The organism is Peribacillus sp. Hz7, from assembly GCF_042136355.1.
In the GTDB taxonomy this organism is placed as follows: Bacteria; Bacillota; Bacilli; order Bacillales; family DSM-1321; genus Peribacillus; species Peribacillus asahii_A.
In genome coordinates this window covers 1-230,686 of record NZ_JBHHJV010000002.1, presented here as the reverse complement: position 1 = coordinate 230,686, position 230,686 = coordinate 1, and the positions used below count along the sequence as shown (strand labels likewise).

At 35.3% G+C, this 230,686-nt stretch carries 213 protein-coding genes, 4 pseudogenes, 4 riboswitches and 1 other annotated feature (1 of these 222 cut by a window edge); of the genes and pseudogenes, 176 read left to right on the top strand and 41 right to left on the bottom strand.

What is annotated here, in order from left to right; translation table 11 throughout:
* The 25 genes from ACE199_RS04690 to ACE199_RS04570 form a co-directional block, all read left to right on the top strand.
* Window positions 1–669: the 3' portion of a THUMP domain-containing class I SAM-dependent RNA methyltransferase gene (locus ACE199_RS04690; protein WP_375348800.1), read on the top strand. The gene continues 471 nt to the left of window position 1, outside the view; the window shows 669 of its 1,140 coding nt (coding positions 472–1,140); its start codon lies beyond the left edge, outside the window; its stop codon occupies window positions 667–669.
* A 102-nt stretch (window positions 670–771) separates the two neighbouring features.
* Window positions 772–1,704 (top strand): tyrosine-type recombinase/integrase, encoded by a 933-nt coding sequence (locus ACE199_RS04685; RefSeq protein ID WP_375348799.1) that lies wholly within the window; start codon window positions 772–774, stop codon window positions 1,702–1,704.
* Between the two features lie 1,050 nt (window positions 1,705–2,754).
* On the top strand, window positions 2,755–4,173 hold the full coding sequence (locus ACE199_RS04680; protein ID WP_375348798.1) for a hypothetical protein: 1,419 nt from the start codon (window positions 2,755–2,757) through the stop codon (window positions 4,171–4,173).
* A gap of 218 nt (window positions 4,174–4,391) precedes the next feature.
* Complete coding sequence (locus ACE199_RS04675) at window positions 4,392–4,604, top strand: BhlA/UviB family holin-like peptide (protein WP_252283173.1); 213 nt, start codon at window positions 4,392–4,394, stop codon at window positions 4,602–4,604.
* A gap of 3 nt (window positions 4,605–4,607) precedes the next feature.
* Window positions 4,608–4,955, top strand: a complete 348-nt coding sequence (locus ACE199_RS04670) for a hypothetical protein (protein ID WP_375348797.1) — start codon at window positions 4,608–4,610, stop codon at window positions 4,953–4,955.
* A 14-nt stretch (window positions 4,956–4,969) separates the two neighbouring features.
* On the top strand, window positions 4,970–6,295 hold the full coding sequence (locus ACE199_RS04665) for a GLUG motif-containing protein (protein ID WP_375348796.1): 1,326 nt from the start codon (window positions 4,970–4,972) through the stop codon (window positions 6,293–6,295).
* The gene (locus ACE199_RS04660) at window positions 6,296–6,571 is read left to right on the top strand and encodes a hypothetical protein (RefSeq protein WP_375348795.1); all 276 of its coding nucleotides are present in this window, start codon (window positions 6,296–6,298) and stop codon (window positions 6,569–6,571) included.
* A gap of 19 nt (window positions 6,572–6,590) precedes the next feature.
* On the top strand, window positions 6,591–6,989 hold the full coding sequence (locus tag ACE199_RS04655) for a hypothetical protein (RefSeq protein ID WP_375348794.1): 399 nt from the start codon (window positions 6,591–6,593) through the stop codon (window positions 6,987–6,989).
* Window positions 6,990–7,073: 84 nt separating this feature from the next.
* Window positions 7,074–7,946 carry an SU10 major capsid protein gene (locus tag ACE199_RS04650; RefSeq protein WP_375348793.1) on the top strand — a complete coding sequence of 291 codons (873 nt, stop codon included), beginning with the start codon at window positions 7,074–7,076 and terminating at the stop codon, window positions 7,944–7,946.
* 74 nt (window positions 7,947–8,020) lie between these two features.
* The gene (locus ACE199_RS04645; RefSeq protein ID WP_252283179.1) at window positions 8,021–8,194 is read left to right on the top strand and encodes a helix-turn-helix domain-containing protein; all 174 of its coding nucleotides are present in this window, start codon (window positions 8,021–8,023) and stop codon (window positions 8,192–8,194) included.
* A 196-nt stretch (window positions 8,195–8,390) separates the two neighbouring features.
* Entirely contained in the window at window positions 8,391–9,170 is a 780-nt protein-coding gene (locus ACE199_RS04640) for a hypothetical protein (protein WP_375348792.1), read from the top strand.
* Between the two features lie 91 nt (window positions 9,171–9,261).
* Window positions 9,262–9,444, top strand: coding sequence for a hypothetical protein (locus tag ACE199_RS04635; protein WP_375348791.1), 183 nt, complete (start codon window positions 9,262–9,264; stop codon window positions 9,442–9,444).
* Between the two features lie 39 nt (window positions 9,445–9,483).
* Entirely contained in the window at window positions 9,484–10,419 is a 936-nt protein-coding gene (locus tag ACE199_RS04630; RefSeq protein ID WP_375348790.1) for a hypothetical protein, read from the top strand.
* A gap of 277 nt (window positions 10,420–10,696) precedes the next feature.
* The gene (locus ACE199_RS04625) at window positions 10,697–10,912 is read left to right on the top strand and encodes a hypothetical protein (protein WP_375348789.1); all 216 of its coding nucleotides are present in this window, start codon (window positions 10,697–10,699) and stop codon (window positions 10,910–10,912) included.
* Complete coding sequence (locus ACE199_RS04620) at window positions 10,909–11,304, top strand: hypothetical protein (RefSeq protein WP_375348788.1); 396 nt, start codon at window positions 10,909–10,911, stop codon at window positions 11,302–11,304. Before ACE199_RS04625 ends, ACE199_RS04620 begins: the two co-directional genes overlap by 4 nt.
* A 125-nt stretch (window positions 11,305–11,429) precedes the next feature.
* Window positions 11,430–11,672, top strand: coding sequence for a hypothetical protein (locus ACE199_RS04615; protein ID WP_375348787.1), 243 nt, complete (start codon window positions 11,430–11,432; stop codon window positions 11,670–11,672).
* Window positions 11,673–11,745: 73 nt separating this feature from the next.
* Window positions 11,746–13,023 (top strand): terminase large subunit, encoded by a 1,278-nt coding sequence (locus ACE199_RS04610; RefSeq protein WP_375348786.1) that lies wholly within the window; start codon window positions 11,746–11,748, stop codon window positions 13,021–13,023.
* An 85-nt stretch (window positions 13,024–13,108) separates the two neighbouring features.
* The gene (locus ACE199_RS04605) at window positions 13,109–14,470 is read left to right on the top strand and encodes a phage portal protein (protein WP_375348785.1); all 1,362 of its coding nucleotides are present in this window, start codon (window positions 13,109–13,111) and stop codon (window positions 14,468–14,470) included.
* Between the two features lie 593 nt (window positions 14,471–15,063).
* Window positions 15,064–15,393, top strand: coding sequence for a hypothetical protein (locus ACE199_RS04600; RefSeq protein WP_375348784.1), 330 nt, complete (start codon window positions 15,064–15,066; stop codon window positions 15,391–15,393).
* A gap of 189 nt (window positions 15,394–15,582) precedes the next feature.
* Complete coding sequence (locus tag ACE199_RS04595) at window positions 15,583–16,287, top strand: hypothetical protein (protein WP_375348783.1); 705 nt, start codon at window positions 15,583–15,585, stop codon at window positions 16,285–16,287.
* A 38-nt stretch (window positions 16,288–16,325) separates the two neighbouring features.
* Complete coding sequence (locus tag ACE199_RS04590) at window positions 16,326–16,697, top strand: hypothetical protein (protein WP_375348782.1); 372 nt, start codon at window positions 16,326–16,328, stop codon at window positions 16,695–16,697.
* Window positions 16,698–16,757: 60 nt separating this feature from the next.
* Complete coding sequence (locus ACE199_RS04585) at window positions 16,758–17,102, top strand: hypothetical protein (RefSeq protein WP_375348781.1); 345 nt, start codon at window positions 16,758–16,760, stop codon at window positions 17,100–17,102.
* A gap of 41 nt (window positions 17,103–17,143) precedes the next feature.
* The gene (locus tag ACE199_RS04580; RefSeq protein WP_375348780.1) at window positions 17,144–17,722 is read left to right on the top strand and encodes a hypothetical protein; all 579 of its coding nucleotides are present in this window, start codon (window positions 17,144–17,146) and stop codon (window positions 17,720–17,722) included.
* 380 nt (window positions 17,723–18,102) lie between these two features.
* Entirely contained in the window at window positions 18,103–18,303 is a 201-nt protein-coding gene (locus ACE199_RS04575; RefSeq protein ID WP_375348779.1) for a cold-shock protein, read from the top strand.
* Window positions 18,304–18,521: 218 nt separating this feature from the next.
* Window positions 18,522–20,441 (top strand): ATP-dependent DNA helicase, encoded by a 1,920-nt coding sequence (locus ACE199_RS04570; RefSeq protein WP_375348778.1) that lies wholly within the window; start codon window positions 18,522–18,524, stop codon window positions 20,439–20,441.
* Window positions 20,442–20,591: 150 nt separating this feature from the next.
* On the opposite strand, the gene bioA is transcribed toward ACE199_RS04570, so the two are convergent.
* From bioA to ACE199_RS04555, 3 genes are read right to left on the bottom strand one after another with little or no spacing between them, the layout of a single operon-like run.
* On the bottom strand, window positions 20,592–21,971 hold the full coding sequence (gene bioA, locus ACE199_RS04565) for an adenosylmethionine--8-amino-7-oxononanoate transaminase (RefSeq protein ID WP_375348777.1): 1,380 nt from the start codon (window positions 21,969–21,971) through the stop codon (window positions 20,592–20,594).
* Entirely contained in the window at window positions 21,955–22,674 is a 720-nt protein-coding gene (gene bioD / locus ACE199_RS04560; RefSeq protein WP_375348776.1) for a dethiobiotin synthase, read from the bottom strand. Before bioD ends, bioA begins: the two co-directional genes overlap by 17 nt.
* A gap of 35 nt (window positions 22,675–22,709) precedes the next feature.
* Window positions 22,710–23,306 (bottom strand): biotin transporter BioY, encoded by a 597-nt coding sequence (locus ACE199_RS04555; protein WP_375348775.1) that lies wholly within the window; start codon window positions 23,304–23,306, stop codon window positions 22,710–22,712.
* A gap of 189 nt (window positions 23,307–23,495) precedes the next feature.
* On the opposite strand from ACE199_RS04555, the gene ACE199_RS04550 reads away from it, so the two are divergent.
* The 3 genes from ACE199_RS04550 (at window position 23,496) to ACE199_RS04540 (ending at window position 27,444) form a co-directional block, all read left to right on the top strand.
* Complete coding sequence (locus ACE199_RS04550) at window positions 23,496–25,016, top strand: carboxypeptidase M32 (protein ID WP_375348774.1); 1,521 nt, start codon at window positions 23,496–23,498, stop codon at window positions 25,014–25,016.
* Window positions 25,017–25,284: 268 nt separating this feature from the next.
* A riboswitch (purine riboswitch) is annotated at window positions 25,285–25,385 on the top strand.
* A gap of 156 nt (window positions 25,386–25,541) precedes the next feature.
* Window positions 25,542–26,141, top strand: coding sequence for a xanthine phosphoribosyltransferase (locus tag ACE199_RS04545; protein WP_375348773.1), 600 nt, complete (start codon window positions 25,542–25,544; stop codon window positions 26,139–26,141).
* Window positions 26,134–27,444: a nucleobase:cation symporter-2 family protein gene (locus ACE199_RS04540; RefSeq protein WP_375348772.1), complete on the top strand. Its 1,311-nt coding sequence runs from the start codon at window positions 26,134–26,136 to the stop codon at window positions 27,442–27,444. The genes ACE199_RS04545 and ACE199_RS04540 overlap by 8 nt, the downstream gene beginning before the upstream one ends.
* 325 nt (window positions 27,445–27,769) lie before the next feature.
* Here ACE199_RS04540 and ACE199_RS04535 read toward each other — a convergent pair whose 3' ends face one another.
* Complete coding sequence (locus ACE199_RS04535) at window positions 27,770–28,222, bottom strand: chemotaxis protein CheX (RefSeq protein WP_375348771.1); 453 nt, start codon at window positions 28,220–28,222, stop codon at window positions 27,770–27,772.
* Between the two features lie 166 nt (window positions 28,223–28,388).
* On the opposite strand from ACE199_RS04535, the gene ACE199_RS04530 reads away from it, so the two are divergent.
* From ACE199_RS04530 to ACE199_RS04515, 4 genes are all read left to right on the top strand, one after another.
* The gene (locus ACE199_RS04530; RefSeq protein WP_375348770.1) at window positions 28,389–29,477 is read left to right on the top strand and encodes a type III polyketide synthase; all 1,089 of its coding nucleotides are present in this window, start codon (window positions 28,389–28,391) and stop codon (window positions 29,475–29,477) included.
* Window positions 29,477–30,007 (top strand): isoprenylcysteine carboxyl methyltransferase family protein, encoded by a 531-nt coding sequence (locus ACE199_RS04525; protein WP_375348769.1) that lies wholly within the window; start codon window positions 29,477–29,479, stop codon window positions 30,005–30,007. Before ACE199_RS04530 ends, ACE199_RS04525 begins: the two co-directional genes overlap by 1 nt.
* 131 nt (window positions 30,008–30,138) lie before the next feature.
* Window positions 30,139–30,300, top strand: coding sequence for a hypothetical protein (locus ACE199_RS04520; protein WP_375348768.1), 162 nt, complete (start codon window positions 30,139–30,141; stop codon window positions 30,298–30,300).
* Between the two features lie 112 nt (window positions 30,301–30,412).
* A complete protein-coding gene (locus ACE199_RS04515; RefSeq protein ID WP_375348767.1) occupies window positions 30,413–34,114 on the top strand; it encodes a dynamin family protein in 3,702 nt (1,233 codons plus the stop codon).
* Window positions 34,115–34,224: 110 nt separating this feature from the next.
* Here the strand turns inward: ACE199_RS04515 and ACE199_RS04510 are convergent, their stop codons facing one another.
* Complete coding sequence (locus ACE199_RS04510) at window positions 34,225–35,058, bottom strand: carbonic anhydrase (protein ID WP_375348766.1); 834 nt, start codon at window positions 35,056–35,058, stop codon at window positions 34,225–34,227.
* Window positions 35,059–35,324: 266 nt separating this feature from the next.
* On the opposite strand from ACE199_RS04510, the gene ACE199_RS04505 reads away from it, so the two are divergent.
* The 3 genes from ACE199_RS04505 (at window position 35,325) to ACE199_RS04495 (ending at window position 39,047) form a co-directional block, all read left to right on the top strand.
* Window positions 35,325–36,206 carry a 5'-3' exonuclease gene (locus ACE199_RS04505; RefSeq protein ID WP_375348765.1) on the top strand — a complete coding sequence of 294 codons (882 nt, stop codon included), beginning with the start codon at window positions 35,325–35,327 and terminating at the stop codon, window positions 36,204–36,206.
* A gap of 212 nt (window positions 36,207–36,418) precedes the next feature.
* Window positions 36,419–36,562, top strand: a riboswitch (cyclic di-AMP (ydaO/yuaA leader).
* Window positions 36,563–36,700: 138 nt separating this feature from the next.
* Window positions 36,701–38,527 carry an APC family permease gene (locus ACE199_RS04500; RefSeq protein WP_375348764.1) on the top strand — a complete coding sequence of 609 codons (1,827 nt, stop codon included), beginning with the start codon at window positions 36,701–36,703 and terminating at the stop codon, window positions 38,525–38,527.
* A 250-nt stretch (window positions 38,528–38,777) separates the two neighbouring features.
* Window positions 38,778–39,047 (top strand): DUF6123 family protein, encoded by a 270-nt coding sequence (locus ACE199_RS04495; RefSeq protein WP_252282548.1) that lies wholly within the window; start codon window positions 38,778–38,780, stop codon window positions 39,045–39,047.
* A 12-nt stretch (window positions 39,048–39,059) separates the two neighbouring features.
* Here the strand turns inward: ACE199_RS04495 and ACE199_RS04490 are convergent, their stop codons facing one another.
* Both ACE199_RS04490 and ACE199_RS04485 read right to left on the bottom strand, forming a co-directional pair.
* Window positions 39,060–39,965 (bottom strand): DMT family transporter, encoded by a 906-nt coding sequence (locus ACE199_RS04490; RefSeq protein ID WP_375348763.1) that lies wholly within the window; start codon window positions 39,963–39,965, stop codon window positions 39,060–39,062.
* Window positions 39,949–40,362 (bottom strand): reverse transcriptase-like protein, encoded by a 414-nt coding sequence (locus tag ACE199_RS04485; RefSeq protein WP_127761108.1) that lies wholly within the window; start codon window positions 40,360–40,362, stop codon window positions 39,949–39,951. The genes ACE199_RS04490 and ACE199_RS04485 overlap by 17 nt, the downstream gene beginning before the upstream one ends.
* Before the next feature lie 225 nt (window positions 40,363–40,587).
* On the opposite strand from ACE199_RS04485, the gene ACE199_RS04480 reads away from it, so the two are divergent.
* From ACE199_RS04480 to ACE199_RS04470, 3 genes are all read left to right on the top strand, one after another.
* Window positions 40,588–41,256 (top strand): ribonuclease H family protein, encoded by a 669-nt coding sequence (locus ACE199_RS04480; protein ID WP_375348762.1) that lies wholly within the window; start codon window positions 40,588–40,590, stop codon window positions 41,254–41,256.
* A 6-nt stretch (window positions 41,257–41,262) separates the two neighbouring features.
* Entirely contained in the window at window positions 41,263–41,451 is a 189-nt protein-coding gene (locus ACE199_RS04475) for a zinc-finger domain-containing protein (RefSeq protein ID WP_119115284.1), read from the top strand.
* A 96-nt stretch (window positions 41,452–41,547) separates the two neighbouring features.
* Complete coding sequence (locus tag ACE199_RS04470; RefSeq protein ID WP_375348761.1) at window positions 41,548–41,796, top strand: hypothetical protein; 249 nt, start codon at window positions 41,548–41,550, stop codon at window positions 41,794–41,796.
* Here the strand turns inward: ACE199_RS04470 and ACE199_RS04465 are convergent.
* The 5 genes from ACE199_RS04465 to ACE199_RS04445 all read right to left on the bottom strand — a co-directional run bounded on the left by ACE199_RS04465 (window position 41,781) and on the right by ACE199_RS04445 (window position 43,826).
* Window positions 41,781–42,227 (bottom strand): RrF2 family transcriptional regulator, encoded by a 447-nt coding sequence (locus tag ACE199_RS04465; RefSeq protein WP_375348969.1) that lies wholly within the window; start codon window positions 42,225–42,227, stop codon window positions 41,781–41,783. The two genes, ACE199_RS04470 and ACE199_RS04465, sit on opposite strands and share 16 nt — an antisense overlap.
* A gap of 234 nt (window positions 42,228–42,461) precedes the next feature.
* Window positions 42,462–42,611, bottom strand: coding sequence for a hypothetical protein (locus ACE199_RS04460; RefSeq protein WP_164853261.1), 150 nt, complete (start codon window positions 42,609–42,611; stop codon window positions 42,462–42,464).
* Window positions 42,612–42,760: 149 nt separating this feature from the next.
* Window positions 42,761–42,922 (bottom strand): hypothetical protein, encoded by a 162-nt coding sequence (locus tag ACE199_RS04455; protein ID WP_375348760.1) that lies wholly within the window; start codon window positions 42,920–42,922, stop codon window positions 42,761–42,763.
* A gap of 40 nt (window positions 42,923–42,962) precedes the next feature.
* Window positions 42,963–43,124, bottom strand: coding sequence for a DUF4021 domain-containing protein (locus ACE199_RS04450; RefSeq protein WP_375348759.1), 162 nt, complete (start codon window positions 43,122–43,124; stop codon window positions 42,963–42,965).
* 189 nt (window positions 43,125–43,313) lie between these two features.
* Window positions 43,314–43,826, bottom strand: a complete 513-nt coding sequence (locus ACE199_RS04445; protein WP_375348968.1) for a DUF3231 family protein — start codon at window positions 43,824–43,826, stop codon at window positions 43,314–43,316.
* 132 nt (window positions 43,827–43,958) lie between these two features.
* Here ACE199_RS04445 and ACE199_RS04440 point away from each other — a divergent pair, with 132 nt between their 5' ends.
* The 10 genes from ACE199_RS04440 (at window position 43,959) to ACE199_RS04395 (ending at window position 54,329) form a co-directional block, all read left to right on the top strand.
* Window positions 43,959–44,120, top strand: a complete 162-nt coding sequence (locus tag ACE199_RS04440) for a hypothetical protein (protein WP_375348758.1) — start codon at window positions 43,959–43,961, stop codon at window positions 44,118–44,120.
* Window positions 44,121–44,176: 56 nt separating this feature from the next.
* On the top strand, window positions 44,177–45,376 hold the full coding sequence (hmpA, locus tag ACE199_RS04435; protein WP_375348757.1) for an NO-inducible flavohemoprotein: 1,200 nt from the start codon (window positions 44,177–44,179) through the stop codon (window positions 45,374–45,376).
* A gap of 70 nt (window positions 45,377–45,446) precedes the next feature.
* Window positions 45,447–45,663 (top strand) — a binding site (T-box leader).
* Window positions 45,664–45,831: 168 nt separating this feature from the next.
* Entirely contained in the window at window positions 45,832–46,920 is a 1,089-nt protein-coding gene (gene proB / locus ACE199_RS04430) for a glutamate 5-kinase (protein WP_375348756.1), read from the top strand.
* A 21-nt stretch (window positions 46,921–46,941) separates the two neighbouring features.
* Entirely contained in the window at window positions 46,942–48,189 is a 1,248-nt protein-coding gene (locus ACE199_RS04425) for a glutamate-5-semialdehyde dehydrogenase (RefSeq protein WP_375348755.1), read from the top strand.
* A 106-nt stretch (window positions 48,190–48,295) separates the two neighbouring features.
* A riboswitch (TPP riboswitch) is annotated at window positions 48,296–48,405 on the top strand.
* 84 nt (window positions 48,406–48,489) lie between these two features.
* Entirely contained in the window at window positions 48,490–49,578 is a 1,089-nt protein-coding gene (locus tag ACE199_RS04420) for a LuxE/PaaK family acyltransferase (RefSeq protein ID WP_375348754.1), read from the top strand.
* Window positions 49,575–51,026 carry an acyl-CoA reductase gene (locus tag ACE199_RS04415; protein ID WP_375348753.1) on the top strand — a complete coding sequence of 484 codons (1,452 nt, stop codon included), beginning with the start codon at window positions 49,575–49,577 and terminating at the stop codon, window positions 51,024–51,026. The genes ACE199_RS04420 and ACE199_RS04415 overlap by 4 nt, the downstream gene beginning before the upstream one ends.
* A gap of 11 nt (window positions 51,027–51,037) precedes the next feature.
* The gene (locus tag ACE199_RS04410) at window positions 51,038–51,784 is read left to right on the top strand and encodes an ABC transporter ATP-binding protein (protein ID WP_375348752.1); all 747 of its coding nucleotides are present in this window, start codon (window positions 51,038–51,040) and stop codon (window positions 51,782–51,784) included.
* On the top strand, window positions 51,781–52,536 hold the full coding sequence (locus tag ACE199_RS04405; protein ID WP_375348751.1) for an ABC transporter permease: 756 nt from the start codon (window positions 51,781–51,783) through the stop codon (window positions 52,534–52,536). The genes ACE199_RS04410 and ACE199_RS04405 overlap by 4 nt, the downstream gene beginning before the upstream one ends.
* Window positions 52,533–53,549, top strand: a complete 1,017-nt coding sequence (locus ACE199_RS04400) for an ABC transporter substrate-binding protein (protein ID WP_375348750.1) — start codon at window positions 52,533–52,535, stop codon at window positions 53,547–53,549. Before ACE199_RS04405 ends, ACE199_RS04400 begins: the two co-directional genes overlap by 4 nt.
* A 12-nt stretch (window positions 53,550–53,561) precedes the next feature.
* Window positions 53,562–54,329 (top strand): SDR family oxidoreductase, encoded by a 768-nt coding sequence (locus ACE199_RS04395; RefSeq protein WP_375348749.1) that lies wholly within the window; start codon window positions 53,562–53,564, stop codon window positions 54,327–54,329.
* 62 nt (window positions 54,330–54,391) lie between these two features.
* Here the strand turns inward: ACE199_RS04395 and ACE199_RS04390 are convergent, their stop codons facing one another.
* Complete coding sequence (locus ACE199_RS04390; protein WP_375348748.1) at window positions 54,392–55,168, bottom strand: glutamine amidotransferase; 777 nt, start codon at window positions 55,166–55,168, stop codon at window positions 54,392–54,394.
* A 420-nt stretch (window positions 55,169–55,588) separates the two neighbouring features.
* Between ACE199_RS04390 and ACE199_RS04385 the strand changes: the two genes are divergently transcribed.
* The 6 genes from ACE199_RS04385 (at window position 55,589) to ACE199_RS04360 (ending at window position 58,993) form a co-directional block, all read left to right on the top strand.
* Window positions 55,589–55,939: a PadR family transcriptional regulator gene (locus tag ACE199_RS04385; RefSeq protein WP_375348747.1), complete on the top strand. Its 351-nt coding sequence runs from the start codon at window positions 55,589–55,591 to the stop codon at window positions 55,937–55,939.
* Window positions 55,926–56,642: a permease prefix domain 1-containing protein gene (locus ACE199_RS04380; RefSeq protein WP_375348746.1), complete on the top strand. Its 717-nt coding sequence runs from the start codon at window positions 55,926–55,928 to the stop codon at window positions 56,640–56,642. The genes ACE199_RS04385 and ACE199_RS04380 overlap by 14 nt, the downstream gene beginning before the upstream one ends.
* Before the next feature lie 356 nt (window positions 56,643–56,998).
* On the top strand, window positions 56,999–57,190 hold the full coding sequence (locus ACE199_RS04375; protein ID WP_375348745.1) for a hypothetical protein: 192 nt from the start codon (window positions 56,999–57,001) through the stop codon (window positions 57,188–57,190).
* Window positions 57,191–57,340: 150 nt separating this feature from the next.
* A complete protein-coding gene (locus ACE199_RS04370; protein WP_375348744.1) occupies window positions 57,341–58,156 on the top strand; it encodes a lipid II flippase Amj family protein in 816 nt (271 codons plus the stop codon).
* Between the two features lie 149 nt (window positions 58,157–58,305).
* Window positions 58,306–58,503 carry a hypothetical protein gene (locus tag ACE199_RS04365; protein ID WP_375348743.1) on the top strand — a complete coding sequence of 66 codons (198 nt, stop codon included), beginning with the start codon at window positions 58,306–58,308 and terminating at the stop codon, window positions 58,501–58,503.
* A 187-nt stretch (window positions 58,504–58,690) separates the two neighbouring features.
* Entirely contained in the window at window positions 58,691–58,993 is a 303-nt protein-coding gene (locus tag ACE199_RS04360; RefSeq protein ID WP_375348742.1) for a hypothetical protein, read from the top strand.
* 628 nt (window positions 58,994–59,621) lie between these two features.
* Here the strand turns inward: ACE199_RS04360 and gmtX are convergent.
* The 4 genes from gmtX to ACE199_RS04340 all read right to left on the bottom strand — a co-directional run bounded on the left by gmtX (window position 59,622) and on the right by ACE199_RS04340 (window position 65,081).
* Window positions 59,622–60,266, bottom strand: coding sequence for a gamma-mobile-trio protein GmtX (gene gmtX, locus ACE199_RS04355; RefSeq protein WP_375348741.1), 645 nt, complete (start codon window positions 60,264–60,266; stop codon window positions 59,622–59,624).
* Window positions 60,267–60,313: 47 nt separating this feature from the next.
* Window positions 60,314–63,031, bottom strand: a complete 2,718-nt coding sequence (gene gmtZ, locus ACE199_RS04350) for a gamma-mobile-trio integrase GmtZ (protein ID WP_375348740.1) — start codon at window positions 63,029–63,031, stop codon at window positions 60,314–60,316.
* On the bottom strand, window positions 63,032–64,519 hold the full coding sequence (gene gmtY / locus ACE199_RS04345) for a gamma-mobile-trio recombinase GmtY (protein WP_375348739.1): 1,488 nt from the start codon (window positions 64,517–64,519) through the stop codon (window positions 63,032–63,034). It abuts the gene before it with no gap.
* A 382-nt stretch (window positions 64,520–64,901) separates the two neighbouring features.
* On the bottom strand, window positions 64,902–65,081 hold the full coding sequence (locus tag ACE199_RS04340) for a small acid-soluble spore protein H (RefSeq protein WP_119115270.1): 180 nt from the start codon (window positions 65,079–65,081) through the stop codon (window positions 64,902–64,904).
* Between the two features lie 696 nt (window positions 65,082–65,777).
* Here ACE199_RS04340 and ACE199_RS04335 point away from each other — a divergent pair.
* From ACE199_RS04335 to ACE199_RS04310, 6 genes and pseudogenes are all read left to right on the top strand, one after another.
* Window positions 65,778–66,098, top strand: coding sequence for a 2Fe-2S iron-sulfur cluster-binding protein (locus ACE199_RS04335; RefSeq protein ID WP_252295495.1), 321 nt, complete (start codon window positions 65,778–65,780; stop codon window positions 66,096–66,098).
* Between the two features lie 36 nt (window positions 66,099–66,134).
* A pseudogene (locus tag ACE199_RS04330) lies at window positions 66,135–66,251 on the top strand (transcriptional regulator); the annotation flags it as partial.
* A gap of 31 nt (window positions 66,252–66,282) precedes the next feature.
* Window positions 66,283–67,224: a ring-cleaving dioxygenase gene (locus tag ACE199_RS04325; RefSeq protein WP_375348738.1), complete on the top strand. Its 942-nt coding sequence runs from the start codon at window positions 66,283–66,285 to the stop codon at window positions 67,222–67,224.
* A gap of 121 nt (window positions 67,225–67,345) precedes the next feature.
* Complete coding sequence (gene cdaS / locus ACE199_RS04320; RefSeq protein ID WP_375348737.1) at window positions 67,346–67,993, top strand: sporulation-specific diadenylate cyclase CdaS; 648 nt, start codon at window positions 67,346–67,348, stop codon at window positions 67,991–67,993.
* Between the two features lie 320 nt (window positions 67,994–68,313).
* A complete protein-coding gene (gene spxA, locus ACE199_RS04315; protein ID WP_375348736.1) occupies window positions 68,314–68,709 on the top strand; it encodes a transcriptional regulator SpxA in 396 nt (131 codons plus the stop codon).
* Between the two features lie 256 nt (window positions 68,710–68,965).
* Complete coding sequence (locus ACE199_RS04310; protein ID WP_375348735.1) at window positions 68,966–69,463, top strand: SAM-dependent methyltransferase; 498 nt, start codon at window positions 68,966–68,968, stop codon at window positions 69,461–69,463.
* A 101-nt stretch (window positions 69,464–69,564) separates the two neighbouring features.
* On the opposite strand, the gene ACE199_RS04305 is transcribed toward ACE199_RS04310, so the two are convergent.
* Window positions 69,565–71,397, bottom strand: coding sequence for a dihydroorotate dehydrogenase (locus ACE199_RS04305; RefSeq protein ID WP_375348734.1), 1,833 nt, complete (start codon window positions 71,395–71,397; stop codon window positions 69,565–69,567).
* A gap of 343 nt (window positions 71,398–71,740) precedes the next feature.
* Here ACE199_RS04305 and ACE199_RS04300 point away from each other — a divergent pair, with 343 nt between their 5' ends.
* The 3 genes from ACE199_RS04300 to bla all read left to right on the top strand — a co-directional run bounded on the left by ACE199_RS04300 (window position 71,741) and on the right by bla (window position 74,206).
* Window positions 71,741–72,208: a hypothetical protein gene (locus ACE199_RS04300; RefSeq protein ID WP_375348733.1), complete on the top strand. Its 468-nt coding sequence runs from the start codon at window positions 71,741–71,743 to the stop codon at window positions 72,206–72,208.
* 384 nt (window positions 72,209–72,592) lie between these two features.
* Window positions 72,593–73,003, top strand: a complete 411-nt coding sequence (locus ACE199_RS04295) for a putative periplasmic lipoprotein (RefSeq protein WP_375348732.1) — start codon at window positions 72,593–72,595, stop codon at window positions 73,001–73,003.
* A gap of 270 nt (window positions 73,004–73,273) precedes the next feature.
* Window positions 73,274–74,206, top strand: coding sequence for a class A beta-lactamase (gene bla / locus ACE199_RS04290; RefSeq protein WP_375348731.1), 933 nt, complete (start codon window positions 73,274–73,276; stop codon window positions 74,204–74,206).
* Between the two features lie 337 nt (window positions 74,207–74,543).
* Here the strand turns inward: bla and ACE199_RS04285 are convergent, their stop codons facing one another.
* Entirely contained in the window at window positions 74,544–74,816 is a 273-nt protein-coding gene (locus ACE199_RS04285; RefSeq protein WP_375348730.1) for a hypothetical protein, read from the bottom strand.
* Window positions 74,817–75,439: 623 nt separating this feature from the next.
* Between ACE199_RS04285 and rsgA the strand changes: the two genes are divergently transcribed.
* Complete coding sequence (gene rsgA / locus ACE199_RS04280) at window positions 75,440–76,525, top strand: ribosome small subunit-dependent GTPase A (protein WP_375348729.1); 1,086 nt, start codon at window positions 75,440–75,442, stop codon at window positions 76,523–76,525.
* 404 nt (window positions 76,526–76,929) lie between these two features.
* Here the strand turns inward: rsgA and ACE199_RS04275 are convergent, their stop codons facing one another.
* Window positions 76,930–78,498, bottom strand: a complete 1,569-nt coding sequence (locus tag ACE199_RS04275; RefSeq protein WP_375348728.1) for a bifunctional metallophosphatase/5'-nucleotidase — start codon at window positions 78,496–78,498, stop codon at window positions 76,930–76,932.
* A 532-nt stretch (window positions 78,499–79,030) separates the two neighbouring features.
* Between ACE199_RS04275 and ACE199_RS04270 the strand changes: the two genes are divergently transcribed.
* The 3 genes from ACE199_RS04270 (at window position 79,031) to ACE199_RS04260 (ending at window position 80,675) form a co-directional block, all read left to right on the top strand.
* Window positions 79,031–79,411 carry a hypothetical protein gene (locus tag ACE199_RS04270; protein ID WP_375348727.1) on the top strand — a complete coding sequence of 127 codons (381 nt, stop codon included), beginning with the start codon at window positions 79,031–79,033 and terminating at the stop codon, window positions 79,409–79,411.
* The gene (locus ACE199_RS04265; RefSeq protein ID WP_375348726.1) at window positions 79,401–79,865 is read left to right on the top strand and encodes a hypothetical protein; all 465 of its coding nucleotides are present in this window, start codon (window positions 79,401–79,403) and stop codon (window positions 79,863–79,865) included. The genes ACE199_RS04270 and ACE199_RS04265 overlap by 11 nt, the downstream gene beginning before the upstream one ends.
* Window positions 79,866–80,000: 135 nt before the next feature.
* On the top strand, window positions 80,001–80,675 hold the full coding sequence (locus tag ACE199_RS04260; protein ID WP_375348725.1) for an NAD(P)H-binding protein: 675 nt from the start codon (window positions 80,001–80,003) through the stop codon (window positions 80,673–80,675).
* Window positions 80,676–80,857: 182 nt separating this feature from the next.
* Here the strand turns inward: ACE199_RS04260 and ACE199_RS04255 are convergent, their stop codons facing one another.
* Window positions 80,858–81,496 (bottom strand): TetR/AcrR family transcriptional regulator, encoded by a 639-nt coding sequence (locus ACE199_RS04255; protein WP_375348724.1) that lies wholly within the window; start codon window positions 81,494–81,496, stop codon window positions 80,858–80,860.
* A 238-nt stretch (window positions 81,497–81,734) separates the two neighbouring features.
* On the opposite strand from ACE199_RS04255, the gene ACE199_RS04250 reads away from it, so the two are divergent.
* The gene (locus ACE199_RS04250) at window positions 81,735–82,724 is read left to right on the top strand and encodes an NADPH:quinone oxidoreductase family protein (RefSeq protein ID WP_375348723.1); all 990 of its coding nucleotides are present in this window, start codon (window positions 81,735–81,737) and stop codon (window positions 82,722–82,724) included.
* 55 nt (window positions 82,725–82,779) lie between these two features.
* Here the strand turns inward: ACE199_RS04250 and ACE199_RS04245 are convergent, their stop codons facing one another.
* Entirely contained in the window at window positions 82,780–84,177 is a 1,398-nt protein-coding gene (locus tag ACE199_RS04245; RefSeq protein ID WP_375348722.1) for an ATP-binding protein, read from the bottom strand.
* 766 nt (window positions 84,178–84,943) lie between these two features.
* Window positions 84,944–85,435: a hypothetical protein gene (locus ACE199_RS04240; RefSeq protein WP_375348721.1), complete on the bottom strand. Its 492-nt coding sequence runs from the start codon at window positions 85,433–85,435 to the stop codon at window positions 84,944–84,946.
* Between the two features lie 219 nt (window positions 85,436–85,654).
* Here ACE199_RS04240 and ACE199_RS04235 point away from each other — a divergent pair, with 219 nt between their 5' ends.
* From ACE199_RS04235 to ACE199_RS04215, 5 genes are all read left to right on the top strand, one after another.
* A complete protein-coding gene (locus ACE199_RS04235) occupies window positions 85,655–86,374 on the top strand; it encodes a VCBS repeat-containing protein (RefSeq protein ID WP_375348720.1) in 720 nt (239 codons plus the stop codon).
* A gap of 558 nt (window positions 86,375–86,932) precedes the next feature.
* Window positions 86,933–87,268 carry a hypothetical protein gene (locus ACE199_RS04230; RefSeq protein WP_375348719.1) on the top strand — a complete coding sequence of 112 codons (336 nt, stop codon included), beginning with the start codon at window positions 86,933–86,935 and terminating at the stop codon, window positions 87,266–87,268.
* Between the two features lie 129 nt (window positions 87,269–87,397).
* A complete protein-coding gene (locus tag ACE199_RS04225; RefSeq protein WP_375348967.1) occupies window positions 87,398–87,898 on the top strand; it encodes a nitroreductase family protein in 501 nt (166 codons plus the stop codon).
* A 790-nt stretch (window positions 87,899–88,688) separates the two neighbouring features.
* Window positions 88,689–88,916, top strand: a complete 228-nt coding sequence (locus ACE199_RS04220; protein WP_127761082.1) for a hypothetical protein — start codon at window positions 88,689–88,691, stop codon at window positions 88,914–88,916.
* A gap of 606 nt (window positions 88,917–89,522) precedes the next feature.
* Window positions 89,523–90,311, top strand: coding sequence for a hypothetical protein (locus ACE199_RS04215; RefSeq protein ID WP_375348718.1), 789 nt, complete (start codon window positions 89,523–89,525; stop codon window positions 90,309–90,311).
* A 101-nt stretch (window positions 90,312–90,412) separates the two neighbouring features.
* Here ACE199_RS04215 and ACE199_RS04210 read toward each other — a convergent pair whose 3' ends face one another.
* On the bottom strand, window positions 90,413–94,108 hold the full coding sequence (locus tag ACE199_RS04210) for a trifunctional glycoside hydrolase family 18/polysaccharide deacetylase/glycosyltransferase family 2 protein (RefSeq protein ID WP_375348966.1): 3,696 nt from the start codon (window positions 94,106–94,108) through the stop codon (window positions 90,413–90,415).
* An 854-nt stretch (window positions 94,109–94,962) separates the two neighbouring features.
* Between ACE199_RS04210 and ACE199_RS04205 the strand changes: the two genes are divergently transcribed.
* Both ACE199_RS04205 and ACE199_RS04200 read left to right on the top strand, forming a co-directional pair.
* Complete coding sequence (locus ACE199_RS04205) at window positions 94,963–95,511, top strand: hypothetical protein (RefSeq protein WP_375348717.1); 549 nt, start codon at window positions 94,963–94,965, stop codon at window positions 95,509–95,511.
* Window positions 95,512–95,607: 96 nt separating this feature from the next.
* Window positions 95,608–96,942 (top strand): RNA-guided endonuclease InsQ/TnpB family protein, encoded by a 1,335-nt coding sequence (locus tag ACE199_RS04200; RefSeq protein WP_375348716.1) that lies wholly within the window; start codon window positions 95,608–95,610, stop codon window positions 96,940–96,942.
* Window positions 96,943–97,508: 566 nt separating this feature from the next.
* On the opposite strand, the gene ACE199_RS04195 is transcribed toward ACE199_RS04200, so the two are convergent.
* Complete coding sequence (locus ACE199_RS04195) at window positions 97,509–98,075, bottom strand: permease (protein ID WP_375348715.1); 567 nt, start codon at window positions 98,073–98,075, stop codon at window positions 97,509–97,511.
* A gap of 284 nt (window positions 98,076–98,359) precedes the next feature.
* Here ACE199_RS04195 and ACE199_RS04190 point away from each other — a divergent pair, with 284 nt between their 5' ends.
* The 9 genes and pseudogenes from ACE199_RS04190 to ACE199_RS04150 all read left to right on the top strand — a co-directional run bounded on the left by ACE199_RS04190 (window position 98,360) and on the right by ACE199_RS04150 (window position 107,984).
* The gene (locus tag ACE199_RS04190) at window positions 98,360–98,515 is read left to right on the top strand and encodes a hypothetical protein (RefSeq protein ID WP_375348975.1); all 156 of its coding nucleotides are present in this window, start codon (window positions 98,360–98,362) and stop codon (window positions 98,513–98,515) included.
* A gap of 280 nt (window positions 98,516–98,795) precedes the next feature.
* Complete coding sequence (locus ACE199_RS04185) at window positions 98,796–99,089, top strand: hypothetical protein (protein ID WP_375348714.1); 294 nt, start codon at window positions 98,796–98,798, stop codon at window positions 99,087–99,089.
* A 19-nt stretch (window positions 99,090–99,108) separates the two neighbouring features.
* Entirely contained in the window at window positions 99,109–99,810 is a 702-nt protein-coding gene (locus tag ACE199_RS04180; protein WP_375348713.1) for a hypothetical protein, read from the top strand.
* A gap of 636 nt (window positions 99,811–100,446) precedes the next feature.
* Window positions 100,447–100,512: pseudogene (locus ACE199_RS04175) on the top strand (SEC-C metal-binding domain-containing protein); the annotation flags it as partial.
* 18 nt (window positions 100,513–100,530) lie between these two features.
* Window positions 100,531–102,180, top strand: coding sequence for a leucine-rich repeat protein (locus tag ACE199_RS04170; protein WP_375348965.1), 1,650 nt, complete (start codon window positions 100,531–100,533; stop codon window positions 102,178–102,180).
* Window positions 102,164–104,590 (top strand): UvrD-helicase domain-containing protein, encoded by a 2,427-nt coding sequence (locus ACE199_RS04165; RefSeq protein WP_375348712.1) that lies wholly within the window; start codon window positions 102,164–102,166, stop codon window positions 104,588–104,590. The genes ACE199_RS04170 and ACE199_RS04165 overlap by 17 nt, the downstream gene beginning before the upstream one ends.
* 691 nt (window positions 104,591–105,281) lie before the next feature.
* Window positions 105,282–105,974, top strand: coding sequence for a hypothetical protein (locus ACE199_RS04160; RefSeq protein ID WP_375348711.1), 693 nt, complete (start codon window positions 105,282–105,284; stop codon window positions 105,972–105,974).
* Entirely contained in the window at window positions 105,943–106,785 is an 843-nt protein-coding gene (locus ACE199_RS04155; protein ID WP_375348710.1) for a serine/threonine protein kinase, read from the top strand. Before ACE199_RS04160 ends, ACE199_RS04155 begins: the two co-directional genes overlap by 32 nt.
* Complete coding sequence (locus tag ACE199_RS04150) at window positions 106,782–107,984, top strand: hypothetical protein (protein WP_375348709.1); 1,203 nt, start codon at window positions 106,782–106,784, stop codon at window positions 107,982–107,984. Before ACE199_RS04155 ends, ACE199_RS04150 begins: the two co-directional genes overlap by 4 nt.
* A 264-nt stretch (window positions 107,985–108,248) precedes the next feature.
* On the opposite strand, the gene ACE199_RS04145 is transcribed toward ACE199_RS04150, so the two are convergent.
* Window positions 108,249–109,370 carry a hypothetical protein gene (locus tag ACE199_RS04145; RefSeq protein WP_375348708.1) on the bottom strand — a complete coding sequence of 374 codons (1,122 nt, stop codon included), beginning with the start codon at window positions 109,368–109,370 and terminating at the stop codon, window positions 108,249–108,251.
* Window positions 109,371–109,519: 149 nt separating this feature from the next.
* On the opposite strand from ACE199_RS04145, the gene ACE199_RS04140 reads away from it, so the two are divergent.
* The 6 genes and pseudogenes from ACE199_RS04140 (at window position 109,520) to ACE199_RS04115 (ending at window position 120,490) form a co-directional block, all read left to right on the top strand.
* Entirely contained in the window at window positions 109,520–111,373 is a 1,854-nt protein-coding gene (locus ACE199_RS04140) for a hypothetical protein (protein ID WP_375348707.1), read from the top strand.
* Between the two features lie 13 nt (window positions 111,374–111,386).
* Window positions 111,387–114,128, top strand: a complete 2,742-nt coding sequence (locus ACE199_RS04135) for a hypothetical protein (RefSeq protein WP_375348706.1) — start codon at window positions 111,387–111,389, stop codon at window positions 114,126–114,128.
* 63 nt (window positions 114,129–114,191) lie between these two features.
* Entirely contained in the window at window positions 114,192–116,669 is a 2,478-nt protein-coding gene (locus ACE199_RS04130; protein WP_375348705.1) for a hypothetical protein, read from the top strand.
* Window positions 116,666–117,478 carry a hypothetical protein gene (locus ACE199_RS04125; RefSeq protein WP_375348704.1) on the top strand — a complete coding sequence of 271 codons (813 nt, stop codon included), beginning with the start codon at window positions 116,666–116,668 and terminating at the stop codon, window positions 117,476–117,478. The genes ACE199_RS04130 and ACE199_RS04125 overlap by 4 nt, the downstream gene beginning before the upstream one ends.
* 398 nt (window positions 117,479–117,876) lie before the next feature.
* Window positions 117,877–118,220 (top strand): annotated as a pseudogene (locus ACE199_RS04120) (tyrosine-type recombinase/integrase); the annotation flags it as partial.
* 71 nt (window positions 118,221–118,291) lie between these two features.
* A complete protein-coding gene (locus tag ACE199_RS04115; RefSeq protein WP_375348703.1) occupies window positions 118,292–120,490 on the top strand; it encodes a type IA DNA topoisomerase in 2,199 nt (732 codons plus the stop codon).
* A gap of 76 nt (window positions 120,491–120,566) precedes the next feature.
* On the opposite strand, the gene ACE199_RS04110 is transcribed toward ACE199_RS04115, so the two are convergent.
* Window positions 120,567–120,875, bottom strand: a complete 309-nt coding sequence (locus ACE199_RS04110; RefSeq protein ID WP_375348702.1) for a helix-turn-helix domain-containing protein — start codon at window positions 120,873–120,875, stop codon at window positions 120,567–120,569.
* 182 nt (window positions 120,876–121,057) lie between these two features.
* Between ACE199_RS04110 and ACE199_RS04105 the strand changes: the two genes are divergently transcribed.
* The 6 genes from ACE199_RS04105 to ACE199_RS04080 all read left to right on the top strand — a co-directional run bounded on the left by ACE199_RS04105 (window position 121,058) and on the right by ACE199_RS04080 (window position 129,539).
* Window positions 121,058–122,719, top strand: coding sequence for a DUF262 domain-containing protein (locus ACE199_RS04105; protein ID WP_375348701.1), 1,662 nt, complete (start codon window positions 121,058–121,060; stop codon window positions 122,717–122,719).
* 92 nt (window positions 122,720–122,811) lie between these two features.
* Window positions 122,812–123,075: a hypothetical protein gene (locus ACE199_RS04100; protein ID WP_375348700.1), complete on the top strand. Its 264-nt coding sequence runs from the start codon at window positions 122,812–122,814 to the stop codon at window positions 123,073–123,075.
* A gap of 106 nt (window positions 123,076–123,181) precedes the next feature.
* Window positions 123,182–123,454 carry a hypothetical protein gene (locus ACE199_RS04095; RefSeq protein ID WP_375348699.1) on the top strand — a complete coding sequence of 91 codons (273 nt, stop codon included), beginning with the start codon at window positions 123,182–123,184 and terminating at the stop codon, window positions 123,452–123,454.
* 291 nt (window positions 123,455–123,745) lie between these two features.
* Window positions 123,746–125,266, top strand: a complete 1,521-nt coding sequence (locus ACE199_RS04090; protein ID WP_375348698.1) for a class I SAM-dependent DNA methyltransferase — start codon at window positions 123,746–123,748, stop codon at window positions 125,264–125,266.
* Complete coding sequence (locus tag ACE199_RS04085) at window positions 125,256–126,440, top strand: restriction endonuclease subunit S (RefSeq protein ID WP_375348697.1); 1,185 nt, start codon at window positions 125,256–125,258, stop codon at window positions 126,438–126,440. The genes ACE199_RS04090 and ACE199_RS04085 overlap by 11 nt, the downstream gene beginning before the upstream one ends.
* Window positions 126,441–129,539, top strand: a complete 3,099-nt coding sequence (locus ACE199_RS04080; protein WP_375348696.1) for a type I restriction endonuclease subunit R — start codon at window positions 126,441–126,443, stop codon at window positions 129,537–129,539.
* Window positions 129,540–130,061: 522 nt separating this feature from the next.
* Here ACE199_RS04080 and ACE199_RS04075 read toward each other — a convergent pair.
* A complete protein-coding gene (locus tag ACE199_RS04075) occupies window positions 130,062–130,232 on the bottom strand; it encodes a hypothetical protein (protein ID WP_375348695.1) in 171 nt (56 codons plus the stop codon).
* Between the two features lie 414 nt (window positions 130,233–130,646).
* Between ACE199_RS04075 and ACE199_RS04070 the strand changes: the two genes are divergently transcribed.
* The 5 genes from ACE199_RS04070 (at window position 130,647) to ACE199_RS04050 (ending at window position 134,452) form a co-directional block, all read left to right on the top strand.
* Window positions 130,647–131,687 (top strand): hypothetical protein, encoded by a 1,041-nt coding sequence (locus tag ACE199_RS04070; RefSeq protein ID WP_375348694.1) that lies wholly within the window; start codon window positions 130,647–130,649, stop codon window positions 131,685–131,687.
* Window positions 131,680–131,838: a hypothetical protein gene (locus ACE199_RS04065; protein ID WP_375348693.1), complete on the top strand. Its 159-nt coding sequence runs from the start codon at window positions 131,680–131,682 to the stop codon at window positions 131,836–131,838. Before ACE199_RS04070 ends, ACE199_RS04065 begins: the two co-directional genes overlap by 8 nt.
* Window positions 131,839–132,089: 251 nt before the next feature.
* Window positions 132,090–132,896: a hypothetical protein gene (locus ACE199_RS04060; protein WP_375348692.1), complete on the top strand. Its 807-nt coding sequence runs from the start codon at window positions 132,090–132,092 to the stop codon at window positions 132,894–132,896.
* Window positions 132,889–133,455, top strand: a complete 567-nt coding sequence (locus ACE199_RS04055; protein ID WP_375348691.1) for a hypothetical protein — start codon at window positions 132,889–132,891, stop codon at window positions 133,453–133,455. The genes ACE199_RS04060 and ACE199_RS04055 overlap by 8 nt, the downstream gene beginning before the upstream one ends.
* A 46-nt stretch (window positions 133,456–133,501) precedes the next feature.
* Window positions 133,502–134,452, top strand: coding sequence for an HNH endonuclease (locus ACE199_RS04050; protein ID WP_375348690.1), 951 nt, complete (start codon window positions 133,502–133,504; stop codon window positions 134,450–134,452).
* 667 nt (window positions 134,453–135,119) lie between these two features.
* Here the strand turns inward: ACE199_RS04050 and ACE199_RS04045 are convergent.
* Window positions 135,120–136,667 carry a caspase family protein gene (locus ACE199_RS04045; RefSeq protein ID WP_375348689.1) on the bottom strand — a complete coding sequence of 516 codons (1,548 nt, stop codon included), beginning with the start codon at window positions 136,665–136,667 and terminating at the stop codon, window positions 135,120–135,122.
* 685 nt (window positions 136,668–137,352) lie between these two features.
* Between ACE199_RS04045 and ACE199_RS04040 the strand changes: the two genes are divergently transcribed.
* From ACE199_RS04040 to ku, 4 genes are all read left to right on the top strand, one after another.
* A complete protein-coding gene (locus ACE199_RS04040) occupies window positions 137,353–139,161 on the top strand; it encodes a hypothetical protein (RefSeq protein ID WP_375348688.1) in 1,809 nt (602 codons plus the stop codon).
* A 1,169-nt stretch (window positions 139,162–140,330) separates the two neighbouring features.
* Window positions 140,331–142,322 (top strand): type IA DNA topoisomerase, encoded by a 1,992-nt coding sequence (locus tag ACE199_RS04035; protein ID WP_375348687.1) that lies wholly within the window; start codon window positions 140,331–140,333, stop codon window positions 142,320–142,322.
* A gap of 228 nt (window positions 142,323–142,550) precedes the next feature.
* Window positions 142,551–144,002 (top strand): UDP-N-acetylmuramoyl-L-alanyl-D-glutamate--2,6-diaminopimelate ligase, encoded by a 1,452-nt coding sequence (locus ACE199_RS04030; protein WP_375348686.1) that lies wholly within the window; start codon window positions 142,551–142,553, stop codon window positions 144,000–144,002.
* A 235-nt stretch (window positions 144,003–144,237) separates the two neighbouring features.
* Complete coding sequence (gene ku, locus ACE199_RS04025) at window positions 144,238–145,077, top strand: non-homologous end joining protein Ku (RefSeq protein ID WP_375348685.1); 840 nt, start codon at window positions 144,238–144,240, stop codon at window positions 145,075–145,077.
* A 49-nt stretch (window positions 145,078–145,126) separates the two neighbouring features.
* On the opposite strand, the gene ACE199_RS04020 is transcribed toward ku, so the two are convergent.
* Complete coding sequence (locus tag ACE199_RS04020) at window positions 145,127–146,152, bottom strand: YeiH family protein (RefSeq protein ID WP_375348684.1); 1,026 nt, start codon at window positions 146,150–146,152, stop codon at window positions 145,127–145,129.
* 136 nt (window positions 146,153–146,288) lie between these two features.
* Between ACE199_RS04020 and ACE199_RS04015 the strand changes: the two genes are divergently transcribed.
* From ACE199_RS04015 to mntR, 3 genes are all read left to right on the top strand, one after another.
* The gene (locus ACE199_RS04015; protein ID WP_375348683.1) at window positions 146,289–147,182 is read left to right on the top strand and encodes a LysR family transcriptional regulator; all 894 of its coding nucleotides are present in this window, start codon (window positions 146,289–146,291) and stop codon (window positions 147,180–147,182) included.
* Window positions 147,183–147,198: 16 nt separating this feature from the next.
* Window positions 147,199–147,525, top strand: coding sequence for a thioredoxin family protein (locus tag ACE199_RS04010; protein ID WP_375348682.1), 327 nt, complete (start codon window positions 147,199–147,201; stop codon window positions 147,523–147,525).
* 198 nt (window positions 147,526–147,723) lie between these two features.
* Window positions 147,724–148,152: a transcriptional regulator MntR gene (gene mntR, locus ACE199_RS04005; RefSeq protein ID WP_127761065.1), complete on the top strand. Its 429-nt coding sequence runs from the start codon at window positions 147,724–147,726 to the stop codon at window positions 148,150–148,152.
* Window positions 148,153–148,385: 233 nt separating this feature from the next.
* Here mntR and metA read toward each other — a convergent pair whose 3' ends face one another.
* Complete coding sequence (gene metA / locus ACE199_RS04000; RefSeq protein ID WP_127761064.1) at window positions 148,386–149,294, bottom strand: homoserine O-acetyltransferase MetA; 909 nt, start codon at window positions 149,292–149,294, stop codon at window positions 148,386–148,388.
* Between the two features lie 165 nt (window positions 149,295–149,459).
* Here metA and ACE199_RS03995 point away from each other — a divergent pair, with 165 nt between their 5' ends.
* From ACE199_RS03995 to ACE199_RS03965, 7 genes are all read left to right on the top strand, one after another.
* Window positions 149,460–150,011, top strand: coding sequence for a hypothetical protein (locus ACE199_RS03995; RefSeq protein ID WP_375348681.1), 552 nt, complete (start codon window positions 149,460–149,462; stop codon window positions 150,009–150,011).
* 30 nt (window positions 150,012–150,041) lie between these two features.
* A complete protein-coding gene (locus ACE199_RS03990) occupies window positions 150,042–150,524 on the top strand; it encodes a glutathione peroxidase (RefSeq protein ID WP_127761062.1) in 483 nt (160 codons plus the stop codon).
* Window positions 150,525–150,585: 61 nt separating this feature from the next.
* Window positions 150,586–152,469 (top strand): ABC-F family ATP-binding cassette domain-containing protein, encoded by a 1,884-nt coding sequence (locus ACE199_RS03985; protein WP_375348680.1) that lies wholly within the window; start codon window positions 150,586–150,588, stop codon window positions 152,467–152,469.
* Between the two features lie 348 nt (window positions 152,470–152,817).
* Complete coding sequence (locus ACE199_RS03980) at window positions 152,818–153,954, top strand: conserved virulence factor C family protein (RefSeq protein ID WP_375348964.1); 1,137 nt, start codon at window positions 152,818–152,820, stop codon at window positions 153,952–153,954.
* A gap of 296 nt (window positions 153,955–154,250) precedes the next feature.
* Complete coding sequence (gene ilvD / locus ACE199_RS03975; protein WP_375348679.1) at window positions 154,251–155,936, top strand: dihydroxy-acid dehydratase; 1,686 nt, start codon at window positions 154,251–154,253, stop codon at window positions 155,934–155,936.
* A 142-nt stretch (window positions 155,937–156,078) separates the two neighbouring features.
* The gene (locus ACE199_RS03970; RefSeq protein ID WP_127761059.1) at window positions 156,079–156,513 is read left to right on the top strand and encodes a BrxA/BrxB family bacilliredoxin; all 435 of its coding nucleotides are present in this window, start codon (window positions 156,079–156,081) and stop codon (window positions 156,511–156,513) included.
* A gap of 65 nt (window positions 156,514–156,578) precedes the next feature.
* On the top strand, window positions 156,579–157,379 hold the full coding sequence (locus ACE199_RS03965; protein ID WP_375348678.1) for a class I SAM-dependent methyltransferase: 801 nt from the start codon (window positions 156,579–156,581) through the stop codon (window positions 157,377–157,379).
* Between the two features lie 35 nt (window positions 157,380–157,414).
* On the opposite strand, the gene ACE199_RS03960 is transcribed toward ACE199_RS03965, so the two are convergent.
* Entirely contained in the window at window positions 157,415–157,792 is a 378-nt protein-coding gene (locus ACE199_RS03960; protein ID WP_375348677.1) for a DnaJ family domain-containing protein, read from the bottom strand.
* Between the two features lie 502 nt (window positions 157,793–158,294).
* On the opposite strand from ACE199_RS03960, the gene ACE199_RS03955 reads away from it, so the two are divergent.
* From ACE199_RS03955 to ACE199_RS03895, 13 genes are all read left to right on the top strand, one after another.
* A complete protein-coding gene (locus ACE199_RS03955; protein WP_375348676.1) occupies window positions 158,295–158,906 on the top strand; it encodes a YpjP family protein in 612 nt (203 codons plus the stop codon).
* Between the two features lie 274 nt (window positions 158,907–159,180).
* Complete coding sequence (locus tag ACE199_RS03950; protein WP_375348675.1) at window positions 159,181–159,942, top strand: TerC family protein; 762 nt, start codon at window positions 159,181–159,183, stop codon at window positions 159,940–159,942.
* A gap of 433 nt (window positions 159,943–160,375) precedes the next feature.
* Entirely contained in the window at window positions 160,376–161,086 is a 711-nt protein-coding gene (locus ACE199_RS03945) for an anthrax toxin lethal factor-related metalloendopeptidase (RefSeq protein WP_375348674.1), read from the top strand.
* A 189-nt stretch (window positions 161,087–161,275) separates the two neighbouring features.
* Window positions 161,276–162,256: a thymidylate synthase gene (locus ACE199_RS03940; protein WP_375348673.1), complete on the top strand. Its 981-nt coding sequence runs from the start codon at window positions 161,276–161,278 to the stop codon at window positions 162,254–162,256.
* 41 nt (window positions 162,257–162,297) lie between these two features.
* A complete protein-coding gene (locus ACE199_RS03935; protein ID WP_375348672.1) occupies window positions 162,298–162,783 on the top strand; it encodes a dihydrofolate reductase in 486 nt (161 codons plus the stop codon).
* 218 nt (window positions 162,784–163,001) lie between these two features.
* Window positions 163,002–164,270 carry a threonine ammonia-lyase IlvA gene (ilvA, locus tag ACE199_RS03930; RefSeq protein WP_375348671.1) on the top strand — a complete coding sequence of 423 codons (1,269 nt, stop codon included), beginning with the start codon at window positions 163,002–163,004 and terminating at the stop codon, window positions 164,268–164,270.
* Window positions 164,271–164,473: 203 nt separating this feature from the next.
* Window positions 164,474–164,656: a twin-arginine translocase TatA/TatE family subunit gene (locus ACE199_RS03925; protein ID WP_119115224.1), complete on the top strand. Its 183-nt coding sequence runs from the start codon at window positions 164,474–164,476 to the stop codon at window positions 164,654–164,656.
* Window positions 164,657–164,746: 90 nt separating this feature from the next.
* Window positions 164,747–165,502 carry a twin-arginine translocase subunit TatC gene (gene tatC / locus ACE199_RS03920; RefSeq protein ID WP_119115615.1) on the top strand — a complete coding sequence of 252 codons (756 nt, stop codon included), beginning with the start codon at window positions 164,747–164,749 and terminating at the stop codon, window positions 165,500–165,502.
* 429 nt (window positions 165,503–165,931) lie between these two features.
* Entirely contained in the window at window positions 165,932–166,297 is a 366-nt protein-coding gene (locus ACE199_RS03915; RefSeq protein WP_375348670.1) for a DUF2535 family protein, read from the top strand.
* Between the two features lie 196 nt (window positions 166,298–166,493).
* Window positions 166,494–167,336 (top strand): DegV family protein, encoded by an 843-nt coding sequence (locus tag ACE199_RS03910; protein ID WP_375348669.1) that lies wholly within the window; start codon window positions 166,494–166,496, stop codon window positions 167,334–167,336.
* A gap of 28 nt (window positions 167,337–167,364) precedes the next feature.
* The gene (locus ACE199_RS03905; RefSeq protein WP_375348668.1) at window positions 167,365–167,949 is read left to right on the top strand and encodes an SCO family protein; all 585 of its coding nucleotides are present in this window, start codon (window positions 167,365–167,367) and stop codon (window positions 167,947–167,949) included.
* Between the two features lie 165 nt (window positions 167,950–168,114).
* On the top strand, window positions 168,115–168,957 hold the full coding sequence (locus ACE199_RS03900; RefSeq protein ID WP_375348667.1) for an SGNH/GDSL hydrolase family protein: 843 nt from the start codon (window positions 168,115–168,117) through the stop codon (window positions 168,955–168,957).
* Window positions 168,957–169,541, top strand: coding sequence for a YpmS family protein (locus ACE199_RS03895; protein ID WP_375348666.1), 585 nt, complete (start codon window positions 168,957–168,959; stop codon window positions 169,539–169,541). The genes ACE199_RS03900 and ACE199_RS03895 overlap by 1 nt, the downstream gene beginning before the upstream one ends.
* 77 nt (window positions 169,542–169,618) lie before the next feature.
* On the opposite strand, the gene ACE199_RS03890 is transcribed toward ACE199_RS03895, so the two are convergent.
* Entirely contained in the window at window positions 169,619–170,368 is a 750-nt protein-coding gene (locus ACE199_RS03890; protein WP_375348665.1) for a DUF4397 domain-containing protein, read from the bottom strand.
* 110 nt (window positions 170,369–170,478) lie between these two features.
* Between ACE199_RS03890 and msrA the strand changes: the two genes are divergently transcribed.
* From msrA to ACE199_RS03775, 23 genes are all read left to right on the top strand, one after another.
* Complete coding sequence (gene msrA, locus ACE199_RS03885; protein WP_375348664.1) at window positions 170,479–171,015, top strand: peptide-methionine (S)-S-oxide reductase MsrA; 537 nt, start codon at window positions 170,479–170,481, stop codon at window positions 171,013–171,015.
* Window positions 171,012–171,437 (top strand): peptide-methionine (R)-S-oxide reductase MsrB, encoded by a 426-nt coding sequence (msrB, locus tag ACE199_RS03880; protein ID WP_127761045.1) that lies wholly within the window; start codon window positions 171,012–171,014, stop codon window positions 171,435–171,437. The genes msrA and msrB overlap by 4 nt, the downstream gene beginning before the upstream one ends.
* Before the next feature lie 319 nt (window positions 171,438–171,756).
* Window positions 171,757–171,912 carry a YjcZ family sporulation protein gene (locus ACE199_RS03875; protein ID WP_375348663.1) on the top strand — a complete coding sequence of 52 codons (156 nt, stop codon included), beginning with the start codon at window positions 171,757–171,759 and terminating at the stop codon, window positions 171,910–171,912.
* Between the two features lie 127 nt (window positions 171,913–172,039).
* Window positions 172,040–173,014, top strand: a complete 975-nt coding sequence (locus ACE199_RS03870; protein WP_375348662.1) for a S66 family peptidase — start codon at window positions 172,040–172,042, stop codon at window positions 173,012–173,014.
* Window positions 173,015–173,110: 96 nt separating this feature from the next.
* On the top strand, window positions 173,111–173,437 hold the full coding sequence (locus ACE199_RS03865; RefSeq protein WP_252286449.1) for a hypothetical protein: 327 nt from the start codon (window positions 173,111–173,113) through the stop codon (window positions 173,435–173,437).
* 565 nt (window positions 173,438–174,002) lie between these two features.
* Window positions 174,003–175,964 (top strand): transporter substrate-binding domain-containing protein, encoded by a 1,962-nt coding sequence (locus tag ACE199_RS03860; protein WP_375348661.1) that lies wholly within the window; start codon window positions 174,003–174,005, stop codon window positions 175,962–175,964.
* The gene (locus ACE199_RS03855; protein ID WP_375348660.1) at window positions 175,965–177,341 is read left to right on the top strand and encodes a sigma-54-dependent transcriptional regulator; all 1,377 of its coding nucleotides are present in this window, start codon (window positions 175,965–175,967) and stop codon (window positions 177,339–177,341) included.
* A gap of 168 nt (window positions 177,342–177,509) precedes the next feature.
* Window positions 177,510–178,610, top strand: a complete 1,101-nt coding sequence (locus ACE199_RS03850) for an ABC transporter ATP-binding protein (protein WP_252290204.1) — start codon at window positions 177,510–177,512, stop codon at window positions 178,608–178,610.
* Complete coding sequence (locus ACE199_RS03845) at window positions 178,574–179,521, top strand: ABC transporter permease (protein ID WP_375348659.1); 948 nt, start codon at window positions 178,574–178,576, stop codon at window positions 179,519–179,521. The genes ACE199_RS03850 and ACE199_RS03845 overlap by 37 nt, the downstream gene beginning before the upstream one ends.
* The gene (locus tag ACE199_RS03840) at window positions 179,521–180,315 is read left to right on the top strand and encodes an ABC transporter permease (protein ID WP_119115208.1); all 795 of its coding nucleotides are present in this window, start codon (window positions 179,521–179,523) and stop codon (window positions 180,313–180,315) included. The genes ACE199_RS03845 and ACE199_RS03840 overlap by 1 nt, the downstream gene beginning before the upstream one ends.
* Before the next feature lie 129 nt (window positions 180,316–180,444).
* Window positions 180,445–181,542, top strand: coding sequence for an ABC transporter substrate-binding protein (locus ACE199_RS03835; RefSeq protein WP_375348658.1), 1,098 nt, complete (start codon window positions 180,445–180,447; stop codon window positions 181,540–181,542).
* A gap of 564 nt (window positions 181,543–182,106) precedes the next feature.
* Window positions 182,107–183,447 carry an aspartate aminotransferase family protein gene (locus ACE199_RS03830; protein WP_375348657.1) on the top strand — a complete coding sequence of 447 codons (1,341 nt, stop codon included), beginning with the start codon at window positions 182,107–182,109 and terminating at the stop codon, window positions 183,445–183,447.
* Between the two features lie 221 nt (window positions 183,448–183,668).
* Complete coding sequence (locus ACE199_RS03825) at window positions 183,669–184,388, top strand: YebC/PmpR family DNA-binding transcriptional regulator (RefSeq protein WP_127761035.1); 720 nt, start codon at window positions 183,669–183,671, stop codon at window positions 184,386–184,388.
* 224 nt (window positions 184,389–184,612) lie between these two features.
* Window positions 184,613–186,673 (top strand): helix-turn-helix domain-containing protein, encoded by a 2,061-nt coding sequence (locus tag ACE199_RS03820; protein ID WP_375348656.1) that lies wholly within the window; start codon window positions 184,613–184,615, stop codon window positions 186,671–186,673.
* A gap of 343 nt (window positions 186,674–187,016) precedes the next feature.
* Window positions 187,017–189,191 carry an acetate--CoA ligase family protein gene (locus ACE199_RS03815; RefSeq protein WP_375348655.1) on the top strand — a complete coding sequence of 725 codons (2,175 nt, stop codon included), beginning with the start codon at window positions 187,017–187,019 and terminating at the stop codon, window positions 189,189–189,191.
* A 4-nt stretch (window positions 189,192–189,195) separates the two neighbouring features.
* Complete coding sequence (locus tag ACE199_RS03810; RefSeq protein ID WP_375348654.1) at window positions 189,196–189,636, top strand: MaoC family dehydratase N-terminal domain-containing protein; 441 nt, start codon at window positions 189,196–189,198, stop codon at window positions 189,634–189,636.
* Window positions 189,637–189,662: 26 nt separating this feature from the next.
* On the top strand, window positions 189,663–190,079 hold the full coding sequence (locus ACE199_RS03805; protein ID WP_375348653.1) for a MaoC/PaaZ C-terminal domain-containing protein: 417 nt from the start codon (window positions 189,663–189,665) through the stop codon (window positions 190,077–190,079).
* Window positions 190,080–190,115: 36 nt separating this feature from the next.
* Window positions 190,116–191,279: a thiolase C-terminal domain-containing protein gene (locus tag ACE199_RS03800; protein ID WP_375348652.1), complete on the top strand. Its 1,164-nt coding sequence runs from the start codon at window positions 190,116–190,118 to the stop codon at window positions 191,277–191,279.
* Window positions 191,280–191,290: 11 nt separating this feature from the next.
* Window positions 191,291–191,707 (top strand): Zn-ribbon domain-containing OB-fold protein, encoded by a 417-nt coding sequence (locus ACE199_RS03795; protein WP_375348651.1) that lies wholly within the window; start codon window positions 191,291–191,293, stop codon window positions 191,705–191,707.
* Window positions 191,708–191,741: 34 nt separating this feature from the next.
* Entirely contained in the window at window positions 191,742–192,938 is a 1,197-nt protein-coding gene (locus ACE199_RS03790; protein ID WP_375348650.1) for an acyl-CoA dehydrogenase family protein, read from the top strand.
* Between the two features lie 22 nt (window positions 192,939–192,960).
* Window positions 192,961–194,097, top strand: a complete 1,137-nt coding sequence (locus tag ACE199_RS03785) for an acyl-CoA dehydrogenase family protein (RefSeq protein ID WP_375348649.1) — start codon at window positions 192,961–192,963, stop codon at window positions 194,095–194,097.
* 78 nt (window positions 194,098–194,175) lie between these two features.
* Window positions 194,176–195,654 carry an aldehyde dehydrogenase family protein gene (locus ACE199_RS03780; protein WP_375348648.1) on the top strand — a complete coding sequence of 493 codons (1,479 nt, stop codon included), beginning with the start codon at window positions 194,176–194,178 and terminating at the stop codon, window positions 195,652–195,654.
* Window positions 195,655–195,797: 143 nt separating this feature from the next.
* Window positions 195,798–197,225: an MFS transporter gene (locus ACE199_RS03775; protein ID WP_375348647.1), complete on the top strand. Its 1,428-nt coding sequence runs from the start codon at window positions 195,798–195,800 to the stop codon at window positions 197,223–197,225.
* A 66-nt stretch (window positions 197,226–197,291) separates the two neighbouring features.
* Here ACE199_RS03775 and thiD read toward each other — a convergent pair whose 3' ends face one another.
* From thiD to thiM, 3 genes are read right to left on the bottom strand one after another with little or no spacing between them, the layout of a single operon-like run.
* The gene (thiD, locus tag ACE199_RS03770) at window positions 197,292–198,080 is read right to left on the bottom strand and encodes a bifunctional hydroxymethylpyrimidine kinase/phosphomethylpyrimidine kinase (protein ID WP_375348646.1); all 789 of its coding nucleotides are present in this window, start codon (window positions 198,078–198,080) and stop codon (window positions 197,292–197,294) included.
* Window positions 198,081–198,096: 16 nt separating this feature from the next.
* Entirely contained in the window at window positions 198,097–198,747 is a 651-nt protein-coding gene (gene thiE / locus ACE199_RS03765; RefSeq protein ID WP_375348645.1) for a thiamine phosphate synthase, read from the bottom strand.
* The gene (gene thiM, locus ACE199_RS03760) at window positions 198,734–199,552 is read right to left on the bottom strand and encodes a hydroxyethylthiazole kinase (RefSeq protein ID WP_375348644.1); all 819 of its coding nucleotides are present in this window, start codon (window positions 199,550–199,552) and stop codon (window positions 198,734–198,736) included. Before thiM ends, thiE begins: the two co-directional genes overlap by 14 nt.
* A 92-nt stretch (window positions 199,553–199,644) precedes the next feature.
* Window positions 199,645–199,755: riboswitch (TPP riboswitch) on the bottom strand.
* A 409-nt stretch (window positions 199,756–200,164) separates the two neighbouring features.
* Here thiM and ACE199_RS03755 point away from each other — a divergent pair.
* The 12 genes from ACE199_RS03755 to ACE199_RS03700 all read left to right on the top strand — a co-directional run bounded on the left by ACE199_RS03755 (window position 200,165) and on the right by ACE199_RS03700 (window position 212,497).
* A complete protein-coding gene (locus ACE199_RS03755; protein ID WP_375348643.1) occupies window positions 200,165–200,878 on the top strand; it encodes a CoA transferase subunit A in 714 nt (237 codons plus the stop codon).
* A complete protein-coding gene (locus ACE199_RS03750) occupies window positions 200,845–201,510 on the top strand; it encodes a 3-oxoacid CoA-transferase subunit B (protein WP_375348642.1) in 666 nt (221 codons plus the stop codon). Before ACE199_RS03755 ends, ACE199_RS03750 begins: the two co-directional genes overlap by 34 nt.
* A 14-nt stretch (window positions 201,511–201,524) precedes the next feature.
* Window positions 201,525–202,799: a peptidase gene (locus ACE199_RS03745; RefSeq protein WP_375348641.1), complete on the top strand. Its 1,275-nt coding sequence runs from the start codon at window positions 201,525–201,527 to the stop codon at window positions 202,797–202,799.
* Between the two features lie 74 nt (window positions 202,800–202,873).
* Window positions 202,874–203,722 carry a putative beta-lysine N-acetyltransferase gene (gene ablB / locus ACE199_RS03740; protein ID WP_375348640.1) on the top strand — a complete coding sequence of 283 codons (849 nt, stop codon included), beginning with the start codon at window positions 202,874–202,876 and terminating at the stop codon, window positions 203,720–203,722.
* Window positions 203,723–203,805: 83 nt separating this feature from the next.
* Window positions 203,806–205,191, top strand: coding sequence for a sigma-54 interaction domain-containing protein (locus ACE199_RS03735; protein ID WP_375348639.1), 1,386 nt, complete (start codon window positions 203,806–203,808; stop codon window positions 205,189–205,191).
* 73 nt (window positions 205,192–205,264) lie between these two features.
* Window positions 205,265–206,662: a lysine 2,3-aminomutase gene (gene kamA, locus ACE199_RS03730; protein ID WP_375348638.1), complete on the top strand. Its 1,398-nt coding sequence runs from the start codon at window positions 205,265–205,267 to the stop codon at window positions 206,660–206,662.
* The gene (locus tag ACE199_RS03725; RefSeq protein WP_375348637.1) at window positions 206,663–206,941 is read left to right on the top strand and encodes a YokU family protein; all 279 of its coding nucleotides are present in this window, start codon (window positions 206,663–206,665) and stop codon (window positions 206,939–206,941) included. It abuts the gene before it with no gap.
* A gap of 1,120 nt (window positions 206,942–208,061) precedes the next feature.
* A complete protein-coding gene (locus ACE199_RS03720; protein ID WP_375348636.1) occupies window positions 208,062–209,018 on the top strand; it encodes a 3-hydroxyacyl-CoA dehydrogenase family protein in 957 nt (318 codons plus the stop codon).
* A 366-nt stretch (window positions 209,019–209,384) separates the two neighbouring features.
* On the top strand, window positions 209,385–209,912 hold the full coding sequence (locus ACE199_RS03715) for a YceI family protein (RefSeq protein ID WP_127761012.1): 528 nt from the start codon (window positions 209,385–209,387) through the stop codon (window positions 209,910–209,912).
* Window positions 209,913–210,071: 159 nt separating this feature from the next.
* Complete coding sequence (locus tag ACE199_RS03710; protein WP_127761011.1) at window positions 210,072–211,055, top strand: ring-cleaving dioxygenase; 984 nt, start codon at window positions 210,072–210,074, stop codon at window positions 211,053–211,055.
* A 17-nt stretch (window positions 211,056–211,072) separates the two neighbouring features.
* A complete protein-coding gene (locus ACE199_RS03705; protein WP_375348635.1) occupies window positions 211,073–211,666 on the top strand; it encodes an NADPH-dependent FMN reductase in 594 nt (197 codons plus the stop codon).
* A gap of 231 nt (window positions 211,667–211,897) precedes the next feature.
* Window positions 211,898–212,497 (top strand): nitroreductase family protein, encoded by a 600-nt coding sequence (locus ACE199_RS03700; protein ID WP_375348634.1) that lies wholly within the window; start codon window positions 211,898–211,900, stop codon window positions 212,495–212,497.
* Between the two features lie 488 nt (window positions 212,498–212,985).
* Here ACE199_RS03700 and ACE199_RS03695 read toward each other — a convergent pair whose 3' ends face one another.
* Entirely contained in the window at window positions 212,986–213,585 is a 600-nt protein-coding gene (locus tag ACE199_RS03695; protein WP_375348633.1) for a TetR/AcrR family transcriptional regulator, read from the bottom strand.
* 601 nt (window positions 213,586–214,186) lie between these two features.
* On the opposite strand from ACE199_RS03695, the gene ACE199_RS03690 reads away from it, so the two are divergent.
* The 6 genes from ACE199_RS03690 to ACE199_RS03665 all read left to right on the top strand — a co-directional run bounded on the left by ACE199_RS03690 (window position 214,187) and on the right by ACE199_RS03665 (window position 219,206).
* Window positions 214,187–214,942, top strand: coding sequence for a 3-hydroxybutyrate dehydrogenase (locus tag ACE199_RS03690; RefSeq protein ID WP_375348632.1), 756 nt, complete (start codon window positions 214,187–214,189; stop codon window positions 214,940–214,942).
* 74 nt (window positions 214,943–215,016) lie between these two features.
* The gene (locus tag ACE199_RS03685; protein ID WP_375348631.1) at window positions 215,017–215,853 is read left to right on the top strand and encodes a beta-keto acid cleavage family enzyme; all 837 of its coding nucleotides are present in this window, start codon (window positions 215,017–215,019) and stop codon (window positions 215,851–215,853) included.
* A 74-nt stretch (window positions 215,854–215,927) separates the two neighbouring features.
* Window positions 215,928–217,238 (top strand): MFS transporter, encoded by a 1,311-nt coding sequence (locus ACE199_RS03680; RefSeq protein WP_252290151.1) that lies wholly within the window; start codon window positions 215,928–215,930, stop codon window positions 217,236–217,238.
* A gap of 165 nt (window positions 217,239–217,403) precedes the next feature.
* A complete protein-coding gene (locus ACE199_RS03675) occupies window positions 217,404–217,826 on the top strand; it encodes an acyl-CoA thioesterase (protein ID WP_375348630.1) in 423 nt (140 codons plus the stop codon).
* 849 nt (window positions 217,827–218,675) lie between these two features.
* A complete protein-coding gene (locus ACE199_RS03670) occupies window positions 218,676–218,984 on the top strand; it encodes a Rieske (2Fe-2S) protein (protein ID WP_375348629.1) in 309 nt (102 codons plus the stop codon).
* A 24-nt stretch (window positions 218,985–219,008) separates the two neighbouring features.
* Window positions 219,009–219,206 (top strand): hypothetical protein, encoded by a 198-nt coding sequence (locus tag ACE199_RS03665; protein ID WP_127761001.1) that lies wholly within the window; start codon window positions 219,009–219,011, stop codon window positions 219,204–219,206.
* 411 nt (window positions 219,207–219,617) lie between these two features.
* On the opposite strand, the pseudogene ACE199_RS03660 reads toward ACE199_RS03665, so the two are convergent.
* A pseudogene (locus ACE199_RS03660) lies at window positions 219,618–220,073 on the bottom strand (FUSC family protein).
* Between the two features lie 384 nt (window positions 220,074–220,457).
* Here ACE199_RS03660 and qoxA point away from each other — a divergent pair.
* The 4 genes from qoxA to qoxD are packed head-to-tail and all read left to right on the top strand — an operon-like array spanning window position 220,458 to window position 224,258.
* Window positions 220,458–221,375, top strand: a complete 918-nt coding sequence (gene qoxA / locus ACE199_RS03655; protein ID WP_375348628.1) for a cytochrome aa3 quinol oxidase subunit II — start codon at window positions 220,458–220,460, stop codon at window positions 221,373–221,375.
* Window positions 221,376–221,425: 50 nt separating this feature from the next.
* Window positions 221,426–223,375 (top strand): cytochrome aa3 quinol oxidase subunit I, encoded by a 1,950-nt coding sequence (qoxB, locus tag ACE199_RS03650; protein WP_375348627.1) that lies wholly within the window; start codon window positions 221,426–221,428, stop codon window positions 223,373–223,375.
* On the top strand, window positions 223,372–223,974 hold the full coding sequence (gene qoxC / locus ACE199_RS03645) for a cytochrome aa3 quinol oxidase subunit III (protein ID WP_375348626.1): 603 nt from the start codon (window positions 223,372–223,374) through the stop codon (window positions 223,972–223,974). Before qoxB ends, qoxC begins: the two co-directional genes overlap by 4 nt.
* A complete protein-coding gene (qoxD, locus tag ACE199_RS03640) occupies window positions 223,971–224,258 on the top strand; it encodes a cytochrome aa3 quinol oxidase subunit IV (RefSeq protein ID WP_375348625.1) in 288 nt (95 codons plus the stop codon). The genes qoxC and qoxD overlap by 4 nt, the downstream gene beginning before the upstream one ends.
* A gap of 145 nt (window positions 224,259–224,403) precedes the next feature.
* Here the strand turns inward: qoxD and ACE199_RS03635 are convergent, their stop codons facing one another.
* Window positions 224,404–225,276, bottom strand: a complete 873-nt coding sequence (locus tag ACE199_RS03635; RefSeq protein ID WP_375348624.1) for a LysR family transcriptional regulator — start codon at window positions 225,274–225,276, stop codon at window positions 224,404–224,406.
* A gap of 121 nt (window positions 225,277–225,397) precedes the next feature.
* Here ACE199_RS03635 and ACE199_RS03630 point away from each other — a divergent pair, with 121 nt between their 5' ends.
* A complete protein-coding gene (locus ACE199_RS03630; protein WP_375348623.1) occupies window positions 225,398–226,612 on the top strand; it encodes an MFS transporter in 1,215 nt (404 codons plus the stop codon).
* A 314-nt stretch (window positions 226,613–226,926) separates the two neighbouring features.
* Here ACE199_RS03630 and ACE199_RS03625 read toward each other — a convergent pair whose 3' ends face one another.
* The gene (locus ACE199_RS03625; RefSeq protein ID WP_375348622.1) at window positions 226,927–227,973 is read right to left on the bottom strand and encodes an FUSC family protein; all 1,047 of its coding nucleotides are present in this window, start codon (window positions 227,971–227,973) and stop codon (window positions 226,927–226,929) included.
* A 268-nt stretch (window positions 227,974–228,241) separates the two neighbouring features.
* On the opposite strand from ACE199_RS03625, the gene ACE199_RS03620 reads away from it, so the two are divergent.
* Window positions 228,242–229,156, top strand: a complete 915-nt coding sequence (locus ACE199_RS03620) for a DMT family transporter (RefSeq protein WP_127760994.1) — start codon at window positions 228,242–228,244, stop codon at window positions 229,154–229,156.
* A gap of 296 nt (window positions 229,157–229,452) precedes the next feature.
* Here ACE199_RS03620 and ACE199_RS03615 read toward each other — a convergent pair whose 3' ends face one another.
* The gene (locus tag ACE199_RS03615; protein ID WP_375348620.1) at window positions 229,453–229,605 is read right to left on the bottom strand and encodes a hypothetical protein; all 153 of its coding nucleotides are present in this window, start codon (window positions 229,603–229,605) and stop codon (window positions 229,453–229,455) included.
* A gap of 197 nt (window positions 229,606–229,802) precedes the next feature.
* Here ACE199_RS03615 and ACE199_RS03610 point away from each other — a divergent pair, with 197 nt between their 5' ends.
* A complete protein-coding gene (locus ACE199_RS03610) occupies window positions 229,803–230,453 on the top strand; it encodes a hypothetical protein (RefSeq protein ID WP_375348619.1) in 651 nt (216 codons plus the stop codon).
* Window positions 230,454–230,686: the final 233 nt, after the last annotated feature.

Genomic DNA, 230,686 nt, shown 5'->3' with positions numbered 1-230,686 from the left:
GCGGGTTTACATAAGCGAGGATATCGCAGCGGACAAGGTGAAGCTCCGCTAAAAGAAACGATGGCTGCGGCTTTAATTATGTTAACAAATTGGCATGCAGATAAACCATTTATCGATCCGTTCTGCGGTTCAGGAACGATTCCAATTGAAGCGGCTTTAATTGGGCAAAATATTGCGCCAGGCTTTAATCGCGAGTTTGTATCAGAAAGCTGGGGCTGGTTTGATGCGAAAATTTGGGATGAAGCACGTACAGAGGCTGAAGATTTAGCAAAGTATGATCAGCCGTTAGATATTTCCGGTTCTGATATTGATCACCGAATGGTTGAGATTGCGAAGGCGAATAGTGTCGAAGCGGGACTTGGTGATCTTATTGATTTTAAACAAATGCAAGTGCGTGATATTTCAACGAAGAAGGAATATGGTGTGATTGTCGGCAATCCTCCGTATGGAGAGCGGATTGGAGAGAAGAAAGCGGTCGAAAAAATGTATCAAGAAATGGGGCAGGCCTTTGCTAAGCTCGATACATGGTCGATCTATATCATCACATCTCATCCAGACTTTGAGCGTTTGTATGGTAAACCGGCTACGAAGAAGCGTAAGCTCTTTAACGGATTTATTCGCACAGATTATTATCAGTACTGGGGGAAACGTCCACCGCGTAAAGGGTGATAGATCAACGTTTGTAAGCAATTTTAATATTCAGTGAAGTGGAAAACAAGATAGTTTTAACTAGACCATATTACTTTTTCAAAAGAAATTTTGGAAAGGTGTGTGGTCTTTTTTGTGTTAATTAAACATGGTATTCAGGAGTTCATTACGGACAGGGAGTTCAAAAATTTATCTCATTATTCCGTTAAAATGTATAAAACAAATTTGAATGAGTTCCATGAGTTTTGTGTAGGAGAATCAGTTGTAATGATTCTTGATGTTACAACTGCATTAGTGAAGAAATACCTTCAATATGTAAAGAATGAAAGAAAGAATAATGAAGGCACTATTAATAATAAAATTCGATCACTTAAAGCATTTTTTAATTTTCTCATTGAAGAAGAAATGATAAATGAGAAAAGTAATCCAATGAAACGAATTAAACAGATAAAAGAAGAAATTAATATTGAAGTTCTGTCAGATGAACAAGTAAAAATGATACTTAAACATCTTGATAGACAAGCCATTTACAATAATCGTTTTATTGCACTTAGGAATAGGACAATTATTATTTTCCTCATTTCAACAGGTGTTAGAAGGGGAGAATTAGTCAATATCAAATGGAGCGATATTAATTTTGAATCCTATTCAATAAAAGTATTCGGCAAAAAACGTCAACTTGCCTCTATTCCGATGTCTACAAAGTTAAAAAGAGAACTATTAGAATATCGAATTTACTGTGAGCAATTTTTTGGAAAACTGGGTGATTATGTTTTTTGTAATAAGCAGAATAAGAAAATAACTGATGAAGCAATTAGTTCAATATTTAAGAAGTTACAAAAAGAATTGAATTTTGAGGGAGTTAGACTATCTTGTCACGATTTTAGGCATTATTTTTCCAGTAAAGCCATTCAAAATGGAATTGATGTAATGACTTTACAGCGCATATTGCGCCATGAAAATATTCAGCAGACACAACGTTACGTGAATCTGTGGGGAACTGCGTTACAGGAACAGAATGAAAAATACAATCCATTAAATAATTTAGATATTTAAGCACAAAAAGAGGGCTAAGTGTTTGCCGACACTCAACCCCGATACATTTTACATTCACAATTCACAACTGAATAAGAAACACCTTATTCCCCTTTATTATAATTTGAAAAAAAATTATGGTCAAGAGGTCTAGTTTCTTGCGGACTTTTTTAGGGTGTTTCAGTCGAGGTTGCCGATAAATCGACTATAAATATCCATCGTCAGGTATTGATCCAGCCAACGCTTAAAAATGGAGATAGTGTACAAAAAAGCAGTTCCCTATTTCTGCTTGTACATGAATGGTGTGAACGACCAATTTAACGGTTCGGAGTGGAAGGATAGGAGTAGATATACTCGCAAGGCATTCACGAGTAATTAGTTGTACCTTTCTGAGTTCTCCATAGTGAGATAGGAATTAAGTATTGGACAAGCCATAGCGTAACAATACGGGCTAATGAAACTCTCAGGGCTATCTGAAAGAGTAGAATGTTGGGATGGATAATCCTCGACAAATAGGGTGTTACGAATACGGATACCATAAGATGATATACAAAAGGAGCAGTCGCTTGTCTATGATTCTTGATTATTTTTTTAATCTTGAATCGTAGGCAACAACTATGCCCAAAGCCGTTGTCCATAGAATCAACCAAAAGTTAAACCCCATCAAAACCTTTGTCAAGCGTAATCATCTAAAATAGTTGTAAGAATTGCTGTTAAGATAGCGGAGGTTAAAGGAAATTAACTACATGACATAATATTCACCATATAAGGATTCATTGCTTAGGGGTTGATGGAGGGCGAAGTCTCGGAGCGAGTAGCGGTAAAGGTTTTGATCTTGGATGTTTGAAGCTTATAACTACTACAATTAAAAGAACCCTTTTATCTGAAAATTAAGAGAAGGAAACACAAAAATATCTAGCATTATATATTTGCTAAATTTAAGGAAAACATCTATAATTAATAGATGATATGTAAATTTTACATAGTTGTAGCATTTTATCGTGTCTACAAAACCTATTATATAGGTGGTGAGTGATAATGTCAAATGAAAAATCGAAAAGGAGAATGTAAATGACAACAAATTACCGTAATGAGCTAAAAGAAATTCAAGGAAAACTAGACAAGGGATTATCTGTAGAGGAAAGAATCAAAATAGTAGATAATTTATTAGAGTATGAAGGATGTAAAGATATTTATGAGTACATAAGTAGTGAATATTTTAGAGGACAAAACGGGAGGAAAAAGAAAACTCATCAAAGATATGAAGAAACATACTTAGCAATTGGTTTATCCAATATCTCTGATTATGAGCTTGCTAAATGGAATGAGTGGCAACATGCAAATGCTATTCTTGATGATTATGAGATTATGTCAAAATACGATATTAATAGAATAGCAAGTGCAGGGGAAAATAAGTGGATTATTGGATTAGACACAAGTGTTGCTGATGACTATTTGGAAAATGGAGTATCTAAAACTGTATTACAAGGTTGGGAACTCCATGTTGATCGACTGGAAAGTAATACGAATCGAAGTAATGAAATTTTTAATTTTAGTGAAGTTTACAAGAGGGGGATTCGTAATAAAGCGATAGTACAAAATTTAGAGAAATATCCAACATTGTTAGAAAGATATACGGCTTGGAATGATATTGGATTGAAATATGGGTTCTCTGCTGATTTAACAAAAGAACAAAAGGGTGATTTGAAAAATAAATGGTTAGAGGTTTTTGGGGAAGAGAATAATCCGATTAAACCAAAAGAAAGATATTATCGTTTACAAAAAATGTACAACAATATTGGGTATGAATTGAGCGTGATTTTGGATGAGTTTCGTAAACCAGTTAAACGACACATTAAGAGTCAATTAAAGGGACATCAACATGTAGAGGATACATCCGGTGATTTTATTCTTGGTATGGTCAATTTGAGTATCCAAGATCATGTAAATGGCTTATTAACTATCCAAAAGGGGAATAAGGTTGGGGAATATTTTCCGTTGTATCAATTGCTGAAGGTTAAACATGAAAATGACATCGAGAGTCCGTTTAATATTATTGCTGCTGAATTAATAGAATTATTACATATTGCAGATTTAACGGAATTGGAAAGAGATATAGTCTATCTGATTACAGAAAATCATGAAAGCTATAACGTATTCAATAAAGCATATGAAAATGCTAATCCTTATGAACTAATTGCTACATACATAAATGAAAAATATGATTTGCATAAAACAAAAACAGATATTAAGAAAATGGTAAGTGGAAGAATCTCTAAGACTTTAGCTAATGCATATCAAGATTTAGAAAATGGTGTTGATGCTAAAGGGTGTACTCAATGCAATATTGGAAAATTAGCAAGTAAACATAATTTTGGTGTTGATAGTAGAAAAAAAGATGGATTGAAGTCCGTTTGTAAAAAATGTGCATCGAAAAATGAGGAAAACAGAAGAAAATTAATTGACATAAATATAAAACAAGTTATATAATTAATATTTATACATAAATTTACACCATAAAATACATATTCTGGATAAGTGGTCTCTAATATATATGAGAGGGTATTTATCTCTAGTGGTTCACCACATCCTTTTCGGTAGGGTATCTCATTAATTGGGATACCTTATTATTTTTTTCTGATAGTCATATTTATTACTGAGTCTAATAAATGATTAATTTGTATTTTAAAAAGCGAGGTGATGACAATATGGACATATCATCTATTCCGTTGGAAACTTTTGCGGGTCAAGGGTTATTTGCTTTATTATTCGTATGGCTTCTATTCGATACTAGGCGAGAAGCTAAAGCACGTGAGGAAACCTTGTTGAATCAAGTTGACCGCCAAAACGAACAAATGGGACGTATCGTTAATTCATTAGAAAGATTAGAGCAACAAATTACAAGTATGAAAGGGGAATAGTAAATGGCTGAAATAAGTACGGTTGCATATCAGGATTTAAGAAATTACATTCAAACAAACTGGAAATACATAGAACTACAAGATGAATCAGGAACACCAATTGTAAGATTATCACCTAGCGATTCACGAGTAACAAGTGTAATTGAGGGTAACGAGGTGAAACTCACTATTGTTCTAAAGGGTTCGGATGCGGATATTGTTGAACCTAAAACATTTGTAAAATCGGTCATCTATAAGGTGGGTACTGGTGGTACTCCATTTAGTACAGAAACATATGAACCATTCACATTAGTTGGAGCAGATGATGAAATTACAGTAAATCATTCTATTCAAATTCCTGTGATTGCGTAAGGAGTTGATTCCGTATGCAAGGTACTGGAACAATAACTGATCCATTTAAAATAAGCACACCACAAGATTTAGATTCCATGAGAAACAATAGGGGAAGAAATGTTTATTATGAACTAACTAATGACATTGATATGTCTAGTTGGGGTAATTGGACTCCTATTGCTTACTATGATAATTCAACTTGGATAAGTGGATTTGAAGGTAATTTGGATGGTAAGGGCTTTAAAATTAAAAACCTTACCATAAATAAATCTACTGGTATCTATCTTGGTTTATTTGGTCAAGCATTTTATGGAACTATTCAAAATGTTGGCTTAGAGAATGTAACTATTAATGGTTCACAATGTCGCTTTATTGGGGCATTAGTTGGGTATGCTTATAACTTAACAGTGAAGAATTGCTATGTTTCAGGTGGGAATATTACTGCACAAGATGAATCAGGTGGGTTACTTGGTAAGATTGATACTTGTACCATAGAGAACTCTTATTCAAACATTCCTATTACCTTATACACTACTTATTATGGTGGGGGATTTGTTGGTTCGGTTGACAGTAATACCAAGTTAACAAACTCATATTCTAATGGAAAAGTAACTTATGTTGGAAATTCATTATGGGATGGTAAAAGTGGATTCGCTGGTTTTATTCGTGATAGTGGAAATATAGTATTTACCAACTGTTTCTTTGATAAAGAATCAAGTAGTCAATCAGGTACTACAGGTGCAGGAAGTCCACCTAATGTTGCAGTTAATGGTGTAACAGGTAAAACCACAAGTGAAATGAAAACTCAATCAACTTATAGTGGTTGGGATTTTACTAACATTTGGTCAATTCAAGGTGATTATCCTACATTATTGGCATTTGGAGTTCCTACAGCCCCACCAGTAACAATAACAATTGATGTTACATCACATATGAATCCTATTGAATCTATTGTAAGTAGGAAAGCGAGAACAGTTAAAGAATTAACTTCCTATGTAAATGCCATTCTAAGCGATTCTAAGCGTTCTGCTAAGACGTTTAGGGATGTTGAGGGTTATCTATCACAAATTGATTCAAACGCCACACAGAGTCACAGAAGCGTTAGAAGTTCAAAACAAGATGTTGTATCTTATATGTCACCAATTTATTCATCTGCCTATAGGACATCTAAAGTAGTTAAGGATTTATCATCTACTGTAAGCCGTTTAGAGGGTGATGTGAGCGTTTATATCCCTGTGAATACCAAAGGTGCTTATGCGTTCGTATCATTCGCTGAGAATGCCTCTATGGCTTCATATGAGGAGAATATGAGTGATGTATCTCGTATTGAGAACCCTTCTGACTCGGAGGTGATTTAGATGTTAAAAGGAGATAGTGTTAGATTAAAAGTTAACTTCAAATCCTTTACAGGAACACCAGTTAACCCAGTTAATCCAACGTTAACAATTTATAAAACAGATCAAACAAAAATTGAGCAATTCACTTTAGATGACACCAACAAATTAAATGTAGGTGTCTATTTTTATGACTATGTTCCTGCCAGTGAATTGAACGAATTTATTTTCGAGTTTGCTGGCACATATAACGACAAACCTATTATTTCTAGGGGGCAGGTCAACGTTAAATTCATTTAATCAAAAAGGAGAGATTCATATGGAAGAAAATCAAATTGAACAACAATCTGAACAAGTAGAAACAGAGGTGCAAGATGCAACTGTGACACAAGATATCACTCTGTCAGATGATATTAAAGAGTTACAAAAGCGAATTGCAGAACAAAAGGAAGCGTTACGCAAAGACAAGATTAGTTTTGCATTTGAACGTGAAGGACTTAAAGACTTCACAGAGTTCATTCACATTGAAGATGATTCTAAATTAGATGAAACAGTTGAAAAGTTAAAAGGTCTAATTGATGGTATTAAAGCACAAGTGAAACAAGAAGCAGGTTATATACCATCAGAACATCGTCAAGAGGATGCTTATTCTAACTTTGAGAAGAAAAAAGACGTACAGGGAATGTTATCTACAAAATTAACAAACTTATTTAAGTAAGCACTTTAACTATTGTTAGGGTGCTTTTTATATTTACTAAAATTTTGGGTAGCGACCAACCAACGCTAGAAGGAGAATGATGATATGTTTAAATCAACTAACTTTACAGCAACAGAACAAATTTCACTTAGCAAGGAAATCGCATTAATTGGAGTGGAAGCAAGTCCTTTTACATCTTTATTAATGAGCAAGGGGCAAATTGAACGTGCATTATCTACTGTTTATACATGGAAAGAAAAAACTTTAAACACACTAGGAGATATTTCAGCCGTTGAAGGTTCTGATGATATTACTTTCTTTGAGAGTGCTAAAGCAGAATTAAGCAACATTTTAGAAATCTTTAAAGTTGGGGTAAGTATTACAGGTACAGCCGAAGCCATGAAATCAACTCAACTTAACTCGGAGATTGCAGATCGTCTATTAGAGTTAAAGGTAAATATGGAGAAAAAGTTTTTACTTGGAACTAAGAATGACGGGTCAACAGCACCATTCAAACGTCAAATGGCAGGGTTACTTGCACAAGCAGATGCTTCAAATGCAGTTCCGGTAACAGGTACTATTGCAGAAGTAGACATTAAAGCAGCCATGCGTAAATTATGGTCAAATAACCTTACAACTGGTACTGTATATGCTTTTGTAAACGCAGATATTAAAGAGGATATTGATAATATTTACAAAGATAAATACGGATATTCTCATGTGACTACTGATTTTGGTTTATTGGTAGATTCAATCAATACTAATTATGGTCGTGTGCATTTCGTATTAAGTCCACATATTCCTGCTGACAAGATTGTATTTTTCAATGATTCATATGTTGATCTTGCTTATTTACGTGAGCCAAGAGTGGAAGCATTAGCGAAAACCGGAGATTCAAATAAGGCACAAATTGTAGCCGAAGCAACTCTTAAAGTTGGTTCTCCAAAAGCAGTTGCAGTTGTAACAGTAACAGCATAATCAAATACATAATTGATGAGAGGGTTCGGAACATTATTCCGAGCCTTCTTTTAATTTAAAAGGAGAAAATCACAATGAATGATCGGGAGATGTGGTTATTAAAACGTAGACGTAAACATATCACGCAAAAGGAAATTGCAGAATATTTACAAGTGACGCAATCAATGATAAGCCACTTTGAAAAAGCTAATCGTGACCTATCGCAAGAAAAAATAGAGCTTTATAAAAAATACATAATTGAAAAATAATCTAAAAAAAGGATGGTGAACCAGTGAAGATAAATACATAGCAAGTCCTCCTTGTGTCCTATTATGGGTTCAAGGAGGTACTTATATAAATAGTATCGTTACTACTTGAAAAGGAGTGAACATATGTACATCTTTCACTCTTATTATGATGAAACAATTTTACAAAGATAACGCTCCGAAATGGACAAATGATACAATGCTAGAACATGATTTAATGTTTGGGGATGACAGTGATAGTGCACTATCCTGTAACTTACTACAAGAAATGACTAATGGATTATGGCAGGTAAACTATTTTTACAACTTTGAAAGTTTCTATCGTATTGAGAAGACAGGAAATCCAATCATAGGGGTTGATATGGCTTTTACAAAGAAGGTTCGCTGCTTTGACAATCACCTTAGCCAACAATATTATAATAGTCCGCATAATCCATATTGTTTTAATTTAAACGTATACAAAGGGATTAACACAGATAAAAATTACTATAAGAAATATCCTTTTAGTACATTAATGCTCCTCATGTCGTACTATGATATTCCACTCCCGAAAACACAAATTGGTAAAGAAATTATTCTAGCAGTGGACTCTAGCTTCATTGGGCATTTTTCAGACAAACCGCATTTCAAAAAAATACATACAGATTGGTTAGAAGATTTAGGCTTTGGTGAATTGGTCGACATTTTAGATCAACGAAACAAGCCTTATTTTTATAATCTACAAGAACATTATGGACTCAATAGCAAAATTCATATTAATGAAGAAGGGTATCTTGAATCTAATATTAATTTCGAGGCGATACGGCCCCATTTAGAATGGAAAATTGGTCTACCTGACGATCAATTCAAATTAATCAAACGGTGTAAACGTGGATATATTGATGTTACTGAAAACCGTTTACCCGAAAATATCATATCACTAGCTTATACGAGTAAGAAAAATGCTTCATTTACATACAATCCAAAAGAGGAATCGTGATTAATTTCACGGTTCTTTTTGTAATCCAATTATAAGAACGCTTGTTCTGTAAAAGGGGATATTGTATGATTAAATATAGGAGGAAATAACTATGAACAAATCAAATTTCTTTTTCTGTTACAATCCAAAACTATTCACATTTTTGCATGATGTGAAGGGGATTGATTATCTCACCGTTGCGAAAAATCCGACTACAGATAAAACGTTCAGCATGTTCTATAAAAATTCTGATTTACAAATTGCCATTGATGAATACAAAGAATTATCTAAATAATCAATATTCTAATATTTTATGAATCTAGGAGGAAATCAAATGAAATATCAAGAAATCACAGACCTATTGAGATTTAATGAAAATGAATCAAACGTATTTATGCCCAATGAAATTTTTGAAGATTTACAGAACAATATGAAAAAGGGTGTACATATTCCAGTAGCCTATTCTTATTATTATCTCATTACTTGGATGTATCGCCATGCTAAGTATGGGGAACTTCAAATTGATAACAAGAAAATAAAGGAGATATTAGGCTATAACGCAGATACTAAAGGTATAGATTACATACTCAAGAAAAACGGATTACTTGATACGATGGGTTATACTGAAACGGTAAAAGATTTTCCTGTTGTTTGGGAGTTATCGGAAGATGAAGGATTAACTTTCACTTTGCTTAGTGAAATGGATGATTATTTTCAAGAGGAAATAAAGGGGAATATCAGTAGAAAATATACAATCAAGTTTCCTGTAAAGGGATTTGAGAGAACATATGATGAAGAAGGAAATGTAGAGCAGTGGGGAACATTCTTTGAGCTAGATAATACACATGGTATTCCATTTGAAGTATTCATGTATTGTATGGATAACGATAAAATAGGTTGCACAGGATTCTATTTATATGCTTTCTTGAAAATGAATAATCAAATATTCAGGGGAGCTTATGACATCCCAATGAAAACACTATCAGAAAAGACAGGTTTACCATATCGTACAATGGCAGATTCATTATCTAATTTAAGACAATATAAGATGGTAGAAGGAATACATAATCAAGAATATTTCTGTTTAGCGATGGAAGATTATAAACGAAAAGCAAACTCATACATAACAAATAAATTTGAATCGTTCACAGATCAACCAGTTGAATATGAAAAAATGAAAGTTTTGGAATCGAAGGAATACTATAAATTATTAGAGGAACAAAAAGAGGAAAAAGAAGAAAGTTTCCCACTGGAATTATTACCATTTTGAATAAGTTACAAATTTGCATTACATATAATATATGGTGAACAACCTGTCAAATTATATTATATGTGAATTATTAAAGTTTAAATTGAATAAGTAATAAATTTACACTACATAGTATATTAAATATAGTGCAAGAATGTAACTTATTCGGTTTAGTAATTATATTTACAAATTTATATTAAGTATAGTGCGAAAATATAACTTATTCGTTTTTACCAAAGGGGGGTTCAATATGAGCCTCCTTTTTCTATTCAAAAATTTAATCAGGAGGGAATCTATTATGAAATTATTTAAAAGTAAACCAAAGAAAATTAAAGAAGTATGTCAGGATATTCGTGTGATTTGTGACAATTCAATTCAAACAATTGACAAATTACAGGATAATGTATCGGAAATGCAAGAGAATGTACAAGAATTTATTAGATTGAATGAGCAACAAATTAAACTTTGCCAAGAAATGATAGATGTACTGGATAAGGCAGGTGATAGACTATGAATATTTATGATGCGTTGGATCACTTACCTGCAAAAAAGAAAGCCTATTTCACATGGAAACATGATATTAGATTTAAACGTGATAATGGGAAGAAATCAAAGGAACAATTTCTTAAAGAAGTCCAAATGAAAACACTCGATAGTTTCATTAAATGGGAACGTACAAGCCAATATAAATCATTAGTCATGTTGCTGATGGAAAGTAGGATTGCAAGTGACTTTGAGGAAATTTATAAAGTTGTGACTGATTCTGCTAAAAAAGGTGAAGAAAAGAGTATTCGTTTATTTTTAACTCTGCAATCTGACATACAGAAAAACGCTAAACTTGCAGCCAAAACTTTCGATACTGTAGAGGATGAACAAGAGGAAGATGATGACTTAGTATTGGATTGATGTCGCTGAGAGCGATTTTAAGCGAATTAACTTTGATTAATTGAATAACTATAAGTTTCATTTGATGTGAGAGGGATACTTTGTGTATCTCTCTTTTTTTAATTATGGAGTTTGGAGGTGGTTACATGCCTATTAGAACAAAATCAGCAAAATTAAATAAGGTACTCAATTCATTTCCTCTTTTTGCGAAGAACATGATTTATATTGTTGACAATAACAATGAGAAGGTAAAGTTTGAACTTAATTCAGCACAATTAGAATTAGAGGACTTGATGGAAAAAAATCGTTTTGTGAATGTTTCTAAAGCACGTCAAAGGCGGAATTTCAACTTATACAGTCGCAAAAGCACTTTGGAGAGCCGTTACTAATGAAAATGAAAATATTCTTATTGTTTCCTATAAATCAGATTCATCTAAGGCATTATTTGAAAAGTTGAAGTCAATGAATGATTGGTTGCCTAGAGATAAATATCCTGATGTATTCCCAACTGTAAAACGTGACAACCGAGATGAGTTAATTTTTTCAAATGGGAGTAAAGTAAGTTGCCTTGTCGGAAGTAACAAAAGTATAGGTCGAGGAAGCAGTTACAGTTGGTTGCACCTATCGGAATATGCTTTTTATGATCGTCAAGAAATGCAATTACTATCAGCCGAACAATCGTTAATGCGTGGAGAACATAGCAGATTGACCATTGAGACAACCTCAAATGGGACTTCAAACAACTTCTATAGATTAACAATGGCAAGTATGAAGGGTAACTCTAAGTATAAAACAATGTTCATTCCCTTTTATCATGACCTTTACAAAAAACAATTCAAATTTGAACATGACGAAGCAGAATCTTGGTACAAAGAAAATAATAAGGGGACTAGATTATCTGTGAAGGATTTAGAACCTGATGAAAAGTTACTGTATGAAAAAGGGTGTAATTTACGTTTCTTGATGTGGAGAAGGTACAAGTTACTTGATATGACCTTACAGGAGTTTCAACAGGAGTATCCGAGCAATATTTTAGAATCCTTTATTTCAACTGGAAGCAGTGTATTTGACCAAACTACAGTATTAGACAGGTTAAATAGTGCGATGCAGCCATACAAGAAAAATGAAATTATCAATGATGTACCTGAATTATTACATAAGTTTATCAACAAAGGATTAGAGATATTTTACCTTCCAAAACGTGGGGTTAAATACTATGGAGGTTGTGATAGTGCAAGCGGTGGAGGGAATGATTATTCAACTATTTCTATATTCAATGAAGAAGGGCAACAAGTATTGAGTTTTTATAATAATAGAGTGCCAGTATATGAGTTTGCAGAGATTATTGATTGTATTGGCAAGTGGTACAACTATTGTTTCTTTGCCATTGAAAGGAATAGTTATGGGCTTCCGGTGTTAGAGCGTTTAAGGAAAGATTATTCTTATCTCAATTTATATAAGCAAAAATTATTCGATCAGCGTACAGGTAAGAAAAAAATGCAACTTGGCTTTACGACAACAGCCAGTTCAAAGAGCGTACTTATTAGTGACCTAAAGGAGAATTTCGAGAAGGGATTAATGTTAGTTGAATGTAGGGAGACATTACAGCAATTCCAATTATTTGTTGAAAATGCTAATGGTTCAATGGGGAATAAAAAAGGTGATAAGAATCATGATGACTTAGTAATTTCTACAGCATTATCAATACAAGCAAGGAAAATTGGTAAGTGGTATGTGTAACCAAGTGACTAGATGTCACATAGTCAGACATTGTGTCTGAGCTTAAAAACAGTGAGAGTATCTCACAGTTAAAGGAGGAATCAGATTGAGTACATTAGAACAGTACATAAAAGAAAAGTATAACGATCCATATTGGTTTGTTGAATTTGTTAATGAAATACATAATCAGCAACGTGTACAAGATGTAGTATCTAAAAAGGAATATTTGAATGGCAGCCATGCTATCTTAAAACGTCAGAGCTATAAATATAACGGTAAGGAGTTTCATCCAAGAAAGATTGTATTGCAATATGCTAAGACTTTATTGAATTTTCAAAAGGCTTATTTGCTACAATATCCAGTTACATTGACAGGTGATAAGAAGGTTATTGAAGAATTTTCAAAAGTAAATAAGAAGGCTAAATTTGACCGCACCAATATAAAGTTACTTGACAAGGTTTTGAAATACGGAATGTGTGCGGAATACTTATATATTGATAATGGTGTGATTAAAAGTAAGATACTTGATCCTAGTGAGTTCTATCCATTGTATGACCATGAACAGAACCTCATTGCGGTTGTGGAAGCTTATATAGTTGATGGTATTAGCTATTACACAGTGTTTACAGATAAGACCGTAGAGAAATATTCAGATGCAGGTGGGCAAATGAAATTAAGGGAGCGATACGCTTCTCTTAGTGGATTACCTATTATATATCATAATGATAATGAAATGGATGAGACACAAGGTAAATCGGAACTAGATGATTGGATTAGTATTCTTGATGGACTTGAAGACCTATTATCAAAATATATGGACGCAACGTACAAGTTTATTGATCCACTATTTATTGTGTCGGGGCAAACATTGAAGGGGCAAAATATTGATAGTTCTGTAGTTGGTAAAGGTATCAATTTAGATGATGGAGCAGATGCAAAGTTTGTAAACAGTCAATTAGATTATAAATCATTTGAAACTATTTATAAGACATTGCTACAAAGTTTATTAGATGTATCAAGTACACCAGCCGTATCAATGAATAAGACAGATATAAGTAACCTGTCAGAAGTTAGTATTAAGCTATTATTCCAGTTGAGTACGATTAAGGCAGGAAGGAATGAACAATTCATGCGTGAAGGCTTGGAGCAGAAATTCAATAAAATCAGACGATTGTTAGAGGGATATAGAAATATATCATTTACGGATGATGAATTTGATTCACTGGACTTGGTATTTACTTATGCGACTCCTTCAAATGATAAAGAGATTATCGACAATATGAAAACGTTACGTGAAATGGGTGCTATTAGTTTGGAAGGAATTTTAGAAGATAGTCCATTTACAACGGATGTACAATATGAGTTGAATCGGATTAAGAGTGAAGGGAAGGGGATAGTACAAGTGGATAATATAAATGATGATTCATTAAGCTATGATAATAAGAAGGATGAAGGACTAGCGGTTTAGTGAAAATGTTGGTATATCAATGGTTTAGTGTAGTAAAGTATATATCACCTCGCACGCACTTGTTATGACGGCAGGGGGACTATAAATAATAAAGTTGTCACAGAGAGTGACTACAAATTCATTTTTAAAAATTTATATCACAGTCAATTAATCGGTTATACGTTAAATTTCCAGTTTAGAGGGATAAATACTCACTCAAATTGACCTTAATTATTTATGCAATATTCATCATCATATAAAGCCTATTATATAGCCCAAAACGTTGATTTATAGGCAATGTATAAAATAATGTATATCGTCTTATCGGACATAATTTGATAACGTCTATAAAATGTTGATATATAAAGGTTTATTGGTGGTGTGTGAAATTTTAACTCAGCATATAATTATGATTATATGACGAATAGAACGAATATAACATACATATTTTTGCATAAAATTTTGTTTTTATTAGATGATTATCGAATGTGAGATACCCCTAAATTGGAAATTGATGACCGCAACATACCATTTTACACACCCGAGAAAAAATGAATATATCCCTTATATTGGTAATATGGTAAAATGTAACCATTGTGATAGGGGGTAGGAAGTTGGAAAATTCAGTTGCTAAGATATTAAGGATAATAGGTATTGTTGAAATTATTTTAGGTGTCATTTTAGGTTTTATATTAGGTAGAGTAGATGTAGGTAGTTTCACTGAGAGATATGTACAGGTATGGTCAACTACATTTATGTGGTGGATTGTAGGTTTTATTTCAGGAATGTTAATCATTGGCTTATCAGAAGTCATTGAATTATTGCATAAGATTAATAAAAAGGTTGGTAAAGATGAAGTAAATGAAACAAATGAAGGAACTGTAAAAGAAATTTATACTCGAAAAGAAGCGGCTAGACTATTGGAACAAAACAAATATAAATAATATTAAATTTTAAAAGGATTAATTCTGAAAAATATTTAACAAGCAAAGTAAATAAGTTAAAATATAGCACTCTTATTCATCTTGGAGTGTCTTTTTATATTTTTAAGATAAAAAATATAAAAACTATAATCCTATAAACAATCCTAATTATGGTACAATTTAACTATTATGTATATAGGAGGATATAGGATGAAAAGGGCATTTATATTATTTGTGGCTATTTTAGTTTTAAGTGGATGTGATTCAAATACATCAAGTAAACCTACTCCTCATAGTAAAGAAGAAACTGTCCAAGAATTGAATGAAATTAAAGATGAAAAACTTATTGAAAGAGAACCTAATGAACAAGATAAAAAATACATAAAATTATTATTAAATAAAGAATACGACACTATAATTGATGAACTTTTTGAATTAGAGAGTAAAAATTCATTGAAAAGTTATTTCTTTCTTGCTAAAGCATTTAAGAAGAAAGAGGATTTTCTCGAATTTAATTACAGTGAGGATTCGGATCCAGAATTTGTAGCTTATGATACAGTTAAATACGCTGAGTACATTTTGGTAGAGCTTGAAAAAGCTAAGTACATTCCTAAAGATATAGAAGATGAAGTTAATGAATTAGAAGCATGGGCAACTGAAAAAAAATCACAGTATGCCCCAATCGTTGAAGAGGAACAAAAGCAAAGAGAACAAGATCAAATTAATGAAACTACGAGGAATCCTCAATCTGTATCTATTGGAATGACTAAAGAAGAAGTATTAACAGAAGGTTGGGGTAGACCGCAGGATGTAAACCGTACGATTACTGCAAACGGTACAAGTGAGCAGTGGGTTTATGCTGGATATAGATATCTTTATTTTGAAGATGGAATTTTAGTTACTATACAGGATTAGAGTACAATGAAAGTAGAATCTTCCATGAGGTGATTTTCGTGCCTAAACAATTCATATTGTTTATTTTAATTTTAATAATGTTAATTGGATGCCAATCTAAAGAAGATACAAACACATTGAGAGCAGATGCAGAAGAAGTATATTTATCCATCAAAGATGAAATTCAAAATGGTGAATCTAGAAGTGATTCTGAATATGATAAAGCAATTGAATTTAAAGAAAAATATCTTTTTAATATGGACGATTATAGAGATGAACAAGAATTACTCTCTTCAATGGAAAAACTAATATTTGGTTATGAATCGTATCAAAGTAGTAAATACCAAGGAAAAGAAGAAAATACGGTTGAATTTAAAAGAAGAGTTGATGAAGCTTTATCAGAATTAGATTTACAATTTAATAATTATTAATATCAAGAAGTGTCAGCAAATTGACACTTCTTTTTTGTGTTTTAAGAAAGGAATGATATTATGAACAACCTACAAAGACTCGAATTAGAGACAAAAGGAATCAAACTGGAACAAGACGAACTATCCATCTATCTACAAGAAAATAACTTGCAGCCATTTGATGAATATAACCCTTCTAGTGCCACTAGCAAGAAACGTATTTATCAATCGGCTTTATCTGTACTTGAATCAATCGCAAATGATGTAACTAGAATGAAAGTTGTTAAAGTAGACGATATGTCGGTATCAGATTTTAGTGACAGTATTCAATCACGTATAGATCAATTAGAACGTAAAATAAGAAATTTAAAAACGGATGAGCAATTACAAAATGAATCTAGTTTCTTCATATTATTTGCTGATTAATTAGTGTCCTATTCTGGGACAGTGTGAAAGGAGGGTAAACATTGTTTACGCATAACATAGATGATTTACAATATATATTTGACTCGGCAGGAAAAAGCGTAATCGTAAATGACACTAAAATGAATGTAATCGTAACTAATCCTGCAATTAGTGAATATGAAGAAAGATATATACATAGCCTACAGAAAGTTTCTAGGGGCGATATAGTTACATTAGAAGGTGAGAAGTATATTTCTATTACTGAATCCATTACAAAACGTGGCAGTAAGTATAAAACTCTTATTAGACATCTAAATGCTACTATTAAGATGAAAGGCGAGCCTACAGAAATTCAAATTGGTGAGAATCCATACACTGGAGAACCTATATATGAATATATAGAAGGGGAAGATTTTTATATTGCTGCAATAGTCGACAATAAATCATTTTCAGTTAATTTTAATCAACCTATTATATTACCCAATAATCAGATTGAGGTTATTGTACAGGATAATGAAATAAATAGAAGTTTATTTGCAAGTGGTAAGGATTTTAGTGTAATTGAGAAAACGTGGACTGTACTTAATCAGGATTTAAGTAAGAGTGGATTGTTGATTTTAACCTGTGATAATAAAATATAGATATTCAGTTATAAATTAGAACATAATACTTGTTATTTTTTACAGATTATTATAAGGTGAAATTAGAAAAAATAATATGGTCAAAAACACTGAAAAACATTGATATATCAATATATACGGTGGTCTCCTTTAACGGATTTATTCGCACAGATTATTATCAGTACTGGGGGAAACGTCCGCCGCGTAAAGGCTGATAGGTCAATTTCTGTAAAAAATATGGTTGTGGGCGTTTGATAATTCGTTCCAACCTTGCTTATCATTCCCTTTTCTGCTATTCTAAAGAAGAATTATTTTTGTTCTAGGTTTAAGGAAAGCCCTTAATATTTCATGAGCAAGGATAGTAATACAATGTGTCGTAAGCGCACTAGGAGGCAACAAAAATGGAACAAGGTAAAGTAAAATGGTTTAACGCAGAAAAAGGTTTTGGATTCATCGAACGTGAAGGTGGAGACGATGTATTCGTACACTTCTCAGCAATCCAAGGCGAAGGATTCAAAACATTAGAAGAAGGACAAGACGTGACTTTTGAAGTAGAACAAGGTCAACGCGGACCTCAAGCTTCTAACGTTAATAAAGCTTAATTCTAAAAACACAGACAGGCTCTCCATTTAGGGAGTCTGTTTTTTTATGTAAAGCTGCTAATCCATCATACTGTTTAGCGTCCAACTATGTAAAAATCTTGACCATTTTAAAAAAATAAAGGATAATATAAATTTGTCTTAGAATATATACTACATAGGAATAATTGACTGTTCCTTTATAAAAAATAGAGAAGATGTTAAACAAAGGGGAGACAAAAATGCTTAAAACACTACCTTTTCCAGTTACTAAAGAAGATTCTTTTTATGATAAACTTTCCGAATGGATCGGTGATGTTTTTTACGATATTCTTCCCGATAAAGGCTTTGAGCTACGTGATGAGCAAGTTTTTATGGCTTTTCAATTAGAAAAAGCATTTAAGGAAAAGAAGATAAGCTTTGCTGAAGCGGGGGTTGGAACAGGGAAAACCCTTGTGTACTTACTTTATGCGCTCTGTTATGCGCGTTATACGAATAAACCGGCGATTATATCTTGTGCAGATGAAACGCTGATTGAACAGCTTGTCAAAAAAGAAGGAGACATTCAAAAGATTAAGGATGCTCTTGGTATTACGATGGATGTACGCTTAGCGAAATATCATGATCAATATGTGTGCTTAAAGAAACTGGATCATGCAATTAATCATATCGATTCAGAAGGGATTGATCGATTGTATGATGAATTACCTAGCTTTGTACATGATCACGGATCTATGACTTCCTATACTCCTTATGGAGATCGAAAGCAATATCCATATTTAGATGATGAAGACTGGGGGCAAGTTGGTTGGGATGCGCTGCAAAACTGCTTTACTTGCGATAAGCGTCATCGTTGTGGACAAACATTATCACGTGACTATTATCGAAAAGCAGCAGATCTTATTATTTGTTCTCATGATTTCTTCATGGAACATGTATGGACAAAGGAGAAGCGTAAACGAGAAGGTCAATTGCCATTGTTGCCGGAGCATAGCTGTGTAGTTTTTGATGAAGGTCACTTACTAGAATTATCTGCTCAAAAAGCACTTACCTATAAAATTGGTGAGCAAACACTAGAAACAGTGCTAGAGCTTTTATCTGCGAATCAAGTACGTGAAGAAACTTTATTTATGATTGAGGACTTAATTGATCTTAATGAAGAATTCTTTTACCTTTTAAAAGAAAAGGCGGTTCATGTTAGCGGTTCAAATCGCTATGAAATTCCTTCATCGACACAATTAACAAGTTTTGCTCTTACATTTCAGCGGCAAATTGAAAAGCTGGAAGAAAGTTTAGTATTTGAAGCAGAAATGTATACGATTAATGAGTATGATTTGAATGTTGTTGAAGAATATTTAGAACAACTCGGGTATTCGTTATCGCTGTTTGCTAGAAACGAACAAGCAATTACGTGGTTTGAAGAAAATGCTGAAACGAAAACGCTCGTTATTATGCCGCGTCTTGTAAAAGATATTTTAGCCGAGCAAGTATTTAATAAACAGCTTCCATATATTTTCTCATCTGCTACGTTATCGGATAATCAATCATTTGAGTATATTGCTGATAGTCTTGGGATTCAAGATTATTTAAGTTTTTCTGTCGAATCTCCATTTGATTACGATGAGGTAATGAGTATTTATATGCCTGCTTTTGAAGAAAATCGAGGGCAAGATAAGCTGCAGTATACGTTGAAAATGATTGAAGAAAATGAAGGAAAGACACTTGTTCTCTTTCAATCGAAGGAAGAATTGCAATGGTTCCGTGAACATTGTTCGGAAAGCAGCTATCCGCTTTATTTTGAGGGAGATGCAGAAATCAGTGAACTTGTGAAAAAATTTCAAGAAGAAGAGCAGTCTGTTCTGCTTTCCTATCATTTATGGGAAGGGTTGGATGTACCGGGATCATCGCTTGAAAATGTCGTCATTTTCTCTTTGCCGTTCCCGCCTCATGACCCCGTTTTCACAGCGCAACGAAAAGCGGTAGATGAGCCGTTTGAAAAAGTAGATATGCCGTACATGTTATTACGATTAAGACAAGGAATTGGTCGTTTAATTCGAACGAGTGAAGATAAAGGTTCTGTCCATATTTTACTTGAAAAAGATGTGCAGCCAGCTGTAGTTGAAAAAATTGTTTCTGTTTTACCGACAAAAGTACAAGCCTAGAAAAAAAGTCAAGGTGGATCATATAAGCCACCTTGACTTTTTTAGGTTTTGTTAAACAATATTGCTGATAAAATGAGTCAAAAATCAACAACGTTCTATAACAAGGCCTTCTTTATAATATAATAAGAGGGTTTTTTATTTTATTTGTATTTATTGGACAGATGTATAGTGACTCATGGCTTCTTCAATGGATTGATAGACAATATCAACCATTTGTTGTAGTTCTTCTTGTTTCATAGCTAATATTGGCATCATCGTAATAACAGGACCTAGTTCGCGAATAATTAATCCTTTTGATCGAGCTATCATAATAATTTGGTTAACAATTGGTTCATGAACAGAAAATGTTTCTTTCGATTTCCGATTCTTCACAATTTCAATTCCGACCATTAATCCACGCTGTCTAATATCGCCGACAATTGGAAGCTCGTAAAGTTTAGATAAATATTGACTAAATGCTTTTGCTTTTATTTGGATATTCTTGACTAGTTCTCTTTGTTCAATTAATTCGATATTTTTTAGGGCAATCGAACAGGCTAATTGGTTTCCTGTATATGTATGGCCATGATAAAACGTTTTCTGTTCTTCAGGATTTCCTAAGAAGGCATTATATACTTTATCGCTTGCAATTGTGGCAGCTAATGGCATATAGCCTCCTGTAATGCCTTTTGCAATACACATAATATCAGGTACTACCTGTTCTTGTTCACAAGCAAAAAGAGTTCCGGTACGACCGAATCCTACGGCTACTTCATCGCAAATTAACAATACATCATACGCTCGGCATAATCTTTCCACTTCTTTCAAAAATCCATGTGGCTGCGTAATCATACCAGCTGCTCCTTGGACTAAAGGCTCGATAATTAACCCGGCAATATGCTCTGATTCTGCCTGTAACAATTCTTCAAGTCTGTGCAGGCAATAGCGTTTTACTTCTTCTTCATTGCCGATTTCATCCATTTGATAGGTATACGGAGAAGGAATCGCAATTCGTTCAAATAAAAGCGGCTGGAAAATTCGATGGAACAAGTCCATTCCTCCAACACTGACTGCTCCAATCGTGTCTCCATGATAAGCCTCGTCAAGAGAAATAAATTTGTTCTTATGTTTATATTTTTCTGAATCGATATTTTGCCAGTATTGATAGGCAATTTTTAAGGCAATCTCAACAGACGCTGACCCTGTATCTGAGTAAAACACTTTAGATAAGTTTCCTGGAGTGATTTCTGCTAGTTTTTTTGCAAGTAAAATAGATGGCACATTTGCTGAACCAAGTAATGTAGAGTGAGAAATTTTTTCGATTTGTTCATGCAGCGCTGAATTGAGCTCAGGATCACTATGACCGTGTACATTGACCCAAAGAGAGGCATATCCATCTAAGTAAGCTTTTCCTTCTACATCAAAGAGGTAGCTGCCTTTTCCTTTTTCAATAATTAAAGGGTTATTTTGAATATACGATTTCATTTGAGTGAATGGATGCCAAACATATTCTTTATCCCATTGTTCTAATTGCTTATTTGTGTAGGACACAATTAAACACCTCCTGAATTTGTGTAACAAAATGATTATTTTGAAGTAGTTTTTCAATGAATGAGTCCATTTCTGTATGTATATTTTCGAAATTTGGCAAACAAACAAGCGGTGAAACAGCTATTAATTTTTCAATTGTTTGCACATTATCTTGATGAATCTCATTCGTATGATTGAACCGATTAAAGATGATAGATTGGATGTTCAATTGACATGCTTGTGCATATGTAAAAGTAGTCAAAGCGTCATGAATAGCACCTAATCCACTAGGGGAGACGGCGATAATCGGGAGCTCTGCATCTATTACTAAATCTTTTGTCATGTAAAAACCTGCTTTTTGTTCAATTAGTGGAACAGCTAATCCTCCAGCTCCTTCTACAAGGACTACATCAAACTCTTTTTGTAATTGTTGAATTCGATTTAAAATCCGTTGTATATCAATTTCTTGCTGAGTTAATCGGATTGCGAGATGAGGAGATGTTTCTGGTTTAAGTTGATAAATTCCTGAATTCTCTACTCCTAATTCCGTTTCAAACCAATGGAGATCTGGATAACCTTGTATATCTTCTCTATATCCAGTTTGAAAAGGTTTACAAATCATTGTTTTAACGCCTAATTGATTCAGTGTTTTATACAAGAAACTCGTTACCACTGTTTTTCCAATATCGGTTCCTGTCCCGGTTATAAAATAAGCTTGTCCCACTCTCTTTATCTCCTTTTCTATCAAGTAATGCACTCTTACAAGTAGTTTATTTTCTGTTTATTCTCTGTAGGCTGAGCTGCCTGTGAATCTAATATAAAACGTTGAATTTGAGGTTTTAGTCGATAAATTAAGACAGAGCATATAACACAAAGTAGTAAATCACCTGGAATTGGTAAAATCATGCCGAAGAATAAAGTGTCTTGAATGGATAAAGGTTTTTCTATAATCCATTTCATAGAACCATAAAGCCATGCACAACCAAATAGGTATACGACCGAAAGTGTGGCTGCATTAGCTAAAAAAATAGAAAATATCTTTTGTAATTGTAGTTTTTGAATGAGATATCCGTTTAATGCAGCGCCGGCAATATAACCTAATAGGTAACCAAATGTAGGTTTGAAAATATAACCGAAACCGCCTCCTTCAGCAAAAACAGGTACTCCAATAAGTCCAATTGTTACGTAACAAATTTGACTTAACATACCGATACGGGGTCCTAATAAAGCACCAGCAAGGTAAACAGGCACAATTTGGAGTGTGAATGGTATGTACGGGATTGGAATTTTAATATAGGCTCCGACAACTGTTAGAGCGGTAAATAAAGAAATATAGGCCAATGTTTTTGCCTTCACATAAAACACCCCCTTTCACTGCATTTTAGTTTGCACTATTCAATTCCTATTGTCAACTTAAAAATTAATAGGTTTACAATAGAAACGGAGGATTTTTTATCATAAACCAATTGAAAGAAAAAAGCATGATTATTTATGGACTTCACATAATATGGTAAGGTTAAAAGGATTGAAGGGGGGAATAGCAAAGTGGCTATTGCAATTGATAAGGTTGAACGAGAATTTTTAGAGTATATCAAAAAAATCGCTGCTTATCATGAGGCACTTTCTGTGATTTATTGGGACTTACGTACAGGAGCTCCAAAAAAAGGGGTCGAACAGCGTTCAGAAGTTATTGGGATGTTGTCATCTGAAGTATTTAAAATGGGTACGAGCAAGGAAATGGCTCACTTTATTGCAACGCTTTCAGCAAAGGATAACCAAGCTCAATTATCAGAAGTAACGAAAAGAATGGTAGAAGAATGTAAAAAAAATTATGAACGTAATAAAAAGATTCCAATGGATGAATATAAGGAATTTGTCATCTTACAATCTAAATCGACAAGCGCTTGGGAAGAGGCTCGTGAAAAAGCGGACTTCTCTTTATTTCAACCGTATTTAGAACAGATTGTTGCTTATACAAGAAAATTCATTGAATATTGGGGATATGAACGCTATAGGTATAATACGTTATTAGATATGTATGAACCAGGTATGACGGTCGACGTATTAGATCAAGTATTTGCTGAGCTGCGTGAACGGATTGTACCGCTGGTTAAACAAATTTCAATGAGCCCGCATCAGCCAGATACATCATTTTTGTATAAATATTTTCCAAAAGAAAAGCAAAAACAATTTAGTTTAGACATTCTAAAGCAATTGGGCTATGACTTTGATGCAGGACGATTAGATGAAACAGTTCATCCATTTGCGACAGGGATTAATCGCGGTGATGTGAGGGTGACGACTCGCTATGATGAATATGATTTTCGTGGAGCCATATTCGGGACGATTCACGAGTGTGGTCATGCGATTTATGAACAAAACATTTCAAGTGCGTTAACAGGAACATTGTTAGACGACGGGACTTCGATGGGAATTCATGAATCGCAATCGCTATTTTTTGAGAATTTTATTGGGCGAAATAAGCATTTTTGGGAGAAGCAATATTCGTTGTTACAAAAATACGCTCCGGAACAATTTACCGGTGTATCACTAGAGAGCTTCTACCGAGCCATTAACGAATCGAAGCCTTCCCTCATTAGAGTAGAGGCGGATGAACTTACATATCCTCTTCATATTATGATTCGTTATGAAATTGAAAAATCGCTATTTGATGGTGAATTAGAAGTAAAAGATTTACCGAAAGTATGGAATGATAAATATGAAGAATATTTAGGGATTGTGCCAGATAATGATGGAGTAGGTGTTTTACAAGATGTGCATTGGTCTGATGGAAGTTTTGGTTATTTCCCATCTTATGCACTAGGGTATATGTATGCAGCTCAAATGAAACAAACCATATTGAGAGACTTGCCTCATTATGACCAGTTATTAACAAGCGGTAATATCGGCCCAATTAAACAATGGTTGAATGAACAGATTCATCAATATGGAAAGATGAAAAAACCATTAGACATTTTGAAGGAAACGACAGGAGAAGGTCTAAATGCACAATACTTGATTTCCTATTTAGAGGATAAATATAGGGATGTCTATAAATTGAATTGAATCATCAACAAAAGCCTTGGACGCCAAGGCTTTTGTTGATGATTAAGCATATTATACAGTCTCTCGATTTTAAGTACATGGCTTCTAACGGACAAATTCAAGTATAATAGTCGAAGTAACTATCGGGAGTATTTTGTAGAATTAAACTATAGAAATAAATTTGTAATTTTCAAAAAACGCGAACGATAAATTCATATTTGGAAAATAAGTTCGTCTTTTTCTTGAAAAATAGCTTTTCAAAAGTGTATAACGTTGCTATAATGCATGTATTGCATCTAATAGTTTCGCTCGTATAATCGTGGGGATTGGCCCACAAGTTTCTACCGGATTACCGTAAATAATCCGACTATGAGTGGGAAATAAATCTTGTGTATCACGAATGATGAATGTATCCACATTCGTAGAAGCCCGAGAACTATTGTCTCACTTAACAGACAATTGTTCTCGGGCTTTTTGCATAGTTCAAAATCGTGATATTTGCCTAGATGGCTAACAGATAAACATCCTAGATTGGGAGGAAGCTTTATGCAGCTTTTAAAGGAAAAGATTTTAAACGAAGGAGAAGCTCTTTCGGAAACAATTTTGAAGGTAGACTCGTTTTTGAATCACCAAATGGACCCGGTGCTTATGAAAAAAATGGGGGAAGAATTTGCAAAGAGATTTGAGGGAAAAGAGATTACAAAAGTGTTAACGATTGAATCGTCAGGAATTGGTCCTGGTGTGATGACAGCATTAACATTAGATGTACCTCTAATCTTTGCTCGTAAACGTAAATCATTGACGTTAACGGAAGATTTAATTACTTCTTCTGTTCATTCGTTCACGAAACAAGAAACAAATACTATTACGGTTTCTAATAAGTATATTGTCCCAGGAGACAAAGTTTTAATTATTGATGATTTTCTCGCGGTAGGTCAAGCGGCAAGAGGCTTAGTGGATATTTGTAACCAAGTCGATGCAGAAGTTGTTGGTATTGGAATTGTCATTGAGAAAGCTTTCCAAGATGGAGGCAAGGAATTACGAGATCAAGGTTTCCAAGTGGAATCGCTTGCTCGAATTCAAGCATTGAAAAAAGGCGAAATTACTTTTGCAGAAGAACTGGAAGGAGCCGCTGCTCATGTCTAAACAGTCACCGATGAAGGTTGGTTCACTCGGATTACAGCATGTTCTTGCGATGTATGCAGGAGCGGCTGTTATTCCTCTAATTGTCGGCGGGGCTTTAAAGTTAACCGCTGAGCAATTAACGTATTTAGTTTCGATTGACCTTTTAATGTGTGGAGTTGCTACCCTGCTTCAAGTTTGGAAAAATAAATTTTTTGGAATTGGTCTTCCTGTTGTATTAGGATGTACATTTACAGCCGTAGGTCCTATGATTGCAATCGGAAGTCAGTATGGGGTTACATCTATCTATGGCTCTATTTTAGTTTCTGGATTGATTGTCCTTTTAATTAGTAATTTTTTTGGAAAATTAGCAAAGTTCTTCCCTCCAGTTGTAACAGGTTCCGTTGTAACGATTATCGGGCTTACGTTAATTCCTGCTGCGATTAATAATATGGGAGGCGGGCAAGGAGCACCTGATTTTGGAGCGTTAGATAATATTGGTTTAGCTTTTGGAACATTAATTTTTATTCTTCTTATGTACAAGTTTTCTACTGGTTTCATTCGTTCTATTTCGATCTTAATTGGATTGATTGGTGGAACAATTGTTGCTTATTTTATGGGGAAAGTAAGTTTTAAAGCAGTAGAGGATGCATCGTGGCTGCACATGCCTGATCTGTTTTACTTTGGTACACCTACTTTTAATGTGACAGCTATTATTATTATGACATTAGTAGCTATTGTTAGTTTAGTAGAATCAACAGGCGTCTATTACGCATTAGGAGAAATTACGGGTAAAGACATTAAAGAAAAAGATTTAGTTGGCGGATATCGTTCAGAAGGTATTGCGACGATTATCGGTGGATTATTTAATTCTTTTCCGTATACAGCTTTTTCGCAAAACGTGGGCTTAATTCAATTATCGGGTGCTAAATCGAAGAATGTTATTTTTACAGCAGCTGGTATTATGATTGTAATTGGATTTATGCCAAAAATCGGTGCGTTTACAACTATCATTCCTTCTGCTGTTCTAGGTGGAGCAATGATTGCTATGTTCGGTATGGTAGTAGCGGCTGGTATCAAAATGCTAAGTAAAGTAGATTTTAATTCACAAGGAAATTTATTAGTTATTGCTTGCTCTGTTGGAATGGGTCTAGGTGTTTCCGTTGTTCCAGGTTTATTTTCTCAAGTTCCAGAGAGTATGAAGGTTTTAACGGATAGTGGAATTGTTGCCGGTAGTTTAACAGCTATTATTCTGAATATTGTGTTCAATATGATTCCATCGAAAAAAGAGAAACAGGTTCCTTTAGAAGTGAAGAAAGCGGCTTAATATAAAAAACTACCTTCTTAACTCGAATTTGAGTTAAGAAGGTAGTTTTTTTGTCAATATCCTTACTTCTCTTGCATATACTGTAAATAATATATAGAGAGAAAGTAAGTGAGCCGAGATGGAGAAGAAATATTGTTTACATTGTCAAACGCTATGCAGTGAAGAAAATGTATGTAAAGTATGTGGTAAGCAAGAATTTTGCAGCCTTATTATTAAAGTTCAATATCAATCTGAAAAAGATTCAAAAACAAACTATTAAAAACCCTGCTAAGTATGATAAAGTATCATACTTAGCAGGGTTTTTAGATAGTATGAAAAATCGCTTTTACATTTTAATCATCAAGATGATATGAATAGTTCCGGTGTTTTCAAGATGGATAGGCAGGCAAATGGCTTTTTCAAATCCATACATTTTTGCTTTGCCGACAAGGACAGTAGGAGGAGTAATATCCATACTGATGTTACTTTGTACCAAGGTAGTAGCTAAGTTCCCTGCAATCATATTACCAAGCTCTGAGGTAAACGATTCTAACATTTCACCTTCAAGAGGCATGCCAAACATCGCTTCTCCAATTTTACTCATGCATGATTCAGAGCCTTCGATAATTAATCTGCCTGGTATATCTCCTGTCATCCCGATTAATACACTAAGAGCTTCTTGTTCGAAAGGTTGGTTAATTAGGTTTGGTTTGTCCGTTTCCATTGTGAGTGGTAATACTGACTTTACAGCTGAAATTGTTCCATTTAAAACAGTTGTAACATGAGTACTAATGGCCATTTTTATTTCCTCCGATTCCATGGATTTCTTTTATCATACCAAAGAAATAGTCTTAAATTACTATTTGTTTTTAAAAATTTATGAACTTTATTTATAAGGGGATGATGCTTTGAATAATCCTTCAATGACTGGAGATATTAACCACTAATTGAAGGGGTGGGAATATATGGCTTATGTATTGTCTTCAGCTCATGCAGAGTTGCCTTATGCGTTAACACAGGACGCAATTATGGAGTTCTCAAGAGAGATTTTTGGAGAATCATTTAAGAATATTGAACGATTATTACAGGCATTTAAAAATGGACAAGTGCAAACGCGTTATTTTTCCAATCATCTAGACTGGTTTAAAGAAGAACGGACCTTTGCGGAAAGAAACGACATGTATATCGATCAAGCTGTTCAATTCGGTACAGAGGCGGTTAAGAAGTGTTTAACCAATGAACGATTTTTAAAAAGGGAAGTAGCAGAGAGAGAAATTGATGCTTTTTTTTACATATCTAGTACAGGACTTGCAACACCAACGATTGAAGCTCGAATTATGAATATTCTCCCATTCCGTCCACATACAAAAAGGATTCCGATTTGGGGGCTTGGGTGTGCAGGAGGTGCGAGCGGACTTGCGCGCGCTTTTGACTATTGTCAAGCTTATCCTAAAGCAAAGGTGCTTGTACTTAGTGTAGAGCTTTGTAGTTTAACATTTCAGAAACGAGATATTTCTAAAAGCAATATCATTGGAACATCGCTTTTCTCCGATGGGGTAAGCTGTATTTTAGTATGCGGAGACGACGTGCCGGCAGCGGAGCTTTCCAGTAGAGGTCAGCAGTTTCATGTGCTTGCGAGTCAATCAACACTTATGCCCGATTCATTAGATGTCATGGGCTGGAATGTGAAAGATGAAGGACTGTATGTTGTGTTTTCAAAAGATATTCCAACAATTGTGAAACAATGGCTAAAACCGAATGTTACAGCCTTTCTTGAAGAATATAACGTGACATTGCAAGATATTCGCTATTTTGTGGCGCATCCAGGTGGAAAGAAAGTTATTGAGGCTTATCAAGAGGCACTAGGATTTCATGAAGAGATGACATCAATTTCTATGGAGGTTTTAAAGGAGTTTGGAAATATGTCTTCTGCGACCGTTTTATATGTATTAGAACGATTTATGGAACGTGGGGGGATCCGTGGAGAATATGGCTTAGCAGCTGCACTTGGACCTGGTTTTTCTTCAGAATTAGTCTTAATGAGGTGGAACTAATGTTATTTCCAATTTTATTTAGTTTTGTTGTTGGACAACGGTTCATCGAACTAATTATTGCGAAACGAAATGAAAAACAGTTAAAAAACAGCGGTGCGATTGAGTTTGGGGCGGACCATTATCCATGGATTGTCTTACTTCATATTGGTTTCTTTACAGTGTTGCTGAGTGAAGTGCTTCTATTAGAACGTGGATTATCTGCTTTATGGCCAATTTGGTTGTTGTTGTTTACACTTGCTCAAATAGGACGAATATGGGTGATAAGCTCTTTAGGGAAACATTGGAATACCAAGATTATTGTCTTACCATCAGCTGATGTCGTTATTAAAGGACCCTATAAATTTATGAAGCATCCGAACTATGTTATTGTGGCTACCGAAATTCTTGTGTTATCGCTGTTGTTTAATGCTTACTTCACAGCCATTATTTTTTCATTATTAAATGTTTGGATGATGAGGGTGCGAATTCCAATAGAGGAGCAAGCTTTGCAGGAACATACAGCATATTTTTCTGTATTTAAGCAAAAATAATAAATAAAAAAGTCAAAAAATTCATTGAAAATGATTATCGTTCATGATAAGATTTAAATGAACATGAAAATTATTCTCAATATACTTACTAATGAATGAAGATATAAATAATTAAAAGGACGGTGCTTTAAATGGTTTGGTTATTTATTTTATTAACGGTAGTTACATATAGCTTTGTGATGAAACATGTATTAAGTCATATTCAAAAGCCGGTTAAAGTAGCGAACAAGCAAAACTATGTGAAAAATGAAAATATGGTAACAGTAGTTTCCGTTCAACCAGTCAGATCATGAATCTGGCTTTTTTTTATGCCTTCATACAATGAGGTCTGAATTTTCCTGTAGGAATAAATGTAGAAATCGTTTACAATAAGGATAAATAAAGAGATATGAGGGGTATGGATTCATGATTCAACAAACATTAGAGCAACAGTCAAAAATGGGAGTTTTGACCGCACTATATGAAAAGTTTCAGTCGGCTGGGGATGTAAGTAATGCCGATAAAATGAAGCAGTTAATAATGAAATGTAATCAAGATGAGTTTGTCCTTGCATTTTGCGGTCACTTTTCAGCCGGAAAATCAAGCATGATTAACTTTTTATTACAAGATCAAGTGTTGCCATCGAGTCCGATTCCAACAAGTGCGAATACAGTTAAGGTGCAAAAAGGGGAGAACTATGCGAAAGTATTCTACCATGATCAGCCGCCTGTCTTATTTCCAGCGCCGTATGATTTTAAGGAAGTAAAGAAATTTGCTAAAGATGGTGACTCTGTCTCAGCCATTACGATTAGTTCAAGTGAATTTCCATTGCCAGAATCTTGTGTCATTATGGACACACCTGGGATTGATTCTACGGATGATGCACACCGGGTTTCAACGGAGTCGGCTCTGCATTTAGCAGATGTTGTGTTTTATGTAATGGATTACAATCATGTTCAATCGGAAGTGAATTTTCTATTTACAAAGGAACTAATTGAAGCAAATAAACCAACGTACTTAATTATTAATATGATTGATAAGCACGATGAGAAAGAACTCAGCTTTGAAGGCTTTCAGCGTTCCGTAACGGAAGCATTCGCAAACTGGAATGTATTCCCAAGTGGTATTTTCTATACATCTGTAAGGGATTTAGACTTGGAAGCGAACCAAATTGAAACGGTACGTCAATTTATTTATGAGATGGCTGAGAAAGGTGAAGCCAGTGGTACAGACACAGTTATGCAGTCTGCCCATGTTTTAATCGAGAAGCATCTTAGTTGGTTAGAGGAACAATTTGAGGAAGAGCATGAGAAGGAGTTTACATTATTAGCGGAATTACCGGATGATGAACGAGTGCAAATGACGGAGCAAGTGGAAAGTCTTCAACAAGAAAAGCGTGACATTCTTGCACGAATCGATCATGTGAAAGAACGATTTACGGATGATTTAGAAGAGATTTTGAAAAATGCTTATCTAATGCCAGCTCCTACGCGTGATTTAGCGACAGCCTTTTTAGAATCCACACAGTCTGACTTCAAAGTAGGCATGCTGTTTGCTAAAAAGAAAACAATGGCTGAGAAAGAGGAGCGATTACGTGCTTTTCTTGCTGATATTCAAGAAAAGGTAAAGATTCAACTGGAATGGCATATTAAAGAAATGGCCGTTAAAGTTCTTGCAGATGCTGAGGTTCATGATGCGAACTTAGAAAGTGAGGCACAATCGCTTTCGATTTCCATTATGGAGGAGTTTTTAAGAGGCTCTTTAAAACCGCAAGCTAGTATGACCGGAGAGTATGTGCTGAATTATACAAATGACTTGGCGAACTCTATCAAGAAAGAAGCACGTGGAGTAGCGGATCAATTTTTAGCAGATTTATTAGCTGCTATGAAGAAGAAAGCGGATAATAAATTACGTCAGCTATCTACTGAACTTGAGCAGTATGCTGATTTTGAAAGAGCATTAAATGCTTCCGCCGCCTTAGGTGATAAAGTAACAAAAGAACAAAAAGAGCTGCAAGATATTGCACATGCAACTTCTGATGTATTCGACAATCTAGCTGTTGACACATTAGTGAATCAATGGCTAGAAGAGGAACGAAATGTGAATGTGAAGATGATGGAAATAGGAAATCACGAAGTACGTGATGGAGCTGGTGCTTCTATTCTTGCAGAAATGGAAGCAAGTGCTGGTACAGACGTGAAGGAAGCATCGGTTGTTAAAGGCGATTTACGCGGAAAAGAAAAACTTCTTGAAACGGCAACAAGTTTACAAGAAGCCGCTGAGCTGATTCAGCCTTTAAAAGGATTCCAATCTTTATACAAAGAATTGACAGACAAAGCCAGTCGCCTAGAGCAGCAAACATTTACCGTTGCTTTATTCGGGGCTTTTAGTGCAGGGAAATCCTCCTTCGCTAATGCGTTAATGGGCGAAAAAGTATTGCCTGTTTCACCGAATCCGACGACAGCTGCTATCAATAAAATTATGGCGTCAAATGCGGAGCATTCACACGGTACTGCAACTGTTCAATTAAAAACAGAAGCGATGTTACTCGAAGACGTATCACTTGCGCTAAATGCTTTTGGAAAGCAAGCAAAAACACTGGATGAAGCGTATCAATTTGCGGGTGAGATTGTTGCGAAAGCAGATGAACAGGAAACAGGTAAAACGTATCTTTCTTTCTTAAGAGCGTTTCATCAAGGGTTACCTCCTTACAAAGAGCAGCTTGGTACAGTTATTACAGTAGATTTAGATGGCTTTAAAAGCTTTGCGGCTGAGGAATCGAAGTCTTGTCTTGTTGATTTAATTGAACTGTATTATGATTGCGCCATGACGAAGCAAGGAATGGTATTAGTTGATACACCGGGAGCCGATTCCATTAATGCTCGTCATACAGGAGCGGCCTTTGAATATATTAAAAATTCGGATGCCATTTTATTTGTGACGTATTATAATCATCCATTCTCGAAAGCGGACCGTGAGTTTTTAATTCAGCTTGGTCGTGTTAAAGATTCCTTTGCGATGGATAAAATGTTCTTTATCGTTAATGCGGTAGATTTGGCGGAAACGACAGAAGAATTAGAGGACGTAATCGAATATGTGAAAGACCAATTAAATGGCTTTGGTATTCGCTTCCCGAAATTATTCCCGTTAACGAGTAAAGGGGCGCTTTCAGAAAAGCTTGAGCCAGGTTCCTTCCATCACGCATTCTTGCCGAATAGTGGAATTAGTACGTTCCAATCACGTTTCGATGACTTTATTGAACATGATTTAACGGACCTTGCGATTGAGTCAGCAGAAGCGGCTGTCATTCGCGCAGAAGAACTATTAGCGGATGTAATTGCTGCTTCTAAACAAGATGAGCAAGCGAAATTGCGTGCATTAGAAACGTTGAACGAGGAAAGCCAAGCGATTGCTGACATACTTGCGGTGATTCCGAGCGAAGCAGAGAAAAAACGATTGAAAAAAGAAGTGGATGAACTAACTTTCTATAGTAAGCAGCGTGTCTTTTTACGTTTTACGGATTTCTTTAAAGAATCCTTTAACCCAGCTGTTATTAAAGACGATGGGCAGGACTTAAAGGTTGTATTGAAGCAAGCGCTACAAAGTTTACTAGAATCATTAGGCTTTGACCTTTCCCAGGAAATGAGAGCGACGGCTTTGCGTTCAGAAGTATTCGTTAATAAGCTATTAAAAGAAAAGCAAGTGTCACTGTTACAGCAAATTCAAGATGTTAGAAAGACCATTTCTTTGCAGTCTTATGAAGCGGCAGGACGGGATATTCCTGAATTCAAGCGGGCTTTTGAAGACCTAACAGAAGCGGAATTCAAAAAAGAGTTAGCTCTTTTTAAGAATCCAAAAGCCTTCTTTGAAAAAAATGAAAAAGTGCATATGAGCAATGGTATTCAAGCGCGTTTAGATCAGCCGGCTCTTGATTATGTACAATTCCAAGGTGGACGTATGTTTGAAGCCTACACAGCGATGCTTGAAGAAGAACTAGCTGCCATTCAACAAGCTTATCAACGAGAAATTGCTGATATCTTTGCTGGTTTACGTTCTGCTTTAGAAGAAAAAGTGGATATTCCGTACTATGAAGAAGTATTGACGAAAATGAAAAGAAAGCATTCTTAATGAAAGAAGCAGACTTACTAAAATAAGTAAGTCTGCTTTTTACTTTTTTGTTTGAAAGGGTGATTCTACCTCTCTTCTCACAATGATACTAAAATAAAAATATCAATAGATTAATTCTTCCTAATTTCACGTTCATTTAATGGTTGGACAGGACGGTGATTATCTGGGAAGATTTGACGAAATGCCTCAATTTGTTCTTTAGACATTTCAATTGGCTGCTCTAATACAATCCAATTAACGTTTTCAGAACAGGGGGGAGTTGTTAATGAGCCATTATATTTAAATGATTGTTGATCCTTTGGAAGAATATCCATTAAGTTTATCGGATTAGCTAGTTTCTTCGCTTCAGTTGTTTTTTCTTGAGGGAGAGCTTTCCAGGCCTGTTCAAGAACCTCATTTGCTTTGCCTTCCTTAATCATTAGCCCTACTACGGCTAATTGATTCTTGGCATCTTTATGTACGAGATGTAATTCCATATCAAAATTTTGTCCATTAAATTGATGTTCGCTTGGTGTATGAAAATGAAATTGAGCTAATGTATACGTATTACCGTTTAGAACAATGAAGTTATCTGATGTTACAGGATTCCCTTGAATAGTATGTCCATTGTTTTCTAGGGAAAATTCAGAGGGGATGTAGTTGATTTCTAGCTTTTCAAGTTGTTTATCTGCTTTAATTTGGGATGTCTCAACATTGATAGGGGATTGTTCCTTCCCATTTATACATGCAGAGTTTAGAGGATCTAACTCACCCCAATGTTCTGGTCCTGTTTCCCCTTTGTAAGACCAATCCGTTTCAGGGTGTATAGTCGTTGACGTTTCTGCGGATTCTTCTCTTCGAAGCTTCTCTTCCTTAGTTGCTTCGGTTACTCCTGAAGAACAACCAGCTAATGATAGATAAATAAAAGTTGTTAACAGGGTGAAGTTTAATTTACGATCTTTCATTTTGAACCTCCTTATTCTATTTTTATGTAATAATTTATAACACTAGTCACTAAATTAATATAATTTATACATATTTTCAACTAATATTTTGAAAAATAGGGATTCTTGACTAGTAGTTTTTTTGAAAGGCTGTGTTAAATAATATTGTTGATCAAACGAGTAGGAGCCAAAAATGAACAGTATCCTATAACAAACTCTTTTTAAAAAGTAACTATACTAATAAAAATCATGATAAAATAAGTACACATCATAGTTGAGGTGGTAGTATGTTAGGAAATGAAAACGAACAGCGTCCAACTTTTCTACTTGTAGACGGGATGGCGCTTTTATTTAGAGCTTTTTATGGAACGGCAGTTACGGGACAGTTTATGATTAATTCAAAAGGTGTACCGACGAATGCAGTGCAAGGATTTTTAAAGCATATGCTAACGGCAACTAATCATTTTAAGCCAAGCCATGTGGCGGTTTGTTGGGATATGGGCAGTCATACGTTTCGAAATGAACTGTTTGATGGGTATAAGGCAAATCGTTCGGATGCACCAGTGGAGATGATTCCACAGTTTGATTTAGCGAAGGAAGCAGTTCAAGCTTTTGATATTCCGAATATTGGACTAGCTGGTTTTGAAGCGGATGATTGTATTGGAACGATTGCGAAAGCGTCAGCGAAGGATAGTCGTGTAGGTATTTTAACGGGAGATCAAGATATGTTGCAATTGTTAGATGAGCATATTTCTGTTGTGTTATTGAAAAAAGGCTTTGGTAATTATGATGTGCATAATCCTCATAGTTTTTATGAATGGAAAGGGATTAAGCCGAGGCAAATGATTGATTTAAAAGCGTTAATGGGCGATACAGCAGATAACTATCCAGGTGTAAAAGGAATTGGGGAAAAAACAGCGTTAAAATTATTAACGGAGTATGAAAGTATCGAAGGCATTTTAGAAAATTTATCTTCATTAACGAAGGGGCAGCGGACGAAAATTGAAGCAGAGCTTGAGATGCTTCATTTATCCCGAAAGCTTGCTGAAATTAAATGTGATGTACCAATTTCTTGCTCGCTTGATGAGGCGTATTTTCAATATGATGACGAAAAGGTACGGTATATGCTAGAGACGCATGAATTTCGATCGGTTTTACGTATGTTATAAGAGGGCAGGAGCTTCGGAACAGAAGCTCCTATTTTTTGTATTATTGATCATATATGTAAAATGATGTAGTAAGAGAAGAATATTATATATTGTTTATCATTAAACATTTAGGAGGGAAGACAATAGTATTATAGAAATATAGGAAGTATAGGTCATAATAAAATTTTTATTTACTTTTCGAATTCACAGCAGTATGCTAATCACAGTTTCATATTTCTAAATCGCTGAAACCGTTTGGTGCGGGGGAACCATTATTAGAATTGTTTAACAATTCAAGGGGTGAATCCTTTCAAGGTAGGGCTACTCAAAGGTCCGAATCCGACAGCTAACCTCGTAAGCGTTATATGAGAAGGAAGGTGGAGCTTGTGAGACAAAAAAATTGATGTCTACAGGTCTATTTAACTTTGACTTGTAGGCATTTTTGCGTTTTTTTCAAGATTTTTTATTTAACGGGGTAATATACAATTACTATTTATGTTTGGTGGTGATTCTTAGTGATGGCTTCTATAAAAAGATTTTTAATTGGTCGGCCTTTAAAATCAACGGCAGCCGGGGAACAAAAGCTTAACAAAACAAAAGCTTTGGCTATATTATCTTCTGATGCTTTGTCTTCTGTTGCATATGGTCCCGAACAAATATTGCTTGTGCTAATTACAGTGGGTGTCACTGCATTTTGGTATTCAATTCCTATCGCTGTAGGAGTATTGCTTCTGTTAACGGCTTTAATTTTGTCTTATCGACAAATTATCTTTGCGTATCCTCATGGAGGGGGAGCGTATGTTGTTTCAAAGAATAATTTAGGTGTGAATGCAGGATTGATAGCTGGAGGTTCCTTATTAGTTGATTATATTTTAACTGTGGCTGTAAGTGTGTCTGCGGGGACGGATGCTATTACATCTGCTTTTCCTAGTTTGCATACACATAATGTAATGATAGCCATCCTTTTTGTAATATTTCTTACTATCCTGAACTTAAGAGGAGTAACAGAGTCGGCTTCCATATTAGCCTATCCGGTGTATTTATTCGTTTTAGCGTTATTCATTCTGATTGGTGTAGGCATATACAAAATCTTGATGGGAGAAGTTTCTTCTGACTTACGTACTTCAATTGGCACACCGGTAGCAGGAATCAGTTTATTTATCCTTCTAAGAGCATTTGCATCAGGTAGTTCTGCGTTGACAGGAGTTGAAGCAATTTCTAATGCGATTCCAAACTTTAAAGATCCAGCTCCTAATAACGCTGCCAAAACGTTAATTTTAATGGGCTCCTTACTTGCTGTGTTATTTACAGGCATTGTATTTTTAGCCTATTATTTAAGCATTGTTCCGAGTGTAGAGGTAACAGTTGTCTCGCAAATTGCTGAAGAGATATTTGGACGAAATTTCATGTATTTCTTTATTCAAGGAACAACAGCCTTAATATTAATCCTTGCTGCCAATACAGGCTATTCTGCTTTTCCTTTGCTGGCTGTCAATCTCGCAAAGGATAAGTTTATACCAAGGATGTTTACAATTAGAGGCGATCGATTAGGATATTCGAATGGAATTATCATATTAGGACTTGCTTCCATCGTCTTAATAATCGCTTTTGAAGGACATACAGAAAACCTTATCCCACTTTATGCAGTAGGAGTATTTATTCCATTTACGTTGTCTCAGACTGGAATGATGGTTAAATGGATTCGTGAAAAGCCAAAAGGATGGGTTTTTAAGTTAATCATTAACTCCATTGGTGCTGTTATTAGTTTGATTGTTACCATCATATTCTTTTTAACTAAATTTACTCAGGTTTGGCCGGTTTTAGTTTTTTTACCTATCATCATTTTCGTTTTTCATCGAATAAGAAAGCATTATGATGCAGTAGGTGAGCAGCTAAAGGTTACGTCTTGTGAACCTGCTGTACCAATCGAAGGGAATGTAATCATTGTACCTGTCGCTGGTATTACTCATGTGGTGGAAAATTCATTGAACTATGCAAAATCCCTTTCAGCAGAACAGATTATAGCTGTTTACGTTTCTTTTGAACGAGAAGATGAAAAAAAGTTTGAGGATAATTGGAAGAAATGGCAACCCGATGTGAGACTTGTAACTTTACACTCCCATTACAGAAGCATCATAGGTCCATTAACTAAATTTATTGATACCATTGAACATAAAGCGAGTGAAGCAAACTATCGGGTTACAGTCGTTATACCACAATTTATTCCAAAGAAAGGCTGGCACAATATTCTTCATAACCAATCAAGTTTACTGATTCGTACATCCTTGCTTTATCGAAGAAATGTCATTATCACGACTGTACCTTATCATTTGAAAAAGTAAAATATGTTCGAGCGGTACAATAATTGTTACTTTGGATAGAGCGAACTTATTGAATGAGTAAAGTGATAAAAAATCTTTTCCATTATAGTAGGTTTATTAAAGCTTTAAATACCACTTCATTCAGAAGTAAAGTTTATTCTGACGAAGTGGTATTTCTCGTGTTTATTATTAATTTTTATTGTATAAACGATAGGAAAAAGTCAAAATTTGCGGTAAGATGAAGGAAAAAGTGTACGGAGAAGGTGGAAGATTGGCTTGGTCGACTGAAGAGTATATTACATATTTAGAAGGAAAAGGTTTTTCTTTTGGTGAAGATATGATTGGTTTTATTTATTTTGGAAAACAGTATACGAAAGCTAGTGATTCTTTAGTTAATATTGCGATTGAACTAACATTAAAGGTGCAAAAAAAGTTCGACGGCAGCTTTTATGTATCTTTGCTTGAAACTTTAACAAAAAATCATATTTCTACAAAACGAGAAGCAGAAAAGTTTGCTCGTGAACAAGGCTTATTTCAATAAAATCGGACTCCCTCAATGGAAGTCCGGTTTTATTTTTCTTTTTTTAGCAGGCAGTTCGGCAATAACCATCCCAAACAAAATACATACACAGCCAGCGATTGAAGCGACTGTTAATTTTTCATCAATCCATAGATAGGATGTGAGAGCGGCAAATACCGGCTCAGTCGCAAAAATTAACGCAACTCGTGTTGGAGATGTGTAGGCTTGGAAATGCGTTTGCGCCAAAAATGCCAATGCTGTAGCAAAAATAGCGGTTACAAATAAGGCGCTCCAAACTTCTGTTTGCAACATGATGGTTGGATTGACTAAGACTGAAATATCTTCACCAAAAATCGGTGCTGATATAAAGGATAAAATCGATACGGTAAACAGCTGCACTAATGTTAATGGTAAAGCTGCATAATCGCCAGCGACTTTAGCTGTCATAATGATTTGCATGGCAAAACTAACCGCACATAATAAGATGAGCAGATCACCAAGACTGAATGAGGCTGTATCGACCACTGTCATTAAATAAAGTCCAATTGTGGCTGCAATAACTCCAATGATTGCATTTTGCGATAATTTCATTTTTAAAAGCAATACGGAGAAAAGCGGAACAAGCACGACGCTTAAGCCGGTAATAAAGCCGGCTTTGGCTGGAGTGGTATGCAGTAAACCTACTGTTTGAAATGCATATCCTAAAAAAAGCCAAATGCCAATTTTAAATCCGGCAATTAATAAATTTCTTGACCAAACACCTTGTTCTTTTCGGATGAAAAGAACATAAATAATAAGTAGACTTATAAAGGCGATCAAAAATCGAATCCCATTAAAGCTATGTGGTTCAAGAAAAGAAGTTGCATTTTGAACCATAACAAAGGTCGCCCCCCAAATAAAGGCGACGAATAATAACGTAAAATCAGCTGTCTTTCTCATCTGGCCGCTCCTTGTTTAAGTGAATAGCTCGTCTAGCTAATTGATCGGCGGACTTATTTTCAATGCTTGGAATCCATTTTATAAAAAAGAGGTCTAATTGTTTTGCTAAAGTTAACGCTTGAGCAAGCAATGGTGCATAGCGTTTATTTTTGGCGAATTCTTTTTCCATTGCTTGGTTAATTGCTTGTGAATCCGTGCGAAAAGAGACAATTTGATAATGATTTTTCACACAAATTTCTAATGCTTTAATCAATGCATAGTATTCTGCTTCATGATTTTCCAGTAAGCCAAGTGGAATCGAATAGCGTTCTACATGACCATTATTATTAATAAAAATGCCTGCACCGCTTGGGCCAGGGTTCCCAGCACTAGCGCCATCAATATATACTTCAATCATTTTACTTCACCTCGAACTTTGGACTTGAATATGCTATGATTATTCTCTGTTGAAAGTCAGGAAGATGTTTAGCTAGACATGCTCAATTCAAATAGATTTTTTAAGATGGGATAAAGGCATGTAAAACGAATGATACTAGATAACAAGCTCCATCCTAATATATAAATTATAGCTGTAAAATGTTGAAATAGGTATAGAAATTGTTAAGTTAAGGAGTTGAGTTGATTGAAAGTATTGATTCGTTGGACATATTTTTTAAATAAAAAAGGAACAGCTTCTTTTCTTTCGGAATGGCTTGAGGCTGAGTCTGCGCTAGCTATTGTAGAAGATTTAGAAAAAACAGGGCGGGTAAAAGCGGTAGAATTTGAAGATGAAGCAGGAACGGTATGGACGAAAAAAGAACTTGTTAAGCTGTTGACTGAGGTTGAAGATGAACCTCAAAATATTACAGTCTTTTTTGACGGCAGCTACCGAAAAAACGAAAGACTGGCAGGGCTTGGTGTTGCTCTTTATTATACGCAAAATAAGAAGAACTGGAGAATTCGGAAAAATGCACTGCTTCATCAATTAGAATCGAATAATGAAGCGGAGTATGCAGCATTTTATGAAGCAGTTAAGCAGCTTGAAGAATTAGGGGTACATCATCAAAGCTGTGTGTTTAAAGGAGATTCACTCGTTGTACTAAATCAGCTCTCGGGAGAATGGCCGTGCTATGAAGAGCAATTAAATCGATGGATCGACCGCATCGAGGAAAAGTTAGCAAAGCTTCACATTCGTCCTATATACACACCAATTTCAAGAAAAGATAATCAAGAAAGTGACCAATTGGCATCACAAGCTATAAACGGAGAAGAAATTTTCGGCAAGATGCAAATAGAAAAGAAGGAGTTATGACCAGAAATGAATCGGAAGAAGATTTATGAAGAAGTCGAAGAAATGCTATCTTTTTGCGAAGGCTGTTTTGTACAAAAACATTTTCGAAAGGAGAAGGGACGTACGTTTGCGCATCAATTTTGTTTATCTCAATGTACGGTAGGAGAAAAATTAAAAAAGCTTGGTCAAGAATTAACGAATTTAAATGAAAAATGAGCCTTTTCTCGTGCCTTTGTTTGGAAAATTGTCATACATGCCCTTTATGAAGAATAGTAAAATAGTTGAAAGGGCACAGGGGCAGGAGGGGACAAAATGAAACGAAACAAGGGGAAGGAAAAGCTTCTTTATATTCCAGAGATGGATGATCTATTATTAGATTTAAATACAGAACTAGAAGCAAATGGAGAGTCTCTGTTTTATTTTAAGAAGAGAATGACTCAAAAGCAAAGGTGTCAGACCCCCAATCGATTTTTTAAGCCATTTACATCATGTATTTCTGATAAGTATAAAACCTTTTATAAGTCATTCTCTTTTTTAAATCTGAGTTATTGTTCTTTTTGAGCAGATTGGAAGTATGCTTTTAGCATTGCTTTATTTTCAACAATATCAGCTAATGTATATTGATCAAGCACTTGTAGAAAGGCATCTAAGGCCGTGTTAAGTATAAACTTCAAAGAGCACACGGGAGAAATGACACAGTTGTTATGATCTTTGTAGCACTCGACTAAATAGAAATCCTCTTCAGTTCGGCGAACGACTTCTCCAATATTGATATCGGTAGGTGCCTTAGCTAGTCTAAAACCGCCGTTTCTTCCTCGAACCGTCTCGATATACCCCGTTTTTCCAAGATTATGAACAATTTTCATTAAATGATTTTTCGATATATCATACACTTCAGAGATTTCTTTTATGTTCGTTAGCTTATCGTTATTTTGGGTCGCTAAATAGATTAATACTCGTATGGAATAATCTGAATAGCTAGTTAACCGCATAATTTTCGCCTCACAATCTACACCCGTTCTGTTGAACAAGTTATCAAACTCCTCAAAAAATATGTAACGAATAGGCAAAACATATTCTTAATTGAGAAAGTTTTTAATTTTATAATAGCATAATTGTAAACATGATGTAATGATATGCTTCAGAACGTAATTAATAGAATGATATCTATGACGGGGGGAGAACTCGTAAGTGAAAATAAAAAAACGCCAAAAAAGGCGTTTCAGTTAGTCATTTTTACTGACTTTCCCATCGTTTCCTTTGTCAATACCTGTAGCATTATTTATTGTTTGTGCTACTAAGTTCAGCCCTTGATCCATCGCATTCATTGAATTAGCTTTTTGACCAATATTTTTAGATTTTTCTTGTTCTTTCATTTCTATCACCTCTTAAATTATAGGGTTTGTAGTACATCAAAAAATATTCGAAAGAAATAAGAAGTGTAGGTTACATAGGGCATTAATGAAGTAAAGGTAAAGGGGGAATTAAAGGGAAAAAACGCCAAAGAAGGCGTTTCAGTTAATCGTTATTGATTAGTTTTATTTGTCATATTATTTAATGCTCTAGCATTAGGATCCGTATCCCCATAACCGAGAGCATTATCTGTATTGTTTTCTTCAAAAACAGACTGCGTATTAACGGATTTCTTTTGTTGTTTCTCATTATTTTGATTTTGTTGGTTTGTCAAACGAATCTACCTCCTACATACGTATTAAGATACGCAATTTTTATTTTTCTACATCATGGAGGCGATCCTCATATTCCGTTTCAGCCATTCCATATAGTCCATTCATCTCTTGTTCATCTGGATCAAGACCTAGGTAATTATCCCTGTTACTTTTCATTGTTTCTTTTGGTTCCTGTATCTCTACATCATTTTTCTTCATCATTTTCATCACCTCCACTTATTATGGTGGCTAAAAAAGAGACAAGTATACGTATTTGAGTATCTGAATGAGGAGCAAGATAGATTAGCATTCATTTATATTGTGGCATCTAAGAAGAATGGAAGCAGGTGAAAATGTAGAACAAAGGGGAGCAATCTTAAAGTAAGATTGCCCTCGATATTTAAATACGAGCTATTCTTGTTCGGGTCTGTGTACATGAAGAGGAGGTGGAACCAACCACCCTTTATTCTTGTTCAGTCTCAAAAATTTTGCACCCAATTGGGCCTTAGCCGCATGGAATTGGCCATACATCATAGCAATATCTTCTCTAATACATTGTCCAATTGCTTGACTGCATGCAACTAACCCCGCTGCAATATCCATAGAAAGAGCAGTGCTAATTTCTGGATCAGTAAATCTTGCTCCAACAGGTATGTCTTCTAATTTGGCAACCGGACGATCAGGTGAGGCAGGAGGAAGTCCAAGGCCGTTTGCTTTTAGTAATTCCTCTAACTGTGGATTTTCATTTTGCATACACTCAATAGCTTCTTCGATAAGTTTTTTTAGATCTTCATCTCCCGCATGCTGAAGAAATGTTTGATATGCAGTGATTAAGCCATTGTTTGTAAAAAGATTTGTCCATGTAGCAAATACTTCACCATAATGCATTGGTTCATCTTTTGGATTGCCGCTTAAGATTCCCATAATTGCACTCCTTATCTCATTTAAATTCATGTTGTTCTCCTTACTGTAAGGAATAAATCACAAAGATTATTATGTGAAGAGATGTGAAAAGTATTCATAATGATGTTTCACAGTCCGTTTTAAGGAAGCGCTATGAAGACTAAAAGAGAGAATATGAAAGACTGTAAAAATAAAGATGCGATAACATTCGAACATGTACGAAATACAGTTAAAAGAAAGATTGTGAACACTTTTCAAACGTTAACGAAATGTTCACAAAAAGATGTATTTGAAATATTGCTTTATGGAAAATGAAGGTCTATTATAAAGATGTATCAAAAATACTTGTTTGAAGAAAGAGGGAGTACGTTATGCTATCTCAAAAAACAATTGATATTGTGAAATCAACAGTACCTGTGTTAGAAATTCATGGGGAAACAATTACAAAAACTTTCTATAAAAACCTTTTTGAAGCTCATCCAGAATTATTAAATATTTTCAACCAAACAAATCAAAAAAGAGGCCGTCAACAAACGGCATTAGCAAATACAGTTTTAGCTGCAGCGAAATATATTGATAACTTAGGAGTAATCGTTCCAGTTGTGAAACAGATTGCTCATAAACATAGAAGCTTAGCTGTTAAGCCAGAGCACTATCCAATCGTTGGTGAAAATTTATTGAAAGCGATTAAAGAAGTACTAGGCGATGCGGCAACAGACGAAATTATTAATGCGTGGGCAGAAGCATATGGTGTGATTGCAGATGCATTCATTGGCATTGAAAAAGACATGTACAAAGAAGCTTCTGAGCAAAATAATGGCTGGGAAGATTATAAAGAATTTAGAGTAACAGATAAAGTACAAGAAAGCGATTTGATTACATCTTTCTATTTAAGACCAACTGATGGAACTAAGGTTCCAGCTTACTTACCAGGACAATACATTACGATTCGTGTAAACATTCCAGAAGAGCAATACTTATGTAATCGTCAATATAGCTTATCCGTTGCACCTGGTCACGATTACTTCCGCATTTCAGTAAAGAAAGAAGCAGAAGGCGGGGAACATGAAGGTAAAGTATCCAACTACTTACACAAATCTGTTCAAATTGGTGACAAAATTGAAGTTACAGCTCCTGCTGGAGACTTCATCTTGGAAGAAAAAGATACACCAATTGTCTTCCTTGCAGGCGGCGTCGGAATTACTCCATTATTAAGCATGGTTCAAACTGTATCAGAGAAACAACCAAATCGTTCGGTTCAATTTATTCAAGCAGCGAATAACGGATCTGTTCAAGCTTTCAGAAATGAACTTTCTGAGATTAAACTAGCAGATTACGAACTTGGCTTTGTTTATACATCTCCAACAGATATCGATAAAAATAATCCGTATTTTGTAAAAGAAGGCTATGTAGATCGCGATGTATTAGCTGAAACAATTAAACCGGATGCTGATTATTATGTATGTGGACCTGTTCCATTCATGAAATCTGTTATTGCGACTTTAAAAGAACTAGGTGTAACAGAAGAAAAAATTCATTTCGAATTTTTCGGCCCAGCAATGGCATTGTAAGCATAAAATTCCACACTGGAATAGGGGATTATCATTGACATCAGCTCGATAATTTTGCATACTATAGAAAATATGAACGTTAAAAGAAGACTAGTATGTGAAATCTTGCTGTAACAGAGAGCGGTGTCCGTGGCTGTAAGACCCGTAACAGAAAAGGCACTGAACCTACTTCTTGAGTCCTATGAAAACATAGGCGCAGTCTCTAGCGTTATGAGGTAAAGTGGGATGTGACATGTTCACATTCAATCAAGGTGGTACCACGGAAAGTAACCCTTTTCGTCCTTAATTAATAAGGATGAGAAGGGTTTTTTTGTACGATTAGAATGTATAAATGATTAGATAAGCGATCTTGAAGTAGCTGTTGATTTTAGGAAGTGTAACTGCGCCTCTAACTAAAAGACAAGTTGGAAGCGAGTTTTCTAATATATTAGAAAATTATATTGGAGGAAGTATGGATGGAAAAGAAGCGCATCGTTGTCAAAATCGGAAGCAGTTCGTTAACGAACTCCAAGGGGGAAATTGATCAATTTAAATTTTTAGATCATATTCAAGCAGTTGCGGCATTGCGAAAAGAAGGGCATGACGTGATTCTTGTATCATCTGGTGCCGTTGCTACCGGATTTCGTAAGCTAGGTTACCCATCACGTCCGGTTACGTTAAAAGGGAAACAAGCAGCTGCAGCTGTCGGTCAAAGTTTATTGATTCAATCGTATATGCAGCAATTAGGGCAGTTTGGCATTAATGCCGCCCAAATTTTATTAACAAGAACCGACTTTTCAAAAAAAGACCGTTATAAAAATGCCCATGCGACTTTATCAGAATTAATTGAACGCGGCATTTTACCAATCATTAACGAAAATGATACAGTGTCTGTTGAAGAATTAACATTTGGGGATAACGATATGCTTTCTGCTCTTGTAAGTGGGCTTATTCATGCCGATCAGCTTATTATTTTAACGGACATTAACGGCTTATATGATTGTAATCCGTTGACGAATCCGGATGCTAAGAGAATCGATTATTTAACAGAGGTAACGGATGATTGGCTGCAAGTAGCGGAAGGAGCCGGCTCAAACGTTGGGACAGGCGGGATGCAATCGAAATTATTAGCTGCGAAAACAGCACTATCTTTAGGTGTAAAAGTCTTTATTGGTAAAGGAGAAGGCCGTGATAAGCTTCTGCGAATTTTAGCGGGTGACGGTGACGGGACGTATATTGAAAATGACGTGCTTACAACCGTAAATAATAATAAGCAGTGGATTTCAATTCATTCGGAAGTGTCAGGGAAAATCTTCGTTGACGATGGCGCAGAAACAGCCTTAATGTTGAATGGCAGCAGTTTATTGCCTGCCGGTATTTATGACATTCAAGGAGATTTTGAAAAAGGGGACGTTGTTGAAGTGTTTGGTTCAAGTGGATTGCTTGGCCGAGGAGAAGTTCTCTATTCTGTCGATGAGCTGAAACTAGCGATGGGAAAACGGACAGACGAGCTTGTGATGTCAGCAATTGAAGTGATTCATCGAGATAAATGGGTGAAAGCCTAAATTAAAAAGGGGGAGTTAGTAATGAGTGAAGTTATTGTAAGAGGAAAAGCGGCTAAAGCGGCAAGTTATAAAATGAATGGGAAGACGACAGAAGAAAAAAATGAAGCATTAGCAAAAATTGCGGATCAATTATTAGTAGATAAAGATTATTTAATAAGTGAAAATGCAAAAGATTTAGAACAAGGAAAGAAAAATGGTCTGCCTGAATCAACGCTAGATCGCATTATGTTAAACGAAAAGCGTATTGAAGATATGTCAGCGGCTATTCGTTTACTGATTGACTTAAAGGATCCAGTCGGTGAAAGCTTAGAGACCATTGAGAAAGAAAACGGCTTGCTTATTAAAAAAAATCGTGTTCCAATCGGTGTGATTGGTATGATTTATGAAGCGAGACCAAATGTAACGATTGATGCGGCTACATTATCATTAAAAACAGGGAATGCGGTTATTTTACGAGGAAGTTCATCTGCAAGCTACTCTAATCAAGCGCTTGTTGGGTCGATTCATAAGGCATTGGCGCAAACATCTTTACCAGTTGATGCGGTTCAATTAATGGAAGATACAAGCCGTGAAACAGCGAAAGAATTATTTCATTTGAATGAATATTTAGATGTGTTGATTCCACGTGGAGGCAAAAATTTAATTGATACCGTTGTTCGTGAATCGACTGTACCTGTTCTTGAAACGGGCGCTGGTAACTGTCATATTTTTATTGATGAATCAGCTGATTATGAGATGACAGAAAATATTGTAATCAATGGAAAGACACAGCGTCCATCTGTATGTAATGCCATTGAAAGTTTGCTCATTCATGAAAGCTGGTTTACTAAAAATGGGACGGACTTATTAGCAGTTCTTCACGGTAAAGGAATTGAACTATACGGAGATCAAACGGTCTGTACTGCTTTTCCAGAGGCGAAGCAAGCAACAGAAGAAGATTGGGCAACGGAATATTTAGCGCTAAAATTGAGTGTGAAAATTGTGAAGGATGTTATAGAAGCTGTTGAGCATATTAATCAATATGGTACGAATCATTCTGAAGCCATTATCACAACAAATGAGGAAAATGCAGCCATTTTCTTAAATGGAGTCGATGCAGCCGCTGTTTATCATAATGCTTCTACCCGTTTTACTGATGGTTTTGAATTCGGTTACGGTGCTGAAATTGGGATTAGTACGCAAAAGCTTCATGCGCGTGGACCAATGGGATTACCTGCTTTAACATCTACTAAATATTTTATTTATGGACAAGGACAAATTCGTGGATAAGTAGATAGTTGATGAACGAGATTGAGTGAAAACCTGTACGCTACTTCTGGTACAGGTTTTTTTGTGATTGCATTTTGCAAAAAGAAAGGGTATTCTTTGTATAAAAATAGATGATATCGGGAGTCTGTGGAATCAGGCTGAGAGTACGGTTAATCTACCGTAGACCGTTTGAACCTGTTGGGTCATGCCAGCGTAGGGAAGTGATAAGGGGATTACTCTGTATTTTTGCACTTTGCGTACGCAAAGTGCTTTTTTGCGTTATTAGAAAATAAATGGCTACATTGAAAGGAATGGGTAAACATGATGACTCAAAAAGAAATGATTGAATCGACAGTTCAATTTATCAATCGTAATGAATCTTCTGAGGAAGATTTTAATCAGCAGGCTTTACAATTATTTCGCTATCACTATCAATATAACATTCCTTATCGAACTTTTTGTTCTCAAAAAGGAAAAACACCGCGTACTGTGAAAACTTGGAGAGACATCCCGCCAGTACCGATTAATGCTTTTAAAGATGTTACTTTGAGCTGCTGTGATCCGGAGCAAGCGGAAGCGGTTTATATGACAAGTGGTACAACACAAGGAATTAGAGGTAAACATTATCATCCAACATTAGACATATTTGATAGGTCGATGATTAAAAATTTTCAAGAAAGATTTATGGGAAATACCGATAAGATTCGGATGGGAATCTTATTTCCAACAGAACAGGAGATGCCTAATTCTTCTTTAGCTCGTTATTTAAAACTCGCAAAAGAAAGATTTGGGACAGAGGATAGCCGTTATTTTATACAAAATCACGAGCTTGATGTGGAAGGCTTACAGAAAGAGCTGAGGAATGCTGAAGCAATTGGAGAACCTTATGCTCTTTTAGGTGCAAGTTATAGCTTTGTTCACCTTTTAGAAGAACTAGAGCGTGGGAATCAAACTTTTACTCTACCAAAAGGAAGTAAAATTCTTGATACGGGCGGCTTTAAAAAACAATCTAAAGAATTAGAGTTGGATGAGTTTTATCAGTTGCTTTCTACATATTTAGGAGTCAATCGTTCAGCGTGTATCAATATGTACGGCATGACCGAGCTGAGTACACAGCTGTATGACGATGGAAATCAATCTGTGCCTGCTGTTAAGTCAGGACCAAGTTGGATTAAAACGCGAGTGGTAAATCCGTTAACAGGTGAAGAAGTAGCAAAAGGAGAACGCGGCGTTATTGTTCATTGCGATCTTGCTAATATGAATTCTGTTTCTACGATTTTAACAGAAGATGTTGGTGTTGAAGTGGAAGGCGGTTTTCTTTTATTAGGAAGAGTGGAAGGAACAGAAGCAAAGGGCTGTTCGCTAGCGATGGCAGAATTTTTAAAGGCTTCAAAGGGACTGGAGAAATGAGAGAAATCGCTGGATATATTCCGAATATAGGAGAAGAATCATTTGAGACAAAGGTGCTTCTATTCGAAAGAAATCAGGAAACAATAGAAGTGGAGATTCCGATTCTTACAAATGAACAAATGAACAGGTTAATTGACAAGATTAAGCATAGCAGTCGTAAGGTGTTAAAATCTTTTTCTGTTAATGAGTTAATGAATATCATTGATGAAGCGATTCATAGACTTCTAGATCGTGATTCATTTTATCGACAAAAAGCTGAGAAAGTATTGCCCATTGTAACAGGCTATGATGAAGAAATGATAAGACTTGGTTTGACTTCTTATTTAAAAACGTTTCGAAAACATGAACTGCAGCGTTTTCTTGTTGAAGATTTAGGAAATCCATTGTTGTTAGATGATTTTCAACCGAGAGTAAAAGGGGGATTTTCGAAGGCTTTTAGTCCTGATTTAATTACGCATATTTGGTCAGGGAATGTGCCTGGTCTTCCTTTATGGAGCTTTATATCTAGTTTGTTAGTGAAAGCAGGGAATATCGGGAAGGTATCGAGTACTGAGCCATTATTTGCCGGCTGGTTCGCTAAGCTTTTAGTGGAAATAGAACCAAGATTAGCAGATTGCTTTGCCGTTCTTTGGTGGAAGGGTGGCGAAGAGGAGAGAGAACGCTTTATTTTTCAGCAAACAGATATTGTTGTCGGGTATGGGGGCAATGAAGCGATGGAAGCTTTACGAAGTCGGATTCCAATCACTAAAAGGTTTTTACCATTTGGACACAAGCTAAGTTTTGGGATTGTTTCAAAGGCGTCTCTGGATTCTTTTAAAGCTTTGCGGACGGCCCATTTGGCTGCTTTGGATGTGATGCGCTATGACCAACAAGGCTGTTATTCTCCGCATGTTTTCTATGTACAAAAAGGAGGAAATGTTTCTCCAAAAGAATTTGCTAGATATATAGGTCATGAACTAGAGGCGTTTAATAGAAGGTTTCCGAGAAGAAAACTGTCAATGACCGAATCGATGGAGATGGCTGCTTGGAAAAATAAAGAAGAAATGAACCTGTTCTCGAATCCAAATAATGAAGTATTAGGCAATAACCAAAATGACTGGACTGTTGTTTTTGAAGATTCCAATCTTAGCCTTACACCAAGCAGTTTAAATCGTGTCGTAAAAGTGAAAGGGTTTGATCACATAGAAGAGGTGACGGAAGGCCTTCTCATGCATCGAGATTACTTGCAAACGGTTGGAATCGCCGCTAGTCCGTCTGAATTGTTTCAATGGTCTCGTCTACTAGGGAGTGTTGGTGTGACTCGAATGACGGCATTGGGAAATATGACATCTCCAGAAGCTGGATGGCATCATGATGGCCGCTTTAATGTACTGGATTTAATTAATATGATTGATATCGAAGCTTCAGCTGAACAATTAAGTGAAGAGTTGGCTCCTTATGCAGATTAGGAGGTTAGCAGATGAGTTTTTTAACAATCGAGGATTTGACTTATAGTTATCAAGAGAAGACAGCTGTGTTACATGGAGTGAACTGGTCTATTGAAGAAGGGGAGTTTCATTGCTTTCTAGGGAAAAGCGGCTGTGGAAAGACAACGTTATTAAAGCTTGCAGCGGGCTTGCTTCCATCTCATTCAGGAATGATTCGTTTGAAAGGAAAAGAAGTAATAGAGCCGTTGGATGAATGTGGTTTTGTGTTCCAATCTCCTACCTTATTAGAATGGAAAACAGTGCTAGAAAATGTGTTGCTTCCGATTTCGCTGAAAAGAAAGATTACGGAACAAGATCGACAGTATGGGTTAGAAGTATTAGAGATGGTTGGTTTAAAGACTTATTTGGATCGTTATCCTACCCAATTATCTGGAGGACAACAAAGTCGTGTTGCTATTGCGAGAGCGTTGATTCAAAAACCAGCGATGCTGTTTTTAGATGAACCATTTGCCGCTCTGGATGCTATTACAAGAGAAGAACTACAGGATGATTTGTTGAAAATTTGTAAGCTTCATCATACAACGGTTCTTTTTATTACGCATGATATCGCAGAAGCCGTGTATTTGTCAGATCGGATTGCAGTCATAGATCAAGGTCAAATCATTTTTGATACTGCTGTAAAATTAGAAAAAGAGAGAAATGTAGAAATGAAATACGCGCCGTATTTTAATGAGTTGTGCCTGACGTTACGACATGTATTGGGAGGAAATAAGCGATGAAAAGTCTCCCTTTATACTCAATTCTATTATTTATTATGTTCCTCATCATTTGGGAATATAGTGCAAGCTTTATGTCAGAGCTTGTTTTGCCGGCTCCTACGGTTATTGTTGCGACTTTAGTAGATGGTCTGCAAAGTGGATACTTTATTCCACATATTTTGCGAACACTATCAGAAGTGTTGCTAGGTTTGGTAATTGGCTGTGTCGGGGGATTTATCGTTGGGGTAATTATGGGTGAGATTGAATTTTTAAGAAAGCTTCTTTCCCCTTATATCATTGCGAGCCAAGCTGTTCCTAAGCTTGCTTTGGCCCCTTTATTTATTCTATGGTTTGGTTTTGGCATGACATCGAAAGTCATAATCACTGCCCTGATTTGTTTTTTTCCATTATTGGAGAATACGATTACAGCGATTCAGTCTACGAATAAACAAAAACAAGAATTATTTCATATGCTTCGAGCAACACGCTGGCAAACCTTAATTCATTTAAAAATTCCTAATGGCCTGCCAGGGATTCTAGCCGGACTTCGAGTGGCGGTTGTATTAGCCGTAGTAGGGGCTGTTGTTGGCGAGTTTATTGGGGGAAGCGATGGATTAGGAGCGCTCATCGTCGCGTCGCAAGGGATGATGGATACGCCGTTAATGTTTGCTGTGTTAATTTTATTAACTGTAATGGGCATGGTTTTATATCAATTGATTTATGTATTAGAAGTTACTGTACTAAAGAAATATATGAAGGAGAATAGAAAATGAAAAATAGATGGTTAGTCACGATTTTATTATGTATGACCGTATTGATGTCAGCATGTGGTGCAAAGGATGAAAATAAGGAAACAGCGAAATCTGATTCAACAGACGTCCAAACGATTCGAGTAGCGAACTGGAGTAAGCCACTTACAGAACAAACGAATCTATTAGTCGATGAGAAGAAGCATTTCTTTAAAGATAAAGGCCTAGATGTAACTGTTATTCCTGGTGCAGGCGGCGGCGATGCGATTAAAAATATTTTATCTGGGAAAGCAGATATCGCTTTTACTGATCCAGGTTCACTATTTTTCGCATTAGATAAAGGTGAAAAGCTAAAAGTTATTTACAATATTTATCCGCAAAATGTATTTAACATCGTATCACTAAAGGAAGCTAATATTAACAAACCGGAAGATTTAAAAGGAAAAACAATCGGTGTTTATAGTCTATCAAGCGGAACACGTCAAAACTTATTAGTGTTATTACATCAGGTTGGTCTTTCAGAAAATGATGTGAAAATTGTTGAGACAGGTCTTTTAAACTTTGCCCCATTAATGCAAGGGCAAGTGGATGCAACAGCCGCGACTGATACAGGGTTAGTTGTTGGACAAGCAAAAGGTTTAGAGGAAGTCAATGTGATGAATGTGAAAGACTATTTAAATGTACCGAGTGATGTATTTGTTGTAACAGAGAAAACATATCAAGAAAAGCAGCAAGAATTGAAGGATTTCTTAGAAGCTTATCGTAACAGTGCACAATGGATGATTGAAAGTCCGGAAGAAGCGGCTGCTTTGGCTAAAACCTATGCAATCGATGGGAAAGATGAGCAACAAAACTTAGAGATTATTAAACTGCGTAATGCTTCTAGTGTATCTCCTGAAACAGATCAACATGGTTTAGGAGCACTTGATGCGGATATCTTGCAGGATGGTGCGGATACGTATCAAAAATTAGGATTGATTAAAGAAAAGCTCAATATGGATGAGGTAGTAGTTGATACATTACTTCCTAAAAAATAAAGGAGAACATATATGGGGAAATTTAGCGGGAAAGTCGTTCTTGTTACGGGCTCCAGCCGAGGAATTGGAGCGGCGATTGCCCTTGAATTTGCAAGAGAAGGGGCCTTCGTTATCGTCAATTATTTGAAAAATGTTGAAGCAGCTGAACAAATTGTGTCAGCTTGTATCGAAGTTGGAGGAGACGCTTGGGCAATTCAAGCAGATGTTACGTCCGAAGAGGCTGTGCAGTCGATGATTGAGCAAATTGTACTTGAAACGGGACGGTTAGATGTTGTTGTGAATAATGCATTTAAACCTTATGTCTTTGATCCTGAACAACGAAAAATGGCTTGGCAGCTCACATGGGACGATTATCAAGGGCAGATTGATGGAGCGGTAAAATCGACGCATTATCTATGCCAAGCGGTGCTGCCGATTATGAAAAAACAAAGCAGCGGAAGCATTGTGAATATCATTAGTAATTTAGTAGAAAGACCGTTGGTTCCTTATCATGAATACAACACGGCTAAAACTGCATTAATGGGGTATACGCGTAATTTAGCTGTGGAGCTAGGACCTTTTGGGATAAGAGTCAATTGTGTAGCACCGGGCCTTGTTTATCCAACTGATGCGAGCAAAAAAACAAAAGAAAGTTTGAAAGAACTAATCATTTCCCAAACCCCGCTTCGAAGAATTGCAAAGCCGGAAGATATCGCAGGTCCTGTTTTATTTTTATCATCTGATTGGAGTGAATTTATGACAGGGCAAACGCTATTTGTAGATGGCGGATTTGTGATGTGAGTTTTATAAAAAGAGCCAATCAAGAATTCAATGCTTGATTGGCTTTTTAATCGTTTAGGAAACTATTTCGTATTTTTTGTTTCTGTTTCAAATAATGTATAGCCGACAGAATTGTCTGTTATAGGTAGTCCGGCACTTCTAACAAACGTTTCTAACAAAATCCGGCCATAATCTTGTTCAATTACGGTTTCGTGCAAAGCAGTTATAGTAAAACCATCTGCCTGTAATCGCTCTGCTTGTTCATCAATATACGCATGAATAATAGGAGCTGTAAATTCTGGATGAAATTGCACACCGAAAATATGCTGATCAATCATAAAAGCTTGATGTTGTTCAAAATCATTCTGTGCGAGAATCGTTGCTTGTTTCGGCAGAGTAATAACAGATTGATAGTGAGTGACATGCCCAAAAAATGTATGAGGAAGGATACTAAATAGAGGATGTTCTTTGCCTGCATTTGTTAGCTGGACACTTGTTGTACCGATTTCAATTCCTTTTGGATGATGACTTACTTGACCGCCAAATGCCTTTGCCAGTATTTGATGACCATAGCAAATGCCTAATATGGGGATGTTATCCTGCTTAATATCTTGTAACCAGCGTATCAATTGAACACTCCATTCTTCGTGATCGGTGACCATTGCATGTGAACCGGTTATAATGATTGCTCCAATTTTATTTAGAGAAGGTAAGCAGGTTGCATCTTTATATACAGGAGCGATTACTACGTCGTCATGTGAAATGCCAATACTTTTTATAATCATATCCTCAAAATCCCCGAATTGCTCTTTAATACTTGGGAATGTTTCACCACATTTGATAATGAGTAACTTTGTCATAATTTATCACCTTTTTATGTAATATTTTATAACAATTATTCATTTAGAGTGAGGTGAAGTAAAGAGAGTATTTACAAAATTTACTCCGATACATGATAGATAACGAAACAAGACTCCAACAATAGCTGAATATAGGGTAAAAAGTATAATAAAATGAAATAAGGCCATATATTTATAGGTTTTGAGTTTAATTATATATAATCAAACTTTATAATCAAACTTTATTTGTATTTAATAATACATCCATTAAATCTTTATTGAAATAATGGATGTATTTTTTGTTAATATTCAATTATGCTTGTGAAGAAATGTACTTAAACTAACTGGCAGGTTAGTTCATCAAGGGACGTATATTTTTTAAAATTAATACCTTGCATTATAGAGTAATATAAAATATATTTATACCAGGTGGTGGTAAATTTGGAAGTAAACAAAGAGGTTTTAAAAGGTCATATTGATACGTTAATCCTATCGTTACTAAATACTAGGGATATGTACGGCTATGAATTAGCTAAATTAGTTCGAGAAAGAAGCGAAGAACAATTTGAATTAAAAGAAGGTACACTTTATTTGTCTTTAAAGCGACTAGAAAAGAATAAATGGATCTCTTCTTACTGGGGCGATGAACAAGGACCAGGAGGAAGAAGAAAATATTATAGACTTACGTCTTTAGGTGAGAAAGGCTTTAAAGAAAAGCGTAAAGAATGGCAATTTATTAAAAAAATGATTGATTCATTTTTAGAGGGAGGAAAAAACAATGAAACAAATTGATGAATTTGTTAATTCGATATATGCCCATATAAGTGGTAACGAAGCAAAAGAGTTAAAACAAGAAATGCGTTCGCATTTAGTGGAAGCCGTTGAGGAATTAAAAGTAGAAGGTAAATCAGAGAAAGAAGCAATTTCTATTGCAATTAGTCGTTTTGGAGATGAAAAGCAAATTACAAGGGGGTTATTAACGATGTTTCAATCTCAAAGTAAGTTTGCAAAATGGTTATTACGTTCAGCAATTATATTTTTATTAGTTGGGTTAGTCGTTTCAGTTAGTTTATTTATGAAAGATAACACTTACAAAGAAACTTCTGATTTAATGTCTCATTTGGTAGAAACATTTGATACAAAAGGTGAATTCACTTCTGAAGATAAACAAGCCTTACAAGATATGATCGAACGAAATTCAAAGTGGTTTGATAATATCAGTTATTTTGCAGTCATTAAAAATTCCGAAGCAGATGGTAATAAAATCAGCGAAAAATTATTTACTCAGGGACAAGAAGGCAGTGGAGAATCAGGTTTGATTAGACAAGGTATCGCTGGAGAAGATACTTGGTATGTGGAATGGGAATATAAAACTTATGATTATCTAAAATATGAACCTTTCTATTATATTTTCTTCGCCATTTTCGGTGTTTTATTTATTCTTTGGGGAGTAGTTCATATTTACAATCGAACTCGCTTAAAAGCCTTTGCGTAGAATTTGAAACGAATAAATCATAAAAGTTTCTCCGTTTATTCAACTAAGGGTTCCTTTAATTGAACGAACAGCTAAAGGGGCTATCCTAAAAGGGTAAATCCTTTGGAAATGTAAAATAAGAAATGTTGATTTATCAGCATTTCCGTCATTGAAAAGGGGTGTGTCTAAGCCGAAAAATCGACTTATGACACAGCCCCTTTTCAATACCGATAACATCTCCTTATGTTGACTAGGTTTGTATACATATCCCTTTGGGGATCTTCTTCAACTAACTGGCAGAATTCTTGAAGAAGATTAATAGCTTTTTACGGTAAAATATACATAAGAAATTGGTTATTAGTTTTGGGGGGATATAAGTGGTATTCGGTTCCTTAGTTTTTTCTATTATTCTTTGGATTGTAGGTCTATTTATTCTGTATATAGTAATTTCAACAGCAGTCAAGGACGGTATTAACAAGTCTGTAGTTGGTCAATTTATCGAACAGAAGTATGGGGTTAAGGATGATAAAAAATCATTTTTCGATAGTGATTTGGATAATGACAAATAGAATGCTTATTAAGTTAAAGGGTAGCTTTAACACAATAAGGAGATCGTCTATATGGCGGTCTTTTTTTACTAAATGGCAGAATAGGTATATAAGCTAATCAGGATATATATGGTAGAATAGGTATAAAAACATAAAGTAGGTAATTTGATTTTGGAACTCTTTACAGAAAAATTAATGCTTATATCATTATTTATACTGATTATCCATTCCATTGAAACACTTGCATATGCAGTTAGATTATCTGGCGCAAGAGTAAAGTTGTTAGCTTCAGCTTTATCCTTATTTAATTTGATGGTTATGGTTTCTCGATTAGCAAATATGATGCAGCAACCTTTTACGGGTAGCCTTATTGATAATGCACCAAAAGTAAATACTTTGGAGTTTGTAGAAAACCAATATAGGATCGTTATTGGTTCAGCAACATTAGGAACAATTATAGGAATTCTTCTACTTCCTACTTTTATTGCACTATTTTCAAGGGCGATTATTCACTTATCTGAAGAAAGAGGTTCTATTCCATCTTTAATAAGAAAAGGATTAACTCTTGAATACATAAAGCGTGGAATAAAACACATTCATTTGCCAAAGTTGTCTTACTTGAAGGATATTAGTTTGAAAGATATTCCTATAAGATTATTTATAATAAATATGATAATAACTGCAATCTATACAATTGGAGTGTTATCTGCTCTGTATGCTGCTTTAATAGCTCCAGAAAGAGCAACAACTGCTATTATGGCATCGGGTCTCATCAATGGAATAGCAACGATTTTACTTATTATTTTTATTGATCCAAAAATTTCCATTCTTGCAGATGATGTAATCAATCAAAAAGGAAGTTACCTTAATCTAAAAAGTGCATCTCTAATGATGATGACTTCCCGATTATTAGGAACGATACTAGCTCAAGTGTTTTTTATTCCAGGAGCTGAATATATTGCGTGGTTCACTAAATTTATTGTCTAGTAGTGATTTGATTTTTTATTAAGCTAACGGGGTGCTTTAACACAACAAGGAGAACGTCTATATGGCAGTCTTTTTTTACTAAATGGGGCAGTTTAATTGAATAAACTACTGTACAATATTGGTATATTCAATAACTTTGGAGGTTTAAAATGATTAACGGTGGAGATGGAGTATATGCTCTTTTAGCTTTAGTGCCTATTATTTTTTATCTAGCTCTTACTGGTTTTTTCATTTATTTTGTAATCAAAATAATTAAGTTCATTAATGAAAAAACGAGGTTAGACCGAGAGAAGAATGAGAAACTTGATGAATTAATTAAGGTTCTAAATCAAAATAAAAAAGATTAAATATTCTTCAAGGAGTGCTTTACTTCAATATGGAGTGAAGCCTTTTTCTTATTCAAGTAACGGAGCAGAATAGTTCAATAAGAATTTTTCATTTTTGAACAAGTAATAATGTGAAAGATGGTATATTTAGTATTAAAAGAATTATATTGTTAAATTATAAAAATTTTTACCTTGAGGAGTTTGTCAAATGAGAAAAATAGGGACCGTGCTATTAGTTTTATTTATTTTTACAGGAATTGGTTTTAGCTATATTCAATATAAAAAATCAAACGTTGAAGATAGTGTAATTGAATATTTAACAACGGAAAAAAATATTTCAAAAGACAATATTATTTCTAGCGAACCATTTATTGCAAATTTAGAAGGGAATAAAAATTGGATGGTCAGTATTAAATTGAAAAATGATGATAGAACATATTATTATTACAAAAATAAAAATGAAGTTGTTTTGGAATCTTATGTAGAAAATGGAGTAGAACACGTTCAATAAAATAGGCTTATTCAAGTAACGGGTAGCGATTGTTCAATAAGAACAGTCGCTTATTGTGCTAACGGGCAGATTACTTTAACAAAACTTTATTTATTTTAGGTGACTAAACATAAGCATAATAGTGTAAACCAATTGATGATTGGAGGGCTTAATACGGTAAACTGGGGGCAAGTTAGAGAGAAAGGAAAAATAAGATTTGTCTTGTTGTTTGGGACAGTTTTATCAATTGCGTTGGCTTTTGACTACTATGCTATCAAGTTTCTTCTGAGTTCATTTAAAATAGGGTTTACTTTTATTGAGTTATTGATTGTTTGTATTGTTTGCTTGTTATTGAGTTTTACATTTGCTTTATTTGGTTGGAGTAGGATGGAAAAAGATTGGCTTAACAATAATTCCTTCTTCAAGTAACCGGTGCTTTAATTGAAAAACGAGCTTCAATAATCAATAATCGGGAGCGTTTATGAAGTAACACTGTAGAAAATAATCAAATTTTTTTATATTAAGCAAACTAAAAATGCTAAAGAAGCATCCATTTTTGTTAATCTTTTTTCAAAATGGATGCTTCTTATTAATCTTAGTGTAAGGATTTACGAGATGTTTTTGTTCAAACTTTATATTAAAGCTACATTTATTTTTCATTAAGAATTTTTTGTATGGCAGTTACATATCCTGCCTTATATACTTGAATCCCGTTTTCTTTAACTCTGCCATAATTATCGGTAGTCCATCCCTGATGGTTCATAAATTCGTTTGATACGGCATTTCTAAGAGCATCTATTTCGGTATCTGTCAGTTTATAAGAAGGCGCGACTATAACAACATCCTTATTTTTGCTAAGATTGTTTATAGGACGCATATCAATCGTCAAGGTTGTTTGTTCTTTAAGCAGAGAGTTTTCTCTTTTGAGCTTTTTATTCTCTGCCATAAGCATACCAACCAATGCTTTTGTTGTTGGTTCGGAGATACTTGCTAAGATATCATCGTTTATGGTTGTTTTCTTTTCTTTTTTAGGCTTTTTAGAGGTAGTTTTATAGTATTCAGCCCACTGTCTTATCAAAACTCTATAATCCTCGGCATTTTTGTTTCTAAGAGCCTGTTCACTTGGTCCGCCATCATCTGCTATCAGTCTGGCTATAGTACCAATGGAAAAATCTTTTATGTCAGACTCTGCCTGTTTTTTACAGGCGTTATGTATGAGTTCTAATGTTTTCTTTTTCCTTGTAGAAGCGTTCTCATAAAACTTTGAGAACAGTTCATCTGGATTTATTTCCATCATATTTCCTCCTATACATAAATTATTCTTAATCATTAGTAGAACTATTATATTGGTAATAAATTTCTGTTTAAAGTCACAGATTTAAGTTCATCAACAAACTCATTCTTAAACCCGATTTCTTCAAGTTTCTTACGCCCGATTGCATAAGGAATAGCCTCTTTTAAACTACCTGCACGATTAATCAAAAGCCTCATAAATTGATTTCCTGCAATGAGCTGTTCTTCTTCTGTTAATGAGAACATAACGGGCATTTTATTGTTATTTTTTAATGTTAAATCTATGATTTGAGACCTTTGTAAAACTGCCTTGCTTGCATCTGTTTCAGGAAACAGTTCCGCCCCGTTACAGATGATTTGAAGCTGTTCAAGTTCATTTTCAACGTTATTAATAGAAATTCCAACATCCGATATAGAACCGACGGTAACAAGCTGAAATCCATTCTCAGATGATTTTTCTTTGATTAACTTCATACACTTATCAATAAGACGAAGAGTGGCATTATAATCGTTTGCTAGCTTATCGTTCTTCTGTATCTCCTGTGTATATAATTGCTCATATTTAAGCAATTCTTGATGTTTTGTAAATAGGGTTCCATTAAGTTCACATTCATATTTTTCATTTTCTAAAAGTTCTATATCACGCTGATGTTTATTCACTCGTTTTCCTGTTTCGCTCATATTGTAGCCTATGGTATTAAAATGATGCACTAAGCCAGGAAGAAAAGCAGGACTAGTTACGAACCATCTACATCTGACACAGTTTTGCTCTGGAAAACCCGGAACAACACCATAAGTGACTTTATCCGTATCATCGTTAACATATGTGCCACCTGAATCACATCCAAAACAGCCTTTAGGACAAATTCCTTTATCACTAATAACAATACTTGCACCTGATTTTTGAGCGTTGATTACTGCCTGATATGCTATTGGATCATTAGCAGCTACACTTGTTTCTAACTGTTTATACTTTGCATCTCTAATAAATCTATCAACTGCTTGTTTATCATTTTCAAGAATGCTCTTTTCAGCCTGATTCATTGTATCTGTAACGTATGAAATACCTGCTTTTGTATAGTAAAGAGTCATAATGAGTCTTGCGTGACCTGCAATAGCCTTTGAAAGAATAGGCATTGGAACTCCACCTTCAAGAGCATAGGCAGTTATAAGTGATACTCTGAGTGAATGAAGGGGGTAATAAGTTGTTTTGTTACTGTCTGGACGCACAAATTTTAATGTTCTTTCTTCTTCTGATGATTTATTTTCTTTAAGTTGAAACTCAAGCTGTTTAAGTGTCTTATACCAAAAAGCATCCAATCCGCTTTTTGTTATTGGCAAGTGTTCCTGTCCTATTAAAGTAGGATTTCTGAAAAGAAATGTGATTTCTCCCATTTGTTTTAAAATCCTCACATCTTTTATATGTCCTATGTGGGTTGCAGCCAGTTCTGTCCATTTTGCAGGTTGAGAAATAGGATTGTACTTCATCTGCCAATCTCTAAGTTTTGCAAGCCAGTATTGTGCTTCTTCGTACTGCCAAGGAATGTCATAACCTTTATCCGATTCCTCTTTGTTGATGTCTGCTGTTTTATTCGTGTTGATAAAAAAACCTGTCATTTCAAGCTGCGTTGTTTGGTCTTTGAATTTACGAAGAACGCCTCTTTCGAAAGGATTTTTTTCTGTACCCTGACTTAAATGTGAATCATTCTTGATCCATTCTCCAGCCACATTTCGCATAGACTGCACATACTTATAAGTATCCATTTCTCCACTGTCAAGCATACGCACCTGATAAGTTCTTAAAGGTAGAAGGAGCTTTGTCAAAAGCAACACAGTAGTCCCCGGAAACCACATCTCATATACTTCTTCAGAAAGTCCCTTTTTTCTATGTTCATACTTGGAAGTTTTTCTGAATCTGTAAACACAGTCTGGGTCATTTTTATCAATAACAGACTCATCAACAATGAACCAATCACCGCCTGTAATTGAATCACCTACACTTTGTGCAAATTTCAAGTCTTTAAAACAGGTTGCATTTGGAGGGCAGACTATATTACGAAGGTCTTTTATGTACCTATAAGGCAGAACATTCTTATCTGATTCATTACGTTGCGATGATTTTACATTGTCTGGTAAGTATTTTGTTAGAGGATTTTCAAATTCTGCTGGAATAAGTTTGTTTCCTAAATAATCTTCAACCGAAAACTTTTCCTCAATAATCCAGTCAACAAATTCAACAATCTTTTTTGCTTGTGCTAAAGCGTTGGATTGTGAGTATCTTTCTGCAAAAATAATCTCGTAAAAATCTGGGGTGTCATATTCTTTTGAAATGAACTCCTGTATAGACTTAGTGATCTTATAGGGAATAACATATTTATTAAAGAAGATTGATAGAGATCCAAGTGCTGTGGATTTGCTTCTTATAATTGTTTTTATCCATTCCGAAGCATATTCATTCCATTGCTGTAAATCAGAATCATATTCTAAAATCCATTCGAAGTTTTCACTTCTTGTTCTTCTTCCAAAAACTCTTAACTCAAGTTCTCTTTTTCTGGCTTTTTCCTTTAACTGTTCAAACCACAGGTTTTCATTTGGAGATAATGCATTATCACCAAATGCTCCTTTTTTAATGAAATCTCGGAGCCATTTCAAAACAGTAGAGGCTTTAACACCATATTCTCGCTCAATATCCATTGATGATTTGCCGTTGCAAAGTTCTTCAATCATTTTATACTTAAAATCATTCTCATAACTTTTTCTTCTCATTTATTTTCTCCTATATCTGTATCTGTTCTGCTGTTTAGTTTCTTCATTCATCCATTCATCAATTTCAGTCTGCATTGGAAGTACACAACCATTATCCAAAGAAGCAGTGGCATTATTTAGTGAAGCTGTAACATCTGCAACTGTTGGCTCTGTGTATACTTTCTGAGAATTTATAGATTTATGGTGCATAGCATTTTGTATGATGCGTTCAGGTATTTCGGCATTTTTAAGTCTTTGACCATATGCGTGTCTATGTCCGTGTGGAGTAGTACCATCTTTCTTTCCGACTGTCAAACCAATCTTTTCAATTGCTTTTTCGTGAGACTCTCTCTGAGTCCTAAGTGGCATCATTTCTCCTAGTGTTTTAGGAGAATGTGAGACAAAGGCAAATGGGTGAGTATCCTTAATGCCATCTCTTAACCTTTTTGCCATATACATTTTCCATACATACATAAAGATGTATCCCCATTCCTTTGGACACCAGTAAATATGCATATATTTATCTTCATTATTATCAAGCATTGGCTCTTTCCACCCTGCAAATCGTTTGTCCTGTCCAGAATACATATTGCGCGGGAGTAAACCGTATTTTAACAGCAGATAGCTTTCTCTGTCTGTAATATATTTACCAGTAGTAGGATTCTTGAAATCCTGTGGGGGTCTTCCTTCGCTTGGATGATAGATTCGTACCACAGCAAGATTAGAGTCTTCAGGATCAGGGAAGACGTCCTGTACCCATAGATGAAATACTTCACTATGTCTAAGTCCACCGCCGTGCATCAGTATAGTAATGGCAATATCACGCCAGTTATAACGGTCAACAAGGTCTAATTCATAGTTCTTTCTTGTATTTTTAAACCCTTCCCATAGGAGGTCATTTGCTTTATATTCGGGGAAGGCTTTTGTATCTCCTTTTGGTGAGTACGGATTTCTTCTTCTAACAGTATTACGAGCTAATTTTGCAGTTTCAGCGATTTTATGAACATCATTTAAATGCCCTAGAAATGAGTTGTGACTTTTGTTTATCTGTGCCATCCAGTTAAGTCGTTCTTCATATCTTGTGGCTTTTCTCCAAGGATTTAATTGAACAGCTCCATATTCTTCATATAACCAATCTGAAAACCCATTTAAGGCAGATAAAAGCATATTCGCTGTTTCAACTCTTTTTGGTAACCAATAAAGTCCCGATGGGTCTAACCCTTCTTCATTTATTGTTCCTGAATAAACAGACTCCGTAAATGTATCAAAGAATTCTCTTGGGGAAGAATAATAATTCTGATTAGCTTCCATATAATCAAGCAATAGTCCAACAGCTTGTACTAACTTCTTATGCCAACTTCTGCTTTTACTATGATTCTTTATTTGATATCTATGTAATTGTTCAAAAAGCATCGTCTCTCCATTATGCTCAACTAGAAGAGTAGGAAAATCTATGCTCCTTCCTGTATTATCCCTGTATGTTTTAGAAGATATCTGAACATATCTCATCTATATCCTCCTATACCTATAGTAGTCCAACAGCTTGTACTAACTTCTTATGCCAACTTCTGCTTTTACTATGATTCTTTATTTGATATCTGTGTAATTGCTCAAAAAACATTGTCTTTCCATTATACTCAACTAGAAGAGTAGGAAAGTTTATGCTCCTGCTAGTATTATCCCTATATGTTTTTGAAGATACTGGAACATATCTCATCTATATCCTCCTATACCTATAGTTTGATTATAATATTACATATAATACCATAGATAATTATATAAAACTACATTATAAAAGGTACTACATCATTAAAATGTAATACCTTTTAATAGTTTGATTATAAATATTTCACCCTAGATAATGTTTCAATTGGAGTCTTGTTTCATCGTATTAATGTTCGATTAAGTTAGTTAATAAAACCTCTTGTTCATTCTCTGGTTCATCGAGAGGATAAATTCTTGCTGTGTCATTTTCATCATTAACATGTTGAATATAAATAGCTGCCCCATTATAGGTAACATTCGCCATAACAGGTGAACTGGCAATTTCTTGTGCCCGTTGTTTGTTCATGTTCTTTCCTCCTTGAAGGTATCATCCTATTTATTATTTATCAAAAGAGGGGGAAGCATTCATGAGGAAATGAAGTTTTTAACTTTTGATTTAATTTACTTTATTTTCAAATTGTGAAAACCTTTATGGAGAGAAGACATGAAGGCGGTTTATTGAGTCGCATAGATAATGTTACGCATAAAATAGAGTAAGGCAGATTAAATACATTACGATAAAAGTTTGGAAAACACTATTCTATACAACTGGGGGCTCTAGTATGGAAAAGAAAGAGTTATTGATATCAGAAAACAGCGAGAAATCTGTTGATCTAAACGATGTTATATGTCTGGATGAGTGGGAAAACGAGGGTGGTAGAATTATAAGGCTTGTGGAATAAGACAAGCATCCATCTCTATTTTATTTTGAGAATCAGTGTTTTGTTAGCATAATGCTTCTTATTAGACTGTATATTTAATCCTAAAAGCAGAGATGGGGAACAATTAAAGGGAAGATGTATTTTGAGGTGTTGCAGTTGCGACAGCTCTTTTTGGTCTGGAGTTAGTGAACTAAAATTTTAGCATGAATATTCTATTTCAGTTGACGAATAAATCACGCTCATGTAGATAAACTGAGAGTAAATGAGAGGATGTCAACTATGTCACTTTATTTAATAGGTTGCACAAATAATCAATGGAAGAAAAGGAAGTAGGTAATAAAATGCCCAACGTAACAGTTTTCGGACAAGGAACTTTTGAAGTGGAGGAAGGGAAAAAGTTAGTATTAGCACTTGAAGATAATGGAGTGAATATTCTCCACCGTTGCGGAGGAAAGGCGAAATGTACGACCTGCAGAGTAGAAGTAATGGCAGGTGAGTTTTGTGATTTAACTAATGTAGAAAAGAAGGCATTTTCGGACAAGGGGATTGAAGATCATTTACGTTTATCTTGTCAAATCCGTGTGAATGCTGACGTAACCGTTCGCCCAATCATGACAGTAGAAAACTCTGGGTTAGAAACTGGTCCGAGACCAGCTGAATAAAAATGAAGGAACATTGGTTATTTCTTCGATTAAGTTTTTGATGATGTTTTAAACGAGGAAGAAGTGAAAACATTGTACACGTTGATGGCTCGTGTACATAAGCACAGCCAAAAAAAGAATTACCACCTGAGTAATTTTTACACCATCACTTGATTAATCAAGTTAAAAGCAAGGAGGAATTACTATGTATACAATTCCTGGACATCATCATATTTCGATGATTACAAAAAACGCTCAAATCAATAATGAATTTTATCAACAAGTGTTAGGTTTGCGGCGAGTTAAAAAGACCGTCAACCAAGATGATCCTTCTATGTATCACTTATTTTACGGAGATTTAACGGGAAGTGCGGGGACTGAGTTATCCTTTTTTGAAATGCCGATGGCTGGAAGAACGATTCGCGGAACAAATGCTATTACACAAATTGGCCTACTTGTACCATCATTGGAAAGTCTGGAATATTGGAAAAAACGCTTTGAGCACTTTGACGTCAAGCATGGTGAAATCACAACATATGCAGGCCGTGCAGCACTTCCATTTGAAGATTCGGAAGGGCTGCGCCTTATCTTACTGAATAATAATGGTGAAGAAATACCAGAATACTGGGCACCTTGGGAAGGTTCCAGTGTGGAGCAAAAGCACTGTATTTTAGGGATGGGGACTGTGGAAATAACAGTGCGTTATTTGGATCGAACGGCTAGAACTTTAAAGGATATGTTTGGCTATACAGAAGCGGCCCGTTCAGAAAATGAGGCAATCTATCAGTCCGTTGCGGGTCAAGCATTTGGTGAAATTGTAGTAAAGCAGCAGGTGGGGCCGAGTGAAAAGCCAGGCCGAGGCAGTATCCATCATTTGGCGATTCGTGTGAAAAACGAGGAAGAGCTTAGTTATTGGGATAAAGTGGTGAAAGATTGCGGCTTTCAGTCAACGGGCGTTGTTGATCGCTTTTACTTCCAAAGCTTATATTTCCGTGATTCGAATGGAATATTATTTGAAATTGCGACAGATGGCCCTGGATTTACAGCAGATTCAACGGTTGAAGAGTTAGGGGGAAAATTAGATTTACCACCATTTTTGGAAGCAAGACGTGCAGAAATTGAAGCAAAGTTAAAACCGCTGGATTAAAAGGAATCTAATCCTTTTTCGTTTGATGAATAAATCATGCTTATGTAGACAAACTGAAAATGAATGCTCACATAATCAATCAAAGAAAAGAAAGAGGATTAGAATAAGGGAGGCTCGCTCCATGAATAATGCAAATTGTGACTTTTCACCGATGAAGCAAACGTTAAAAGAAGATATACGTCAAGTGATTACGACGCTTCAGAGTAGTTTAGAAACAATAGATCATGAAAACGATTGTCTACTTGGAAGTTTTGAAAAAATCAAAAATAGATTTGCATACATTGAAATGAAAGCCGCTACTTTTTATTTGAATTGTTATTTGTCCCCGTTTACGGATAAATATCCAGAATTATCAATCTGTGTACAAAATATGTCGGATCGAAGACATGGTGGTTTAATTGTCATTCAACGCAAAGATTCTCTTGAATCTTTAATTCATCCGGGGATTTCAATTGGAGCAGAGTTGAGCCATTCTTTATTAGAGTCCATCTTTTTTCCAGGAAATCCACTCCATGATGGTGCTGTAATGGTAAGTTTTAATCAGATTGTTTCTGCAGCAAATGTTCTTCCTCTTTCAAATAGATTTACAGGTGATAAAAAACTTGGTACACGACATCGCGCTGCTTTAGGATTAACCGAACGCAGTGATGCCCTTGTTCTAGTTGTTTCTGAGGAAACAGGTAGAGTTTCATTTGCCTTAAACGGAGAGCTCTATCCAATTGCTACACATGGGGGCTCAATAGATAGTTTATTGAAAAATTTACAGTAAAAAGGGTAATCAAAACTATTTTTTAATAGAACCTGCTGTCGAGCAATCTTGTTCAATAGCAGATTCTTTTGTGATTTTCTTACTAATATTTAATTGGAAAGGGGAACTACAGAACCCTCTTTTATGTATGACAAAAAGCTCTATTGATAGATACTGCTTATCTTCAACTAGAGATATTTTACATTGAGATTTATATCTATTAGGTTTATGATATATTCATAAGTTACAATAGATAACTGGTACGACAAAATGAGGACATATCAAAGTACAGAATCTGAATGAGCAAAATAGATTCTCTATTAAGGAGTGTAATTGTTAATATGGTGACCTTATATACATCAACAAGTTGTACGTCTTGCCGTAAAGCGAAAGCATGGCTTGAGGAACATGAAATTGCTTATATAGAAAGAAATATTTTTTCTGAACCTCTTACGATTGACGAGATTAAAGAAATTTTTCGCATGACGGAAGATGGGACAGATGAAATTATTTCAACAAGATCGAAAGCTTTTGAAAAACTGAATATAGACATAGCATCTCTATCACTTCAAGAATTATATAAAGTAATCAAAGAGAACCAAGGATTATTAAAAAGACCGATTATTCTTGATGAAAAAAGATTACAGGTTGGATATAACGAAGATGAGATTAGTAGATTTTTGCCTCGTAAAGTTCGTGCATTTCAGCGTTGTGAAGCTCAAAAAATGGTCAATTAATCATGAGACATCACTTTCAACATATTAAGGATTTTTTCGTTTTCTTTAATCATCAATATGAACTTAGCTTGGTGGAAAAAGCAAATAAATATATTATAAAAAATAACTCGGTAGAATATATTGTTTAACTATAAACGATAAAGCAATTAATTTTATTTACGATCAATCTTTAGATGTCCCGGTAAAAGAAAGCAAACACAATCCCTTTTCCATCTCTGTTAGTAAGTTCTCAAATCAAAATTTTTCTAGAGACTTAATGGGAGAAGACCTTGAAAATAAAGGTTTGCAAGACATTGAACATGCGATGGAACACATGGAAAGTGCGAAAAATAATTATGTTTGGGAATATTTCAAAGATATAGATGGCCTAAGAAAACATCGGTTGAGTGCTTTAAAAGATTGTACTAACGATATGAGGAAATCAAACGAAAGATACGTTCCCGTTATTTTACCTTCTTTGCCCTTTAATGATGAAGAGTTTGATATTCTTCTTTCTGCACATTTTCTATTTATGTACGATGACCGATTGGATTATCATTTTCATATAGAAACACTAAATGAGTTATTGAGGGTTTCTAAAGAGGAAATTCGTATTTTCCCTTTAGTAAATTTGGAGGGGAAACGGTCTGAGTATTTAGATAAAATAATAAATTATCTTACCGACAATGGTTGTATAGTAGAAGAGCTTAGAGTCCCTTATGAATTTCAGGCAAATGCTAATTCGATGTTAAAAATTAAAAAGGATAACAAATAATCGATCTTCAGCAATCGGGCGCGATTGCATAATAAACGGATTTCCTATAGACCTATAATTATCTTATGTGAAAGCCGTATCCATTTGTAGATACGGCTCCTTTATTTCATTTTTAAGAAAGGATAAGATAATACTAATCCTAATAAATATAAAATTACTAAAAAGTAAACGGGAAGTAAATGTATAAAGGTTGTATATCCAATATATATATGCGTTCCAATCCCCGCTATAAACGCAGGTAATGCCCCGACAGCAAGGGTATTCCAAACCCAACGTTCCCCTTTTCTGAAACCCCACAAGGAAAGCATTAGAACAAGCAAACCAACACTTACAAGGGCACTGCCAAATCCTGCTCGGTCATGTGCGATAACAGGAATCAAATTATTACTAATACTATCTAACATCTGCGGTGACATACACAAGAAGCTTAAATCAGTTGACACAAAAACTTTGGAAATACCTATTGTGGAAATAACTATACCGCCTACTAATATCAAAAATCCTAGTATAATAAACATGAGCTGTCCATATAGCCCGTATTGCCACGCTCTATCATTTTTTTCATGAATGGAATATGGGGTACCTGTGACTCTTTTTCCTTCCCTAAAGCTAAAATAATATATCGGCAATAAAAAAAGCCAAAATAAACCGTGTAACCAATCAAAGTAACCGAAGCCGATAAAAAGAAAAATACCGAGAAATCCCAGGATTGCTGCACTGTGAAAAGCAACCATTGTCCAATGCATGCCGTATTTAATTCCGTTTCGTGCAAGCTGGATATACAATATTCCTCCGGATACCGTCGTTCCAGCTAGTGCCATCCTATCATGTGCCATAAATGATAAGATGAGTGGATTTACCTGTAAGATATCAGCTTTTGTCAGTCCGATAAACGATTCGTCATAGGGGAGGATAATACTCGTAAGTGCAAAATATAAGGCAATAATTCCTCCAATTAGGATGGAGAGACCAAACAGGAATGACCAGTACCAGTTTTGGTTTTTAATAGGTTGGACTTCTTCATATAATAATCGTTCATGAATTCGCTTTGGTAGCCCTGGTCCAGCTTTTACATAGCCATCTGTTAGCATTAACAGATCTGCACCAGCACGAACTAAAGCACAAGCCTCCTCCGGTGCCTCCACCCCACCAGAGGTTATGACCATTAGCTCAGGGTGTAGCTCTTTAATCTGTTTAACCGTTTTAACTAGGCATTCATTTGCATTTGCAACTTCATGCCAATAGCTGTCCTTAGTTTGACGAGGGGCATTTATGACTATACCACCAATACATGTATGCTGTATTGATTTCCCTATTTCTAATATTTTATTGTTAATTTCATCAGCGTAAAAAGATACATAAAAGGAACGCTCCAAACACATTACACTTTTATCTACGCATGAGTTAATTTGCTCACTTGTTCCTATGAAAACGTCCACAAAAGGTGTTAAATGTTGTACAATTATGTCCCATTCATTTCTTTTTACTTGTGCATCTAGCTTAGCAAATATAGGAATTCGGATATTCAGGCTTGTTAATTTTTTAATCGCTAGTTTGAGAGGAACCTTCTCTTGATAATCAGAAAACAGGATATGACTATTTTCCCTTCTGGGTTCTCTTTGTTCTTTAGGTTCGTTTAACACGATTGGTCCAATTTCTACAAATCCGAAGCCTAACTCTTGGAAGGCGTTAATACCTGACAAATTAGGATCAATATGGCCACTTAACCCAATTGGAGAAGGAAATCTAGTATGATAAATTTCCTTTTGGAATTCCCGTGGGGGCTTCATATGCCCTAAAAATCCAATAAGATCCGGACCACCAGGAATGGATGCTATTGTACTCATGGATTTATGAATAAACTCTCGGCTTGTTTTCGGTTTTATTTTATCTAGTACAAGTTTTTTCAATGGATGATAAGACCAGTCTGGCATAAACAACACCTTCTAAACATTAATTTAGGCTAACCTTTTTACTATATCGATCTTAAGTCACTCATTTATTTTTCCCCCTTTAATTCTAGCATGTATAGCTACAAAGCATAAACTTTCCTTTTCTGTTATTTAATGAACTGGTGCTAAAGCTCAATAAATGTGCCACAGCTTCAGCGGCCTTTGATTTTTCGCAATCAGGCGCTTTCCTGTAATAAGGATCAGCGCTTTTTTCATTTTAGGGCCAGATTGTGAAGGAATGTACTTAAAGTAATGGGTCATTTAATTGAAGAGGAACAACTGATAAAATAGCTATAAATCAAATTTAAAAAGGTGTTGTTATTTTGTGGGACAAGTAAGATTGTACAGAATATCTCTGCTATTAATATTGTTTTTTATGGTTGCAGGAATATTATTGTTTATATTGTCCATTATGGCCTTAAGGGCTGCCCCCATTGTGTCAATTTTGATGGTTATTTTTTCAACTTTCACGATAGGTTCTTCAATTTATCTTTGGCGAAAAAGAAATGAAGGTAAAGGATTTTATTGGGATGATGAAGGAATTGTAATCGACTTAAAAGGAAATAAGGTTTATTGGGATGAAATTGAAGACATTCAATCTTTTAAAAGTAGTACCACCAGTTTTTCAAAGGCTACTGTAATTTACCCTCACTATACAAATCACGAAAAAATAAGAATGCGTCGTAAGAAGTTACTGCCAACACCTGCACATTCAATTGATTGGATTTTAATCGAAAAGCCAAAGGAATTTCACAATAATTTAATGAAAGTTTGGGAAGAAAAAAATAATTAGCAAACATAAAGTCAGATTGCCATTGTTAAGATATATTATGGATTTTTGGATGGTGTTAATCTTGCGGAGGATACCTAATCTTTACCCTTATTTTTTATTTATACTTGGTATTATAGTTATTGGCAGATTTTTATATAAGGATTATGCAGATTATTTTGATTTAGCTTTTATTATCATTTTATTACTTCAAACAATTTATTTGTATCAAAGGAAAAAATCAAAAAGACATCAACGTTAATATCCAAGTTGACTAAAATTGTTGAGTATTTCTTAAACAATGAGTCTTTTAGAGTTGCTGTTGCAACTCTTTTTCTTGTTCCACTAACAAAACAGGTTAGCACAATAACCATATATAGTAAAATCAAGAAGAGGTGGTGTTTAAAAATGAAAAAAATCATCAGTTTGACCTTTTTATTTGTTTCGAGTTTGTTACTTGTCGCTTGTTCTGAAAAAGAAGAACCATTAACAAGAGTGGATGTTCAACAAGTAAATGAAGAAGGCAATGCTGGAGAGGTTGTGATGATTACAGCCCAAGAAAAAATCGATATGATAAGTAAATCTTTAAAACATGTGAAATGGGAGCCTAACACAAAAGTGTCAATGGCGAGAAAAGAGGATGTCTTCGCTACTCTATTTTACACATACGATGAAAACATGCCAGAGAGGCTCTATGAATATCGAATTTGGTTTAACGAAAATGAAACAGCAGAAATTATCAGCAACAATGAAAAAGAAGGATATGGAACATTAGATAAAGAGAATTCACAAAATCTAAAAAATGCTTTATTAAAGTAACGGGGGCTTTCCTTTAATAACGATCTTCCACAAACGGGCGCTTTTCCTGAACAAGGAAAAGCGTTTTTTAACGGAATTATGAAGGGTTTGTGTTAACGAAAATAGAAAATATTAGTAGTTCAATTAAAGGGCAGTTTTCTTGAAAAATCAACGTATGCCTCGTACCACTTGGAAGTGTGTAAGTAATGGGAAGTGATAAAATAGCTTTGTTAGTAATTCCTTTGGAAAGGAATACGTAATAAAAATTTTTTAGAAAGAGGTTAAATTTTAATGAAATCATTGAGTAGCATTTTTAGTACTTCCACATTTAGAAAAATTGTGCCTGTATTATTTTTTTCATGTGCAACGCTTGTAGGCTGTTCAAACAATAACGTTCATGCTGAATTAACTAAACCCAAAAAACAGGAAACTACCTATAATCATGGTTTTGCCAAGCTTGAAGAAAAATTTGATGCTAAACTTGGTGTCTTTGCGTTGGATACTGGTACAAACCAAACAGTAACTTATCATCCAGATGAGCGTTTTGCTTATACATCTACTCATAAAGCTCTAGCTGTAGGAGTACTTTTACAACAGAAATCAATAGAAGACCTTAATCAAAGAATTACCTATACACGTGAGGATCTTGTTAATTATAATCCGATTACAGAAAAGCATGTTGATACGGGGATGACTCTTAAGGAGCTTTCCGATGCTTCTCTTCGATACAGTGATAATACTGCTGGAAACCTTATCCTTAAACAACTGGGGGGACCAACTGGATTTAAGAAAGCACTGGAGGGAATTGGTGATAATGTTACCAACCCTGAGCGATTTGAGCCTGATTTAAATGAAGTTAATCCAGGTGAAACTCATGATACGAGTACACCAAGAGCACTTGCAACTAGTCTTCAGGCTTTTACACTGGGAGATGCACTTCCAACTGAGAAACGTGAACTTTTAATAGATTGGATGAAGAGAAATACTACTGGAGATACGTTAATTCGTGCTGGAGTGCCGAAAGATTGGGAAGTGGCTGATAAGACTGGAGCAGGATCATATGGTACACGAAATGACATTGCAATCATTTGGCCACCAAAAGGAGACCCTATTGTTCTTGCTGTACTTTCAAGTCGTGATAAAAAAGATGCTGATTATAACGACGAGCTTATTGCTGAGGCAACAAAAGAAGTAATTAAGGCTCTCAAAGTCAAAAATAAATAAAAATGCTTGTACTAAAAAAGGTTACGTTAAGTAGCCTTTTTTTAATAGGCTAATGCCTATAACATCTGATTATGTAAAATAGGCAGATAGAAATATGTTATTCTTATTCCGTAATAGGGCGCTTTAATGGATTAAGAATCACAGAAATGATCAAACTTTTTTATAAAAACAAGATTTAAATCTACTAGATAAGAATCCATTTTGATCAATCTTTTTTCAAAATGGATTCTTTTTATTTATCGTAAAATACCGGTTTGTGAAGTGCTTTTGATCAAACTTTATTTCAAAGCTACAAATTACATCTCCTTAGCACCTTTTGATTGAACAAATATTAAGATTACTTTTCTTTACTACCTATCCAGTAAAGAACCACACCTACTATAAACAGAATTGGGAACATAACAATAAGAACGCCTATCATTGCAAACCCACTGCCCTCACTCATTCCATAAAAACTACCAACTAACCACGAAAGTATAGGAGAAAATATGAACATTGTGGTTATTCCCCAAACTCTGTACTTTGATTCTTTTGATTTATTGATACTTCGCCAAATAGCAATTGTTATTCCTATCACTAAAATGATTACTGCATATATCTCATAGTTCATTTTCCATCCCCCCTCCAATATAAATTACCATATATCCCTAATTACTTATTGAACTATCTGGCCTGTTTACTGAACAACATACAAGAATCAAATGAATACTCTATACAAATCTAGTTCACATAAGATGCCATCATGGAAGCCAAAGAACGAGTCAACCCCTAAATCCGACCAAAATCGGTCAAATTCAGGGGTTTTGTGTGTGGGAAATAATCGAAAAATCGTTCTTATAATCTAAGATCATGTTCTCTCGTTTTCTCCCAATCCCTTCAGATTTCATGTATACAGATAATAAAGTTGTTTAATTTACAATAAAGTCGTTTAAAAAATAATAAAGGCATTTAAATGTGAGTCATTCTATTCAACAATCGGGCCATATTGTTGTATATATTAATTTTAAATTCAGACTTTCATCGATATTACATGGGGACCTATTCCTAGGTTCGTAATTAAGAATGGTTGTACATTGTGATATAGTAATACTTATAAGGTATGGAAAGGAGATGTTGTTTTTATGTATAGCAAGCAAAACGTTGAGATTGTAACAATTGGGGAGGTATGTGCAAAATAAATTCCTGCATAGAACCTCCCAAAGGATATGATCTAAACTTTAGGAGGAAATGAAGTTGAATATTATTAATATGAAAAATCTAGGACTTACTGAAGAATTTATACAGGAGTCTAAAATATATAAAAATCTTTTTATTGGTCGAGTTTCAACGCAATCTAAAAATTTATTTAAGGTGATTACGGAAAATGGTGAGATTGCTGCTGAGATATCAGGGAAATTTCACTACAGTGTAAAAGAACTTTCCCAATATCCTTCCGTTGGAGATTTTGTTATGGTCGATAGAACAGATAATTCACAGGGAAACGGAATTATTCACCACATACTTACACGGAAAAGTGTTTTTGCGCGTAAAGTGGCAGGTTCTAAGGAAGATATTCAGGTTGTCGCTGCAAATATTGATACAGTTTTTATTTGTATGTCACTGAACAATGATTTTAATCTTCGTAGACTAGAGCGTTACCTTTCGATTGCTTGGGACAGTGGTGCAATACCAGTTATTGTACTTACAAAATCAGATTTATGTAAGGAAATAGAGGTAAGGCTTAACGAAATATCTTCTGTTGCAATAGGTGTAGAGGTGCTTGTTACAACAAGTACTTCTGATAAAGGGCATCAATCGTTAACAAGGTATCTTTCTAATGGTAACACAGTAGCGTTTATAGGATCATCTGGAGTTGGAAAATCAACCTTAATAAATTGTCTGCTCGGTCAAAATATATTAGACACAAATGGGATAAGAAATGATGATAAGGGTAGACACACTACTACAAGGCGTGAACTGATTATGTTGCCGAATTTAGGTGTTGTTATAGATACTCCGGGTATGAGGGAACTTGGGATTATTAGCGCGGATTTAACGAAATCCTTTGCTGATATTGATAGTCTTGCTTCCCAATGTAGATTTAACGACTGTACTCACAAGAATGAGCCAAGCTGTGCAGTGCAAAAAGCAATAAAAGATGGCACTTTGTCAGTTGAAAGGCTTGAAAATTATCGGAAACTTAAAAGGGAAACGAAGTATGAAGGCTTGAATTCTAAAATGATTGAAAAAGAAAAGATAAGTGAAATGTTTAGTGGTATGGGTGGCATGAAAAACGCTAGGAAATTCATCAAAGAACAAAATAGAAATAAAAGAAGATGAAGTCCTAGAAATGTTTGAAATGAAGATTTGGGTAACGGCTCAATGTTGAGTCGTTACTTTATCGTTTGGATAGAAATGTTAACGTTTATCAAGTTATTCCATTATAGGGCGCTTTAATGGAATAAGAATCACAGAAATGATCAAACTTTTTTATAAAAACAAGATTTAAATCTACTAGATAAGAATCCATTTTGATCAATCTTTTTTCAAAATGGATTCTTTTTATTTATTGTAAAATACCGGTTTGTGAGGTGCTTTTGATTAAACTTTATTTCAAAGCTACAGTAAAAAAGGAAGAAACATATTTGATATGTACAATATGTTCCTTCCTTTCATTTTATTGGGTTTAAAGGATTTAACCTAAATATAATTCTGATTATTCTTTTAATTGCTTTGCATAAGAATCATAAAACAACCTTCCAGTTATTGTTGCAAGTTGCTTTAATGATTTTTCTTTCTCGTATGTAGTCGGCAATAAGCTCAGTCATATCAATCGGTATATCTTTTATAACAGGCTTTCCTTTAAACATATTGAAGTTACCGCCTCCGCTAGCACGGTAGCTGTTCATGACCACATCATATTGTTGATCGAGCTGCAATGGTGCTCCTTGGTGATTTAGGTGAATAACGCGTTGGCCTATAGGGTTTGAAATTTTTAATTCATATTCAATACCTTCCCACATGTCATAATTATAATGCTGTGGTTTTGGATATGAAAAAGCAGGATTAACCGTTATGTTTCCGTTTTCGATAGTGAAATACTGGGCGGTTTGCTCAAGAGCCTCTTTAATATCCTGACCGCTTATCCGGATGACTTTTAATGTGTTTGGATAAATATAATTGGATACAATATCACGCATTGTGATGTTTGTTTGGAAACCTAGAGATTCATTGGTGAATAAGGCCGTATTTGAAATAGCAGCTCCGCTAGCGTTCATTTGTACGTTGTTAATAAATTCGATATATGGATTATCCTGTAGACGTGTGTGCAGTACGTCTTTAATGGTCATGTCTCCAATGACTGTTCCTATTGATTGATCAAGCCATTTTTGAGTTTCTTCTTGAAAATCATTTATGAAGGAAAGTGTTTCTTGATCTGCCTGGATAGATTCGTCTATTTCGATTAAATTGGCAGAGCAGTTTATACTTGAAATGGATCCTTCTTGTTTTGTTCCCTTTATACATATTTCACCTATATAACGTCCGTGATGACCGGGTTGTAGGAATGTAATGCCATTGATTGTTCCTGTCAGTGTACGGTGCTGATGACCTGTGATTAAAATATCTATACTTTCTAACTCTTTGCATATAGCATAGGCTTGATTTTCTCCTGTTAGCCGTTCTGTTTGTTCCCCTGTTTGTAAATCCCGTTCAAACCCTCCATGATAGGAAACAATTATTACATCTGGTTTTTCCTTTTGACGGATGTGACTGACCCACCATTTTGCGGTGAGTAAAGCATCGTTAAATTGTAGACCTTCAATATTTTTTTTCTCTTCCCAATTTGGAATGAAATGAGTCGTGATACCGAGAATAGCTATTTTGACTTCATCGATTACTTTTATTGTGTAAGGTGTTCCAAAGGCAGGCTCCTTAGTTGATGAATTGATAATATTTGCAGACAGCCATGGAAAAGTGGATTGTTGAATAGCGTCTTTTAAATAATCCAAACCATAATTAAATTCATGATTACCGCAAATAGCCAAATCGTACTGGAGAGAATTAGCGATTTTAATAATAGGATTTTCAGTATTTGGTTTGTATTTAGCATGATAATAGGTTAAAGGACTTCCTTGAATTAAGTCACCGTTATCTAGTAATAATATCTTTTCTTTCATTCTTTTTTCTTTAATAATAGTCGCTATTTTGGCTAATCCAAAGTTTTTTTCCGTATGATTCCGGTATGCAGTCGGATAAATGTATCCGTGAATATCGCTTGTTACTAATAAGCGAATCGTAAAATCGTTTGGCATCGTTTCTCCTTCTTTCTGATAAGTCTAAAAGTATGGGTGGTTCTATTTTTGGTTTTAACGAAAGAAAAAGGTGCTGCTGAGGTTATTTTTCAATCTAACATAAGTATTAAAAAAATCGCAACCACTGTTAAGGCTACGCGCCTTTCATCCGAATTTAAAAAATTATATTTATCTATTAATTTCCTTAAATCTGTTCTCGTTCAAATAAAAGTACTAATTATTTGTTTATATAATCTGATATGTTAGACTTTCGATAGACATATTTTTAATACATCTCAATTCTCCATATATCGAACAAGGCTATTAATAACTAGTCTTTTTTAAATGGTACTATAGTCCTCGTCTGATAAGCCTTATATCAAAGTGAGTATGATAACTAGTGAAATATTTAGGAATATACTACTTAGGCCTTTTTCGGAAACATAAATACAATGACTATTGTGGTATTTTGTTGTTTTAAATCGAATTCTCGATTAAATCAATATATAATAAGGAAGCGAGATAATAGATTGAGGTTAGGGAGGGACATAGAATGATGGCATGGGCGTTAGCCATTTTGTTTGGTGCCGCAGTGATACTGTTCATTTTGTCGTTTATTAAAACGGATTCACCAAAAGTTGAAGACCATCTGGAAAAAATTTCTCTTACTTTTGGGGAGGAAGTGAATCAACTACAAGAAAAAATTCGGACTCTTGAGATAGATGCTGAAATTACAGCACAAGAAGCTGGTATAATGGCAGCTTCTTCTGAACAGCGGATTTTGTTGCGTGAAGTACTCGACTTACATAAACGTGGGTATTCAGTTGAAAGTATAGCAATGAAAACGGGGCAGAATACGAATGAAATAGAACGGTTGATTGCTCCTTATGTAAAAACAAAGCAGGAAAGGGGAAGCGTTGCCAATGACATCTAAATCAATGCGCAGCTTTGCCGGAGGCCTTCTTGTTGCAACAGGTTTGTGCGGTATAGTATACTTCTTTGGATCTACTGAAGCGGCGAGCACACAGACTACAGAACAACTTTCAAAAGACGAGATGAAAGACTTGCTATCTTCTGAAGGATATGTCGTCCATACAGAAAAAGAGTGGGAAGAGCAACTTGCTGAAGTGAAATCTAGCAAAGATAAAGCGGAAACAGAAACAGAAACAAAAGAAAAGATTGTATACCGCACAGTGCTGAAAGTTTCTAAAGGGATGACAAGTATTGATGTTGGTAAAGCTCTACAGCGAGCAAGAATTATTAAAAGTGGACAGGTTTTCTTTGACGAAGTTGAAAAAAGCGGTGTGGAAAACAATTTGCGTCCTGGTACATATGTGGTACAAAGTGACATGACGACAGAAGAGATTATATCTGTCATATTTAAATGATTCTATTTAAAATGACAGTACATCTATTAATTAAACGACTATCTATAATAGGTAGTCGTTTTTTGATGCCATTAATTGCGTATTTATAGAATGTTTCATATACTTGTTTTACTTTGAAACAGGGAAGTGATAAAAATGAATACAGAAAAGAGAAAAGCATTAATTGTTGGTGCAACTGGACTAGTAGGGAATGAACTATTACATATATTATTGCAATCCAATACTTATGAAAATGTAAAAGCATTGGTTCGTAAACCGATATCTATAAAGCATCCAAAACTTACCCAAAGACTGGTAGACTTCGATGCATTAGAAAAGTACGAGGAAGAGTTTGCTGTACATGATGTGTTCTGCTGCCTTGGAACAACAATTAAAAAGGCTGGATCTCAGGAAGCGTTTAAAAAAGTTGATTTTGAATATCCGCTTAAAGCTGCGAAGTTAGCCAAAAAGAAAGGTGCTAAGCAATTTTTAATTATATCTGCAATGGGGGCTAATAGTCAGTCGCGCATTTTTTACAATCGTGTAAAAGGAGTAATTGAAGAGGCTTTAAAACAAGTTCAGCTACCATCTTTACATATCTTTCGACCATCTTTATTGCTTGGGAAACGAAATGAATTTCGCTTGGGAGAAAGATTTGCAGAGATGGTTAGTCCAATATTTTTACCGCTTTTAATAGGAAAGTTAAGAAAATACAAACCAATTCAAGCAAAAGATGTAGCTCAAGCGATGTACCAGATTGCGAAACAAAATCGCATAGGCGAGTTTGTTTATGAGTCGAATCAAATTTTAAATAATAGTAAAGAAATATAAAATGACAATCTTTATCTATATAAAGGCAAAGATCTTTAAGTTAGTTAATATTACGAAAAATAGGCGAGAATACCCCTACCTCAAGGAATGTGAAGGGCGATAGTCCAATGAGTAGGTGGGGGCGCTTGTTAATTAGTATGAACATAAAGACATATATTCAGTAAAGGACTCGAGTATAGATTTTAGATAGTGGTTCCTTTTTCTTCTTCAGATGTAAAGCTAAGTTGATTATTTTTATTTGTCAAATAATTGGATAGAGTTTCTAGGCAATTATCGCGATAGAATGTGTGTAATTGATCGTTGTTTTGCATCAACCATTGAATAAGGGATCCGTCTATCAAAGCACGAATTGTGTAAGAGGCTTTATCAATGTCAACATTAGCAAATGTTCCTTCTTTTTGACCTAGCTGGATAATTTCGCGCCCGATTGACCAACAATTTTCATAAAACCGGTCATTAGTTTGACGAAATTGTTCATTGTGGTTCGCTTGAGCGAGAAATTCAAGATACACTCGGTAAAATTTACGGTTATCACTCGGATTGGCAAAAGCTGCATGGACATAGGCACGCAACTTATCAAGTGCATTGTGCTCCTTACTGATTGCTGCATGTTCATTTTTATAAATTTTTTCAGTAACCCACTCCAGCAGGTGACGAAAAACATCTTCTTTATTTTGAAAGTAATAACTTGTCACCCCTTTGCTTACGTCAGCATAGTCGGCAATATCCTGAAGGGTGACGCTATGAAAGCCTTTTTCGGAAACGGCTTGAAAGGCGGCTCTTAAAATTTGTTCGCGCCGTTTTTCAGCTTTGTTATTCATTAAAATCCACCATCCTATTTTTAATAGTTCCATTATACACAAAAAATGAACGGACAAAATAATGGATAGTAAGGATAAATGCTTGAGATTTCTATTTAAAAGAGTATTTTATTCTGACCGGTCAAAATTATATTGACTGGTCAAATAGTTAACACTATAATCGATTCATGGGATTAATTGTATGAACGAGTGATACAGATATAATAATATCTATAAAAATAATAAAAGAGGTGTGGAGATGAAATCATTTGATGCACTAGTTGTTAATAAGCAAGATGACCAGTTCTCTGTAGGGGTTCAACAGTTTTCACTACAGGATTTACCAGAGGGCGAAGTACTAATTCGTGTTCAATATTCAGGCGTTAATTATAAAGATAGTCTTGCAAGTATCCCTAATGGCAACATTGTCAATACTTATCCATTTGTACCAGGAATTGATTTAGCAGGGGTCGTAGTTTCTTCAGAAGATCCTCGCTTTCAAGAAGGCGACGAGGTCATTGCGACTAGCTATGAGATTGGTGTTTCCCATTTCGGCGGCTATAGTGAATACGCTCGTATTCCGGCTCAGTGGATTGTTCCACTTCCAAAAGGCCTTACGTTAAAAGAAGCGATGATTATCGGAACAGCTGGTTTTACGGCTGCATTATCCGTGCAACGCCTTGAAGAAAATAATCTAACTCCTGACAAAGGAGCTGTTCTTGTAACTGGAGCAACAGGTGGAGTTGGCAGCTTTGCTGTCTCTATTCTATCTACCCTAGGTTATCAAGTAGAAGCAAGTACAGGAAAAGAAGCTGAACAAGAGTACTTAAAGAAACTTGGAGCAACTACGGTTCTATCACGTAAAGATGTATATGATGGAAAGATTCGAGCATTAGGTAAACAAAAATGGGCAGCTGCTGTCGATCCAGTTGGCGGTGAACCACTTGCCTCTGTTTTAAGCCAAATCGAGTACGGTGGCTCAGTTGCGGTCAGTGGATTAACAGCTGGGACAAAGCTGCCGACAACAGTCTTCCCGTTTATTTTAAGAGGAGTAAATTTACTTGGTATTGACTCTGTGTATTGTCCTATGGAGACACGATTGAAAACATGGAATCGTCTAGCAACAGATTTTAAACCGGCAAATTTAGAAGAACTAATTCAACAAGAAGTTACACTTCAGCAGCTTCCGGATGCTTTGCCTACATTACTAAAAGGTGATGCTCGCGGAAGAATCATTGTGAAACTATAACCTAAAAGTGACGAGATATATAAATTCTCGTCACTTTTTCAATGTTAAGTCTGAATCATTTTGATAGAGGTATACGTATTTTGACGAGAGTGCCTTTATTAAGAGTACTTTGAATAGAAATATCTCCTTGATATGTGTCAATAATTCGTTTACAGATTGTTAATCCTAATCCGGAACCATGCTTCTTCATAGAGAAAAATGGATTAAAGACTTGATCTAAACGATCTTTTGGAATACCTACACCAGTATCTTCTATCGTAATGAAACAAAAATCAGCGTCTCTTTCTATTGAAATCGTTAATTTTCCACCATCGGGCATAGCGTGTAAAGCATTTTTAGACAAATTGAGAATCACCTGTTTTATATGATCTTGAACACAAGATATAGGCACATCATCAGCAGGATAGGAAATAGAGAGTTGGACATTCATATAATTAGATTCCGATTGTAAAATAGGTTCTATTTCTCTTAAGATATCTATTGTATTGTAGGTGTTTAATGTATATGCAGTTGGTTTTCCAAGGACTAGTAATTCACTAACAATGGCATTTATTCGAATAATTTCTTTTTGTATCACTTCAAAGTAATACTGGGCTTTCTTATCTAAATATTCTTCGCTAAGTAGTTTAATTAATCCATTTATTCCTGTTAAAGGGTTTCTTATTTCATGGGCAGTGCTAGCAGCTAGATTCCCAAGTAACTCTAGTTTTTGATATTCATTTTGTTCTTTTTCTTTCTTTACTTTAAATTTCAGTCGAAGGTTGTAGATTAATAGTAGTAAAACATTCATAATAATAAAAACCGCCACTAGGTAATAGGAAAATGTATGACGATATAAGTGCTTATTTTCAGGGCCTAATTTTGCCGTAATGATCCAAGAGGGGTGTTTCAAATCGATACGATAATCTACTAGGTTTTCCGTCGAAGTTAATGAGCTTGCCTCTATTACTGTTCTCCCTGATTGATCTGTTACGACAATCATTTCATCTTTTAATAACATTTTTATGGTATTTTCTAATTCATCTAATCGTAAGCTGGCCAGCAATACACCTTTAATTTGTTCATTCTCAGTAACAGGGACGGCGATTGTCATAATATAACGCCCTGTTACTCGACCAATATGTGCTTCTGAAAAACTCGTTTTTCCCGACTTTAGTGCTTGCTGAAAGTACGGTCGATCACCGACATTAACAGGAGAATTTAGTGAATTTGAGCTTATTAATAAGTCTCCTTCTGAATTGGCCCAATAAAAGCCTGAAAAACGTTTATCCTTTTCTTGAGTTTCCTTAAAAATTTCCTCTATATCAATTAAGCTACTATGCTGAACTTTAATCAGGGTAGCAAGCATTTCTAACCGTCCGACTGTTTCGCCAATAAAATTCTCTATATTTGTTGCATGAAGATTTGCATTCGTTTGAGCTCTATCTTTATATTCATTTTCATATTTTTTCATTTTTAGCTCTGCCAAAATGCCGCTGATAATCAGCGCAGGAATCACTGTTATCAAAATATAAATAACAAAAATCTTTGAAAATCGTTTAATGTTCGATGTCCGTATCAAAAAGCTCTTCCCCTTTAATGTTCCGATTAAGTAGTTTCCAGCTGAATATATACGATATAAAATATCCACTTATGATTGACATGAAAGCTTTCAGTCGTATTTTCATCATAAGATATTTAGGATTAAGTATCAATATTATTAGAAGTATAATAGTTATATGGTCGCCTTTGTTGTGCAATGAGGGATTATAGTTGTTTTACTTATTCTATATATTAGTATTAAGAGAAATTTTTTAGGATTAAGTGTGGTGAACCGTACCATAAGTAAATGAGGTTATTTTATATAAAAACGACTATTGAAATAATTAGATATGGTTCCTGTAAAAAAGCTGCAATATACATGAGTAACAGAATGTAAAAGGCCACTTGCTTAGCAAGTGGCTGATTCGACGTAGTGGCCAATTTTAGGAATTAAGTGTAAGTGGAACTACATCTCTGTCTTCGCCTTAACAGCCTCGCCAATCAGCGAGTTTTCTCAAGGTTATCCTGATTTAGTAAATTTGGTCCACCCTTTACTCCTTACCTATTTACTGTTGGTTTTAATATATTCTTTATAGGCTGTTGAGCAAATTAGATAAAAAAATACCTCAAATCTTAAAAAAAAAAACGAAATATATACGATAAGGGGCTGCTACGCCCCTTAAATTTTCTAAATGCAATTAACACAAAACAATGATTTTATAGGGAGTAGTTTGGGCTGGAATGCTAAATGTGGCGGAACCATATACAACAAGTAGATTTCGGTTTGTAGGACTAAGTGTGAAGGATTGATTGTTTTGTAATAATATCGGAGTATAACTAGAGATATTCAATTGTAACTGACCATCACTACTTACCAGCAGGCTGTTAAAATAGTCAACCTTAACATTTTGATCAGGGCTATCTTTTACGATAATGAGGGCCTGATATTGGGGTGGATAAATAAGAATGACAGGTACATTGACATCATAAAAACCAGTTACACGGTCTCCAACTGAAACCATAACATGGTCTAGAAAATATGTTGTTGGACTGATAACAAAATTTACCACCGAACCATCTTCTCTTAATAAGGACATTAATTTAAAACACCCTTTTAATTCCTCATCTGAACCTAATAAATAATCTTGAATCATGGTAATCGTACCAGAAAAAGAATCGTATTTCTTCATTTTTCCTCCTCCTTTATGTTGAATAATAAACGTAATTCACTCTTTAGGAAACCTAGAGGACGGGGTGCGTATAATATTTTAATGTTAGTTCAGTTGGCCTTATAAATTTTATGAAGCTGGTGATTAGATATTACTTAATGAAGGCTAGTTATAAAGAGCAATGATTCTTTAAGACTGTTAGAAAATGATGATGCTAGTCCTCATAAAAAGGAGTTTATTATGTATAACTATTATTCTAGGACAACTATGAATCAGCAAGATATTGTTTCGTTTGCTCGTGGTGATGTAACGGGGGATAGAGTGCCTGATAATGTTTATTTAACCGGAATAAAGACTCCAGCTAGTCCATTTACTCAAAATATTACTCTGCTCATTCAAGATGGAAGAACTGGCACTGTAAAAAGTGTTACACTTCGAGAAAATGCTGGCTACAATCCTACTGTATTCTTAGGGGATTTTACTGGGAATGGAGTAGATGATATTTTAATAAGTATTGCTACAGGTGGTAGTGGTGGAATCATGTACCATTATATTTATTCCTTTGTGGAAAATATGGAATATTTACTGTTTGATTTCAATGTATATAATGAGCAATATCAATATGACGTTACTTATCAAGACCAATACAAAGTGGAAGTTGTCAGTAAAATCAATAATAAAAAGTACATGATAGATATTTCAACAAAAGGTACTGAGTATTTAACTGAAATATATGATGGAAATGGTAAACTGAAAAGTCCTATTACAGGTTTTGTAAATCCTCTAAGTGGCTTATATCCTGTTGACTTTAATTTGGATAAAAGGTATGAGCTATTGGCTTATCAAAAAATTGCTGGAAGATATAATGCAGATTCTTTAGGGTATATTTTGAACACTTTAGGATGGTCGGATAATCGATTTGTTTTGCAAAATCAGAATGTAGCTATTTTGGGATATTAGAGCAACTTATCTAATGAGGTTTTAGAAGCATGAGAATTCTATTATTTTATTAATAATTATTATCTAGGTAAAAAGAAAAAGCTGATTTATATACATTCTATAGACTGTTATATAACTACACTTATGTTTGGTTAGTAAATGGGGAGGGGTTTTGGTTTTACCCGACGTACCTCCAATATGGTGAAGTTGCAGGAGATAGGTGGAACGGTACATTCTGGACGTTCTATGGTTTTGATGAAAGGTTTATTGAAACGGTTGCCTGTTATCCAATCCCTACTTTGTACTAAAAACAAAATCCCCTTGTAAAAATTAAAACCACGATAAATAGCAAAAAAATAATAAAATACTTCATTTAGATATATCACGGAGAACCGTACCATAAGTAGGTGCGGTTTTTTATATAAATGCAGCATGGAGCAATCTCCGTAAAATTAATCTTATGAAACGTTTCCTTTTTATTTACTATTAACAAAATGTATTTGACTACATCGTATACAATTGTATACGATAGAGATGGATTTAAATGTATACAATTGTATACAAAGGGGAGGGTGTATTATGAGACATGAAGGACATAGGGGACAGAATAAACATCATGAAGGTAGACATCGTGGACGTCGCGGGGAGCATGTAGATGTAAAATCAGAAGGAGCGAAAACGTTCCGACGCAAGCGTGCGATAATGTTTTTAGAGCATTTAGAAACTAAGCAGGCAACACTGAAAAAGCAATTGCAAACACCAGAGTTGCAATCCGTTAATCCAATTATTGTTGGTGAATTAAAGGCAACACAGTCGATAATAGATGAGTTTGTACAACTGTTTGAGCTATATGAGTTCGAGGAATATGCGAATTTACGATTTAAAAAAGATATTGAAAATAACACGGAAGCTTAGAAAGAGGATATTGAAAATATGAATATGGAATCAAATTTGACTGTTGAAGAGGTTATCCGTTCCCGTCGAACGATTAAAAAGTTTAAAAAGGACCCGATTTCTTTAGATACGCTTAAAGAGCTATGAGATATTGCGATTTGGGCACCGAATCATAAAATGCGTGAACCTTGGCGTTTTATCGTCTTCTTAGATGAGGGAAAGCAGCATCTTGTGGAAGTTTTAAAAAGTGAAAAGGAAAAAGGGAAGTTCCCTAGACCGATGAAGCCAGAAAGGCTTGAACAATTGCTTTCAATTCCAGCGTTCGTTGTGGTTGTAATGCAAGCAGATCCACGACCAATGATTTTTGAAGAGGATTTTGCTGCGGTGAGTGCTTGTATTCAAAACTTTCAATTAGCAGCTTGGGAGCGTGGGATTGGAATTCTTTGGAATACGGATCCAACCATTTATTCACCAACATTCCATGCACAAATCGGTGTGAAGCCAGGTGAGAAGGTTTTCGGAATTATGCAAATTGGCTACCCAGACATGACACCGAAAGCACAGCAGCGAACTTCGGTTGAAGAAAAGTTAACGGTTATTACAGATTTTGCGAAAAGAAAGCCCATTACGTTGCGCAGGCACCCCCTTTAGGGATGGGATGAATGTTCGCTCAAATGCGGTGTACAGATAAAATACCGAAAATATGTTCTGTACATCACACATTCGAAATGTTATAATTTGGTATATAGGATTTTCTTTGAAAACTGAACATAGGTGGTTGTGGCAGGAAAAACGTCTGTCACGTAAAATGTTCAACGTTCTGCCGACCAACACTCTTCATAGAAAGAGTGCGGTATCGTAATCCTAGACAAGTATCGCCGGTTGAACGGCGTAGTTGGCACCGACCTTGCCCTCTTGAAAGACTGTTTTTCTCTCAAGTGTTGCTCACCCAAGTCTCGCCTCTGCCTCTTCTTATGGAAGGTGGTAAGTGGGATATTTGTGAGAAAGAACCCCATCGGCTTTAGCCATGGGAGTGGTCAGTAGCGCTTCTCAGCTTGAAGAAAATAAGTAGTATCTAATAATATTTGTCGGTAATCGAGTGCAATTCCGAGGGGGAAATTGCGCTCTTTCTTTATATATCAGGCTGAATTGTTTAATAACGAAATGGAGGATTTAGCTTTTGTTTAAAATCTGGCTGATAATGGCTGTACGGTTGAAGAAGTGAAAGTATACAATGATTGGATATTAGATTACGACAAGGACGAAATAGACAAAGTGTTTAAATAAGAATTAATTCTTGTTGAACGAGCGCGTTACATAAATAATGAATGACGCTGCCTTTTCTTTTTGATAATCTGTGCAGGTTGGTCGAAAATAGTGAATAAATATAAATATAAAGTTAACTCTATAATTAAAAGAATGATAAACGAGGAGATTAATCATGAAGCCTTATCAAATAAATAAAATGATCATTGATGATGAATTTGATGGTGAAGAATTCGTGACAACTGATTTTGCTTACCAAAATAAAGATTATAGCATTACTTTTAAAAAAGCAGACCTTGAAATAATTAATACATGGATTTTTAAAGATGGTACGTCTCTACCGGCAAATTTATCTGATAATATTATTGAATTAATAAGAGAAGATGTTAAAAAGAGAATCTAGTCACATGTAGTAGTTCTAATTTATTATGGTTAGTTTTAGAAAAGTTTTGATTATTAATATAAAGAATCATGTGGCTAGCAAAGAAGTGATTTCATTGAACGAATACGAGGGGCTAATGACGACGATTTTTAATGATTAGAAGACCAAATCGCATGTGATTTGGTCTTTTGTATTTGTTGATTATCAGTATTTTATTAAAAAAATGTGAAAGAATGTACGTAAACTAAAGAGTGCTTTAATGCAAGAACAGGACTGTCTATAGACAGTCTTTTTCTTGTATGCAGGCCTATAAAGTTATAGTTTTGCTCTTAAATAGTGCCTATTTAATTCGAAAGTAAACCTTTATAACATCATTAAATCAATTGACCGTTTAGAGCTTAATAAGCCGCATATTAAAGAGTACTTAGAAAATGGTATTCGAGTTAAAAGAAATTAAAGAATCCGAAGAGAAATTAGAAGATATTAATGTATAAATACGATAGATGAAGCAGTGAGAGAGCGATTTAATAGTATTCAAAATTCTGTTTTTTTTACTACCCCCATAACCATTTTGGTTCGTTCGTATTCTTTTAATATAATCATAGAAAAAACACGAGGGGAATAAAGATGAATAAACTAACCAAGGGAGCCCTTGCCATGGTTTTAGCGGGATCGGTCACGTTTTCTGTTGCTAATGTCTTGTTAGTCGATCAATCTTCTAAACGGTTAATAAAAGAAAATGATTTAACCATATCCGAAGTACCAAAGAAATCAGATGTAATTAACCAAGCGGAAAAAACGGCGAAAGATCAAACGTCAGCAACGAATGTGAAAGACGTGCAAACCAAGCTTTCTCATAATACTTCGGCTTTCCAAGCGGCTATAAAAAATAGAAACGAGAGTAATACGACCGTAGTGGCCAGTCACCAAAATACGGAAAAATCGACCGAGAAGACGATAACAAATTCTGCTAATACGAATACGACAATAACTAGAACGTCTGCTGCAACTAGAGGAAAAGAATCTACGACGGCGGCAACTAATGCAACAAGAGCAAAAGAATCAACGACAACAACTACACCCACGAAAACGAGAACGAATACAACCGGAGCAAAAGCACCAACGACAACAACTGCACCAACGAAAACGGGAACGAATACAACCGGAGCAAAAGCACCAACGACAACAACTACACCAACGAAAACGGGAACGAATATAACCGAAACAAAAGTACCAACGACAACAACTGCACCAACGAAGACGGCAACTAATACAACAAGTGCAACCAAAAAGACAACCAACCACGGACAACAAGTTTCTCAAAACGCAAAAGCAAAGGCTGCAAGCTCTCAGAATAAGAAAGAAAAGGCTATAAGCCCTCAGGACAAAAAAGAAAACAACGAGAAGAAAATGTAATTCTTTCAAAAAGGATCACCAAAAGATGGTGGTCCTTTTTGTGTAATAAATCAATATAAAAAAAGACCTTCCCAAATGGAAAGGCCTGTGCAGATATTCTATTATATTTTTTCCTTAACCTCCGCAATGTAGGTCTCTTGAGTAACATTTCCTTTTCTTTTTAGTTTATTCCAACCAACGGTTACTCCCTTTATTGCCGAGAAGATAGATTTTATTACGACATAAGTCATAAGCTGCTTGTATAAAATTCGTTGTAGAAACAAGGAAGCTAGTGGTTTAGGACTTTCTTTCTCCAATCGAAACGCATATAGAGAAGTAAAGAAATCCAGCAAGTAAAACAGTATAAATCCAATGGTTGCTTTACCAGGGTTCTTGCCAAAAAGGGCTATAATGAACAATATATCCGCAATAGGTGATATGGTTTGATAAATATATTGGAAAATCCACATGTTTGGAAGACCAATATACCCTAATGAGTTATGTTTTTTATTAAATAATGCCCCGCGATGTTTCCATAAGCACTGTAATGTACCATAAACCCAGCGGTAACGCTGTTTTTCAAGACTTTTAATATCCTCTGGTACTTCTGTAAAGGCATAAGCCTTTTCTTCAAATTCAATCTTTTTCCCAAGACGTAAAAGAGTAAGAGTGATATCGGTATCCTCTGCCAGGGTATCTTCTTTATAGTACCCAGCTTCTTCTACTGCTGTCTTTCTCCATGCACCGATTGCTCCTGGAACAACTGTAATGCAATTCAGAGCGGCAAAGGCCCTTCTCTCTAGGTTAAAGCCTGTCACATATTCGATATGCTGCCAGTTTGTAAGGAGATTCCCTTTATTGCCTACTTTTACATTACCTGAAACAGCGGCAACATTTTCATTTTTAAAATGGTTTATAAGCAGTGAGATAGCATTTTCAGCAATGAGTGTGTCAGCATCCAGAGCAACTACGATTTCTCCTTTTGCTTCTTTAAAACCAAGGTTAACAGCAGAAGATTTTCCCCCATTGGTTTTTTTAATCAATCTCACGAGAGGATGACTTGCATATGTTTTTTGAACAACAGCGGCAGTATCATCCTTTGATCCATCGTCGATAATCAGTACCTCGAAGTTTGGGTAATCGCTGGATAAAATCGAATCAATTGTTTTGCAAATGACTTTCTCCTCGTTATAGGCCGCAATAACGACACTTACAAAAGGTGTAAAGCTAGGGTCGATTTCAATCTCTTTGTACTCTTTTACCTGCTTTCTAGATAGAAAAACGAAGATAGCAAGCCGCAAGATTCCTAAAAAGATAGCTGAGTAGAATAGGAAGCTTAAGCCTGAACTCCAGCCTTGTATAATCTTAAATACAGCCTTGTCATAGATCAGATAAGGGCTGTCCTGCTTCGTAACAGGGGGCATAATTTGACTATCACTTTTTCCAATTAGATCACCAATAGTAGTAAATGTGTAGCCGCGCTTTTCAAGTTCTTTAATAATAATGGGCAAGGCTTTTACAGTGTTGGAGCGGTCGCCGCCAGCATCGTGCAGCAAAATCACATTTCCTTCTGGCAGTTGCTTCAATACCCGCTTAACGATTTCGTCACTAGAAATTTTTTGCCAATCGTTGGGGTCGATCAATTCACCAACCATGGTATAACCCATATCCTGTGCCCGCAATATAGGCAACAGTTGACTGTTGGTGCTCGGTTCTGCATCGGCCTCAAACGGTGGGCGGAAAAGGTTCATTGAATGACCTGTAATGGCTTGAAATAAACGTTGATTTGCATTAATCTCCATTTTTGTTTGGAATGGTGTAATGGATGCAACATTAGGATGGGTAAAGGTATGACTGCCAATTTCATGGCCTTCCTTATACATCCTTTTAACCAGTTCCGGATGCATCATAGCATTCTCTCCAACTATAAAGAAGGTCCCTTTTATATGATTCTTGTCCAGAATGTCCAATATTTGTGTTGTATAGGTTGGATTAGGACCGTCATCAAAGGTAAGGACAATTTCTTTCTTTTCCGATTTTCCATACCTAGCCACGTGAAAAGGCTTTGGTAATTTCACATAGGTTTCGGTTTCAATCAATCCATGTGAATCTAACCGAATGGTTCTTTTCCCTTTTTCTGATTGAGACACAATTTTTAAAATCTCTCCAGCCCCTGTATAGTGAACAGGATCAGAACTGACCAAGGTTTTAAGGGCATTGGATGGATTGTCTATTTCCTTTGGTTTATTAATGTAATTCCAGATAGCAGGATCTTCAGAACCAAGGCGCCAAACAGCTATTCCTTTCGAACCGCTGTCTATCGATAACTTCATTTGATTATAAAACGTAGCAGCATCTAAAAACCAAACAATGTGTTTTTTTCCGTTCTTTTTATAGCGTAAATAAGGGTTGCCTGCTTCTTTATTCCAATGGATTTTGAGATTTGTTTTAATTCCTAGACTCGTGATATCCCCGAATGTCATCGTATCTGCCGGCTGATTAGAGTTTTCCTCCCAGTCGTATCCATAGTTTCCTAAACTCACAATCAATTTTTCCGAAGGAATATCGAGCTGCTGTAAGTTTTCTTTTACCCAATTAGATGGAGCTATCGGTCCGGGTTTACTCATGGCGTGGTGCTGGTCATATAGCATGACGAACATCCGATCAACGCTAGTTGCTAAAGAAGCATAGTCAAAACTATTGTTATTCGGCGGGACATCCACTGTGACCATGAGATCATGCTGATGAAATGCTTTAGAAACTTTATTCATAAAACGAGTGAAATGAGCTTTGTCCTTTTGATTAATTTCTTCAAAGTCTATATTAATACCGTCAAAGCCATTTGTTCTCACATAAGCTAACAAGTTTTTAATAAAACGATCTTCAGCACCGGGAGTAGTAAATAATCGGTGCAGTATATCGCCGTCCCATTTATTATCAATAAAATTGTTAACTAATGGAAGGATTTTTACATCATGTTCTTTTGCCTCTGCAACAATAGAGTTGTCAGTACTGGTCTTAAGGGTAAGGCTAGAAGTAAGTTGCAGCCATTCCGGCACTAACGTTGTAATAGAATGAACATTATTTTTAAAGGAAGTTTTGCTTTTCTCGTCCCAATTGACATAAAAACCATAAACTTCTTGTTTGGTAGCTATTTGTTTTTTGTTCAACAGACCCATATTTTCTTGAATAATAGGGGAAGGCTTCGTTTTTTGAATCTGTGAAGCAAGCTCTTCTTCACTTAAACTTCTATTAATCGGCTCAATCCCACTTTTTGCTGTGCTAGTATCCAATTGAAGTTCAGGAAATGCTGGATTAGTATTAAGGCTTTCAATAAAAAAAATCGATACTAAAACAATTAAAGCAGTAAAGCCTGCACTTATTCGTTTAATAATGGACCAGCGTCTTTTAGCAGGATCAAGAAAAACATGTTCTTGATTTCTCTCCTTTTTTTTCAGCCCTAAATTGTAAAACCAGTGGAAGAAAAAATAGCAAACAAGACCGATTCCCCCCCCTAGGACACCTGCTGCAATCGCTTGCGAAAGTTGTGCTTTAGCTTCTAGGAAAGAAAATAACCAGTAATCTTCCAATGCTTGTAAATCTAGAAAGGGTAAATCACTAATGTTAGGAATGAAAATGGTAATCAACGTTCCAAGGAATAAGGCGATAATGTTAAGACGCAACAAAAGTGAAAAAGCAAGCAATAATGGAATTCTTAAACTATCTAAAGGCAAAAAGGCCAGAAAAAAACCAAGTGTACTCGCAACTGCTCCTGCATTTCCAGTGACAGGTGCAAACAATGACCTGATAACCCACATAAAAACTCGATTCAATTAGATTCCTCCTCATAGGTGTAGTGTCGAAAAATTTACAATTATATTTAATAGATTGATTTTATACAATGAATCTCTCTACAAAATTTATTGGAACATTAACCGAAAGTGATCCTTAATGTTGCTCATCCATCAGACAAACTTTTTCGACAAAAAATGACTATCAATAAAGGTTTAGGTATTCATTTTAAAATTTGGGGGGTGGGCCAAAAAATTCTTTTAATTTTCAATTGGTTATTGAGGATATTTTTGGTTTTTACTTGAATTACTTCCGATGGAGCGGTAAAGAGAGAGGTGTTATACGGACTATGAAAATAGTAGGGGGGAATCTCTTATTAAAATATGGATCTAGTGTAAAAGGTTTGTTGAGAAATGAATGAGAAGGAAAGTATATCTGGATAGCTGTTGGATGTAGCTCATCACTTATTCATTAGCGGACCACAAGCCCTTAGATCGTGGGTGAGAGGTTTTAGGTGCAGTTAGAGATGGCCTTCAACTATAAGAAGGCCAGTTTCAATCTGGCTTTTTTGATTTGATTTAAAGAGTCTAGTTACTTAACAGCCCCTAATATACTTTGGATGAGGACGGGTACTTTATCATTCTTCTTTGTTGTCTTCAACTATTTTTTGTAAATAAAAGCGAAATAGATTGATTTAATTATTCAAATGAATATATTGGGTATTTTATCCTGTTTTTGAAGTGTTAAACCAAATAATAGATTCCTTATGATGATATTGGTTAATGTGGATATATATTTAAAAAATCTATCTTAACAAAGAAGATAGAAGTGAGGGAATTTTGATGAAACAAAGAAGAAAGAAATTAAAAAAAGTATAATCATGTCAACGATTGTAGCATGTAGCCTTTTATTTGGCTCAATAGGAGTCGGAGCAGAAACTAAAGCTACACATCAAACATCTACATCTGTTAGTGTGACAAAAGCATCTGCTACTGTTTCGAAAAAAGGGGTACTAACTTTCCCTAAGAAATTTAGCACGAAAAAAGTGACAAGTGAATTAAAGCCGGAAGCTGTTAAACTTATAAAAATCTATGGTGATTCGCTTAATACAGGAAAAACTAAATCTTTCAATTCATATGTTAATAAACATGTAGCTGAGAATGCAGATACTAACTATTTACTTGGCTGCAAATATGTACGTAATAATTACAGTCAAAAAGTAAAGGGAATGAGAAAAGCCAATTCGAAAAAAACTCTTTCCACTTATTCGAAGGCCGTTAAAGAAGTTAAAACGTCCAAGTTGAAAGTTGACAATACGTATAAAGGAACGGGATTTGCTACATTTACAGATTTCCCGAACGAGAAAGCCCACTTCTTTAGAGGTGGGATGATAGAGAGGTCGAACCAGGCGTGTCTCGTGACACGTTAATGGTTCGATTTTTTCGTGTGTGGGTGTATTTCTTGTAATAGGAACTGGTGTTCTTGTAGAATGGTTGTATAGAAAACAAGAGAGGAGGAAAAAAACATGTTTGTCACACATTCATTTCGTATTCCCTATGAGGAATATCTATATGAAGAATTAAGAATGATGCAGAGAGAAGCAGCTTCTGTATGGAATGATATCGTTCGAGAAGCGACTTCTTATTATGTTTCTCGTAAAAAGTGGTTAAGTAAAACAGAGATTCAATTTGTTCGAAAACAAACGTATCAGCTCCATTCTCAGACCGTTCAAGCCATTGCGGATAAGTATGAAGCGAATCGAGAAACGATTCGACAGCTTCGAAAAACGGATAAAAAAGCGAAGTATCCGTGGAGAAGGAAATACTATTATTGCATCCCATTAAAAAAAGCATCGATGGATATAACCAAAGATACCATTTCGATAAAAAAGGCATCCTACGGATTCTCACTTCCTGAATGGTTGACTAAAAAGAAAAAGAAGAATTGGAACGAAAAATTCCCAAAGAAAAATGAGGCTATTCTTCTTCCTAATCTTTCGGAGGAACCGTTAGATGAATGTAACTACGCAGAAATTGTATGGAGAGACAGTGCCTATTGGTTTTGTTATACTGTACAAGTCCCTGAAAGGGATGTATCATCGTTTGATAAAAAGGTGGCTGGTGCTGATTTAGGAGAAATTCATGCCGTGGCAGTCGCGACAGAAAACAAGGCTCTTCTTGTTTCAGGACGAGCCATGCGTAGTATCTCTCAATTCCGAGCGAAAGTATTGGCGGAGTTAAGTAAAAAGATGTCTCGCTGTAAAAAGGGCTCTAATCAATGGAAAAAGTATAAACAAGCCAAATATCGCATTCGTCAAACTAGTAAAAATCAACTCAAAGAGTTGGAACATAAAACCACAAAAGAAGTCGTTTCTTTTTTAGTCGAAGAACAAGTCACACATTTCGTGATAGGCCATGTATCAGGCATTGAAAAATGGACAAAGAAGAATGAGAAAAAGAAACAAAAAACTAGTAAAGTCAGAAGACAACAACTGTCGTTGTGGAACCAAGGGAAAATGAAACAAAAACTCACCTATAAAGCGGCATTGATGGGGATAAAAGTAGAGGAAACAGAAGAAAGCTATACCTCTCAAGATTGTCCGTTTTGTAATGGACGACATCAAGCGAAAGGAAGACACTTTATTTGTTCTGTTCATAAAACAGAAATCCATCGTGATGTAAACGGAGCACAAAATATTGCCCGTAAAAAACATACGATGGCAGTTCAACCTCTTCATTCGGTCCTATTCAAACAACCGATTTGGTATAAACGCTTTTTGTCTGAAGAAATCAGACAAAAAACGAAACATCCCAAGGATAAACCGAGGAAAGAACCAAGTATCGCCAGTCGAATGGCGTAGTGGCACCGACCTTGCTCTTTTGAAAGACTGTTTTTCTCTCAAAAGTTGCTCGCCCAAGTTTCACCCCTGCACCTTCCTGTGGAAGTTTGTAAGTGGAATGTTTGCGAGAAAGAACCCCACTGGCTTCAGCCGTGGGAGTGGTCAGCCAATTAAAGAATGGCAAATATGTGTTAGAGAATGTTTATTTTGTTTATTAAGAAATTGGAATGAGTGTAGGCTGTAAATCTTTACAGCCTACATTTGTTGTGTCTGCTTTTCCTTTTTTAGCATGGTGATGTTTGATGCTCTTTGTTGTATTTGAAAAAGTGAATTTCTGAATGTTTTCCTTTAAATCAATTTGAAACATCCATCTTTAAAGGGAATAGATTAGATAGTTTCGGTTTTGAGAAGAGCATAAAAACTTATTTAGATATCCTTATCATAAGTAAATGAGGTTTCCGCCTGTATATAATATGAGACCTAGTGACTAAGAAGATTAGATTATGAGGAGAAAACTAATTTAAGACAATACATAGGTGATAATAGCAAGGCATGATACGATATCCGATTGAATTATGCCTTGTTTATTATGAGAAAACGTCAATGGCCAAAGAAAGGAAGAGAAAGACAGTCATGATAAATCCAGCTGCAATCCCTTTTCCTCTGCGTTCAGGACCTGATGACTGAAGAGCATGCTTGAAATAAAAAAAAGAACCGACTGCAATTAAGAAAAATTCTATTAGAATGCTTAAGGGAACAGATTCCCATAGTCCGAAACCAAGAAGTGGAAGATTACCTGCATTTCCTGGGAGAATAGGCAGATCCGGGCGATGAACAATTAAATCTAGTATCCAGTGGCTGAATACGACAGCGCCTATAATAGTTCCTGATTTTTTACCCCAAAATACTCCAGCAAGACATGCTGCTAGAATAGTAAGCAATAGTGCTCCCACGAAAGAATGAGTATAGAATGCATATATCATCATGTGGGCATAGCCGCCTTCACCTATTGGCTCCATTGACTCTATTCCAGCTAAATTAAATGGAACAAACGCAATGTCGAGCAATTGTGTGCTGACCAGCAGCGACCAAAGCGGAAGTTCTGGTGCTTTATTTTTCACTGTAGCAGCAACTCCGAAATGTCCGGCGAACATTTCAACCACCTCCTAAACGACTTCACTTATTTCATCAAAACAATAACGAATCAATTACTATTATAGCGTTCTAGTATAGATAGAATTTTGAAAAAATGTAAATTTTTCATATGATTGTAACGATATTGAACGATTATTTTAAATAATAAAGGTATGTAACGACAATTTAAATGTTTAAGTAAGTACACTTATATGATCTTCTGCCAATTATAAGCCTGTCTATGATAAAATAAAAAACTAAGCAAGTGTGCTTCGGAAATTTTAGATGTAAGGTGATTAATTGAATGAAGTTAATTATTGCAGAGAAGCCATCTGTATCGAAGAATATTGCAGATGCACTGAAAATAAAAAATCGACAAGACGGTTATTTTGAAGGAAATGGCTATATTGTAACATGGGCGTTCGGCCATTTACCTTTTACACGGTTTTGTATTTTGTAGAGAAAATTTGACACCTTGAGGCCAATATAATGCTTTAAAAACAGAAAAAGTTACTTGAAAACTCCTTAGACACAAAAATTAAAAGTTTTAAATTGTTAATTCGAATTTAGAGTAATTTATTTGCTTCTTTTGTAACATACAAATCTAGATTCAAAAAGATACAGATAAACAAATTAATACTTAAATTTCAGTGTGAATAATTTGTTTTAATGGTTCATTGCTAGTGGATTGGATAAGAGGGAATCATAAGAATTAATATTTTCTTTTAAAGGGGAACATTATGGGAGATAAAAAATTAAAAAATAAATTTATAAAGAGTATAAGGAATTATATATTATATATTGTAAATCATGATTTTTCAGTTGAGCTTACTTCAATTGAATTTATATATGAACTAAAAAATTTACATGATGAATGGTCTATGCCTGATAAAACCTTTTCAAATGGGTTATTACAGGAATATAAGACCAAAATAATGGTAATGTTTAATCAATTAACAAGCATTGTAGATTCACCTTACTATTTTAGCTATTCTGCTAATAATCAATTTTTTGCAGCCTATAAAAGATCCTGACAGGATTTTGTTTAATGAAATGAAAGAACTTACTTATTCATTACGTAAGAATATTTTTGATAACTATAAATCATTTTGTGAAACAGAATTAGACAGTATAAGAAAGAATATTGATTTTAAAACTTTAGAAAAAGAAATAGTCACCGATATTTATAATGCAATAATCTCTAGAGAAGCTGATCCAAAAAGGTTACAGCTTACATCAGAGAATCAATTCAGTGATGATATCAGGGATATCTTACAAGGTAAGTTTAAAGAATATAATATTATTGTAGGAAGGGAGCAACCAAGTGGTTTTGCAAAAAAAACTATAGGGGAGCCGGATATTACCATGCATACTTATCTAAAAAATATATATACAAGTATCTGTGTTGGTGAAATAAAGGAATGGGGGAAGTTTCGAAAACAGGTTAAGCAATTATTGGGATATATGAAGCCTAGTACAAAATTTGGATTTACTATCATTCTAAATAGAAAAAGTAATTTTCCGGATATTTATAATAAAATTGACGAAATACTTCAAAGTTTTGGTGTTAAAAAAGGAGAGATAGATTATTTCAAAACTATAGAAATACTCACTATAAAAGAAATGAAGAACTTAATTATTTCGAAACATGTAAATCCAGATGATTCAAGCAGCTTAACTATATACCATTTTATTGCAAATGCAAATCCAAATTCGGGTGCAAATGAAGAAGCTGCAATTCAAGCTAGAGTTTAGTAATATAAGTTTGTATAGATTTTAATAATAATTGTTAATGATCAATAGAATCTTATTCACTTTCAGTTTCGCATTTCAATTTATGTATAAAAAAACATACTTTCATTTTTTTATACATAAATTGAATAATGTTTAGATGTTTTTGAAATTTTAAAATTAATGCTTTAAAAGGCATTGTTGGATTTTTGTGTAGATAAAATATACGATAAAATTTGATTATTCGAAATTTTATATTAACAAAAACATTAATTTGATGGTAAACGTCAAGTAGCCCCAAATACACGATGGAAATTATCTTCGCATGACATGGTTTTTTCAAAAGAAGTATGAATTGGACACCTCTAGAATTTGTTAGTCATTACAAATGAATATATTGCATTTATTTAACGTCCTTGTTTACAAAAACAAGGTTTTTTATTTTGTGGAAAATTCGCGAGGGGACTAGGAGGATAGAAGCCTTCAAGCTAGTTGATATTATTAGGGAATGTTTGTAGAACTAGATATACAAATCTTAGGGAATTCCTTTTCTAAAACATTTAATTATTTTATAAGTCTAGTATAGTATAATTTACCTAGTGCAAAATTCATTTTAAGGATGATATTAGTCTAGTTATTTAAGAAAATAGAGGTGATTAAATGTCCTACCCAAGAAGAAAACCTTGTCCATGTGGATCCGGAAAACAGTATCGAAAATGTTGTGAAAAAAAGAAAAGCCCTTTTATGGAGAAGAAAGCAACTAATAGGTCCGGATTGATTAATAGTGGAAGAGAACAACCTTTAGTAAGTGAAGAGTTGTTTTTACAGGATTTTATGGAATTTATTGGCAAACCGACTCCAAGAGATATAAAAACACTAGCGCATATTGATTATCTAGAATTTGAAACCATTCCCGAAACATCTTCCACAGAGTTTATCTTGGAAGAAGGCTATATATCCTATAAGGGTAATAGTGAAATTGTTAAAATACCTAGAACTATTATGGGTAAAGAAGTCATCGGTATTGCAGAGGATGGATTTGCAGGTTCATTTGTTCGGGCAGTATATATACCAGAAACGGTAACTGAGATTGAAAATAAAGCATTTGATCAATGTTCAAATCTAGAGCAGGTTGAATTCAACGAAGGTCTTGAGAAAATAGGAAGATGGTCGTTTCAAGGGTGTCATTCATTGCAAGCTATTTCAATTCCTTCAACTGTTTGTCATATTGATGGCTATGCCTTTGATGAATGCAGCTGTTTAACCACAGTAGAGTTTAATGGAGAGATTGAACATATAGGTGCCTATGCCTTTTCGGAAACAAATATTAAGGCGATTAAACTGCCGGAAGGGATATCGTTTTTAGCAAATTCTTTATTTTATAACTGCCAAAATTTAGAGTATGTTGATATACCAAGCAGTGTCGAAAAAATCTTAACTATGACATTTGCTGGCTGCTTTAATTTGAAGTATGTCTTGCTACCAGAAAAGCTTACATCAATTGCGTCACAAGCTTTCCAAAATTGTGACAGCCTTACCCTGTTAACATTGCCGACTAAGTTGCCGGAAATTTCACAAAATGTGTTTCTAGGTGTCTCGCATATTCGTACAGTATATGCGGTCTATGATAAAAAGAAAAAAGTAGAAGTACTTGACCCGGAATATTATCAACTATTAAACATGGGATTAATAAAAAATAAGGATGAATATAGGGGGAAATTTCCTCAACGTAAATCTAACTTCATCTTATTACAGGAATTCATCCCTTCACTACAGTGGGATGTAGTTGATGAGTCAAAATATAATGATACAATATCACAATTAAAAGAGGATATTTTTAGCGAATATGGTTGGAGAAATAGCATTGAGGATTCGATTGAGCTTATTGATGAAGAATTACTGTCCCATGATGAGGAAGAAGAAACCGAAAAAGATTTATATATTGAGATACTTTCAGAGGGGTATAATGCAAAGCATCGTGGAGAGCTTGATATAGCAATTGAAAAATATAAAGAGGCTATTGAATTTAAGCCATATATGCATACAGCCTATTATAATTTAGGAAAGGTACTATACGCTAAGGAAGACTACGAGGCCGCAATTCGATCTTATAAAATGGCTATTTCGTTCGGACAGGACCCTTATGAAGTGCTTCGCCATATTGGACATGCCTTGCTGGATTCGTCTATGTTAAATAGTTTATATACCCCGGTGATTCAACAATATCAAGAAGGTATAAACCCATATTTAAAAGTACAAAAGATGCTTTCGGGCAATTATGTTCATTCGAACCCTACTAACAAGGAAATGGAGGAATATGATCAAATTTGCATAAGTACGGCTGAAAGATTATTAATTTTATTGAAGGATGAAATAAATGAAGATTACAGCTAATTTTATGAAGAATGTGCCTCTTGAAAAAAGAGAAGTAGTTCAAAAGAAGTTAAAAGATTTTAGCATATTAATTCCAAAAAAGAAGATATTATCTGACTTACCGAAAGGGTTTTGGATTCGCAAAGTAGTTGGGACAAATATTTATAAGTTTCGTGTAAATAGTGGTGATCGGATACTGTTTCGCTATGATGAACAAGGTGACATTGTATTTTTAAGTTTTCAATCACATGATGATCAAATTCGAGTAGCTAAGGGCAATCGTCAATTTGATAAAGTGCATGACTTTCAAATTGATGAAACCTCTTTTGAACAAGAAGAAATCGACCATTCGATTGATTTGTATATTCAACAAGAATTAATACAACATTTACAAGAAATAAAAGAGTATGAAGTATTTGATGATGAATATATTGAATTAGCAATAATAGAAAATACAAATGAATTTGTATTTACCTTAGATCAATTTGAATGCATTCAACAATATGCACAGCCAGTTTTAATAATAGGTTGTGCAGGTAGCGGAAAGACCAGTATTGCTTTACGTCGAGCAATCCTGAATTCCAAACTACATGCTGAAACGGTATATATAACAAAATCAGATTATCTAATAGAAAAAATAAACAATTCAGTGCCAGAAACTGTTCTCCATCATGTGAATTTTCAAGCTCTAGATTCACATTTGAAAAATGAGGTAGGCTATGAGTCAAGAATTGTTAATTATGGTGATTTTCAAGAATGGCTTATAGTATCGGATTTGCTACAGGATTTAGCTGGCTTTAGTGTGAGAGAATTATGGATTGAAATTAATACTATTATAAAAGGCTATCATTCAGATTCTATTATGATGACGCGAGATGAATATTTAAAGTGTTCTCATTCGAATTATAATGAAAAAACAAAGCGTCATCTTTATTTATTTGCATCAAAGTATCAATTTTGGCTCCAAAGAAATAGGTTATATGATTTTAATGACTTAGCGTACCATGCATTGCAGAAGGAAAATATTCAAACTTTTACTTATATTATTTGTGATGAAATTCAAGAATTGACGAAAAAGCAATTGACGTATTTATTAAAATTATCCCGTCATCCGGCGGGACTCGTAATGCTTGGGGACACATCACAATGTACAGATAATTATCATTTTGATGTAAACTTTTTAAAGCAAGCGCTATATACGAGTGACTACCAATTAAAAGAATTTTATATCAACAAAAACTATCGTTCTACAGAACCCACAATCCATATACTTAATTTGTTGAAACAATTAAAGAACGAATTATTTAAAGAACCTCATAATGTGCCTGATATTGCCGTACGTGCTGGGAATATGCCAACGCTTCTTCGATGGAATGATAGGTATATGAACATTCTATTGAAGGCTCAGGAGGACGTTAATGCGACAATTATCGTAGCAGATCAATATGAGAAGAAGACCTTAAAGGAAATGGGCATTAAAAGAATATTCACGATAGAGGAAACCCGGGGGCTAGAGTATAAACAGGTATATTTATATAATATATTAACTGTATTTAAAAATGTGTGGCAGCGCCTGTTTCAAGAAGAGGACAGTGTGGATTTATATGTGACGTATTTGAATCTATTGTACTTAGCATTGACACGTAGCAAACAGGATGTCATTTTATTTGAGGAAGAAGCTACGATTTTGGAACAAAAAATAAGGTCATATGTAAACTTTGAGACTGAAATTGAGAGTAAGTTTACAGTTAGTAATAAGATACAATGGCTACAAGAAGCTGACAAGCTATTTAGGCTTAATAAATACGAGCAAGCAGCAGATGCATATGAGAAGGCTGGTGTGATAGAGAAGGTAAATCTATGCAAACGTCTGATGAGTCATGCACATCTAACACAATTAGAAGATGTGTTTAATACGTATATGCATATTAAGCTAGATAGATGTACATTGTACCATTTAGAAGCATTGTTAAAGGCATTAGAGAAGGCCAAAGGTTACTCGATTAAAGGCAATGTTAGAATGAAAATTCATTATAAAATTGGATCTGGCGCTCGTATGAGTGAAGTATTTATATCATCTTATGCAACAAATAAAGAGGCAGCTGAGCTGTTGTACGATGCATTGAGTGAAAAAGTATTAGTGAAAAATGATTTATTGTGGGAAGTAACATTATTTGATAAGGATACACCTATACAATTAGGGCAAAAAGGTTTAAAAATTGATATTGAAAATAATAAGATTAAACTCGCATCCATTAATTCGGCATACATTGTAGAACAGTTTAATATTCAAGATCTCTTACAAAAACACTTTGAAAGTCATAGAAGTGTAATTAAGGGGAACTATGGTTATGCGTTTGTAGAAACAGAGAAGGAGCAGGCTCAAAAGCAATCTAGTAAGCAAATATTGAATAGTATTTTCAAGAAATAGGGATATTTTAGGGTTTTATTTAACCTATATTATCAATGAAGAAACAGAAACCAAGGAAATGTTTACGATTTTTAAAAAGGACGATGTATATTTTAAACGAATGCAGAAGGTTTCAAAAACTCTTTATGACCTACTTGGGAGAGATGATGGAGCCGGGGACATACAGACATTGTACGTTGTTTTTCCGAAGGGTATACTGCAGAAAAGTTAATTTTAAAGATACGAATGTCAAAACTCTAACTAATATTGAAAAACAGTGGATGAAACATTTAGTAAAGCAATTAAACTCTGAAGAAATTAGTTTTCCAGAAATGATTTACTGTCATGGTATACCTGCATCTATGGCGATATGTAAACTAGTAAAGTTTCCTTCTGAATACAAGAACATCCCAAAAGATGCAATTACCTCTTATATAGGATGCTTGCAAAAAGAATTTACCCTGAATAATCCGACTATACACAAGATATCTTGTGTATAGTCGGATTATTATTTATGTGAAAAATATGTTGTGATTTATTTCAAATCCGATTTCGTCAGTATAAATATTTTGGATATATGTAAGTCGTAAATTTGAAAAAATGACAAAACTCATTCATATGAGGTATTTGAATGAATAATTGCTATATTTTGTTATAATAGATGTAAACCCTACAATAATTCATCTAAGAACTTAGAATGGGGGGATATAAATTGCTTTGGGATTCAGAGGCACATTTTGTTGATGAATTTATTCATTCTAATGAAAAAATTGTAAGTTCATTAAGCTATGATTCACTTGTTGTAAAAGAATTAAAAACTGGATATGGAAGACCAGATATAGCTCTAATTCAATATGACCGCCAAATCCTTTGTTCGCGGAACTCCACAAAAGATTCTATTTCACAAATAGGTTGCTATGCTATTTCATATTTAGCATCACGTCGTTGGGTTAGTGTTGAAAAACTTGGAGATTTTTTAAGAATTAATAACAGGAAACTATTTACCATTATTGAAGAATTAATTAGTCTTGACCTAATTTCACAAAGGAATCATCTTGTTAAAGCACGCCCAAAGTCAGAAATAATGGCCGTAAAAAGAATTTTAACATTTGAAGCAAAATTGCAAAATTGGCAAGAGGCTATCGATCAAGCAGAAAGACATTTATGGTTTACAAATGAATCTTATGTACTTATGCCATATTTGAGTGAAAAACTTGCTGATAAAATTTTAAAAGAATGCATTAAAAAAGGTGTAGGTTTGAGTTTTTATGATTCTGAACTGGGTTATAAAACGGTAGCTAATCCTGCAAAAAAAGGAATTAATAATTCACCTTTCATATGGGCAATTAATGAGAAATTGATGGAGGTTGAAAATGAATCAAAACCAATATTTAGTAGGGTCTGAAGAACTTAGAAATGCCTTTCCTTTTGTTGAGATTATTGAAAAGCAAGGGGAGGGGGGACAAAAATTTGTATATAAAGCTAATTACGGATCAGTAGGAAAGGTTGCATTTAAAATAATTAAGGTTGACCAAAATATAGAAAGAACAGTCAGAGAGATAACAGCTGCTTCAGGTTTTAAACCTCCTAGATTTGCAGAGATTTATAAGTTTGGTCAAGCAAAAGTAAATGATGAAGAAGTCATTTACATTGTAGAAGAATTTATTGAAGGCGATACTTTAAGAAATAGAATAATTAATGGACGGGTATCACAAGATGAAGCTACGTATATTGGTGTCCAATTATTATATGCAGTATCTGAAGTATCTAAGCAAAAGTTGGTTCATCGTGACCTTAAACCAGAAAATATAATGATTGATCCTAATATGAGAGTGGTATTACTAGACTTTGGGATTGCTAGGCATCTTGAATTAAACAGTTTAACTCATGATGCTGCAATATTTGGACCACATACCCCCGGTTACGCAGCACCAGAACAAATCAAAAACGAAAAAAGAGCAATTTCAACAAGAACGGATTTGTTTTCATGGGGTGTTATTATGTATGAAATGATCAATAATACTAACCCCTTTACACATGGTTGTACTACATCCTCAGAAGCTATTTTAAAAACTTTAAAATATCAACCTCCAAGTTTAAACAACTGTAATCCTGAGTTATCCAAATTAATAGATTGGTGTTTACAAAAGCCCGTTCATCGGAGACCTCCTAATATAGAGATCCTGATTAAAAAGATGGAAGGAGTGTTAAAATGACACAGTTTTATTTACAACAAGGACATGGAATGATGGGATTAAATAGAGAATTCCTAGAAAGTAATATAGGAACTGGAGTAATTCTTTCTCCAAGAAATTGTACTAGAGAACAAATTGAAAAACATGCTAGTGAAATTCATCAGAAAAAAGGCAAAGTTCTGTTTGACCCACAGTTTTATGAACCAAGAACAAGTCTTGAAAAAATACTTGATTATCCATATTGGGGAGGAATGGATTTCAATACTGTTGAGTTTTCTGATAAAGGGGCCTCTGAGCTTTGCAGAGGTGTTATAGAATTTCAAAAGAATATATTAAATGTAGACAAGGTTATTTTACCCGGTAGATATACTAACACTGCGTCAGAAGATTGGTTACAGATGCAGTATACCTTTGCAGATTCTGCACAAAAACTGCAAGTCAATAAACCTATATTATCTACAATTGCATTGGGACCAGATGTAATTCTAGATAAGGATATGTTGGATAAGACCGTAAATGAAATTATTAGCTATCCGGTGGAGGGAGTTTATATAGTTTTAAAACATCCTAAAAATCAATATTTGGTTACAAATGATTTGTATATTTATAATTTGCTAAATAGCTTGTTGAGTATATCATTGTCAGGTAAGGAAGTTATTCTAGGATATACAAATCAGCAACACCTTTTTTATGCTGGAGCAGGTGTTAGTGGTATAGCTTCAGGAAACTTCCGAAATGTTCGCTCTTTTGATCCCGATAACTTTGATACGCAGGATTCTAAAGTTATACAGAGGGCAACATGGTACTATGATGCTGATACTTTATCCGAATTTCGATCTGAAACGATTGCGTTAGCGTATCGTAGAGGTTTAAAAGGATCCTTTGGACCAATTTGTGAATATTGTAGGCCTTTATTAGAAGCTGATAATCCTGTAAATGTTCCTTGGGGGGAACCAAGTGCATTTAGACATTATTTAACAGAAATAAATAGACAATGGTTAGAGTTTTCTAAAATACCTTTTTCGGAAAGATTAGATGTATCAATTGAATTGCTAGAAAATTCAAGTGCAAAATTAGAGGTGATGGTAGAAAGTGGATTAAGGTTAGGCGAAAGATCATTTATAGATGTTGTTGATCCTACTTTAAATGCTTTGACTGCTTTTAAAGCCGATAGGAAAGAGGAAATAGCACTTTTAGGATCATTTATAGCCGAAGTTTGATAAGACTTCTTGTTACATAGTAATCGTATTTTTTAAGATTATTTATATTGAATAAAAAATAGAAAGGAAAAAGAGGCTGCAAGAGTCTATAATTCAATAAAAGAAAGGTGAGTACCTACTATAAGTAGCGTCTCACCTTTTTTAGTATCTATATTTTGTATTGGAATTTAATGTTTGCACTTTGAATTAGTCTCGTAAAATTGGTCTTTTTTTCTGAAATAACATGAAAATAACTGTCTTTTATTTAAGTGTACTAAATATTCATTACGAATTATTAGATTTTGATTTTTGTCTATTTGCCCGCTGCTTTCGTTTTTTGTAAGTATTTCTACAAGAGCTTTCTTTAACATGTCGATTAGGACGACAAAACTTTTGATTACCATGATCTTGGATAAAAAAATTATTACAATACAGACATACACTTATTTGTGCTTCTGAATATACAGCTTGTTTTAATTGATAATATGCAACCTCAAATAGATCATTGAACTTTAAAGCAGGGATTATGTAACCATTTTCATAAGTTGTTACAATTTCACCGGAAGGCATTTTGTTTAATAGATATGAGAAATAAGCTTTTGCAATGTGTCCAAGGCTTTCGTTTTTAACTTTGTTCCAAAGGAAGGTAATATCACTGGTAACAGAATTATATAGCTTTTCTAATGATTTATTATTTAGTAGTTCTTGAAATTTTACATTGTAATGCAAATCCTCATCCTCATCATGATTTGAATCTATCTCAAAATCCATTAAAGCTTCTATATATTCCTCTATAAATGCTTCTTTAGCTAATTCTGTGGAAGATTCAGCTTCTTCTTTAAACTGATCTCTAATTCTACGAAGGGTTTCTTTTTCATTATTTTTAATAGCTACCCAGACAAAAAATAAATATTGATATTGACTTAGTTGAAAGAAAAGGTTGTTTACTTTCATTGAAAAAAAACAAAGCTCATTATAATTGGTTGAGATAGGTGGGAAAAAATAATCCTCTTTTGTTATCTTGTCAACATTATCGAAATCATTATATGAGTCTGATAGTGGTAATCCATAGGTTTTGATAAATTTTCTCAATGAATCTTCATCCTTTATTTTTGGTAACTCTGTAAATATTTCTTGCCCTTCTTCTATTGGATTATATGTATCTGATAGCTCTAAATAATTGCCTGCTATTATCGAGTCACTAACAATTACATTTGTGATATTAAAGTCCTCAAAAAAGTCTTGTCGATTTAGGTTCAAATTGATTGAGGCTTTATCGATGTAATGGAGTTTTGGAATGAAACACTCCCTAATTCTTTTAAACTTTTGTCCATAAATAGAATCATAATTTTTAAAGACTCTAATCGAAGTAACGCATTTTTGTATAAATATTTTATTAGGATTCAATAGTCACCCTCCAAGTTTTTATGTACCCGGTATTTGTACCCTTTTAAAAGGGTACAGTATCTATGTCTTTATGTTATTTTTTTTGTAGAGAATTGTAAACTAGTTTTTAGATATTACACCTATCAATTATTTTATTTGCGGAGGGGAAAATGAAGGATATTGATTATACAAATAAAACTGATAGAAAAATAGATGGGATGTTTTATGTTGAGAATCATATTTACAGGAATAGAAAAATTTCTAAAGTTATTTTTAGTCCAGACCACCAGCTTGTGAAGCCAGCATTTGATTACATTAGAGAGAAGTATTTTGACGAAGAATTTAGTGAAAATAAATTAGAAATTGCAGCAAAATCGATCTGTCACTATTTGAATTTTTGTAGATTACATAAGATTAATATTGAGGAACCTTTAACAAATCAATGTCTAAAAACGTTTATTCAGTACTTATATTTTATTCCAAAAAGGATGTTGCAGAGAATAAAAGAACATCCTTCTAAAATTAAAGTATTAGCAGTTCATCCCTATATATCAAATAATGAAGAGATAATTAGAAAAATTTATAAAGAGTGGTACACTGAATTACTGTTTGATTCAAATCAAAAATTTACAGTTTTCTATGATCCTAAGAATATTAAATTTGATGAGGACAAAATGTTATGGACCCATAATTTTAATTTTATAAAAGATACTGTTAGTTCGGTATTAGAGTATCTACACTGGCTTGGCAAATCACCCTCTTGGTCTCATCGGTATCAAGCAATTGATGGGAAAGTAGCTAGGCGAGCAATTAAGTTCAATGAACATTCTCGTAAATATTACATTGATTGGGATATAGATGGAAGAATTAAGAAAGTAACTAAACTAAGTAAGAAATCAATTTCTACAAGACGAAAAAGAAGAGTATTTTATGAAACTGAATTAAGGAGATTCTTTAATTCGAATATGATCCAAAAATACTCGCAAAGAAAACTTTTTTTTCTTCTTCTTCTTCTTTCTGGCTGTAGGGAATCAGAATGTTTAAATATGCTTATTAAAAATGTCAGAGTAACTCTAGATTATTTAAACCCGTATGGAAGCAAAACAATTGCACATTGGGAAGACATGTTTGATGAACCAAAAAACGATCAGGATGTAGATATCCTAATCAATAAATACTTAGAATTTAATATTAGAATAGCAAAAAGACGGTTATATGAATCAAAAAGAAGAAGAAATAAATCTAAAACACCTAGAATAACGCCGTTGAGGGATTATTTTGATTTGCCAGATCTACTGAATTTAAATATAGATACAATTTTTGTTAATCAAACTGACTTTATTAAATTACTTGAAAAAGAGATCATTCTTGAAAAGAAAGAAAAGAACCCATATGACCTTGTAAAAGAAATAATGCTTTATCATTATGAGCAATCAAGAAAAGGAATATCTGTTGATGATCCAAGATACTCTTCAAAGTATAGATATATGATTCAGAAAATAAGAAAGTTACTTGATAATTCTTGGTTAGGAAATTTAATAAGAACTTATTTGATTGAAAGGCAGCTACTTCTCAATACTATTAATCCTAGACGTGAAATTGATAAAGACTATTTGTTCATTAATCAGAAGATTAATAAAGGTTCAGCTATTGAACCGGATACTGTGAATACTACTTGGTTTAAAAGTATTTGTGAAAAAGTTGAACCTAAGATAATGAGAGCTTTATATGAACCAAATAAAGTCTTAAAACACGCAATGAAAAAGGATCTCACTACTCACTCTTTTAGACATACTTATATATCTTCACGAATATGCATTGAGACGGAAAAAGGGAAATATAATGATGCTCTACTAAAGAAGGAAGTTGGCCATGTTCCAACATCAACAGTTGCTGAAACAGTTTACTTTTTTTCAGATAGTGAAAAAATTAAAGAAGCAAGGATTAAGTTGTTTAGATATATGAAGGATAATATTGGGAATTTAATTTTTAAAGAACAAATTGAAAATGATGAAGTAAATTGAAATGAGGATTAAGATGAAGTTGAATGAGGTTATAAAAGTGCTTGAAGATAACCAAATAAGTGACAAAATAGAGTATCTTGCAAAGAAAATAAATGTTAGTAATGCCACCATAAGGAGAATGTTATCGACACGCGGAATTAAATACAATTCTAAAAAGGCATTGTGGACATATGATATTGAATTAATTGATAAAAACGATAATATATTGCTTAGTCGTTGGATGTCAGAAAACCCACTGAAGCCTAATAACAGTATTAAATGGGATTGTGACCAGCAGTTAATAACTAAAGACGAAGTAATTCAAATATTAAAAACAATTGATATATTTAATAATTCTAGTTGGAATAAGTTAAGTGAGGATCAACAGTATAGAATAGCTGTATATGTTACAGAGTATTTAGACCATCCTCTTGATGCATTATTTGTTACAAAAGAAATGGCTAAGACCATTAGGATAAGGAAGCCTCCATTACCCATCGCTTCCTGTATAAATACTATTGGCTTTTGCATTGCATTCAAGAGAGAGATAAAAATCCCGATTGAAATTTCAGCTTCAAGTTTTAAACGTTTCGAAATTAAGTCAATTCAATCAATTCAATCTAGTAAAGCAAATAGGGATGGAATAGATATTAATTGTTACGTAAGAGCAATTATACCTTTTATTAAAAATCTAAATATTGTTGAAAGTGAATTATATCAACTAAATAAAACACAAAGGAAATTCATATCGGTAAGTAAAGGATCAAATCTTTATTATATTATTTTCACTCTTTTGTTAAATGCTAAAAGCTTGAAACAAAAATGTAAGGTAGATTGGCTATCTCTTAATTTTTTAGACTTGGATGTAAAAAGTATTTCTGAGATAAATAGATTTTTACCTTATTGCCAAAAAGACGTGATTGCCTTAAACTTTATTTATTTTTTAAAATTAAGTACGAAGAGGTTTTTTCCTTGTAATAACTTTGAACAATTTGCACAAAGTTTATTAGAGGATGAAATTAGCTATCACTTTATACTATACAAACATTATATGTTATTTAATTCAAGAAGTATTGAGGCATTTCAAAAAGCCAACCAAGTATTGTCATACAAACCCAAGGAACTGACAAAAGTAAATCAATTAAGCGTAGATAATATAAAAAAATGGTTTGATTGCTATATTAATAATGCTAAGAAAAGTGGACTCCAACAAGAGACTGCTTGGAGAAGGCTCAATTATTTTTGTACTGTTCTCTATGAAATGAAGGAGATTTTTGAAGAGAATAACTTATACGATCTTAAAATAAAATTCCCTTACAGTAAACATGAGATAAGGGGGGGCAATAGAAAAATCTACCGGTGGAAGTCAGCAAATTCAGCAGAAATACAATCAAGTGTAGTAGAGGGGGAAAGCAATATAAAAACTGTAATGGAGTATGGTATTGAAAAGGTAAAAATTTTAGATACTCCATTGAGAGAGGGTACATTTAAAGAAGACATAGATATAGTAGATAAATTTGTAAGAGCAATATACAACTATGAATTTAAATCGGAAGAAGGAACAATCGATTATTTTAATGAGTTACAGCTGATAACTATGTTAAGAATTATAGCAGATGCTGGAGTAAGGGTTAGTGAAGTAATAAACATGATGTTCGGTACACTTTCTTATATTGAAGAGGAAGAGACCTATATTTGTGTTTTAGGTTGGTCAAAAATATTTGAACGTTTTGGAGTTGTTCCTATATCAAGTGATACTGCGCTATTGATTGAAAGGTGTATGGAGATAAGAAGAACTCATTATTCAGAAACTTTAACGGTTGAGCATGACATTCTTGATGGAACGAAATCTAAATTGAAATCTGAAACAAAGTATGTACTGCAATTTGTATTCATCGATCCAAAAAGAAAAGATAAAATAAGTTGTAGAAGAATAAGCAGGTATCGCTTAACTGAATTTTTTAATGAATTATGTAGTAGGGCTGAAGTAGAGATAACGGAAGGGAAATTATTTCACGCTCTTAGGCACAGGGCAGCTGAATACTTTTTCTTTTGTCTTAGTTATTATGATTTTGAATACAAAAATGATTATGAGTATAAAGAGTTAGTTGTTAAACGTCTACTACGGCATAGATCTAAAGAGATGACAAAAAAATATAACTGGTCTAGGTTATTGGATATTTTAACTTCGGGAAGATTAGTCTTTATGAAGAGTTTACCAGATTTAGCTAATTACTCAAATGTTGATTCGAAAATTCACGAAAATTCAATAAAGAGTAGGATAAAGAATGAATTAACAGATGTTCTTACATCAACAAGCATAGAGAAGATTATTAAATTATTAACATTACCATTTGGATTAATAAATGAAGAATTACTTGAGACAATTTCAAAAGAAAAGTCATTTAAAATCGTTCTCGATAATTTATCAAAAGTTGATGGGAATAAAGGCTTTGTGCCTGAAGGTGCGGCTTACTTTGGATTATGCACCAATTTTAGTTGTCCTAAACTTTTTAATAAAATATCTTGTATAAGTTGTAATGATCATATTTTACAAGCTAGTGATATTTCTATGGCAATTGGTGAAATTATTAGATGCCATAAGGCTATTAATGATATTTATTGTTATCACTATGATGAAGTAAGTAGTATAGACCATATTAAATCTTTAAGAAGTAGGGTAACCTCTTTATTGGAACGACTACATAAAGAACTAGAGATTGCTCCTTTTGAAATAATTGAAATGATTTCAAAAGGACTTGAAAGTACATCGTAAAAAATTTTTTAATGCTGTTCAGTTCTCGTATTTAGAAAATAAATTTGTCAAGGTGATGTAAAAGTGAGTGGACTTTTAAAAAAAAGTATTATAGAAATTTCACGACAGAAAGAAAATGTAAAAACACTTACACTCATAGAATATAAAAAACTTAGAGAAAAGTTTGGTTTTAGGAATACTGGCTTTAAAAAGGGGGAAATTAGCAATTGTTTTAGAGGGTGGTTTGCCCAAAATATAGTTTCAGAAAATAGAATTGAACTAGAAGGATATTCTAAGTTTTTTGATGTAGGATCACGAGAAGGTAAAAATAATAAAAATCTCTTTATTGACTATGTACTGTTAAATATGGCTTTTGCCCAAATTTCTATTGACAAAGAGTTCATTGAAGAAAATGTTTTTTTAAAATATAGCAAGGTTATGGGAAGGCTTGAAGTATTATACAGTATTTATGAAAAAAGAAAGCCAAATGGGTTACCTAAAATAATTGACATAAAACATATGAAGAACAAATGGTTTGCTATTTCACTAGTATTATTTCATTCGACTCCCGACGAACTTTCAGAAGATAATATTATTAATGATTTATTTTATTTTTATAGACTCCATACAAAACAGGCTAGAGATTTAAAAGATAGGATAAAAGAATTTGTAATTTTGTTTTACCAATTTCTTGTAGAACAAAAAGTAATAAAAGAGAAAGAAAATATAGTGGAATACTTATACAACTTATGGGTTGGTAAACCATTAACTAAAATAGATGATTTGTGGCAACATTTTAACAATAAATTTGAAAGTTACCAAGGCAATGAATTTTATAATGTTATAAGGTTATTTCTTAATGAAAGTATTGAGAAAGAGTTGTTTCCAATAAATAGATTAAAAGTAATTATTAGTGATTGGGCGAGTTTAACAAATTGCTGTTTTCAACAAGGTGTAAAGAAAATAGATAATATAAAGGATGAGCATAGGGATGAGTTTATTCGGGAGAATATTGATCGTATAAAAATGAACCAGACTTTTAACTCGATAAGATGTGTTCTTAAATATTATAACGATGTTATTCATGACGATGGTTATGATGCTCAAGAAATAATATATAAATTTTCTGACCAACATTTACCGAAGCTTCCTAATAATATAAATCATGTTGGAATTATGGAAACAGGATTAAAAGCTCTTATTTCTTCGGTTGGAAGTGAAATTATCCAAAGTAGAAACAAGCGTTTTGAAGATATGAATAAACACGAAATAGTTCATTTTTTTCATGTGAGACTGATATGGATTGTAATGATAACAGGTTCAAGGGTAACTGAGGTTGCAAGTTTGCTATTAAACGAAGTGAAGAATGCAACGCAATATACTGAACCATATATAAAATTAATCACATTAAAAGGTAATAATGATAGAGAGGTAAGCTTATTTAGGGGGGAACAAATAAATGGTGAGATATACGAATTAGATATTATACATCTTGATATCATTAAAGAAACCATTGCGGCCTCTGAAAAAATGTATGATAGTCTTCAAATTGAAAAGAAGTATCTATTTCCAAATTTGAATCTTTCGAAATATAGTAGTAAGTCAATATATTTCAAATTAGAAGCGATTCAGAAGAAAAACGGAATTATATGTGGATCTCATTATGACATTCTTAGTAGAGCTTTATACGAAAGTGTACCATTTCTAAAAGATAAATTATTAAAGGGAAAAGTTTTATTTACTACTCATGATTTAAGGCATGGAAATATAAATTGGCTATTATTACATGGGGGGCTAACTAGACATGAGATACAAGATGACATTGGACATACCAATGTCATTAGTCAAGAAGAGTACTTAAAAACAAGTGGATTAATGTTTAAAGTAGCTAAGATGATGGAGGTTAATGATCATTACAGTGCGAAAAATGAATTAGTATCACCTGATTATGTTCATATAGAGGACAATGTTAAAAGACCTGAACTATTATTAATACAAGATGTTGCAGACTATTTGGATCAGTTTGAAAATAATTCATTGGAGATCGATGTGAATGAGGCTGAAGAGTACATAGATCAAAATACTAATTGTCATGTTGAATTTTCATGTTCAGCTGCGGGCATGTCTTGTCTTGCGTGTGAGGATTTTCAAACTGGTAATTATAGTGAGGAAAAAATGAATAATATCTCAGTTATTTTAGTTAGACATATCCAAACAATAGATGCTCAAATTGATAAGATTAATAAGAACAAAAAAAGTTTATTATCAAAAACAAAAAGTGGAGAGTCATTATTAATAAATGCAATAACAAGTTTAATTAAAAGATTTGTAATTATTGATAAGGCAATGGAGGTTTCTTTTCTTTCTAAAGAGCAAGGATTTGGAATGAAGGAAGAAGATGCCAAAAAAATAATTAATCATTTTATGAGATATAATCGAAAGATGGATTTAGATGCTGGCATTATTAAAAATATTAAGCTACTAAAATCAACTAATAAACTTGGAAAGGATATTGAATTAGCGGCGTATAGAACTAAAAACAATAGGAAGGTTTTCATATGAAGAATCATAATGATGAACTTCGAAACAGTAAAGAAAATGGTGTTAAAGAGGCTATTAAGTATTTATATGATAAAGGAGTTAGATGCTTTAGCAAAAAGGTGATTGCTGATGCAACTAAAATTTTATTTAAGGACGAACGTAACAAACAGATAAGTGCAAATACTCTTTCTAAAAAGGATTATTATAAAAATAATTTAGAAAAATGGATTGAAGAAATTACAGGAATTAATAATGATAAATTAGAAACTGGGAGGAATAACTCTTTAATAATAAGAAAAAAAAACGCTAAAGAAAATTATTTGAATATTGAAAAAACTGCCAAGAAGTTAGCTTTGGATATAGTAAATGGTAAAATTAAATGTGATAAAATGTCCAAAGTTTTTTTGACACAGAAGCTGATGGAACTAAAAGATAAAAAAGGGTACAAAATGAATCAGTCAACTCTGTCATCAGAATTTTATGAACCAATTTATGAAAATGTAATAACTCTTTTAAATCAGGAAATACAGGACAGTTCTGATAAAGAGAATGGAGTGACATTAAAAGAGTTCTCAAAGTTAAAAGTTGAAAACGAACGATTAAAGGAAATTAACAATAATTTTATTAACGGTTTATTTTTTATTAAGGAAGGAGAATCTAATTCAGCTATTTATAAAGATGGAGATGGCAATGATCTTTATAAAGCAAAATTAGATACAGAGAAACTTTATTACTATATGAAGTTAAATGAGGATATCTTCACTAAAAAGAAAGAGGTTAATGCCTATAACTTATTTAAGGATATTGTAAATCAGTGTAAAAAAGTTTAATTAAAAGATTAAGTCGATTAGAAAGTTTTTTGAGTCGTTCATTTAATACGGCTCTTTTTATTTTTATCAGTATATCTAAGTGTAATAATACTAGTCACATAACCCACATTATGCGCTATTGATCAACAAAACAAGTCCTTTAACTCATCGTATAATATTGAAATTTTGATTGGATAGGCTCAAATTACGGGTTATTTAACTCAGCATATAAGAAGGGATGGATAATGGTACTAGAACTTTATAAAAAATATTTAAATGAAAAAAGGAAAATCAATTCATACTATTAAGTCATATGTAAATGATATCAGAGTATTTTATAGGGAGAGTAGAATTGAAATAAATTATCTGGTTATAAGTGCTGAATTCGAAGGTGGATTAATGATATGCTGGAATCTTTGTTATGTCATGAGCTTAAAGATTGGTTAGAATTCCGCAAGAAAATGGCGAAGAAAAAAGTGCTGTTGCCCATTTATCATATTTGTTTTATAGTCAACGCTCAAGGAAGTTTTCTATTCGTGGTATTCAAACAATGATTGAAAGTTACAGTTTTGAAGATAAAAGATTAAGTCCTCATATGTTCAGACATACATTTTGTAAGTGGATGCTCAAGGCAACAAACAACGATATTGAGAAAGTTCGTCGTTTGGCTGGTCATAGTAATATTCCCACCACAACTCGCTATATAAAGGATTCATATAGTGAGTTATCAGATGCCGTAGAAGCACTGCCAAAATTTTATTAATGAGCTTAAAATCACATAAAAAATATGTATAATATTTAAGACTGTAGTATGTAAGGTAAGGAGATTATTGAATGAAAGTTATTATAGCAGAAAAACCATCTGTTGCGAAAAATATTGCAGATGCTTTAAAAATAAAGGGAAGAAACGATGGATATTTTGAAGGGAATAATTATATCATCACGTGGGCTTTTGGCCATCTACTTCAGCTTTTTGATGCTAGGGACTATGATGAGAAAATGGCTAAATGGCGGATGGAAAACTTCCCTTTTATTCCAAATGGTTTTCGATATAAAGTAAAAAGTGATCCTAGAGATAGGGGAAAAGAAGATTCTGGGGCTAGAAAGCAACTGAAAATTATTTATAGCTTAATGAAACGAAATGATGTAGACATGATCATCTCAGCTTGTGATTTCGATAGAGAAGGACAGGTCATAGGAGACACAATCATTTATAATCTCAAGACGCAGAAAGAGGTTTATCGACTACTATTAAACGAGTGGACACCCGATGAAGTGTTAAAAGGCCTTCAAAATCTGAAGCCTAATACTGAAATGAGACCACTCCAAGATGCAGGTATTGGCCGACAGTGGGCCGATTGGGTGATTGGTATTAATTTAACCTCAGTGGCGACCTTGAAGTATCAGAAAGGTGCAGGGAAGGCCTTGAATATTGGTAGAGTGCTGTTGCCGACATTAAAGATTATTTATGATCGAGACAAGACGATAGAGAACTTCGTGCCGGAAGCTTATTTTAAATTAGCAGCTACATTCAAGACGAAAGATGACAAAGAGTACGAAGGAACATACGTTGAAAACGAAGAAGATAAATTTAAAGATAAAGAAACATTAGAAAAAGTCGAACAAGCTCTAGCTAATCAAACGGCGACTATCAGTGATAAGCAAGTGGAACGGAAACGAGAATATCCTCCGTATTTGTTTAATCTTTCAAACTTACAAGGTTTTATCACGAGCAAATACAAAGGATGGACTTCAGATAAAGTATTAAAAGTAGCTCAATCCCTTTACGAAAAAAAATATATCACGTACCCAAGGACAGCAAGCGTTGTATTGGAAGAAAGTCTCGTAGGCAAAGCAGCGAAAGTACTTGATATTGTCAAAAGAGGATTACCATATGAAAATGAAATCCATTTTGCCAAAACCAAACGTGTTTTTGATAATGCGAAAGTAGAAAGTCACAGTGCCATTGTTCCTACTTATTTAGTACCAAAGTCTTTAACTAGTGATGAAGCACTTGTTTATACAGCCATTAAAAATCGCTTTATCATGCAGTTTATGCCTGTTGCAGAGCATGAAGAAACGAAGATTATGACTAAAATTAATAACGTTGAAATAAAAGGGTTATTTGTATCAAAAGGAAAGGTACAACTCGTTGAAGGATGGAAACAGGTGGAGAAAATTGAATCAAAGGATACAATTTTACCCCTTGTAAATGTAGATGATGTCGTCAGTATCGTGGATCATAAACTGACTTCTCACTCTACAAAGCCACCTAAACATCATACAGAAAAAACATTACTAAGAGTGATGGAAACATGCGGCAAGGGCCATGAAGATGAAGACAGTGAAGAAATGATGGCTGCTATTTTAAGTGGATATAGCATTGGTACACCAGCCACAAGAGCTGAAACGATTAAGAAGCTCAAAGATGTTGGTTATATTGAAACCCAAAACAAAAACTTAATTTGTACAGAGCTAGGAAGAAAGCTAGTAGAGACATTTCCCATAAATGAATTATTTGACTTAGAATTCACGGGTCGATTGGAAAAAACATTATCAGATATTGAAAAACAAAAGTTTACAAAAGAAGAGTTTTTAAATCTAATTTTTGATTTTACGGCAAAGTCTGTTAATACAATAAAAAATGAAAAAGATATTATCATCAACGAAGTATCTACAGAAAAAAAATCAATTGAGGTATTAGGAAAATGTCCCCTATGCGGGCATGGAATTATTGAAGGACAAAAAGGTTTCGGCTGTAGTAATTGGAAAAATGGATGTAAATTTGTCATTTGGAAAAATGATAAATATTTAGCTTCCATGAAAAAGAAACCTACGAAAACAATGGTGAAAAGCCTACTGAAAAACGGAGTTGCTTTGGTAAAAGGATTAACAAGTAAAAAGGGAAATAAGTTTGATGCTAATTTACGTTATGAGAAAAACCCTGATAATGAATACTTTAGCTGGAAGATGGAGTTTTCTGAAAAACAAGAAGTGAAAAAAGAAAACCCAAAAATATCTCAGACAGAATGAGAAGATTAGATAATAGAAAAAAGACCTTCAATTGAGTTGGAAGGTCTTTTTAACGTACATAAAATAGTGGTAATCTTTAATCTTTAAGTAGGAAGGATTCAAGCATCTCAGTAACTTTTTGCCTTTGAGTTGGAGAAAGTTTTTTTGCAGTACTGATTAGATTCATCAGATCAATTGGGAGAGTTTCGTTGTCTTTAAATAAATCAACAATTGAAATTTCTAAAGCAGAACAGATCTTTAATAATGTTTCAATAGACGGAGAATGTGTATTATTTTCAATTTTACTAATTGTTGATTGAGTAACTCCCGATAGAAATTCAAGTTGAGTACTTGATATGCCTTTATCAGTTCTTATTTCCCTCAATCTTTTACCTAAATTGACCATAATAAAAACCTCATTTTAGATTTTACTTTATTTTTAGTTAATAGTATTAGTTGAAATATCATAGCAAATTTTAATTTAAAAAAAGTATAATATTCGTAATCGAATAATTTTTGTTTAAAAATATTCGTTTACGAATATAATGGTATGTATAAAAATTGCTTTTCATATTGAGGTGAAAAAAATTGTCTATAGATACAAAAAGACTAAGTATTGGAAAACTGCTAGGCAGTGTTAATGAAGTTTATCGAATACCCCTATATCAAAGACCGTATAACTGGGGCAAAGACCAATGGAATGATTTATGGGAAGATTTGATAAGACTTGAAGGTGAGGAAACTCATTTTTTAGGATCTGTTATTACGATAAGCCAAGAACGTAATAAAGGATTTGGCTATTTCGAAGTAGTTGATGGACAACAACGAATAACAACCATTTTAATTCTTTTAACTGTGATACGTGATTTAGCAGAGGAAATTGACAAGGATCGTGCAGCTTATATAAACAATTATTTCTTAAAGAGTTCAACAATTGATGAAATAGAAGCAAAATTAATTTTGGGTAGAAAAGATAATAAAGTTTTTAAAAGGCTAGTTGAGAAACGGATTACAAAAGATGAGATAAAGACTGAAAGAATAGTTCAAGCTTATTATTTCTTTAAAGAAATGCTTCAACAGAGTAACCTTCAATGGCAAAATATTTATACGAAATTATTGGATTCGCTTGATCTTGTCTTGATGGTTACAGATTCATACTATGATGCTTTTAGATTGTTTGAGAGTCTAAATAATCGTGGCTTGTCTCTTTCTTCTGTAGACTTAATAAAAAATTACTTGCTTAGTAATATTTCAAACAATGAAGCGATGTTAGAAGAGTGCATTGAGGTATGGGATAGTATTATTGAAAATGTTGAAGATATAGAATCGGTACGTCATGATAAAGTGCGATTTTTTAGGCATTATTTGTTTTCAATTGAATACGGAATCGTACCGGTACCAAAATTGTATTCAAGATATCAAAAATTAATTGATAACTCTGATAATATCTTGGGATTAATTGAAGATATATGGTTAAAATCAGAAAAGTATGTAAAGCTGTACAATGCAATGTTAGGAATTAAAGAGGTGGATGATCGTTTAAATACTATTGTTCGCATCGAAGCAACTACAAGCTATCCTCTTCTTTTAAAATGCTTATCTAAGGAAGTAGATAAAGATCATTTAATAAAAATATTAGAAGCAATAGAGATTTTCACCCTTAGAAGGAGTATATGTAATATTTCTACACGAGACATTGATAGAATATATAATCATTTGGCTATTGAAGCCTTTAAACAGGAGGAACCTGTACAGTATATCATTGATTATTTGAGGAAGAGAACACCAAGTGATACTGAGTTTTATTTGAATTTCCAAAATAGAGACTTCACTAGGTCAGCGCAAACAAAGTATATACTTGAAATGATTGAAAACGCAATGACCAACAATACGAAAGAAAAAATGACGAGAAATGATATTCATATAGAACATATCATGCCTAGAGAACTAGTGAGAAAAAAATCAAAAGATACCGGGGTTATATGGAAAAGAGATTTAGGTTCAAGAGCATCCGAGTATTCTTTATTTGTAAATAGAATTGGCAATTTGACGTTGTTAGGAAGTGAATTGAATATTACGGCTTCTAATAAACCATTTAGGGAAAAAAAGGAGAAATACAAACAATCCAATATTCTGTTGACCAAAGAAATATGTAAAAAGGAAAGGTGGACTTTTGAGGAAATTAATAAAAGAAGTGAATATCTTGCTAACATTGCTAAAACGATATGGAATTTTGACAATCTTTCATGAGCTATTTTTGTAGAGGATGTTACTTTTTTGATTGTGTAATCGATGTAACTCTTGGGAACGAGAAAAATGATATGCAAAAGGGGGAAATATCTGTGGGAGATCTGATAAAAAACGGAGTTAGTTTTAATTTAAAGCATATCCGTGAAAACAATGAAGACATTTGGAATAAGTACAAAGATGTATTTATAGAAGGCTTTCCTGCTGTGGAAAAAATGGATGAAGTGTACATGAATGAATTAAGTGAATATATTGATGGGAAAATTGTATTTGCTTTTTTAAATGATCTTTTGCCTAAGGAGTTTCTTGAAGAAATGGCCCGATATAAAAAGAATTATCAAATTGATATTGACAGTTAAACTAGTTTGTTGAGAAGTTCACTGTTGTTTACCACTAATCTAGACCATTGTTGACTTAATTATAAAATAAACTGTAGGAATGAGGAGGGGTATAGGAGTTGAATGGATGTTGAAACTTTTGTTATGTATGAAATGTAATCATATATTCAATCTTGATTATAAAGAAAGAGTATGTGATTGTAATTCAACCCAAGGAAAATATATTAATCAGCAATTGGCAACCTATTCAGGGGAGCATGCGATTCCTGTTGGTTTTACTAATGATTTACTAGTAATTGCTATAAAAAATCAGCCCCAATCAGGTTTGGGTGAACTATTTACAGCTTTTGTAATTCCGAAAATATGTCCGACTTTCATTTTTGAAAAACTGGATGATTAAGGTGAACATATAGAACAAAGATTATTTGAGCATCCCTTGTTGTTTTCGTAAGGAAGGCCCAGTGTTGCTGATTATTGAATAATGGTTAGTATTGATCAGAATAGAAGCCTGCCAAGTGGTAAGGCTTTATTTGTTTTAAAACATTATTGATAGCATTATTTATACTGCCAACAGTAGCTATTTTCAGCTGCTGTTTTTTAATTGGCTAATTAATACCAATAGCTGATTTATTCTTTACAATCCACCCTATATTTGACACTATAAAGGTAGGATTCCTAGGAGGTTATACATATGGCAACAGCAAACATTGGTTTTGAGGAACAGTTATGGAGTATGGCAGATAAATTACGTGGGTCAATGGACTCTGGCGAATATAAAAATGTTGTTTTAGGTTTACTATTTTTAAAATACGTTTCAGATGCCTTTGAGGAACGACATGCTGAACTAGAGGCAGATGAATATGCAGATCCAGAAGACCGTGATGAATACATCATGGACAATATTTTCTGGGTTCCGAAAGAAGCTCGCTGGTCATTCATTAAAGATAACGCTAAGAAACCAGAGATTGGCCAAATTATTGATAAAGCTATGATTGCAATTGAAAAGGAAAACGCTTCTTTGCAAGGGGTTTTACCAAAAGATTATGCTCGTCCAGCTCTAGATAAAGTTCGTCTTGGAGAAACTATTGACTTGTTCTCTTTCAAAGTAGGGGACGAGGAAAGTCGTTCAAAAGATGTTTTAGGACGAGTGTATGAGTATTTCTTGAGTAAATTTGCGAGCGCAGAAGGTAAGAACGGTGGGGAGTTCTATACACCATCTTCTGTTGTTCGTTTATTAGTTGAAATGTTAGAGCCATATAAAGGGCGTGTTTATGATCCTTGCTGTGGTTCAGGTGGAATGTTCGTGCAAAGTGAAAAGTTCGTAGAAGAACATCAAGGGAAGTTAGGTGATATTGCGGTTTACGGTCAAGAGTCAAACCCAACAACATGGAAGCTTTGTAAGATGAACTTAGCAATTCGGGGTATCGATGGCAACATTGGTACGCATAATGCTGATACTTTCCATAATGACGTGCATAAGGGTTTAAAAGCAGACTATATTTTAGCAAACCCACCATTCAACATTAAAGATTGGGGTGGGGACAAGCTACGTGAAGATGTTCGTTGGCAGTATGGTACACCACCAGTCGGCAATGCGAACTATGCATGGATTCAGCATATGATTTCAAAGTTAGCACCAGCAGGAACGGCAGGCTTTGTATTAGCAAATGGTTCGATGTCCTCGAATACATCGGGTGAAGGCGAAATTCGTAAAAACTTAATTGAAGCTGATGTAGTGGAGTGTATTGTGACGTTACCGGGACAATTATTCTATTCTACACAAATTCCTGTTTGTATTTGGTTTGTATCGAAAAATAAATCTAAAACAGGCAAACGTGATCGGAACGGGGAGATTCTATTTATTGATGCACGTAAGCTAGGATTTATGGCAGACCGTACACATAAGGAATTTGTGGATGAGGACATTAAGAAAATTACAGATACCTTCCATACATGGCGTGGAACGTTGGATGAACCGTATAAAGATATACAGGGTTTCTGTAAAGCAGCAACGCTTGAGGAAGTACGAAACAACGATTACATCTTAACTCCGGGTCGTTATGTAGGGTTAGAAGAAGTAGGAGACGATGGTGAACCATTTGAAGAAAAAATGGCTCGTTTAACAAGTGAATTATCAGAGCAATTTGTGAAATCCAAAGAGCTAGAAGACCAAATTCGCCAAGCGCTTGGGGGGATTGGTTATGCATTCTAAATGGTCAGTTAAAAAACTAGGTGAAATTATTAATCTTAAAAGGGGTTATGATTTGCCGGTACAGAATAGAATTAATGGGATTACACCTATAATATCTTCAAGTGGGATTAACGGGTATCATAATGAAGCTAAGGTTTCTGGTCCGGGTGTTGTTACAGGACGAAGTGGTCAACTAGGAAAGGTTTTTTTTATCGACCAAGATTATTGGCCTTTGAATACGACTTTGTATGTTGAAGATTTTAAAGGTAACAATGAAAAGTATGTTTATTATTTGTTACAAACATTAGACTTTGAAAAATTTAACGCTGGTAGTAGTGTTCCTACATTGAATCGAAATCATGTTCATTTGTTAGATGTTTATGTTCCGGACTATCATACACAATCTCGAATCGGGGATTTTTTATATTCTTTTGAAGAGAAAATAAAAATTAATTTGGATATTATAAAGAATCTAGAACAACTCTCCCAAACCCTTTACAAACGTTGGTTCATTGATTTTGATTATCTAAATGAGGAAGGGCTACCGTATAAATCAAGTGGTGGCAAGATGGTGGATAGTGAGTTAGGGGAGATACCTGAGGGATGGAACATTGAATATTTATCTTCATCAACTGAATTTTTAAGTGGTGGTACTCCTAAAACAAAAGAATCTACATATTGGAACGGAGATATTCCATTCTTTACTCCAAAAGATGTAGGTTCAAGTGTCTATACGACAAATACAGAGAAAACAATTACTGAGCTAGGATTAAGTAAATGTAACAGCAGACTTTATCCGAAGAATACGGTATTTATTACAGCTAGAGGTACAGTAGGAAAGATAGCTCTAGCAAACACAGATATGGCAATGAATCAATCATGTTTTGCATTAAAAAGTAAAAATGGTTGTCAATTTCATTTGTATGGTGCAATTAAAACATTATTAAGAGAGATTATTCAGGGTGCAAACGGAGCCGTTTTTAATGCCATAAATTTAAGTGATTTGAATCGTCTAAGATTAGCAATGCCTCAGCAAGAATTAATAGATAAATATGAAGCTGTTGCTATTACTTTGTTTAATCAAATGAGTGCATTAGAAGTTGAAAATATTAAATTACAAATCTTAAGAGATACCCTACTCCCAAAACTCCTTTCCGGAGAGATTGAAATCCCAGACGAAAGTGTGGTGGTTTAGATGTTCAAATATTTAGAGTCAGATTTAGAAGAAGCAACGTTGGAGTGGCTGGCGGAGATGGAGTATACCATCTTAGCTGGTCCAGATATTGCTCATGAAGGAGAGTATCCTGAACGTGAGAGCTATCAAGATGTGGTGTTAGATGAACGTATGAAAGATGCACTCCGGAGGATTAATCCGAATGTGCCAATGAATGCGATTGAGTTGGCTGTTCAGAAAATTGTAGCAAATGAATCACCAAGTTTGGTTGTGAACAATGAAAAGTTTCATCGTATGGTAACAGAAGGGTTAGATATTGAATTGCAAGGCACAGATGGTTACAATCCAACGGAAAAAGTATGGTTGTTTGATTTTGAACATCCTGAAAATAATGATTTTGTGGCAGTCAATCAGTTCACGATTATTGAAGGGAATCAAAATAAACGTCCTGATGTGCTTGTTTTCGTGAATGGCTTGCCTTTAGTTGTCATTGAGTTAAAGAATGCTACTAATGAAGCAACAGGGATTTCAGAAGGCTATAATCAGCTTCAAACCTATAAGCAAGCCATTCCTTCTTTATTCCGTTACAATGCTTTCTTGGTGACGAGTGATGGGGTAAATGCTCGTGTCGGTTCATTAACGGCAAATGAAGAACGTTTTATGAAATGGCGGACGATTGATGGGCTTGAACTTGCTTCTACATCTCTATCACAATTAGAAGTGTTATTAAAAGGGATGCTTGAACCAAGTCGTTTTATGGACATCTTACGTAATTTCATTTTGTTCCAAACAGATGGAGAGAATACATACAAAATTTTAGCTGCTTATCATCAATTCCATGCTGTGAATAAAGCATTAGAAAAATCAAAAGCAGCTGTACAAGGCGATCATAAAATTGGGGTAGTTTGGCACACACAAGGATCTGGAAAAAGTTTAACGATGGTGTTCTATGCAGGAAAGCTCATTCAAGCGATGAACAATCCGACGATTGTAGTGTTGACGGACCGTAATGATTTAGATGACCAATTGTTTAATACGTTCTCGATTTCGAGTGAGATTCTACGTCAAACACCGAACCAAGCAGATAGTCGTGATGAACTTCGACAATTACTGTCGGTTGAATCGGGCGGTATTATTTTTACAACGCTCCAAAAGTTTTCTCCTGATGAAGAGACAGGACTTATGCCATGTTTAACAGACCGCTCGAACGTCATTGTGATGGCAGATGAAGCTCACCGTTCGCAATATGGATTCGGAGCAACTATTCGTGGGAACGATGCGGAAACGAAGTACGGTTTTGCTAAATATGTTCGTGATGCGTTGCCTAATGCTTCATTTGTTGGGTTTACTGGAACACCTGTGGAAGCAACGGATAAGAACACACCTGCTGTTTTTGGTGAATACATTGATATTTATGATATGACACAAGCAGTAGAAGACGGTGCAACGGTTAAAATCTATTATGAGAGCCGCATCATTCCACTTGATTTGCCGAGTGATCTGAGTATTGATGATGAATATGAAGATATTACGGAAGACCAAGAACAGTCCGTGAAAGAACGTTTAAAATCTAAATGGTCTCGTTTAGAAGCATTAGCGGGTGCTGAATCACGGATCAAAAGATTAGCAGCAGACATTGTGACACATTATGAGGAACGACAACAAGCAATGTTTGGAAAGTCAATGGTGGTGGTCATGTCTCGTCGTATTGCCATTGACTTGTACAAGGAAATTGTAGCTTTACGTCCCGACTGGCATTCAGACGATGACGATAAAGGTGTTATTAAAATTGTCATGACAGGTGCTTCTAGTGATCCTGTAGAATGGCAGCCATTCATCGGGAACAAGAAGCGACGTGAATATTTGGCAAAGCGTATGAAGGATAATGAAGATTCATTACAAATTGTCATTGTACGTGATATGTGGCTAACAGGATTTGACGTACCAGCAATGAACACGATGTATATCGACAAGCCGATGAAGGGGCATAACTTAATGCAAGCCATCGCTCGTGTCAATCGTGTATTTAAGGACAAACCGGGTGGACTAATAGTTGACTATATTGGCATTGCAGAAAGCCTGAAGGAAGCGTTGCATCAATATACAGAGAGTGATAAAAATACGGCTGGGGTCGATACAACGGTAGCAGTGGATATCATGTTGGAAAAACATGAGGTGCTAATAGAAATGCTATATGAGCATGATTACAGTGGTTATTTATCCGATAAGGCAACAGAACGGATGACAGCCATTGTATCCACAATGGATTATATATTAGGTCTTGGCGATGATGAAAAACGTCGCTTTATTAATACCGTAACCGAATTGTCGAAGGCATTTGCATTATGTGCTACAACAAAAGAAGCCCAAGAAATTAACGCTGAAATAGGGTTCTTTAAAGCAGTTAAAGCGAGCCTTGTGAAAAGTATTGGTGATGGTAGTAAGAAGAAAACGAATGCTCAGATGGAAGCGAGCATTAATCAATTGATTTCAAAATCTATCATATCGGAGGAAGTCATTGATATTTATGAATCACTTGGCTTAAAAAACCCCGATATTTCGATTTTATCGGATAAGTTTTTAGAGGATGTAAAGGCAATGCCTCATAAAAATTTAGCAGTCGAGTTATTGAATCGCTTGTTAAACGGCAAAGTAAAATCAGTACAGCGAACAAATTTGATTCAATCCCGTAAATTTTCGGAGATGTTAGCAGGAGCGTTGAATAAATATAACAAGCGTGCTATAGAAACATCGAAGGTTATTGAAGAATTGATTGCATTGGCTAAGGAAATGGATGATGCATATAAACGAGGTGAACAAGCAGGTCTCATTAAGGAAGAGATAGCATTTTATGACGCTCTAGCATCGCATGAAACGGCTGAACAGGTCTTAGGGGATGATACCCTAAAACTTATTGCACACGAGCTTACAAAGTCCATTAAAGAAAATATGAGCATCGATTGGAATCTACGAGAATCAGCAAGGGCGAAAATGCGTGTGACGGTTCGAAGACTGTTGAAAAAATACGGCTATCCACCAGATTTGCAGAAGGATGCTGTAGAGACAGTTATAAAACAAGCTGAACTGATGGCACAGATGGAATTTGATTTTCAGTATTAATAAAATAATCTAGATAACCTTTAGAACATATTGAACTCCTGTTTTTAGGGGGTTCAGTATGTTTTTTCATATGTTAGCTAAACGATTTTACGAACGTTAATAGTAGGTAGAGTGATGTCAATAAAATATTTAGCTTTTTTATAATATTTGGTTTCTACGTGCAAGTAAGGAAAGAAAAAAGGAGTTATGGGTAAGTGACTGACGTATACTCACTATAACTTAAAACACTTTTTAATCAATTATATTTTCTAATTATCTGCTTAATTTTTCCGAACCTTCCCAAAATACATTCCCAGATTTATTCACCCACATTTTTATAATTTCTAGGTTGTTAAGTCCTTGAGTTATTTTTGCTAATTTATCTTTAATTCTTGGGATATTAGGATTTCCCATTACAAAGATTGGCTTATGATTTGTAGTAAGTGACTGTTGAAATCGCATTAACTGTGTTACATGTTCCGACAAATGAATATCTAGTTTTGATCTATAAAACACCTTTTCAGTTCCTTTATGTTTATAAGCTTAGTTTCCTCTTGATTCAATTATTAACTCAAATTCATCTTTTTTTGCCCAAATGTCTACTTCTGAATGTGAAATACCTTTTTTGATGGAAAAACCAGCTTTCTGTAGAAAATTAACGATGTTGTTATTAACAGCATCAGGGGTCATTAATGAAGAGCTTGCAGTAGGCACTTTTTTACTCCATTCAATTTATATTTACAATATTTCTTTCCTCATCTATTAGACTGCTATTTTACAAATGAAAAAGGCTAAATGAAACAATTTAATAACCTAATGTGAATAGTACAATTATACTATTATACCATTACTATTAATGCGTTGGTATAATATAGGTAAAGATGTTATAAAGATACCTTACCGCAAGATTTAATTATTAGGGGGATAAGGGGAATGGAGAGTAAAATTACGAAACTTGCAAATATATTATGCCCTTATTAAAAGATAGTCAGAGAGTCAATGGATTGAGAAATATTGTGAATTAATATTCGCATTGGAATCCGTTCATTTCATTTGAATGAAAAATACCATCATGATTACGGAATTATAAAGATATTTTGACTTAATCAGTTAGTAAGGAGATGCTTTATGAATGAAAATCAGATAATTAAAGTGAAAAATAAGCTAAAACTTCAAGAGTCTTCAAACAGTTCAACATTAGAAATGTCAAAAAAACAGTTTGATCAACGTTTTGATGTCAATATAAATCAAATAATAAATGGATTTAGAAATGTTCCATCTTTTATAGAAGCACAAAAAGTTATTAAAAAAGATAGTGTCTATAAAGTAATAATTCCCAAAGATATTAGTAAAAAATTAGAAGATGGTAGAGCGAAATGGAACATTGATAAAGCTGGAATGCAACTTCCTATGATTAAAAATGAAAAAGGTTCCTTTATATGTCAAGCGAGACTTGAGGAAACAAATCCAGCTAATTTTAGTAATATTAATAATGTTGTTTTACAATCCACAATGGCTGATGTCTTAGAACAATTAGAGTTTCTTAATGAACAAGTATCAGACGTGTTACAGGGACAACTAACTGATCGTATTGGAATCATTAAAGGAGCCGAAGACACATATAAACAGGCTCTTGTAGCCAAAGACTCAAGCCTAAGAAAACATTTACTCTCCCTAGCTATATCTGAATTAAATAAAGGACGTAGCCAATTGATTGAGTCTTTAGAAAGTAAAACTAAGTTTATCGAGGAACTTCCAGAATCCTCCTTTAAACAATTTTTATATTCTTTATTCCAAAAGATTGATACCAGTAAAATACAAAAACAATTCTTAGAAACCCAAAGAATATTTGATAATATCATATCTTCTTCTTGTTATATAGCTTTAGCGTATGAAGAGTTAGAAGAGACAAACTCCCTACAAGAATCTCTTTTACCATTAAAGAATTGTATTAAAGACTATTCAAAAAAACTAGAAATAGTTGCAGAATTTTTGCCCTATAATTCAAAATTTGAAAATGAGAATTCTTGGTACAAAAACCCTGAAAAAACATTACAATTGATTGATTCAAACTTTAACCTAATTATGTCTAATAAAACTGATTATATAGAAATTGAGTTAACTGGCAATCAATTAATGCTATCAAAGGAGGAAAATATTAATGAATAAGTGTGCTAGTTGTAACAGACCTTTACCAAAAGATTCAAAAAAAATTTATTGCAACCATTGTAAAGCGAAAAAAGCAAATATTATAGGGAAAATTGGAAGGATTCTAGCTGTACCTGCGTTGATTTTTATAGGAAGAAAAATTAAAAAATAGAACTAATGTTACTTTTGGGTAGACAATATTACTAAACATGTCGAGAGGATTATTTTTTATAACTGGCAATTGAATTAAGTGAATTATGTGGAAAAGGAGAAGATTTATCAAGAGCATTTGAAGATATGATTAACTGTAAATAATTTTCCCTTTAGCTTAAAGAGAGTACGTCACTGTTGCTGTTCACTAGATCATGCGATAGCAAGAGTTACTAAAGAAACAAGTCTAAAGGAAGAGGGAAGTGTTTCAAATTGTTTGTTGCAGAATTAAAGGGTAAGATACCCTCTGAATTACAGAATTATGAAGACATTTTGACTTCTTCAGTTATTGGTGTTTTTCAATATTTATCATCACCCCTATATATTCAATCAGTATTGGAGTCTTGTGTAAATGTAAATGGAACTCATTTAACATTTAATTCTCCTTTTAAGGAATGTAGTTATATTTTTTGGCCTAAGCTTGAGAGTTCTGAACCAGATGTACTCCTTCATGTAAGGGATGAAAATAATATGGAATATCTGATATGTATTGAAGCTAAATACTGGTCGGACAAATCAAGTAGTGAGGACCAATCTATTGATATAAAGGATAGGACAAATAGACAACGAGATCAGCTTGCACGCGAAATTGAAGATATTCACAAAGATAGTTGCTTATGCTTTTTAAATATTAATAAAAATAAATTGAATAATATTATTCTAATATACCTTACAAATCATACATACTTACCTTCACAAGAAATACTTGAAAGCGTTCAGTATGTACAAGGTGTCAGTTTCCCTAAAGACCAACTTTACTGGCTATCGTGGAGAGATTTTCATAATAGAATAAACAAAATAAAGGAATTTCAAACCAGACAGGATTCAAAGTTATTATATGACCTTAAAAGACTATTAGAAAGAAAAGGACTTCAAAGCTTCAATGGGTTTCAACATCAAGTTAAATTTTCGGCACAGATAAACTTTACATATAGTACTACATTAGATTCATACTCATGGAACAAATTGAAGGACGTTAAGAAGTTAAAATGGAATTATGGAGGGAATTTAAATGGATAGTAATACCTCAATCATTACTTCGATTAATAATGTACGACACCTTGTTAACAATTCAATTCTTATGTTAAGGGATTTAGATACTGCTCTATCTAAACATGGTTTTCAGCCCCTTAATGGAAATGCTCTTGGAACAGAAACTAGTAAAAATATAAATCAATCTATGGTCCAATACCAAACATTTTTCCCACAATACATGGCCAGACCATATGCACTTACAAGTGACATACTAGCTAATAAAGTTAATAAAATAATATTTACTAATATTCAATTTTATCATAGTGATTACGAAGATTTACCTCCTGCACTAGTGAATAGTGTAATGCTATTCCCAGAATATGTAGAAGATGCAAAGAAGTATGTTCAAAACTGGTGGTTAAAGTTTGTTGTTTATGAAGATGAAAATTGGGAAGATGTTAAAAAGCACGGTGAACTTAATGAAAATATTGATGAAGAGGGATTTAAGACCATTTTTTGGTGCCAAGACCTTCTATCTATTGATGGACAAAGGGAGCTTCTTCAAGAGGCAGAACGATTAGTACAGGTATTTTTTGATAAATAATACGTGATAATAGAGTAAATATTAGAAAAATAATGGAGATGAAAATATGACAATTGATTTATCTGTATTTGAAGCTGACATCATTATAGACAATGAAACTAGCGATGTTTTAAAATTGGCAAATCAATTAAAGCATACTGAACTCTCTAGTTGTCAGATTCGGATTGGTTCATTTTTTCTACAAGGTAAAAAAGGCATATCAAAGCCTCTTCAGTATAGCCATGAGGACTTTCAGTTATTAGATGGATATCATAATTATACATTTCCTATACAAGAAGGAGAAGTTGAATTATCTCTCCAACTCTATGAAAACAAAAATCATCATTATCGGATTAACTGCTTTAGTCGATGTAACGATGTAAGTGGGCAACTTTTTTCTATGAACCTAACGACAGAAAAAGACACAAAAGGATCTATCTTCTTCGTGCAAAAGATTAAATTTTCAGAGCGATTAGAGGGTCATTCAGAGGCGACCAAAGCTTTTCGAAGGATGAAGCAGCAAGTATTCTCCGGTATGCTCCATAAGCTTGGTTTTGATATTACAGAGACAAATGATTTGTTTCTAGGTGTGTATGATACAAAAACAGGGACTTTTTTAAACACAACACCTGAAAAATTTATATCTGATTTTTTAATGATTTCACTGTTGAAGGGACATTTCATGGGTAATAAAGGTTATCAACTCGAAATTCTTCCTTCATATACTCTTGATCCTCATTGGTTGTTAACAACAAGTGATTCGTTGGAAGACATATTTCCAGAAAAAATTAAAAATAGGAAAGGAAACCGTACAATTCCTTTAAGTCTCCGATTCAAGGTCCTTGAGAGAGACCGTTGCTGCAAACTTTGCGGACGTACACCTAAAGACGGAGTAAAGCTTCATGTTGATCATATAACTCCGTATTCTATGGGTGGAGCAACGATTCTTGAAAATCTTCAAGTTCTCTGTGGAGAATGTAACATCGGTAAAAGTAATAAATCTTCTCAAAAATATTAGCTCTTACGAAATCTAATAAATTAAACGGAGGAAAGGTGTCCAACTTTTTTTGATAGATTATTAGTGGGATATTTTTTGAAGTCTATAGTGAGATAGATTAAAGATGTTAATATTATAGTGAAAATGTAGAGGGATATTGTAGACTGAATTTATAAGTATGTATTTTCAACAGAAAACGAATTCACAGTAGCATTGGATATAAGACGCCTCAAGCAATAGAAGAAGCAGCTCGGTAGATTGCGTAAAAACTTAACTTTTTGGTGTTCAGGATATTGACGTAAATCCAGTATAGGTTGGACAAAAATTGGTATGAAGATATTATTTTAATAGATTCAGTATTCCTTATCGATAGTACTGTTTAAAAATATAGCCTCCTTTTATTTTCTTCTTCCACTAATGGGTACGTTAGCTATACAAGGAATCCTAAATAGGACCAATAAAAAACTCGCCAAATTACGGCGAGTTTTTGAGTTTTTATATCCAATCGTTATGCACAACAGAACGTCATTTTGACTGTGAATTCAGAAAAGCACCTATCAACGGAAGCTTGAAGATTGTCTTCATGCTTTTCTCATTATTTAAGTGAAAGTAAAAAAAATAGCCCGCCGGGAGTTGGCTTACTGTTAACATCTAAGGGAAATAGTCATTCCCTTTTTCCTGTCGGTTTTTATTTTCTATTATTTTCCCTTGCCAATCCTATAACAAGAGATTTTATTTGCTCGTTTTCAATTGAATCTAGGAAATCTTTTAGATCATCAAATACTTCAATAAGGGAAGAATTTCGGGAATAGAATTCAATAGAATCTGATCCTTCCCTAAGTATTATTGTCCCGGTTTCATCATCTAAATTTATATTGATGTAATCTTCTCCGGGTGTGTAATCGTAGAGTACATTATCTTCTACTTCGTGTTCCAATATGCTCAGTGTATTGGAAATGTTAATTTTATACGGGAGCTTATAAACAATTCGTTCGAATGTCCTTAGGGATAAATTAGGTAAAATTTTAAAAAACTCTCCTGCCATACCCGAATGAATGATTAGCTCCGTTTTCATAATATATTTTTTCCAATTCTCATCATCTTGTTTAACCGATACCTGAATATAAAACACTTCATTACAGTCAATACAGCCCCATTCGTCATATTCAACAACAATTTGAGAGTCTTTAAATAATTTTGATCTTTGGATTTGATCAAGATAAAAATTGACTTCTTCTTTTATATCATCCTTTGCTTTATCAATGACAAAATCTCTAGTCGCTTTACTTAGATATTTAGGTTCTGTATGTGAACCTTTCTTAAAACCAGATAAATCTCGAATCCAACCTGTTTCAACTTTATAAAAATATTCAATTTGTCTTTCCACATCTATTTGAATAGTTCGTGGTTTGACGGTCGAATCTTCAGTAATTGTTGGAGGTGTAGCTTTAGGTAAGGTTTTTTCTTTAGATTGCAAATTAGCTGGTGAAGTTTGTGCCTGTCTTACTGAAAAGTCTCTTGTATAACCACCGAAAAACCAAGGTGTCTGTACTTTTTCATCGCCATGTTCTTGCCTTACAAAAGAGGGTACGTATTCATTTAAATACTCTTGTAAGGATGATGAAGGTAATCCACCGTTTGGTTTATAAATCGAACTAGGTGCAGCACCTGTAAGTGCCTGTATAACATGGTATGTCCAAGTACCATGTTGTAATTTATCACTACCGTATGATTTCTCACCATTCTTACAGGATGCAAAAGCCACTTGGTACTCTAAACCTTTAAGTAACTCAAAAGGATCCTTTTCGAGTATCTCCCCACCTCGTTGAAGCGCATTTAACTGCATGCCACTATGGCAGCTATCCAGAAAAATTGTTACTCGCTTAAAATTGCGAATATTAGAAAATAATTCATCCAGTGGTATAGCAGTGCTTGGTATATTTGAATAAGAGGTATCGTAAGTAATTAAGTATTGACGTCCCTTAACAATCTCCCCATGACCCGCAAAAAAGAAGATCAACTCATCATTCTCTTTTATTTCATAAGATAACTTATGTAGGGTAGACAAAATAGAAGAAGTGGTCGCATCCTCGTTTACTAATATATGAATATTACTATCTTCGCATCCATTAAGTAGCATGGCTTTTTTAAAAGCGTTTGCATCATTTGACGCGTAATGAACCTTGTTAATTCCAAGTTTGTAGTCTTCAATACCTATAATAAGAGCATACTTCATTTGTTTCTTTTAACCCCTTTATTTTTTATTTTCAGAGTAACCTAATTAGTAGAAACTTTCAATTAAATTAGTGCGCATTAAAAAGGATGGTAATTTTAACAGTAACTATAACGCGTTATTATATAAATGTAACGATAATAAAACCATCAATAAGTGGTTGGTTCAACAAATATTTTTTCAGAGATTTATATAGGGGGAAATAATATCAAATAAACTGTAAGGTAGGATAAAAAGTCTTTTGTAGTATATTTATTTGAAAATAACCTGGTAGGTTAAAAATCGATCTAGATATCTGAGGAAATATTGTAATTTTTTGAGGTGCTATATATCTATATATTATTAATGATATACATAAACAGATTTTTTTAATTCATTTTAGAATTGGGGTTTATGGTAAAATATACATAGGACAATTGGGGTGGTTGAGTTAATGGAGGTATTAAAAATTATTTAGAACAAGAGTTATTTAATAATTTACAAATGCGTGAAGAAAAAATGATTGTTTATTAGCTTGATAAACTTATAGTACAAAGCGAAAACTTCTTTCGTGGTTTGTCTAGTCAACAATTACGATAGGTGAGTTTTCGCTATCATTTTATATTTCGCTATAAAATTAATCCATTTTTGTTATTTTAAATACTTTGATAGTGTTTAACTATAAAATTATCACAAAGGGAGTGTTAAAATGATACATATTAATCAATCTAGTGCATTAGATAAGATGATTTTGGAGGTCCGTTATGAAACTTCTAATTCCACGGACTTATCTGAAACAAAGTTAAAGAACTATCAGAAGATCTATGAACTATTACTTAGAAAAAAAGCTATTTTGGATGTTTCAGATTTTTATTTGGTATTTATTGGACAAAAAGGTATTGGCAAAACTACCTCGATTTTAAATTTATTTAATTTAATCCAAAACAATCAAGGACTCTTATCAACGGCAGCTGGTGGCACAACTGTATGTGAAGTTGAAGTTAAGGCAAGTAACAATGGCACGTCATACTACGAAATTGTTCCGGAAGAAGCGAACATCATTCAGCAGTATGTGGATGATTTTTGTGCTAGTTTCCAAACTGAAGAAACTAACGAAATTCTTCACGTACCGTCAGAAGTGGAACGCTTTTTACGTAATATGATGGGCTATAAGAAAAAAGAACTTCAAGAAAAGTATACAGAGCTTGCAGATCACAAAGCATTTGTTCAATTTGTACATGACCACCTGCAACTAGACGCTCGTACAGAAACGATTGTTGATTGTGCCTACAATGACGCCAAATCGTACTTTGCTAGTGCCATGAATATTTTCAAATCTATTAATCTAGGAAAAATCCCGACCATTTCTATTCCCAAAAAAATCATTCTCCATGCAACGAATGATATTATTGATTTTGATTCGTATTCGTTTGTACGTACGCTTATTGATACACGTGGAATTGATGGTGATGGTGTCGACACAGATAGTTTCCGTCGTGAAGACATTTTGGCGTATTTAGATGAAAAAGAAAGTGAGTCGATTTATATAATCGTCGACGGCTTTAAACCTGCGCCAAGTGATGGGATTTTAAGCTTACTAAAATCACGTCTTCGTGATAAACAGCATGCAAATAAGTTTTATTTATTGATTAATGTTTATAACGATGAAGCAAGTGAAGTAATGACAGATGATGGCATTGCGGAGTCAGTAGATGAAGGTATTGCTTATCGAAAAGAAGATATTATTAGTAAGTTTAAACAACAACAAATTGCATTTTCAGAAGACCATATTCTGTTTTACAATGCGAAGCAAAATGAACCGTCCAATGAAGAACTAATTGCGCTAATTGAATACAACTTACAACAAGAACGGCAAGTGCATTTGATGGAATGTGAACAAGCATTTAGGAAATTCGAACGGATTAAATATGACTTTGAAAACAAACATTATGCGAATGAAAACATTGAAGCATTAAAGCAAAAAATATCTGCTAATCCAATTACTACCGATGTACTCGCGACATTACTAAGTACGTTTATTCTAGAAAAATTAGAAGTAGTACATCCAAGTCGCCTAAATGCAATTAATCGATACAATGGTCATTACTCGCGTTATAATTTTTATCATCACCTAGGATTGGCCACAGAAGATGCGTTTAATCGCTTATTCAATGATTCAAAGAAAACGATTGAAAATACATTGCAAAACATTATCGAATACCGAAATTTATCGGAGTTTGAGAAATTTGATTATGAAATGTATTTAGATGAGTTTGTCACGAAGTTCGCGGATACGCGTCTATCGATTCGAGAGGAAGTAAAAGATGCGATTCTCAAACAATTCCAACCTAAGATTTGGGACGAAGCGTATGATGAATACGGACAAGGATCATCGCCAAACAATCGCTATAAAGATCGCGTATTTGATTATTATCGTGAAGAGTTAATTCGTATTTTAAATGACCTCGATATTCAACGTCGATTTATGGCTGGTTGGGGCAATACGTTTAATTTGTAGAACTATTAAAAAGTAGCCGACACTCAATAAATTAAAGCCTTCTGAATTTGATCTTGTTTCATATTCAGGAGGTTTTAATTTATTGAGTGTAACATGATAGGTATTTGATAATATTCCTAATTTAGTTATTGCAAGAATAGAAAATAAAGAGCTAGCTACTACAATGTTTATAATGGTATTTTGACATTTAATAATCATTGCGAAATTCAAGTTTGATTTCTGCTTGTATTTGTCGTGCTTCATATTCTGCTTCTTGTTTACATTCTAGTAAACTTAAATAGTGTGTTGATATAGAATTGTGGTTCTAAATCATTACTTAAAGAGTAACGACAGAAGGTAATATCATGAATAATTTTATTATTTCCATTTTTATCTTTAACTGTTCTTTCAATTTTGCTATACAGTTCATTTATATAAGATTCTAAAGGATTTAGCATATCATAAAATAATGCTTTATCATTCGAAGGATTTAGTTCGTTTTCTAAAAAGATAACTTTAGAAAATCCCCCTCTTAAATTATGGTTCCCTTCAAAAGTATCATTTTTATTTAATAATTGGTTTTGCGTCCAACAAATCGCTTTTAGATATACTTCGATGCTGTGATTTGTATTAAAGAGGATTAGAAAAATTAAATTATCAGCTTTTTTATTTGTATTGTCTTTCAGTATTTCTTATAGAAATAGTGATAACTAAATCTCGTATTTTATTAACGAGCGCTGTAATGCAATAAGGATACATTCTAAATAGGGTCTGCACCAAAACATGTACTTGATGAAATTAACACATGTATTGTTCTTAGCAAATTCCTTTGTTTATAACAAATTGGACTGTATGTGCTAAGCTGTTTTTTATGTCAAGAACAGACTTTGGTGTTGAGCCTTGAAATATATATAAAATATTCAACTCTATATAATTTGTTTTACGCATTTCATTTTCATCGATAGTGTGAAACTCGTTTTAATGGAGATGATTTCTTACGAAATTTAATAACAATAGGTGTCCAACTTTTTTTGATAGATTACTAGTAGGATATTTTTTGAAGTCTATATTTAAATAGATTCAAATTGATTGATGTCCTAGTATAAACATGGAGGGATATTGTAAACTAAATTTATAAGTATGTATTTTATATACTTCAATTATATGATGCAAAAGATTATGATGAGAAAATGTCTACATGGAAAATGGAGAACTTCCCTTTTGTTCCGCCGACTTTTAAATATAAAGTGAAAAGTGATCCAAGGAATAGAGAAAAGCCAGATATGGGCGCCAAAAAGCAACTAAAGATTATTCAGAGTTTAATGAAAAGACGAGATGTAGAGGCTATTATTTCAGCTTGTGATTATGACCGCGAAGGACAAGTCATCGGAGATAGTATCATCTATAACTTGGGGACGGATAAAGCGGTATATCGATTATTATTAAACGAATGGACTCCAGCTGAAGTGATGAGAGGGTTAGAACATATTAAGCTCAATTCAGAGCTGAAGCCCTTGCAAGATGCTGGTGTTAGCCGCCAATGGGCAGACTGGGTAATAGGAATAAACTTAACATCCGTAGCCACTCTAAAATATCAAAAGGGGAAGGGGAAGGCGTTAAATATTGGACGCGTACTGTTGCCGACGTTAAAAATTATTTATGATCGCGATAAAGAAATTGAAAACTTTGTTCCAGAAAACTATTTTAAGCTGCAAGCTACTTTTCAAACAAAGAAGAATGAAGAATATGAAGGAACATATATAGAAGGAAAAGAAGAGAAGTTTAAAAGTAAAGAAACCCTGGAAGAGATTCAACAGAGGTTAGCTGACAAATCCGCAATCATACATGATAAGCAAGTACAGAAGAAAAAGGAATATCCACCGTTTTTATTTAATTTATCGAATTTGCAAGGACATATTACGAGTAAATATAAAGGATGGACATCGGATAAAGTATTAAAAGTCGCCCAATCGTTGTATGAGAAAAAGTTCATTACCTATCCACGAACATCGAGTATCGCTTTAGAAGAAAGTCTAGTCGGGAAAACAGCAAAAGTGCTAGAAACGTTATCAGAAGATTTACCATATCGAGATGAAATTAAGTTTGTTAAGTCAAAAAGGGTCTTTGATAATGCAAAAGTAGAAAGCCATAGTGCGATTGTGCCTACTTATTTGAAGCCAAAAAATCTCACTCAGGATGAAGCGCAAGTATATCAAGCGATTAAAAACCGATTTATTATGCAGTTTATGCCAGTTGCTGAATATGAGGAAACGAGAATTGAAACAAAAATTGCGAATGTGGAATTAAAAGGCATCTTTCTCTCAAAAGGAAAAGTACAGCTTGTCGAAGGATGGAAAAAGGTTGAGAACGTTCAATCGAAAGATACGATTTTGCCACTCGTACAAGTGAACGATCCTATAGAGATCATCAAGCATGAAATTACTTCTCATGTTACCAAGCCGCCTAAGCAGCATACTGAAAAAACATTGCTTCGCGTGATGGAGACATGTGGAAAGAACTATGACAGCGACGGTGAAAGTGAAGAAAATGTGCATGCTATTTTAAGCGGCTTTAGTATAGGTACTCCCGCTACACGTGCCGAAACCATTAAGAAGCTAAAAGATGTCGGCTATATTTCGATGGAAAATAAAAATTTGGTCTGTACAGAGCTAGGCAGAAAGCTTGTTGAAACGTTTCCAATCAAAGACTTATTCAATCTAGAATTTACAGGCCGCCTCGAAAAATCTCTGTTCGATATTGAAAAAAGAAACTTCAGTAAAAATGATTTTTTAGAGCTTATTTTTAATTTCACGACAAAGGCCGTTGAAACAATCAAAAATGAAAAAGAAATCACGATTCATGAGGTAACGATAGAGCGCAAGCCAAATGAAGTATTGGGAAAATGTCCCCTTTGTGGTCATGCCGTCATTGAAGGACAAAAAGGCTTTGGCTGCAGCAACTGGAAAAATGGCTGTAAATTCGTCATCTGGAAAAATGATAAATTTTTAGCGACGATGAAGAAGAAGCCAACAAAGACGATGGTGAAGGCACTATTGAAAAATGGCATAGCACCGGTTAAAGGATTAACAAGTAAAAAAGGCAATAAATTCGATGCGAAGTTACGCTATGAGAAAAATCCGGATAATGAGTATTTTAGCTGGAAGATGGAATTTGACCAGTAATTTAATGGGTAGCAGTCCAAGTTGATTGGGCTGCATTTTTTATTTTTCTAAAGCGTAAAAAGCTAAGAAAAGAATAATCTGTCTACGTGCTGAAGAAGCTTATATTTTTTGGTTATGAATTTTGTAATTGGTTATAAATAAAGTAAATTCTTTTAAATAGAAAGAGGAAAATTTCAACGAATTCCCAAAAATCATCAACCATTATATAAATTCAGGAGTGAGAAGGAATTGAAATTAAACATCCTATTAGAGTGTGTTGAAAATCTTGCAGATGAATCTATTCCTAATATGAATATTGAGGGGATAAGTACTAACTCAGCTGCTGTAAGACCAAATGAGGTATTTGTTGCAATCCCAGGTTACAGGGTGGATGGTCATGATTTCATTGAAGCGGCTATAAAAGCTGGAGCCAGTGTAATCGTGGGAGAAAAAGACTTGAAGGATTTACTTGTTCCTTATATTAAAGTATCTAACAGCCGTTTAGCTTTAGCTAAACTAGCTTGTCAATTTTATGAACACCCTTCACGAAAGAAGATTTTAATTGGGATAACAGGTACAAATGGTAAAACGACTACCGCTTTTATGCTCAAATATATCTTGGAGGCGTTAGGCCGAACGTGTTCCGTATTTGGTACGGTACACAATGTTATAAATGGTCAAGTTTCTCCTTCTCAAAACACTACTCCTGATACTCTTGAATTGCAGAGACTGCTTGCGTTAAGTGAAGATGAATTTGTTATTATGGAAGTTTCGTCCCATGGCCTAGCACAATACCGAGTAGAAGGCGTGGAGTTTGACTACTGTTTATTTACCAATTTGGATCATGACCACCTCGATTACCATCATGATATGGATGAATATTTTCTAGTGAAAGCCAAATTGTTCAATCAATTAAAACCTCATGGGAAAGCGATTGTTAATCATTATAACAGTTGGGGAGAAAAGTTGGTGAATCTTCTAAACCTAAAGGATGAAGATATATGTATCATAGGGGATGGAAGCCACCATCATTTAAAAATTGATAAGATAAAATCCGATATTTTTACATTGATTTTCGAAAGGAACCAAAGTTTTAACCTAAATCTCAAGATGTTAGGGTATCACAACATTCTGAATGCTTCCATGGCTTTTTTAACGGCTCAAAAAATTGGTCTTCCTAGCAGCCAAATTATTCAGGCATTAGAAATGTTCCCTGGTGTTCCCGGCAGGTTTGAAATGATGCAGCATCCTAATAATGGAGCGACTATTGTAATTGATTATGCTCACACTGCCGATGCTTTCTATCACTGCTTGCAAACTGCCAGAGACGAGGGGGCTAAACGGGTGTTTCATATCTATGGCTTTAGAGGAAATAGGGATACCGATAAACGTAGAGAAATGGTGAATCTTTCTCAAACATTCAGTGATAGTAGTGTTCTTACTTTAGATGATTTGAATGGTGTTTCTTATGACGATATGGAGCAAGATCTTTATAAGTTAAGTCAAAGCGGATCTGTCATACCTGACCGTACTTTAGCAATAAAAAACGTTTTGGATCAAGTGGATGAAGGGGACTGGGTTTTCATTACAGGGAAGGGTGCCGAAACGTATCAACAACAATTCGAATTACCGACAGCTTCCGATATAGAAACTGTTCAATATATCTTCCAACAATTAAATGAGGGAGAAGTATTTTTATAATAAGTGATGCTGAGACTGATAAATCTTGTATCCTTGGAGAAAACGTAAATCTTCATTAATAGATGGGGGAATTCAACTGTAATGATTCCAATTACCAGCAACTTCAGATAAACTGTTCAATATGTTTTTCAACAATGAGCATGATAAGCCTGCGAAAAAGAGAAATGGGATGCATGATTGGTTATGTTTTTCTTGTGTTAGGACATAGTAATGGAAAAAGAGTATAGGTGATCGCATGCATACAGTTTGGAAAGGCAATCTATCGTTTGGTTTGGTCAATATAGGGATTAAACTTCACAGTGCTATTGAAGACAAAGACGTTAAGCTTATTGGGATCCATAAAGATTGTCTTGTGCCGATTCAATATGAAAAGGTAGCCCCGGGGTGCGAAGAAGGACCGGTTGAGCCTGAGGATATTGTCAAGGCTTATCAATATGGTGCTAACAAATACGTTATTGTCAGTGAAGAAGAGTTAAGTAATTTAAAGCGAGAATACGAAGTGGAGTCAGTTGACCTGATTTCCTTTGTACAATTAGAGGAAATTGATCCGATTTATTTTGAACGTTCGTACTTTATTAATCCAATGGAGGGCTCTGAAAGAACCTATGTCCTTCTTCGACAAGCGTTAGAGAGAACTGGAAAAATCGGTATCGTAAAAATTTCACTGCGCAGCCGACAGCATTTAGCTATCATTCGTGTATATAAACATGGACTTATCCTTGAAACCATTCATTATCCAGACGAGGTACGTTCGATTCAACAGGTGTCTAACCTGCCTTCTGAAGAACAAGTAACGATTCAAATGAAGGAACTTATTGCAGCAACTACTCTTATTAATCAGTTAACGGTACCGTTCGTGCCCGAAGACTATAAAGATGAATACCGAACAGCTTTACTTGATTTGATTGAGACAAAAATCGAGAAAGAAGATGTCCAAGTAAAATCTGTTATAAATCCGGACAAGGAAAATATCATAAGTATTATGGAAGCTTTAAATAAGAGCATTGAACAAACAAAACCGGAGAAATCGCCAAAAGCGAAATCGACTTCTAAAACGAAAAAGGCAACGAGCTAAAAAAGGTTACCTTCTGAATGAAAGGAAGGTAGCCTTTTGTTTGTAAAGTTTAAACTAAATTCAAAAGATGCATCAGTACATATCCCAAAATTGATAGCAAAATAGAGCCGATTAATCCTGCACTAAACGGTTTAAATCCTAATTTTCTAAAAATAACGATATCAACATTTAAACCTAAGCCAGCCATAGCCATTGCGATGAATGTATAAGCAAGAAGAATAATGTAATGGACTAAATAAGCTGGAATAATGCCTAAAGAATTAATTACGCTCATAGCTAAAAATCCAAAAATGAACCATGGAATTGGAATCGGTGTCCATGAAGTTGTATCTTTTTTATTATTTTTTGAACGATTCATCCATATTCCAATGACAATAGCTACTGGAACGAGCAATGCGACTCTTGTTAATTTCACAATGATGGCTGTATCGATAGCGTCCTTTCCCGCAGGTTCAGCAGCGGCAATGACATGCGCAATTTCATGTAAAGTGGCACCGGAAAAAATACCATAACCGTGTGCGCTTAAATGCATAATAGGATAGAGTACGGTGTAACTCATTGTAAAAATGGTTCCTAAAATTGCTACCGTTGCAGCGGCAATGGCTATTTCATTATCCTTTGCTTTTAGTTGTGGAGCAACGGCTACAACAGCGGCAGCTCCACAGATGGCCGTTCCGCAGGCTGTTAAGATTCCTAAATTTTCATCTACTTTAAAAAGTCGAGCTAATCCATACACGATAATCAAAGTAAGGATAATATTAATAACAGCAAGAACAAAAACGTTAGGGCCCGCATCTATCATATCAACGAAATTAAGCCGCATTCCTAATAAAATAATGCCAACACGAAGTAGTTTTTTACTCGAAAAATTCGCACCGGCTAATAAAACATCGGGTACTTTGAACACAGCTCGCCACGTCATTCCTATTAAAATCGCTATTACGAGTTGCCCCATCATATTGAAAAAAGGGAGCCATGCTAAACATTTAGCAAATAGAGCAATAACGAATGTTAATCCAATCCCTCTAAAAAAGAATATTTTTTTCTGCTGTTCTTTGGTGTACGGCTGCTGCATTTTAATCACTCCAACATAGCGGTTTGCACTTTCTTATCTAAACTATAAAGTGCTTTCTTTCATTAGTTAAATATATATATAATATAGTAAGTATTAAAAAAACTAATGATTGAAGTGATTGGATAGGAGTTTATATATGATTGTAGATGTAATGAAGGTGTTTGTAACAGTTATTGAACAAAAGAACTTTACTCGTGCAGCAGAGCTATTGCATATTTCGCAGCCCAATGTTAGTTTGCATATTAAAAATTTAGAAAATGAATTAGGGGCTAAGTTGATTCATCGTTCACCTAAGCAAGTAAGCCTTACAGAAGCGGGAGTCATTTTATATAAACATGCTAAGCAGATTTTAGTACATTATGAAGAAGCAAAGCATGAAATTCATGATTTACAGCATATTGTAACGGGGAAATTACGAGTAGGGGCCAGTTTCACAATCGGAGAGTATATTCTCCCGAAGGTATTAGCGAAGTACGCGGCTCAATATCCTCTTGTCAATATTGAAACGATTATTTCTAACACGGATGAAGTGACTCATGGAGTGCAAATGAATGAATTAGATATAGGCTTAATTGAAGGAGAAGCGCAGTTTGATGATTTAATAATTGAACCTTTTATGGAAGATGAGATGCTTGTTGTTGTACCAAACCCAAATCCTTTCTCTCAAAAAAGTTTAATCGAAAAGGATTTGCTCCAAGATCAAGTGTGGATTTTAAGAGAACAAGGTTCAGGAACGCGAACATATATGGATAAATTGATTGATGATTTGAATTTAACCATTAAACGTTCTTTCATTTTTAGCAGTAATCAAGGAGTAAAAGAAGCGGTCAAAGCGGGACTCGGGATTGCTTTATTATCTCGATGGGCAGTGAATAGTGAGTTAGAAACCAATCTATTACATGCGCTCTATATTAAAAATCACAAAATAAAAAGACCTTTTTCCATTATAAAAAATAAGAATGCCGAAACATCGAAAGCGCTTCATGTTTTCCAAAGTACAATGGAGGAGTTTGTTCTTTGGATGGAGTGAGAAGCGGGGGGATTATATGCAGAAAATGATGAATTTAAATGAAATAAAGGAAACAATTCAAGGAAGTCCATTAGTTCTTCTATTGATTAAGGCAGGAAACTGCGGTGTATGCGAAGCTGTTCAATTCAAAATGAGTGAGCTATTGAAATCATATTCAAGGGTTAAAGCGATGTATGTTTTTAAGGAAGATGTGCCAGAAATGGCGTCTGAATATGTAGTTTTTTCAGCACCTACTCTCCTTCTATTTGTAGAAGGGAAGGAAAGGTACAGAATTTCTCGATTTGTTCGCTTCGATGAATTAGAGCATGTACTTCAAATATATGAAGAAGAGCTAGAGCTATAGTTTTATGCGAGCTCCTTTTCTGAACGAACGTTAGTTATGGCTATACAAGTCCAAATAGTAAGTGATAAAGCCACCTGCGGCTGTACAGTGTATATAAAATATGGCATCATTAGAATAGTTTGGACAACGTGATTCTTGTCTCAAGGATATATCTATAGTACAATTTTTTTTATATGCGTTTGAATGGGAGGATTCTAGATGCCTACACCGAGCATGGAGGATTACATAGAACAAATTTACTTATTAATTGAAGAAAAAGGATATGCGAGGGTTTCTGATATTGCGGAAAACTTGTCTGTTCACCCATCTTCTGTTACGAAAATGGTTCAGAAGTTAGATCAAGAAAAATATTTAATTTACGAAAAGTATCGAGGGCTTGTTTTGACGGCAAATGGTCGAAAAATCGGCCAACGTCTTGTATATCGCCATGAGCTGTTAGAGCAAATGTTACGCTTAATAGGTGTGAAGGAAGAAAATATTTATCAAGATGTAGAAGGAATTGAGCATCACCTTAGTTGGGATTCCATTGATCGCGTAGGAGATCTTGTTGAATATTTTGAAGAGTCTCCTCAGCGTATCGCAGATTTGCGAGCAATTCAAAAAAGAAATGAAGAAAACACTAAATAAGGCCGTTATATACGGCTTTTTTTATTGTAGATGATGAGGAATTATTAAAAAGAGCATGACTCAAAAGGCATCTATTCGACCTTTGAGTTACGCTCTTTTCATGCATTAAGAATGCAGCGAATTTAGCATAAGAACATGCTGAATTGAGGCATAACTGTGTCAATTTTTTTACATAATTATGCTAATTAGCTCGTTTCTTATATTAGAATAGGTTTTTGATTAATCTTTCCTTTTCAATCCCATTCGAATGGAGTTAATTGATATACGTAATAATTTAACCAGTTAGAAAACATTAAGCTGCAATGACTTTTCCAGCGATGTAAAGGTGTGTTATCAGGGTTATCTTGTGGAAAATAATTTTCAGGCAGCTGTGTAAAAATGCCGCGTTCATGATCGCGGTGATATTCATCAGCAAGTGTTGTTGCATCATATTCAAAATGACCTGTAATCATAATGTTTTTACCATCTTTGGAAGAAGCGATTAAAACACCAGCTTGATCAGATTCAGCTAAAATTTTTAGCTCAGGATGGTTTTTGATTTTTGCATAATCAATATCTGTATAGCGTGAATGCGGAGCCAAAAAGAAATCATCAAAGCCTCGAACAAGGTTTTCGTTTGGCAACAGGACTTCATGTTTGTATACACCAAAGCATTTTTGTGGTAATTCGTATTTGTGAATGCCGTAATGATGGTACAATGCGGCTTGAGCACCCCAACAAATATGTAGAGTAGATGTGACATTGTCTTTTGACCAATTCATAATGTCTTTCAGCTCTTCCCAGTAGTTGACGTCTTCAAATGGAAGTTTTTCAACGGGAGCTCCTGTAATGATTAAGCCATCGTATCTTTTGTGTTTGACTTCAGAAAATGGTTTATAAAATTGATCTAAGTGAAGCTTGCTTGTATTTTTAGAATTATGCGTGCTAAGACGTAGGAATGAAATATTCACTTGAAGTGGTGTATTGCCTAAAAAACGAAGTAGTTGCACTTCTGTTTTTTCTTTTTCAGGCATTAAATTTAAGATTAATATATTTAAAGGGCGAATATTTTGACTAGTCGCACGCTGTTCGTCCATAACAAAAATGTTTTCTTGTTCTAATATTTCTTTTGCTGGCAATTGGCCAGGAATTTTGATTGGCATAGTTCTCCCCCTTTACCCACGATTAAATTAATAATATTTCTATTATATAGAATATTGAAAAATAGGAAAGGGTTTTTTACAAATTCTTATAGAGGTGGATGTGTTATAACGTGGTAAAATGAAGAATATAAGCTTATTGTAAATAAAAATGAGGTGAATGAGTATTTGTTTGACCCAACGGCATTTGATAATATGAAAGTAATACTGGAGGGAGCGGTGTATGACCGGGATTTTTATGGGGATCTTCTTGTGATTAAACGAGATGATTTGATGAATCTGGCTACGCTGTCACGACAGTATTCGATAGAATTTGAATTAAAGGAACCGCGTATACATAAGAAAGTCAGTGGAGGTATCCGTCTGTCAGCTTCGCTTGAAAATTTAGGCTCGGAGTTATTAGAGGGGTATAGTAACGAAAGTTCGAATGGTTCAACCGTAGAGATTTTTGTGAATTTGCTGGAGCAGTTAACAAAAGAGCAGGCGGTATCTATATTAACAGGTTTAGCAGGCATTTGGGGTGAACAACGATCAATTGCTTGGACAACAGTGGCTACTATGATGAATACAAAGCAGAAGTCCTTCTCTTCGACCTTTACGATTTCTTTTGATAGGCTGGTGAAGGAAGACCAAATCGATGACTTAGTCGATATGATTGAGTACTTAATTCAATCGCTGCAATGGATGGAAACGTTTTTTAAAAAAGGCATGAATCAGTAGTATCAACTTATATAGTTGGGAGAGATTAGCGTGTCTATCTATCATTTCGAAGTAAATAAAATCAATGGTGAGAAAATTTGGCTTGAGGAATATGCAGGAAAGGTTATTGTTATTGTCAATACGGCAAGTAAATGTGGGTTTTCTCCTCAATATGGAGATTTGCAAAAGTTGTATGAGCGCTATAAAGAAGAAGGTCTAGTCATTTTAGGTTTTCCATGTAATCAGTTTCTTGGTCAAGAGCCTGGAGATTCATTAGAAATTGATACGTATTGCAAATTAAATCATGGAGTTACTTTCCCTATCTTTGAGAAAGTACATGTAAATGGAAAACAGGCTCATCCATTGTTTGACTATTTAACTGAACATGCACCCGGAATGATGGGGTCCAAATCGATTAAGTGGAATTTTACGAAATTTTTAATTGATCGAGAAGGAGAGATTGTAAGCCGTTATGCTCCTCAAACAAAACCGTTTGAAATGGAAGAAGATATCAAGAAATGTTTGCATAAATAATGAGGGAACAATAGACCTTTACTAGGTTATAACTAATAGATTGGGGAATGGGATAGACGATATGAAAGTGTTTAGCATGGAGAAAGTAACGAAAACACAAGGTGAAAAGGTGCTTTTTAAAGATATTTCTTTTTCGGTTTCAGAAGGAGAAAAGATAGGGATTGTTGGTATTAATGGAACGGGGAAATCGACGTTATTAAATATTATTGCAGGCAAGGAAGAGAGCGATATAGGCGAGAAAACTCATCCCAATGATTATCGCATTTCTTATTTATCGCAAGATCCGAATTTTGATGAATCGTTAACGATGATGGAATATATGTTTGCAAGTGATACTCCGATTTTTTCATTAATTAGAAAATATGAAAAAACACTTGTCGAGTTACAAAACGATCCGGAAAATTCAACTCTTCAAAATCGCTTATTACAAGAACAGCAGGAAATGGATGCACTAAATGCATGGGATACAAGTGCGAATGCGAGAACTGTTTTATCGAAGCTTGGAATGCAGGATTATTCAAAAACATTAGGACAATTATCAGGTGGCCAGAAGAAGCGAGTAGCACTTGCCAAGACGCTAATTGAGACACCGGATTTATTGATTTTGGATGAGCCGACAAACCATTTAGATTACGACAGTATTAAGTGGCTTGAGGATTATTTAGTGAAATATCCTCGCGCTGTTTTATTCGTTACGCATGATCGTTATTTCCTGGACAATGTTTCTAACAAAATTTGGGAAATAGCAAACAGTCGCCTTTTTGAATACAAGGGAAATTATGCGGCCTTTTTAGAAGCTAAAGCCATTCGTGAAGAAAATGAGTCGATTGAGCGCGGTAAAAAAGAAAGCTTGTTTAAAAAAGAATTAGCCTGGATTCGTACAGGAGCAAAAGCAAGAACAACGAAACAAAAGGCGAGAATTCAACGATTTGAGTCTCTAGAGGCTGGTTTAAAGCATAAAGGTAATAACGATCAACTAGAAATGGAGTTAAGTGGAGCAAGGCTTGGGAAAAAGGTGCTGGAACTAAAGTCGATTTCGAAGTCCTTTGGGCCGGAACCTATTATCGAGAATTTTTCGTTTCTTTTTAAACCAGGAGATCGAATTGGAATTGTTGGAAGCAATGGCAGCGGTAAATCAACGTTACTAAATATATTAGCAGGTCGCGAAACGATTGATGCTGGTGAAATAGAAGTTGGGCAAACGGTCAAAATCGGCTATTATACACAGGAAAATGTCGATATGGATGAAAATATGCGAATGATTGAATATATTCGTGAAACGGCTGATTCAATTCAATTGAAAGATGGAAGTCATATTTCAGCGGCGCAAATGCTTGAGCGTTTCTTGTTTCCAATGCATACGCATGGGACACCGATTCGTAAGCTATCAGGCGGAGAGAAACGTCGTCTTTATTTATTAAGCATTTTAATGTCAGCTCCAAATGTTTTACTGCTAGATGAACCGACCAATGATTTAGATACGCAAACATTAACGGTGCTTGAAGATTATTTAGAAACATTTGCGGGCGTTGTCATTACCGTGTCGCATGATCGCTATTTCTTAGATAAAACGTGTCAGCAATTGTTTGTGTTTAAGAAAAAAGCAGATATCCAATTTTATTACGGTAGCTATTCAGAGTTTTTAGAAGAAAAAACAGAAGAAGTGATTGTGGAAAAGGCAGTTGAGGCGCCTCCTGTCCAAAAGCGTACCGAAAAGAAAAAGAAGAAATTAACGTATGCTGAAACGAAGGAATGGGAAGAGATTGAGGGCAAGATGGAAGAAGTAGAACAAAGACTGGCGGAAATTACTGAGGAAATGGCAGCAGCCGGAAGTGATTTTGGAAAGATTCATGTGCTCGTAGAAGAAGAACGTGAACTAAATGAAAAGTTAGAATATATGATGGAAAGATGGACATATTTAGCAGAGAAGCTGGAAGAGGAATAACAGTGAGAAGGCTGCCCAAAAAATCATGAAAATGACTTTCGGGGCAGCCTTCCCGTTTAGTTGAACAATTATTCTCCTCAGATTATTACTTTTTTACTGTCCTCAATAAATTATGTTTAAGAACAAAAATCGAGAAATCCAGCTAGGGAAATGTCGTTCATCAGATCCCTGAATAACAAAATCCAGCAAAGGACTAGAGTTCTCCATTAGATTTTCGTTAATGTTTTTTATTTTAGGGGTTTCTTAGATAGCGCCCTTCTTTTCGGTCAGTCCGGATTGCATGAGATTCTCCGTTGAATATGATAAAATCGATGGAGCGAACAACGTGTGAATGAAGGAGAGTAAATGATGCAAATTAAATCAATTGAACCTACACCAAGTCCAAATACAATGAAAATTAATTTAACAGAAGAACTGCCAGCTGGTAAAAGCAACAATTATAAAAAAGATGGGGCGGATCAAGCACCGGCACTTATTCAAGAGCTCTTTAAAATTGACGGTGTGAAAGGCGTGTATCATGTAGCCGATTTTCTAGCTGTAGAGCGAAATGCCAAATATGATTGGAAAGATATATTAGTTCAAATTCGTCAAGTGTTTGGTGAGGAAACAGCTGAGCAGTCGCAGCAAACAGCGATGCTTGAACATTTCGGTGAAGTAACGGTCATGATTCAACAATTTAAAGGCATTCCAATGCAAATCAAAATAAGTGATGGAAATAGTGAGAAACGATTTGCCCTGCCGGATTATTTTGTTAAAGCGGTAGCAGCTGCTCAAAAAGAAGATGACAATGTTGTGATGCTTCGTAAATGGAAAGATTATGGAGTACGCTATGGAGATATGGAGGAAATCGGAAAAGAGGTAGCAGATGAGCTTGTCGCTGCTTATCCAGAGGAACGAGTCAATCAATTAGTCGCAGCTGCACAGGAGGCACAGGATAAAAAAGATCCAATCGTTAAGCGACCTAAAATCAAACTTACTGCAGATATGCTTGATGATGAAAATTGGGAAAAACGCTATCAAGCATTAGAGCAAATGGAAGATCCGACCGTGGAAGATATTCCTCTACTTGAAAAAGCATTAGATGATAACAAAGTGTCTATTCGTCGTCTAGCCGTTGTGTATTTAGGAATGATTGAGGATTTGAAAGTTTTACCAAGTTTGTATAAAGCGTTGAAAGATTCTAGTGCAGCTGTTAGAAGAACAGCGGGTGATTGTCTGTCTGATTTAGGATTTGAAGAAGCGATGGATGAAATGGCGCAAGCATTAGCGGATAAAAATAAGCTTGTCAGATGGAGAGCAGCAATGTTTCTCTATGAAGCAGGAAATGAGTCAGTGCTGCCTGCTTTAAAACAAGCAGAGAAAGATCCAGAGTTTGAAGTCGCACTACAAGTAAAGATGGCGATTGACCGCATTGAAAATGGAGAAGCAGCAAAAGGTTCTGTTTGGAAGCAAATGACGGAAGCAAGACAAGCGGATGAGAGATAAGTTTTATGAAAATCTTATGATAAAGGAAAAATAAAAAAGTAGCCTTCGCGGTTACTTTCTTATTTTTTAAGAAGTTTAACTTTTCTAAAGGATTAAAGTGTGAGAAAAGACTTCGACTTTCGCCATTAGGAGCGATAAGTCGTGTTTTTTACTTATTTATTTTTGGGTAAAGCACTTTTTAAGAGTACAACGGTTGCATTTGTCTTCAAATATGTTAGAATTTTTAGAGAATAGTGAATGGTTGAACTACACTAAGTAATCAAACATTTTAGTTTAAATTGGGGGTATCACATCAAATGTCTAAACCAAAAATGAGAAGTGACATGATTAAAAAAGGTTTCGACCGTGCTCCACACCGCAGCTTATTGCGTGCAGCCGGCGTTAAAGAAGACGATTTCGGTAAACCGTTTATTGCGGTTTGTAACTCTTATATTGATATTGTTCCTGGACATGTACATTTACAGGAATTTGGTAAAATTGTAAAAGAAGCCATTCGCGAAGCGGGCGGAGTACCATTCGAATTTAATACAATCGGTGTAGATGACGGAATTGCAATGGGACATATTGGAATGCGTTATTCACTGCCAAGTCGTGAAATTATCGCAGATTCTCTTGAAACGGTTGTTTCTGCGCACTGGTTTGACGGAATGGTTTGTATTCCAAACTGTGATAAGATTACACCAGGTATGATGATGGGTGCTCTTCGTGTGAATATCCCAACGATGTTTGTTAGCGGAGGACCGATGAAAGCTGGTAAAGATAAAAATGGGAAACCGCTTTCCTTATCTTCTGTTTTTGAAGGAGTAGGTGCTCACCAAGTCGGCAAAATTGACGATGAAGCTTTATTAGAGCTTGAACAATACGGTTGCCCAACATGCGGCTCTTGTTCAGGAATGTTTACAGCGAACTCCATGAACTGTTTAGCTGAAGGTTTAGGGCTTGCTCTTCCTGGTAACGGTACGATCTTAGCTGTATCAGAAGACCGTAAAGAGTTTGTTAAAAAATCTGCTAAGCAATTAATGGAATTAATTAAATTAGATATTAAACCTCGCGATATCGTAACAATCGATGCAATTGACAATGCGTTTGCTTTAGATATGGCAATGGGCGGATCAACGAATACGGTTCTTCATACATTGGCATTAGCTCATGAAGCTGGATTCGAATACCCAATTGAGCGCATTAATGAAATAGCAAATCGTGTACCGCATCTTGCGAAAATTGCTCCAGCTTCAGACTACCATATTGAAGATGTACACAATGCTGGCGGCGTAAGTGCAATCATTAACGAACTATTGAAAAAGCCAGGTGCTTTCAATGGTGATCGTATTACAGTAACAGGAAAAACACTTCGTGAAAATGTAGCAGGCTGTGAAATTTTGGACAAGGATGTTATTCGTCCATTAGATAATCCACATTCAGAGCGTGGAGGTCTTGCTGTATTATTTGGTAACCTTGCACCGAACGGCTCTATTATTAAAGTAGGAGCTGTTGATAAATCAGTAGGCGGCTATCACAGAGGCCCTGCTATTTGCTTTGATTCACAAGAAGATGCATTACGGGGCATTGCGAAAGGTCAGATTAAAGAAGGTCATGTTGTTGTTATTCGCTATGAAGGTCCAAAAGGTGGACCAGGTATGCCGGAAATGCTGGCACCTACTTCGCAAATCGCAGGAATGGGTCTTGGAGCGAAAGTTGGCTTAATTACAGATGGACGTTTCTCAGGTGCATCACGCGGAATCAGTATTGGTCATATGTCTCCAGAAGCAGCGGAAGGCGGCCCAATCGCATTTGTTGAGGATGGCGATATCATTGAATTAGATTTAGAAAACCGTACAATCACATTAGAGATTTCGGATGAAGAATTTGAAAACCGTAAAGCTAACTGGAAAGGTTTTGAACCAAAAATAAAAACAGGCTACTTAGCACGTTATTCTAAACTTGTTACGAATGCTAGCACAGGCGGAGTAATGAAAATCTAATACGTCTGCAGCAATGAAACGGCGGCGGAAACTTAGCGTTTCTGCCGCTGTTTTTCTTTGATAAGCGCGATTTTTGCATAATCTTCATAAAGTATAGTATCCTTATAATTATCATTGTTGTTTTTTGAGGAGGAATGTTAGTATGTCAATGGCATATGAGGAATATATGAGACAGATGGTCATGCCAATGCGTCAAGAATTAGTGCAAGCAGGTTTTCAACAATTACAAACAGTAGAAGAAGTTGAAAACTTTATGGAATCGGTAGAAGGAACAACACTTGTTGTTGTAAATTCTGTATGCGGCTGTGCAGCTGGCTTAGCTCGTCCAGCAGCTACTGAAGCAGTTGCAGAGACTAGCAATAAACCAGATCACATTGTGACTGTATTTGCTGGTCAAGATAAAGAAGCAACAGCTAAAATGCGTGAATACTTCGTTGGAATTGAACCTTCATCTCCATCAATGGCTATATTAAAAGGGAAAGAAGTCGTTCACTTTATTCCACGTCACGATATTGAAGGCAATTCATTAGAAGCCATTAAAGATAATTTGCTGATTGCATTTGATAATGTAAAATAAGTGTTTGGAAAAATGCCTTGTGTATGCAACAAGGCATTTTTTAAGTAGAAATAGGAGCTATCTATATGTTTATTACTACAGCAGGAAGAACAGACAAGCATTTCATTGAAATTGCTCAGCAAGTAGGACGTGAACTCGATATTCCGTATGTCGCGCGTCGTAAGCGCTCTGTAAAAGCGGTACAAGAAGCCGAAAATGGAGCAGATTGTATCGTATATGGCAAAAACCGTATTGAATTACATCGTTTTGGAGAGCAAGCCCCTTTCTTTTTTCATCCTAATGTAGCGATGATCCGTATTAAAAGGCTTTTACAAGGAGAAAGTGACCCTTATCTTGTAGCGGGAAACATTACAGCTGGCAGCACCGTGTTAGATTGTACGCTCGGTCTTGGAGCCGATGCGATTGTCGCAAGTTTTGCTGTAGGAGATTGCGGTCGAGTTGTGGCATTAGAGGATAATCGTTTTCTTGCTTTTCTTGTGGCTCATGGGTTACACACATGGGAAGACGGTGATAATTCAATCATTCAAGCGATGCGCCGAGTAGAAGTGAAGTGCATGCATCATTTTGAAGAGCTTAAGCAAATGGCCGATAATAGCTTTGATGTGGTGTATTTTGATCCAATGTTTGAAGAAAGCATTCTTGAATCAGATGGTATTCGAACACTTACACATTTTGCGGTGACACATTCTTTAACAGAAGCGATTATAGAAGAAGCGAAGCGTGTTGCTCGGAATCGGGTCGTACTGAAAGATCACTTTCGCAGTTTACGATTTGAGCAATTGGGTTTTCAAGTATTGAAGCGGAAAACAGCGAAATTTCATTATGGTTTTCTCCAAGTGAATCAAGAGCCTGAGATCTTAGAATGATGAATGAGGTGTCAGGCTCTTATTTAAATAAAGAATTAATTTTTTCTTATGCGCATTTGAATTTTTGTATCATATTTTTTAAAAGTATTGCTATTCGTGGTGTTTCGTTTTTGCAGGACTTGGTTAAATTGAAGGAGTTTTTGGTTGAGCTTTTGTTGTAGAACTAGCTTTTCTTCTGGGTCGTGACAGCAAGCAATTAAATCTTCTATTTGCATTAATTCTTTTCGGTAGTTTTGTTCATCGTCCAACATCTTAGCATTTTTTAATAGACTATATGCCATTCGAAGGTCTTGAGGGATAGCTGATAAATCTTCTATGACAAGAGGTTTTCCCTTTCCGGGTAAATGGTCGAATTCTCCATTATTCATGGCTTGTTTAATCTTTTCTTCCGCTATAATATGAACGAAATCCATTTTTTATTTTCTCCTCCCGTATACAATTCATCTTTAGCTAGTATATCATTTGTTTTGGGGAGGAGTAAGCACGTATCATAAGCAAAATGAAACAACCTATGCTTTATGGATATAGGGCACAGGTCGCATAGTGTTTGATTAATCAGCGAATGATAAATAAATAAAGTAACCTAACGTTAGAATACAAAGGATGATTGCCAAGAAACTCCATTCCATCTTTTTCTCCTCCTTATGAAAGTATCCTCTACATAGTTTAATTCGATACGAACCATTCAATTCCTTTAATTTACATTTTGTGTTTGAATAGTTGAATCTGTTATAGAACGTTTTGGATTTTTTGCTCACTTTATGCGAAATCGTGATTTGGTACGCTTTTTAATATAGCCAAATAGTTACACAATATGGTTAATGCAGTAATTTGCGCTACTATTTATTCGTCATTTGCTATTTTTAGGAGTATACTGTAAGGAAGAAAGGTAGTGTTATGGAAAGGGGGATTTTGTTGGCAGCAACAAAATGGCTTCGTAAAAGTCTTGTCGTTTTAATTTCTATATTAACATTTGGTCTTGTGACTCCATCGAATTTAACATGGCTAGCAGAAGCGAATACGATTAAAAATGTTAAAGATGGAGCACTTGAAGAGAAGGAAATACCGTATATACCGATTGCTGGTATAGAAGAAGATAGCTTTAATCGAGAACAGCGTATCGCTGAATTGATAGAGAAGGCAGAAGCAAATGCGTATCAAAAATTTGGAGAAAAGATTCAACCAAAAATTAATGATGAATTTCAAGCGGTGATTTTACCGAAAATAGAAGAAGCAATTGTTGAAATCGCTAATCAGTTCCCTGATGAACAATTGCAGCAATTAACGATTAGTAAAAATCCAAGTGGTGGCAGAAGCGAAAATATTTTTCATATTTTTAATACGGAAAGTGGAGAAGATTTTATTCGTTTTCATGTTCGCCAAGATCGTATTCCATTAGAGGGATATTGGTTTAATTTTCATTATCATACATATCACGATTCATTTATGACGCACTACGAATTAGGGTCCATTTATTGGGATACGAATACACCGCCTAAATGGGGAAGTGCCAAGGTAGTGTCTTAATTATTTTAGCGTATATAAATGTAAAAAGTGATATACTAGTATAGAATAATATAAGAAATGGTTATGTTAATGGAGATTGTTGATTGTGCGTGTGAAACTGTCGTTTTGCACGCCTTTCAGCTTTTTTAAAAGTTCTTCACGAGTCGGCAATCAACAATGTCAGTAATATAGCCTACCGAATAAATACTTGCTTAATCTAGCTATTCATCAGTGAACGAATACAATATTCTCTGGTGAAGGTTTCTTTTTGTTTAGAGTAAAAGGAGCGTTTAACATGTCGGAATTGTTTCATAACATCATGAGCACTTATGCTTTATTCTTTGATGGGCAAATGTGGGTGGAAGTTTTAACAGATCCTGTTAGCTGGGGATTAATTGGTACACTTGTGTTAATGGAAGGGTTGTTGTCTGCGGATAATGCGTTAGTATTAGCTGTGATGGTGCGTCATTTGCCTGAAAAACAACGAAGAAAAGCTTTGTTTTATGGACTTCTTGGTGCGTATCTCTTCCGTTTCATTGCGATTGGCATCGGTGTATTCTTAATTAAATTGTGGTGGGTGAAAGTACTAGGAGCGGCTTACTTAGCTTGGTTATCGTATAAATATTTCCGTGATAAAAGAAGAGAAACGGGTGAAGAGGAAGAGCAAGGCTTAAATCAGAATGGTATCCTTATCCGCCTACTTGGTCCATTATGGGGAACAGTTGTGGCAGTTGAATTGATGGATATTGCTTTTTCAGTGGACAGTGTCATCGCGGCTTTTGGTGTAAGTGATAAAGTGTGGGTGCTGTTAATTGGCGGCATGCTTGGTGTATTGATGATGCGAGGTGTGGCAAGTGTGTTCTTAAAGCTCATTGATCGCATTCCCGAGCTTGAATCTGCTGCTTATGTATTGATTGCTTTCATTGCTGTTAAAATGCTTTTAACAGTATTTAATATTCACATTTCCCATACGTTGTTCTTTGTGATTATTTTCCTTATTTTTGCTGGAACAATTCTTATTCATTTTCGAAAAAACCAAAAATATACTCATTCGTAATGTAAAAAGCTGACAACTAGGTCAGCTTTTTTTGTCGAAATGATCGAGGCGTTTTAAAAGAAGAAAAAAAGTTATAAAAAAGAGGAAAAGAATAAAGAATAGTAGCCAAAGTGATGGAACAAGAGGAAATAATAAAATGCCTAGAAAAAGAGTGAACAAGCAAAGGTCGAATAATAAAAAAATTTGTAGAGAATAAATATTGAAAATTTCCTCAACCAGTTCTCGTTCTTCTTGTGTTATTGGTCGTCTGCCATAACGTCTCATAATGGATCACCTATATTTAATATATGTATGGACAGAAGAAATGTGCGTCATTCTATTGAAAGTAATTTCCAAAATTTAGTTCCATAAGCTATGATTCTCATTATGTTATAATAGAATAATAACTTGTTTTTTGTAATCTATTATACATAGTGGGGAAGGAGTATAGTCTATGCGATTTAAATATTGGATTATGCTAATTATGATATGTATTGGATTGTTTTCTTTTTATACATTGTCTCAAGCTAAGGAAGACGGGGTGAGCTGGGATGAATTATCGGAAAAGCACCCTTTGAAGCAAGAAAAAATCTTCACAAATCATCAGAATTTGCAGCAGTTATTTTTATTTCCAGAAGGTTCATTTGATACAGGAGAGGCTCTCTCGATTGTTAAGTCGATTTATAGATTACCCTCCTCGATGTTAGATAAATTGGTAGATGAAGAAGTGAAAGTGAAATTGTTTAATGGCCGATTAACGGAGAATTCTAGTGCAGCCTATTTAAAAGGAGTTCAACCAAGAGGATATAAGAATGAAGAGACAACGTGGGATGATGTGCCAGGAATGGGCGGTTCACATACGGTGTTTGTCAAAATTGGAGCAAGTGATCAAGGAAATGGACATGGCTCCGTGAATTTAGAGCTTCATGAGTTAGCGCATTCCATTGATAAAATTGTTTATAACGGTATTCGAGATGATATTGAATTTTTAGGTGTTTGGAAAAAAGAAGTAGGGACACTATTTCCAAATCAAACGTATTTCAATGATTATCCAGAGGAATACTTTGCTGAAACGTTTGCCATGTATTATGTAAATTCGGAGCAACGTCATCGTTTGGAAGGATTAGCTCCACAAACTTATATGTATATTAAGCAATTAGATTAGTTTTTTGTTGAACAACTGGTCAAAAGAATCTTATAATCGTGATGATTAGAAAGACAGATAACTATGGATAAAGCTTTAAATGAACAAGTATCTACTTTAAGAGAGAAAATAAAAACTACCGTAGATTCTACAAAAGTTGAATTTTTTAGATATAATGTATAAGGTGAAAACATACTGAGGTGAAGTAAATTGACGAATGAGTTAGAAAAAGTATACTTGGATTTTTTACAGTATATTTTAGATAATGGTGTAAAAAAAGAAGACCGTACAGGAACAGGAACAATTAGTGTATTTGGTTATCAAATGCGCTTTGACTTATCGAAGGGCTTCCCTTTATTTACAACGAAGCGTACCCCATTCCGTTTAATTGCAAGTGAGTTATTATGGTTTATTAAAGGGGATACAAATATCCGCTATTTACTTCAAAATAATAATCATATTTGGGACGAGTGGGCATTTAAAAAATGGGTTGAATCAGACGAATATACAGGCCCAGATATGACAGACTTCGGCAATCGTTGTTTAGTGGATGAAGAATTTAATAAAGTATACCAAGCGGAAATGCACGCTTTTTGTGAACGTGTACTTGAAGATGATGCTTTTGCTGAAAAATATGGTGATCTTGGTAACGTGTACGGTAAGCAATGGCGTCGCTGGACAGACTCCGAAGGAAATGAAATTGATCAGTTACAAGATGTCATTAACCAAATTAAAAATAATCCCGATTCCCGTCGTATTATCGTAAATGCATGGAATCCGGAAGATGTCGTAAATGCAGGTGCAAAGGGAAGTAAAGCTGCTTTACCTCCATGTCACGCAATGTTTCAATTCTATGTAGCGAATGGAAAACTTTCTTGCCAGTTGTATCAGCGTAGCGGAGATTCTTTCCTAGGAATAAATTTTAATATACCGTCTTATGCTTTACTTACTCATTTGATTGCACATGAATGTGATTTAGAAGTAGGAGATTTTGTACACACAATTGGTGATGCTCATATTTACTTAAATCATATTGAACAAGTCAAAGAACAACTATCACGTGAATTGCGTGATTTACCAACATTAAAAATCAATTCAGAAAAGAAATCGCTTTTTGATATTGAATTAGAAGATTTAACGATTGAAGGATATAATCCACATCCTTCTATTAAGGCACCAATTGCAGTCTAATATAAATGGAACCTACATTATATTAAAGGAGAAGTAAGCGTATGATTTCATTAATTGTTGCGATGGATCAAAATCGGGTCATCGGAAAGAACAATCAATTGCCATGGTATTTGCCGGCTGATCTTCAATATTTTAAAAAAGTGACAATGGGAAAGCCGATTATTATGGGGCGTAAAACGTTTGAATCAATCGGCCGGGTGCTGCCTGGTCGTGAAAATATTATCGTTACACGTAACCAATCTTATACGAATTCGGATTGTACGATATTGCATACTATCGATGAGATTAAGCAATATGCTGATCAAAGTGAGCAAGAGGTTTTTGTTATTGGTGGAGCGGAGATTTTTAAAGAGATTTTACCTGTTACCGATCGAATATATATTACCGAAATTGAGGCGAGCTTTGAAGGGGATACGTATTTTCCGAGTTTAGATGAAAATGAGTGGATTACACGTTCCTCTACACCAGGAATCGTTGACGAGAAAAATGTATACGCTCATCGCTTTGTTGTACTAGAAAGAAGATAAACCTGGAATAAAACTGGTGATTGTCGTTCGATCATCAGTTTTATTAAATTATATTATAGAATGCTGTTGACTGTCTGTTATCTCATGTTAGATAGAGGTTTAATCTAATTGTTAAATAAAGAATTTTTCGAAAAGTCAGTTACATCCTCTGGTGAAAGTGTTATAATTATTAGATTAAATATTGGATTATTAAAAGGGAAAGGATATGAGGAATTGTTATGAGTCAGACAGCATCTATGAAAAGGGGAATTCAATTGGAAGATATTCTAATTGCTTATCGAGATTTGAAAGAAATCGTTGCTCACACTCCTTTGCAAAAAAATGCACGGTTATCTGAGAAATATAATTGTAATGTGTATTTAAAAAGAGAAGATCTACAGCATGTACGTTCCTTCAAATTACGCGGGGCTTACTATAAGATGAGTACATTAACAGAGGAAGAAACGCAAAATGGAGTCGTATGTGCAAGTGCTGGGAATCACGCACAAGGTGTAGCGTTTGCATGTAACCATTTAGGCATCAATGGAAAAATCTTTATGCCTGCTACTACTCCGAGACAAAAGGTCGATCAAGTTCAATTATTTGGGAGAGATAACATTGAAATTGTGTTAGTTGGAGATACGTTTGATGACTCGTTTGCTAATGCGATGATTTGTGCGAAGGATGAGGGGCGGACTTTTATCCACCCATTTGATGATGAACTGGTGATTGCAGGACAAGGGACAGCGGCCGTGGAAATTCTTAATGACTGTGATGAGAAAATTGATTATGTGTTTGCTGCAATTGGCGGCGGCGGATTAATGGCTGGTTTATCCACCTATTTCAAATCCGTTTCTCCAGAGACGAAATGTATTGGAGTTGAGCCATTAGGAGCCGCTTCGATGAAATATTCCTTTGAAAAGGGAGAGGTTACAGAGCTCGAGAAGATTGATACGTTTGTTGATGGCGCCGCTGTGAAATGTGTTGGGCAAAAGACGTATGAAATTTGTCATGAAAATTTAGAAGACATTATTCCTGTACCAGAAGGGAAAATTTGTACAACCATTCTTGATTTATATAACGAGCATGCGATTGTTGCTGAACCGGCCGGAGCGATTTCGGTAGCGGCGCTCGATTTATATAAAGATCAAATTAAAGGGAAAACAGTCGTTTGTATGATTAGCGGTGGAAATAATGATATCGGCAGAATGCAAGAAATTAAAGAGAAATCGCTGTTATATGAAGGATTGTTATATTACTTCATCGTTAACTTCCCACAACGTGCTGGAGCTTTAAGAGAGTTTCTAGATGAAGTATTAGGACCAAACGATGATATTAGCCGTTTTGAATATACGAAGAAGAATAATAAAGAAAGCGGCCCGGCATTAGTTGGTATCGAATTAAAATATAAAAACGACTATGCTGGATTGATTGATCGTATGAATAAAAAAGGCTTTACATTTGTGGAAGTGAATAAAGATAGCAATTTATTCCACCTTTTAATTTAGAAGCGGTTAACTAGTATTTATTAAACGGTTTTTAGCTCGTTTCATATGATTATCATTCACATGAACTGGGTTGGAAAATAGATTTAATACAAGTTATTTTGAATAGATATCATTTTTAAATGGAAATGGAGATTGCTTTTCTTTAAAACTAAAAAGTATTATAATGGCTATAAGTTGATGTCAACATTAAAGGGGATGTATCCATGCCGAATATTGGAGTACCTGGTTTAATCTTAATCATACTGTTAGCGTTAATAGTTTTTGGTCCTAAGAAGCTTCCTGAAATTGGGCGTGCGTTTGGACAAACGTTACGGGAATTTAAAAAATCAACGCGCGAATTAACGAGTGACGACTTCGAAGATCACGAGAAGAAAACGACTAAATAAACAGATGGATGAAGGCGTAAGATAGAGTTGTCTTGCGCCTTTTTGTTGACGAAACATTATTGGATTTTTCAAAAAAAGGCGTGATGGATGTTGGAAGATAAAGAACTCAATGTCATTGAACATCTTGATGAGTTGCGAAAACGATTAATTATTGTTGTCGTTAGTTTTTTTCTTTTTTTTATTATTGGCTTTATATTTGTTGAAGATGTTTATAAGTGGTTTGTGAAGGGGTTAGATGTTACCTTAATGGTGTTAGGACCGAGTGAGATTATTTGGATTTACTTCATGCTCGCATCAGTGATTGCTGTAGCAGCGACGATTCCAATTCTAGCATTGCAAATATGGCTCTTTGTTAAACCAGCTTTACGGCCGCATGAAATAAAGGCAACATTAGCTTACATACCAGCTTTATTTATATTGTTTGTAGCGGGACTTGCATTCGGATACTTTATTATTTTTCCGATGATTTATCAGTTCTTACTTGATTTAGGTGGAGACATGTTTTTAACGAACTTCACGGCTGAGAAGTATTTTAAGTTTGTTTTTCACATGACTATTCCTTTTGCTGTATTATTTGAGCTCCCTGTTGTCATTATGTTTTTAACCTCTATCGGAATTTTAAATCCTTATGTGCTTCATAAAATTAGAAAATATGCTTATTTTGTTCTTGTGGTCATTGCTGTTTGTATAACCCCTCCAGATTTTATGTCAGACTTCGTTGTGATTGTACCGTTGTTACTTCTATATGAAATTAGTATATCGCTGTCTAAAATTGTCTTTAAGCGGCGTCAAAAAAGGGAAGCAGCGGCTGAAGCAGAATATAGTCAGGGAGAAGATGTGCAATAAAGTGAAACTTCCATTAGTGGGGGGTTTTCTTCATCCCCACTGATGGTTAGTCACGTTCTACGGTCACTAAGATTTCCGCTTCGCTTCAATCAAGTGACCGTACGAACCTGATTGGTGAAAGTTTACCTTTGAAAATCGCAAAGGTAATTTTCACTGTATTTCACCAATCGGACCTTTACTACAAAAGCGAGGCGACTGTTCAGCCCCGACAAGCATTACAGCTTATGACCTCGAGGGGCTAGGAGCCGCAACTAGATGAGGGCAGTTGTCTCCCACCTATCTTCTTTGTTTTCTCATAAGCTTGAGGTGGGGGGCTTACTGCCCGTTAAGTGTGGGATAAAGGGGGATGTCTATCAATTGATTGTCCCCCTAGATTCATAAGCGAGGAGACTGCTCTAATCAATTTTCCAACATTCTTAGTATCTTGGGGTGCATGGAGTTGGAAGTGCTAAATTGATTTCTTCTATATTTAAATACACAATATTTCATCCTTTTATTTATTTTGTGTATAATGAAGACAATCGGATAAAAAAGAGGATTGATAGTTTGTTGCTTAAATCCCTAGAGTTCAAAAATTATCTTGGACAAAAGGTGATGATTACGGATATACCAGTTTTATTACCTAACAATCCTAATTATTTTATGGTATATATCAGGTTAAAGGTTTTCACAGAGCAAGTTTTTAAGAAGAATGAAAGTATAGTAATATATCCCTTCAAACAGTATTTAGCAACCGTTCTAAAGTGGCCGGTTTATCGTAAGCTTTTCGCTGAGGATTTGATTAATAATGCTTAAACAAGGACTGTCTATTCACAGTCAGTGGTTTAGAAGAGCCTAAGCAAAGGTTCTTTTATAACTGGGGATGGACAGTCTTTACATGTGTTTTGTAATCGTTATCATAGAAAAAATGAATAGGCTTAATAGATAGAATCTACATGCTAGTGATTGATTTGAATGGTCTAGACAGAAATGTGAACTAGGATGTGTTTTAATGAAAAAAGTAAAAATAGTAACAGATTCAACAACAGATATGACATTAGAAGAATTAGAGAAGTATGAGATTACAATGGTTCCACTATCTATTTCTATTGATGGAGAAACGTTTTTAGATAAAGTGGAAATAGAATCCAATGAATTTCTAGCCCGAATGAGAAAATCAAGAGAATTACCAAAGAGTTCTCAGCCAGCTGTTGGTACATTTGCTCAAATATATGATGAATTAGGAGCAGATGGGAGTGAAATTATTTCGATTCATATGACTGGTGGTATGAGCGGGACAGTACGCTCAGCGGAAAGTGCTGCAAGTATGACAGATGCGAAGGTAACGGTTATTGATTCGAGATTTATTTCAAAAGCGTTAGGGTTTCAGGTAATTGAAGCAGCAAAAATGGCTAAAGAGGGTAAATCAGTAGCGGAGATTATCGAACGTTTGGAGACGATTCGCAATAATACGAGATTAACGATTAGTATTGATACGCTGGAAAACTTAATTAAAGGCGGACGAATTGGCAAGATGACAGGCTTAATCGGTTCTTTGTTAAATATTAAACCGATAGCTGTTTTAGAAGACGGTGTACTTCATCCGGTTTCAAAGGCAAGAAGTCATTCACAAATTGTGAAGTACGTCGTGAATCAATTTAAACAAGATATGGAAGGGAAGCAACTGACGGGAATTGGGATTGCCCACGCAAATAATAGGGAGCTTGGCGATAAAATTGGAAAAGCGGTTATGGAATTGACTGGGCTTCAGACTATTACGATGGACGACACAACTCCGGTCATTAGTACCCATGCTGGGGAAGGTGCATTAGCCATTATGTATTATTGGGATTGATTAGACAAGCTGAAAGGGCGGAGAAAAGATGAGGAAACAGCAACTATTTATTATGCTGGTCATAGTTTTGTTGACGTTATCAGCCTGTAGCTCTAATGAAATACCAAATGAACAGAATCGAGATATTGAGGATTTCAGTTTTACAACTCAAGAAGGAAAGAGTCTGGAGAAAAGTGATTTAAAAGGGAAAGTATGGATGGCTGATTTTATTTTTACATCGTGTGAGACGGTTTGTTTTCCGATGACATCCAATATGGTCAAGCTGCAGAAGATGCTCAAGGACGAGGGCATAAAGGATGTTGAATTTGTTTCTTTTTCCGTTGATCCAGAAGTAGATAAGCCAGATGTGTTAAAAAAGTACGCTGATCAATTCGGTGTAGATTATTCAAATTGGCACTTCTTAACGGGGTATCAACAAGATGAGATTATTCAATTTGCGAAGACTGGCTTTGGGACATTAGCAGTAAAACCAAAAGGTGAGGATCAAGTTATTCATGGCACGTCTTTTTATTTACTGAATCAAGAGGGGAAAATTGTTCAAGAGTATACAGGTCTTGAGGACATTCCGTTTGAAGATATTATACAGCATATTAAAATAGTACAAAGTCGTTAAACAGGTCCACATGCGGACCTGTTTTTTTTTATGTTTAGAAGCATGTTTTGAAAAAGCCTAGTAAAAGCTAAAGTTATACAAAAATTTTTCATTTTAAAACAAGGTTTTTTCTTTATAAAATCCCGTTTTTTTCATGATATAATATTTTAAAGGAAGGTGAGAGCGATGAAATATACCATCACCTGTCTTCTTATCTGTCTATTCTTAATCAGTGGATGCAGTCAAAGTCAAACGGTCTCAACGCAACCTTTGGAACAGTACCAGCATCTGACGGAATTAAGTAAGAAGCAAGAGATTCCTTCACGGTTTTTCCCTGATCCGATTCAAATTGTGTCGGTAGGTGATTCATTAACACAAGGGGTTGGAGATAGCAAAGATAATGGAGGCTACTTACCCTATCTAAAAAAGAAGTTAGAAAAAGAGCCGACTATTACAGCTGTAGAGATGGTCAATTATGGTGTACGAGGTAACCGAACGGATCAATTGTTGAAGCGATTGGATAAAAAAGAGATTCGTGAACATATTGAGCAGGCTGATTCCATTGTCGTAACGATTGGTGGGAATGATATTATGAAAGTATTTAAACAAAATTTCACCAATTTAGAAATGGAGCAGTTTGAAACCGCTAAAATCGGTTATGAAGATCGTTTGAGGAAAATTCTTGATAAAATACGGACGTATAATAAGTCAGCACAAATATATTTAGTTGGAGTGTATAATCCATATACGAAGATATTTGCAGATTTATATGAGCTTGATATGATTATTGCCGATTGGAATAATAGTGGTGAAAAAATTGTATCTAAGTATGATTCGGCTTACTTTATTTCGATAGAAGACATTTTTCAAAATACAACAGAAGATTTGCTTTATACGGAGGATTACTTTCATCCAAACGACCGCGGTTATGAATTAATTGCGACGAGAATATATAACAATATGGAAGTTGCCACATTGGGAAGAGAGACCCTAGAAGCAGCAAGCATTAGAGGGGATGAACCACAATAATGACAGGTGAGAAATGGAAAAAGTTATTTATTGTTTTATTAGCCTGTAATATCCTTGTCATTAGCTTTATGTTGATTTTAATTAATTGGCCGATTAAAGGTGAAGAGATTAGCAATACGTCAAGTAAGGAAGAGGATATTCAATTTCAAGTACACACAACACGAGATGATTTGAATCAATTAATCAATCAATATTTAGATAAGGAAGGGCTAACTGGAGGATTTCATTATGAAGTATATTTAACCGATGAAGTTGAATTATATGGCAAGATGCCTTTCTTTAATCGTGAAGTAGATTTGAAATTAACGTTTAAGCCGATCGCTCAAGAAAATGGCGATTTGGTTCTCAAGCAAGAGTCCATTTCTGTTGGTGAGATGAACCTTCCTGTATCCTATGTAATGAACTTTATTAATAAGCGTTATAAAACGCCTGATTGGGTTACCATTCAGCCGAAGGAGCAAAGGGTTTATGTCTCTCTACAAGAAATGAAATTGAAAAGCGATGTACGTGTAAAGGCCAAAAAATTTGATTTAGAACACAATGATATTTCATTTTTATTGACAGTGCCTTCTGTTCAGCCATAACAAAAAACCGGGATATCCCGGTTTTTTGTTATGGTGAAACGATAGGTAGCTTGGGGTTTACGGATAAAGAGAGTGTTCTAAGGTGTAAGAGAGATGACTGCTAATTCAGTCGTTTCATTATTTGTATTTGTGCTGACAATATAGAAAGATGTGGCTTGATTGACTAGAAAGTGAGTCTTTGGCAAGGAACGAATGAGCTCCTTTGTTCCAGTTGGTCGAATTTCAAGATCGACTTTGATAGGATAGACAGGTAAGTATGAGCTTGCGTGTTCGGGTGTAAGTTGATCGAAAACAATATCACCGTTTTTCACAGCAATGTCTACTGCTTCGATATCAGAGGCTAGATGAACAAAGCGAAATGCTGCTTCACCACTAGGGACAGCTGGGGAATCTTTTATCGTAACAAGTTTTACTTCTTTTGGTCTTTTGGCAATTGCCCCCGTATAATATTGATTGGCTTCTAGTTTTAGCTTTTGGCTAGCAATGGTGGAGGTTGTTGTTCCCTCAGGATATATATCAATTTGATACGTTCCGGCTGGCAAGGACAAATAGTCACTCGCGTTTTTGTAAGAGAAGTTTTGTAGAATCCGCATTTCATTTACATATACATCAACAGCAGGTATATTGGGAGAGACATGAAACAGTCGAAGGTGTGCAAACTTTTTCGTTTGTCTAACATGTATGAGTGGTATTACTTTTGTAATACTTTGCAAATGCTTATGATAATAATAATCATGAAGCTTTGGGTTACTATATTTATAAAAGTGAGATAAGAGATCGTATTTCGCAGCCTTTTGTAAGTAATGATTGTGGGATTCATAGTTCATGCCAATCACCTCTTAGTTTTGCTCATCATGCTATTAGCATATGGCAAGATGCTTGGGCAGGTGTCTAGTTTCGGACTATAGGGAATGTTTAAAGGATGGAGGACAATAAAATGGAAGAAAATTTGGAGCAGGCGACGTTTGCAGGAGGTTGTTTTTGGTGTATGGTAAAGCCATTTGATGAGCAGCCTGGAATTGTTTCTGTCTTATCTGGGTATACCGGGGGCACAACGGAAAGTCCGACCTATCAAGAAGTATGTAGTGAAACGACAGGACACTATGAAGCTGTGCAAATTACATATGATCCAGCTGTTTTTCCATATGAAAGACTAGTGGAACTGTTTTGGCAGCAAATTGATCCAACGGATGCAGGCGGTCAATTTTATGATCGTGGTTCATCATATCAAACAGCTATTTTTTATCATACTGAGGAACAACGACGTATTGCACAAGCTTCAAAAGAGCGCTTGAATGAAAGCGGACGTTTCTCATTGCCGATTGTTACACCGATTTTGCCAGCAAAAGAATTTTATCCAGCGGAGGAATATCATCAGCATTATTATAAAAAGGAACCGCAAAGATATCAGGCTTATCAAATCGGATCTGGTCGTAAAGCATTTCAAGAGCGATATTGGAGGGATAAAAAATGAATCAAGAAGATTTGAAGAAAAGATTAACACCAATGCAGTATGAAGTGACACAAAATAATGGCACAGAACCGGCTTTTCATAATGAATATTGGAATGTAAAAGAAGAAGGACTGTATGTAGATATCGTTTCCGGAAAGCCATTGTTTACGTCAAAAGATAAATACGATTCTGGTTGCGGCTGGCCAAGCTTTACAAAACCAATTGAGGAAGAAGAAGTTGAGGAGAGGTTGGATACAAGCTACGGAATGCGCCGCGTAGAAGTACGTTCGAAAACGGCTGATTCTCATCTTGGACATGTGTTCCCTGATGGACCTGGACCAAGAGGTTTGAGATATTGTATTAATTCAGCAGCACTTAAATTTATTCCCGTTGCTGATTTAGAGAAAGAAGGGTACGGCTCTTATAAAAAGTATTTTGAGTGAGATAAAAGAGGGCACCGGTAAGGAAATTGACTATATTGCATAAAGAAAAGAAGGTCATCGTTCATGACCTTCTTTTCTTTATGCAGCGGACATGTTTAGCTATATTTTTAAAACAGTTTTGGTATCAGATTTGTAAAGAAAGTGTATCTGGAAGCTTAATCGTTCTGTTACTTAAAGGGCGTTTTTTTATTCGTTTTGTACAGGGGACTTTTTCAATCAGCGCAGGAAAATAAAAAAAATGGGCGTTTGCACAGACCGAGGCGGGCGATATTACATATTGTAAGGTGTACAGTGAATTCGAAAAAAGGATAGGAGTGAAATGTTTATGTACGGAGGATATGGATATGGTGGATACGGCGGCTGCGGTGGATACGGTTATGGTGGTGTTGGTTGTGGTTTTGGCGGCGGATTCGCGTTAATCGTCGTTTTATTTATTCTATTAATTATCATCGGAGCTTCATTTACTTGCTGCTAAGGTAAAACTAAAACCAGCCTTGAAGGCTGGTTTTCTATTGCTTTTTTATTTTCCTATATGATTTGTTCAGATAAGCGCTTTCTGCTACAATAACGTAATGATGTGATTTACTAGGGAGGAAAAAGAAATGAAACCTTCACGTTTACAAGCTGGGGATGAAGTTCGTGTGATAGCCCCTTCTCGCAGTCTAGCGATTGTGAAAGGAGATCAACGAAAGCTGGCTGAGGAACGATTAACAGAACTTGGATTTCGAGTTACATATGGAGATACAGCACTCGTGCATGATGATTTTTTCTCCAATTCTATCGAAGACCGTGTGGCAGATTTACATGCGGCCTTTAAAGACCCGAATGTAAAAGGGATTTTTGCAGGAATCGGTGGCTATAATGCAAATCAATTGCTTAGGTATTTAGATTATGATTTAATTAAATCTAATCCAAAAGTGATTTGTGGGTATAGTGATATTACAGCAATCTTGCTTGCTATTTATGAGAAGACAGGTTTAACGACTTATGTGGGCCCTTATTTCTCTTCATTTGGCATGCGAGTAGGCCTTGACTATACGATGGATTATTTTAAAAAGGCAGTCATGGAAGACGACGATTTCGAGTTAAAGCAAAGTGAAACATGGAGCGATGATTCTTGGCATCTTGAACAAGAAGATCGTAATTTTTATCCAAATCACGGCTACATGATCATTCAAGAAGGAGAAGCAGAAGGCTCCATAATCGGTGGGAACTTATGTACAATTAATCTTCTGCAAGGTACGGAATATATGCCATCATTAGAAAATCGTATTCTCTTTATTGAAGATGATGAGGAAAGCCATCCATTTAGCTTTGATCGCGATTTACAATCCTTGCTGCATCAACCGGGTGCTGCAGGAATCAAAGGGATTATTATTGGGCGTTTTCAAAAAGAATCCGGTATGACGGATTATGCACTTCATGAGATCATTGCAACGAAACAAGAATTAAAGGGTATTCCGGTAATTGCTAATGCAAATTTTGGACATACTACTCCGTTTGCTACGATTCCAATTGGGGCTAAAGTCTCATTATCTGTTAAAAGTGGTTCCGCAATTGTAAAAGTATTTGCTTAAATAGTAGGAATAATTAGGTAATGAAAAGCTTACTGTCCTATTGTTAGGTTTTTCTGCTATAATACAAAGAGATTTTAAATTAGAAAAGGTGATTATGTGTTATTAACAGTTCCTGCGTCGAAACGTTTAGAAAAAGCTTTGGCGGAATACAATAAAAAAGGTCGAGTGACTCATACTTGTTTTGTATGTCAACAAGATACTTCTAATGGCGATGAAACAAATATGAATTATTACAAATTAGGTACGAAAAACGTTTGCTTATCATGCCTTCCAAAAGTGTTGCGTCATGCATCTTTAAAAGAGTATGAATATGTACATACAGCTGTCATTGATCAACCTACTTTTTATAAAAAAGTATTGGCTGTTTTAAAAGATGAGCAGTTTTTAAGCACTGTTCGTGAAAACAAATTGACTGAAGAATAATTGCTGTATAAAGACTGTTTCAAACTTTATAATGGTGAACATACTTCATGAATATGCAGAGCGGCTTGTAGCTTGCTTATTTCATTATTGTCAATAATGAAATAAGTGTAGGCTACAAGCCGTTTTTTGTTTGTAAGAACAACTCTGTATTCCAAGCAAGTTTATTACATTTATGAGCCAAACTGATATTTTTCTGTGAAAATTTTCATAAAGTGGAATTTATTATTCTGGATTTATATTATATAGGAAGTTATAACGGTTTATAAAAATCTATTAAAATTATTTCGAAATTATGGAAAACCGCCTTTCAATGTTATAATATTACAATAATTAACAAAAAAAGTGTTTTTTGTTTTCGGTAGACAACTATGTTTAGGCGAAGTTGCTAAATATTTAGGCATTGCTTAAACAACCGTAATCAAATGTCATACACTTCCATCTAGTCATAGATATTTTGATGAAGAGAATCTATTAGATTTTTTTAATAGGCTTTGTTAAACAACATCTTATAACAGAGCCCAATCATTAAAACAGAAAGGAGAGAGCGGGGATTAGAAATTATGTATTGAAAATAGTATTTCTTTTTTTATTAGCTATTTTTTTGCAAGGAATAGGCAGTATCTCATCAGGATTTGCAGAAGAGAAAGTGTATAAAATTGCAGCGGAACCAAAATTGCCTCCTTTCTCATATATCGATGAAGATGGAATACTAAAGGGAATGAGCATTGATTTAATGGGGGAAATAGCGGAACAGCATGGGCTTTCTTTTGAATATATTCCTATGAATATAGAAGATGCTGAAAAAGCTCTAGAGGAAGGCAAGGTTGATGCGATTGCAGGTATGGTGTACAGGCCTGATAAAGATTGGAAATTTGATTTTTCTACTTCCTATTTTACAATGTCCGACTCTATTGTAATTTCGAAAGAAAGGAAAAATCAAATTAAAGGGCTTGAAGATTTAGAAAATCGTCAAATTGTAGTAGAGGGTCATACATCTATGTATGAAAACATTTTAAATATGAGAACCACTAATGTATTATTGGAGGACAATCAGTATACAGCTCTTCAGAGTTTGATTGAGGGAAGAGCGGATATTTTTATAGGAAATAAGTGGACAGCAACTGCTTATTTGAAGGAATTAGGAAAAGAAGAGTCCTTTATTATTCTAGATGATGTCATGAATAGTTCAGATTATGCTGTAGTTGTACAAGAGGGAAATAATTCTTTGTTACTTGCTTTTAACCAAAGTATTACTATGCTAGAGGCAAAAGGAGAGCTTAATAAGCTTATGAATAAATGGACGGTGCCAAAGGATTTAACGGAAATCGCTAGGCTAGAAACCTTTATTTATTTGTTAATGAGCGGATTGATTATTGTAGCTCTTGTTCTATTCGTCATTTATATGTGGAATCAGAGATTGAAAGCAGCTGTACATATACAAACGAGCAAGCTTCGTCAACTCAATGAAAATTTGCAAGAAACACAACAAATTATAGCTGATAGTAACGCCTTTAAGGACTTAATTTTAAATAATATTGATACAGGTATTGTGACCTTTAATGTTGACCTAACGATTACGAGTTGTAATGCAAGCGCTTTACATATGTTAAACCTATCGAATGATACACCTTTTGGTCTTCAAAACCCGCCGCTTCTAAAACAGTTATTTGATCATTATCATTCAAAAGAATCAGGTGTTCAGGTATTTGAATGGAATGAGCAAGGTCAAAAAAAAGTGATCTATTATCGCATACTGCAAATATATAATTCTCAGGAACAACAGACAGGTTATTTATTGTCCATGAATGATGAAACGGAAAAGAAGAATCTAGAACAAAAATTGTTCACGCAAGAAAAGCTGCATGCACTTGGTCAGCTTGTTGCTGGAGTTGCTCACGAAATTCGCAACCCTTTAACTTCGATTAAAATGTTTATTGATATGCTTCCAAGTAAATATCACCTCCCTGAATTTAGAAGGTTGATAACGGAACATGTACCTTCTGAAGTAAATCGATTAAATACAATCGTAACGGATTTGGTTGAATACGCACGTCCGCGGCCTTCTAATAAACAGAAGTATACGTTAAAGGAAATGGCTTCTTTATTATCATTTATTCAAGTTACGATGGATAAAAATCAAATTAGTCTTGAGAAAAAGATGGAAGATAATTTAGTTTTTTATATCGATCCACAACAAATTCGTCAAGTCATGATTAATTTACTATTAAATGCAGTGGATGCTGTAGCAGAGAAAGAGGAAAAGAAGATTACGATTACCGTTAAAAAGATAAATGACGAGATTGGCAGCGTGATGATTTCCGATACAGGAAAAGGAATGAGCTCAGAAGAATTACATCATATTTTAGAACCTTTTTATACGAGCAAAGAAAAGGGCGTAGGCTTAGGATTAACTTTAACTTACAATCTTATAAAAGAGAATAAAGGAGAACTGCATATCGCGAGCCAGCCAAATAAAGGATCGACATTTACTATATTGTTACCGCTGTATCAAAAGGAGGCCTCCTAAATGAAACCTACTGTACTTATTATTGATGATGAATTGGCTATATGTGATTCACTTCGATTTGCATTAGAAGATGATTATTGTATTCAAACGACAACGAATCCACAAGAAGGCTTAGAGAAAGTTCAACAAGATATGATTGATATTGTTCTATTAGATCTGCGGATAGGCAGTATAAATGGGTTGGATATTTTGAAAGAAATTAAGCAACAAGTACCGTCTACTACAGTGATTATGATGACTGCATATGCTTCGATTGAATCTTCGATTGAGGCAATCAAACAAGGAGCCTATTACTATATCGAAAAGCCTATTAATATAGAGGAACTTTATTTATTACTGAGCAGGGCTGTTGAATATAAGCAGCTATCTAGTAAGGTGGAAACGTTGCATGAAGAGTTGGAACAGCGGCGCGGTTATAATCAATTTTTAGGTAAGAGTAAAGCGATGCAACATGTTTTTTCAATCATTGATCGTATAAAAGATATTGATTCGAGCGTACTTATTTTAGGAGAAAGCGGCACAGGAAAAGAGCTTGTTGCTAGAAGTATTCACAATACAGGGAAACGTAAAAATGGTCCACTTGAAATTGTCAATTGTGGTGCGATTCCTGAAGCGCTGCTTGAATCAGAATTGTTTGGATATGAAAAAGGCGCATTTACAGGAGCTACGCAACGAAAAGAAGGAAAATGGGTAGCGGCAAATGGAGGAACGCTTTTTTTAGATGAAATTAGTGAGATGCCGCTTCCGCTTCAAGTGAAATTATTACGTGTTCTTCAAGAGCGTGAATTGACCCCCTTAGGTTCTAATAAAAAAATTGCATTGGATGTACGAATTGTGAGTGCTGCTAATAAAAATTTAGAACAGATGGTGCAGGAAGGAAAATTTCGTGAAGATTTATATTTTCGTCTTAATGTTATTCCTTTATCTATTCCACCTTTACGTGAAAGAAAGGAAGACCTATCATTACTGATTGAGCACTTTTTGGAAAAATATTGTCTGGAAATGAACCGTGCAAAGAAAACATTTTCTAGAGCAGCTTATCAATTATTGCTAGAGTATGGGTATCCCGGAAATGTACGGGAACTTGGAAATATTATCGAATATTCGGTTGCGTTATCGATAAATGATGAAATTACGGAAATGGAGCTACCGCTTTCTGTTCAAACACAACGCTCTGCGTTTGCTACACCATCTAATCGTGACAATCAATTACAACTTCCCATTGGTATGACGATGAAGGAAGTAGAGAAAGAAGTGATTGCTGCAACGCTTCAGCATTGTGGAGGGCATCGACAAAAAACAGCACAAGTTCTTCAAATTTCCGAGAGAAGCTTACGAGATAAAATTAATGCTTATAATCTTAAGGAGAAAAAGTAGTGAACAGGAAAAATTTGCCTATAAATCGGCAGATTTTTCCTGTTTTTATTTTGGTATATGCTGAATTATGTTGAAAACGTATACAATAGCGTTATTTTAAAGTTGGCACAAGTCTTGCATTAATAATAGTTAAACAAAAGCTGTTATTTTAAAAAGGAGGTACAGTTTATGCAGGCCACCCAAAATGATGTACAAATTAAAGGAGCTTTTAAACAGTTCGGATCAAGTGTTGTGCTAAATGGAATCGATTTAGAGGTAAAACAGGGTGAATTACTGACACTTTTAGGACCTTCTGGTTGTGGAAAAACAACTACTTTAAATTTAATCGCAGGATTTCTTGAAGCCGATGCCGGTGAGGTGTTTATTAAAGGGAAAAATGTAACAAAAGTGCCGCCTTACAAACGTGATTTAGGAATGGTTTTTCAAACGTATTCTCTTTTTCCGCATATGACCGTTTATGAAAATCTTAGCTTCGGTTTAAAGCTGCGTAAAGTTCCAAAGGCAGATCAAGAAGCAAAGATTTCTCGTGCGCTGAAGCTGGTGAAAATGTTAGGGTTAGAACATCGTTATCCGCGTGAATTATCGGGTGGACAACGTCAACGTGTAGCTATTGCCCGTGCACTGGTGGTTGAGCCTGAATTGTTATTGTTAGATGAGCCTCTGTCTAACTTAGATGCGAAATTACGCCACGAATTACGTGTAGAGATAAAGCGTTTACAAAAAGAAATCGGTGTCACGACCATCTTTGTTACACATGATCAAGAGGAAGCACTTTCGATGTCTGATCGAGTAGTTGTAATGAATGGCGGGAAAATAGAGCAAATTAGCTCTCCAACCGATATTTATAATCATCCAAATACAGAGTTTGTCTTCAATTTTATTGGAAAAGCAAATTCTTTTGAAGGGAAAGTGACAGCCGTAGATCGTCAACGAATCACTGTACAGATGGATCAAGATATTACACATGTTGATGTGAAAAATATAATGGGTATCGATCGTGCGTGTGCTGTTGGGGATGAAGTAAAATTATATATTCGACCAGAAAAGATTCATATCGTTTCAAAAGAAGAAGTGGGACAAGCCTTCATCGAACTTCATAAAGCGAAAGTAACACAAATTAACTACTTGGGCACGTCGTGGGAAATTGATGTAAATATGTTGGGAAAATCAATTCAAATTTTGACATCTGATTACAATTCTACATGGCAAGTAGGAAGTGAGGTGTATGTTGGATGGAACCCATCAGAAATTATGTTAATGAAGAAGTAAAAAATCAGCCACCTATTGTGGATGTACCAAAAAGAGTGAAAAAGAGAAAGAAAAAGAAAACTTGGATGCCAGGTCTTCTTCTTCTTACCCCTATCCTATTGTTTGTCTTTGGTTTCTTTATTGTTCCAATGCTGTATATTTTATATTTGAGTTTTATTGTAACGGATGATATGGGAGCTACAGACGCTGTGTATAGTTTTCAAAATTATATTCAATTCTTTACGGATAGCTATTATTTATCTTCTTTATGGATAACGGTGAAAATCAGTCTATATACAGTAGGACTTTGTTTATTCCTTGCTTATCCAGTAGCATTAACAATGGCGAAAAGTTCACCGCGTGTGCGTGGTTATATTGCTTTATTAATAGCTTCTCCTTTGTTAGTAAGTATTGTTGTACGTAATTTTGGTTGGTATTTGTTATTACTGCCAAATGGAACGATTAATCAATTACTGATTGACCTTGGACTCATTACTGCGCCGCTTGAGCTCCTGTTTTCTGAGATAGGTGTTATCATTGGTTTATCTAATGCGTATTTACCATTTATGATTTTAGCCATTGCGACAAGTTTATATAATATTGATCCATCTTTAGAGAAGGCGAGTGCCATTCTTGGAGCAAGCCCATTACGTAACTTCTTTTCTGTTACACTTCCATTAAGCTTGCCGGGAATCGTTTCCGGTTGTGTATTAGTATTTAGCTTGTCAATGAGTTCTTATGTGACGCCGGCTCTTATGGGAGGCGCTAATGTTCCAATGATGCCAGTTGTTGCCTATGATCAAATTAATAATTTACTTCGATGGACGTTTGGTTCAGCCATTTCGTATGTGTTATTAGCAACAACATTGATTACGGTTATTGCAGTTACACGTGGTTTTGAATTAAGTAAGTTTAAGGAGGTATTCCGATAATGAAGTATTTAGGGAAAATTCGTTTAGGAGTGGCTGTCATCAGTATTATTTATATACTTATTCCACTCATTGTTATTATCCCAGCCTCCTTTACAAGTGCGAACTATCCAAGCTTTCCAGCACAAGGATTTTCGTTTCAGTGGTACACAATGCTTTTAGATCGTCCAGAGTTTATCGAAGCATTATGGAATAGTGTGAAATTTGCCGTATTAGCTGCTTTTTTCTCTGTTTTATTCGGAACATTGGGTGCATTAGCTCTTGCAAAGTATGATATTCCAGGAAAATCGTATATTACATCCATTTTGACTGCACCACTAAGTGTGCCGCAGTTAGTATTAGGGATTGCTTTACTGATTTACTTTACACCGATGATGTTATCTGGTACATCAACAGGCTTCCTAATCGCACATACTGTCATTTGTATTCCGTATGTGATTCGCCTTGTTCTAACGGGATTGAGCGGGTTTGATTACAATCTTGAACGAGCGGCTGCCATTCTAGGCGCGGGCCCTGCCACGGTATTTTGGAAAGTAACGCTGCCATTAATTCGCCCAGCCATTATCTCAGGTGGACTATTTGCCTTTTTAACATCATTTGATAATGTAACAATCTCTCTATTTATGGTTTCATCTGATATGCGTACACTTCCGATTGAAATTTTCTCTCAGATGCAAGATTCCTATAATCCATTGGTGGCATCAGTTTCTAGTGTCGTTATCTTTATCTCTGTGATTTTGATTGTGATTTTAGAAAAATTACAAGGAGTAGGAAAAGCATTTGGCGGTTCTCATTAATTTTGTGATGAGAAGGCATGTATTAGTTTAGGTGAAAATGGCGAATGAACAGCGCTGTTTCATATAGCTCCAATCATAAAAAAGATAGGATGTTCAAAATGAATATGAAAATCAGGAGGATTATTAAACATGAAAAAAATAATGAGCTTATGTATTGTTCTGCTGCTACTTGCAATGACTGCTTGCTCGCCTAGTGCACCGAAATCTAATCAAGCAAGCACATCCAGTAAGGAGAGCAATAAACAGATTACGATAGCAGGAAATGGCGGGAAAATTGAAAAAGTCATTCGTGAGGAAATTGCTCCTAAGTTTGAAGCAGAAACAGGGATTAAAGTGAATTATCTGGCAGGTTTATCAGGTGAAATTTTATCTAAACTAGAATTACAGAAAAACGCTCCAAAAATTGATATTGCGCTATTTGTGCCACTTGATGTATACCGTGCTAATGAAAAAGGTTTGATTGATTCAGTTGATGAAACAAGCGTTCCTAATCTGAAAAATTTAGATTCTAAATATGTAGCATTTGAGAATGTGACTACTCCAGTATTTGGACTTGTTATTGCTCCTGCTTATAATACGAAGACGTTTGAACAGAATGGGATCAAACCAATTGAATCATGGAATGATTTAGCTCGAGCTGATTATAAAGGAAAAACAGCTTTTGCTGATATTTCAAATGACTGGGGCTTTAATAGTTTATATTCGCTTGCTTTAGCAAACGGAGGTAACGAGGATAATCTTGAACCAGGATTAAAAAAGGCAAAGGAACTAGCTGGATATTCGGCTACTTTTTATAAAAATTCAACACAAATGATGCCAGCTTTACAGCAGGGAGCGGCTGATGTGACAGTAATGGGAAGTTATGTAACGGCTGATTTGGCTGTGAATTCAGGTGTGCCGTTAAAAATGGTTGTACCAAAAGAAGGCGTATATATGAATGCATTTAATGCAGGATTGGTGAAGAACACACCTAATAAAGAAGCTGCTATCGAATTTATTAACTACTTAATTAGTGAAGAAGCTCAAAAAGCGACTGCTGATCAAGGATTCTATCCAGTTGTTCAAGGAATAAGTATTCCAGAAAAATATGAAGAAGTAATAGGATTAAAAGATACTGATAAAATATATACATTTGATATTAAGAAGCTAGCAGAATCTCGTGCTGAATGGACGGATCGTTGGTCTAAGGAAGTCACACCAGAGTTAGGATCATTAGTGAAAAAGTAGAGTTATAGAAATCTGTTGATTTTCGGCTCATTTCAGCATAACTGAAATGAGCCGAAAATCGTTTTATCCCACTCTTAACGGGCAGTAAGACCCCCACCTCAAGATTCAGAGTGAACAAGGAAGATAGGTGGGGGACAACTGCCCTCATCTAGTTGCGGCTCCTAGACCCTCGAGGTCATAAGCTGTCATGCTCTGTGGCAAACTGCGCCACGCCGCATTTCATCTTATGCTTGTCGGGGCTGAACAGTCGCCTCGCTTTTGTAGTAAAGGTCCGATTGGTGAGATATAGTGAAACTTACCTTTGCGATTTTCAAAGGTATAGTTGAACCAATCAGGTTCGTACGGTCACTTGATTGAAGCGAAGCGGAAATCTTAGTGACCGTAGAACATGACTAACCATCAGTGGGGGATGAAGAAAAACCCCCACTGATGGAAGTTTCACTTTATCAACCATATCTATATCTATTTTTAAAATCTTAAACCTTCCATTTTTTTTGTAAGATTTAAAGAGACTGTTCATATACTGTACAGTAACCAATCATTCTCTAAGCGGGGGTGAAGTGTGTGAAACAGTCTTCCTTAATTAAGCCTGTCCTTGGCGGTGTTTATCCAATGATTAGTCATGGAAAGGGTATTTTTTTGTATGATCAAACAGGCAAGGATTATTTAGATGCTTCTTCAGGTGCAGTAACTGCGAATATCGGTCACGGCGTACAAGAAATTAATGAGGCGATGATGAAGCAAGCGAGCGAAGTTTCTTATGTGTATCGTTCTCAGTTTACGAGTGAAGCGGCTGAGCAATTGGCAGATAAAATTGCCTCATTAACAAAAGGGGATTTACAATACAGTTTCTTTGTCAATAGTGGCTCTGAGGCAACGGAAACGGCTTTAAAAATTGCGATTCAATATTGGCAGGAGCAAAATAAACCGCAAAAACAAAAAATTATTTCGAGATGGATGAGCTATCACGGTATTACGCTAGGTGCGTTATCGATGTCTGGTCATCCTATTCGTCGTGAACGCTTTTCGACGTTATTAGAATCTTATCCAACCATATCTCCTCCATATTATTATCGTTGTCCATACAATGTTGATAATTATACGTATGGTCAAATGTGCGCCAATGAATTAGAGACGGCTATACGCCGCATTGGAGCTGATCAAATTGCTGCTTTTATTGCTGAACCGATTATCGGTGCAGCTGGTGCGGCCATTGTGCCGCCGGATGGCTATTGGGAGAGATTAAAACAGATTTGCGTAGAACATGATATTTTATTTATTGCAGATGAAGTGATGACAGGCTTTGGTCGGACAGGAAAAATGCTTGCGTCTGAACATTGGGGAGTGGAGCCGGATATTGTGACATTTGGAAAGGGGATGAGCGGTGGATACACACCGATTGCTGCCACGGTAATGACGGATAAAGTAATGGAGCCGATTATGACAGGCTCAAAATTGATTATTGGCGGTCATACATTGAGTGCGAATCCCCTTTCTTGTGCGGTCTCTTTGGCAGTACTTAATTATGTAGAAAAGCATAATCTTGCAGATCGGGCAGCTGAAACAGGCGCTTATTTAATGAAGCAGATACAGGCACGACAAGAACGCTTTTCCTTCATTGGGGATGTTCGAGGGAAGGGACTGTTAATCGGAATAGAATTTGTTCAAAATCAACAAACGAAGGAGCCGTTGCCTAAACATATAGATGCGACAAATGAAATAATTAAGCTTGGTATGCAGCATGGAATTATTGTTTATCCAGCTGCTGCAGGATTAGACGGGGTCACAGGAGCAGCCATTATTATTGCTCCACCATTAACGATTTCACTTGGAGAATGCGATGAGTTGTTATCTCGATTGGATCAAGTATTTTATGCTTTTCGAGCGAAATTAGCAAGGGGATGAGGGGGAACTGTCTTTTTTTTCATGATAATCTCGAAATCCATTGTATAATTGATGTATAATATAATGGAATAAATCAGTCTTCATCTTTCATACGTATTGTAATGCAACAATATGGAACCATAACGAACTCTTGCTCGTTATCTTAAAAAGGGTTGAAGAAGCAGTTTATTTTATGATATATAATCGTATTTAGATTCAAAGTTGAAAGAGAGTGGGACATTATGGGTCGTAAGTGGAACAATATTAAAGAAAAAAAAGCGTCAAAAGATGCTAATACAAGTCGGATTTATGCAAAATTTGGCCGTGAAATTTATGTAGCTGCGAAGCAAGGTGAACCAGATCCAGAATCAAATGGTGCTTTAAAAGTTGTACTTGAACGTGCAAAAACGTATAACGTACCAAAAACGATTATCGAACGTGCAATTGAAAAAGCAAAAGGCGGTTCAGATGAAACATATGACGAGCTTCGTTATGAAGGTTTCGGACCAAACGGATCAATGGTTATCGTGGATGCATTAACAAATAACGTAAACCGAACTGCATCAGACGTACGTGCTGCATTCGGTAAAAATGGCGGAAACATGGGTGTAAGTGGTTCTGTTGCCTATATGTTTGATAGCACAGCTGTTTTCGGTATTGAGGGAAAAACAGCAGATGAGACACTTGAATTATTAATGGAAGCAGATGTAGATGTACGTGATATTATAGAGGAAGAGGAATCAGTCATTGTTTACGCTGAACCTGATCAGTTCCATGCTGTACAAGAAGCATTTAAAAATGTTGGCATCACTGAATTTACAGTAGCTGAATTAACAATGCTGGCACAAAATGACGTAACACTTGACGCGGATGCACAAGCACAATTTGAAAAAATGATTGACGCATTAGAAGATTTAGAAGATGTACAGCAAGTGTACCATAATGTGGACTTGGGTGAATAATATTTTAAAACAGACCTTTTGTTATATAACAAAAGGTCTGTTTTTTTGAATATCGGAATAGAAATAAATATTATCTTCATAGTAAAATTTGATTCCCGTTAGGTAAAATAATTTCTATTTTGAAAAGGAATTTAAATGGGGAATAAAGAATGATGTTAGTTAGGGAATTGAAAGGGTATCTATTACTATCAACAAGTGGAATAATTGTAAAGGAGGTCTACATATTGAAAGAACTTTTTAATGATGTTGATACTTCTACTCAAAGGGATCTTCCAACACGTTGGCTAAGCAAAATAAAGGATTTTTCAGTACTTTGTATTTATGAGCAAGAAAAAGCAGCTGAGGATAATATCATATTGCGCAAAAAAAAAGTAAGGGGAACCCTAATAGATATCCCTATATTTAACGATAGGCGGGATGCAAGGACTTTTGTTATTTGGGATTTAGCATATCAGGAAAGTGAAGATTTATTTATAAACTTAAGGTTCGCTGCTAGAAATAGAATGATTTCTCAGATAGCTGAAAATATCGTTACGCATTTAATCATAAAATATGAAGACAATCAAAGATTTTCTTCTAAAAGACAATCCATCTTAAAAGACAAAAGTATTATGGAACAAGCAATCAAACAATTTGAAAACGTTTTGAAAAAGGAAACATTCCTAGTAAATAATGATGTTTGGGATGAGTTTTGTAGCTGGTTTAAAATCCGATTAACTAGTTGGGTGCTTGTAGAAATGGAAAAGTCCATTGGAGTACATAGGATGGACGAATTAAATGAAAAGGAATTAAATGAATTATTTTATAAGATACTTACTACAAATTTAGAAAAAGATACCAAATTTCTTTCTGGATTCACACAAATTGTGAATGACTATTCTCGAAATTGGATGAGAAACATAATTACTTCAATGAATATAGAAGATTGGTCGATGCAAAAAATTGAGATGATTCTGCATTTAAAAGTAGACTCCTTGCAATCTACTTCTTCATTGTTACCCTCGAGAAAAGATTTTTCATATAGCTTAATTGATCAAGGAAATTTATTGGTAATGAATAACGCTCCCTATCAATCAGTTAGAGAAGCACTTTATAAAAGAAGGTTTGAAAGTTGTGACAATAGCCCCTGGCCAACAGTTCAAATAAATAAAGGAAATATAGAAGGTTGCGTTCAAATAAAGCCTTATACGTTCATGATGAAGGAACAGGAAGCTGAAGATATTTTAGTGGCAGAAGCTTGGAGGCAAGCAAAAGAAATATCGGACCTAGATGTTGATTTGTTTGATGCACTTTGCAGTATCTTTTTATTAAAGGCTAGATATCATGAAGATATTGTAGAAATTCAATTAGATGATTTATTATCTATACGAGGTTTAAAGCCTAAACTTGGCGGTGAAGGTCGTCGAGGGGGGTATGAAATGAAGCAGCGAGAGCAAGTTGTGAAATCGCTTACAAAAATTCAAAGCCTATGGATTGAATTGGAGAAAGCAATAATCTATGAAAAAGGAAAGCCTGTACAAGTGAAACTTCAGGGACGAACATTCATTTTTAAAAATCAAAAGAAGCTAGAATATGAAGTTGCAAAACAGGCAAACGAAAAGAAATTAATGTTTACGGTAGATAAGGTGTTTGCTAAATACTTATATGGATCGGGTAGACAGGTAGCACTTCTACCTACAAAGGCGCTGCAATATAACCCCTATCGACAAACGTGGGAAAAGCGGCTTACAAGATATTTTAGTTGGAGATGGAGAACACAAGCAAGAAAAGGAGATTATCAGCAACCTAATAAAATATGTACGCTATTGGATTCAATCGGCGAGAATATGAATAAACGAATACCTTCTCGTACGCGAGATCGGTTGGAAAAAGCTTTAGATACATTAGTGGAAGATGGTGTTATTACAGCATGGCATTATGAGAAATGGGAGGAATCGATTGCATCAAATAAGGGGTGGGCCCGTATTTGGATGAATTCAACAATTGTTGTTAAACCTCCTGATGTTATTATTGAACAGTATCGTCCGATTCAACGGAATCGGAAAGTTCAAAATAAGCCGCTTAATCAACCGACTGTTTTTAGTAGACATGAGGAGGTTATGGATTTAGGAGACCGAATTAGAAACCTCCGAAAAAAGCTAAAACTTTCTTTATTACAAATAGCAGAAGAACTAGAAATATCAGCTTCCTATCTGAGTCATATTGAAAGATGTATAAAAGTACCATCAAATAAGATAGAAAAACGGATTATAAATTGGCTTAATCGACACGAAGATATTATATAAATTAGTTTGTTATGTTAGAAATATGGATGGAACCTCCTTTGCTATGTGCAGGAGGTTTTTTGTTATTTTCCTTAAACAATTCCCATTTTGAGTTTATCTTATTCAGATGTCGTGTCTATATTGCAGGGATGTCGTGGTTATTGAGAACATAAATATTTTCATCAATTATTTAGCCCTTGATAGAAAAGGGTTTTTTAGTATTTTTTTAAAATATACAATCTAACAATTAAATAAATTTAGTAAATGAAACTTTCTCATTTATTGAAGGGGATAGGGTAAGATTCTCCTAAGTTGTATCGCATTACTAATCTTGTTCACTATTAAAAAATTGAGGTGATATGGTTTGACAAATGAGCAGAAGTCTTATCTAACCCTGGAACCATTATTTAATCCTAAGTCTGTTGCCGTATTGGGTGCTTCAGAAAACAAACATAAATTAGGTTATATCCAGGTAAAAGCACTTATAGATGGGAATTTTAGAGGAGAGATCTATCCTATTAATCCAAAAGCCAAAGTGATTGAAGATTTAACATGCTATCCTTCTCTATTAGATATCCCAGCGAAAGTTGATTTAGCGATTTTTTGTGTAAGTGCTGATAAGGTGGAGCAAGGTTTAGAAGAGTGTGCGAAAAAACATGTTAAAGCTGCTATCATTTTTGCTTCTGGTTTTTCTGAAGTTGGTGAAGAAGGAGCTAAACAACAGAATGTTCTTACAGAGATTGCGAGAAAGAATGGAATTCGCTTAATTGGCCCTAACTGTGTTGGATTAGTAAACACTACGAATGGATTAATCGGTACTTTTTCTTCTGGTATTATGCATGTTCCATTACATGAACAAAGAGCTGTAGGATTCGTTTCACAAAGTGGTGCATTTGGCGTGCTTACCTTTCTAGCTGCTGCTCAAAACCAGCTAAGTTTCAATTACTTTGTAAGCGTAGGGAATGAAATGGAGACAGAATTTTCCGATGTCGTAGAGTATATGATTCATGACCCAAAAACAAAGGTGATTAGCGGTTATCTGGAAGGGGCAAAAAACCCGAAGAAATTGCGTGAACTGGCAAAACAAGCACTAAATAAAAATAAGCCAATCATTGTTATGAAAACAGGTCGGAGTCTAGCCGGCAGTAGAGCAGCTGCTTCACATACCGGTTCTTTAGCTGGTTCTGACAAAATATATGATGCATTTTTTAGACAAGCGGGCATCGTCAGAGCGGATGATTATGAAGATATTATTTCTTTTTCACAACTCTTTTTGTCTAACAAACTACCGACTGGAAGAAATACAGTGATCATTACTAGTTCAGGTGGGCGGGGAATTAATGAAGCTGATCGTTGCGAAGCATATGGATTGAAAATCACTCCTTTAAGTAAGAAGACTCAAACAGAAATCAAGCGTTATATTCCATCATTTGCAAGCGCTTCCAACCCGGTCGATCTTACAGCCGCTGCAGCGGTGTCTAATCCAGAATTATTTATAGCGCCACTGAAAGCTTTAATTGAGGATCCGGACATCGATAATATTATATTCACGGAATTTCCAATGGGATGGTCAACTAAAGACCCTTTATTAAAAGAATTTATCGAGTTATGTAAGAACAGTGATAAATTCATTTTTATCACAACATTTCCTTTAGAGGGTATGTCAATTCCTGCTGGAACTCCAGAATTATTAAAGAATGGGATTCCCGTTATACCCGGTAGTTTAAATCCAATAAGGGCGCTAGCGAAATTAGTAGATTACAGTGAATATTATCGTAAAAATAAGCAGAGTAATCCACAGCCCTTACTACAATTCAAACAAAAACAAGATGTCAAAGAATTATTACAAGCGGGAACTATGTTAAGTGAATCTCAATCCTATGAAATCTTAGAATCATATGGAATTCCCACAACTAAACGAGCAATGGCTTCTACTGTAGAAGAAGCTGTTAGATATGCAAATGAAATTGGTTATCCTGTTGCATTAAAAATAGATTCTCCTGATATCCCTCATAAAACAGAGGCAGATGCGATTCGATTAAATCTGAAAAATGATAGGGAAGTTATTGAAGCGTTTATTGAAATTAATTGTAATGCAAAAAAACATAAACCTAATGCTGTTATTAATGGTACTTCTGTTCAGGAAATGTTATCTGAAGGAATAGAAGTGATTGTTGGCGTAACAAAAGATCCTGTGTTTGGACCAGTTATTATGTTTGGTCTAGGAGGGATTTTTGTAGAAGTGTTTCAAGATATTTCGTTTAGAGTTGCCCCGTTAACTAGAGAAGACGCAATTGAAATGATTGAAGAAATTCAAGGAAAGGCAATTATGAAAGGAGCTCGTGGAAAACCTCCTGTTGATATAGATTCTATTGTGGAAGTTTTACTGAATTTATCTTCTCTTGTTTCTGATTATGGAAATGAAATAGAAGAATTAGATATAAATCCACTAATTGTCTATAGTGACGGTGTTAAAGCAGCGGATGCTCTGCTTGTTATTAGTAATAAAGCCGACCAAAACCTAATAGTAAGGAGGTAATTTAATGGATTTAGATAAAAGTATGATCGGTTTAACAGGCTCTCCTTTTGTCTTTGAAGTTGAAAAAAGACATATTAGGCAATTTGCTGAAGCAATTGGAGATAGAAATCCTTTGTATGTAGATGAAGAGTATGCAGCCAATTCTTCATATGGAGGAATCATTGCACCACCTACATTCCCTATTGCTATCAGTGCAGAAGCTGGCGACCTTCCAATACAACTAGATGAACGAAGAATGCTGCATGGTGAGCAGGAATTTATCTATCATCGCCCAATACGCCCGGGAGATCGTTTGAATTGTCAGACGAAAGTAACCGACTTGTATGAAAGAGAAGGAAAGAGTGGCATGATGCAATTCTTAGTTCTTGATACAGAGATAACAGATACAGTTGGTAAGCTAGTTGCTATTAGTCGTACAAATATTATCTATCGAAATATAGATTAATAGATAACAAAAGGAGGAAGTGAGTCGTGCTAATCTATGAGGAATTAAAACAGGAACAATCTTTACAACCACTTATAAAGCCTGCGGTTACAAAGGTACAGTTAGTTAAATATGCAGGAGCTTCAGGAGACTTTAATCTACTCCACACCGATGATGCGTTTGCTCAGAAAATTGGATTGTCTGGTGTCATTGCACATGGCATGTTAGTGATGGGTTTTTTAGGTCAATATGTAAATGAGTTAGCTAGTGATCAGGCGGAAGTGACGCTGTTTCGAATGAGATTCGGAGCTATGACAAGACCTGGAGATCAAATTACTTGTACAGCTATCGTTGAAAAGGTATATGAAGAAGCTGGTAAACGTTACGTGAGCTTGAACCTTACAGCTGAAAAGGCTCCCGAGAAAGTAGTAGGATCGGGTCAAGCCGTCTTGCGCTTTCATTAAAGATATTTAAACAAGGAAACAGGGAGGAATTTTACGATGGGAACTATAAAAGATCGCTATGCCATTGTTGGTGTAGGAGAGAGTGCGCGTTCAAAAAATTCGGGTACCACTCCATTGCATTTAGCTTTAGATGCTGCTCGTGCTGCAATAAATGACTCAGGTCTATCTGCGAAAGATATTGATGGATTTATGAGTTATTCAGAGAATGATTCTTGTACATCGCATCAATTAGCTACCTATTTAGGTGTACGTCCAAAGTATGTAAAGGATATTTTAGGTGGCGGAAGCAGTACAGAAATGTTGATTGCCGATGCGATTGGCTTGATTGAATCGGGGCAGTTGAACACAGTTTTAATTTTCCGATCCATGAATGGTCGTTCTGGTGTTCGAATGGGCGGCGGCGGTTGGGATGTTAATATGCTCCAATCCGCCATTGATGGAGGAAGTTTTATCATTCCTTATGGAGCTGGAGGTCCAGGTCAGTGGTTCGGACTTTTTGCTACACGTCATATGCATGAAACAGGGTTAACTCAAGAACATCTCGGTCATGTTTGTGTAAGTTTCTATGAGCATGCTCAAAGAAATCCGAAAGCTTATTTTTATGGCAAACCATTAACGATGGAAGAATATAAGAATACTCCATATTTGAGTTTTCCATTTAGTAAGCATGACTTCTGTTTAGAATCAGATGAAGCAAATGCAATTATCGTTACTTCAGCCGAGAGGGCAAAGAATTGCAAATCCAGACCTGTCTATATTATGGGGGTAGCAGCAAGACAATGTGTTCCTCATGCACATTATTGGTCAGATTTATCGCAAGTTGCTGCTGATTATGTTGCTCCTGAACTGTATAGAATGGCAGGTGTTAAACCAGAAGATATTCAAGTTGCTTCTATATATGATTGTTATAGCTGGGTGGTGCTTCGACAGTTAGAAGCGTATGGTTTTGCTCCTCGTGGAGAAGTTGGAGACTTTGTAGCGGAAGGAAATTTACGTATGGGGGGCAAGCTTCCCTCTAATACAGCTGGAGGTATGCTATCAGAAGGGTATACACATGGAATGAATAACGTCTTAGAAATTGTTCGGCAAATTCGTCATGAATATAAAGGAACAGATCGCCAAGTTGAAAATTGCGAAATCGGTATATGTACTGGTTGGGCTGGACCAGATATAGCTGGTGCAATGATTCTTAGAAATTAGGAGGGATATGTATGGGATATGAAAAACCAATTCCATTAAAAAATCAAGATAATAGTCCGTATTGGGATGCTGCTGATCGTCATGAACTTGTACTACAAAAATGTGAGAGCTGTCATGAATATTCTCATCCACCAGGACCTAGTTGTGCCAAGTGTGGGGGTACAGAAATGAGTTGGGAAAGCCTTGGAAGTACTGTGAAAGGCACCATTTATTCTTATATTGTCTCTTATCGTGCTTTTCTACCTGGCTTTCAAAATGATTTACCACTTATTATCGCTATCGTTCAACTTGAAAAGGTACCTCAAGTGAAATTGATTGGGAATGTACGGCAGTGTTCACCAGATGAAATTGAAATAGGCATGAATGTGAAAATGGTTTGGGAGGATCTTACAGATGAGCGTGCATTACCACAATGGATTAAGGCATAATACTGCAAGTTGATTTTATAAGGAGGAGATTTTTTTGGACTTTTCTTTTACTAAGAAAGAAGAAGAATTTCGCAAAGAATTGAGGGCATGGCTAGAAAAAAATTTACCAGAAAGCTGGTTAGCTGGAAATAGAAACCTTCCTAAAGATGAAGTTGAATATTCTCATTTTCTAAGAGATTGGCAAAGAAAACTATATGAAGGTGGCTGGGCTGCTATTGCTTGGCCAGAAAAGTATGGTGGTCGTGATGCGACATTAATGGAAGAGATTATTTATCAACAAGAGATGGTACGAGTTAAAGCTCCTCCACTCGTCAATTATGTCGGAATTCATATGGTTGGACCAACTCTTATGCAAATAGGTTCAGAAGAACAAAAATCAAAGTATATTCAAAAAATATTAACGGGAGAAGAAGTGTGGTGTCAAGGATACTCGGAACCAAACGCTGGTTCAGATTTAGCTGCGATTCAAACAAGTGCTGTAAAAGTGGGAGATCATTGGAAGATTAATGGTCAAAAGGTTTGGACTAGTTTTGGTCACTTAGCAGATCGATGTTTTCTGCTTGCACGAACAAGTCGAATGGAGAAGAAGCATAAAGGAATTACGGTGTTTCTATTAGATATGAATCAACCAGGGGTAGAAACTAGACCGATTATTCAAATGGATGGGCAGCATGATTTTAATGAAGTGTATTTAAATGATGCAGTAGCTTATGATTCCGATATTGTAGGAGCAGTAGATGAAGGGTGGAAAGTAACAATTGCACTACTTATGCATGAGCGAACAGGAATAGGAGGGCAAGTGTTCACTTTAGAACAGCAATTTAACGATCTTGTGAAGCTATCGATGGAACTAAGTGAAGACGGGCAGCCATTGATGAAAAATCCTTTTACTCGAAAAAAAATGGTGGACTTATATACTCGTTCGCGCGGTTCACTTCTGAATTATTATCGGAATCTTACGAAAACATTAAAAAATGGTCATCCAGGAGCAGAAGGTTCAATGGATAAATTATTGGTTAGTGAGTTGACAAAAGAAATGTTTGCACATTCCATTTCTATGCAAGGACATCAAGGCGTTTTATGGAAAGAGGATGCTGTGGCGGCTAACTCGTATTGGCAAGATAATTTTCTCTATTCTTTTGGGATGACAATTGGTGGTGGAACAAGTGAAGTTCAAAAAAATACGATTGCAGAAAGAATTCTTGGTTTACCAAAAGATTTAGGACGTTAGACAAAATGGAGGTGTATAATCGATGGATTTTTCATTAAATCAAGAACAAGAAATGTTTCGTGGGTATGTTCGAAAGTATTTAGATGATGTTGGACAAACGAAGATTGCTAGAGATTTTATAAAATATGAAATAGATTCATATCAATCGCTTTTATCTGGTTTAGCAGAATTAGGATGTTCCAGCGTTAATATTTCGGAAAAGTATGAAGGAATGGGACTTGGAGCATTAGATTTGGTTCCTGTTCTAGAAGAAATGGGTCGTGCATTATTGCCAGGATTGTTTTTAGAAACGAATGCTATAGCTGTTCCGTTACTAGAACAGTTTGGCACGGAAGAACAAAAAGAAAAGTACTTACCGAAGATTTCAAGTGGAGCCTCTACCTTCTCTTTAGCATGGTTAGAACGAGAGGGAAACTACAGGCCATCTAGTATTCAAATGAATGCACAGCAAGATGGTGAGGTACTTATACTAAACGGCATAAAAACGTTGGTTCCAGATGCAGAAATGGCAGATAGTTTTATTGTTCTTGTTCGAACTAGTAAAGGTGATGGTGAGAAGGGTATTTCATTGGTCATTGTTGATCGTTTAGAAACAAATATGACGATTCAAAGTCAAAAAAACATAGATGAAACACGCTGGTTAGCCGAAATTACATTTCAAGATGTTCATATACCAAAGAGTCAAATACTAGGTCCGATTCATGAAGGTTGGCAAGTTATTCAGGAAGGATTACTTTCATTTAATGCTGCACTTTGTGCTGTAATAGTTGGTGGAATAGAGCGAGTAGTTGAAATGTCTGCCGAGTATGCCAAAATTCGTGAGCAGTTCGGTCAGCCAATTGGCAGATTTCAAGCGATTAAACACAAAATAGTAGATATGAAGATGGATCTAGAGACGGCGAGATCTTTAGCTTACTACGCAAATTGGGCGTTAGAAACTGGTGCTGAAGATCGAGTACAAGCGATTTTTAGTGCTCGTATTTTTGCAACAGAAGCATTTATACGAGCCTCATCGGACAATATTCAAATACATGGTGGAATTGGCTTTACAGAAGAAATGGATTGCCATTTATATGTAAAGCGTGCTAGATATTATGAAAATTACCTAGGAAATACCCAGCATTATTATGAACAAACAGCCATGGCACTCGGTTGGTAAAAGTGTGAGAATTATCCTCCGTGAATAAATATAAGGGAATAAGTCTATAAAAATTCTTAATAAGGTAGGGGATGAATATTGAAAATAGCAAATGAAATTAGAGAGTTTCATAACTTGATCAATGGAAATCTAGTGTCTGCTTCTTCGGGAAAAACAATGGAAAGTATTGATCCATCAACAGGTAAGGTATGGGCGGAAATTCCCTGTAGTTCAAAACAGGATACAGAAAAAGCGATAGCCGCTGCTCGTCAAGCTTTCCCAGCGTGGTCTTCTATTTCAGCTATGGAGCGCGCAGCGTATTTAAGACGTATTGGTGATTTAATTGCTCAGTATGGTAATAAATTAGCTGAGTTAGAAACGAGAGGGAATGGATGGGTGATTCGGGAGACGAGTTATGGGCTTATCCCAAGTTTAACAAGCATCTGGTATGATGCAGCAGGAGCAACTGCTGTAGGAAGTAGAGGGGAAACAGTCCAATTAGGACCTGCAAGTATAGGGTATACACTTCGTGAGCCGTTAGGAGTAGTTGTCGGCATTCTTCCTTGGAATGCCCCGCTCTTTACTTTTACAATCAAGGCAGCTTACGCGCTCGCCGCGGGGAATACGGTTATTATTAAACCTTCAGAACTTGCTGCTGTTTCTTCCTTACGATACGGTGAATTACTTAATCAAATTCTCCCACCAGGTGTTCTGAATGTGGTGTCAGGAACGGGACATGAAGTAGGTGAGACGTTAGTAAGTCACCGTGATGTGAATAAAGTAAGTTTAACTGGTTCTGGAAAGACTGCAAGAGCCATTGCTCAATCTATTGCTCGTTCCCCAAAACCGTTGACTTTGGAGCTTGGTGGGAAATCACCTAATATTGTATTTGATGATGCCAATCTAGAAAAAGCAGTTGAAGGGATAACGACAAATAGTATATTTACTGGTAATGCCGGTCAAATTTGTGTCGCAGGATCGAGGATACTTATTCAAAGGACAATATTTGAAAAGATGTTAACCATGATGAAAGACGTGATTACTAAGAATACTAAGTTAGGGGACCCATTGAATTTAGAAACCACGATGGGCCCGGTTGCTAATCTAGCACAATATAAAACGGTTTGTTCTTATATAGAACTTGGAGAAAAGGAAGGAGGGGAAATTCTATTTGGCGGTCGTCATGGAGGAGCTTCTCTTCTGCCAGATAATCCTCGATTTACAAATGGATATTGGGTTGAACCTACTTTAATCCGAGTAAATAGTAACTCTTTACGTATATGTCAAGAAGAAGTCTTTGGTCCGGTTGCAATTGTGATGCCATTTGATACAGAAGAAGAAGCTATAGCTATAGCAAATGATACGGCTTTTGGTCTTGGAGCGGGAGTTTGGACGACTAATCTTGATCGTGCTCATCGTATGATGCGAAAGCTTGAATCAGGAAACATCTGGGTGAATACGTATCGCAGAGTAGGACCTGAGTTACCATTTGGTGGGATGAAGGATAGTGGTTATGGTACGGATTCAATATTAGAAAATACACGTGAAAAATCTTGTGTTATTGAGATAGAGTCATAATTTCATTAGTAGACTAATGGGGGATACTGCCATTTCAAGAAAGAGAGGAGTAAGAGACAGCAATTGTCCCTAAAGCTTTGATTAGTGAGATACAGTAACTGTACTTACATCTGTTAAGCTTAAAAACAAGGAGTGATCTAATATTGGATGAGAAATTAATTAGAAGAGCCTTTCACTTTTTATGTTTGGGGACGTTACTAATTGTTTTTGCTGAGGCTACACATATACCAGCCTATCCAAAAATGCTAGAACACTTTAATTTAGGTGCAGGGCATGCGGTTTGGATGCAATTAGGTTTTGCTTTAGGGTTGACTGGTTTTCAACCTTTAATGGGTTGGTTAGCAGATTATTTTGGGCAGAAAAAAGTGATTCTGCTTGGTGCAGCACTTATGGCATTTGGATCATGCTTGGTAGCGCTCGCACCAGCTTTTTGGGTAATGGTTTTAGGACTTTTTTTCAAAGGCGTGTCAGGAGCTGCTGTCGTTCCTATCGGTGTAACGTATGCTGGAAAGTATTTTAATGATGAGCAACGTGGAAAGGCACTTGGTTTATTTGGATTTTATTCTGTTGTAGGTGCTATACTAGGACCTGTATTAAGTGGAATCTTTGTTGACAATCTAGGATGGTCCTCCAACTTTTGGGTTTGCGCGCTCTTTGGTTTGTTAGCAGTTGTTTTATTTTTAATCGGTGTACCAAATACTAAGGGAGAAAAATCAATTTCTTTTGATTTTTTAGGCGTATTATTCGTGTTTTTAATATTGGGAAGTCTCTTAACGATACCGACGTTCATTAACAATTATGGTTTTTCTTCTTGGATGTGGCTGCCATCCTTTATTGTTTTTGTCCTTGCTTTCTTATTTTTAATTGTTATTGAAAAAAGACAGAAAGAGCCTCTGTTAGATATTAATTATGCGACTACACGACACTTTTGGGTACCTTCAGTGATTGCGATTTTGATGTTTGTAACATTCAGCAGCGTCTTATTTTTACTAACGTTCTTTATTCAGAATGTGCAAGGGAAGTCTTCAACAATGGTAGGGCTGTTAGAGTTACCACTTTTCCTAACGATGGCAATAGCTAATTTATTAAGTGGTAGGTTGATGAGTAAGTTTTCTGCTCGTTCGATGATCGGGTCAAGTATTGTTTTGCTCGTTGCAGGGGTAGGGATGCTAACTTTGGCAAATAAAGATACCTCCTTTTTATATTTATTTGTGTCTATGAGTTTAATTGGAATGGCTATAGGCATGGTTGGACCTGTAATAAGGAATGTAATTGTGTCAAAAGCAGATCCTTCTCGTCTTGGAGTTATTACTTTTACTTATATCACAATTGAAAATGTAGCATCTCGTGTAGGTGCTTCTTTCGCCATAGTGATGTTTGCGTTATTTGCTGCTGGAGGAAACTCAGTAGGCGCTCTTTCTACTACGGCACTTATACTAGCCGTTTTCTCAGCAATTTCTTTCATATTTCTTGTACTCATTCCAAAAAGGGTAGAGGGAATCCAAGGAGTAAATCGAGCATTGCAAACACATAAAGAGACGAATCTCGAAGAAGTAGATACAATAAGTTGATAATACAAGTAATAAACCCGATGCTTATAATCGGGTTTATTACTTGACTATGTTTGTTATAGAATCTTAGTTTGAAAGCCGATAACAATGATTCAGAGGACCATTTCCTTTTCCAAGATTCAGCTGATCCTGAAGAGCTCCAGTTAAATAGTCTTTCGCATACTGAATACTCATGTTGACATCGTGTCCATCGGCTAAGTTACAGGCAATGGCGGAAGAAAGAGTACAACCTGTTCCGTGTGTATTAGGATTTTCAATTTTAACACCTGTAAACCAGGTGAACTGGCCATTACTATACAGTAAGTCATCGGCACTATCTAGGAGATGGCCGCCTTTAATAAGGATATTGCCTTGATAATGCTTGGCTATTTGAATAGCGGCTTTTTGCATATCCTCTTTTGTTTCAATTTTCATCCCGCCGCATAGACATTCGGCTTCGGGAATATTTGGTGTAATCAGAGTTGCAAGCGGGAGAAGCTTTGTAATAAGAACATCCATTGCATCCTTACTTAATAATGGGCTGCCGCTTGTTGAAATCATGACAGGATCGACAACAATATGCTTCGGTTTGTATTCTTTTAGTTTTTCGACAATCACTTCAATAATGTGCGGGGAAGACACCATACCTATTTTCACACTGTCTGGAAAGATATCGTTCATAATGCTGTCTAGTTGTTGTCCTACAAACTCAGGTGTTGCCTCGAGTACACTATCTACTCCTGTTGTGTTTTGAGCAGTAAGCGCTGTAATAGCAGTCATCGCGTACATTTTGTGAGCGGTAATCGTTTTAATATCAGCTTGAATGCCTGCTCCGCCGCTGCTATCGGAACCAGCAATACTTAATACTTTTTTCATCATCCATCCCTCTAATCTAGTTATTTTCGTGATTGACTATTTGCTTTGAGAGAGCAAGCAGTTCCTGGCTTGCTTTTTTGATATCTTGTTTAGCAAAAATCGCTGAAACAACAGCAACTCCATCAATACCGCTGCCGCTTAGTTGTAAAATGTTTTTTTCATTAATTCCACCAATTGCAACGACAGGAATGGAAACACTTTGACAAATAGCCTCTAAAGTACGCAAGGGTAGTGCAGTAGCATCGAGTTTCGTTGAAGTCGTAAAAACAGCACCTACACCTACATAATCTGCTCCACCTTTTTCAGCTAGACGGGCTTGTTCAACGGTTTGAACCGATACACCAAGTATTTTGTCATCACCAATTATATTTCTTGCTGTTGATAGATCCATATCGTCTTGTCCAATGTGAATCCCATCAGCAGCGCATGCAATGGCGACTTCTACATTATCATTGATGACAAATGGAACGTTATAAGCGTCTGTTATTTTTTTTATTTGCTGTGCTTCTTTTAAAAAGTCCTCATAAGGTAGATTCTTTTCACGTAACTGAATAAATGTTGCCCCGCCTTGAATCGTTTGTTCTACTTGTTCAGCTAAAGACTGTTCTCCAAGCCAAGCTCTATCTGTTACGGCATACAAAAGCATAGATTGTTTATCTACTTTCAATTTTCATGCCCTCCTTTAATAGAGAAGAATCAAGTTTACTTACATAATCAATGAAGTGCGTTCTAAAGCTTGAAGTGCCTCCACCTGTAGCTATTGTTTTTTGATAAGCAAGTTCGCCGCTAAGTCCCATTGCACAGACAGCTGCGGCTGTGCTATCTATTAGTTGCTCTGGATTGGCTCCACAATAAGCACCGATTACAGCAGAGAGCATACAACCTGATCCGGTGATTTTCGACATCATTGGGTGCCCATTTTTAATGATGTACGCTTTTTCGTGGTGAACAACCAGGTCGGTAGCGCCTGTTGTAGCAATAACAGCACCTGTTCCAATGCTTAAATCTTTTGTAAGTTGAATAATTTCATTTATATTTTCATCTTCAATACTTTCAGCCGCATCGACACCTTTTGTTAATCCACTTCCTGCGTAAATCGTTTTAATTTCAGAAATATTGCCTCTAATAACGGAAAACTTCACTTCTTCTAGTAGTTTAAACGTCATATTTGTTCTTAGTTTAGAAGCACCAGCACCGACAGGGTCTAAAATAACAGGAAGACCGAGTTCATTTGCTTTTTTCCCTGCTTTAATCATCGAGAGAATGGTTCGTGCATTGAGCGTACCAATATTAAGGACGAGACTGCTGCAAATACTCGTAATTTCCTCTACTTCGGTTAAATCATCTGCCATAATAGGAGATCCGCCGCAGGCCAAGACAATATTAGCCACATCGTTGACCGTTACATAATTGGTAATATTATGTACTAAAGGTGTTTGCATAGCTACATTTTCTAAAATATTTTCAAACATATAGATACTCCTCCGTTGGTTGATTTATCTACTAACTAATTGAAATGAAAAAATGCGATATACCAAAAAGGTGCATCGCATTCATAGACTATCATTTATGACATTCGATTCCCTACGTTGGCATTATCCAAATCAGGTTAAAGGGTTAAAGCTACATTTCGCTTACTCTCAGCCCACATGTGCAAGCTCCCCTACTATTTACATTCTATCTATTATTTTAGCATATTTCTTGATATAGAGTACTCTTCTTTCATTAAATTAAGTTTTTCTCTATGCATCTTTTCTGAAAGATGTGTGAGCCAAAATTACGTTATCAATAATATTGTTTAATAAAGTGAGGGGTTCCTTCATCGATCACGGATGGTTAGTTGACCAATCGAATCTTTACTACAAAAGCGAGGCGACTGTTCAGTTTAGACAAGCATTTCATCTTATGACCTCGAGGGGCTAGGAGTCGTAGCTAGATGAGGGCAGTCGTCCCCCGCCTATCTTCTTTGTTTTCCCATACGCTTGAGGTGGGGGTCTTACTGCCCGTTAAGTGTGAGGGAAAAAATCTGTTAAAGTATTAGGATTTTTTCAGTAGTAGGCTCATATTCTAATAGGGGTGATGTGATGGTAGAAAATACGTTCGGGAAAATTTGTACATATGATCAAGTTAAGCCGTTATTTAAAGATAATCAATCCATTTTATTCGGTGGATTTGGCGGGGTCGGCACGCCGCCAGGGCTAGTAAATTTGATTTTAGAAACAAACGTTCAAAACTTACTTCTTATCGGCAATGATGCAGGATTTCCGAATATCGGAATAGGAAAAATTGTGACGGCAAAAAGGGCATGCAAAATGATAGTATCTCATATTGGCTCGAATCCAAACGCCGGTGCATTTATGCAGAATGGTGAACTAGAGATTGAGTTTTCGCCGCAAGGCACGCTTGTTGAACGAATTAGAGCAGGGGGGATGGGGCTTGGCGGGGTGTTAACAGATATCGGATTAGATGCAGAATTTGTTAATCAAGGGAAACAAGTAGTAGCACTAGATAACAAGAAGTATCTTGTTGAACCCGCATTAACGGCTGAAATTGCAATTGTGTATGCGAAACGATGTGACCCGTATGGCAATTTAGTGTTTGATAAAAGTGCCCGCAATACGAATCCTCTTATTGCAATGGCAGGAGCCATCACGATTGTTGAAGTAGATGAAATTGTACCGCTTGGTGCTTTAAATCCAGATCATATTGTGACTCCGGGGGCATTTGTTGATTATATCGTTCCATCGAAAGGAGTGGATTGGAAATGGGCATGGGAGATGGTATTCGACAAACATTAGCCAAACGTGCTGCTGAGGAAATTTCTGATGGTATGCTTGTCAATTTAGGGATTGGCATTCCATCACTCGTTCCAGATTATTTGCCCAAAAGTCATAACGTTATGTTTCATGCAGAGAATGGAATTGTTGGAATCAGCCATTCCCCGCCGTATGAAGAGGCGGATGAGCATTTATGTAACGCTGGAGGTTATCCGATTACGGTGAAAAGCGGGGCATCTTATTGTGATAGTGCTGTTGCATTTGGAATGATTCGACGCGGACTTGTTGATGTAACGATTTTAGGGGCGCTGCAAGTAAGTGAGGCAGGTGATTTAGCGAATTGGATTGTTCCGGGGAAAAGGGTTCCAGGGATGGGGGGCGCGATGGAACTCGCAGCAAAAGCGAACAAAGTGATTGTATTGATGAATCATACGGATAAAAACGGTCAATCGAAATTACTTAAAACATGCACGTTACCGTTAACGGCAAAAAGATGTGTCCATATGGTCATTACCGATTTAGGGGTTTTTTCGGTAAGGGACACAGGATTAATCTTAACTGATTTGTATGAACCATATACCGTAGAGGAAGTACGAAAGCGAACAGAAGCCTCATTTGATGTTGCCGAACAGCTCCGTATCCTACAAAAATAAGGAGTGTGATGTAAATGGCCTATCAGCAGCAAATCTCAACATGGTTACAAGAGCATCGAAAAAATGGGATTCAACTATTACAAAAGCTTGTTCAAGAGCCTAGTAAACGTTATCAGGAAGAAGGTGCCCAAGCCATCGTTGTTGAAAAATGCCGTGAATTGGGCTTAGCTATAGATTTATGGGAAATTGGTGATGAAACGTTACGCAGTCATCACCATTTTTATTGTGATCGTCATAATTTTCAAGGAAATCCAAATCTTGTTGCTGTTAAAAAGGGCAGAGGCGGTGGCAAATCTCTGATTTTAAATGGTCATATTGATGTTGTTCCAGAAGGAGATCATGCGCGTTGGGATGACGATCCGTATAGCGGGATTTTAAGAGAAAACAAAGTATACGGGCGAGGAACGACTGATATGAAAGGTGGAAATGTTGCTTTATTATTAGCTATTGAGGCAATTACGGCTTTAGATATTCCGTTAAAGGGTGATCTTATATTTCAAAGTGTGATTGAAGAAGAAAGTGGAGGTGCTGGTACATTAGCAGCGATTTTACGAGGGTATAAGGCAGATGGAGCCATTATCCCAGAGCCTACCAATTTAAAGTTGTTTCCTGTTCAACAAGGATCGATGTGGTTTCGACTCATTGTGAAAGGAAAGTCTGCCCATGGCGGTACAAGGTATGAAGGGGAGAGTTCGATTGATCTTATGACGAATGTTTTACATGAGATTAAAGAGCTAGAGAATGAACGCAATCAGCAATGGAAGCAGCATCCTCTTTATCAAAAAATACCGATTCCGATTCCCATTAATGTTGGAAAAATGGAAAGTGGGAATTGGCCATCTTCCGTTCCAGAGACAGCTATTGTCGAAGGACGATTTGGCATCGCCCCAACGGAAACGATGGAGGAAGCGAAAAACTCACTGGAGACGATGATTGAAAGGCTCAATCAAACAGATTCTTGGTTTCGCACAAAGCCAATAGAAATCGAATGGTTTGGAGCGAGGTGGCTTCCGGGAAGTATGGACCTAGAGCATGCCCTTTTAAAAACGGTTGCTTATGCTTTTCAGAACGTGCAAGGAGTGGAGCCGATTATTGAAGCATCACCATGGGGAACCGATGGCGGGTATTTATCAACAGTAGGAAACATTCCGACGTTAGTGTTTGGACCAGGAGAAACGAAGCTGGCGCATGATACGAATGAATATATTGAAGTCGATAAAATGATGGCCGCCGCTGAAATTATTGCGCTCACCATTCTAGAGTGGTGCGAAGTTGCAGAAAATGTGTAATGATATAGCAGAGGTTATGAGAATTTGATTCTTTAGTGAAAGAGAAGCTTTTGATAGGAAAAGAGGAAACAATCATGAATCTAGATATATTCGAAAAAAAAATCCAGAAACGGGGCTATTCCATTACTTTGACAATGGATCGGTTTAATAAGCGGGTGCGTGTAGAAGACTACCTTGGTCATTTCGCTAGCTGTGTAGAGGAAGCTCTTCTTGCAGTAGCTGAGATTTCTGCCGAAAAACTGATTTTTAAGATACGTAAGGAAAATATAATCGACTTAATGATGCATGGTTTTGTATATGAAGCAATGATTGATAAGTTTTATCTTGGCAGCGATTGTCATTTTCTTGTGAAATACTTTTCCGCCGAGAGAAGAGTGAATGAACATTGGATAAAAGAAGATGAAATCATTCAAAATGTAGCAGCGTTACCCAAGCATGTCACATTATCAAGCCCTCCGAGAGGATATGAAGTACGGAAGGCGACCGTAGCCGATGCTGTGATGCTTGCTGAGCTGTATCGGGCGGTATTTGAAGTGTATCCAACGCCGATGAATGATCCGGAATATATTCAAAAATGTATAAAAGGCGATACCGTTTTTTATGTGTATACGTATGAAGAGAAAATTATAAGTGCTGCTTCGGCTGAAATAAACCGTTTTTATCATAATGCGGAAATTACCGACTGTGCGACATTGCCCGAACATCGGCAGTTTGGCTTGATGAAGCATTTGATTGTCAAATTAGAAGAAGAGTTACTTGCCCAGGAAATATATTGCGTATATTCGATTGCTAGAGCGCTTTCATTTGGGATGAATGCTGCGCTTCATCAACAAGGCTATGAATACCGCGGGCGCCTTGCGAATAACTGTTATATTTTTGACAAGCTGGAGGACATGAATATGTGGGTAAAGTCCATTGTTTGAGTGCTGAAATATCGGCAGCTTTTTGACAAGTTTTCAGCATTTCTTCATATATATCTAGTAAGAACGTATGAAGGAGGGGGACCTTGTCAGCATCTTATTCAGAAAAAATTTTAGAAGCCATTTTGGCAAGTATTGATGAAGGTATTCATGTAATTGATTTAGAAGGGAATACCATTTTTTATAATGAAGTCGCTGCAGCGAATGATGGAATGAAAGTTTCTGAAGTACTGAACGTTCCATTACTGCAAGTCTTTCCATCGTTAACGGAAAAATCTTCTACGTTACTTCAGGTGATTCAAACAGGAAAACCAATTTATCACAAAGAGCAGTCTTATATGAATATTCATGGTAAAAAAATTGAAACGGTTAGCTCGACATTACCTATTTATGTCGATGATATGCTTATTGGTGCCGTTGAAATTGCGAAAGACTATTCAAGTTTAAAGGAGCTATCACAGCGATTAATAGATATTCAAGCAGCAGGAAAGCCCAAGAAAGCACAAGCGAATAGTACGGTATACACATTTTCCGATTTATTAACGAATAATCCTGATTTTCAACAAATTATTTCGCAAGGAAAAAAAGCGGCACAATCTTCCTCATCCATATTGGTGTATGGCGAAAGCGGGGTTGGGAAGGAGCTGTTTGTTCAAAGCATTCATCATGCTTCGCCTCGAAGAACGTCACCATTTATCGCACAAAATTGTGCCGCACTCCCAGAATCGCTGCTGGAATCTTTATTATTCGGTACAGCGAAAGGAAGCTATACAGGAGCTGTTGAACGACAAGGTTTATTTGAATTAGCGAATGGAGGAACGTTATTTTTAGATGAGCTTCAGTCGATGCCAATCGAATTACAAGCTAAGCTATTGCGCGTATTAGAAGATGGGGTTGTTCGGAGAATTGGAGGTACGAAAAGCACGGTTGTGGATGTACGTGTAATTGCAGCCATGAATGTTCCACCAAAGAAGGCCATTGAAGCGAGTCAGCTGCGACCGGATTTATATTACCGCCTAAATATATTAAGCTATGAACTACCGCCATTAAGAAAGCGCCCGGAAGATATTGTTCTTCTTAGTGAGCACTTTATCGAGGAGTTTAATCGAAAGCTCCGTCGCCATATTGAAGGAATAAGCAATGACGTACGTGATCTGTTATTGCACTATCACTGGCCTGGAAATGTACGCGAGTTAAAGCATGCAATTGAATATATGATTAATACAGCTGAGACGAAAGAGCTGACGATTGCAGATGTCCCGCTCTTTTTACAAAATCATTCCCCTGAAGCGGCGAAGTTACTTCCATTGCGAGAAGCGTTAAAGGAAACGGAGTCAAAGCTCATTACAGAAGCGTTGCTGCAAACGAATGGGAATGTGCTGCAAGCATCCAAGCTTCTCAACGTGCCTCGTCAAACACTTCAATATAAAATACAAAAATATAGGAATGTTTCTGAACCCAGATCAAAATGATTCTGGGTTTTTTGGTCATTTGGGCATGCTTCTTGCATTTACTATCAGTATCAACACTTCGGGGGGAATGAGCATGTTACATGACTTATATAAGCCAAAGCGTCATTGGAAGGATATTGAACTATGGAAAGATGTCACTGACGAGCAATGGAATAACTGGCTCTGGCAGTTAACGAATACAATTAGAACCGTTGATGATTTAAAGAAGGTCGTTCATTTGACACCGGATGAGGAAGAAGGAGTACGGATTTCTACAAAGACGATTCCGCTTAATATTACGCCATATTATGCATCTTTAATGAATCCTGACGATTCGCGTTGTCCAATTCGCATGCAATCCGTGCCGATTTCAGCAGAAATGCATAAAACAAAATATGATATGGAAGATCCACTTCATGAAGATGAAGATTCGCCCGTAGCGGGACTGACTCATCGTTATCCAGATCGCGTATTGTTTTTAGTAACGAATCAATGCTCGATGTATTGCCGCTATTGCACAAGAAGACGTTTCTCCGGCCAAATTGGGATGGGAGTGCCGAAGAAGCAGTTAGATGCGGCCATTCAATATATCCGTGACATACCGGCTGTTCGCGATGTTCTTTTATCAGGTGGAGATGGACTGCTTATTAATGACACAATCCTTGAATACATTTTGAAAAATTTGCGCGATATTCCTCACGTTGAAATTATTCGTATCGGTACGCGTGCACCGGTTGTTTTTCCACAACGAATTACGGAGAATTTATGTAATATTTTAAAGAAATATCATCCTGTTTGGTTGAATACTCATTTTAATACGTCAATTGAAATTACGGAGGAATCGAAGCTAGCCTGTGAAATGCTGGCAAATGCCGGAGTACCGGTTGGCAATCAAGCCGTTATTTTAGCAGGCATTAATGACAGTGTGGCGATTATGAAAAAGTTGATGCACGATTTAGTGAAAATCCGCGTTCGCCCTTACTATATTTATCAATGTGATTTATCAGAAGGAATCGGCCATTTCCGTGCACCGATTTCTAAAGGTATTGAAATTATTGAGGGATTGCGCGGGCACACTTCTGGTTATGCTGTTCCGACTTTCGTGGTTGACGCTCCTGGAGGCGGCGGGAAAATTACGTTACAGCCAAATTATATTCTTTCACAATCTCCTACAAAAACGGTTCTACGAAATTTTGAAGGTGTGATTACGACGTACCCTGAGCCAGAGAACTATACCCCAGGTCTTGCCGATGATTATTTTAAAGGTGTTTATCCAAATGCAGAGGAGAAGCGTTCGGATATTGGCATTTCAGGATTGATGAATGATACCGAATTTAACTTAGTTCCAAAAGGATTAAAACGTCTGGATCGTCGTGAAGCATACGAAACAAACCCAGCACATACGTCCCTCAAAGACCAACGCGAAAAGCGTGATCAATTAAAAGAAAAGAAATTCCAAGCACAGCAAAAAAAGAACAAAGGGGAGAAGTAAATGGAAACTTGTCCTTGGTGTGAAGAAGGTACTCTTTCCTCTGTCACAGATACGGTTTACTGGGAATTGCCGGATGGAACACGAGCGGTCGAAATTACGGAAACACCGTCCGTTCTTTGCGGCCACTGTCAGGCGTTGTTCCAAAGCGATGAAACGGTAAAGGAAATTGAAGATCAATTGTTTTTAATTGATACGAAGCAGTTAGGGAAACAGACGAAATATGAAGACTTATTGAAGATGAAGAGGTTGTTGAAGCGGAATTATTTTGATTTTTCGTAGAAGAAGAGAATAGAAGGTTAAAAACATATATTCCTGTGTGAAATGGGGATATATGTTTTTTTATGGCCTGAATTTTTTGGGGAATGAATGGTTAATTAAAAAGAGGAATTGTAACGGCTAATAATAGTAACCCATTCAGATATATAGAATTCAGTCATGTTTTTTTATTCAAAAGCCAGATTGTGGAGCAATGCCTTTAAAGAAAATTCTAGGTTAACGTTTAGAAGAAATTGTGAAGTTTTATATTTAAAATAGGAGTTGTTGTTGCATCCTTTTTGTGTTAAGTTGCGAGCTCTTTAAGAATTTAGGAACTGCTCCTTGTATAAATAGTGGCAGCAAAAAACAAACTAATCCCTGATGTTTCTTACTCAGGAGGAAAATATGTGAATACATTGAACTACCCACCACTTAGCTAACGCTTGAAGTGGGGGATTCCTACGAACACCAGTGTATCCACTAGTTATGGAGTAGGCTCTACCCGTAGTCCCTACGGTGAAAGCAAAAATATCTTGTACGTTGACTCACCACACTCCCTACTCTGCTTGGTTTTCGCTACTTCGATGAGTGTGGGCGATTAGAACGTTGAAGATTTTACCTAGCAGACGTTTTTCCTGCTAGAACCCATATCTTCAGTTTTCAAAGAACAACTTACAAGTATAGAATAGCACATATGTTCGTTCTTTTCAACCATTTTGTCTAAAGCCAACCGACATTCATCCCCCACTTACTCATTGGGCTACACCCTTCACAATCCTTGAAGTGGGAGTCTTCTGTCGGGAAATGATAAATAATCACTTAGAAAAATTCGAATAGGTTTTCCCTTTCCATACTAATCACGCCCTTTTTAGAGTACTAGTATCAGTATGTTTGAGTTTGGAAGATTACTTGAATTTATTCTAAATTTTTGCACAAGAATCGCCTTAATATGGTAAAATTTAATATATTACAATATTTAGGGGGATATATGTTAATAGAACCTATAGAACGTTCTATTAAAAGAAACCTTAACCCTAATTGAAAAACAGCCAGTCAAAATGTATTGGCGGTTACATATGAAAAAAGTAGAAATAAGCAAAGCAATCGTCTTAGAAGGAAAAGACCTAGGGAGGAAAGTAAAAAAATGATTAAAAATATTGCCATTATTGGTTCGGGGGTAATGGGGAGCAGCATTGCCCAATCTTTTGCAGCTAGTGGTTATTCTGTCACGATAAATGATTTAAATGAAGAGTTGTTACAAAAATCAAAAAATCGGATTTCGGAAAATTTGTCACTAACTGTGGAAGAAGTAGGACTAGATGAGGAACAAAAGCAATCTGATTTAGCGAATATTTACTATACTACAGATTTAGAAGAAGCTGTTAAGGAAGCTGATTTTATCATTGAAGCTATTCCGGAAGTCATTGAGTGGAAGTGGGAGCTTTATGAAAAATTGGAACGAATAATGAAGGCGGATGCCATCGTGGCTTCCAATACATCCACGTTTCCAATCTCACGTTTAATGGAAAAGGCTTCTTTTGCAGATCGAATGGTGATTACGCATTTCTTTAATCCTGGCCATTTAGTCCCGTTAGTTGAAATTGTGAAGCATCCTCAAACAAAAGAGACGATTGTTGATGAGACACTGGATCTTATTAGCAAGATTGGTAAATCGCCAATTCTTCTAAAGAAAGAAATTTCCGGCTTTATTGCTAATCGTTTGCAGACAGCCTTAATGCGCGAAGCATTTTATTTGTTAAAAGAAGGTGTAGCCAGTGCACGGGATATCGATACAGCAATAACAGATGGACCAGGGTTTCGTTGGGCGTTTACAGGGCCGATTGAAATTGCAGACTTTGGCGGACTGGATACGTGGCAGCGAGTGTTTGAAAATGTAGCTCCTGATTTAAATCAAAGTGTGGAAGCCCCTGAAATCATTCGAGAGTTGGTTGAACAAGGAAAGCTAGGAACAAAATCAGGGGAAGGCATTTATCAATATGATGATATGCTCGTTTCCCAAAAGCTTAATGAAAGAGACCGTAATTTTATTAAACTTGGAAAAATGAAGCTTGAGGCCCTTCTACAACAGACTAAAGCATAAAGTTTAAAAGAAATGATAAAGTGAAACTTCCATCAGTGGGGTCTTATTGCCCGTTAAGAATAGGATAAACCTGATGGTGTGTATGAATTTAAAAGAAAGTATACTTCTCATTGCAAAAAACCTGTCTCAATAAAATTTCAAGGCAGGTCTTTTTGTACGTTATGGAATATTTTTTATAGCAGAATGTAATTGATTAAATATTGTGTCGTAAAGTATTGACAATACGAATTGATGTATGTTAAATTTATCTCAAGTTAGAGATAATTGATTTCGTAATAATTTATTTAAAAATGATGGAATGTACAGCTTTTAAATTTTTTTAAATATATATCTCAGTTTCGAGATAAAAAATGGAGGAATTTTAAAATGGCAAAATGGACAGTAGATCAATCACACTCAAGCGTAGGGTTTGAAGTAAAACATATGATGGTATCAAAGGTAAAAGGACAATTCGATTCTTATACAGCAGACGTAGAAGCTGCAGATTTAGCAGATTTAACTACAGCTTCAATTGCATTCAAATTTGACGTTGCAAGCATCAACACACGCAGCGAAGATCGTGATAACCACTTAAAATCGGCAGACTTTTTTGATGTAGAAACATATCCAACAATTGATTTTAAATCAACAAACATTACAAAAGCTGGAGATGATTACAAAGTAACTGGTGACTTAACTATTAAAGGCGTAACAAAACCAGTAACTTTTGATGTTGAATTTGGCGGTAAAGGTACGAACCCATGGGGAGTAGAAGTGTACGGATTTGAAGCAACAGCTAAAATTAACCGTGAAGAGTTCGATCTTACTTGGAATGCAGCACTTGAAACAGGTGGCGTACTTGTAGGGAAAGACATCAGAATCAAAGTTGAATTAGAAATCAACCCAGCAGCATAATTTTAGGCTATAAAATATTATGCTAATAATAAACCAATTCGTACATTTTCATTAGTGTCCGAATTGGTTTATTAAAACGAATGGGTCACATAGCGACAAGAAGTTAATTTTTACGTGTATATCTTGAATTCGAGATATTGGTAAAACGGAGGAATAAAAATGAACGAATTAAAAGGACTTCATCACGTAACAGCAATTACAAGCAGTGCAGAAAGGATTTATGAATTTTTTACTTATGTATTAGGCATGCGTTTAGTAAAGAAAACGGTGAACCAAGATGATATCAAAACATATCACTTATATTTCACAGATGATGTTGGTAGTCCAGGAACAGATATGACATTCTTCGATTTTCCTGGCATTCCGAAAGGGGTACATGGCACGAACGAAATTTCAAAAACGTCTTTTCGTGTACCAACTGATGCAGCATTAGATTATTGGGTAAAACGTTTTGATAAATACGAAGTAAAACATACGGGCATTAAAGAGCAATTTGGTAAGAAGACATTATCTTTTGTTGATTTTGATGATCAACAGTATCAACTCATTTCAGATGAACATAATCAAGGTGTCGCTTCTGGAACACCATGGCAAAAAGGACCGATTCCGTTAGAATATGCGATTACAGGGTTAGGACCAATTTTCGTTCGTACCTCTTATTATGATTATTTTAAAGAAGTGCTGGAGAAAGTGTTCTTCATGAGAGAAGTTGCCGGGGAAGGTTCATTCCACTTATTTGAGATGGGGGAAGGCGGAAACGGTGCACAAGTAATCGTCGAATATAATACAATTCTTCCGCAGGCTCGACAAGGCTTTGGTACAGTTCATCATACAGCATTCCGAGTGGATGAACGTACAGATTTAGATGCATGGCAACAACGTTTACATGAATTCCAATTACGAAACTCAGGTTATGTAGAGCGTTATTATTTTGGATCTTTATATACAAATGTTGCCCCTTCCATCTTATTTGAATTGGCAACGGATGGTCCTGGATTTATGGAGGATGAACGATACGAAACACTTGGTGAAAAATTATCTTTACCGCCATTCTTTGAACCAAAACGTGAACAAATCGAAAAAATAGTGAGACCAATCGATACTGTACGGAGTACGCTGACGATTGAAAAAGAATACTTGTAAGGGGGTGAAACAATAGAATGGGATTTTTAAATAAATTATTTGGAGCTGGACAAAAGGAGGAAGAAACAATGACAAAATTAAACATTGGTATTATTTTAGGATCTACACGTGAAGGGCGTGTAAGTCCACAAGTTGGTGCATGGGTAAAAGAATTAGCTGACAAACGCGATGACGCAAACTACACAATTATTGATATTGCAGATTACAAATTACCATTACTAGGTGAAGAAGGCGGAGATACTTCAGGCGCAGCAGCATGGTCTGAAATTATCGCAGCCCAAGACGGCTTCGTATTCATCGTTCAAGAATATAACCACTCAATTACAGGGGCACTTAAAAATGCATTAGATTATTTACGTGAAGAGTGGAACAACAAAGCGGCGGGCATTGTATCTTACGGTTCAGTAGGTGGTGCTCGTGCGGCAGAACACTTACGTGGTATTTTAGGTGAATTGTTAGTTGCAGATGTTCGCGTACATCCAGCATTATCTTTATTCACTGATTTTGAAAACGGTACGGACTTTAAACCAAAAGCAGTTCAAGAAGATTCAGTAAATCAAATGTTAGATCAATTAATTCCTTGGTCAAAAGCATTATTCACAATTCGCTAATGATACAGAAGTAAATCACTATAAATTACAACATGTGCCAGGCACATGTTGTAATTAAAAAATAAATATGAAGTTTGAGCAAAACGTTATCAAGTTAATTTCAGTAGGTCGATTGATTTTTCAAAAGGATTCAAAAGATTTAACAAATGTTGCTTAGCAATGAATATGGATTTCAAATGACGAAGATAATAGGTCGTGTATTGAAATGGGCTTTTAGGAGGAATAAATATTATGACGAAAGATTTTTACACTGCATTGAAAGAAAGACGTTCTTACTATGGAATCAATAAAGAGGTACAAGTATCTGATGAAAGAATTAAAGAAATTGTTGAATTTGCTGTAAAATATACTCCATCTGCTTTCAACTCCCAAACTGCACGTCTTGTTGTATTAACAGGAGAAGCGCATGATAAATTATGGGACATTACGACTGAAACGTTAAGAAAAGTAGTCGGAGAAGCCGATTTCACAGCCACTCAGCAAAAAATGGATTCCTTTAAAGCTGGATACGGAACAGTATTATTCTTTGAAGATGAAGCAGTAGTTAAATCTCTTCAAGAACAATTCGTTACATATGCTGACAATTTCCCAATCTGGTCAAACCAAGCATCAGGTATGCACCAGTTAGTTGTATGGACAGCATTGGAAGCAGAAGGATTAGGAGCGTCTTTACAACATTATAATCCGCTAATTGATGAAGAAGTAAAAAAGGAATGGAATATCCCTGGGGAATATAAATTAATTGCCCAAATGCCATTTGGTAATCCAAATTCTCCACCAGGTGAAAAAGAATTCCAACCACTTGAAGATCGTGTTAAATTCTATAAATAAGGTGAACAGGAAGAAAGACGCCTAATAGTCTCTCCCTTAGATTTACTCAAAAGATTTAAAAGTCTGTGAGGGTTTCGAGGTCACTGAAAAACTGACGGTTATTTTTCATTTCAATAAAATAACTCATCAAAAAAGATGACTCATATTCGGTTTTGAATATTGAGTCATCTTTTTATCTAGTATAATTTAGAATACCCTGGGTTTCTTAATTTAATTGTTAAACAGTATTGCCAGTAGGGTATTTTACGGCGCTGGCAAAAGTTCAATATGTATAAAAAATGGCGGGAAATCAACATTAGTTTTTCGCCATTCTTTTCTTTGTTCATGCATGATTATATAAACTTTGATGGATAAGGGTTGTTTTCAAGGGTGTGATTGAATTATTTTAATCTCATATAAATTATGTGTGTATGATATAGGAGCGATGATTATTCAGTAGACACTTCATCTAAAGTAAAGTCGCATTTCTTCTCCTATAACTCATCGTTTTACTCTGTGTTATTATTTTTGAGACATAGAAGAATAAATTCCGTAAATAGCTTTTGTTTCTGCAATAAATCTTCTGTTCCTTCATTCACACACCAGTTGAAAATAACTCCCCTTATTGTTACTAAGACAAATTCAAATAGTTCATTATCTGATTTATCTGTGCGGAATTCTGAACTTTTTTGACCAGCTTCAATAATATTAAGAAGGTTTTTCATTAAAGGTCGATCTTCCATTTGGAATAATCTGTTATCAGGGCGGAATATATGTTTGAGTATGTTATATCCTGTAGTATTAGCACTGTACTCGAAATATGATGTAATATAGGTTTCCAATTTCGTTGTATAGTTGTGAAATTCTTTGCCGCGTAGTGATTGATTGTAATGTTTGTCTGCTTGGCTATAGATTTCTAATAATATATCATCTTTTCCTTTGTAATGATGATAGAAAGCTCCAATGGAGACATCTGCACTCTTACAAATATCAGAAATAGAAACGTTTTCATATTCTTTTTCTGAAATGAGCTTGTATGCAGTTTGAAAAATACGTGATTTAGTTTCAACTGCTTTAATGTCACGACTTGTTAATTTTGATTTAGACATTTTATTCTCCTCATGTCATTTAATTTCTATGTATTTTAATGTAACTGCTATGTAATAACTTATTTTGAGAAACATTTATAAGGCTATTATCATGTATTTTACTATTTAGTAAAACGATTGTACAAGGACTGAAATTCTTGTTACAGACAAATGTACCAACGCAATCCTGTAAGCATCAATTATAGACAGTAAAACCGTTTAGGGAATCAAGTCGTATAACTGATTTTAAATAAACCAAAGAATGCTTGATTCTAACTTAAAGCGGAATCGGGTATTTTTATTGGACAAGTGTTGAGATTGGTTATTTAAGAGAGGGACGCTAACAAACCTAAGTAATATCCCTAGTTTTAAAGAGTAGGATTTAAATCTACTTCGAAAACCTTTTATTTAAATAGTCTATTTATTAGCGAAAATATGTATGGAATACAATTGATTGTAATAATAAGTTAATCCTTTACTTGTATCCCAATTATACCAAAAAAAGGTTGACAGTTAAATGAAAACGCTTTAAATTATATTTAACAGAACATATTCGGTGAATTGATTCTGTTAAATATATTGTTGTATTGGTGAATGATCAAAACAGAAGGAGATTATAATCATGGTACAAAATCGTACAGTAATTGTTACCGGTGCAGCACAGGGCATTGGATATGCAATCGCAGAATCCTTTATTAACAATGGAGATTTTGTTGCTATCTTTGATTTAAATGAAGAAGCAGCTAAAAGCGGGGCTGAAAGATTAGGAAATGCAAAAGGCTATAAAGTAAACGTAGCAGACGAAGAAAGCGTAAAAATGGCTATTGAACAAGTCATTGCTGAACGTGGAACGGTCGACGTATTAGTTAACAATGCAGGAGTTCAACATATTTCTCCAATCGAAGACTTCCCGGTAGAAAAATGGGATCTTTTAATAGACGTTATGTTGAAAGGAACATTCTTAACAACAAAATACGTGATTCCTACAATGAAAAAACAAAATAAAGGTCGTATTATCAATATTTCTTCGGCTCACGGCAGAATGCCTGATGCTTATAAATCTGCCTATTGTGCAGCGAAATATGGACAAGTTGGTTTCACTCAGGTGACAGCATTAGAAACTGCTAAATTTGGTATTACTTGCAATGCGATTATGCCTGGACCAGTACGTACAGAACTAATCGAAAAACAATTGCCAAAACTTGCAGAACAAGATGGAACTACTGTAGAAGAAGCTCTAAATCATCACATCCTAGGCAAACAATGGATGAAACGTCTTCTTGAACCTTCAGAAATAGGCGCTACAGCTGTATTCTTAGCTTCAGATGGCGCGGCAGCCATCACTGGTGAAGGAATCGGTGTTACAGGCGGTAGCTAAAAAACATAAAACAGTTTTTTTAGACATAAAAGTCCGAATATTAAAAAAATAACTAATGAAAAGGCGGGATTATAATGGAAAAATTAATTATCACGGTAGCTACAACAGGAGATTTTGCAACGAAGGATCACACTCCTTATTTACCAACGACACCACAGGAAATTGCTGATTCTATTTATGAATCATGGAAAGCGGGTGCAGCCATTGCCCATATTCATGTTCGTGATGAGGACGGAATTCCGACTTTAGATTTAGATAAGTATCGTGAAGTAAGAAGACTATTAGAAGAGAAGAATTGTGATATCATTATTAACTTTACGACTGCTGGTGGAGAACTGAAAGACGTAACAAAAAGATTTCCAGTTGTTGAATTACAACCTGAGATTGCTTCCTATGATGCAGGGTCTTTCAATATCGGACCAAATGTATTTATTCATACGCCTGCCATGCTAGAGCAATTAGCAGAGAAAATGTTGGAAAACAATGTGAAACCAGAACTTGAAGTGTTCGATGTTGGGATGATTCATAATGCCCTACGCGTTGCTAAAAAAGGACTAATTAAACCGCCTTACTTTTTCCAATTTGTATTAGGGGCACAAGGTGGAATTCCTGCTACACCTGAAACTCTAATGTTTATGAGAAATAGTATTCCAGAAGGCGCTATCTGGTCAGCTATTGGGGCGAGTAAAGATCAGCTAATGATTAATACCATGACTATTCTACTTGGCGGACATGTTCGTGTAGGTATGGAAGATGCTGTTTATTTCCGTAAGGGCGAACTAGCAAAAACCAACGCACAATTTGTAAAGAGAATTGTAGAATTAGCCGAAACACTAGGTCGCAAAGTCGCAACACCTGACGAAGCTAGAGAGATTCTAGGGTTAAAAGTAAAGAAGCCTGCAAATTCTTAATGGATTACACTTGTTCTTGATTACGCCGTGTGCACGTTTTGTTTAGGAAGAATGATAAGGGGGATTTCCATAAGATGAATTCAATAAGTCAATCCATTGAGCGTACAACAATTAAAAAGACAATGACACGCATACTACCATTTGTCTTGATATGTTATATCATTGCGTATTTAGACCGTGTGAATTTAGGGTTTGCTGCTTTAGAAATGAACGCAGACCTGGCACTATCCGCAGAAGTTTTTGGTTTATTGTCAGGTATTTTCTTTATTGGCTATTTCTTATTTGAAATACCAAGCAATTTGATTATGCACAAAGTCGGAGCGAAAGTCTGGATTGCCCGAATTATGATCACATGGGGTCTTATCACGATTCTCACAGCATTTGTGCAATCGGCTACACATTTGTATATTGTCCGTTTTTTAATGGGAATTGCTGAGGCAGGCTTCTTCCCAGGGATTATTTTATATTTTACTTATTGGTTCCGAAGCCAAGAAAGAGGGCGTGCTTCTGCCATTCTTACGTTGGCTTTACCAATTGGTACTATTATAGGGGCCCCCCTTTCAACTTGGATTATGGACAATATTGCATGGAATGGGATGGCGGGTTGGAGATGGATGTTTATTCTTGAAGGAATTCCGGCCATTATTTTAGGGGTTATCGTATTATTTTACTTAACGAATCGTCCGAAAGATGCTAAATGGTTAACAGATGAAGAAAAAAATTGGCTGGAAAATGAATTAGATAGAGAAAGACGTCAAAGCCTTGCGGTAAATAAAGCAACGAAATTAGATATGATTAAAGATTCAAAGGTATGGAAGTTAGCGTTTATTTACTTTGCGCATTATACATCGATGTACGGTCTTGGCTTTTGGCTTCCTAGCATCGTTAAATCATTTGCTGCTAGTTCTAGTAATATGGAAATTGGTTGGTTAACCATTATACCGGCAATAGTTGGGATTCCTTCTATGTTACTCTTTGCGTGGAGTTCGGATAAAAGAAAGGAACATCGGAAACATTTGATTGGAAGCCTTCTTATTGCAGGAGTATGTTTTATCCTGTCTGGTTTTGCAGATAGTGCAACGATGACCATTACCTTGATTGCCTTTGCGGCAATTGGACTATACGGGTTTATAGGCACCTTTTTCTCCTTTATGACACTATTTTTTACAGAATCGACTGCACCAGCCGGCATCGCAATGGTGAATGCATTTGCGAGTTTGGGGGGATTTGTTGGCCCAATGATCTTTGGACAGTTAGCTATTTCAACCGGGATGTTCACGCTTGGTACGTTAATTATTCTTGGTGGCGCGGTTATTCTAACGTTGAAGAAAAAAGGATTAAGTGTTGTAAGTGAAAAAGAGGCTGAGGTAAAAACTATTTCTTAAATAATAGTTATGTAGAATTAGCTAAAATACTAGATTGAGAAGCGGCAACGCGAGATGAAGTTAGAGAATTGATAGACTTTAAAATGTAAGAATATTACTAAATCTTAAATAGAAGAATTTTTACAGTAGAGATGATTACTTAAAGTATAGAGGAGATGTTGAAGAATGGTCATAGAGTATTCATTTAGAGTAAGGTGGGGAGATACGGATGCTGCGGGAATTGTATTTTATCCTAATTTTTATAAATGGATGGACGAGGCCACACATGAGTTTTTAGCTGCTATCGGTTATCCAACTTCTACCTTATACGCTGAGCAGCAAGTCAGTGTCCCGCTGCTTGAAGCAAACTGTCAATTTAAGAGTCCGTTATTGTTTGAAGATAATGTGACCGTTCATAGTAAAGTCGTGGAATTGCACCAAAAAGTGTTCAAAATAAGCCATACGTTTTTCAAAGAGGAAAAAATCGTCGCGGAAGGGTATGAAGTTCGCGCTTGGACATCGTTTAAAGAAAAGCCAAAGGCTTGTCCAATTCCAAATGAAGTGCGAGAAAAAATGATGCCTGAAAATGCCGAGATAGTAAAGAGTTGAAGCATATGTTGAAGCCATGTTAGAAGCAAGGTAAAGGTATTTTCAGATCGTGTCATTTCTTTTGTGATTACATTTATAAGATAAACAAAGGGAAGGGATGTCTAGCATTAATTTGTGGACATCCTTTTTAAAATAATAAATAGAATTTCAAGTTCTCATTAAGTTTAAATAGCTTTAATTGAAGAGAGTGGAATGACGCAGGAATAGCCTATAACTTTTGTAAAATGTTTAACAATTATTTTATGTAAGGAAGTCAATAAAAAGATCATGAGGTTTTCGCCTTTACTCAGAGCGGACTGATGCTCGTTGAAATACAGAGGAATGTAACTGTTGAGAAAGTACGAGAAAAAACGGAAGTGTAATTTTCAGGTTCTTCTGAACTTGTAGTTGTAAACTAAGAGCAACTGGAAGAGATTATACTATGATAAGAACAGTTATTTTAGATGGTGCAAGAACCCCATTTGGTAAATTTGGAGAAGCACTATCGTCAATTTGATTTTGGAGGATAAGGGAATTGTTATAAAGAGAAGAGAATCTATTCCTAATATTAGGGAATATTGATTCTCTTCTTTTTGATTTAGGGAATTTTATATGAATCCGCATCTGTTAATTATCCAAAACGATACAATTACTTCGTAAATGGGCAACGAGTTCTGAGTAATTTCTTTTATGGATAGTTGCAAAATTTGCGAGTATTTATTGTTTTAAATGGAATATTAAAGAGCAGAATAGGTGTTTTGTAAAGGGAACGATTAAAGTTGGGAACAAAGGGTTTAATGTATTTAAAACTTTTTTAATACTGTAATAACTAATTGTTTTGGAAGAACAGAACCAATTAAGAGGTGGATAATGGCTTGGATAAAAGTAGCTAATACGGATGATGTTAAACAGGTTGGCGACATGAAGGGGATTAATGTAAGTGAACAAAGTCTAGTTCTATTTAAGATAGAGGAAGGTTATTTTGTTACTTCTAATCTTTGTACGCATAGAAAACAGTATTTAACAGATGGTTCAGTAGATGGAAGTGCAGTGAATTGTCCAAGGCATGGCGGAAAATTTGATATCAAAACAGGGGAGCCATTGGCTGGTCCATGTTATACAGCTTTAGAGACTTACCCTGTTGATATTCGAGATGACGAATTGTGGATTAATATATAAAACTAGGTGGAGGTAATCGTAACGATGGATAAACAAATTTGGTTCAAAGATTTACATGATTTAGATCTTGAAGATTTAGTTCAATTAAAATGGAACATTCGTCAGGGATTCTTCCCTGATGCAGACTGGCACCAAAAGCCAACTTCTCAGAATCCTGAAGGTATTACTATGGACGAATGGTTGAGCACTCTTGAGGAGGAATTTGTCAGACTAGGTATTTAGTTTTAATAAGAGATTGATGAAGATGAAAAGGATAAAGATAAAAGCAGTGTAATTTCGAATTGTGAAATCCACTGCTTTTACATCCATTTACCTTCTAGTTATCTATGTTTTTCCTCAACTATTTAATCCCAAGCATTCTCTTTTTCCTCATTTTATCTAGGTTCTCCTTTTTATATTTTTTGTAAAGACAAATCAAATACCAAAAAACGTATTCGGTTATATCTGAATTCCGTAGGAATATATGCTTTCTTATTTCACGTTCTTCATCAAATAGCTTGTATTGTTCTTCTAATCTTAAAATATCACTTTCTAATTGTTTTAGTTGATCCTGAAATGACTTTTCTATCATCTCGTTAGAAATAGCCGTTCGCATGAGAAGCGACATATTTTGAAAAATAGTATGAACTTTCTCTATATAATGTTTCTTATAATTCGGTGGAGAATGAAAATATTCACTAATAAGGCGGACGTTATCCCAATTAAAATAATTCCAAAGCGATGCAGAGCATAGATTAAATCCTCATTTCCATGTGCACTCATAATTGTGAGTACGGTAACTAATGTAAGTGAAATGGTCTCCTCCATTTTTAATTTTAAACTTATTAAAATGACAATAATCATAACAAGACCGATGGCAAACGGATTATTTCCGAGAAAGTGCAAAGCGATTAATGCAATAATGACACCTAAGGTATTAGTTTGTACTTGATTCTAGATATATTTCCATGTTCGGTAAATCGACGGTTGGATAGTAAAAATAGCAGCTATTCCAGCAAACACCGCTGATTCAAAATTAAATAAAGAACAAATATATAAAGCGAGTGTAACAGCAATTCCTGTTTTAATAACTCGTGGTCCTAACTTCACAATGCTCAAATCCTCAGTTTCAGACGAAAGTCTAATTCAAATCTTCTTGAATTTATAAATTACTATTTCCGATATACAGTGTAACATCCATTTTTTGATTAATTTCTGCTTAATATTCCCTTTTTGTTAATATGTGTTTTTAATGGATGCGAAATAGAAGAAATATGAAAAGTTATTGAAGAAGAAATAGATGTAGCTCAAATGAAAAAGACTGTCCCTAATAGTCATCGAATAGTGATGGCATAAAGGTTCAGTCTTTTTTATTTTCTTTTTTGATATTGGCTTATTTTCCAATATAAACACAGATAACTTCATTTTTTGGGATAACTTCATTTTTTCAGGATAACTTAGAAATAAAATCTTAAACAAGAGAGGAGTACATGTATGAACATAAAATGGTCTTTATTAGTTATTTTCTTTGTCATAGTCACTGTACTGACTGGCTGTGACCCACTAATGGTTCTAGATCCTAAAGGACCTCAAGCCCAAACGCAAGCTAATGTGATTTGGATATCTATTGCGATAATGTCAGTTATTACTATTGCTGTTTGTGCATTTTTGGTTTTTGTGTTGGTAAAATATCGTGACTCTAAACTACCTAAAGATTATGAACCTCCCTACATTGAAGGGAATCACCTTGTTGAGTCAATTATTGTTGGGGTTCCAATTTTAATTGTCATTTTCTTCTCGGTAGTTACTATCATTTCTAACAATAAAGTAGAAGCCACTCCAGAGAAGTACAAAGGGCAAGATCCATTAGTAATTTACGCTTCAACATCTGATTGGAAGTGGCATTTTAGTTATCCCGAAAATGGGATAGAAACTGTGAACTACCTGTATATTCCGACAAAACGACCACTTGAATTTAAACTGTATTCATTTGGGCCTATCACGAGTTTCTGGGTTCCGCAGCTAGGCGGCCAAAAATATGCCATGGCCGATATGGTAACTACATTGCATTTAGCTGCTGACGAAGAAGGTGAAATGATGGGAAGGAATGCAAACTTTAGTGGAAAAGGATTTGCGCAAAATATGTTTCATGTCGAAGCTATGTCACAAGCTGAGTTTGATGACTGGGTAAAGGAAGTTAAAGACACAGCAGAGCCTATTACGGAAGCAAAGTTTAATGAATTATTGAAACCTGGTTATACGGGGCAATTAACTTTTACCGGAACACATTTAGGCTTTTCACCAGCTCCTGAACATCACCACGGTTCAAAAGATTCTAATGAAGATGTAAATGATGAATATATGGAGCATGATCATGAGTCAAGTAATGAATCAGCACACAATTATGAATAGTTTCTTGGCTTACCGCAAGAAAAATATGTTTAGAAAGGAAACACAAAAGTATGGGTTATTTCGCTAAATTTGCTGTACCTCATCCTAGTCCCGCCATTTATGCATCAATGATAGCCATTGGTGTGACAGTGTTTTTAATTATTTTTGGTCTAACGTACTTTAAAAAATGGATTTACTTGTGGAGTGAATGGATAACAACTGTCGATCATAAAAAAATTGGTACTATGTATCTAATATCGGCTTTGTTGATGTTATTTCGTGGTGGGGTAGATGCTCTGATGATGCGCACACAAACTGCCGTACCAGATAATAAATTATTAGATTCACAACACTATAATGAAGTTTTTTCAGCACACGGGGTTATTATGATTATCTTTATGGCCATGCCGTACATTATGGCTTTTATGAACATCGTAGTACCCTTACAGATTGGAGCTCGAGATGTAGCATTTCCACGTCTAAATGCTATCAGTTTTTGGTTGTTTTTTATGGGTGCGATGCTATTTAACATCTCTTTTGTAATTGGTGGTTCGCCTGATGCAGGGTGGTCATCCTATTTTCCACTTGCAGATAATGAATTTAGCCCGAGTGTTGGGACGAACTATTATATGATTGCTATTCAGATAGCTGGAATAGGTACATTAATGACAGGGATTAACTTTATTACGACTATTCTTAGAATGAGAGCACCTGGTATGACATTAATGAGAATGCCAATGTTTACATGGTCTGCTTTCGTTACAAGTATTATTATCATTTTTGCCTTCCCTGTATTAACAATAGCGCTGCTTATGGGAACAATGGATCGATTATTCGACACCAAATTTTTTGCAACGACTGATGGTGGTATGGATATGCTATGGGCGAACCTATTCTGGGTTTGGGGTCATCCTGAAGTATATATCCTAATACTTCCCGCATTCGGTATTTTCAGTGAGATTATCCCAACTTTTTCGCGACGCAACATATATGGCTACAAATCCATGGTTATCTCAATGGTTGTAATCTCTCTCTATTCATTTTTTGTTTGGACTCATCACTTTTTCACAATGGGTCAAACGGCATATGTTAATAGTATTTTCTCCATTACAACGATGGTTATTGCTGTTCCAACCGGTATTAAGATTTTTAACTGGTTGTTCACGATGTGGAAAGGACGAATTAGGTTTACCGTGCCTATGCTTTATTCAATAGCTTTCATCCCGCTTTTCACAATTGGTGGAGTGACTGGGGTTATGCTTGCGATGTCGGCAGCGGATTATCAATACCATAATACAATGTTTTTAGTAGCTCACTTCCATAATGTCATCATTCCAGGTGTAGCATTTGCCGTGCTTGCTGGCAGCACTTACTACTGGCCGAAAATTTTTGGTTTTATGTTAAATGAAAGGATTGGGAAATGGGCGTTTTGGTTTCAAACTATTGGTTTTTCTTTAGCTTTCTTCCCTATGTATATCACTGGTTTAGATGGACAAGCACGTCGGATGTATACGTATTCTGAAGCAACTGGATATGGACCATTAAATTTTGTTTCCTTTATAGGGGCGGCTTTTATGGCGATTAGCTTTGTATTAATCGTGTATACCATTTACTACAGCATTCGTCATGCTCCAAGACATGTTGGCGGTGATCCATGGGATGCACGTTCTCTTGAATGGGCTACTCATAATCCAGTACCTGAGTATAACTTTGCTATTATTCCGCAAGTGGATTCAAGGGAACCATTTTGGGATGCTAAATACAAAGGACATGAATTATTCAAAGGTGACTATAAGAAAATTCATATGCCTAATAATAGTGGCGTACCGTTTATCATGTCTGCTATCTTCTTTGTGTTTGGATTTGCGTTAGTATTCAGTATGTGGATTCTGGCAGTTATTTCGTTAATCGGTATCTTTGTTTGTATGGCCCATCGTTCATTTGAGATTGATCATGGACATTATATTTCTGTAGAAGAAATTAAAGAAACAGAAGTGAAAATGGGAGGTAATCATAAATGAAAGTAGACCACTCGCAACCTCTTGAATATAGTACGGAACAAAATCGTTTAAATATTTTAGGCTTCTGGGTTTTCCTTGGTGCTGAAATTATGCTCTTTGGAACACTTTTTACATCTTATTTCACATTAGTGGACCGTACAGGTGACGGTCCTACCGGGGTAGAAATTTTTGAAATCTTCCCCGTACTTATGGAAACTTTCTTGCTCTTAACAAGTAGCTTTGTCATTGGACTGGGCATTCATGCTATGCGGCTTGGAAATAAGAAGGCCATGTTAACGTTCTTTGTTATTACGCTTCTCCTTGGACTAGGATTTTTAGGCTTTGAAATTGATGAGTTCATGGTTTATTATCACGAAGGAGCTACCCTGCAAACTAGTGCCTTTACATCGATGCTCTTTACAACATTAGGAACGCATGGGGCTCATGTTACATTAGGATTTTTCTGGGGATTATTTATTATCATCCAGGTGGCAAAGCGCGGGATAACGCCTGAGACGGCCAATAAATCATTCATCTTCTCTCTTTACTGGCATTTCTTAGATGTTGTCTGGATTTTTATTTTTACCTTTATCTACTTGGAAGGGATGACGCGAGCATGAGAGAATTATTTCCAGCCAAACAGGTATGGGGCTTTATATTGTCACTGGTTTTGACGGCAGCGGCCCTTCTAGTTTATTTCTTCAATATGTCGAGAACGATAGGCATGACGATTTTTATCGTGACAGCATTTATACAAGCATCTGTTCAACTCGTTGTGTTTATGCATGCTCGTGAAACAGATGATAGCAAATCTATTTTCGCGAATATATATTACGCCTTACTTATTGCCTTAGTGACGATTTTCGGTACACTATTATGTATGATTTGGGGTTGGAAATACTGATTGGATGTATCGAAGGGGATCTCTATTTGCCGCGGCGAGAAAGGAAAAGTTGGATTTTGAAAAATATAGTATGAAAGAAGCGTTCATTAAGTACAATTGTTACTTGATGAACGCTATTTGAGTTAGATTAAGGGTTCACTTTAAATTAAAACATTTCTATTACACAGGTTCGAAATAAATCTGCTGATGGTGATAATGTATGTCCATTTAACCAGGCGATGCCTATTTCCCTATGACAATACGGTTTGGAAATTGAAATTTGTTTAATCTTATTCGAGCTGATTCCATGAAATGCTGGAATAATGGTAACTCCAAGCCCGGATGAAACAAGACCAGCCAGAGTGGAAACGTCTTCTCCTTCAAATTTTATTCGCGGAGTAAATCCTGCTTTTTCACAAAAGTTGTTAATGACCCCTCTCATCCCTAGCCCTTTCTTAAAGCTAATAAAATTGTCATCGGATAATTCACTAAGAGCTACCGAAGACTTTGATGCGAACCGATGGTTGGCAGGTACATATAAGAATAGCTCCTCATCCATTAATGGATGCCATGTAATATTTGGATTATGCTCAAATGAACTAATCAGACATAAATCAACTTCTCTGTTGAGGAGCTGCTGAATGCTGCTTAATGTTTTGTTCTGATAGAGTTGAATTTCCACATGGGGATATTGTTTGTTAAAACTGCTGATTATTTCAGGCAAAATAGTTATGCCTAATGTTTGTAGAAAAGCAAGAGAAACGTTTCCTGTATATGGATTCTTCAACTGATTAATCTCCTGGATGCCAATCGAAATCTCATTTAATCCACTTTCAACTCGTTTCAAGAAAAGTCGCCCAAACTTATTTAGCTGAACGGAACGTCCAGCCCTCTCAAAAAGTGTGACTCCAAGTTCTTCTTCTAATTTATGAATAGAACGGCTGAGGGCAGGTTGAGAAATTGCTAACAGCTCTGCCGATTTTCTAAAGTGTTCTGTTTTTGCGACTACACGAAAATATTCAAGTTGCTGCCACTCCATTTTATACGCTCTCTTTCTTATTGATAATGAAAAGGTATCATTTTCATAATTATAATGCAATAGACGTTATCCTTATTTAAGAAGTACACTGAATGTAGATAAAAATAAGGAGATGTTTTTTATGCAATATATCGAATTTGGCACCCCTGCATATCGTCGGATCTTCCTGAGCATGCTGTTAGGAAGTACCGTTACTTTTGCGATTTTGTACAGTCCTCAACCGTTAATTCATACCTTTTCCAAACAATTTAATATATCGCCATCAACGTCAAGCTTAACGATTTCCTTTGCAACAGTCGCACTGGCAGTTAGCATGCTGTTTATTACAGTGTTTTCAAATGCTTGGGGTCGAAAGAAAATCATGGGGATATCTTTACTTTTCACATCACTAGTAGGCATTTTAGCTTCTTTCAGCCCCAATTTTGAAACTTTGCTTTTTTTACGAATATTACAAGGAATTGCTATGGGTGGCTTTCCGGCTATCGCTATGACCTATTTAAGTGAGGAGGTTTCTCCAAAGCATATTGGGCGAATCATGGGTATTTATATAGGTGGTTCTGCTTTTGGCGGTTTTTTGGGGCGGATAATTGTCAGTACATTAACTGATTTTTTCTCATGGCATATAGCTCTTTTAGTTTTAGGGTTATTTAGTTTAATAGGCAGCTTGTTGTTCTGGATTTATTTGCCTGAATCCCAAAACTTCAGAAAGGCAAACCTTTCATTTGGTAACTGGGCAACAGGAATATCAAGCGGTTTAAAGAATAAAAGCTTATTTTGTATTTATGGAATAGGTTTTTTATTAATGGGTGTCTATGTATCCTTATTTAATTATATTGGTTTTCCCTTATCAAAATCCCCATATCATTTAAGTCAAACCGCGATTGGCTTTTTATTCATTTTTCAATTGACTGGATCATGGAGTTCGTATCTTTTTGGGAATCTTACAGAAAGATATTCACGTTCTCGTTTGGTGAGCGGGGCTATTGTCATGGCTCTGATTGGCTCTTTGATGACATTATCAAGTAATATCTTTCTTCTCATTATAGGACTCATCCTATTTGCATCCGGATTCTTTGCGGCTCATAGCATAGCAAGTGGCTGGATAGGCATCATTTCACACCCTCGTTCAAAAGCATATGCTTCATCTTTATACTTATTGTGCTATTATATTGGATCCAGTCTTATTGGTTGGTTTGGCGGAGTATTTTTAAGCCATTTTGGATGGAGTGGAGTTATTTTTATGATTTGCGGGCTATTAATCTTCACTAGCTTACTGGTAATTGTAATAAGTCAATCACTCCGTTTATCACGGATGGAAGCAGTTCAAACGTCGTGAACAGTATGAAACAAATCCAGAGCATACTTCTCTCGAAAATCAGCGTAAGGAACGTGCTTAATTAAAAGAAAGGAAGTGTCAAACACAGTAAAAAGAATAAAGGGGAGGAGTAAAGTGGAACGTTAAAAAACATATATCCCTGTACTAAGTAGGGATATATGTTTTTTAATTCTTCAATAGTTAATCAAATAGCAGGGGAATCGGTCTATAGTCTAATAATTCCATTGGTATATTATAAGTGATTCTTTCAGACGTGTATTCAGAAGATGCTTTTATATTACCATTCATCCGTTGTTTAATTGAGTTTTTTAAAGTTATTTTAATTTTTTTATATATTGTTCAACTAGACGATTTAACCGCTCCATTTGAAACGCATAATTATAAATGGATGAGCCGATTACAGCAAGTTGGATTTTTTGTTTATGGTCTTCGTTATAAGAATAAATAACTTTTTCTAAAAAGGAAATTGTTTGCCCCATAATATCGCCTTCAAGTTGGGGTTCATCAATTTTTATTTTTCCATCGTACTTTAATAAAAAAAGTTCATGATACTTGATTAAATGTTCTAAGTGCTGATCAAATAATAAATTTTCTTCTGTGCTTGGTTTACTTTGAAAATAAAAGGAGTCGATATTTTCCAATACAATAAATCCTTGGTGAAGGGATTTAAGCATTTGCTTGAACACGACAATTTCGCGTAGATTCATGTTATTTAATTTTGCCATTTTTTCACGTTCTTCATCAAATAGCTTATATTGGTCTTCTAATTTTAAAATATCATTTTCTAATTGCTTCAGTTGATCTTGGAACGATTTTTCTGTCATTTCATTGGAAATAGCCGTTCGCATGAGGAGTGACATATTTTGAAAAATAGTATGAACTTTCTCTATGTAATTTTTCTTGTAATTGGGTGGAAAAATAAAAATATTCACTAATAAAGCTGATGTCATTCCAATTAAAATAATTCCAAAGCGATGCAAAGCAAAGCTCAAATCCTCATTTCCGGGTGCACTCATGATTGCGAGTACGGTAACTAATGTAAGTGAAATGGTTTCCTCCATCTTTAATTTTAAACTTATTAAAATTACGATGATCATAACAAGACCCATGGCAAACGGATCATTCCCAAGAAAATGCAAAGCAATTAGTGCGATAATGGCACCGAGGGTATTTGTTTGCACTTGGTTCCAGATATGTTTCCATGTTCGGTAAATCGATGGTTGGATTGTAAAAATGGCAGCTATTCCAGCAAACACCGCTGATTCAAGGTTAAATAAAGAACAAATATATAAAGCAAGTGTAACAGCCATTCCTGTTTTAATAACTCGTGGGCCTAACTTCACAATGCTCAAATCCTCCATTTCAGACGCACTCTTTAATCTCAATGATATGGTTTCATAAATTATCCTTTCAAATATACGGTGTAACCTCGACTTTTTCAATTCCTTTTGATAATAAGATTAATATTTCTTTCTTTTTCATTTGTTGAAATAACAGTTTGCATTAAATAGTTAAGTAGATGTAAAATAATGAGTGTTTTCCTTGTTTTTACAGGAAAGTTCAATCAATATAGTATTACAAATTATATTTTTCTAAAATATTAGTAAGCTTAAAGGGGAGACGGACAAAATGATAGAACTATCACGTAAAAAAATGATTATATATATGGCATGTCTTGTTCTAATATGGGGACTATGCTGGCCGATTTACAAGTTTACGCTTTCTTATACGCCACCTCTTTTATACGCTGGGATGCGCGCTCTTATCGGGGGAGTATTATTGTCTATTTTATGTTTTCCAAAAAGAAAAAGCATAAGATGGAGTGAAAATTGGCGTATCTATTGTGTTTCTGCGTTATTCAATACTGTACTCTTCTTTGGACTTCAAACAATTGGTTTAATGTATTTACCAGGAGGCTTGTTTTCAGTCATTGTGTATTTACAACCGGTGCTTATCGGGATTTTTGCTTGGATTTGGTTGGGAGAAACAATGTCCGCTATAAAAGTTATTGGTCTTGTTATTGGTTTCCTAGGTGTAGGAGCTGTAAGTATAGGTGGAATTTCTGGACAAGTTTCACTTTTAGGTCTCGCATTAGCTATGATTACTGCTATTAGCTGGACTTTGGGTGTCATTTATGTGAAAAAAGTAAGTCCTAAGGTTGACTCCTTGTGGCTAGTAGCTCTACAGTCGGTATTAGGAGGAGTGGTGCTGACCGGTATGGGATTAGGGGTTGAAAGTTGGTCAGACATTGTTTGGAATAGCACCTATGTATTTGGATTAGTTTTTGGATCAACTTTAGGCATTCCTGTTGCTTATATTCTTTACTTTAAGTTATTAAATTCTGGTGAGACTAGCAAAGTAGCTTCCAGTACGTTTCTTGTACCACTTATCGCGGTATTATTCGGAACTTCGTTTTTAGGAGAGCCCTTTACACTTTCCCTTTTTGTTGGACTTATTTTAATCGCCAGCAGCATTTATTTAGTGAATCGTCCGAAGAAAAGTGAACCAGAATATAAACATACAACTCTCCAGGAAAAAATATGATCTTGAATTACATACTGGTATAAGAGTAATAAACAGAGATGAGCAAAGGTTTAGTCAAAACGAGGCTAAACCTTTGCTTTTTATTAAATTCCATCATACTTTTGCATACCTACAATAAAAAACAACGTCTTCGTTTTCGTCGTTAGTGCTCTCGGCAACGGCGGAAAGTTACCATACAGCTAAACTGCATTTTGGCACAACTGCCAATAAAGATTGTTTTACGTAATAGCAGCAGTATGGTTTTAGGGAGAATAAATTACTTCAGTCAACTTCTATCCCGCATAAGGTTTACTCTCTTAAGTCAATTTTGTTTTATTGCCATCTTTTTGTCCTACAGTGCCAGCCGGAACACGGTTAGCTCCAGATGGCATACTTTTATTAGGGTCGCCACTTATAAGGTCACTAGTAATGTTTAGGTTGTTATTAGGGGATTTTTGTCCTTTCGGCATGAGAATTCCTCCTTTCTAATGAAAACGTTTGTATTATTCCGCTAATTGTATAGCTTTAAACAAAAAGTTATTCCATAACCTCAACATGTGCTATGAGGGGAAGGATAAATCGCCCAGGTTTACAATTAATTAAATAGGAAGCCTCGACGTTAAAAGCTCATAATAAAGATGATTACATGAAAAGGGTGGAATCTTATATGTCTTTAGAATGGTTCGACAGAGTGTGTAGCGAATTAGAGGATAGCCTCGATTCAATTTGTGATAAGTATGATGAAAATGGTGGAATGTCAATAGAACGCGGGGCAAAGCATCCGAGAATTGAGTTTTTTATTGAAAATGAAGGTGTTGAAAGAGAGTATTTTTGTACCCTTTTTTTCGATCCGCATAATGAAGAATTCTATATCGAATCTTTTGAACCAGACCTTGGTCAAGCTAGTAAGGTCGTGCTAGCTGACATAGAAGATATTATTGATGCCGTTCATGAAAGCTTCCATATGTATCTGGAAGACGATAGCGTAGAAGAGGTATTTGTAGATGGGGAACAGCATTTCTACGAATCAGATGAGGATGAAGTAGCAGAACTGTTTGAGGAAATTGATGTAGAATGGGAAACTCCTGAGGTCACCGCTTATTTTCTAGAAGATGAAGTAGAGGTGACCTATCAGTTTGGGATTGTCCAAGAAACGGGAGATGGTGTACTCAAACGAATCAATCGTATTTGGACGGACGATGAAGAGATGTTAAAAGACGAAACAAACTTTATTTTTAGTAAGGAAGAAGCAAGTACAATTATAGCGATGATTGCTAGCCATATGGACTCATTAAGCACGATGGATTATCATGATTAAACTAGAAAAGGCTGACCCCAAAAAATGTGTATGTTTAAAGTGACCCCATAAAGTTAGACAGGTTATTTCATTGGGCAACGTGTAGGGCATGTGACCGGTATTGTACTGGGCTCATGCCTTTCTTACCTCTAGTCAAGTATTTTTAGATAATTTTATTCTAAGAGGTGAGTTTGTTTTGGAAGGAAGGGGTACCCCTTCCTTCCAAAACAAACTTTCGCACGATGAAAAGACCT

Excerpts from the sequence above, each read along its gene's own strand:
- ACE199_RS04680 (WP_375348798.1), top strand. The coding sequence starts at position 2,755 with ATGACAACAAATTACCGTAATGAGCTAAAAGAAATTCAAGGAAAACTA.
- ACE199_RS04675 (WP_252283173.1), top strand. The coding sequence starts at position 4,392 with ATGGACATATCATCTATTCCGTTGGAAACTTTTGCGGGTCAAGGGTTA.
- ACE199_RS04670 (WP_375348797.1), top strand. The coding sequence starts at position 4,608 with ATGGCTGAAATAAGTACGGTTGCATATCAGGATTTAAGAAATTACATT.
- ACE199_RS04665 (WP_375348796.1), top strand. The coding sequence starts at position 4,970 with ATGCAAGGTACTGGAACAATAACTGATCCATTTAAAATAAGCACACCA.
- ACE199_RS04660 (WP_375348795.1), top strand. The coding sequence starts at position 6,296 with ATGTTAAAAGGAGATAGTGTTAGATTAAAAGTTAACTTCAAATCCTTT.
- ACE199_RS04655 (WP_375348794.1), top strand. The coding sequence starts at position 6,591 with ATGGAAGAAAATCAAATTGAACAACAATCTGAACAAGTAGAAACAGAG.
- ACE199_RS04650 (WP_375348793.1), top strand. The coding sequence starts at position 7,074 with ATGTTTAAATCAACTAACTTTACAGCAACAGAACAAATTTCACTTAGC.
- ACE199_RS04645 (WP_252283179.1), top strand. The coding sequence starts at position 8,021 with ATGAATGATCGGGAGATGTGGTTATTAAAACGTAGACGTAAACATATC.
- ACE199_RS04640 (WP_375348792.1), top strand. The coding sequence starts at position 8,391 with ATGCTAGAACATGATTTAATGTTTGGGGATGACAGTGATAGTGCACTA.
- ACE199_RS04635 (WP_375348791.1), top strand. The coding sequence starts at position 9,262 with ATGAACAAATCAAATTTCTTTTTCTGTTACAATCCAAAACTATTCACA.
- ACE199_RS04630 (WP_375348790.1), top strand. The coding sequence starts at position 9,484 with ATGAAATATCAAGAAATCACAGACCTATTGAGATTTAATGAAAATGAA.
- ACE199_RS04625 (WP_375348789.1), top strand. The coding sequence starts at position 10,697 with ATGAAATTATTTAAAAGTAAACCAAAGAAAATTAAAGAAGTATGTCAG.
- ACE199_RS04620 (WP_375348788.1), top strand. The coding sequence starts at position 10,909 with ATGAATATTTATGATGCGTTGGATCACTTACCTGCAAAAAAGAAAGCC.
- ACE199_RS04615 (WP_375348787.1), top strand. The coding sequence starts at position 11,430 with ATGCCTATTAGAACAAAATCAGCAAAATTAAATAAGGTACTCAATTCA.
- ACE199_RS04610 (WP_375348786.1), top strand. The coding sequence starts at position 11,746 with ATGAATGATTGGTTGCCTAGAGATAAATATCCTGATGTATTCCCAACT.
- ACE199_RS04595 (WP_375348783.1), top strand. The coding sequence starts at position 15,583 with ATGAAAAGGGCATTTATATTATTTGTGGCTATTTTAGTTTTAAGTGGA.
- ACE199_RS04585 (WP_375348781.1), top strand. The coding sequence starts at position 16,758 with ATGAACAACCTACAAAGACTCGAATTAGAGACAAAAGGAATCAAACTG.
- ACE199_RS04575 (WP_375348779.1), top strand. The coding sequence starts at position 18,103 with ATGGAACAAGGTAAAGTAAAATGGTTTAACGCAGAAAAAGGTTTTGGA.
- ACE199_RS04570 (WP_375348778.1), top strand. The coding sequence starts at position 18,522 with ATGCTTAAAACACTACCTTTTCCAGTTACTAAAGAAGATTCTTTTTAT.
- ACE199_RS04545 (WP_375348773.1), top strand. The coding sequence starts at position 25,542 with ATGCAGCTTTTAAAGGAAAAGATTTTAAACGAAGGAGAAGCTCTTTCG.
- ACE199_RS04540 (WP_375348772.1), top strand. The coding sequence starts at position 26,134 with ATGTCTAAACAGTCACCGATGAAGGTTGGTTCACTCGGATTACAGCAT.
- ACE199_RS04535 (WP_375348771.1), bottom strand. The coding sequence starts at position 28,222 with ATGGCCATTAGTACTCATGTTACAACTGTTTTAAATGGAACAATTTCA.
- ACE199_RS04530 (WP_375348770.1), top strand. The coding sequence starts at position 28,389 with ATGGCTTATGTATTGTCTTCAGCTCATGCAGAGTTGCCTTATGCGTTA.
- ACE199_RS04525 (WP_375348769.1), top strand. The coding sequence starts at position 29,477 with ATGTTATTTCCAATTTTATTTAGTTTTGTTGTTGGACAACGGTTCATC.
- ACE199_RS04520 (WP_375348768.1), top strand. The coding sequence starts at position 30,139 with ATGGTTTGGTTATTTATTTTATTAACGGTAGTTACATATAGCTTTGTG.
- ACE199_RS04515 (WP_375348767.1), top strand. The coding sequence starts at position 30,413 with ATGATTCAACAAACATTAGAGCAACAGTCAAAAATGGGAGTTTTGACC.
- ACE199_RS04510 (WP_375348766.1), bottom strand. The coding sequence starts at position 35,058 with ATGAAAGATCGTAAATTAAACTTCACCCTGTTAACAACTTTTATTTAT.
- ACE199_RS04505 (WP_375348765.1), top strand. The coding sequence starts at position 35,325 with ATGTTAGGAAATGAAAACGAACAGCGTCCAACTTTTCTACTTGTAGAC.
- ACE199_RS04490 (WP_375348763.1), bottom strand. The coding sequence starts at position 39,965 with ATGAGAAAGACAGCTGATTTTACGTTATTATTCGTCGCCTTTATTTGG.
- ACE199_RS04485 (WP_127761108.1), bottom strand. The coding sequence starts at position 40,362 with ATGATTGAAGTATATATTGATGGCGCTAGTGCTGGGAACCCTGGCCCA.
- ACE199_RS04475 (WP_119115284.1), top strand. The coding sequence starts at position 41,263 with ATGAATCGGAAGAAGATTTATGAAGAAGTCGAAGAAATGCTATCTTTT.
- ACE199_RS04470 (WP_375348761.1), top strand. The coding sequence starts at position 41,548 with ATGAAACGAAACAAGGGGAAGGAAAAGCTTCTTTATATTCCAGAGATG.
- ACE199_RS04465 (WP_375348969.1), bottom strand. The coding sequence starts at position 42,227 with ATGCGGTTAACTAGCTATTCAGATTATTCCATACGAGTATTAATCTAT.
- ACE199_RS04460 (WP_164853261.1), bottom strand. The coding sequence starts at position 42,611 with ATGAAAGAACAAGAAAAATCTAAAAATATTGGTCAAAAAGCTAATTCA.
- ACE199_RS04450 (WP_375348759.1), bottom strand. The coding sequence starts at position 43,124 with ATGATGAAGAAAAATGATGTAGAGATACAGGAACCAAAAGAAACAATG.
- ACE199_RS04445 (WP_375348968.1), bottom strand. The coding sequence starts at position 43,826 with ATGGGAATCTTAAGCGGCAATCCAAAAGATGAACCAATGCATTATGGT.
- ACE199_RS04440 (WP_375348758.1), top strand. The coding sequence starts at position 43,959 with ATGAAGACTAAAAGAGAGAATATGAAAGACTGTAAAAATAAAGATGCG.
- hmpA (WP_375348757.1), top strand. The coding sequence starts at position 44,177 with ATGCTATCTCAAAAAACAATTGATATTGTGAAATCAACAGTACCTGTG.
- proB (WP_375348756.1), top strand. The coding sequence starts at position 45,832 with ATGGAAAAGAAGCGCATCGTTGTCAAAATCGGAAGCAGTTCGTTAACG.
- ACE199_RS04425 (WP_375348755.1), top strand. The coding sequence starts at position 46,942 with ATGAGTGAAGTTATTGTAAGAGGAAAAGCGGCTAAAGCGGCAAGTTAT.
- ACE199_RS04420 (WP_375348754.1), top strand. The coding sequence starts at position 48,490 with ATGATGACTCAAAAAGAAATGATTGAATCGACAGTTCAATTTATCAAT.
- ACE199_RS04415 (WP_375348753.1), top strand. The coding sequence starts at position 49,575 with ATGAGAGAAATCGCTGGATATATTCCGAATATAGGAGAAGAATCATTT.
- ACE199_RS04410 (WP_375348752.1), top strand. The coding sequence starts at position 51,038 with ATGAGTTTTTTAACAATCGAGGATTTGACTTATAGTTATCAAGAGAAG.
- ACE199_RS04405 (WP_375348751.1), top strand. The coding sequence starts at position 51,781 with ATGAAAAGTCTCCCTTTATACTCAATTCTATTATTTATTATGTTCCTC.
- ACE199_RS04400 (WP_375348750.1), top strand. The coding sequence starts at position 52,533 with ATGAAAAATAGATGGTTAGTCACGATTTTATTATGTATGACCGTATTG.
- ACE199_RS04395 (WP_375348749.1), top strand. The coding sequence starts at position 53,562 with ATGGGGAAATTTAGCGGGAAAGTCGTTCTTGTTACGGGCTCCAGCCGA.
- ACE199_RS04390 (WP_375348748.1), bottom strand. The coding sequence starts at position 55,168 with ATGACAAAGTTACTCATTATCAAATGTGGTGAAACATTCCCAAGTATT.
- ACE199_RS04380 (WP_375348746.1), top strand. The coding sequence starts at position 55,926 with ATGAAACAAATTGATGAATTTGTTAATTCGATATATGCCCATATAAGT.
- ACE199_RS04365 (WP_375348743.1), top strand. The coding sequence starts at position 58,306 with ATGATTAACGGTGGAGATGGAGTATATGCTCTTTTAGCTTTAGTGCCT.
- ACE199_RS04360 (WP_375348742.1), top strand. The coding sequence starts at position 58,691 with ATGAGAAAAATAGGGACCGTGCTATTAGTTTTATTTATTTTTACAGGA.
- gmtX (WP_375348741.1), bottom strand. The coding sequence starts at position 60,266 with ATGGAAATAAATCCAGATGAACTGTTCTCAAAGTTTTATGAGAACGCT.
- gmtZ (WP_375348740.1), bottom strand. The coding sequence starts at position 63,031 with ATGAGAAGAAAAAGTTATGAGAATGATTTTAAGTATAAAATGATTGAA.
- gmtY (WP_375348739.1), bottom strand. The coding sequence starts at position 64,519 with ATGAGATATGTTCAGATATCTTCTAAAACATACAGGGATAATACAGGA.
- ACE199_RS04340 (WP_119115270.1), bottom strand. The coding sequence starts at position 65,081 with ATGAACAAACAACGGGCACAAGAAATTGCCAGTTCACCTGTTATGGCG.
- ACE199_RS04335 (WP_252295495.1), top strand. The coding sequence starts at position 65,778 with ATGCCCAACGTAACAGTTTTCGGACAAGGAACTTTTGAAGTGGAGGAA.
- ACE199_RS04325 (WP_375348738.1), top strand. The coding sequence starts at position 66,283 with ATGTATACAATTCCTGGACATCATCATATTTCGATGATTACAAAAAAC.
- cdaS (WP_375348737.1), top strand. The coding sequence starts at position 67,346 with ATGAATAATGCAAATTGTGACTTTTCACCGATGAAGCAAACGTTAAAA.
- spxA (WP_375348736.1), top strand. The coding sequence starts at position 68,314 with ATGGTGACCTTATATACATCAACAAGTTGTACGTCTTGCCGTAAAGCG.
- ACE199_RS04310 (WP_375348735.1), top strand. The coding sequence starts at position 68,966 with ATGGGAGAAGACCTTGAAAATAAAGGTTTGCAAGACATTGAACATGCG.
- ACE199_RS04305 (WP_375348734.1), bottom strand. The coding sequence starts at position 71,397 with ATGCCAGACTGGTCTTATCATCCATTGAAAAAACTTGTACTAGATAAA.
- ACE199_RS04295 (WP_375348732.1), top strand. The coding sequence starts at position 72,593 with ATGAAAAAAATCATCAGTTTGACCTTTTTATTTGTTTCGAGTTTGTTA.
- bla (WP_375348731.1), top strand. The coding sequence starts at position 73,274 with ATGAAATCATTGAGTAGCATTTTTAGTACTTCCACATTTAGAAAAATT.
- ACE199_RS04285 (WP_375348730.1), bottom strand. The coding sequence starts at position 74,816 with ATGAACTATGAGATATATGCAGTAATCATTTTAGTGATAGGAATAACA.
- ACE199_RS04275 (WP_375348728.1), bottom strand. The coding sequence starts at position 78,498 with ATGCCAAACGATTTTACGATTCGCTTATTAGTAACAAGCGATATTCAC.
- ACE199_RS04270 (WP_375348727.1), top strand. The coding sequence starts at position 79,031 with ATGATGGCATGGGCGTTAGCCATTTTGTTTGGTGCCGCAGTGATACTG.
- ACE199_RS04265 (WP_375348726.1), top strand. The coding sequence starts at position 79,401 with ATGACATCTAAATCAATGCGCAGCTTTGCCGGAGGCCTTCTTGTTGCA.
- ACE199_RS04260 (WP_375348725.1), top strand. The coding sequence starts at position 80,001 with ATGAATACAGAAAAGAGAAAAGCATTAATTGTTGGTGCAACTGGACTA.
- ACE199_RS04255 (WP_375348724.1), bottom strand. The coding sequence starts at position 81,496 with ATGAATAACAAAGCTGAAAAACGGCGCGAACAAATTTTAAGAGCCGCC.
- ACE199_RS04250 (WP_375348723.1), top strand. The coding sequence starts at position 81,735 with ATGAAATCATTTGATGCACTAGTTGTTAATAAGCAAGATGACCAGTTC.
- ACE199_RS04245 (WP_375348722.1), bottom strand. The coding sequence starts at position 84,177 with ATGAAAAAATATGAAAATGAATATAAAGATAGAGCTCAAACGAATGCA.
- ACE199_RS04240 (WP_375348721.1), bottom strand. The coding sequence starts at position 85,435 with ATGAAGAAATACGATTCTTTTTCTGGTACGATTACCATGATTCAAGAT.
- ACE199_RS04235 (WP_375348720.1), top strand. The coding sequence starts at position 85,655 with ATGTATAACTATTATTCTAGGACAACTATGAATCAGCAAGATATTGTT.
- ACE199_RS04230 (WP_375348719.1), top strand. The coding sequence starts at position 86,933 with ATGAGACATGAAGGACATAGGGGACAGAATAAACATCATGAAGGTAGA.
- ACE199_RS04220 (WP_127761082.1), top strand. The coding sequence starts at position 88,689 with ATGAAGCCTTATCAAATAAATAAAATGATCATTGATGATGAATTTGAT.
- ACE199_RS04215 (WP_375348718.1), top strand. The coding sequence starts at position 89,523 with ATGAATAAACTAACCAAGGGAGCCCTTGCCATGGTTTTAGCGGGATCG.
- ACE199_RS04210 (WP_375348966.1), bottom strand. The coding sequence starts at position 94,108 with ATGTGGGTTATCAGGTCATTGTTTGCACCTGTCACTGGAAATGCAGGA.
- ACE199_RS04205 (WP_375348717.1), top strand. The coding sequence starts at position 94,963 with ATGTCAACGATTGTAGCATGTAGCCTTTTATTTGGCTCAATAGGAGTC.
- ACE199_RS04200 (WP_375348716.1), top strand. The coding sequence starts at position 95,608 with ATGTTTGTCACACATTCATTTCGTATTCCCTATGAGGAATATCTATAT.
- ACE199_RS04195 (WP_375348715.1), bottom strand. The coding sequence starts at position 98,075 with ATGTTCGCCGGACATTTCGGAGTTGCTGCTACAGTGAAAAATAAAGCA.
- ACE199_RS04190 (WP_375348975.1), top strand. The coding sequence starts at position 98,360 with ATGAAGTTAATTATTGCAGAGAAGCCATCTGTATCGAAGAATATTGCA.
- ACE199_RS04185 (WP_375348714.1), top strand. The coding sequence starts at position 98,796 with ATGGGAGATAAAAAATTAAAAAATAAATTTATAAAGAGTATAAGGAAT.
- ACE199_RS04180 (WP_375348713.1), top strand. The coding sequence starts at position 99,109 with ATGAAAGAACTTACTTATTCATTACGTAAGAATATTTTTGATAACTAT.
- ACE199_RS04170 (WP_375348965.1), top strand. The coding sequence starts at position 100,531 with ATGGAGAAGAAAGCAACTAATAGGTCCGGATTGATTAATAGTGGAAGA.
- ACE199_RS04165 (WP_375348712.1), top strand. The coding sequence starts at position 102,164 with ATGAAGATTACAGCTAATTTTATGAAGAATGTGCCTCTTGAAAAAAGA.
- ACE199_RS04155 (WP_375348710.1), top strand. The coding sequence starts at position 105,943 with ATGAATCAAAACCAATATTTAGTAGGGTCTGAAGAACTTAGAAATGCC.
- ACE199_RS04150 (WP_375348709.1), top strand. The coding sequence starts at position 106,782 with ATGACACAGTTTTATTTACAACAAGGACATGGAATGATGGGATTAAAT.
- ACE199_RS04140 (WP_375348707.1), top strand. The coding sequence starts at position 109,520 with ATGAAGGATATTGATTATACAAATAAAACTGATAGAAAAATAGATGGG.
- ACE199_RS04135 (WP_375348706.1), top strand. The coding sequence starts at position 111,387 with ATGAAGTTGAATGAGGTTATAAAAGTGCTTGAAGATAACCAAATAAGT.
- ACE199_RS04125 (WP_375348704.1), top strand. The coding sequence starts at position 116,666 with ATGAAGAATCATAATGATGAACTTCGAAACAGTAAAGAAAATGGTGTT.
- ACE199_RS04115 (WP_375348703.1), top strand. The coding sequence starts at position 118,292 with ATGAAAGTTATTATAGCAGAAAAACCATCTGTTGCGAAAAATATTGCA.
- ACE199_RS04110 (WP_375348702.1), bottom strand. The coding sequence starts at position 120,875 with ATGGTCAATTTAGGTAAAAGATTGAGGGAAATAAGAACTGATAAAGGC.
- ACE199_RS04095 (WP_375348699.1), top strand. The coding sequence starts at position 123,182 with ATGTTGAAACTTTTGTTATGTATGAAATGTAATCATATATTCAATCTT.
- ACE199_RS04090 (WP_375348698.1), top strand. The coding sequence starts at position 123,746 with ATGGCAACAGCAAACATTGGTTTTGAGGAACAGTTATGGAGTATGGCA.
- ACE199_RS04085 (WP_375348697.1), top strand. The coding sequence starts at position 125,256 with ATGCATTCTAAATGGTCAGTTAAAAAACTAGGTGAAATTATTAATCTT.
- ACE199_RS04080 (WP_375348696.1), top strand. The coding sequence starts at position 126,441 with ATGTTCAAATATTTAGAGTCAGATTTAGAAGAAGCAACGTTGGAGTGG.
- ACE199_RS04070 (WP_375348694.1), top strand. The coding sequence starts at position 130,647 with ATGAATGAAAATCAGATAATTAAAGTGAAAAATAAGCTAAAACTTCAA.
- ACE199_RS04065 (WP_375348693.1), top strand. The coding sequence starts at position 131,680 with ATGAATAAGTGTGCTAGTTGTAACAGACCTTTACCAAAAGATTCAAAA.
- ACE199_RS04055 (WP_375348691.1), top strand. The coding sequence starts at position 132,889 with ATGGATAGTAATACCTCAATCATTACTTCGATTAATAATGTACGACAC.
- ACE199_RS04050 (WP_375348690.1), top strand. The coding sequence starts at position 133,502 with ATGACAATTGATTTATCTGTATTTGAAGCTGACATCATTATAGACAAT.
- ACE199_RS04045 (WP_375348689.1), bottom strand. The coding sequence starts at position 136,667 with ATGAAGTATGCTCTTATTATAGGTATTGAAGACTACAAACTTGGAATT.
- ACE199_RS04040 (WP_375348688.1), top strand. The coding sequence starts at position 137,353 with ATGATACATATTAATCAATCTAGTGCATTAGATAAGATGATTTTGGAG.
- ACE199_RS04035 (WP_375348687.1), top strand. The coding sequence starts at position 140,331 with ATGTCTACATGGAAAATGGAGAACTTCCCTTTTGTTCCGCCGACTTTT.
- ku (WP_375348685.1), top strand. The coding sequence starts at position 144,238 with ATGCATACAGTTTGGAAAGGCAATCTATCGTTTGGTTTGGTCAATATA.
- ACE199_RS04020 (WP_375348684.1), bottom strand. The coding sequence starts at position 146,152 with ATGCAGCAGCCGTACACCAAAGAACAGCAGAAAAAAATATTCTTTTTT.
- ACE199_RS04015 (WP_375348683.1), top strand. The coding sequence starts at position 146,289 with ATGATTGTAGATGTAATGAAGGTGTTTGTAACAGTTATTGAACAAAAG.
- ACE199_RS04010 (WP_375348682.1), top strand. The coding sequence starts at position 147,199 with ATGCAGAAAATGATGAATTTAAATGAAATAAAGGAAACAATTCAAGGA.
- mntR (WP_127761065.1), top strand. The coding sequence starts at position 147,724 with ATGCCTACACCGAGCATGGAGGATTACATAGAACAAATTTACTTATTA.
- metA (WP_127761064.1), bottom strand. The coding sequence starts at position 149,294 with ATGCCAATCAAAATTCCTGGCCAATTGCCAGCAAAAGAAATATTAGAA.
- ACE199_RS03985 (WP_375348680.1), top strand. The coding sequence starts at position 150,586 with ATGAAAGTGTTTAGCATGGAGAAAGTAACGAAAACACAAGGTGAAAAG.
- ACE199_RS03980 (WP_375348964.1), top strand. The coding sequence starts at position 152,818 with ATGCAAATTAAATCAATTGAACCTACACCAAGTCCAAATACAATGAAA.
- ilvD (WP_375348679.1), top strand. The coding sequence starts at position 154,251 with ATGTCTAAACCAAAAATGAGAAGTGACATGATTAAAAAAGGTTTCGAC.
- ACE199_RS03970 (WP_127761059.1), top strand. The coding sequence starts at position 156,079 with ATGTCAATGGCATATGAGGAATATATGAGACAGATGGTCATGCCAATG.
- ACE199_RS03965 (WP_375348678.1), top strand. The coding sequence starts at position 156,579 with ATGTTTATTACTACAGCAGGAAGAACAGACAAGCATTTCATTGAAATT.
- ACE199_RS03960 (WP_375348677.1), bottom strand. The coding sequence starts at position 157,792 with ATGGATTTCGTTCATATTATAGCGGAAGAAAAGATTAAACAAGCCATG.
- ACE199_RS03950 (WP_375348675.1), top strand. The coding sequence starts at position 159,181 with ATGTCGGAATTGTTTCATAACATCATGAGCACTTATGCTTTATTCTTT.
- ACE199_RS03945 (WP_375348674.1), top strand. The coding sequence starts at position 160,376 with ATGCGATTTAAATATTGGATTATGCTAATTATGATATGTATTGGATTG.
- ACE199_RS03935 (WP_375348672.1), top strand. The coding sequence starts at position 162,298 with ATGATTTCATTAATTGTTGCGATGGATCAAAATCGGGTCATCGGAAAG.
- ilvA (WP_375348671.1), top strand. The coding sequence starts at position 163,002 with ATGAGTCAGACAGCATCTATGAAAAGGGGAATTCAATTGGAAGATATT.
- ACE199_RS03925 (WP_119115224.1), top strand. The coding sequence starts at position 164,474 with ATGCCGAATATTGGAGTACCTGGTTTAATCTTAATCATACTGTTAGCG.
- ACE199_RS03910 (WP_375348669.1), top strand. The coding sequence starts at position 166,494 with ATGAAAAAAGTAAAAATAGTAACAGATTCAACAACAGATATGACATTA.
- ACE199_RS03905 (WP_375348668.1), top strand. The coding sequence starts at position 167,365 with ATGAGGAAACAGCAACTATTTATTATGCTGGTCATAGTTTTGTTGACG.
- ACE199_RS03900 (WP_375348667.1), top strand. The coding sequence starts at position 168,115 with ATGAAATATACCATCACCTGTCTTCTTATCTGTCTATTCTTAATCAGT.
- ACE199_RS03895 (WP_375348666.1), top strand. The coding sequence starts at position 168,957 with ATGACAGGTGAGAAATGGAAAAAGTTATTTATTGTTTTATTAGCCTGT.
- ACE199_RS03890 (WP_375348665.1), bottom strand. The coding sequence starts at position 170,368 with ATGAACTATGAATCCCACAATCATTACTTACAAAAGGCTGCGAAATAC.
- msrA (WP_375348664.1), top strand. The coding sequence starts at position 170,479 with ATGGAAGAAAATTTGGAGCAGGCGACGTTTGCAGGAGGTTGTTTTTGG.
- msrB (WP_127761045.1), top strand. The coding sequence starts at position 171,012 with ATGAATCAAGAAGATTTGAAGAAAAGATTAACACCAATGCAGTATGAA.
- ACE199_RS03875 (WP_375348663.1), top strand. The coding sequence starts at position 171,757 with ATGTTTATGTACGGAGGATATGGATATGGTGGATACGGCGGCTGCGGT.
- ACE199_RS03870 (WP_375348662.1), top strand. The coding sequence starts at position 172,040 with ATGAAACCTTCACGTTTACAAGCTGGGGATGAAGTTCGTGTGATAGCC.
- ACE199_RS03855 (WP_375348660.1), top strand. The coding sequence starts at position 175,965 with ATGAAACCTACTGTACTTATTATTGATGATGAATTGGCTATATGTGAT.
- ACE199_RS03850 (WP_252290204.1), top strand. The coding sequence starts at position 177,510 with ATGCAGGCCACCCAAAATGATGTACAAATTAAAGGAGCTTTTAAACAG.
- ACE199_RS03845 (WP_375348659.1), top strand. The coding sequence starts at position 178,574 with ATGGAACCCATCAGAAATTATGTTAATGAAGAAGTAAAAAATCAGCCA.
- ACE199_RS03840 (WP_119115208.1), top strand. The coding sequence starts at position 179,521 with ATGAAGTATTTAGGGAAAATTCGTTTAGGAGTGGCTGTCATCAGTATT.
- ACE199_RS03835 (WP_375348658.1), top strand. The coding sequence starts at position 180,445 with ATGAAAAAAATAATGAGCTTATGTATTGTTCTGCTGCTACTTGCAATG.
- ACE199_RS03825 (WP_127761035.1), top strand. The coding sequence starts at position 183,669 with ATGGGTCGTAAGTGGAACAATATTAAAGAAAAAAAAGCGTCAAAAGAT.
- ACE199_RS03810 (WP_375348654.1), top strand. The coding sequence starts at position 189,196 with ATGGATTTAGATAAAAGTATGATCGGTTTAACAGGCTCTCCTTTTGTC.
- ACE199_RS03800 (WP_375348652.1), top strand. The coding sequence starts at position 190,116 with ATGGGAACTATAAAAGATCGCTATGCCATTGTTGGTGTAGGAGAGAGT.
- ACE199_RS03795 (WP_375348651.1), top strand. The coding sequence starts at position 191,291 with ATGGGATATGAAAAACCAATTCCATTAAAAAATCAAGATAATAGTCCG.
- ACE199_RS03785 (WP_375348649.1), top strand. The coding sequence starts at position 192,961 with ATGGATTTTTCATTAAATCAAGAACAAGAAATGTTTCGTGGGTATGTT.
- thiD (WP_375348646.1), bottom strand. The coding sequence starts at position 198,080 with ATGAAAAAAGTATTAAGTATTGCTGGTTCCGATAGCAGCGGCGGAGCA.
- thiM (WP_375348644.1), bottom strand. The coding sequence starts at position 199,552 with ATGTTTGAAAATATTTTAGAAAATGTAGCTATGCAAACACCTTTAGTA.
- ACE199_RS03755 (WP_375348643.1), top strand. The coding sequence starts at position 200,165 with ATGGTAGAAAATACGTTCGGGAAAATTTGTACATATGATCAAGTTAAG.
- ACE199_RS03750 (WP_375348642.1), top strand. The coding sequence starts at position 200,845 with ATGGGCATGGGAGATGGTATTCGACAAACATTAGCCAAACGTGCTGCT.
- ACE199_RS03745 (WP_375348641.1), top strand. The coding sequence starts at position 201,525 with ATGGCCTATCAGCAGCAAATCTCAACATGGTTACAAGAGCATCGAAAA.
- ablB (WP_375348640.1), top strand. The coding sequence starts at position 202,874 with ATGAATCTAGATATATTCGAAAAAAAAATCCAGAAACGGGGCTATTCC.
- kamA (WP_375348638.1), top strand. The coding sequence starts at position 205,265 with ATGTTACATGACTTATATAAGCCAAAGCGTCATTGGAAGGATATTGAA.
- ACE199_RS03725 (WP_375348637.1), top strand. The coding sequence starts at position 206,663 with ATGGAAACTTGTCCTTGGTGTGAAGAAGGTACTCTTTCCTCTGTCACA.
- ACE199_RS03720 (WP_375348636.1), top strand. The coding sequence starts at position 208,062 with ATGATTAAAAATATTGCCATTATTGGTTCGGGGGTAATGGGGAGCAGC.
- ACE199_RS03715 (WP_127761012.1), top strand. The coding sequence starts at position 209,385 with ATGGCAAAATGGACAGTAGATCAATCACACTCAAGCGTAGGGTTTGAA.
- ACE199_RS03710 (WP_127761011.1), top strand. The coding sequence starts at position 210,072 with ATGAACGAATTAAAAGGACTTCATCACGTAACAGCAATTACAAGCAGT.
- ACE199_RS03705 (WP_375348635.1), top strand. The coding sequence starts at position 211,073 with ATGGGATTTTTAAATAAATTATTTGGAGCTGGACAAAAGGAGGAAGAA.
- ACE199_RS03700 (WP_375348634.1), top strand. The coding sequence starts at position 211,898 with ATGACGAAAGATTTTTACACTGCATTGAAAGAAAGACGTTCTTACTAT.
- ACE199_RS03695 (WP_375348633.1), bottom strand. The coding sequence starts at position 213,585 with ATGTCTAAATCAAAATTAACAAGTCGTGACATTAAAGCAGTTGAAACT.
- ACE199_RS03690 (WP_375348632.1), top strand. The coding sequence starts at position 214,187 with ATGGTACAAAATCGTACAGTAATTGTTACCGGTGCAGCACAGGGCATT.
- ACE199_RS03685 (WP_375348631.1), top strand. The coding sequence starts at position 215,017 with ATGGAAAAATTAATTATCACGGTAGCTACAACAGGAGATTTTGCAACG.
- ACE199_RS03680 (WP_252290151.1), top strand. The coding sequence starts at position 215,928 with ATGAATTCAATAAGTCAATCCATTGAGCGTACAACAATTAAAAAGACA.
- ACE199_RS03675 (WP_375348630.1), top strand. The coding sequence starts at position 217,404 with ATGGTCATAGAGTATTCATTTAGAGTAAGGTGGGGAGATACGGATGCT.
- ACE199_RS03670 (WP_375348629.1), top strand. The coding sequence starts at position 218,676 with ATGGCTTGGATAAAAGTAGCTAATACGGATGATGTTAAACAGGTTGGC.
- ACE199_RS03665 (WP_127761001.1), top strand. The coding sequence starts at position 219,009 with ATGGATAAACAAATTTGGTTCAAAGATTTACATGATTTAGATCTTGAA.
- qoxA (WP_375348628.1), top strand. The coding sequence starts at position 220,458 with ATGAACATAAAATGGTCTTTATTAGTTATTTTCTTTGTCATAGTCACT.
- qoxB (WP_375348627.1), top strand. The coding sequence starts at position 221,426 with ATGGGTTATTTCGCTAAATTTGCTGTACCTCATCCTAGTCCCGCCATT.
- qoxC (WP_375348626.1), top strand. The coding sequence starts at position 223,372 with ATGAAAGTAGACCACTCGCAACCTCTTGAATATAGTACGGAACAAAAT.
- qoxD (WP_375348625.1), top strand. The coding sequence starts at position 223,971 with ATGAGAGAATTATTTCCAGCCAAACAGGTATGGGGCTTTATATTGTCA.
- ACE199_RS03635 (WP_375348624.1), bottom strand. The coding sequence starts at position 225,276 with ATGGAGTGGCAGCAACTTGAATATTTTCGTGTAGTCGCAAAAACAGAA.
- ACE199_RS03630 (WP_375348623.1), top strand. The coding sequence starts at position 225,398 with ATGCAATATATCGAATTTGGCACCCCTGCATATCGTCGGATCTTCCTG.
- ACE199_RS03625 (WP_375348622.1), bottom strand. The coding sequence starts at position 227,973 with ATGGAGGATTTGAGCATTGTGAAGTTAGGCCCACGAGTTATTAAAACA.
- ACE199_RS03620 (WP_127760994.1), top strand. The coding sequence starts at position 228,242 with ATGATAGAACTATCACGTAAAAAAATGATTATATATATGGCATGTCTT.
- ACE199_RS03615 (WP_375348620.1), bottom strand. The coding sequence starts at position 229,605 with ATGCCGAAAGGACAAAAATCCCCTAATAACAACCTAAACATTACTAGT.
- ACE199_RS03610 (WP_375348619.1), top strand. The coding sequence starts at position 229,803 with ATGTCTTTAGAATGGTTCGACAGAGTGTGTAGCGAATTAGAGGATAGC.